The 230,686-nt window shown below is 63.4% G+C and carries 196 protein-coding genes and 1 tRNA gene (1 of these 197 cut by a window edge); 83 read left to right on the forward strand and 114 right to left on the reverse strand.

The genetic code is table 11. From position 1 onward, the window contains the following. The 7 genes from IB262_RS09680 to IB262_RS09710 all read right to left on the reverse strand — a co-directional run. Positions 1 to 187: hypothetical protein (locus IB262_RS09680; protein ID WP_143556300.1), on the reverse strand; the 187-nt coding region annotated here is incomplete at its 3' end. 2 nt (positions 188 to 189) lie between these two features. Then, entirely contained in the window at positions 190 to 477 is a 288-nt protein-coding gene (locus IB262_RS09685; RefSeq protein WP_034789552.1) for a XapX domain-containing protein, read from the reverse strand. A gap of 84 nt (positions 478 to 561) precedes the next feature. After that, positions 562 to 1,212, reverse strand: coding sequence for a hydrolase (locus tag IB262_RS09690; RefSeq protein ID WP_060528934.1), 651 nt, complete (start codon positions 1,210 to 1,212; stop codon positions 562 to 564). Between the two features lie 146 nt (positions 1,213 to 1,358). Further along, positions 1,359 to 2,267 (reverse strand): AraC family transcriptional regulator, encoded by a 909-nt coding sequence (locus IB262_RS09695; protein ID WP_192493527.1) that lies wholly within the window; start codon positions 2,265 to 2,267, stop codon positions 1,359 to 1,361. Between the two features lie 227 nt (positions 2,268 to 2,494). After that, the gene (locus IB262_RS09700) at positions 2,495 to 3,403 is read right to left on the reverse strand and encodes an AraC family transcriptional regulator (RefSeq protein ID WP_060605999.1); all 909 of its coding nucleotides are present in this window, start codon (positions 3,401 to 3,403) and stop codon (positions 2,495 to 2,497) included. A gap of 133 nt (positions 3,404 to 3,536) precedes the next feature. Further along, a complete protein-coding gene (locus IB262_RS09705) occupies positions 3,537 to 4,427 on the reverse strand; it encodes an AraC family transcriptional regulator (protein WP_060606145.1) in 891 nt (296 codons plus the stop codon). Positions 4,428 to 5,169: 742 nt separating this feature from the next. Further along, on the reverse strand, positions 5,170 to 7,458 hold the full coding sequence (locus IB262_RS09710; RefSeq protein WP_192493528.1) for a hypothetical protein: 2,289 nt from the start codon (positions 7,456 to 7,458) through the stop codon (positions 5,170 to 5,172). 439 nt (positions 7,459 to 7,897) lie between these two features. Between IB262_RS09710 and katG the strand changes: the two genes are divergently transcribed. The 3 genes from katG to IB262_RS09725 all read left to right on the forward strand — a co-directional run bounded on the left by katG (position 7,898) and on the right by IB262_RS09725 (position 14,815). Beyond that, complete coding sequence (gene katG / locus IB262_RS09715) at positions 7,898 to 10,105, forward strand: catalase/peroxidase HPI (RefSeq protein ID WP_113505524.1); 2,208 nt, start codon at positions 7,898 to 7,900, stop codon at positions 10,103 to 10,105. A 405-nt stretch (positions 10,106 to 10,510) separates the two neighbouring features. Continuing rightward, positions 10,511 to 11,623, forward strand: a complete 1,113-nt coding sequence (locus IB262_RS09720; protein WP_110818735.1) for an efflux RND transporter periplasmic adaptor subunit — start codon at positions 10,511 to 10,513, stop codon at positions 11,621 to 11,623. A 3-nt stretch (positions 11,624 to 11,626) separates the two neighbouring features. Next, on the forward strand, positions 11,627 to 14,815 hold the full coding sequence (locus IB262_RS09725; protein ID WP_112771434.1) for a multidrug efflux RND transporter permease subunit: 3,189 nt from the start codon (positions 11,627 to 11,629) through the stop codon (positions 14,813 to 14,815). Between the two features lie 105 nt (positions 14,816 to 14,920). On the opposite strand, the gene IB262_RS09730 is transcribed toward IB262_RS09725, so the two are convergent. The 7 genes from IB262_RS09730 to IB262_RS09760 form a co-directional block, all read right to left on the reverse strand. Continuing rightward, a complete protein-coding gene (locus IB262_RS09730) occupies positions 14,921 to 16,444 on the reverse strand; it encodes an FAD-dependent monooxygenase (protein WP_192493529.1) in 1,524 nt (507 codons plus the stop codon). 151 nt (positions 16,445 to 16,595) lie between these two features. Beyond that, positions 16,596 to 17,324: a FadR/GntR family transcriptional regulator gene (locus IB262_RS09735; RefSeq protein WP_060528942.1), complete on the reverse strand. Its 729-nt coding sequence runs from the start codon at positions 17,322 to 17,324 to the stop codon at positions 16,596 to 16,598. Between the two features lie 15 nt (positions 17,325 to 17,339). Further along, a complete protein-coding gene (yjfF, locus tag IB262_RS09740; protein WP_034789588.1) occupies positions 17,340 to 18,308 on the reverse strand; it encodes a galactofuranose ABC transporter, permease protein YjfF in 969 nt (322 codons plus the stop codon). Then, complete coding sequence (locus tag IB262_RS09745; protein ID WP_060519347.1) at positions 18,305 to 19,330, reverse strand: ABC transporter permease; 1,026 nt, start codon at positions 19,328 to 19,330, stop codon at positions 18,305 to 18,307. The genes yjfF and IB262_RS09745 overlap by 4 nt, the downstream gene beginning before the upstream one ends. Continuing rightward, positions 19,327 to 20,841: a galactofuranose ABC transporter, ATP-binding protein YtfR gene (ytfR, locus tag IB262_RS09750; RefSeq protein WP_034789593.1), complete on the reverse strand. Its 1,515-nt coding sequence runs from the start codon at positions 20,839 to 20,841 to the stop codon at positions 19,327 to 19,329. The genes IB262_RS09745 and ytfR overlap by 4 nt, the downstream gene beginning before the upstream one ends. Positions 20,842 to 20,974: 133 nt before the next feature. Then, entirely contained in the window at positions 20,975 to 21,937 is a 963-nt protein-coding gene (gene ytfQ / locus IB262_RS09755) for a galactofuranose ABC transporter, galactofuranose-binding protein YtfQ (RefSeq protein ID WP_034789595.1), read from the reverse strand. Between the two features lie 203 nt (positions 21,938 to 22,140). Then, positions 22,141 to 23,040: an EamA family transporter gene (locus IB262_RS09760; protein WP_034789599.1), complete on the reverse strand. Its 900-nt coding sequence runs from the start codon at positions 23,038 to 23,040 to the stop codon at positions 22,141 to 22,143. 91 nt (positions 23,041 to 23,131) lie between these two features. Between IB262_RS09760 and IB262_RS09765 the strand changes: the two genes are divergently transcribed. From IB262_RS09765 to ugpC, 7 genes are all read left to right on the forward strand, one after another. Further along, complete coding sequence (locus IB262_RS09765) at positions 23,132 to 24,019, forward strand: LysR substrate-binding domain-containing protein (protein ID WP_192493530.1); 888 nt, start codon at positions 23,132 to 23,134, stop codon at positions 24,017 to 24,019. A 134-nt stretch (positions 24,020 to 24,153) separates the two neighbouring features. Then, complete coding sequence (locus tag IB262_RS09770) at positions 24,154 to 25,182, forward strand: LacI family DNA-binding transcriptional regulator (RefSeq protein WP_034789603.1); 1,029 nt, start codon at positions 24,154 to 24,156, stop codon at positions 25,180 to 25,182. Between the two features lie 126 nt (positions 25,183 to 25,308). Continuing rightward, positions 25,309 to 26,577, forward strand: coding sequence for an extracellular solute-binding protein (locus tag IB262_RS09775; protein ID WP_034789605.1), 1,269 nt, complete (start codon positions 25,309 to 25,311; stop codon positions 26,575 to 26,577). A gap of 82 nt (positions 26,578 to 26,659) precedes the next feature. Next, complete coding sequence (locus tag IB262_RS09780; protein WP_034789839.1) at positions 26,660 to 27,559, forward strand: sugar ABC transporter permease; 900 nt, start codon at positions 26,660 to 26,662, stop codon at positions 27,557 to 27,559. After that, the gene (locus IB262_RS09785; protein WP_051659165.1) at positions 27,556 to 28,377 is read left to right on the forward strand and encodes a carbohydrate ABC transporter permease; all 822 of its coding nucleotides are present in this window, start codon (positions 27,556 to 27,558) and stop codon (positions 28,375 to 28,377) included. Before IB262_RS09780 ends, IB262_RS09785 begins: the two co-directional genes overlap by 4 nt. An 8-nt stretch (positions 28,378 to 28,385) precedes the next feature. Continuing rightward, entirely contained in the window at positions 28,386 to 30,650 is a 2,265-nt protein-coding gene (locus IB262_RS09790; RefSeq protein WP_034789846.1) for a glycoside hydrolase family 2 TIM barrel-domain containing protein, read from the forward strand. Next, on the forward strand, positions 30,647 to 31,723 hold the full coding sequence (ugpC, locus tag IB262_RS09795; RefSeq protein WP_034789608.1) for a sn-glycerol-3-phosphate ABC transporter ATP-binding protein UgpC: 1,077 nt from the start codon (positions 30,647 to 30,649) through the stop codon (positions 31,721 to 31,723). The genes IB262_RS09790 and ugpC overlap by 4 nt, the downstream gene beginning before the upstream one ends. Before the next feature lie 57 nt (positions 31,724 to 31,780). On the opposite strand, the gene IB262_RS09800 is transcribed toward ugpC, so the two are convergent. The 3 genes from IB262_RS09800 to IB262_RS09810 all read right to left on the reverse strand — a co-directional run bounded on the left by IB262_RS09800 (position 31,781) and on the right by IB262_RS09810 (position 34,498). Continuing rightward, complete coding sequence (locus tag IB262_RS09800) at positions 31,781 to 32,632, reverse strand: alpha/beta hydrolase (RefSeq protein WP_034789610.1); 852 nt, start codon at positions 32,630 to 32,632, stop codon at positions 31,781 to 31,783. A 149-nt stretch (positions 32,633 to 32,781) separates the two neighbouring features. Beyond that, entirely contained in the window at positions 32,782 to 33,681 is a 900-nt protein-coding gene (locus IB262_RS09805; protein WP_082936536.1) for a LysR family transcriptional regulator, read from the reverse strand. A 1-nt stretch (position 33,682) separates the two neighbouring features. Then, positions 33,683 to 34,498: an SDR family NAD(P)-dependent oxidoreductase gene (locus IB262_RS09810; RefSeq protein WP_034789616.1), complete on the reverse strand. Its 816-nt coding sequence runs from the start codon at positions 34,496 to 34,498 to the stop codon at positions 33,683 to 33,685. Positions 34,499 to 34,696: 198 nt separating this feature from the next. On the opposite strand from IB262_RS09810, the gene IB262_RS09815 reads away from it, so the two are divergent. After that, positions 34,697 to 35,863 (forward strand): serine hydrolase domain-containing protein, encoded by a 1,167-nt coding sequence (locus IB262_RS09815; RefSeq protein ID WP_192493531.1) that lies wholly within the window; start codon positions 34,697 to 34,699, stop codon positions 35,861 to 35,863. Between the two features lie 2 nt (positions 35,864 to 35,865). After that, positions 35,866 to 36,711: an arylamine N-acetyltransferase gene (locus IB262_RS09820; RefSeq protein ID WP_192493532.1), complete on the forward strand. Its 846-nt coding sequence runs from the start codon at positions 35,866 to 35,868 to the stop codon at positions 36,709 to 36,711. A gap of 19 nt (positions 36,712 to 36,730) precedes the next feature. Here IB262_RS09820 and IB262_RS09825 read toward each other — a convergent pair whose 3' ends face one another. The 20 genes from IB262_RS09825 to IB262_RS09920 all read right to left on the reverse strand — a co-directional run bounded on the left by IB262_RS09825 (position 36,731) and on the right by IB262_RS09920 (position 60,173). After that, positions 36,731 to 37,081 (reverse strand): DUF488 family protein, encoded by a 351-nt coding sequence (locus IB262_RS09825; protein WP_060643600.1) that lies wholly within the window; start codon positions 37,079 to 37,081, stop codon positions 36,731 to 36,733. Between the two features lie 102 nt (positions 37,082 to 37,183). Beyond that, a complete protein-coding gene (gene queE, locus IB262_RS09830; RefSeq protein WP_034789624.1) occupies positions 37,184 to 37,921 on the reverse strand; it encodes a 7-carboxy-7-deazaguanine synthase QueE in 738 nt (245 codons plus the stop codon). After that, on the reverse strand, positions 37,918 to 38,274 hold the full coding sequence (gene queD / locus IB262_RS09835) for a 6-carboxytetrahydropterin synthase QueD (protein ID WP_034789625.1): 357 nt from the start codon (positions 38,272 to 38,274) through the stop codon (positions 37,918 to 37,920). The genes queE and queD overlap by 4 nt, the downstream gene beginning before the upstream one ends. Continuing rightward, positions 38,274 to 38,984 (reverse strand): 7-cyano-7-deazaguanine synthase QueC, encoded by a 711-nt coding sequence (gene queC, locus IB262_RS09840; RefSeq protein ID WP_034789627.1) that lies wholly within the window; start codon positions 38,982 to 38,984, stop codon positions 38,274 to 38,276. Before queC ends, queD begins: the two co-directional genes overlap by 1 nt. A gap of 235 nt (positions 38,985 to 39,219) precedes the next feature. Then, entirely contained in the window at positions 39,220 to 40,353 is a 1,134-nt protein-coding gene (locus IB262_RS09845) for a YdcF family protein (protein ID WP_192493533.1), read from the reverse strand. A 679-nt stretch (positions 40,354 to 41,032) separates the two neighbouring features. Continuing rightward, on the reverse strand, positions 41,033 to 41,389 hold the full coding sequence (locus IB262_RS09850; protein WP_034789629.1) for an SPW repeat protein: 357 nt from the start codon (positions 41,387 to 41,389) through the stop codon (positions 41,033 to 41,035). Between the two features lie 207 nt (positions 41,390 to 41,596). Further along, a complete protein-coding gene (gene ggt, locus IB262_RS09855) occupies positions 41,597 to 43,336 on the reverse strand; it encodes a gamma-glutamyltransferase (RefSeq protein WP_034789631.1) in 1,740 nt (579 codons plus the stop codon). 245 nt (positions 43,337 to 43,581) lie between these two features. Continuing rightward, positions 43,582 to 45,195 (reverse strand): GMC family oxidoreductase N-terminal domain-containing protein, encoded by a 1,614-nt coding sequence (locus tag IB262_RS09860; RefSeq protein WP_034789849.1) that lies wholly within the window; start codon positions 45,193 to 45,195, stop codon positions 43,582 to 43,584. A 21-nt stretch (positions 45,196 to 45,216) separates the two neighbouring features. Then, the gene (locus IB262_RS09865; protein ID WP_034789633.1) at positions 45,217 to 46,434 is read right to left on the reverse strand and encodes a mandelate racemase/muconate lactonizing enzyme family protein; all 1,218 of its coding nucleotides are present in this window, start codon (positions 46,432 to 46,434) and stop codon (positions 45,217 to 45,219) included. Positions 46,435 to 46,439: 5 nt separating this feature from the next. Further along, a complete protein-coding gene (locus tag IB262_RS09870) occupies positions 46,440 to 47,717 on the reverse strand; it encodes an MFS transporter (RefSeq protein WP_034789636.1) in 1,278 nt (425 codons plus the stop codon). A gap of 107 nt (positions 47,718 to 47,824) precedes the next feature. Next, a complete protein-coding gene (gene aldA, locus IB262_RS09875) occupies positions 47,825 to 49,249 on the reverse strand; it encodes an aldehyde dehydrogenase (RefSeq protein ID WP_034789638.1) in 1,425 nt (474 codons plus the stop codon). Positions 49,250 to 49,443: 194 nt separating this feature from the next. Next, positions 49,444 to 50,322: a LysR substrate-binding domain-containing protein gene (locus tag IB262_RS09880; protein WP_090427612.1), complete on the reverse strand. Its 879-nt coding sequence runs from the start codon at positions 50,320 to 50,322 to the stop codon at positions 49,444 to 49,446. Positions 50,323 to 50,578: 256 nt separating this feature from the next. Beyond that, on the reverse strand, positions 50,579 to 52,603 hold the full coding sequence (locus tag IB262_RS09885) for a beta-N-acetylhexosaminidase (RefSeq protein WP_192493534.1): 2,025 nt from the start codon (positions 52,601 to 52,603) through the stop codon (positions 50,579 to 50,581). A gap of 87 nt (positions 52,604 to 52,690) precedes the next feature. Beyond that, a complete protein-coding gene (locus IB262_RS09890; protein WP_051659167.1) occupies positions 52,691 to 53,632 on the reverse strand; it encodes an ABC transporter ATP-binding protein in 942 nt (313 codons plus the stop codon). Further along, on the reverse strand, positions 53,629 to 54,444 hold the full coding sequence (locus IB262_RS09895) for an ABC transporter ATP-binding protein (protein ID WP_034789644.1): 816 nt from the start codon (positions 54,442 to 54,444) through the stop codon (positions 53,629 to 53,631). Before IB262_RS09895 ends, IB262_RS09890 begins: the two co-directional genes overlap by 4 nt. Further along, complete coding sequence (locus IB262_RS09900) at positions 54,441 to 55,343, reverse strand: ABC transporter permease (RefSeq protein WP_034789645.1); 903 nt, start codon at positions 55,341 to 55,343, stop codon at positions 54,441 to 54,443. The genes IB262_RS09895 and IB262_RS09900 overlap by 4 nt, the downstream gene beginning before the upstream one ends. After that, the gene (locus tag IB262_RS09905; protein WP_034789647.1) at positions 55,340 to 56,323 is read right to left on the reverse strand and encodes an ABC transporter permease; all 984 of its coding nucleotides are present in this window, start codon (positions 56,321 to 56,323) and stop codon (positions 55,340 to 55,342) included. The genes IB262_RS09900 and IB262_RS09905 overlap by 4 nt, the downstream gene beginning before the upstream one ends. A 19-nt stretch (positions 56,324 to 56,342) precedes the next feature. Then, on the reverse strand, positions 56,343 to 57,956 hold the full coding sequence (locus IB262_RS09910; RefSeq protein ID WP_234798813.1) for an ABC transporter substrate-binding protein: 1,614 nt from the start codon (positions 57,954 to 57,956) through the stop codon (positions 56,343 to 56,345). 282 nt (positions 57,957 to 58,238) lie between these two features. Beyond that, positions 58,239 to 59,132: a DMT family transporter gene (locus IB262_RS09915; protein ID WP_034789649.1), complete on the reverse strand. Its 894-nt coding sequence runs from the start codon at positions 59,130 to 59,132 to the stop codon at positions 58,239 to 58,241. A 111-nt stretch (positions 59,133 to 59,243) separates the two neighbouring features. Continuing rightward, positions 59,244 to 60,173 carry a sugar ABC transporter substrate-binding protein gene (locus IB262_RS09920; RefSeq protein ID WP_034789652.1) on the reverse strand — a complete coding sequence of 310 codons (930 nt, stop codon included), beginning with the start codon at positions 60,171 to 60,173 and terminating at the stop codon, positions 59,244 to 59,246. Positions 60,174 to 60,512: 339 nt separating this feature from the next. Between IB262_RS09920 and IB262_RS09925 the strand changes: the two genes are divergently transcribed. After that, positions 60,513 to 61,310, forward strand: coding sequence for a C1 family peptidase (locus tag IB262_RS09925; RefSeq protein WP_034789655.1), 798 nt, complete (start codon positions 60,513 to 60,515; stop codon positions 61,308 to 61,310). Between the two features lie 54 nt (positions 61,311 to 61,364). Here IB262_RS09925 and IB262_RS09930 read toward each other — a convergent pair whose 3' ends face one another. The 3 genes from IB262_RS09930 to IB262_RS09940 form a co-directional block, all read right to left on the reverse strand. Further along, positions 61,365 to 64,520 (reverse strand): efflux RND transporter permease subunit, encoded by a 3,156-nt coding sequence (locus IB262_RS09930; protein WP_034789658.1) that lies wholly within the window; start codon positions 64,518 to 64,520, stop codon positions 61,365 to 61,367. Positions 64,521 to 64,546: 26 nt separating this feature from the next. Further along, positions 64,547 to 65,635 (reverse strand): efflux RND transporter periplasmic adaptor subunit, encoded by a 1,089-nt coding sequence (locus IB262_RS09935; RefSeq protein ID WP_051659168.1) that lies wholly within the window; start codon positions 65,633 to 65,635, stop codon positions 64,547 to 64,549. 119 nt (positions 65,636 to 65,754) lie between these two features. Beyond that, complete coding sequence (locus IB262_RS09940; protein ID WP_034789660.1) at positions 65,755 to 66,363, reverse strand: TetR family transcriptional regulator; 609 nt, start codon at positions 66,361 to 66,363, stop codon at positions 65,755 to 65,757. A gap of 265 nt (positions 66,364 to 66,628) precedes the next feature. Between IB262_RS09940 and IB262_RS09945 the strand changes: the two genes are divergently transcribed. Next, a complete protein-coding gene (locus IB262_RS09945; protein ID WP_034789661.1) occupies positions 66,629 to 67,597 on the forward strand; it encodes a DUF808 domain-containing protein in 969 nt (322 codons plus the stop codon). A 75-nt stretch (positions 67,598 to 67,672) separates the two neighbouring features. Here the strand turns inward: IB262_RS09945 and speB are convergent, their stop codons facing one another. Then, positions 67,673 to 68,626 carry an agmatinase gene (gene speB / locus IB262_RS09950; protein ID WP_089042994.1) on the reverse strand — a complete coding sequence of 318 codons (954 nt, stop codon included), beginning with the start codon at positions 68,624 to 68,626 and terminating at the stop codon, positions 67,673 to 67,675. A 239-nt stretch (positions 68,627 to 68,865) separates the two neighbouring features. Here speB and IB262_RS09955 point away from each other — a divergent pair, with 239 nt between their 5' ends. From IB262_RS09955 to IB262_RS09970, 4 genes are read left to right on the forward strand one after another with little or no spacing between them, the layout of a single operon-like run. Beyond that, positions 68,866 to 69,972: an extracellular solute-binding protein gene (locus IB262_RS09955; protein ID WP_089042993.1), complete on the forward strand. Its 1,107-nt coding sequence runs from the start codon at positions 68,866 to 68,868 to the stop codon at positions 69,970 to 69,972. Between the two features lie 29 nt (positions 69,973 to 70,001). After that, entirely contained in the window at positions 70,002 to 71,069 is a 1,068-nt protein-coding gene (locus IB262_RS09960; protein WP_348646895.1) for an ABC transporter ATP-binding protein, read from the forward strand. 11 nt (positions 71,070 to 71,080) lie between these two features. Beyond that, on the forward strand, positions 71,081 to 71,998 hold the full coding sequence (locus IB262_RS09965; protein ID WP_082566251.1) for an ABC transporter permease subunit: 918 nt from the start codon (positions 71,081 to 71,083) through the stop codon (positions 71,996 to 71,998). Positions 71,999 to 72,008: 10 nt separating this feature from the next. Further along, positions 72,009 to 72,806, forward strand: a complete 798-nt coding sequence (locus IB262_RS09970; protein WP_060519288.1) for an ABC transporter permease — start codon at positions 72,009 to 72,011, stop codon at positions 72,804 to 72,806. Positions 72,807 to 72,858: 52 nt separating this feature from the next. Here IB262_RS09970 and IB262_RS09975 read toward each other — a convergent pair whose 3' ends face one another. Continuing rightward, entirely contained in the window at positions 72,859 to 73,743 is an 885-nt protein-coding gene (locus IB262_RS09975) for a LuxR C-terminal-related transcriptional regulator (RefSeq protein WP_051659169.1), read from the reverse strand. Between the two features lie 385 nt (positions 73,744 to 74,128). On the opposite strand from IB262_RS09975, the gene IB262_RS09980 reads away from it, so the two are divergent. The 3 genes from IB262_RS09980 (at position 74,129) to IB262_RS09990 (ending at position 79,086) form a co-directional block, all read left to right on the forward strand. Then, on the forward strand, positions 74,129 to 74,506 hold the full coding sequence (locus IB262_RS09980; protein ID WP_051659170.1) for a cupin domain-containing protein: 378 nt from the start codon (positions 74,129 to 74,131) through the stop codon (positions 74,504 to 74,506). Between the two features lie 14 nt (positions 74,507 to 74,520). Continuing rightward, entirely contained in the window at positions 74,521 to 75,915 is a 1,395-nt protein-coding gene (locus tag IB262_RS09985; RefSeq protein WP_034789670.1) for an FAD-dependent oxidoreductase, read from the forward strand. Between the two features lie 186 nt (positions 75,916 to 76,101). Further along, positions 76,102 to 79,086, forward strand: a complete 2,985-nt coding sequence (locus IB262_RS09990; RefSeq protein WP_192493535.1) for an autotransporter domain-containing protein — start codon at positions 76,102 to 76,104, stop codon at positions 79,084 to 79,086. A gap of 46 nt (positions 79,087 to 79,132) precedes the next feature. Here IB262_RS09990 and IB262_RS09995 read toward each other — a convergent pair whose 3' ends face one another. The 6 genes from IB262_RS09995 to IB262_RS10020 form a co-directional block, all read right to left on the reverse strand. Further along, a complete protein-coding gene (locus IB262_RS09995; RefSeq protein ID WP_060519284.1) occupies positions 79,133 to 80,215 on the reverse strand; it encodes an SGNH/GDSL hydrolase family protein in 1,083 nt (360 codons plus the stop codon). Between the two features lie 25 nt (positions 80,216 to 80,240). Next, positions 80,241 to 81,488, reverse strand: coding sequence for an SGNH/GDSL hydrolase family protein (locus IB262_RS10000; RefSeq protein WP_034789684.1), 1,248 nt, complete (start codon positions 81,486 to 81,488; stop codon positions 80,241 to 80,243). 66 nt (positions 81,489 to 81,554) lie between these two features. Continuing rightward, entirely contained in the window at positions 81,555 to 81,968 is a 414-nt protein-coding gene (locus tag IB262_RS10005; protein ID WP_060519282.1) for a hypothetical protein, read from the reverse strand. Positions 81,969 to 82,350: 382 nt separating this feature from the next. After that, positions 82,351 to 83,034 carry a response regulator transcription factor gene (locus tag IB262_RS10010; RefSeq protein ID WP_034789687.1) on the reverse strand — a complete coding sequence of 228 codons (684 nt, stop codon included), beginning with the start codon at positions 83,032 to 83,034 and terminating at the stop codon, positions 82,351 to 82,353. Then, complete coding sequence (locus IB262_RS10015) at positions 82,995 to 84,803, reverse strand: sensor histidine kinase (protein ID WP_082566252.1); 1,809 nt, start codon at positions 84,801 to 84,803, stop codon at positions 82,995 to 82,997. The genes IB262_RS10010 and IB262_RS10015 overlap by 40 nt, the downstream gene beginning before the upstream one ends. Then, complete coding sequence (locus IB262_RS10020; protein ID WP_156400694.1) at positions 84,800 to 84,967, reverse strand: hypothetical protein; 168 nt, start codon at positions 84,965 to 84,967, stop codon at positions 84,800 to 84,802. The genes IB262_RS10015 and IB262_RS10020 overlap by 4 nt, the downstream gene beginning before the upstream one ends. Positions 84,968 to 85,284: 317 nt before the next feature. On the opposite strand from IB262_RS10020, the gene IB262_RS10025 reads away from it, so the two are divergent. The 3 genes from IB262_RS10025 to IB262_RS10035 are packed head-to-tail and all read left to right on the forward strand — an operon-like array spanning position 85,285 to position 87,756. Beyond that, positions 85,285 to 85,716, forward strand: coding sequence for an SxtJ family membrane protein (locus IB262_RS10025; RefSeq protein WP_034789693.1), 432 nt, complete (start codon positions 85,285 to 85,287; stop codon positions 85,714 to 85,716). A 46-nt stretch (positions 85,717 to 85,762) separates the two neighbouring features. After that, positions 85,763 to 85,912, forward strand: coding sequence for a DUF5989 family protein (locus IB262_RS10030; RefSeq protein ID WP_089043047.1), 150 nt, complete (start codon positions 85,763 to 85,765; stop codon positions 85,910 to 85,912). Positions 85,913 to 85,923: 11 nt separating this feature from the next. After that, positions 85,924 to 87,756 carry a carbamoyltransferase gene (locus IB262_RS10035; protein ID WP_034789695.1) on the forward strand — a complete coding sequence of 611 codons (1,833 nt, stop codon included), beginning with the start codon at positions 85,924 to 85,926 and terminating at the stop codon, positions 87,754 to 87,756. Positions 87,757 to 87,813: 57 nt separating this feature from the next. Here IB262_RS10035 and IB262_RS10040 read toward each other — a convergent pair whose 3' ends face one another. The 3 genes from IB262_RS10040 to IB262_RS10050 all read right to left on the reverse strand — a co-directional run bounded on the left by IB262_RS10040 (position 87,814) and on the right by IB262_RS10050 (position 91,398). Then, positions 87,814 to 88,752: a LysR family transcriptional regulator gene (locus IB262_RS10040; protein WP_060643603.1), complete on the reverse strand. Its 939-nt coding sequence runs from the start codon at positions 88,750 to 88,752 to the stop codon at positions 87,814 to 87,816. A gap of 206 nt (positions 88,753 to 88,958) precedes the next feature. Then, a complete protein-coding gene (locus IB262_RS10045; RefSeq protein WP_034789705.1) occupies positions 88,959 to 90,662 on the reverse strand; it encodes an amidohydrolase in 1,704 nt (567 codons plus the stop codon). A 325-nt stretch (positions 90,663 to 90,987) separates the two neighbouring features. Next, positions 90,988 to 91,398, reverse strand: a complete 411-nt coding sequence (locus IB262_RS10050) for a hypothetical protein (protein ID WP_034789708.1) — start codon at positions 91,396 to 91,398, stop codon at positions 90,988 to 90,990. Between the two features lie 312 nt (positions 91,399 to 91,710). Between IB262_RS10050 and IB262_RS10055 the strand changes: the two genes are divergently transcribed. From IB262_RS10055 to IB262_RS10070, 4 genes are all read left to right on the forward strand, one after another. After that, positions 91,711 to 92,412: an RNA polymerase sigma factor gene (locus IB262_RS10055; protein WP_082584561.1), complete on the forward strand. Its 702-nt coding sequence runs from the start codon at positions 91,711 to 91,713 to the stop codon at positions 92,410 to 92,412. An 89-nt stretch (positions 92,413 to 92,501) separates the two neighbouring features. Then, positions 92,502 to 93,023: a DUF4142 domain-containing protein gene (locus tag IB262_RS10060; protein ID WP_034789715.1), complete on the forward strand. Its 522-nt coding sequence runs from the start codon at positions 92,502 to 92,504 to the stop codon at positions 93,021 to 93,023. An 11-nt stretch (positions 93,024 to 93,034) separates the two neighbouring features. Beyond that, entirely contained in the window at positions 93,035 to 93,346 is a 312-nt protein-coding gene (locus IB262_RS10065; RefSeq protein WP_034789875.1) for a cupredoxin family copper-binding protein, read from the forward strand. Positions 93,347 to 93,479: 133 nt separating this feature from the next. Next, entirely contained in the window at positions 93,480 to 94,502 is a 1,023-nt protein-coding gene (locus tag IB262_RS10070; RefSeq protein WP_034789718.1) for an LLM class flavin-dependent oxidoreductase, read from the forward strand. A 112-nt stretch (positions 94,503 to 94,614) separates the two neighbouring features. Here the strand turns inward: IB262_RS10070 and IB262_RS10075 are convergent, their stop codons facing one another. The 5 genes from IB262_RS10075 to IB262_RS10095 form a co-directional block, all read right to left on the reverse strand. Further along, positions 94,615 to 95,001 (reverse strand): hypothetical protein, encoded by a 387-nt coding sequence (locus IB262_RS10075; protein ID WP_034789721.1) that lies wholly within the window; start codon positions 94,999 to 95,001, stop codon positions 94,615 to 94,617. Between the two features lie 113 nt (positions 95,002 to 95,114). Continuing rightward, complete coding sequence (locus tag IB262_RS10080) at positions 95,115 to 95,885, reverse strand: ABC transporter ATP-binding protein (protein ID WP_034789724.1); 771 nt, start codon at positions 95,883 to 95,885, stop codon at positions 95,115 to 95,117. A 9-nt stretch (positions 95,886 to 95,894) separates the two neighbouring features. After that, a complete protein-coding gene (locus IB262_RS10085) occupies positions 95,895 to 96,878 on the reverse strand; it encodes an ABC transporter substrate-binding protein (protein ID WP_034789726.1) in 984 nt (327 codons plus the stop codon). Between the two features lie 35 nt (positions 96,879 to 96,913). Beyond that, the gene (locus IB262_RS10090) at positions 96,914 to 97,798 is read right to left on the reverse strand and encodes an ABC transporter permease (RefSeq protein ID WP_034789734.1); all 885 of its coding nucleotides are present in this window, start codon (positions 97,796 to 97,798) and stop codon (positions 96,914 to 96,916) included. Between the two features lie 9 nt (positions 97,799 to 97,807). After that, positions 97,808 to 99,160: an LLM class flavin-dependent oxidoreductase gene (locus tag IB262_RS10095; RefSeq protein WP_034789736.1), complete on the reverse strand. Its 1,353-nt coding sequence runs from the start codon at positions 99,158 to 99,160 to the stop codon at positions 97,808 to 97,810. Positions 99,161 to 99,557: 397 nt separating this feature from the next. Between IB262_RS10095 and IB262_RS10100 the strand changes: the two genes are divergently transcribed. From IB262_RS10100 to IB262_RS10115, 4 genes are all read left to right on the forward strand, one after another. Continuing rightward, on the forward strand, positions 99,558 to 100,919 hold the full coding sequence (locus IB262_RS10100) for a dicarboxylate/amino acid:cation symporter (RefSeq protein ID WP_034789738.1): 1,362 nt from the start codon (positions 99,558 to 99,560) through the stop codon (positions 100,917 to 100,919). A gap of 81 nt (positions 100,920 to 101,000) precedes the next feature. After that, the gene (locus IB262_RS10105; RefSeq protein WP_034789739.1) at positions 101,001 to 101,459 is read left to right on the forward strand and encodes an SRPBCC family protein; all 459 of its coding nucleotides are present in this window, start codon (positions 101,001 to 101,003) and stop codon (positions 101,457 to 101,459) included. Between the two features lie 225 nt (positions 101,460 to 101,684). Then, complete coding sequence (locus IB262_RS10110) at positions 101,685 to 101,960, forward strand: metal-sensing transcriptional repressor (protein WP_089042985.1); 276 nt, start codon at positions 101,685 to 101,687, stop codon at positions 101,958 to 101,960. Between the two features lie 48 nt (positions 101,961 to 102,008). After that, on the forward strand, positions 102,009 to 103,331 hold the full coding sequence (locus IB262_RS10115; RefSeq protein WP_034789762.1) for an MFS transporter: 1,323 nt from the start codon (positions 102,009 to 102,011) through the stop codon (positions 103,329 to 103,331). Between the two features lie 10 nt (positions 103,332 to 103,341). Here IB262_RS10115 and IB262_RS10120 read toward each other — a convergent pair whose 3' ends face one another. Further along, the gene (locus IB262_RS10120) at positions 103,342 to 103,944 is read right to left on the reverse strand and encodes a TetR/AcrR family transcriptional regulator (protein WP_034789764.1); all 603 of its coding nucleotides are present in this window, start codon (positions 103,942 to 103,944) and stop codon (positions 103,342 to 103,344) included. Between the two features lie 457 nt (positions 103,945 to 104,401). Here IB262_RS10120 and IB262_RS10125 point away from each other — a divergent pair, with 457 nt between their 5' ends. Next, positions 104,402 to 107,545 carry a multidrug efflux RND transporter permease subunit gene (locus IB262_RS10125; RefSeq protein ID WP_034789766.1) on the forward strand — a complete coding sequence of 1,048 codons (3,144 nt, stop codon included), beginning with the start codon at positions 104,402 to 104,404 and terminating at the stop codon, positions 107,543 to 107,545. Between the two features lie 15 nt (positions 107,546 to 107,560). Next, entirely contained in the window at positions 107,561 to 108,712 is a 1,152-nt protein-coding gene (locus tag IB262_RS10130; RefSeq protein WP_034789769.1) for an efflux RND transporter periplasmic adaptor subunit, read from the forward strand. 18 nt (positions 108,713 to 108,730) lie between these two features. On the opposite strand, the gene IB262_RS10135 is transcribed toward IB262_RS10130, so the two are convergent. After that, on the reverse strand, positions 108,731 to 109,627 hold the full coding sequence (locus tag IB262_RS10135) for a DMT family transporter (protein WP_234798795.1): 897 nt from the start codon (positions 109,625 to 109,627) through the stop codon (positions 108,731 to 108,733). Positions 109,628 to 109,772: 145 nt separating this feature from the next. Between IB262_RS10135 and IB262_RS10140 the strand changes: the two genes are divergently transcribed. Then, positions 109,773 to 110,234 carry an Lrp/AsnC ligand binding domain-containing protein gene (locus IB262_RS10140; RefSeq protein ID WP_089043044.1) on the forward strand — a complete coding sequence of 154 codons (462 nt, stop codon included), beginning with the start codon at positions 109,773 to 109,775 and terminating at the stop codon, positions 110,232 to 110,234. A gap of 161 nt (positions 110,235 to 110,395) precedes the next feature. Here IB262_RS10140 and IB262_RS10145 read toward each other — a convergent pair whose 3' ends face one another. Then, the gene (locus IB262_RS10145; protein ID WP_051659173.1) at positions 110,396 to 110,845 is read right to left on the reverse strand and encodes an Rrf2 family transcriptional regulator; all 450 of its coding nucleotides are present in this window, start codon (positions 110,843 to 110,845) and stop codon (positions 110,396 to 110,398) included. A gap of 319 nt (positions 110,846 to 111,164) precedes the next feature. On the opposite strand from IB262_RS10145, the gene hmpA reads away from it, so the two are divergent. The 9 genes from hmpA to IB262_RS10190 all read left to right on the forward strand — a co-directional run bounded on the left by hmpA (position 111,165) and on the right by IB262_RS10190 (position 123,219). Then, positions 111,165 to 112,379 carry an NO-inducible flavohemoprotein gene (hmpA, locus tag IB262_RS10150; RefSeq protein WP_034789777.1) on the forward strand — a complete coding sequence of 405 codons (1,215 nt, stop codon included), beginning with the start codon at positions 111,165 to 111,167 and terminating at the stop codon, positions 112,377 to 112,379. Positions 112,380 to 112,603: 224 nt separating this feature from the next. After that, complete coding sequence (locus IB262_RS10155; RefSeq protein ID WP_034789780.1) at positions 112,604 to 113,206, forward strand: ANTAR domain-containing response regulator; 603 nt, start codon at positions 112,604 to 112,606, stop codon at positions 113,204 to 113,206. Beyond that, complete coding sequence (locus tag IB262_RS10160; protein WP_034789783.1) at positions 113,203 to 114,417, forward strand: CmpA/NrtA family ABC transporter substrate-binding protein; 1,215 nt, start codon at positions 113,203 to 113,205, stop codon at positions 114,415 to 114,417. The genes IB262_RS10155 and IB262_RS10160 overlap by 4 nt, the downstream gene beginning before the upstream one ends. Before the next feature lie 325 nt (positions 114,418 to 114,742). Next, the gene (locus tag IB262_RS10165) at positions 114,743 to 115,999 is read left to right on the forward strand and encodes a nitrate/nitrite transporter (protein WP_034789792.1); all 1,257 of its coding nucleotides are present in this window, start codon (positions 114,743 to 114,745) and stop codon (positions 115,997 to 115,999) included. 17 nt (positions 116,000 to 116,016) lie between these two features. Continuing rightward, on the forward strand, positions 116,017 to 118,467 hold the full coding sequence (gene nirB, locus IB262_RS10170) for a nitrite reductase large subunit NirB (protein WP_060643607.1): 2,451 nt from the start codon (positions 116,017 to 116,019) through the stop codon (positions 118,465 to 118,467). A gap of 10 nt (positions 118,468 to 118,477) precedes the next feature. Next, positions 118,478 to 118,807 carry a nitrite reductase small subunit NirD gene (gene nirD, locus IB262_RS10175; protein ID WP_034789883.1) on the forward strand — a complete coding sequence of 110 codons (330 nt, stop codon included), beginning with the start codon at positions 118,478 to 118,480 and terminating at the stop codon, positions 118,805 to 118,807. A 2-nt stretch (positions 118,808 to 118,809) separates the two neighbouring features. Further along, the gene (locus IB262_RS10180; RefSeq protein WP_034789796.1) at positions 118,810 to 121,467 is read left to right on the forward strand and encodes a nitrate reductase; all 2,658 of its coding nucleotides are present in this window, start codon (positions 118,810 to 118,812) and stop codon (positions 121,465 to 121,467) included. Next, positions 121,439 to 122,911, forward strand: coding sequence for a siroheme synthase CysG (gene cysG / locus IB262_RS10185; protein WP_192493536.1), 1,473 nt, complete (start codon positions 121,439 to 121,441; stop codon positions 122,909 to 122,911). Before IB262_RS10180 ends, cysG begins: the two co-directional genes overlap by 29 nt. Beyond that, positions 122,905 to 123,219 (forward strand): hypothetical protein, encoded by a 315-nt coding sequence (locus IB262_RS10190; RefSeq protein ID WP_034789799.1) that lies wholly within the window; start codon positions 122,905 to 122,907, stop codon positions 123,217 to 123,219. Before cysG ends, IB262_RS10190 begins: the two co-directional genes overlap by 7 nt. Before the next feature lie 206 nt (positions 123,220 to 123,425). Here IB262_RS10190 and IB262_RS10195 read toward each other — a convergent pair whose 3' ends face one another. Beyond that, positions 123,426 to 123,605 carry a hypothetical protein gene (locus IB262_RS10195; RefSeq protein ID WP_034789801.1) on the reverse strand — a complete coding sequence of 60 codons (180 nt, stop codon included), beginning with the start codon at positions 123,603 to 123,605 and terminating at the stop codon, positions 123,426 to 123,428. Positions 123,606 to 123,980: 375 nt separating this feature from the next. On the opposite strand from IB262_RS10195, the gene IB262_RS10200 reads away from it, so the two are divergent. Beyond that, positions 123,981 to 126,050, forward strand: coding sequence for an ATP-dependent helicase (locus tag IB262_RS10200; RefSeq protein ID WP_034789803.1), 2,070 nt, complete (start codon positions 123,981 to 123,983; stop codon positions 126,048 to 126,050). A 98-nt stretch (positions 126,051 to 126,148) separates the two neighbouring features. On the opposite strand, the gene IB262_RS10205 is transcribed toward IB262_RS10200, so the two are convergent. Together IB262_RS10205 and IB262_RS10210 are read right to left on the reverse strand one after the other, a co-directional pair. Continuing rightward, a complete protein-coding gene (locus IB262_RS10205; RefSeq protein ID WP_089042981.1) occupies positions 126,149 to 126,316 on the reverse strand; it encodes a hypothetical protein in 168 nt (55 codons plus the stop codon). A gap of 196 nt (positions 126,317 to 126,512) precedes the next feature. Continuing rightward, positions 126,513 to 126,968, reverse strand: a complete 456-nt coding sequence (locus tag IB262_RS10210; RefSeq protein ID WP_034789805.1) for an SRPBCC family protein — start codon at positions 126,966 to 126,968, stop codon at positions 126,513 to 126,515. 169 nt (positions 126,969 to 127,137) lie between these two features. Here IB262_RS10210 and IB262_RS10215 point away from each other — a divergent pair, with 169 nt between their 5' ends. After that, entirely contained in the window at positions 127,138 to 128,196 is a 1,059-nt protein-coding gene (locus tag IB262_RS10215; RefSeq protein ID WP_034789808.1) for an adenylate/guanylate cyclase domain-containing protein, read from the forward strand. Between the two features lie 52 nt (positions 128,197 to 128,248). On the opposite strand, the gene IB262_RS10220 is transcribed toward IB262_RS10215, so the two are convergent. The 12 genes from IB262_RS10220 to IB262_RS10275 form a co-directional block, all read right to left on the reverse strand. Then, on the reverse strand, positions 128,249 to 129,301 hold the full coding sequence (locus IB262_RS10220; RefSeq protein WP_034789810.1) for an alpha/beta fold hydrolase: 1,053 nt from the start codon (positions 129,299 to 129,301) through the stop codon (positions 128,249 to 128,251). Continuing rightward, complete coding sequence (locus IB262_RS10225; protein WP_348646896.1) at positions 129,288 to 129,809, reverse strand: gamma carbonic anhydrase family protein; 522 nt, start codon at positions 129,807 to 129,809, stop codon at positions 129,288 to 129,290. Before IB262_RS10225 ends, IB262_RS10220 begins: the two co-directional genes overlap by 14 nt. A gap of 114 nt (positions 129,810 to 129,923) precedes the next feature. After that, on the reverse strand, positions 129,924 to 130,256 hold the full coding sequence (locus IB262_RS10230; RefSeq protein WP_034789812.1) for a cupin domain-containing protein: 333 nt from the start codon (positions 130,254 to 130,256) through the stop codon (positions 129,924 to 129,926). A 13-nt stretch (positions 130,257 to 130,269) separates the two neighbouring features. After that, positions 130,270 to 131,274, reverse strand: a complete 1,005-nt coding sequence (locus IB262_RS10235) for a zinc-binding alcohol dehydrogenase family protein (protein ID WP_192493538.1) — start codon at positions 131,272 to 131,274, stop codon at positions 130,270 to 130,272. 27 nt (positions 131,275 to 131,301) lie between these two features. Beyond that, positions 131,302 to 132,180 (reverse strand): 3-keto-5-aminohexanoate cleavage protein, encoded by an 879-nt coding sequence (locus IB262_RS10240; RefSeq protein WP_034789814.1) that lies wholly within the window; start codon positions 132,178 to 132,180, stop codon positions 131,302 to 131,304. 39 nt (positions 132,181 to 132,219) lie between these two features. Continuing rightward, positions 132,220 to 133,161 (reverse strand): dioxygenase, encoded by a 942-nt coding sequence (locus IB262_RS10245; RefSeq protein ID WP_034789816.1) that lies wholly within the window; start codon positions 133,159 to 133,161, stop codon positions 132,220 to 132,222. 19 nt (positions 133,162 to 133,180) lie between these two features. Then, positions 133,181 to 133,966: a glutathione S-transferase family protein gene (locus IB262_RS10250; protein WP_051659176.1), complete on the reverse strand. Its 786-nt coding sequence runs from the start codon at positions 133,964 to 133,966 to the stop codon at positions 133,181 to 133,183. Positions 133,967 to 133,975: 9 nt separating this feature from the next. Then, positions 133,976 to 135,019, reverse strand: a complete 1,044-nt coding sequence (locus IB262_RS10255) for a branched-chain amino acid ABC transporter permease (protein ID WP_034789818.1) — start codon at positions 135,017 to 135,019, stop codon at positions 133,976 to 133,978. Beyond that, on the reverse strand, positions 135,019 to 135,897 hold the full coding sequence (locus IB262_RS10260; RefSeq protein ID WP_034789820.1) for a branched-chain amino acid ABC transporter permease: 879 nt from the start codon (positions 135,895 to 135,897) through the stop codon (positions 135,019 to 135,021). Before IB262_RS10260 ends, IB262_RS10255 begins: the two co-directional genes overlap by 1 nt. An 11-nt stretch (positions 135,898 to 135,908) precedes the next feature. Next, positions 135,909 to 136,637: an ABC transporter ATP-binding protein gene (locus IB262_RS10265; protein ID WP_034789822.1), complete on the reverse strand. Its 729-nt coding sequence runs from the start codon at positions 136,635 to 136,637 to the stop codon at positions 135,909 to 135,911. Continuing rightward, on the reverse strand, positions 136,637 to 137,383 hold the full coding sequence (locus IB262_RS10270; protein WP_034789824.1) for an ABC transporter ATP-binding protein: 747 nt from the start codon (positions 137,381 to 137,383) through the stop codon (positions 136,637 to 136,639). The genes IB262_RS10265 and IB262_RS10270 overlap by 1 nt, the downstream gene beginning before the upstream one ends. 96 nt (positions 137,384 to 137,479) lie before the next feature. Beyond that, positions 137,480 to 138,763 carry an amino acid ABC transporter substrate-binding protein gene (locus tag IB262_RS10275; protein ID WP_034789825.1) on the reverse strand — a complete coding sequence of 428 codons (1,284 nt, stop codon included), beginning with the start codon at positions 138,761 to 138,763 and terminating at the stop codon, positions 137,480 to 137,482. A 251-nt stretch (positions 138,764 to 139,014) separates the two neighbouring features. Between IB262_RS10275 and IB262_RS10280 the strand changes: the two genes are divergently transcribed. From IB262_RS10280 to IB262_RS10290, 3 genes are all read left to right on the forward strand, one after another. Next, positions 139,015 to 140,055: a LacI family DNA-binding transcriptional regulator gene (locus IB262_RS10280; RefSeq protein ID WP_034789827.1), complete on the forward strand. Its 1,041-nt coding sequence runs from the start codon at positions 139,015 to 139,017 to the stop codon at positions 140,053 to 140,055. A gap of 223 nt (positions 140,056 to 140,278) precedes the next feature. Continuing rightward, the gene (locus IB262_RS10285) at positions 140,279 to 141,043 is read left to right on the forward strand and encodes an SDR family oxidoreductase (protein ID WP_034789829.1); all 765 of its coding nucleotides are present in this window, start codon (positions 140,279 to 140,281) and stop codon (positions 141,041 to 141,043) included. 113 nt (positions 141,044 to 141,156) lie between these two features. Continuing rightward, on the forward strand, positions 141,157 to 141,462 hold the full coding sequence (locus tag IB262_RS10290; protein ID WP_192493539.1) for a GNAT family N-acetyltransferase: 306 nt from the start codon (positions 141,157 to 141,159) through the stop codon (positions 141,460 to 141,462). Here IB262_RS10290 and IB262_RS10295 read toward each other — a convergent pair. The 7 genes from IB262_RS10295 to IB262_RS10325 all read right to left on the reverse strand — a co-directional run bounded on the left by IB262_RS10295 (position 141,453) and on the right by IB262_RS10325 (position 150,773). Next, positions 141,453 to 143,264, reverse strand: a complete 1,812-nt coding sequence (locus tag IB262_RS10295; RefSeq protein WP_192493540.1) for a phosphoenolpyruvate carboxykinase (GTP) — start codon at positions 143,262 to 143,264, stop codon at positions 141,453 to 141,455. The two genes, IB262_RS10290 and IB262_RS10295, sit on opposite strands and share 10 nt — an antisense overlap. A 57-nt stretch (positions 143,265 to 143,321) precedes the next feature. Then, positions 143,322 to 144,974 (reverse strand): electron transfer flavoprotein-ubiquinone oxidoreductase, encoded by a 1,653-nt coding sequence (locus IB262_RS10300; protein WP_192493541.1) that lies wholly within the window; start codon positions 144,972 to 144,974, stop codon positions 143,322 to 143,324. A gap of 156 nt (positions 144,975 to 145,130) precedes the next feature. Continuing rightward, positions 145,131 to 146,633 (reverse strand): aldehyde dehydrogenase family protein, encoded by a 1,503-nt coding sequence (locus IB262_RS10305; protein ID WP_051659097.1) that lies wholly within the window; start codon positions 146,631 to 146,633, stop codon positions 145,131 to 145,133. 109 nt (positions 146,634 to 146,742) lie between these two features. Then, positions 146,743 to 147,759, reverse strand: coding sequence for an AraC family transcriptional regulator (locus tag IB262_RS10310; RefSeq protein WP_034787459.1), 1,017 nt, complete (start codon positions 147,757 to 147,759; stop codon positions 146,743 to 146,745). 39 nt (positions 147,760 to 147,798) lie between these two features. After that, on the reverse strand, positions 147,799 to 148,740 hold the full coding sequence (locus IB262_RS10315; protein ID WP_192493542.1) for an FAD-binding protein: 942 nt from the start codon (positions 148,738 to 148,740) through the stop codon (positions 147,799 to 147,801). Further along, positions 148,737 to 149,489, reverse strand: a complete 753-nt coding sequence (locus IB262_RS10320; protein ID WP_060517659.1) for an electron transfer flavoprotein subunit beta/FixA family protein — start codon at positions 149,487 to 149,489, stop codon at positions 148,737 to 148,739. Before IB262_RS10320 ends, IB262_RS10315 begins: the two co-directional genes overlap by 4 nt. 39 nt (positions 149,490 to 149,528) lie before the next feature. Further along, complete coding sequence (locus IB262_RS10325) at positions 149,529 to 150,773, reverse strand: acyl-CoA dehydrogenase family protein (protein ID WP_034787477.1); 1,245 nt, start codon at positions 150,771 to 150,773, stop codon at positions 149,529 to 149,531. A 420-nt stretch (positions 150,774 to 151,193) separates the two neighbouring features. On the opposite strand from IB262_RS10325, the gene IB262_RS10330 reads away from it, so the two are divergent. Further along, the gene (locus tag IB262_RS10330; RefSeq protein WP_210337620.1) at positions 151,194 to 152,888 is read left to right on the forward strand and encodes an amidohydrolase; all 1,695 of its coding nucleotides are present in this window, start codon (positions 151,194 to 151,196) and stop codon (positions 152,886 to 152,888) included. A gap of 212 nt (positions 152,889 to 153,100) precedes the next feature. Here IB262_RS10330 and selD read toward each other — a convergent pair whose 3' ends face one another. After that, positions 153,101 to 154,147, reverse strand: a complete 1,047-nt coding sequence (gene selD / locus IB262_RS10335; protein WP_234852732.1) for a selenide, water dikinase SelD — start codon at positions 154,145 to 154,147, stop codon at positions 153,101 to 153,103. Positions 154,148 to 154,341: 194 nt separating this feature from the next. Here selD and fdnG point away from each other — a divergent pair, with 194 nt between their 5' ends. From fdnG to IB262_RS10370, 7 genes are all read left to right on the forward strand, one after another. Beyond that, entirely contained in the window at positions 154,342 to 157,428 is a 3,087-nt protein-coding gene (gene fdnG, locus IB262_RS10340; protein ID WP_082936535.1) for a formate dehydrogenase-N subunit alpha, read from the forward strand. Next, the gene (gene fdxH / locus IB262_RS10345; protein ID WP_192493543.1) at positions 157,425 to 158,411 is read left to right on the forward strand and encodes a formate dehydrogenase subunit beta; all 987 of its coding nucleotides are present in this window, start codon (positions 157,425 to 157,427) and stop codon (positions 158,409 to 158,411) included. Before fdnG ends, fdxH begins: the two co-directional genes overlap by 4 nt. Beyond that, positions 158,411 to 159,100, forward strand: a complete 690-nt coding sequence (locus IB262_RS10350; RefSeq protein ID WP_034787487.1) for a formate dehydrogenase subunit gamma — start codon at positions 158,411 to 158,413, stop codon at positions 159,098 to 159,100. Before fdxH ends, IB262_RS10350 begins: the two co-directional genes overlap by 1 nt. A 103-nt stretch (positions 159,101 to 159,203) precedes the next feature. Continuing rightward, a complete protein-coding gene (gene fdhE, locus IB262_RS10355) occupies positions 159,204 to 160,115 on the forward strand; it encodes a formate dehydrogenase accessory protein FdhE (protein WP_192493544.1) in 912 nt (303 codons plus the stop codon). After that, positions 160,115 to 161,491 (forward strand): L-seryl-tRNA(Sec) selenium transferase, encoded by a 1,377-nt coding sequence (selA, locus tag IB262_RS10360; RefSeq protein ID WP_192493545.1) that lies wholly within the window; start codon positions 160,115 to 160,117, stop codon positions 161,489 to 161,491. The genes fdhE and selA overlap by 1 nt, the downstream gene beginning before the upstream one ends. After that, complete coding sequence (gene selB, locus IB262_RS10365) at positions 161,488 to 163,392, forward strand: selenocysteine-specific translation elongation factor (RefSeq protein ID WP_192493546.1); 1,905 nt, start codon at positions 161,488 to 161,490, stop codon at positions 163,390 to 163,392. The genes selA and selB overlap by 4 nt, the downstream gene beginning before the upstream one ends. Then, positions 163,393 to 163,488: transfer RNA gene (locus IB262_RS10370), tRNA-Sec, on the forward strand. 136 nt (positions 163,489 to 163,624) lie between these two features. Here IB262_RS10370 and IB262_RS10375 read toward each other — a convergent pair. Next, a complete protein-coding gene (locus IB262_RS10375; RefSeq protein ID WP_034787499.1) occupies positions 163,625 to 164,134 on the reverse strand; it encodes a gluconokinase in 510 nt (169 codons plus the stop codon). Further along, positions 164,131 to 165,507 (reverse strand): GntP family permease, encoded by a 1,377-nt coding sequence (locus tag IB262_RS10380; protein ID WP_034787501.1) that lies wholly within the window; start codon positions 165,505 to 165,507, stop codon positions 164,131 to 164,133. The genes IB262_RS10375 and IB262_RS10380 overlap by 4 nt, the downstream gene beginning before the upstream one ends. Before the next feature lie 282 nt (positions 165,508 to 165,789). Between IB262_RS10380 and IB262_RS10385 the strand changes: the two genes are divergently transcribed. Then, entirely contained in the window at positions 165,790 to 165,936 is a 147-nt protein-coding gene (locus IB262_RS10385; protein ID WP_156400696.1) for a hypothetical protein, read from the forward strand. A gap of 211 nt (positions 165,937 to 166,147) precedes the next feature. Here the strand turns inward: IB262_RS10385 and IB262_RS10390 are convergent, their stop codons facing one another. Further along, the gene (locus IB262_RS10390; RefSeq protein WP_192493547.1) at positions 166,148 to 166,630 is read right to left on the reverse strand and encodes an isoprenylcysteine carboxylmethyltransferase family protein; all 483 of its coding nucleotides are present in this window, start codon (positions 166,628 to 166,630) and stop codon (positions 166,148 to 166,150) included. Positions 166,631 to 166,803: 173 nt separating this feature from the next. Between IB262_RS10390 and IB262_RS10395 the strand changes: the two genes are divergently transcribed. Then, positions 166,804 to 167,229, forward strand: a complete 426-nt coding sequence (locus IB262_RS10395; RefSeq protein WP_034787506.1) for an OsmC family protein — start codon at positions 166,804 to 166,806, stop codon at positions 167,227 to 167,229. A gap of 66 nt (positions 167,230 to 167,295) precedes the next feature. Here IB262_RS10395 and IB262_RS10400 read toward each other — a convergent pair whose 3' ends face one another. From IB262_RS10400 to IB262_RS10435, 8 genes are all read right to left on the reverse strand, one after another. Beyond that, the gene (locus tag IB262_RS10400) at positions 167,296 to 167,676 is read right to left on the reverse strand and encodes a VOC family protein (protein ID WP_034787509.1); all 381 of its coding nucleotides are present in this window, start codon (positions 167,674 to 167,676) and stop codon (positions 167,296 to 167,298) included. A gap of 58 nt (positions 167,677 to 167,734) precedes the next feature. Beyond that, on the reverse strand, positions 167,735 to 169,465 hold the full coding sequence (locus tag IB262_RS10405) for an adenylate/guanylate cyclase domain-containing protein (protein WP_060528995.1): 1,731 nt from the start codon (positions 169,463 to 169,465) through the stop codon (positions 167,735 to 167,737). 122 nt (positions 169,466 to 169,587) lie between these two features. Further along, positions 169,588 to 170,559: an aldo/keto reductase gene (locus tag IB262_RS10410; RefSeq protein WP_034787512.1), complete on the reverse strand. Its 972-nt coding sequence runs from the start codon at positions 170,557 to 170,559 to the stop codon at positions 169,588 to 169,590. A gap of 111 nt (positions 170,560 to 170,670) precedes the next feature. Then, positions 170,671 to 171,081 (reverse strand): hypothetical protein, encoded by a 411-nt coding sequence (locus tag IB262_RS10415; RefSeq protein WP_090297111.1) that lies wholly within the window; start codon positions 171,079 to 171,081, stop codon positions 170,671 to 170,673. A gap of 522 nt (positions 171,082 to 171,603) precedes the next feature. Further along, positions 171,604 to 172,944, reverse strand: coding sequence for an HlyD family type I secretion periplasmic adaptor subunit (locus IB262_RS10420; protein ID WP_034787518.1), 1,341 nt, complete (start codon positions 172,942 to 172,944; stop codon positions 171,604 to 171,606). Positions 172,945 to 172,950: 6 nt separating this feature from the next. Further along, positions 172,951 to 175,029 (reverse strand): type I secretion system permease/ATPase, encoded by a 2,079-nt coding sequence (locus tag IB262_RS10425; RefSeq protein ID WP_234798812.1) that lies wholly within the window; start codon positions 175,027 to 175,029, stop codon positions 172,951 to 172,953. 408 nt (positions 175,030 to 175,437) lie between these two features. Next, entirely contained in the window at positions 175,438 to 177,474 is a 2,037-nt protein-coding gene (locus IB262_RS10430) for a type I secretion protein (protein WP_246802617.1), read from the reverse strand. Between the two features lie 129 nt (positions 177,475 to 177,603). Next, complete coding sequence (locus IB262_RS10435; RefSeq protein WP_034787523.1) at positions 177,604 to 179,346, reverse strand: hypothetical protein; 1,743 nt, start codon at positions 179,344 to 179,346, stop codon at positions 177,604 to 177,606. A gap of 542 nt (positions 179,347 to 179,888) precedes the next feature. Here IB262_RS10435 and IB262_RS10440 point away from each other — a divergent pair. The 4 genes from IB262_RS10440 (at position 179,889) to IB262_RS10455 (ending at position 186,021) form a co-directional block, all read left to right on the forward strand. Beyond that, positions 179,889 to 180,371 carry a hypothetical protein gene (locus IB262_RS10440; protein WP_051659098.1) on the forward strand — a complete coding sequence of 161 codons (483 nt, stop codon included), beginning with the start codon at positions 179,889 to 179,891 and terminating at the stop codon, positions 180,369 to 180,371. A 161-nt stretch (positions 180,372 to 180,532) separates the two neighbouring features. After that, entirely contained in the window at positions 180,533 to 181,477 is a 945-nt protein-coding gene (locus IB262_RS10445) for a DUF817 domain-containing protein (RefSeq protein WP_090426238.1), read from the forward strand. A gap of 99 nt (positions 181,478 to 181,576) precedes the next feature. Next, the gene (locus tag IB262_RS10450; protein WP_090426182.1) at positions 181,577 to 184,633 is read left to right on the forward strand and encodes an AsmA family protein; all 3,057 of its coding nucleotides are present in this window, start codon (positions 181,577 to 181,579) and stop codon (positions 184,631 to 184,633) included. A 122-nt stretch (positions 184,634 to 184,755) separates the two neighbouring features. Next, a complete protein-coding gene (locus IB262_RS10455) occupies positions 184,756 to 186,021 on the forward strand; it encodes an alkyl sulfatase dimerization domain-containing protein (protein ID WP_082566288.1) in 1,266 nt (421 codons plus the stop codon). 130 nt (positions 186,022 to 186,151) lie between these two features. Here the strand turns inward: IB262_RS10455 and IB262_RS10460 are convergent, their stop codons facing one another. Then, positions 186,152 to 186,721 (reverse strand): methylated-DNA--[protein]-cysteine S-methyltransferase, encoded by a 570-nt coding sequence (locus IB262_RS10460; RefSeq protein ID WP_034787529.1) that lies wholly within the window; start codon positions 186,719 to 186,721, stop codon positions 186,152 to 186,154. A 190-nt stretch (positions 186,722 to 186,911) separates the two neighbouring features. Between IB262_RS10460 and IB262_RS10465 the strand changes: the two genes are divergently transcribed. Further along, the gene (locus IB262_RS10465; RefSeq protein ID WP_192493548.1) at positions 186,912 to 188,183 is read left to right on the forward strand and encodes a GGDEF domain-containing protein; all 1,272 of its coding nucleotides are present in this window, start codon (positions 186,912 to 186,914) and stop codon (positions 188,181 to 188,183) included. A gap of 59 nt (positions 188,184 to 188,242) precedes the next feature. Here the strand turns inward: IB262_RS10465 and IB262_RS10470 are convergent, their stop codons facing one another. Further along, positions 188,243 to 188,887, reverse strand: coding sequence for a LysE family translocator (locus IB262_RS10470; RefSeq protein ID WP_034787536.1), 645 nt, complete (start codon positions 188,885 to 188,887; stop codon positions 188,243 to 188,245). A gap of 80 nt (positions 188,888 to 188,967) precedes the next feature. Next, complete coding sequence (locus IB262_RS10475; protein ID WP_051659101.1) at positions 188,968 to 189,870, reverse strand: M23 family metallopeptidase; 903 nt, start codon at positions 189,868 to 189,870, stop codon at positions 188,968 to 188,970. A gap of 113 nt (positions 189,871 to 189,983) precedes the next feature. On the opposite strand from IB262_RS10475, the gene IB262_RS10480 reads away from it, so the two are divergent. Beyond that, complete coding sequence (locus IB262_RS10480) at positions 189,984 to 190,472, forward strand: Rrf2 family transcriptional regulator (protein ID WP_034787539.1); 489 nt, start codon at positions 189,984 to 189,986, stop codon at positions 190,470 to 190,472. A gap of 140 nt (positions 190,473 to 190,612) precedes the next feature. Here the strand turns inward: IB262_RS10480 and IB262_RS10485 are convergent, their stop codons facing one another. Genes IB262_RS10485 through IB262_RS10495 form a run of 3 tightly spaced genes read right to left on the reverse strand, consistent with a single transcriptional unit; the run spans position 190,613 to position 192,363 of the window. Next, a complete protein-coding gene (locus tag IB262_RS10485) occupies positions 190,613 to 191,020 on the reverse strand; it encodes a cupin domain-containing protein (RefSeq protein WP_034787542.1) in 408 nt (135 codons plus the stop codon). Positions 191,021 to 191,074: 54 nt separating this feature from the next. Continuing rightward, positions 191,075 to 191,827: an SDR family oxidoreductase gene (locus IB262_RS10490; protein ID WP_034787545.1), complete on the reverse strand. Its 753-nt coding sequence runs from the start codon at positions 191,825 to 191,827 to the stop codon at positions 191,075 to 191,077. A 56-nt stretch (positions 191,828 to 191,883) separates the two neighbouring features. Then, entirely contained in the window at positions 191,884 to 192,363 is a 480-nt protein-coding gene (locus tag IB262_RS10495; RefSeq protein WP_034787548.1) for a carboxymuconolactone decarboxylase family protein, read from the reverse strand. Between the two features lie 130 nt (positions 192,364 to 192,493). Here IB262_RS10495 and IB262_RS10500 point away from each other — a divergent pair, with 130 nt between their 5' ends. Then, entirely contained in the window at positions 192,494 to 193,399 is a 906-nt protein-coding gene (locus tag IB262_RS10500) for a LysR family transcriptional regulator (RefSeq protein WP_034787550.1), read from the forward strand. A 12-nt stretch (positions 193,400 to 193,411) separates the two neighbouring features. On the opposite strand, the gene IB262_RS10505 is transcribed toward IB262_RS10500, so the two are convergent. Continuing rightward, complete coding sequence (locus IB262_RS10505) at positions 193,412 to 193,897, reverse strand: Lrp/AsnC family transcriptional regulator (RefSeq protein ID WP_034787553.1); 486 nt, start codon at positions 193,895 to 193,897, stop codon at positions 193,412 to 193,414. A 143-nt stretch (positions 193,898 to 194,040) separates the two neighbouring features. Between IB262_RS10505 and IB262_RS10510 the strand changes: the two genes are divergently transcribed. Both IB262_RS10510 and IB262_RS10515 read left to right on the forward strand, forming a co-directional pair. Further along, positions 194,041 to 194,457 carry a DUF2000 domain-containing protein gene (locus IB262_RS10510; RefSeq protein ID WP_034787556.1) on the forward strand — a complete coding sequence of 139 codons (417 nt, stop codon included), beginning with the start codon at positions 194,041 to 194,043 and terminating at the stop codon, positions 194,455 to 194,457. Between the two features lie 310 nt (positions 194,458 to 194,767). Further along, positions 194,768 to 195,949, forward strand: a complete 1,182-nt coding sequence (locus IB262_RS10515; protein ID WP_051659102.1) for an MFS transporter — start codon at positions 194,768 to 194,770, stop codon at positions 195,947 to 195,949. Between the two features lie 77 nt (positions 195,950 to 196,026). Here IB262_RS10515 and ycaC read toward each other — a convergent pair whose 3' ends face one another. Next, positions 196,027 to 196,653 (reverse strand): isochorismate family cysteine hydrolase YcaC, encoded by a 627-nt coding sequence (gene ycaC, locus IB262_RS10520; RefSeq protein ID WP_034787558.1) that lies wholly within the window; start codon positions 196,651 to 196,653, stop codon positions 196,027 to 196,029. A gap of 140 nt (positions 196,654 to 196,793) precedes the next feature. On the opposite strand from ycaC, the gene IB262_RS10525 reads away from it, so the two are divergent. Beyond that, positions 196,794 to 197,741, forward strand: a complete 948-nt coding sequence (locus IB262_RS10525) for a LysR substrate-binding domain-containing protein (RefSeq protein WP_034787561.1) — start codon at positions 196,794 to 196,796, stop codon at positions 197,739 to 197,741. A 233-nt stretch (positions 197,742 to 197,974) separates the two neighbouring features. Continuing rightward, on the forward strand, positions 197,975 to 198,268 hold the full coding sequence (locus IB262_RS10530; RefSeq protein ID WP_034787562.1) for a hypothetical protein: 294 nt from the start codon (positions 197,975 to 197,977) through the stop codon (positions 198,266 to 198,268). A gap of 36 nt (positions 198,269 to 198,304) precedes the next feature. On the opposite strand, the gene IB262_RS10535 is transcribed toward IB262_RS10530, so the two are convergent. After that, a complete protein-coding gene (locus tag IB262_RS10535; RefSeq protein ID WP_034787565.1) occupies positions 198,305 to 199,003 on the reverse strand; it encodes an aspartate/glutamate racemase family protein in 699 nt (232 codons plus the stop codon). 222 nt (positions 199,004 to 199,225) lie between these two features. On the opposite strand from IB262_RS10535, the gene IB262_RS10540 reads away from it, so the two are divergent. From IB262_RS10540 to IB262_RS10560, 5 genes are all read left to right on the forward strand, one after another. Next, a complete protein-coding gene (locus tag IB262_RS10540) occupies positions 199,226 to 200,755 on the forward strand; it encodes an ABC transporter substrate-binding protein (protein WP_034787567.1) in 1,530 nt (509 codons plus the stop codon). Between the two features lie 115 nt (positions 200,756 to 200,870). Further along, on the forward strand, positions 200,871 to 201,812 hold the full coding sequence (locus tag IB262_RS10545) for an ABC transporter permease (RefSeq protein WP_034787569.1): 942 nt from the start codon (positions 200,871 to 200,873) through the stop codon (positions 201,810 to 201,812). After that, positions 201,812 to 202,681: an ABC transporter permease gene (locus IB262_RS10550; RefSeq protein WP_034787571.1), complete on the forward strand. Its 870-nt coding sequence runs from the start codon at positions 201,812 to 201,814 to the stop codon at positions 202,679 to 202,681. Before IB262_RS10545 ends, IB262_RS10550 begins: the two co-directional genes overlap by 1 nt. A 3-nt stretch (positions 202,682 to 202,684) precedes the next feature. Further along, a complete protein-coding gene (locus IB262_RS10555; RefSeq protein ID WP_034787575.1) occupies positions 202,685 to 203,896 on the forward strand; it encodes an amidohydrolase/deacetylase family metallohydrolase in 1,212 nt (403 codons plus the stop codon). Positions 203,897 to 203,942: 46 nt separating this feature from the next. Further along, positions 203,943 to 204,434: a RidA family protein gene (locus IB262_RS10560; RefSeq protein ID WP_034787577.1), complete on the forward strand. Its 492-nt coding sequence runs from the start codon at positions 203,943 to 203,945 to the stop codon at positions 204,432 to 204,434. A gap of 15 nt (positions 204,435 to 204,449) precedes the next feature. Here the strand turns inward: IB262_RS10560 and IB262_RS10565 are convergent, their stop codons facing one another. Next, positions 204,450 to 205,256, reverse strand: a complete 807-nt coding sequence (locus IB262_RS10565) for an IclR family transcriptional regulator (RefSeq protein WP_034787939.1) — start codon at positions 205,254 to 205,256, stop codon at positions 204,450 to 204,452. A gap of 202 nt (positions 205,257 to 205,458) precedes the next feature. On the opposite strand from IB262_RS10565, the gene IB262_RS10570 reads away from it, so the two are divergent. Both IB262_RS10570 and IB262_RS10575 read left to right on the forward strand, forming a co-directional pair. Beyond that, positions 205,459 to 206,658, forward strand: a complete 1,200-nt coding sequence (locus tag IB262_RS10570; RefSeq protein ID WP_034787581.1) for an aminotransferase class V-fold PLP-dependent enzyme — start codon at positions 205,459 to 205,461, stop codon at positions 206,656 to 206,658. 47 nt (positions 206,659 to 206,705) lie between these two features. Then, on the forward strand, positions 206,706 to 208,541 hold the full coding sequence (locus IB262_RS10575) for an ABC transporter ATP-binding protein (protein WP_034787584.1): 1,836 nt from the start codon (positions 206,706 to 206,708) through the stop codon (positions 208,539 to 208,541). Positions 208,542 to 208,634: 93 nt separating this feature from the next. On the opposite strand, the gene IB262_RS10580 is transcribed toward IB262_RS10575, so the two are convergent. Next, positions 208,635 to 209,111 (reverse strand): Lrp/AsnC ligand binding domain-containing protein, encoded by a 477-nt coding sequence (locus IB262_RS10580; RefSeq protein ID WP_034787587.1) that lies wholly within the window; start codon positions 209,109 to 209,111, stop codon positions 208,635 to 208,637. Positions 209,112 to 209,253: 142 nt separating this feature from the next. On the opposite strand from IB262_RS10580, the gene IB262_RS10585 reads away from it, so the two are divergent. The 5 genes from IB262_RS10585 to IB262_RS36670 all read left to right on the forward strand — a co-directional run bounded on the left by IB262_RS10585 (position 209,254) and on the right by IB262_RS36670 (position 216,984). Beyond that, positions 209,254 to 210,273: a 1-aminocyclopropane-1-carboxylate deaminase gene (locus IB262_RS10585; protein WP_034787590.1), complete on the forward strand. Its 1,020-nt coding sequence runs from the start codon at positions 209,254 to 209,256 to the stop codon at positions 210,271 to 210,273. A 50-nt stretch (positions 210,274 to 210,323) separates the two neighbouring features. Next, the gene (locus IB262_RS10590) at positions 210,324 to 212,711 is read left to right on the forward strand and encodes a 1-deoxy-D-xylulose-5-phosphate synthase N-terminal domain-containing protein (RefSeq protein ID WP_034787602.1); all 2,388 of its coding nucleotides are present in this window, start codon (positions 210,324 to 210,326) and stop codon (positions 212,709 to 212,711) included. 159 nt (positions 212,712 to 212,870) lie between these two features. Then, complete coding sequence (locus IB262_RS10595; RefSeq protein ID WP_034787606.1) at positions 212,871 to 213,626, forward strand: alpha/beta hydrolase; 756 nt, start codon at positions 212,871 to 212,873, stop codon at positions 213,624 to 213,626. A 232-nt stretch (positions 213,627 to 213,858) separates the two neighbouring features. Continuing rightward, on the forward strand, positions 213,859 to 215,043 hold the full coding sequence (locus IB262_RS10600; protein ID WP_034787610.1) for a cellulase family glycosylhydrolase: 1,185 nt from the start codon (positions 213,859 to 213,861) through the stop codon (positions 215,041 to 215,043). 117 nt (positions 215,044 to 215,160) lie between these two features. Next, a complete protein-coding gene (locus tag IB262_RS36670) occupies positions 215,161 to 216,984 on the forward strand; it encodes an adenylate/guanylate cyclase domain-containing protein (RefSeq protein ID WP_167550709.1) in 1,824 nt (607 codons plus the stop codon). A 57-nt stretch (positions 216,985 to 217,041) separates the two neighbouring features. Here IB262_RS36670 and IB262_RS10610 read toward each other — a convergent pair whose 3' ends face one another. From IB262_RS10610 to IB262_RS10655, 10 genes are all read right to left on the reverse strand, one after another. Continuing rightward, complete coding sequence (locus tag IB262_RS10610) at positions 217,042 to 217,887, reverse strand: sugar phosphate isomerase/epimerase family protein (protein ID WP_159415698.1); 846 nt, start codon at positions 217,885 to 217,887, stop codon at positions 217,042 to 217,044. Continuing rightward, positions 217,884 to 219,194 (reverse strand): DUF6005 family protein, encoded by a 1,311-nt coding sequence (locus IB262_RS10615; RefSeq protein ID WP_034787617.1) that lies wholly within the window; start codon positions 219,192 to 219,194, stop codon positions 217,884 to 217,886. The genes IB262_RS10610 and IB262_RS10615 overlap by 4 nt, the downstream gene beginning before the upstream one ends. Beyond that, complete coding sequence (locus tag IB262_RS10620; protein WP_034787620.1) at positions 219,191 to 220,471, reverse strand: AMP-binding protein; 1,281 nt, start codon at positions 220,469 to 220,471, stop codon at positions 219,191 to 219,193. The genes IB262_RS10615 and IB262_RS10620 overlap by 4 nt, the downstream gene beginning before the upstream one ends. Continuing rightward, positions 220,468 to 222,204: an IucA/IucC family protein gene (locus IB262_RS10625; protein ID WP_192493549.1), complete on the reverse strand. Its 1,737-nt coding sequence runs from the start codon at positions 222,202 to 222,204 to the stop codon at positions 220,468 to 220,470. The genes IB262_RS10620 and IB262_RS10625 overlap by 4 nt, the downstream gene beginning before the upstream one ends. Continuing rightward, positions 222,188 to 223,972: an IucA/IucC family protein gene (locus IB262_RS10630; protein WP_060582313.1), complete on the reverse strand. Its 1,785-nt coding sequence runs from the start codon at positions 223,970 to 223,972 to the stop codon at positions 222,188 to 222,190. Before IB262_RS10630 ends, IB262_RS10625 begins: the two co-directional genes overlap by 17 nt. Before the next feature lie 102 nt (positions 223,973 to 224,074). Further along, the gene (locus tag IB262_RS10635) at positions 224,075 to 224,365 is read right to left on the reverse strand and encodes a DUF2218 domain-containing protein (protein WP_034787636.1); all 291 of its coding nucleotides are present in this window, start codon (positions 224,363 to 224,365) and stop codon (positions 224,075 to 224,077) included. 110 nt (positions 224,366 to 224,475) lie between these two features. After that, positions 224,476 to 226,782 carry a TonB-dependent receptor gene (locus tag IB262_RS10640; protein WP_082936533.1) on the reverse strand — a complete coding sequence of 769 codons (2,307 nt, stop codon included), beginning with the start codon at positions 226,780 to 226,782 and terminating at the stop codon, positions 224,476 to 224,478. 117 nt (positions 226,783 to 226,899) lie between these two features. After that, the gene (locus IB262_RS10645; RefSeq protein WP_192493550.1) at positions 226,900 to 227,898 is read right to left on the reverse strand and encodes a FecR family protein; all 999 of its coding nucleotides are present in this window, start codon (positions 227,896 to 227,898) and stop codon (positions 226,900 to 226,902) included. Positions 227,899 to 228,063: 165 nt separating this feature from the next. Continuing rightward, the gene (locus IB262_RS10650; RefSeq protein WP_034787638.1) at positions 228,064 to 228,606 is read right to left on the reverse strand and encodes a sigma-70 family RNA polymerase sigma factor; all 543 of its coding nucleotides are present in this window, start codon (positions 228,604 to 228,606) and stop codon (positions 228,064 to 228,066) included. A gap of 117 nt (positions 228,607 to 228,723) precedes the next feature. Next, complete coding sequence (locus IB262_RS10655; RefSeq protein ID WP_051659106.1) at positions 228,724 to 229,665, reverse strand: LysR family transcriptional regulator; 942 nt, start codon at positions 229,663 to 229,665, stop codon at positions 228,724 to 228,726. 96 nt (positions 229,666 to 229,761) lie between these two features. Between IB262_RS10655 and IB262_RS10660 the strand changes: the two genes are divergently transcribed. Further along, on the forward strand, positions 229,762 to 230,686 hold the 5' portion of the coding sequence (locus IB262_RS10660; protein ID WP_034787950.1) for an aldehyde dehydrogenase family protein. The gene runs 491 nt beyond the window's last position; 925 of the gene's 1,416 nt are visible here — the first part of the coding sequence; its start codon is at positions 229,762 to 229,764; the stop codon falls past the right edge of the window.

Here is a 230,686-nt window from a genome sequence, read left to right on the forward strand (position 1 = left end):
TGACGGCAACGGCAGTGGCAGTCGGATTGGCGCGGTCGAGCGTCGTCACGAGGCCGCTGTGAAGGATCAGGTCGGGCGTCATCGAAGTATCTCCGGTCTGTTGGGCGCCGGCGGTGCGGGCCGACGGGAAGAGAGCGGGCAGCGCCAGCGACGAGGCGGCACCGAGGAACGAGCGTCTAGTCGGCATCGTCAGGCCCTTTCGTCGGTGCCGGCAGCATCCTTCGCCGTGCCGGTTGCGATCTGCCCGCCGGGCAGATGGCCGAACACGTGCGGCATGCACTGCCGATTGAACCAGGAGAGGTTGACCGGCTCACCCGACAGGGCGCGCTTGACCAGGGGGACGGATTGCTCCCCGATGAGAATGCCAAGCAGACCGATCAGCGCGATGACCGGCGGCGCCGGCGAGCGGACGTTGAGCAGCGCATAGATGACGCCGACGACCAGCCCGGCTCCAAGCGAGAGAAGGTACATCTTCATCGCCAACTCCTTTAGGGGATAAAGGTGGCGCTCCGGCCGCAGCGAGGCGGCCAGAGCGTTAATCTAGAGCGCGGAAGCGTTCTGTCAGTGGCCTTCGGACGCGCCGAACATCGACTTGGCGTAGATGATGCCGAGGCCATACGAACCGCCGAACTTCTTGGCGATACCGGTGGTCATGTCGTAGGTCTCGGTGCGCGCCCAGTCGCGCTGCAGCTCGAGCATGTATTGCAGCGAGGTCATCGGCCGGACGCCGGCCTGCACCATGCGGTCCATCGCCCGCTCATGCGCCTCATCCGAAACGTCGCCGCAGGCGTCGGCGATGACATAGACCTCGAATCCCTGATCGAGCGCCGAGAGGGTCGGGCCGACGATGCAGACCGAGGTCCACAGCCCGCACATGACAAGGCGCTTCTTGCCGATGCGGTTGACCTCTTCGATCACCGCGACGTCTTCCCAGGTGTTCATCGAGGTGCGGTCCAGCAGTTTCTGGCCGGGGAAGGCATCGGTGATCTCGGAGAACATCGGGCCGGAGAAGGTCTTTTCGGCAACGGTCGTGAGGATGGTCGAAACGCCGAAACCTGCCGCCGCATTGGCGACAAGTGCTGCGTTGTTGCGCAGGAGCACCGCGTCGATCGACTTGGTCGCAAAGGACATCTGCGACTGGAAGTCGATCATGATCAGGGTGTGGTCTTTGGGCGAGACGAGGAGTTTACCGGGGGTCGCTGTCGCAGACATGGTCGTGACCTCTTACTGTTGAAACTGAACTCCGATTGGAGAGGCCCAACTATGCCGCCGACCGGCGACCCGTTCTTGTCGCCAAAGGTGGATTTTTGAAAGTTTCGCTCGCCTTCAGCCGGCAGGGCGCGTGTACTTTCAGAGGGTTACGACTGTCGGCTGCGCCGCCACTGGCGCGGCGTGGCACCTGCGGCCTGCGCAAAGGCCCGGGTAAAATGGCTCTGATCCGAAAAGCCGCAGACGACGGCAATTCCACTTAGGGACGTGGGCGAGAACTGCAACAGATCCTTGGCCTTTTCGATCCTCTGCTGCAGCAGCCAGCGGTAGGGCGTGCTGCCCATGGTCTCGCGAAAGGCACGCAAAAAAGCCGCCTGCGACAGATTGCAGGTCGCAGCCATGTCCTCGACGGTGAGCTCGCCATCCAGACGGGCTTGCACCAGATCGCGGATCTTTGCCTGGCAGCGCTGCGAAAGCCTGCGTCCTCCGGCAAGGCTCTCGCCACGGCCGTTACCGTACTGCCGGACCATATGCACGCCGATTGCCACCGAGAGCTGGTCGACAAACAGCGCGCTTCGATCCGTGTATCCGTCCACCGACGCAAACAAAGCGCCGAGCATGCCGCCGAGAACAGGGTCGGGCGAGCCGGAAACGGGCCGCAGCTCGCTCACGCCAGAAGCATTTGCCGCGTCTGCGATGCGTTCGAGCGCACCGTGGCCGATTTCAAGCAAGGTGAAATCGAAGGATCCTTTGAGATCGGCTTTATAATCGTCGGCAAAGTTCCTGACGTAGATCGAGTTTTGGTCGAACTCCTGGGTCGCAGAGTGGTGCGCTCCGAAAACCCGGCGGCGATGACCGCCCACAAGCGATAGGCCGATCAGATAGCCTCGTCCGTTGCCAGGTGTCGTGACCTGGCCCGGCGGTCCCGCTGTCGACCGCTTGCGGTGGAAGACCATGTCGCGGCCTTCGATCGTCCTGTCGTCATCCAGCTGGTCGAGCGAGCATCCGAGACTGTCGCGCAGTCGCGCTCCGGCCGAGGCAGCGGAAACATTCGTCATCGTCTTCGCTCCTATGTGTCGAGACTGCCCGCCAAACCCACCTGCCGTGACGACGAAAACGAAAGACGTAAGTCGCCTCGCGCAGGATAAACGTGCGCGCAACTCATTCTCGGTTTCACCAAATCATTTGCAGGAGCGGCCCTATGATTGCCCCGGTCGCCGCATCATTCTTGCACGTTTTTCACCTGTTTTGAAAATTTTGCACGAGGGCGCGCCCTCTTTCCACCCTATTGCGGAGGTCGATCCACAGCGACGCCGACCAACCGGTTCTTTTTCCGGAAGCGTGCCGGCGTTTCCCCCGTCAGGCTGGTGAATACCCGGGTCATGTGGCTCTGGTCGGCAAAGCCGCTGTGGATAGCAATTTCAGCAAGAGGTGTGTCCTGAAGCAGACACTCCTTGACCCGCGCGATCCGATATTCGGACAGCCACCTGGACGGTGTGCGCCCGAAGCTTTCCTTGAAAGCCTTGTTGAAATAGCTGCGCGAGAGCTCGCACTGGGCCGCAAGATCGCCGATCGAGAACGGCGTGTTGAAATGGGCGACCAGAAACTCCGTCGCCAGCCTCTCCTGCCATGGCGCCAGCGTCCCCTTCTTGTCGACGGGGAAATGCAGACCGCCATAGGCCTGGCTGAGATGGGCCAATGCGGCAAGATTGATCTGTTCGACGAACAGCAGATTGGCCCGGTCCGGCTCATCGAGCGAGGGCAGCAGCGCCTGGGCAAGGCCGAACATGACCGGATCCACGCGTCCCTGCACGGGAGACAGCGACACATACTCGCCGCGCCCGGCCCTTTCGGTAAAGCTCCGCATTGAGGCAAAGGGAATTTGGAAGCGGACATTGTCGAAGGGCGACAGATGGTGGCACTGCCATTGGTCGCGAAGATCGGTGATCGCGAGCGAGGCCTTGGGATGCCCTCCCTCATAGACGAGTTCGCCACGCCGCCACAGGCGATGCGCCTCGAAGTCACGCATCTGCACGATGACGTTGAAGGCATCGGCGACCGGAATCAGCGGCCCGACTTCCAGATCGAAGCGATCCGAGAAGGTTCTCGTGACGGTGATGTCACCGACGCTGATCCGCTTGACGATAGGGCGCGGTGTGCGTTCGTCTGCGCTCAGTCCTTCTTGCAAGGCCATCGGTCAGGGTCTCCCGATTTCCAGCTCAGCCGCCCGCTTCAGCGGCCGGGCGGATGCTACAACGGTTGGCTGTCGCAATACAGAGGCAAATCCAGCGATGCATCGCCGAGCGTCAAAGGTCAGCATGGTACCCTCACTGCAGCCAGCGCGCGCGCCAGACGGCGGGTGTCACGCCCGTCACCTCACGAAAGGCCTCGACGAACCGGGCTTCGTCGGCATAGCCGCAACTGGCGGCGGTTTTGCTCAGCGACCATCCCTCCTCGATCAGATAGAGCTTGGCGCGACCGATCCGGTACCGCATCAACCACTCTTGCGGCGTCTGGCCGGTCACGGATGCAAAAGCCGCGGCAAAACCCTCCTCCGAAAGATTTGCGGCCGCTGCTGCTGCCGCAAACGAAAAGTCCTTGGCCCAATGGTCGATCATGAAGTCCTTGGCCGCCTTCTCCTGCCACACAGACAGATCGGGGCCGCCGGATGCGATGGCGCGATCCGGGTAGGAATGCAGAAGATGCGCGCAGATGGCGACGGCGATGTGCTGCAGTACCGCACCCGGTTCACCCTCGCTCTCGTCAAGAAGCGGCGACAGCGCCAAGGCGAGATTGTGCATGACGTCGTCGACCTCGCCGCGACGGCATCTAAGACTAGTGGCGGCGGGAGCATGCGAAAACTCGCAGACTTCATGAAACAAGGCCCGTGGCAGATGGAAAGCGAGTGAATCGAGATCGCTGACAAGCCGGATACTGGCGCCCTCAGCGAGATCGACGAGACAGATCGACCCCTGCCGGTAGCGGCGAATTTCACTTTCGCTTTCGCCCGGCACCAGGTCGCAGTGCATGACATCCTTGAAGTAGAACATCAGGAAATAGGCGTCGTCGGCCGGCAGCGATACGATGCGGCTCAGTTCTCCGTTCAGCCGGCACCGCAGGCGCGTCACCGAAAACCGGGCGTCCCGCACGGGCCGCACCATGAGAAACGGCGCCTTCGGCTCGCCAAAATACGCTCCAATACCGCTTGGCTCTGTCATCATCCGTCCAGCCCCGCCTGGCGATGGAGTTCACTCCTCGCGTGCAATCCGCTTCGATGCGCGAAAGGCCCGACGCAAGGGGGCATCTCGCGATTGCCGCTCATATCCGAGAAAAAATGGAGGGTGCTGCCAGTAATTTCTTGTACCCTTTGCTCACATTTAGCCGCAAACGGCTCTGTTTTGACTTCATGCCGCATGATCCCGCCGCTTCAAAGCGGCCGCGTCTCGGTGACGTAGCTCTCGAAGAAATCGGAGAACTTGGCAACCCTGAGCGGCAGCCGTTGACGGGCTGTGCGACATCCGGGCATTCGCGGCCTCCGTGGAAAACCTGGCGAACTCCATCGGCGACAGGCGGCGTGTGTACCCGGGCCAAGCCGTCTATGGCATCGGCTACGCCACAGGCGCGACGCTGCTCGCCGCACTCCTGGTCAAATATCCTGGTCTGTTCGAGCGAGCGGTCCTGCTGCATCCCCTTGTGTCGTGGGTGCCACCCGGCAACGCCGGACTTTAGGGCAAACCGATTCTGGCCACCGGCGGCCAAGACGATCCTACCGGTCCATTGGCGCTCACCGAACAACTGGTCGATTATCTTGCGGGGCAGAAAGCTGATGTCCGAGCCCTCTACAATCGGGGCGCACACGAGATCGGGCAGGATGAATTGATAGCGCTTCGGGATTTCTTTCAGGCGGCCATCGACTGAAGCAATGCGGGCCGCATCTGATGACGCGGCCCGCGATAGATTTTACTGCGCCTTGGCTTCGATATCGACTTGCTCGAGCAGAAGCGCCGGGTTTTCGGCAGCTCCCATCAGTTCGAGCGCGCCGACACCGGCTTCATCCTTGGCCTTGACCTTCAGCGTGAAGGTGCCGGGCTTGCTGATGAACTGGGTAAACGCCGTCGCCGCGTCCTGCAGTTTCGGCTGCGTGGCGGCAAAATGCTGCACGCCGGCGCTCGTCATCAACACGAGCAGGCCGCGAACGCTGTCCTCGGTCATGTGGTTATCCTCGGCATAGAGCTTGATGCCCTTGGCCATGATGCCCTTGTCCTCGAGCTTGAGCGTGACTTCCCTCGCCGTAAGACCGAACATCGCGATCTGCGCGGCATTGAGATCGCCGGAGAAGAAGTCCTCCGAAGCGCCGCCCATGACGCCGGAGAAGGAGAGGCTGCCCATGTCCTTGCCATCCAGCGAAATCTGCTTGATGACGAAGTTCTCGTTGGGCTCATCCCACGACAGTTCGACGTTGGACGAGAAGACCAGCTTGTCGAGGCCGATCTTGCGCAGCGTCTTGAAGCCCTCTTCCTGCGTGTCCGCAGGGATCGGAACGCTGAGGTCGCGGTAGCTGACGCGGACATCCGTCGGAATGCCGTTGCGCGGCTTCGTCAGCGCGATTTCATAGGTATCGAGCGTGAAACGAACGCGTTCCGGAACGGACGGCACGGCCGACTGCTCTACGGGCGCCTCGGCCATCGGGTCTTCCGGCACTTCACCGGCGATCTCCGCGCCGCTGGTGGCTTCGCCGTCGGTCGCTTCATCCGCCGACTGCTCTGCAGGCGCCTCGGCCATCGGCTCTTCTGCTGCATCGCCGGGGACCGCCGCGTCGCTGGCGGCTTCGCCGTTTGTCGTTTCGTCCGGCACCTGCTCGGCTTCCGGCGCCTGTTCGGCACTGATCGACGGATCGACCGCGGTTTCGGTCGCGCTCTCGTCCTCGACGGTTTCACTGTCCGTCACGGCTGCCGGGTCGCTGCCGGGCATGTCCACGTCGAGCCCGGCGATCCGGATCGTGCGGAATTCCGGCATCAGCGTGGTGTAGGGGAAGGTCTCGAATTCCTCCTCCTTCAGGCCCGCAAGCTTCGTCAGTGCCTCCATGGTCGGAGCCCAGGAGAAACCGTTGATGCTGGCTTCGGCAAACTTGAAGTAGTCGGTCCCCTCGCCCGCCGTGACACCGTTCATCGTGCCATCGAAACTGCGGCCGTTGAGCTGGAACGCCATCTTGTCGACGGCGAGCTTCACGAGTTTGCCCTCGGCGCTTTCCTGCTCTGGCACTTCCATCTTCAGGCCGAGCAGTTCCATGTCGCCCTTTGCCAGCATGTCGACCAGCGAAAGAATGCGTTTGAAGAATGCCTGGCGCTCCGCCGGTGGCAGGGCTTCCGGATCGCTGACCGCCTGGAGTTGCTCGAGCGTTTCGAGAAGCGGCTCGGTCGGCATGCGGACGCTGAGGCCGCTGCTGCGCACTTCGTCGTAACCGAAACGCGACTTGCTATCGGAGAAGGCAAGGTTCTTTACGGAGATCGGGCCGTAGAGCAGCTTCGGTTCCTTGTCCTCAGGACCGGCTTTTTGCGTGTAGATGCGGGCCATGTAGGCCACATCGAAGCTCTCTCCAGTGACGGCGCCCATGGTGCCGTCCATCTTTTCCCGCTTCGTTGCCCCTTCGCCGTCAGGAATATCCATGGCAAAGGCGAACGTGGCGCCGCTCGCCGAATAGCGCGCAACGCGGCCGCTGGCGATATCCTCGAGCCGGACATCCTTGTAGACCGTCTTCTGCTCGGAGCTTGCAACGTTCTGGACGATGGTCACTTCCGGCGCGGAGGCCTGCTTTGCCGCGAAACGCTCGATGCGCTTCAAAAGGTCAGCCTTTTCCCCGCTTGCCGTCAGGCCGGCTGCGAAAAAGTCGGGATCTTCCAGCGTTGCCGCAGGCACGGAAAGCTTGGCGGCCTTCAGGTCGAGCTCCAGGCCCTTCACGTCGAGCTTGCCGCTCAGCGAAAAGATCTTCGGACGTCCGTCGATTGCCGCGATGCGCGCGCTGACGCCATCGGCGAAAGGCAGCGTGACGTCGCGCAGATGAACGCGGCCGAAGAAGTCCGCCTCAACCGAACCGGCCTTCCCGCCGCGCTCGGCGATGAAGGTCCCGACCGCCTTTTCGAGCATGAACTTGCCGCCGACGACACCCGCGGCTGCGATCGCGATGACCGCGACAGCAGCCCAAAGTGCTTTGCGACGGCCCTTGCCGGCACCAATTTCTGTCTCAGCCACGATTTCTGTCCTTTCGTCACACGAAAAATGGAAAGCTCTTGAGTCGTTGCGGTGTGACTAACCATTGGCGCTACCTTCCGCAAGTTTGGCGGGAGTGCAGTGCAACAATTTTCTTGTATCGGCTGCAATCGGCAAACGCTCAAACGTCATCAAAAATGCATGGAGGGCTGCAAGCATGTGCCCATGGGACCCATGTCCATTAGCGATAGGATCTGCTTATCGCCACAATCAGGAAATCCAACTTAAATTAATGGAACCACTTTGATAGAGTCTACGGCACAATGAGGGAGACGCAGCCAGTGGCGACACCGCTTCGCGGAACGACAACCACCGACGGCACCAGACACGCCGGGCCGCGGGCTCGGCTGGGCGCCTGTCCGCGCCTGGCGCTTTTCCTCTGACCCATCCAAAATTCACGTCATCTTGAAGGGAGATAAAAATGGACGCGAAAGCCGACAAAACGGGCAAATGTCCCGTCATGCATGGAGCCCAGACGAGCGCACAGTCGCCCGGCACCTCGAACCGCGACTGGTGGCCGAACCAGCTCAACCTGAAGATCCTGCACCAGAACTCTTCGCTGTCCGATCCGATGGGCGAAGCCTTCGACTACGCCGAGGAATTCAAGAAACTCGACCTGCCGGCGGTGAAGAGGGACCTCTTCGCGCTGATGACCGATTCGCAGGATTGGTGGCCGGCCGACTTCGGTCACTATGGCCCGCTCTTCATCCGCATGGCCTGGCACAGCGCCGGCACCTACCGTACCGGTGACGGCCGCGGCGGCGCGGGCGCCGGACAGCAGCGCTTTGCGCCACTCAACAGCTGGCCGGACAACGCCAACCTCGACAAGGCACGCCGCCTCCTCTGGCCGATCAAGCAGAAATACGGCAACAGCATCTCCTGGGCCGACCTGATGATCCTCGCCGGCAACTGTGCGCTCGAGTCTATGGGCTTCAAGACCTTCGGCTTTGCCGGTGGCCGCCCCGACGTATGGGAACCGGAGGAAGACATCTACTGGGGCACGGAAAAGACCTGGCTCGACGACAAGCGCTACTCGGGCGACCGCGACCTCGAGAACCCGCTCGCCGCCGTTCAGATGGGCCTGATCTACGTCAACCCGGAAGGCCCGAACGGCACTCCGGACCCGCTCGCCGCCGCGCGTGACATCCGCGAAACCTTCGCGCGCATGGCGATGAACGACGAGGAAACCGTGGCGCTGATCGCCGGCGGCCACACCTTCGGCAAGACCCATGGCGCCGGCGATGCGGCCAATGTCGGCCGCGAGCCGGAAGCTGCCGGTATCGAGGAACAGGGCCTCGGCTGGGCAAGCACCTACGCCAGCGGCCGTGGTGGCGACACCATCACGAGCGGCCTCGAAGTCACCTGGACGACGACGCCGACCAAATGGAGCAACAACTTCTTCTGGAACCTCTTCGGCTACGAATGGGAACTGACGAAGAGCCCGGCCGGCGCGCACCAGTGGACGCCGAAGCATGGCATGGGTGCCAACACCGTGCCGGACGCGCACGACAAATCCAAGCGCCATGCGCCGTCGATGCTGACGACCGACCTCGCCCTGCGCGTCGACCCGGCCTACGAGAAGGTCGCACGGCATTTCTACGAGAACCCGGATGCCTTCGCCGACGCCTTCGCCCGCGCCTGGTACAAGCTGACGCACCGCGACATGGGTCCGCGCGCCCGCTATCTCGGCCCGGAAGTGCCGGCCGAAGAGTTGATCTGGCAGGATCCGATCCCGGCCGTCGATCATCCGCTCGTCGACGCCAAGGATATCGCCGATCTCAAGGCCAGGGTCCTCGCTTCGGGCCTTTCGGTATCCGAACTGGTTTCGACCGCCTGGGCGTCGGCCTCGACCTTCCGCGGCTCGGACAAGCGCGGCGGCGCCAATGGCGCGCGCATCCGCCTTTCCCCGCAGAAGGACTGGCAGGTCAACCAGCCGGCGCAGCTGGCGAAGGTTCTCGAGGTCCTCGAAGGCATCCAGCGTAGCTTCAACGACGCCCAGTCCGGCGGCAAGAAGGTGTCGCTCGCCGACTTGATCGTGCTCGGCGGCGCCGCAGCGGTCGAGAAGGCAGCCAAAGCCGCCGGCCACGACATCGAGGTCGCCTTTGCGCCTGGCCGCATGGATGCGACGCAAGAACAGACCGATGTCGAGTCCTTCGCGGTTCTCGAACCGATCGCCGACGGCTTCCGCAACTACCAGCGGGCCCAGTACGCGGTTTCGCCGGAAGAGCTGCTGATCGACAGGGCGCAGTTGCTGACGCTGACCGCGCCGGAGATGACCGTGCTCGTCGGGGGCTTGCGCGTTCTCGGCGCGAACCACGGCCAGACCGCCCACGGCGTCTTCACCGATCGCCCGGAAACGCTCAGCAACGACTTCTTCGTCAACCTGCTCGACATGGGCACGGCCTGGACGGCGACGTCCGACGCGAAGGATGTCTTCGAAGGGCGTGACCGCAGAACCGGCGACGTCAAGCGGACGGCCACACGCATCGATCTCGTCTTCGGTTCGAACTCGCAGCTGCGGGCCATCGCCGAAGTCTACGGCCAGGCGGATGCAAAGGCGAAGTTCGTACGCGACTTCGTCGCGGCCTGGACCAAGGTGATGAACGCCGACCGTTTCGACCTCGTCTGACGGCTCGATCCGGCAACAGTACTAAGCTTGGTCCCGGCACCACGCCGGGACCTATCTGCCCAGCGGCTTCGCGAAACTGTCACCGGAGGTTGCAGACCGGTCTCGTCAATTGTGACGATGTGGCACACGTAAAACGTTCGCCTCCACGCATCTCCCTCAACCGAAATCCGACAAAATCAGCCTGTCGCCTCCCTCTGCCGTGAACGGACGATGGTCTGGCAAATCATTGCTTTTGTGACAAGTTCTCTCTGAACCCGCCTTTCGCGGGCATTTGCATCATCTTTGCAAGCCTCCGCTTAAATCAACCCATGATTGCGTGACTTGGCGCGGAGAACATGTTCTGATTTCAATGCACTGCCAAGGACTGATCTTATCTCCAGCTGTTTCGTTCAGGGGGAACGTTGCATGCGTCGTTCGAGAATTCCTGCCCTTTCACTATCATCAGCACTGCTTGTCGCGATCGGGTTTTCCGCGCAAACGGCATTGGCGCAGCAGGCGCCAGCCGTGGTCGTGGCGCCGGCCACCATCATGGACCTGCGCGAGAGCGTGGATCTGACGGGCAAGGTTACGGCGATCCAGAAGGTCGATATTCGCGCCCGCGTTTCGGGTTTCCTCGAGGCGGTCAACTTCACCGAAGGGCAGAAGGTGACGGCGGGCACGGAGCTCTACCGGGTGGAAGACGGCGCCTACCGCGCCGCCGTGCAGGAGATCGAAGGGCAGATCGAGGCAGCCGAAGCCGCCAAGGAATTCGCGATCCTCGAGCGCGACCGCGCCGAGCAGCTCCTCACCAGCAAGACGATCAGCCAAGCCAAGGTCGACGAAGCGCACGCGCAAGTCAGGAAAGCCGAAGGTGACCTGATCCGGCTCAAGGGCAGCAAGGACAACGCCGACCTCAACCTCTCCTATACGAAGATCACGGCGCCTTTCGACGGCATCGTCGGCCTGACGGCGGCCGATGTCGGCGCCCTCGTCGGCCCGGACAGCGGCGCGCTTGTGACGCTGACCCGGCTCGACCCGATCTATGTCCAGTTTCCAGTGGCGACCGCACTTTACCTCACCTATCGCGAACGGGTGGTGAAGGGCGAGATCAGCGGCGGTGCCAATGTCGGGCTCGGCCTTCCGAACGGCACCGAGTACAAGCAAAAAGGCACAATCAACTTTATCGCCAGCAACGTCTCGCAAGGGACGGACACGGTGACCGTGCGCGCCGAGTTCCCCAATCCGGACAGCATCCTGCTCGACGGTGCGTTGGTGCGGGTGATGCTCGAACAATCCGACAAGCAGGACGTGCTTGCCGTGCCGCAGCAGGCGGTCCAGCGTGACCAGCAGGGCGCCTTCGTTCTGGTGGTCGACGCCAGTTCCAAGGTCGAGCTTCGCCGCATCGACGTGTCACGCAACGCCCGTGGCCAGGCGGTCATCAGCAAGGGCCTCAAGGAAGGCGAGAACGTCATCACAGAGGGCGCCGGCAAGGTTCGTCCGGGCATCACCGTCGATGCGGCCACGGCAGCAGGTGGCTAAGCGATGATTTCAGAGATCTTTATCGATCGCCCGCGCTTCGCCACGGTCATTTCCATCGTGCTGACGCTGGCGGGTCTGCTTGCGCTCACCCGTCTGCCGATCGCCCAGTTCCCCGATATCGTGCCGCCGCAGGTGAGCGTCACCGCCAGTTATCCCGGCGCCGGCGCCGACGTGGTCGAAACCACCGTCGCCCAGCCGATCGAAAGCAAGGTCGTCGGCGTCGACGACATGCTCTACATGAAGTCGACGAGCGGCGCCGACGGCTCTTATACGCTGACCGTCACCTTCGCCGTCGGCACCGATCCTGATATCGCCACCGTCAACGTGCAGAACCGCGTGTCGCTCGCCGAGGCCGGCCTGCCCTCCGAGGTCAAGCAGAGCGGCGTCAGCGTGCGCAAGAAGTCCTCCGCGCTGATGCAGGTCGTCACGATCTTTGCAGCGGACGAGAAGCAGAACTTCGACAGCCTGTTCCTGTCCAACTACGCCACGATCAACGTGCTTGATACGGTCAAGCGCGTGCCCGGCGTCGGCGATGCCCAGCTCTTCGGCGCCCAGGACTACTCGATGCGCGTCGTACTCGACATCGACCGCATGACCAGCCTCGACCTGACGCCGACCGATGTGATCAATGCGCTGAAGGCCCAGAACGTCCAGGCCGCGATCGGCCGCATCGGCGCCCAGCCGATGACCGACGACCCGCTGTTCCAGCTCAATCTCCAGACGCAAGGGCGCCTCACCGATCCCAAACAGTTTGAGGACGTGGTTCTGAGGGCACGGCCCGACGGCTCCTATGTGCGCATCCGCGACGTCGCGCGCGTCGAACTCGGCGCCGCCAGCTCCGATTCCAACGCCCGGATCAATGGCAAGCCGGTCGCCATGATCGGCACCTACCAGGCGCCGGGCGCCAACGCGCTTGCTGCCGCCAGGGGCGTGCAGGACGCGATGGAACGATTGTCGAAATCCTTCCCGCCGGGCCTCACCTATTCGGTCTCCTACGACACAGCCCAGTTCGTCGAAGCCAGCGTCGACAACGTCGAGGAGACGCTGTTTGAGGCCTTCATCCTCGTCATCATCATCGTCTTCCTGTTCCTCGGAAACTGGCGGGCGACCCTGATCCCACTCGTTGCCGTTCCCGTCGCACTCATCGGCACCTTCGCCGTGCTGCTCGCCATGGGTTTCTCGCTCAATACCGTGTCGCTGCTTGCCATGGTGCTGGCGATCGGCATCGTCGTTGACGACGCGATCGTGGTCGTCGAAAACGTCGAGCGGGTGATGGAGGAAAATCCAGGCCTGTCGGCTGCGGAAGCGGCAAGGCGTGCGATGGGCGAAATCACCGGCGCCATCGTCGCCATCACGCTCGTGCTGCTCTCCGTCTTCGTGCCCGTCGCCTTCATTCCTGGCCTCAGCGGCCAGCTGTTCCAGCAGTTTGCCGTCGCCGTTTCGGTGTCGATGGTGATCTCGGCGATCAACGCGCTGACGCTCAGCCCGGCGCTCTGCGCGGTGCTCTTGAAACCCCATCATGGGCCGAAGCGCGGCATCCTCGGTTACATCTCGCGGACCATCGACAAGGGGCGTGACGGCTATGCCTTCGTCGCCGGACACATCGCCCGGCGCGCCATCATCGGCCTGGCACTGCTCGCGGTCGCCTTCGTCGCCACGGGCTTCCTCTTCAAGGTCGTGCCGACCGGCTTCCTGCCGGCGGAAGACCAGGGCGCGTTCTTCACGGAAATCCGTCTGCCGGAAGGCGCCTCCTACAACCGCACCGACGAAGTCGTGAAACAGGTCGAGACGATGCTCGGCGGCATCGAGGGCGTTGCCAACGTCATCACCGTCACCGGCTACTCCTTCCTCGACGGTTTGTCGAAGTCCAACTCGGCCTTCGCGATCGTCACGATGAAACCCTTTGCGGAACGCCTGAGCGAAGCGGCCGGCGTCGAGGCGGCGATCCGCACGACCATGGTCAAGGGCCAGGCGATCCGCGGCGCGCAGATCTTCGCCTTCAACCTGCCGCCGATCATGGGCCTCGGCACCGGCTCGGGCTTCGAGTACCAGTTGCTCGATCTGCAGGGCCGTTCCGTCGCCGATCTTTCGGCAACGGCGGGCGGCTTGATTATCGCCGCCAACCAGAACCCGGCGCTCGGGCCGACCTTCACCACCTATTCGGCAAGCTCGCCGCAGCTCTATCTCGATATCGACCGCGACCGCCTGCAGGCCCTCGGCGTTTCCGTGAGCGACCTCTTCACCACGCTGCAGGGCACGCTCGGCAGCTACTACGTCAACGACTTCAACCTCTTCGGCCGCACCTGGAAGGTGACGATGCAGGCGGCGCAAGCCGACCGCAACGCCGTCGACGACATCCAGCGCCTACACGTGCGCAATACGAGCGGCGACATGGTGCCGGTCGCCTCGGTCGCCAAGGTCGACTATATCGTCGGTCCCCAGTCGATCGTGCGCTACAACAATTATCGCTCGATCACGCTGAACGGCCAGCCGTCCGCCGGCCACTCCTCGGGCGAGGCGCTTGCCGCCATGGAAGCGTTGTCGGCCTCGACCCTGCCGCCCGGCTACAGCTACGAATGGACCGGAACGGCGTTGCAGGAGCTGGAGGCGGCGGGCAAGACCACCGCCATCCTGGCAATGGCCGTGCTGTTCGCCTACCTCTTCCTCGTCGCGCTCTACGAAAGCTGGACGATCCCCGTGCCGGTGCTCCTGTCGGTTGCCTTCGGCGTCTCAGGCGCGCTCTTGTCCGTGCTCGTCGCGGGTCTGTCCTTCGACATCTACGCCCAGATCGGCCTCGTCGTACTGATCGCGCTCGCCTCGAAGAACGCGATCCTGATCGTCGAGTTTGCCAAGGCGCACCGCGAGGCTGGAGCAAGCATCGTCGATGCGGCGATCGAGGGCGCCCGCGCCCGCTTCCGCGCCGTGATGATGACGAGCTTCGCCTTCATCGTTGGCCTGGTGCCGCTGGTGGTCGCCAAGGGCGCCGGCGAACTCAGTCGGCGCGCGGTCGGCACCGGTGTCGCTGGCGGCATGCTTGCCGCAGCGCTCGTCGGCATCTTCGTCATTCCGGCGCTCTACGTCGCTTTCCAGTGGCTGCGTGAGCGCGGCCACAAGCTCGTGGGCATTTCCCGGCATCCGGCCGTTGAAGGCGAAGCAGCGGAACGCAAGGCCGAGACGCCGGCCGGGCACTGACGGCCGGTCGAGTTCAAGCCGACAAAGGATCGTATCTCTCGTCTCAGCTTGACGCCCCTTGCGACCAAGTATCGGCGGCGCACCGCGCCGCCGTCTCGGGAAATCTCAAGCCGGCGCCGACAGGCGGATCCCCTGTTCGGCGAAGTAGGCTTCGAGGGCTTCCGGCATCGCTCGGTCCGCAACCACCGCCACATAGCTGTCCGGACGCAGCAGATAGGCGGCATCCCGCGCCAGGCCGGCGGCGGCCTGTTGCTCGCCCCATGGGAAGACGTGAAGCGGCATGTGCTTGGCCGCGCACCAAGCTCTTATGTCGTTATGCGCCTCGCCATAGACATGCACCTGCCAGGCGATGGCCGCCAGCGAAGCGTAATTGTCGAGGCCATTGATGCCTAGCCAGGGCAGCCGATCGCCACCCTGCACCCGGCCGCGCGCACTCCGGCTCAAGGGGCCGCCGCGATAGTTGAGCTGCGTCTGCGACAGGATGCGAAACAGGAATTCTCTGACACCGCCGACGCGGTAGGCGACACCAGTCAAGGCTGGGGCGACGTGGACGCGCAGGAAATCCGCGACGCTGCCCTCGGCCGTCACGAAGGTGAACAGCCGGTCGGTCGTTTCGACAAGCTGGCGGGCAAATGCGATCCGTTCGCCTTCATAGCTGGCGAGCAGGCGGTCCGGCGCCTGTCCCTTCAGCACCGCTGCAAGCTTCCAGGCCAGATTGATGGCGTCGCCGATGCCGGTGTTCATGCCCTGGCCGCCGACCGGACTATGCACATGCGCAGCGTCGCCGAGCAGAAACACGCGCCCGCGCCCGAAGCGATCGGCGACACGATGATGCACACGGTAGGTGGAGAACCAGTTGACCTTGTCGACGGTGAGGCGAAGGCTTTCGATGGCGCGATGGCTCACATCGGCGAAGGTGAGTGCGTCTGCATCCTCCCGCTTCTCCCGCACCAGACCGATGAGGCGGCCCCGCCCCTCGGCATAGGCGAGCAAGGCGACGAAATCACCGGTTTCGAGCGATATATGGGCTTCTCCATTCGCAGTCGCCCCACTCACTTCGACGTCAGCGACGTAAAAGGTCTGGTCGTAGGTTCCGCCGGCAAAATCGACCTCCAGTCCGTGCCGGACCGGCGAGCCCGCGCCGTCGCACCCGGCAAGATAATGCGCCGTGCAAACGTCCGAGCCGCCATCGGGCAACTGCAAGCGAGCGCTAACCCCGGCGGCGTCATGCTCGAACTCGACAAGCTCGGTCTGCCGCTCGACCTTGACGCCCAAGGCCGCCAGTCGGGCCTCGAGCAGCCGCTCGTGATGATCCTGCGGATAGACAAGAACGAAGGGATAGGGCGTCATTTTCCCGCCGGTCGGACTGAAGGATATCCGCGCCTTGACCTTGCCCTTCGCCCAGAGGCTGACCGAAGGGTTGCGGTGACCCGCCTCGAGCACGGCATCGGCCAGATCGAGCTGCCGGTAAAGCTCAAGCGTTCGCGCGTGCACCACCATCGCCCGCGATGTCGGGCCGGGACCAGCGTTCTTGTCGATGATGCGGACCTTGACACCCTGGGCGGTCAGCCAGAGAGCCAGCACCAGGCCGGTCGGTCCCGCGCCGGCGATCAGCACATCCTGTTTCACCCTGCTCTCCCCGCTCGCTCTGTCGGCGGCCCGGTCGCATCGGGATTTGGGTTTCTCCGCCCACAACGGCAGCCTACGCGCAGGCGACGGCAAATGCCAAGCAGCGCAGCGGATTCCGCCTTGTGCCTTGCCCGGCGGACGCGGCTGCGGATCAGCCGCGTGCCCTCAAATTGGCGATCAACTGCTGCTGGCCGACGCGGATCACCTGCTCCATCGCAACCCGTGCACCTTCCTCGTTGCGCAGGCGGATCTGCTCGACGATGCGGATATGCGCGACAGCGACGCGGTCGATCTCGGCGCCATCGGCGGCCGTGTTGCTCAATTGAAAGACACCCATCAGCGCCGCCTCGATCAGGCTGCCGACGGTCTGCATGAACGGATTGAGCGACGCTTCGAGCAGACGGAGATGGAATTCTAGATCGGCACGCGCCAGCGTCTGCGCGCTATGGCCGGCATCGCCCATGGCAACGGCCAGCCGCATCATCTGGGAAATATCCGCGTCCGTGGCGCGGCGTGCCGCCAGTCCGGCCGCATAGGGCTCGAGCGCCAGGCGGACCTCGCTGACATGGCGGAGAAACGCCTCATCGACGCCGGCCCGGAAATGCCAGGAAAGCACGTCGCCATCGAACAGGTTCCAGTTTGCCTGCGGCATCACGCGCGTGCCGATGCGAGCGCGGGCGACAATCAGCCCCTTGGCGGCAAGTGTCTTCATCGCCTCGCGCAGGACCGTGCGCGAAACGTTGAAGCGTGCCGCCAGCTCCACATCGCCCGGCAGGATATCCCCGACAGCGAATTCCCCTCCGACCACCGCCTGGCCGAGTTCCTCGACCACGAGCCGGTGGCTCGTGCGTTTGCGCGGCTGATGGGGGGACGGCCACATCGCGCGACCCTTGCCTCACGCCCGCTGCTGGCGCTGGCGCGAAACGAAGATGATACCCTTCTGCAGCAGGATAAAAGCAAAGAGCAGAAGGCCGATCAGGATCTTCGTCCACCAGCTCGACAGCGATCCGTCAAAGGTGATGTAGGTCTGGATCAACCCTTGAATGAGGATGCCCACCAGCGTGCCGGCAACAAAGCCCGAACCACCGGTCAAAAGCGTGCCCCCGATGACGACCGCGGTGATGGCGTCGAGCTCGACGCCGACGGCGGCAAGGGAATAGCCGGCCGAGGTGTAGAGCGAAAAGACGATGCCGGACAATCCCGCAAGCAGGCCCGAGAGCGCATAGATGCGGATCGTCGTCGCCGCAACCGGCACGCCCATCAGTCGCGCCGTCGCCGTGCCGCCGCCGAGCGCATAGACATTGGTGCCGAAGCGTGTGCGGTGCGCGATCAGGATACCGATCGCGAAGACGAGCAACATCAGGCCGCCAATCAGGGTGATGCGCCCGCCGCCCGGCAGCTTGAAGTAGAGCGCCTTCAAGGTCGCGTAGAAGGGATGCTTGATCGGAATGCTGTCGATCGACAACACGAAGGCCATGCCCCGCGCCAAGAACATGCCCGCCAGCGTGACGATGAACGGCGGCATTTCCAGATAGTGGATGATCGCCCCCATCGCGGCGCCGAAGAGCGTCGCGATCGCCAGAACCATCGCGAAGGCAATGAGCGGGTGGATGCTCGTGTGTTCCAGCACTACGGCGAGAAACACGCCGGTAAAGGCGATCACCGAGCCGATCGAAAGATCGATGCCGCCGGAGATGATGACGAAGGTCATGCCGACAGCGGCAATGCCGAGGAAGGCGTTGTCCGTCAGAAGGTTGCCGATGACACGCGTCGACAGCATGTTCGGATATTGCGCCACGCAAAGCGCGTAGCCGAGCAGGAAGATCACGAGCGTTGCCGTGAGCGGAAGATATTTCGGCTTCATTTTGCGGCTCGCTCGCTCGGGTTTCTCGCACCGCGCGCCGGCACGAGGAAGGCAAAGGCCGTGCGGAAGCGCGGCGACTGAAGCACCAGGATGAAGACGATGATCGCGGCCTTGATGATCAGGTTGAACTCTGGCGGGAAGCCGGAGAGAAGAATGCCGGTGTTGATCGCCTGGATGATGATCGCGCCGAGCACCGATGCGGCGATGCTGAAGCGGCCGCCGAGCAGCGACGTGCCGCCGACAACGACCGCAAGGATGGCATCGAGCTCCAGCCACAGACCGGCATTGTTGGCATCCGCACCGCGGATGTCAGCGGCGGCGATAATGCCGGCGATGGCAGCGCAGAGACCGGAAAGCACATAGGCGGCGATCAACAGCACAGGCGTCAGCACCCCGGACAGCGTGCTCGCCTGGCGATTGACACCGATCGCCTCGATCAGCATGCCGAGCGCCGTCCGCCTTACGAGCAGCGCAGTCAATATGCCGAATATCAACCAGATCACCACCGGCATCGGCAGGCCGGCAAAGGAACCGCTGCCGATGAAGACGAGGCCGGGGTCGTTGAAGGTCAGGATCGCCCCCTCGGTGATGAGCTGGGCGACGCCGCGGCCGGCGACCATCAACACCAGCGTCGCGATGATCGGCTGGATGTCGAGCACCGCGACCAGCACCCCATTCCAGAGACCGCAAAGGATACCGACGCCAAGCGTGATCAGCAGCGTCGCGGCGAGCGAGTGTCCCGACGTGATCGCCGCGGCGGCCGTTGCGCCGCAGATCGCCATGACCGCGCCAACCGAGAGGTCGATGCCCTTGGTGGCGATGACGACCGTCATGCCGATTGCCAAAAGCACCACCGGCGCGCCGCGATTGAGGATATCGATGAGGCTGCCATAGAGGCGGCCATTCTGGATCTGCAGGTTGAGGAAGCCGGGAAACACCAGTGATACCGCCGCGACGATTATGCCGAGCGCAATCAGCTGCGGCAGCAACCGGTTGAAATAGAGCCTGAGGAACGACGTCACGACGTCCTCCTTTCATTGGTTGCGGCGATCGCTTCGACGATCTCACTGGCTGTGATGCGGCTGCCGTCGAGTTCGGCGACATGGGCGCGATCGCGAAGCACGATGACCCGGGTGCTGTAAGCGACCAGTTCCTCGATCTCCGAGGAGACGACGATCAGGGACAGGCCCTTCTCGCGCAGCGCCTCGATCAGCTTGACGATTTCCGCATGGGCGCCGACATCGATGCCGCGCGTCGGCTCGTCGAGGATCAGGAATTCGGGCTCGGTCGCGAGCCAGCGCGCGAGGATCGCTTTCTGCTGGTTGCCGCCGGACAGAAGCTTGATCGGCTTCTCCCGATCGGCCGTGCGGATATCGAGCGCGCGGATATAGTGGTCCGCCAGCCGGTTCTGCTCCGCCCGCGAGATCGGCCGCGTCCAGCCTCGGCGGGCCTGCAGCGCCAGCACGATGTTTTCGCGCACCGAGAGATCGCCGATAATGCCCGAAGTCTTGCGATCCTCCGGGCAGAAGCCGAAGCGATGGCGAATGGCAGCGCGCGGCGACGCAAGGTCGACCGCACGACCATCGATCTCGGCCCCGCCGCTGTCGGCGCGATGGGCGCCGAAGAGAAGCTCGGCGGTCTCCGTCCGTCCGGAGCCGAGCAGGCCGGCCATGCCGACCACTTCGCCGGCCCGGACATCGAGGTCGAAGGGTCGGACGCGCCCCTTGCGGCCGTAGTTTCGGAAGCGGTAGCGCAACGGCCCTTGCCGGACCTCAGCGCGCGGCGCGTGGATTTCCGCCGCCAGCTCGCGGCCGATCATCATCGCAATCAGCTCGCGGCGATCGAGATTGGCGGTTTCACGCGTTCCGACGAGCTGCCCGTTCCTAAGCACGGTAATCCGGTCGGAAATCTCATAGACCTGTTCGAGGAAGTGGGTGACGAATACGATGCCGAGCCCGCGTGCCTTGAGGCGCCGGATAATGCGGAACAGCATCGCCACCTCATGCGCATCGAGGCTCGCCGTCGGCTCGTCGAGGATCAGCACCTTGCCGGAGAGATCGACGGCGCGGGCAATGGCGACCACCTGCTGGATCGCCACCGAATAGCTGGCGAGATCGCGGGTGACGTCGATGTCGAGTTCATAATCGGCAAGCAGATCCCGAGCCCGCCGATTCATGGCACGGGCGTCGACCATGCCGAAGCGGCGCGGCTGGCGCCCGAGGAAGAGGTTCTCGGCAACCGTCAGGTTCGGCAGCAGGTTGACCTCCTGATAGACCGTGCCGATGCCGAGCGCCTGGGCTTCGAAGGTGTCGCGCGGATCAACCTCGGCATCGTCGAGCAGGATGGCGCCGCCGTCGCGACGATAGGCGCCGGTCAGGCATTTGATCAGGGTCGACTTGCCGGCACCGTTTTCGCCAAGCAGCGCATGAACCTCTCCGCGCCTGAGGTGAAAATCGACCTTGTCGAGGGCTCTGGTCCCCGGAAAAGTCTTTTCGATCCGGATCGCCTGGAGAATGTGGTCATTGGTCTGCATCGATACCGTCTCCGCGATGCTGGTATCTACTGACGAGAAGCACAGCGCCTAGCTGCGGCAAGCTGTGCTCTTCAGACGGAAACTCGGGAAAGAGCGTGGCCCGCGCGAGAAGCAGCGCGGGCCACGGCCGACGTCAGTAGCCGAGGCCCTTCTTTTCCTCGTAGACCTTCAGCGGCTCGTCGGCTTGCGTATAGAGCTTCGATTCCGTCTGGATCCACTTCGGCGGCGCGGTGCCGTCCTTCTGGAAGGCGGCAAGCGCATCGAATGCGGGACCGGCCATGTTCGGCGTCAGCTCGACCGTGGCATTGGCTTCGCCGGCTGCCATCGCCTGGAAGATGTCCGGAACGGCATCGATCGACACGACAAGGATGTCCTTGCCCGGCTTCAGGCCGGCTTCCTTGATCGCCTGGATGGCGCCGACGGCCATGTCGTCGTTGTGGGCATAGAGCGCGCAGATGTTCTTGCCGCCGTCCTCAGCCTTGAGGAAGCTTTCCATGACTTCCTTGCCCTTGGTGCGGGTAAAGTCGCCGGTCTGGCTGCGGATGATCTTCAGGTTGTCGTGGCCGGATAGCGCCTGTTCAAATCCCTTCTTGCGGTCGATCGCCGGCGAGGAGCCGGTCGTGCCCTGAAGCTCGACGACGTTGCAGGGCTTGCCCGCGGTCGTGTCGACCAGCCATTTGCCGGCAACATTGCCCTCATGCACGAGGTCGGACGTGACGGCCGTCAGGTAAAGCTCATTCGACGAATCGACCGTGCGGTCGAGCAGGATGACCGGAATTTCCGCGTCCTTGGCTTCCTGCAGCACTTCGTCCCAGCCGGTTGCAACCACTGGCGCCACGAGGATGGCATTCACCCCTTGCGCGATGAAGGAGCGGATCGCCTTGATCTGGTTTTCCTGCTTCTGCTGTGCGTCAGCAAATTTGAGGTCGATGCCGCGCTGTTCGGCCTGCTGCTTGGTCAGTGTCGTCTCGGCGGCGCGCCAGCCGGACTCCGAGCCGATCTGCGAAAAGCCGACGACCAGATCGGCCGCGGATGCGCTGCCAAACGTGCAGGCAGCAAGGATCGTTGCACTCGCAAGTGCCTTGGCGATTTTCATGATTTCCTCCCAAAGAAAGCTGCCTCCACGCAGCCATCGAGAAAAAATCATATAATATTACTTTTGTAAACGGGCACATCTCGCCTGTCGTGCGCAACGTGCCTATTTTTTTGGAGAGGTTGGCGCGGCGGGCTGAAGCGCCAGCCCCCCAACTGCGAGTTTCAGAAAGCCGATGTCAGGCAAAACAGCCTGGCTGCTGCGCTCTAGGCTTTCGCCAGCAAGGTTCCGGCGGCGCTCGCGAGCATGACGAGGGCCACGCCGAAGATCTGGTTGAGGGAAAGCGCCTGACCCAGCACGATGAAGCCGGCAACCGCGCCGATCGCCGGCTCCAGGCTCATCAGGATGCCGAAGGCCGATGGCTGCATGCGCCGCAGCGCCATGAATTCGAGCGCATAAGGCAGCAGCGGCACCAGGATGGCAAGCCCGGCCGTCATCAAGAGCATGTCGAAGGAGAAGCCGGACTGCGCCTGAGACAGGCCGAACGGAGTCGCAAAGAGCGCGGCAAACAGCAGCGAAACAGCGAGCCCTTCCAGTCCCTTGAAGCGTTGGCCAGCCTGCTTCATCAGGATGATGTAGCCGGCCCAGCCGATCGCCGCACCGAAGGCGAACAGAAGCCCGCGCGTATCTGCGACCCAGGAGGAACCGTCCCAGGAGAGGCAGAGCACGCCGGCCGCAGCGATAACGGGACAAAGCAGGCGCCAGCCACGGCCGCCGAAAACGGCAGCGACCGTCAGAGGACCGAGAAACTCGATCGCCACGGCAAGGCCGAGGGGAATGCGGGCGATCGCCGCGAAGAAGCAGAGCGTCATCACCGCCATCGTCGCGCCGAGCGAAAGCGCGGAAATCCATTGCGCCCGGGTGTAGCGGAGAAAAGGCGGGCGGACGAGGATGAGCAGGAAGGCGGCCGCCCAGGATAGCCGCAGCCAGGTTGCGCCAAAGGCTCCGACGCTTTCCATGGCGGGCTTCGAAAGGGCTGCGCCAAACTGCACGCTCGACATCGAGAGCAGGCAGAAGACGATGGCGAGTGTGACGCGCCCGTTGGTGTCATCCGTCGCACCCGGTTCGCTCCACGCGCTATCCGCTGTCGTCTCTGTTTCCGCCATGTCCGTTCTCCCCTTGGGCTTGAACAGACATAACAATCCCGGCACAATAAGGAACGCTAATAATTGTGATACCTTCATAAGGGATCGTTATATGCATGATCTGGATATCGCCCTTTTGCGCGCCTTCGTCGTGACCGCCGAATGCGGCAGCGTCAGCGGCGCTGCGCAGCGGCTGGCCAGGACGCAAGCGGCCGTCAGCATGCAGTTGCGCCGGCTGGAGGACGATCTCGGCGCCAAGCTCCTGAACCGCAATGCAAGGGGCATGGACCTGACCGAAGCCGGGCATGTGCTGCTGCCCTATGCCCAGAAGATGTTGGGCCTGAGCGCCGGCGCCCGGCGGGCGCTTGCCGGGCAGGCCGTCCAGGGACCGATCCGCTTCGGCATGATCGAGGATATCGCGGTCGGCTCGCTACCAAAAGCGTTGCAACGGTTTGCCGAATGCCATCCGAATGTCGCGCTCGAACTGACGGTGACCGAAAGCACCGTGTTGTCGGAGAGGCTCTCGCAGGGCCGGCTCGATGTCGCGATCGGCGATCCGGCGCTGATCCGCGGCGAGCCGATCCTTACCTGGCGACTGCCGCTCCGATGGGTCGCGGCGCGCGGTTTCGAGGTGCCGGCGGAAGGGCCTCTGCCACTCATCACCTTCGACGGCGTCTGCACCTGGCGGCAGAAGATGATCGAGGCGCCGAAGGGCGGGGATCGCCCCTGGCGCACGGTGCTGACGAGCGCCAGCCTGTCTTCCATCCAGTCGATGATCGAGGCGGGCCTCGGCATAGCCGTTCTCCTCGATCTCAACATCCGTCCCAACACGATGCGGGTTCTCGGCGGTGAAGAGGGTCTGCCCCCTGCCCCGGTGATCGAGCTGGGGCTTTTCGCCGCCGACGATCAGGGTCTGGCGTCCCGCCCGGTCTCGGCTCTTTGGGCGTTTCTTTCCGACGAACTGCAAGCGCAGGCCTTGGCAATCGGCCGCGCGGCGTGACCACGCGCGGTTGCGTCCCGTTCCATGAACGAAATAAGACGCCCAGCGATTGAAAAACCCCAGGCAAAATTTTACTAAATAAAAATTGCGCCGCGCCCGAAAGGAGGGCCGCGGCGGCGGGCGGGACGTTGGACATGGTAACAATCAAGGAAATCGCTTCGGCTGTCGGGGTCTCTTCGGCGACTGTTTCTCGGGTGCTGAATTACGATCCGACCCTCTCGATCTCCACCAAGAAGCGACAGGCGATCATCGAAACGGCCGAGGCGCTGAATTACGCCACCCCGCGCAACCGCGGCCGCGGCGCCGGGGCAATGCAGGGCCTGAAATTCGCGCTGGTGCACTTCCTTCAACCCGCCCAGGAACTGATCGACCCCTATTATGTCGGCGTCCGGCTCGGCATCGAAAACCGCTGTCAGGCGCTGAAGATCGAGGTGGTCAAGGTCTTCCACAACGGCAACCTGCCGGAGGCCGCGATCCTGCAGGGCGCCAGCGGCGTCGTCGCCGTCGGCCACCATTATGGCGAAGAGGTCCATTGGCTGCGCCGGCACAGCCGCCATCTGGTCTTTGCGGACTTTGCCCCCGACGATGACGTCGACGACAGCGTGATGAGCGACGTCTCGATCGCGATGAACCGCCTGCTCGACGGCGTTTACGGCATGGGCTACCGCCGCATCGGCTTTCTCGGCTGGATCGACGCTTTCAGAGACAAGGACGACATCCATTCGGAGCGTCGCTGCCGCGCCTTCATACAATGGATGACGAAGGCCGGCCTCTACGATCCCGAACTCTGCATGGTCGAAAAGCTGACGCCCGATAGCGGCTATACGCTCGCCAAGGCGATGCTGTCGAAGCCCAATCCGCCCAAGATCCTCGTCACCTGCAACGACAATATGGCGATCGGCGCTTACCGCGCGATTCACGAAATGGGCCTGCGGATCCCCGACGATGTTGCCGTGGCGAGTTTCAACGACATTCCTGTCGCCCAGTTTCTCGGGCCGCCGCTTTCGACGGTGAAGATCCCCGCCGAAGTGATCGGCGAGACCGCCGTTGACCTCCTGGTCGAGCGGCTGACCGGGCGAGACGTGGCCAAGAAGGTGATCCTCGGAACCGAGATGGTCTGGCGCGGCAGCACGATGGCGAGAGCCGCCGCTCCCGGTGCGTAAAACGGTCGGTAAAAAACGCGTGGTAAAAATTTACTGAAATATTGCCTTCTCCAGAATTTTGCGAAATACTCCGCGCCGAGACTAGGAGGAACGTCTCGGGGAACGAATTTCGAGGGAGGAGAAACTATGGACACGCGTACCTATCTGCCGCGCTTTGCCGCCATCGCGCTTGCAGGCGCCAGCTTCTTGGCCGTCACGGCCGCCGAGGCCAAGGAAATCACCATCTGGTGCTGGGATCCGAACTTCAACGTCGCGATCATGAAGGAGGCCGGCGCGCGCTACACCAAGACGCACCCGGACGTGACCTTCAACATCGTCGATTTCGCCAAGGCCGACGTCGAGCAGAAACTGCAGACCGGCCTCTCGTCCGGCACCGCAGACGCCCTGCCCGATATCGTTCTCATCGAGGACTACGGCGCGCAGAAATATCTGCAGTCCTTCCCCGGCGCCTTCGCGCCGCTCTCCGGCACCGTCGATTACTCCGGCTTCGCTCCCTACAAGGTCGAGGTGATGACGCTGGATGGCCAGGTCTACGGCATGCCATTCGATTCCGGCGTCACCGGCCTCTACTACCGCAAGGACTATCTGGAGCAGGCCGGCTTCAAGCCGGAGGACATGCAAGGCATCACCTGGGATCGCTTCATCGAGATCGGAAAGCAGGTCGAAGCCAAGACCGGCAAGAAGATGATGGGTCTCGACCCGACCGACGCCGGGCTCGTGCGCATCATCATGCAATCGGCCGGGCAATGGTATTTCGACAAGGAAGGCAAGACGAACATCACCGGCAACGCGGCGCTGAAGGCGTCGCTTGAAACGGTCGGCAAGATCATGGCCGCCAACATCTACAAGCCCGCCGCCGGCTGGGCCGACTGGGTCGGCACCTTCACGTCCGGCGATGTCGCCACCGTCATCACCGGCGTCTGGATCACCGGCACCGTCAAGGCGCAGCCGGACCAGTCGGGCAAATGGGGCGTGGCGCCGATCCCGGCGCTTTCGATCGACGGCGCGACGCACGCCTCGAACCTCGGCGGCTCGAGCTGGTACGTGCTTGAAAGCTCAGCCGAGAAGGCCGAAGCGATCGACTTCCTGAACGAGGTCTACGCCAAGGACGTCGACTTCTACCAGACGATCCTTACGGACCGCGGCGCCGTCGGCTCACTGCTCGCTGCCCGCGGCGGGGCCGCCTATGGCGAGGCCGATGCCTTCTTCGGTGGCGAAAAGGTCTGGCAGAACTTCTCCGACTGGCTCGCGAAGGTCCCCTCGGTCAACTACGGCGTCTTCACCAACGAGGCGGACACGGCCGTTACCGCACAGCTTCCGGCACTGCAGCAGGGAACGCCCGTCGACGACATCCTGAAGGCGATCGACGCCGAGGTCAGCGCACAGGTCCAGTAATCGCCGCGGCGATTATCTGCATTGCTCCTGGCCGCGGTAAACACGCCGCGGCCAACGGCTCCTGCTATCCATGGGGATGATGATGGCTCTCGCGCGTCGCGGCGGCATCGGCCGATATTACAACGTCAATGGCTGGCTCTTCGTCGCGCCGGCACTCGGGCTGATCGCCCTTTTCATGATCTATCCGATCGTCTGGTCGCTGTGGATGTCGTTCCAGTCCGGCCGCGGCATGATGCTGAAATTCGCCGGCTTTTCGAACATCATCCGCCTCTGGAACGATCCGGTCTTCATCAAGGCACTGACGAACACGCTGACCTATTTCGTCGTGCAGGTGCCGATCATGATCCTGCTGGCGCTGATTCTGGCGTCGCTGCTCAACAATCCGAAACTCGTCGGCCGCGGCTTCTTCCGCACCGCCATCTTCCTGCCCTGCGTCACCTCGCTGGTTGCTTATTCGGTGCTGTTCAAGGGCATGTTCGCGCTCGACGGGATCGTCAACTCGACGCTCGAGGCGATCGGCCTCATCGCCTCGCCGATCCCGTGGCTGACCCATCCCTTCTGGGCGAAGGTGCTCGTCATCCTCGCCATCACCTGGCGCTGGACCGGCTACAACATGATCTTCTATCTCGCGGCGATGCAGAACATCGACAAGTCGATCTACGAGGTCGCGCGGATAGACGGCGTGCCTGCCTGGGCGCGTTTCACCCACATCACTATCCCGCTGTTGAAGCCCGTCATTCTGTTCACGACGATCATCTCGACGATCGGCACGATCCAGCTCTTCGACGAGGTCTATAACCTCACCGAAGGCAAGGGCGGACCGTCCAACGCCACGCTGACCCTGTCGCTCTATATCTACAACCTGACCTTCCGCTTCATGCCGAATTTCGGCTACGCGGCGACGGTGTCCTATGTGATCGTGGTGCTCGTCGCCCTGCTCGCCTGCCTGCAATTTTTCGCGGCACGGGAGCGCGACCGATGAACAACGGAACCACACGTATCGTCGGCACCATCGTCACCTACGGCTTCGTCGGGCTGATGGCCTTTCTCTCGATCTTTCCCTTCGTCTGGATGCTGCTCGGCGCGACCAATTCTTCGATCGACATCATCAAGGGCAGGATGATGCCGGGCAGCGCGCTTGCCACCAACATCGCCACTTTCTTCACCCAGGTGAACGCACCGCTGGTCTTCTGGAATTCGGCCAAGATCGCCATTCTCGCGACGGTGCTGACGCTCGCCGTGTCGTCGTTGGCTGGCTACGGCTTCGAGATGTTCCGCTCGCGCCACCGCGATAGGATCTACAGCGCCCTTCTGTTGACGATGATGATCCCGTTTGCCGCGCTGATGATTCCGCTGTTCATCATGATGGGCAAGGCGGGGCTGATCAACACGCACCTCGCTGTCGTGCTGCCGACCATCGGCTCTGCCTTCGTCGTCTTCTATTTCCGCCAGACCACCAAGGCCTTCCCGTCGGAACTGCGGGACGCCGCAAAGGTCGACGGGCTCAAGGAATGGCAGATCTTCCTGTTCATCTATGTGCCGGTCATGCGCTCGACCTATGCGGCGGCCTTCATCATCGTCTTCATGACGGCGTGGAACAACTATCTCTGGCCGCTGATCGTGCTGCAGTCGAACGAGCAGAAGACGATCACGCTGGTCATCTCCTCGCTCGCTTCCGCCTACTACCCCGACTACGGCGTCGTCATGGTCGGCACCATTCTCGCGACACTTCCCACCCTCGCCGTCTTCTTCTTCATGCAACGCCAATTCGTCCAGGGAATGCTGGGCTCAGTCAAATAGGAATGATCATGCGTTCTGTTACCTCTTTCAACGATACCTGGACTTTCTCCGAAGGCTTCGATGCGGCAAGCGCTGGCCGGCTGCAGGCAGGCAAATCGGTCAGCCTGCCGCACAATGCGGTGGAATTGCCGTTCAACTATTTCGACGAGGCATCCTATCAGCGCGCCTTCACCTATCAGAAGGTGCTTACCTGGCGTCGCGAGTTCCACGGCCGCGAGGTCTCGCTCGTGTTCGACGCCGCCATGGCCGACGCCGTCGTCTATCTCAACGGCGAGGAGATCATCGCCCACAAGGACGGTTACACGCCCTTTGAAGCAAGACTGACGGATAAGCTGCGGGAAGGCGACAACCTGATCACGGTCAAGATCGACGGCAGCGAAAACCCTGAGATCCCGCCCTTCGGCGGCCGCATCGACTATCTCACCTATGCCGGCATCTATCGCGACGTCTGGTTGAAGGTCACCGATGCCGTTTCGATCGCCAATCTCAAGATCGAAACCCGCGATGCGCTCAGCGATGCCAAGTCCGTCTCGATCCGCTGCGATCTCGGCAATCCGCAAGGCGTCAACTTTGCCGGCACGGTCACGGCACTCCTCAAGGACGCGAACGGCAAGGTGCTGGCGGAAGCAGCCGGTGAAAGCCGCGGCGAGAGCGTCACCCTTGAGATCACGGGCCTGAAGGGCCTCTCGCTCTGGGATATCGACAGCCCCGTTCTCTATGAAGTGGAAGCGCAGCTGCGCAGCGATCGCGGCAGCGACCGGCTGTCGTCACGCTTCGGCTTCCGCACCGCCGAGTTCACCACGGATGGTTTCAAGCTCAACGGACGGCCGCTGACAATCCGCGGCCTCAACCGCCATCAGGCTTTCCCCTATGTCGGCTACGCCATGGGCCGCACGGCGCAGGAGCGCGATGCCGAGATCCTGAAGAACACGCTGCATTGCAACCTCGTGCGCACCTCGCATTATCCGCAATCCAAGTGGTTCCTCGACCATTGCGACCGCATCGGCCTGCTCGTCTTCGAGGAAATCCCCGGCTGGCAGCATATCGGCGGCGAGGGCTGGAAACAGGAGGCGATCCAAAACGTCCGCCGCATGATCGAGCGCGACTGGAACCACCCGTCGATCATCATCTGGGGCGTGCGCATCAACGAATCCCAGGACTCGCATGATTTCTACGTCGAGACCAACCGGCTCGCACGCGAACTCGACCCCACGCGCCAGACCGGCGGCGTGCGCTACATTACCGACAGCGAATACCTCGAAGACGTCTACACCATGAACGACTTTATCCTCGGCAACGAGGAACTGCCGGGCGCAAACCGCCCGCGCACGGCGCTACGTCCGCAGCAGGAATGCACCGGGCTCACCCGCAAGGTGCCCTATCTCATCACCGAATTCGGCGGCCACATGTTTCCGACGAAGATCTACGACCAGGAACAACGGCAGGCAGAGCATGTGCGCCGGCACCTGGAAGTGCTGAACGCGGCCTATGGCGACCCAAGCATTTCAGGCGCCGTCGGCTGGTGCATGTTCGACTACAACACCCACAAGGACTTCGGCTCCGGCGACCGGATCTGCTATCACGGTGTCATGGACATGTTCCGCCAGCCGAAATTCGCGGCTTATGTCTATGCCAGCCAATGCGAACCGTCGGAGGGCGTGGTGATGAAGCCGGTCACCTTCTGGGCACGCGGCGAGCGCAACATCGGCGGCGTGCTGCCCTTGATCGTGCTCACCAACTGCGACGAGGTCGAGCTGAAATACGGATCGCTCGTCAAGCGCGTCGGCCCCGACCGCGAGAACTTCCCGCATCTGCCGCACCCGCCCGTCGTCATCGACCATCGCCACTTCACCAAGGACGAACTCGGCGTCTGGGGCATGAAGTGGGAAGACGCAGCCTTCACCGGCTTTATCGACGGCGAGCCCGTCGCCAACCTGCGCATGGTCGCCGATCCGGTGCCGACGGCGCTGGAAGTCGTCCCCGACAGCACGGCGCTTCGGGCCGAAGGGCGCGACAGCGTGCGGGTGATCGTGCGGGCGCTCGATCAGGCCGGCAACATCCTGCCCTTCCTCAATGACGCGGTCGACGTGACAGTCACCGGCCCTGCCCGCCTGCTCGGCCCCGATCGCCTGATCTTCCAGGGCGGTTCGACCGGCTTCTGGCTGGAAACGACGGGTGCTGCCGGCGGCATCGCCGTCGCGGTGACCTCGACGCGGCTTGGAACCGTAAGGCTGGAGCTTTCGGCGGTGTCGGACGAGGCGGCGGCTGCATGAGCGAACTCCAACTTAAGCACGTCAGAAAGTCCTATGGCAACTTCGAGGTCATCAAGGGTGTAGACCTCGACATCAAGACCGGTGAGTTCGTCGTCTTCGTCGGGCCATCCGGCTGCGGCAAGTCGACCCTGCTTCGGATGATCGCCGGACTGGAGGAGATCACGTCAGGTGATCTCACGATCGGCGGCGAGCGCATGAACGATGTCGATCCGTCGAAACGCGGCATCGCCATGGTGTTCCAGTCCTATGCGCTCTACCCGCATATGACGGTTCGGGAGAACATGGGTTTCGCGCTGCGATTTGCCGGCGTGCCGAAGGCCGAGATCGCACAACGCGTCGGCGAAGCCGCGAACATCCTGGAACTCGGGCCGCTGCTCGACCGCAAGCCAAAACAGCTTTCGGGCGGCCAGCGCCAGCGCGTGGCGATCGGCCGGGCGATCGTGCGGCACCCGAAGATCTTTCTCTTCGACGAGCCGCTCTCGAACCTCGATGCGGAACTGCGCGTGCACATGCGCATCGAGATCGCCAGGCTGCACAAGAAGCTTGCAACGACAATCATCTACGTCACCCACGATCAGGTCGAGGCGATGACGCTTGCCGACAAGATCGTCGTCATGCGCGGCGGTGTGGTCGAGCAGGTAGGCTCGCCGCTCGACCTCTACGACGATCCGGCCAATCTCTTCGTCGCCGGTTTCATCGGTTCGCCGAAGATGAACTTTTTGAAGGGGATCGTCGAAACAAACGCGGGCGGGGAGAAACATGTCCGCCTGGCGGATTTCGGCAATGCGACGCTGCCGATTGCGGTCAAGGACGTAACGCCCGGCAGCACCGTGACCATCGGCATTCGCCCCGAGCATTTCGGCGACAGCGGCTCGGCGAGCCTCGATTTGACGATCGACATGCTGGAGCATCTGGGCGGCGAGACCTTTGCCTATGCCCGGCACGGCGACGGCGAACTGATCATCATCGAAACAAAAAACGGCCGCGGCCTGAAGTCCGGCGATAGCATCGCCGCCCGTTTCGAACCCACAGCCGCTCTGGTGTTCGACGCAGACGGCAGGCGCCTGCGCTAGAAGCTATCCACCATAGGAGGGCGGCGCCATCTGCGAAGATGGCGCCGTTCGTCGTTGTCACGGGAACATGCCCTTCGGTGTCTCACCCTTCAGAAAGGGCTCGATGAAAGCCTCCAACAGTTCCGTCTGGTTGATGACGGCGGTGTGCGACGTCGCCGGCAGGATCGCGAGCCGCGAAGGCGATAGCGGCTTTCCCATGTCGCCCATGGCGCCGCCACCAAGCAGGCGGAACAGTGCCACCGTGTGCTCCAACGTCGCCACATCGGCATCGCCGGCGATGACGAGAACCGGGGTCTTCAGTGCCTTGACATCCGCCTCCCAGGCCATCGGTTCTTTTTCGAGCTGGATCAGCTTCTTGACCAGATCGGGAAACCCATCCGGATTGGCGGCGAGCTTGCGGTAGTCTTCGGCAAAGGGCATGCCGACGAACATCTCGACAGTCATCTGCGGGATGAATGCTTTGAATTCCGGCTGCCAGCCCTCGGCATCGTAGCCGACGGACGCGGCGGCTAGCTTGTTCACCTTGTCCGGATGGCGGATTGCCAGCTGCAGGCCGGCAGCCGCACCCATTGAGTAGCCGAAGACATCGGCCTTCTCCAGCTTCACCGCATCCATGAAGGCGGCGACGTCGTCCGCGAGGTTCGGATAGGTGATCGGGCGATCGATATCGGTGGTGCGGCCATGGCCCTGGAACTCGATTGCATAGACCTTGTGGGTCTCGGCCAGCTTCGGGATGATCGCACCCATCGAGGGAATGTTCATGTAGGCGCCGTGTAGCACGACCAGCGGCTCGCCCTCGCCCGAGACCTCGTAATACATCTTCATGCCGTTGACTTCGACGGTCTCAGCCTCGGCAAAGGCCGTGCCGGACATGAGCAGGGCGCCAGCGATCAAAGCGGTACGAAACATTCTCAATCTCCTTGTTGTCAGCGCGGTTGAGCACCGCCTTCGAGATTAAGACGCATGACGTCGTCATCTCCCGACATCGACAGCCAAGAAAATTTCGCGCATTCGTTGCAGTGCCCAGCAAACGCGTCGCGCCTTGGTCCGCCGGCGCTTCAGCCTGACGGGTTGAGGCTCACCCGCAGGGGCGCGAACTGCGATACGGCAAAATCCATGAGCTTTCGCACCCGCGGCAATTCACGTAATTCCGGGTGAACACCGAGCTTCAGCGGCAGAACCGGCGCGGCAACGCCGAGGTTAAGGGCCACGAGGCCATTCCGGCCGGCGGCGATAAAGTGCGGCAGCGTGGCAAGTGCCTGTCCGGTTTCAACCGCACTCAATTGCGAGCGGATCGAATTCGTGCGCAGCAGCACTCTCGCCTCCGGTAAAAGATCTTTCAGCCAGGTCGAGAGCGATACCCGCACAGGCACCTCCACCAGCTCGACAATCGTCTGGTTCCTGCCTTCGCCCGCAACATCCGGATGGCCGAAACGATCAAGGTAGGCCTCTGTTGCAAACAGGCCGTAGGCGACATCGGCAACCTTGCGCTCGACGATATCGTTTTGGTCGAAACTGCCGAAACGCAAGGCGATGTCCGCGTCCCGTCGGGACAGGTTGAAGCGCCGGCCATCGTTCAAAAGGTGAATGCTGACGCCGGGATGCATTGCTGCAAACTTGGTCAGGATCGGCGCCAGGAGGTAGTCTCCGATCCAGTCGAGGCTGGTCACGGTGATGGTGCCTTCAAGTGCGTCGTCCTGCACCGCAAGGCGCCGCTCCACCGCAAGCGCGTTCGCCTCCATGTGCTCGAGCGCAGAAAGGTTGGAGAGGCACACGGCGGTCGGCACGAGGCCGCCCGGTTGCCGCTCGAACAGTGTTTTGCGCGTCTTCTGCTCAAAAGCCTCGAGGCGACGGCTGAGCGTCGGTTGCGTTGTGCCCATCGCACGGGCCGCTGCACTCAGCGAGCCGTGGCGGACCAAGTGCTGAACAAGATGGAGTTCTTCCCAGTCCACAGGCACCTCAGGGTTCAGCCGGCCGAGGCGGCTCGCCTCGACGGTAATTCATAGGCACTTTCGTGCCCGCCGTCATGCCCCCGTCGATAGGCAGCACCACGCCGGTGATGTAACTCGCCGCATCGGAACAGAGCCAGAGGACACTTGCGGCCACCTCCTCCATCCGGCCAAGCCGGCGCATCGGCGTCGAAAGTGCTGCGTGCCGCTGGATGTCCGCGCCGGCGGCCTCGAGATGGTGGGTGAGGATCGGCCCGGGCGCAACGACATTGATCCGGATGCCCTGGTCGGCATAGTCGAGCGCCGCAGCCTTGCTCAGCCCGATGATCCCGGCCTTCGCACTGACATAGCCGGAAAGCCCGGAGGTGCCGTTGATGCCAGCGACGGAGGCCATGTTGACGATCGCGCCGCCACCAGCCCTCGCCATCGCCTCGATCTGGTAACGCATGCCGAGAAAGGTGCCACGAATGTTGGTGCGGATGCCGCGATCGAACCCTTCGATGTCGAGATCGGCAAGCGGGGCCGGCATGGTTCCATCCGTCGCATTGTTGAAGGCGGCGTCGAGCCGGCCATAGTGCTGCATCACGCTTGCAAGCGCCTGCTTCATGGCATTCTCGTCGCCGACATCGGCCGCGATCGCCAGTGCGTCGCCGCCCGCCTGGCGGATGGAAACCGCCAACGCCTCGACCGCCGGCTGCGAGCGGGAAAGAAGGACAACGGATGCGCCGGCCTGCGCAAAGGCGCGGGCGGTGGCCGCGCCGATACCCTTGCTGGCGCCTGCGACTAAGGCGACTTTGCCTGCAAATCCCAGATTGTTTGTGTTCATCAACCCGACTCCATCTGACGTTGTCGCACCGTTTTTAGCGCCGGACGACGACGGCTGCCTCGTGCAGGCGCGTATGCCTCCCATACGGGAACAGACGATCGACTTTCGCTGCGAACGGGCTTTGCCTTTGTCCGGGAGCCCGAATTTCGCCCTGAAGCGTCGACCGGGCCGCAGTTTCGAGGAGCACAGGAGACGAGCATGGATGCGACAAGACAGGGAAGATCGGAGCGCAGAACGCGGCTGAAGGCCGAACTCGACCGGGTGATCGCGGAAGCCCTGGATGAACAGCGCATCGTCGGCACAGTCGTCGAGATCCTTATCGACGGCGAGCCCGGCTACCGACATGCCGCCGGGCTTGCGGAACGCGAGGCCGACCGGCCGATGACCGAGGACAGCATCTTCCTGCTCTCCTCGGTCGCAAAGCCAATCGTCACGGTCGCTGCTCTCAACCTGGCGCAAAGCGGCACCATCGGTCTCGACGATATCGTGTCGGAATGGCTTCCCGCGTTCAGGCCGCAGCTGCCGGACGGCAGCGAGCCTCGGATAACCCTCCGCCAACTCCTGACGCACAGTGCCGGCTTGAGCTACGTGTTCATGGAGCGAGGCGACGGCCCTTATCGCCGGCACGCCATCAGCAGCGGCCTCGACGACACCGACGATGATCTCACCGCCCTCATCGGCAAGCTCACCGCCATTCCGTTATCCTATCCGCCCGGACACGGCTGGGGCTATTCGATGAGCCTCGACGTGCTTGGCGCCGTTATCGAAGAGGCGACGGGATCAAAGCTGCCGGAGGCGATTGCTACGCTCGTCACACGCCCGATGGGGATGAACGACACCGACTTTTCCGTGACCGATACACGCAGGCTCGTGGTCCACTATGGCGATGCCTCGCCGCGGCCACGGCTGCTCGTTGGCGACGATGCGGTTCCCTTCTTCGGCAATCCCGTGCGCCTGTCGCCCGGCCGGATCTTCAATCCTCGAGCCTTTCCCTCCGGAGGAGCCGGCATGGCAGGCACGGCCGGCGACGTGATCCGCCTTCTCGAAAGCCTCAGGACTGGACACTCGCCGGTGCTCGACGCCGCCAGCACCCGCTCGATGTTCGACATTCAGGCAAGGACGGGCGGATTGGCCGCCGGCGCCGGGTGGGAGTTCGGTTTCGGCGGCGCCGTGCTTGTCGAACCCGAGATGGCGGGAACACCGCAGTCGCGCGGCACGCTGCAATGGGACGGCGCCTACAGGCACAAGTGGTTCATCGACCCGGCCCGCGGCCTGACAGTCGTTGCGCTCACCAACACCGCTTTTGAGGGCATGAACGGACGCTTCCCGGACGATCTTCGCGACGCCATCTATCGGAGCCTCTAGCCATGCGGAACGCCCCATTTCCCGTCGACCTCGGCCGCTACTTCGCCCGCATCGGTCATGTCGGGCCGCTCTCGCCCGATCTCACAACGCTTGGCAGGATCGTCGCCCGCCATGCCGCGTCGATCCCCTTCGAGGCCATCGACGTGCTTCTCGGCCGTCGGATCGACCTTTCGCCGGCGGCGGTCGACGCCAAGCTCATCGACCGCCGGCGTGGCGGCTATTGCTTCGAGCAGAACAGCCTGTTGCAGCGCGTGCTCACGTCGCTCGGCTACCGGGTGGATCCCTTGATTGCCCGCGTCCTGTGGATGCGCGCCCCGGGTGCGCCGCCGCCGGCCTGGTCGCACATGGCGCTCCGCGTCTTCGTGAACGATGTCGGCTATCTGGTCGATGTCGGCTTCGGCAGTTGCGTGCCGACCGCGCCGCTGCGTTTCGACCGGACCACGCCGCAACCGACGCCGCATGAGCCGTTGCGTCTCAGCCGAACGCTCGATGGCTACGTGCTGGAGGCATTACTTGGTCGTGACTGGGTACCGGTCTACGAGGTATCGCCGAGCATTTGTGGAGAGGACGCGTATCGGATCGCAAACATCGCGACATACACGGATCCGCATTCGCTTTTCCGACAGACCCTGCTGGTGACGTTGACCACCGAGGAGACACGTAACATCCTGCTCGGAAACCGGCTGACGATCCGTGACAGGAACGGCACCGTGACGCGCCAGGAATTCGATGCACCGGCAATCGAATCTGCCCTTATCAACGTCTTCGGATTACCCCTCGACGGCGACTGGCGCCGGATCGCTGCGCGCGCCGGCGGCGCATTCGAGGCATCCATTCCAACGACATGACGTGAACCCGGCGCCTCGTCTATCGATGGGTGAGGATGTAGCCTTTGAGGATCTCCGCATGATTGCGGGCCTCATCCTTCACGCTGTAAAGCAAAGTCACCGGGCCCTCAGCAATGCGCTGTCGCAACAGGTCAACTGCCACCGGATTGCCGTCGAGCTCGGCAAGGTAGCGCTCGCGAAACTCTTCCCACGTGCCTTCATCCGCATGGAACCAGCGGCGCAGCTCCGTGGTCGGCGCCATGTCCTTCAGCCAGAGATCGACCGCGGCTTCCGCCTTGGTCAAACCGCGCGGCCAGAGGCGATCGACGAGGACGCGCATCCCGTCGCCATCGGCCTTCGGCTCATAGACACGTTTCGTCTTCAGCTGCATGAACGCCCCTCATTGGTCTTGATTTGAGGACCATAGCTGCCGCCGATTGGCGATCCAAGCGCGAAGGCGCTTGCCGGCAAGCGGTAAGGGCGCGTCTGCCGCCTACACCCCGCGCCTGTTGCCCCAGAGCAGGACGTGCAGCTGCGGCAGGACGCGGGCCTCGAACCAACGATCTTCCGTCACCTTGCCGACAAGCCAGAGCATGCGATCGATGATGCCGTCGATGTCGACTTTGGCGTCGTCGTCGTCAGGGGGTGGAGGCGTATGGTTGCCAGGCTGCAGGTAGAGCGGCAGATGGGGGTACCGGGCCGCCGTATCCCGGGCATAGGCATAGTCGCGCTCGTCGAAAACGACGATCTTCAGCGCCACCTGCGGCCCATCCGCTGCCATTCGAAGACAGTCGTCGAAGGTCTGCCAGTCCGTTTCCATGCCGCTCGACGGCGGCTTCGGGCTCAGCACCAGCACGTCGAGATCCGCAAACCAGTCCTTGGCGATGCTGCCCTGCGTTTCCAGCGCGAAGCGATAGCCATCGGCTTTCCCGCGGGCGATCAGGGGCGCCAGCGGCTGGATCGCCGGATTGCCGCCGGAAAGCGAGACCGTCAGCGGCTTGCCACCGGAGAGCGTGACGACCTCGCTCCAGATCTCTTCGACGCCCATCGGCAGCCATTGGTCGCGATACTCGCTGTCGACCGCGTGCAGCGTGTCGCACCAACTGCAGCGATAGTCGCAGCCGCCGGTTCGCACGAACACGGTCGGAAGCCCGATCAGGATGCCCTCGCCCTGGATCGTCGGCCCGAAGATTTCGCTGACACGGATGCGCGTTTCGCCGGGCCCGCTCATGGCCGGTATTCCGCCCAGGTCTTCGGCGTCTCGCTGACACGCACGGCGGAGGTTTCCGGCAGCCTCGCCTTGCACCAGTCGTAAAAGTGCTTCGCCAGACATTCGGCCGTCACCCGGTCGTGGCCGAGAACGTCGTTCAGATGGCGGTGATCGAAACTCTCGTCGATGTAGCGCTTCAGTGGCGAAAGCTCGTGATAGTCGCGCACGAAGCCGTGCTCGTTGAGCTCCGCGCCGGCAAGCTCGACTTCGACGACGTAGTTGTGGCCGTGCAGCCGCGCACATTGATGGTCTGCCGGCAGGCTCTTCAACTGATGCGAGGCGGAGAAATGGAATTCCTTGGTGATCCGGAACATCACTTCACCTCCTCGGCCGCAAAGGCCGACGTCGCCGCCACCCAGAAATCCGGATCTTCGTAGTCGGTCGGATCCGCAACGCCGGCCAGATGGAAGGCCTCGCGCCGCTCGACGCAGGTGCCGCAGCGCCCGCAATGGCGCGCGCCGCCCTTGTAGCAGGACCAGGTCGCTTCGAAGGGCGTCTGGTGGCTCGCGCCGTCGGTGACGATATCCGCCTTCGAAATCGTCACATAGGGCGCGTAGAGCGTGACGTCGGCGTAGCCGTCGAGCGCGTGGTTCTGCATCGCCTGAAACGCGTCGATGAAGCCGGGACGGCAGTCGGGATAGATGAAATGGTCGCCGCCATGCACGGCGACGGCCACCGCATCCGCCTTCTGCGCTGCTGCCAACCCGAAGGCGATGGCGAGCATGATGGCGTTGCGGTTCGGAACCACCGTCGCTTTCATCGTTTCCTCGGCGTAGTGGCCGTCGGGCACGTCGACATCGTCCGTCAATGCCGATCCCGTGAGATGGGCGCCGATCGCGCTGATGTCGATGACCTGATGCGGAACGCCGAGCCGCTTGGCACAGGCGGCGGCAAAGTCCAGCTCCTTGCGGTGTCGCTGGCCGTAATCGAAGGAGAGCAGGCCAATGAGTTCGTGTTCGGCTGCGACCTTGTGGGCAAGCGATACCGAGTCCAATCCGCCGGAGCAGATGACGATTGTCTTCATGATAGGTGTCCTTGTTTTGACCGGGTAGGCTGCGACCGGATTACGGCGCGCCTTCTAGGGCAAAGCAGGACGGATGGGAAGCATTATGTTGAAGTGCGGGAGTACGCAGCCTCTTCCTGCGTGCCATACACGCGACCGGCGCATTCTCAAACTGAGCCAGAAACGCACGCGTCCCACCCTTAAGTGCAAGGGTGGGACGCGCAAGCATCAGGCGCTTTCGGGGATGTTCCGATGACTACTGCTGCAGCCCCGGATAGGCCCATACGCCCGAAACCCGCATCAGATCACGGTAGATGACCAACCGCTCGTCCGCCCCGATCTTTGCCGCTTCATCCTGGGTTGGCGCGTCCAGTGCATTCAGCGGCACCACTGCCGATGGCAGGCCGCGCTGCTTCAAGGCATCCTCCATGACCGTGCGCGCGCGGCGCATGTGGCTCGAACTGGTCACCAGGATTACCGTGTCGGCCTGATGCCGCACCAGGAGATTGGCGGCATTGATCACATTGCCGATCGTATCTTTCGACTTGTCCTCAATCATGATGCGATCGCGACTGATACCCTTGTCGACCAGCCACTTGGACATGACGTCACCTTCCGTAACGCCATTTTTCGGCACGCCGCCACTCACCATGACGAGCGCTGTCGGGTTGGCCTCGGCGACCTTCAACGTCACCTCGAGACGATCGAGCAAGGTTTGCTGCGCCTTGCCGTCATCGGCGAGCGCGTAGCCCAGCGCGACGATCACGACTTTCCCTGGCACAGTCGGGACGTCGAAGTTCGGCTTTTCAGCCATGATCTGTTCTGCGCGAACAAACCGCTTGCGATACTCTTCCGCTCGCTCGCGATCGAGACCGGCCAGAGCCTGGTGGGCAAGCGCCGCGCCGGTCTCATCGCCACGGATGCGGGCAATTGCCTCAAGCCAGCTTTGCGCATCAAAAGCGGTCGGGTCCTTGCCAAGGATGCTCTGGAAGGTCGCCTGCGCGTCGTCGAGCTTCTTCTGGATGATCTGGGTCGCAGCAACGGCATATTGGAAATCCAACCGCTCAGGCGCGAGCGTCGACGCTTCCTTGAAGGCTTCCTCCACGACATCATATTTGCCATGCAGCGTAATGCCCTTGAAGACTTCGGCTTCCGCCTTTTTGACGTCGCCGCCCGACCAGTAATACTGCATGCCGGTGTCGACCAGCTGTTTTATACGGGCAGCGTTTGCCTGGTCGAAGGCGCCGGCTGGAGCCGCTGAAATGAGACACGCTGTCGCTGTCAACAGTCCAAGGAGGCGGCGCCGTGCGCTACCCGCTTTTACCGAACGCGGGGTGCCCGATGCTGTCACGGTCGACCCCAACGGGGCAAAAATGGAACTCGGCTTCATTTAAATCTCCCAGTTTTCCGGTTGCCCGCCGGCTTGCTCGCCCTCGGGCCAATAGCGTTCCGTATTCACTTCCGATTTGGCCCATCTCCTTGCGGCCAGTATTAGAAATACCAAAACATGACCACCTGTCCAGATCGCGGCGGCGCAACTATCCGTAATGGTGACTGAAGCCGGGATAATTCGTGTTACATTTCTTACAGATAGCGCATACAAGTTGCGTTCACGTTCCGAAACAGTCGCTGATTGGCGTTATATTGGTATTATCCAATTGCACGCCATCGCCCGCGCAGCGGGCGTGCGCAATCGCTGAATGACCAGGATGTCATGAACATTGGCTTGCCGGCAGTGATTTCCATGGTTCGGCAAGAGCAAAGCCTGCTTCAACGACCTCGCTGCCGATGGGTAGCCGAAAACCTACCCCGGCGCTCGGGAGTTCGTGGCGGTCGTTGCGCGCCGTGCTGTCGAAGACACCGTAAGGTGAATCCATGCGCTGGCCCGTTTGGATTGTTCGAAGGGATCTGACCTTTGAACTCACGCAAATCCGAAGAGGACGGTTCCGCACGGTTTTTCAGATTTCGCTCTCGATCCGGCCAGCCGCAAACGCAAAATTGCAGCGAATGATGCAAACTGATTGCGGCCCGGCGCTGCGGCGCCGGGCCGCAATCTTCTCTACTCATCGTCATGCATGTGCATGCGGATGCTGCCGTTCGTCCCAGACGGCCCAGATCGCGAGCGCGGTCACCAACACCCCAAGGACGACATGCGTCCACATGGGGTTGGGACTGGTCGAGAAACCGAGCAGCCAGGGTGAAGCGATCAGCCAGAGCCCGACGATGAGGCTTGCCCATTCTTCCCATTCCGCAAACATGGCAAGCGTCGCGATAGCCAGAACGCCGAGCACGACGCCGGCGCCCCAAGCGTTCCAGGCCGGAACGCTTTCGACAACGAAACCCATGATCCAGGGGGAGACGAACAGGCAGACGGCAAGAACCAGATTGATCCAGTCCTGTGCTTTCTTTCCTTCCATCAGTGCCATGACAACCTCCACGAATGAAGCTTGGCCAAAGCGTACGATCGCGTGCGGTCGCACGCTCTGAAAACATAATAAATTCAACCGGAACCGCTTTCAAATCTTTTTCGCGTGAGCACGCGGTGGTCGCATGCGCGAAATCAGGCGGCGAACTGACGATCCGCCGCTCTGAATGGGTGTCGAGGGCGCAGCTTTGCGCCGATTCGCGCGCGTCTAGTAACCGCGCGCAGCACCCGCGCCGATGCGGCTGTCGACTGCGCCATTGTAGCGGGCGCCGCCGCCGGCCTCGATGTCCGAAAGGCTCTCGCCGCCGACGAGGATGCCGGTCGCCTGTCCCCAGATCGTCCAGCTTTCATCGATCTGGACATTGTGGCCCATGGCCGACAGCAGCTTGCGGGTATCTGGCGAGAGCGCATAGGGCTCCATGAACACCTTGTCCGGCAGCCACTGGTGATGGACGCGCGGCGCGTCGACCGCTTCCTGGATGTTCATGCCGTGGTCGATGACGTTGAGTATCGCTTCGAGCGTGATGGTGATGATGCGTGCACCGCCGGGGCTGCCGATCACCATGAAGGGCTTGCCGTCCTTGGAGATGATCGTCGGGCTCATCGATGACAGCGGCGTCTTTCCGGGCGCGATCGCATTGGCCTCGCCCTGCACCAGACCGTAGAGATTGGGCACGCCTGGCTTGGCAGTGAAATCATCCATCTCGTTGTTGAGCAGGATGCCGGTTCCGGGCGCCACGACGCCGGCGCCGAAGGAGCCGTTCAGCGTATAGGTGACCGCAACCGCATTGCCCTCGTCGTCGATGATCGAATAGTGCGTCGTCTCCTTGCTTTCGCCGAAACCCTTGGGGATCAGCGTGGCGGAAACGCCGGCGCGGAACGGATCGATCTTGTCGCGGATGTCCTTGGCATAGGCCTTGTCGGTGAGCTTGGCGACGGGGTTCTCGACGAAATCAGGATCGCCGAGCGACGTGTTGCGGTCGACATAGGCGTGGCGCATGGCCTCGATCATCACATGCACGGTGTCGGCGGCGCCATAGCCCATGTAGGAAATGGGGTAGCCTTCGAGAACGTTGAGGATTTCGCAGATGATCACGCCACCGGAGGATGGCGGCGGCGAGGAGACGATGTCATAGCCGCGGTAGTTGCACTTGACCGGCTCCAGTTCGCGCACGGCGTAGCGCTCGAAATCTGCCTTGGCGAGCACGCCGCCTTTCTCCGCGCTCGCCTTGACGATCTGGTCGGCGATCGCGCCCTTGTAGAAGGCGTCGGTGCCCTTCTCGGCGATGCTCGAAAGCGATGCGGCAAGATCGGCCTGGATCAGCTTCTCGCCGGCGACGAACGGCTTGCCGTCCTTCAGGAAGATCGCGGCCGCGGCCGGGTCCTTGGCGAGCCTGTCCGTCTCGCCCTCGAAGGAATCGATATCGCCCTGCTCCAGCACGAAGCCGTCTTTGGCAAGCGCGATCGCCGGCGCGATCAACTCGGCAAGCGGCTTGGTGCCATATCGGCTGCGCGCCATTTCGAAGCCCATGACCGGGCCGGGAACGCCGACGGCGAGATAGCCCTCGGTACTCAGGCCGTCGACGACATTGCCCTTGGCGTCGAGATACATGGTCTTGGTCGCAGCTTGAGGCGCCCGCTCGCGGAAATCGAGGAACGTCGTCTTGCCGTCCTTAAAGCGGATGGTCATGAAACCGCCGCCGCCGATATTGCCGGCGGTCGGATAGGTGACGGCAAGCGCATAGCCGACGGCAACGGCTGCATCCACGGCATTGCCACCGCTTTTCAGCACGGCAACACCGATATCGGATGCCAGGTGTTGGGCCGTGACCACCATGCCGTGCTCCGCCTTCACGGGCTCGGGTGAAGCCGCCTGCACCGCCCAGGGCGTCAGGCTCGATGCAAAGAGCAACGTAATCGACAGGGTCTTCAAGCGGAAACTCGGCATGCGTCTCTCCCTCGCAGGCTCGCGGCGCATTGCCAGATTTCAATGACCGTGGTCTCGCCGCGTCGAGCGCGGTGGCAACGATCGTTCGGTAGGGGCAAGCACCTGATATGGACGGCTATGAAGTGCGGGAAGTATAGTCACGCTCAATCGACGATGGCAAATCACGCCTGACGTTCAACGACACCCCTACGCCTGACCGGCGACCACTGCGTCGGGTCCCCCAGTCGACAGGAAAGCCGTGCCGCTCAGGCGGCATCGGCAAGGATCAGATCGGCACCTTTCTCCGCAACCATCATCGTCGGCGCGTTGATGTTGCCCGCGGTGATGTTGGGGAAGATCGAGGCGTCGACGACGCGAAGACCGGGCACACCGTGAACCTTCAGGCGGCTGTCGACCACCGAGCTCTCCTGGTCCGGCCCCATCGCACAGGTGCCGCAAAGATGATAGATCGAGCCGGAGTTTTCGCGGAAATAGTCCATCAGCGCTTCGTCGCTTTCCACGCGCGGCGCCGGCGAAATCTCTTCCGCCGTCAACGATGAGAGTGCCGAGGCCGACGCGATCCGGCGGACAAGCCGGCTTCCCTGCAGCACTTCGTCGATGTCGCGATCGGTCGTCAGGTAGTTCGGCCGGATCAGCGGTTTCACCGAGGGGTCGCCGGACGCAATCGAGATGCTGCCGCGGCTCGTCGGCCGGCAGGAATTGAAGCAGATCAGGTAGCCGGGATAGGGCTCCGGCTTCAGCCCGGCCTTCGGATCCGTCGGGATGCGGTAGGAGAGCGGGTTGAAATAGAGCTGGATGTTCGGCCGCTCTTCGTCTGGCCGGCCGCGGAAGAAACCACCCGCTTGGTTGACGCTCATCGAGAACGGTCCTTTGCCGGTCAAGAGATACTGCAGACCGAGACGCATCTGGCCGAAGAGACTGCCGAACTCGTCGTTGAGCGTCGGGATCGTCGCACGATAATAGAAGCTGGCGCAGAGATGATCCTGCAGGTTCAGGCCGACCGACGGCAGATGCCGGCGCGTTTCGACCCCGAGCGACGACAGCGCCTTGCCGTCGCCAATGCCCGAGACCTGCAGCAGCTGCGGGCTACCGACCGCACCGGCGGCCAGGATGACCTCGCGCCCCGCCGTGAAGCGGCGCCGCGTCCCATTCTGTATGACATCGACACCGGTCACGCGTCCGTCTTCGCCGAAGACCAGCTTTTCTGCCTGCGCGTAGCGTTCGATCGTGAGATTGGGACGCTTGAGGGCGGGCCTCAGATACTCCGCGCTCGAATGCGAGCGGCGGCCGTTGTTGGTGTTGACGTCGTAGACGCCGGCGCCCTCGATCGAGGCGCCGTTGAAATCCTCGTTCAGCGGCAGCTGCAACGATCCGCAGCTTTCGAGGAAAGCGTCGGTGATCGGGTGCGTCATGCCGCGCATCGGGGTGATGTGGATCGGGCCTTCGCCGCCGTGCCATTCGGACGATCCGCGCGCATGGGTTTCGAGCCGGCGGAAATAGGGCAGGACATCGTCATAGCCCCAGCCCGTATTGCCGGCGTTTTTCCAGTCGTCGAAGTCGTCGCGCGCGCCGCGCACATAGATCATCGCATTGATCGAGCCGGATCCGCCCTGGACCTTGCCACGCGGCACGTAAATGCTGCGATCCTGAAGCTCGGCCTCCGGCTCGCTCGAATACATCCAGTTGACCTGGGGATTGTAGTAGCTGCGGGCGTAGCCGACCGGGATCTTGAACCAGAAGGAATTGTCGTTGCCGCCAGCCTCGATCAAAAGCACCCTGTGGCGACCATTTTCGCTGAGCCGGCTCGCAAGAATGCAGCCGGCCGACCCGGCGCCGACGATGATGTAGTCGTAGATCATCTGCATGTCCTATCGTCGGAGTTATCCGCGTGCCGGCGCGAAGGCCTTCACGTCCGCCGGCCGGCTGTCCATCTGCAGGTGCAGGCGCTCGCCGGTGTACGGCGTGTGCTTTTCGACGACGTCCATGTTGAGCTCGATGCCAAGGCCAGGCTCGCGCGACGGGATGATGTAGCCATCCTCGACGGCGAGCTTGGTCTTCAGCACATCCGCATGAAATCCGCTGAAATCGAGGATCGCCTCATGGATGAGGAAGTTCGGCGACGCAGCTGACAGCTGGATACTGGCCGCAGCCCCGACCGGGCCGTTATAGAGATGCGGGGCGATCTGGGCGTAATAGGCTTCTGCCATGCCGGCGATCTTCTTCGCCTCGAGAAGCCCACCGACGCGTGCGACGTTCATCTGCAGGATCGAGGCAGCCTTCAGTTCGAGGACGCGCTGGAACTCGTACTTGGTCGTCAGGCGCTCGCCGGTCGAAATCGGGATCGAGGTCGCGCGCGCCACCTCTGCCATCGCCGCTTCCTGTCCGGGAGGAACCGGTTCTTCGAACCAGAGCGGGTCGTATTTTTCGAGACGCCGCGCCAGCCGGATCGCCGAGGACGGCACCATCTGGCCGTGCGTGCCGAAGAGCAGATCGGCGCTGCTTCCAACGGCGTCGCGGATCTTGCGGCAGAATTCCTCCGAGCGGTCCATCACGCCGAGCGAAAGCTGGTGGCCGGAATAGTTGGTGTAGGGACCGGCCGGGTCGAACTTGACGGCGGTGAAGCCCATTTCGACCATTTCGACGGCGCATCCGGCGGCGAGATCCGGATCGTTGAAGTCGAACTCTCCAGCCGCGTTCTTCGGGTAGAGATAGGTGTAGGCGCGGAGCTTCTCGTGCACGGTGCCGCCGAGCAGGTCCGCGACGGGCCGGCCGGCGGCCTTGCCGATGATATCCCAGCAGGCGATTTCGAGACCCGAGACGATACCCATCATCGTCGGGTCCGGGCGCTGGGTGAAGCCGCTCGAATAGGCCGAGCGCCAGAAGCGCTCGATCTGGTGCGGATCATGGCCGAGCAGATGCCGCTCGAAGACGTCTTCGATCAGCGGCGTCAGCGCCTTTGGATGGAACGAGGTCGCGTAGATCTCGCCGATGCCTTCGATGCCGCAGGCGGTCGTGAGGCGCACGAAGATCCAGTACATTCCGCCCACATGCGGCGGCGGGACGGCGACGGCATAGGTCTTGAGAGACGCGATCTTCATTTGTGTCATCCCTTTTTCTTGAGGCGGGCCATCAGCACCAGGGTGGCGATGGCGCCGAGGACGCAGATGGCGGCGATGTAGCCGAAATAGAACTGGTAGCCGGCGATGCCCGGATAACGGTCTGAGAGGTATCCGTTGACGAGCGGCAGGTAGGTGTCGGGCGCGTAGCCGACGAGCGAGATGATGCCGATCGCAAGGCCGGTGATGTTGGCCGGCACGTGGCAATCGTCGAGGATCGCCCAGTAGAGGCCACGGATCGTATAGGTGATGAGGCCGACGAGCAGCACCAGTCCGACGAAGAGGACCGTGGAGCCGATGCCCGGCAGGGCGATCATCGCCACGAGGCTGGCGGCTGCCACGATGAAACTCAGGAGCAGGATCGCGGTCTTGCCGTAGCGGTCGCCAAGCAGGCCGCCGCCGATACCGCCGACCGGGCGCAGCCACAGCTTGATCGTGACGATCACGCCGGCCATGGCGGCGGAAATGCCGAAGCCGCCTTCCTGCAGATAGGCCGAGAAGCTGTAGGTCGCGAGGAACACGTGATAGCCGCAGAAGATGATGGCGGCGACGAGCCAGACCTCGGGGATACGGAGCAGCGTCTTGATGTCGGCCAGCAGGTTGCCTTCGCGCTTGCGCGCGCCTTTCTCGACAACGACGGGCTGCGACACGGCGAAATAGGCGATGCCGACGACGATGCAGAAAACGGCATAGAGCAGCACGACATCACGGAAACCCATGGCAAGCCCGGCGCCGCGCGTTTCCGTCGTGAAGACAAAGAGCGCGATGGCGACGCTGGCAAGCAGCGCCTCGACCAGGCCACGGCCGCCGTCGAGAATGCCGAAGAAGCGTCCCTGCTCATTGGCGCCGGCGATCAGGTTCACCTGCTTCAGCGTCGCCGCCCAGAACGTCAGGCCCGTCGTGACGCCGAAGCCGCAATAGATGACGAGAAGCGATGAGTAGCCGGGCAGCGTCGCGTACCAGAGGCCGAGCAGTCCCGTGCCGACCATGGAAACGAGGATCAGGATGCGCGGCTGGACGCGGTCGGCGAGCCAGCCGCTCGGCAGGTAGCCGACCAGGAAGCTGGTGCCGAGAATGGAATAGAGAACGCCAAGCTCGGTGTTGGTGAGCTTGAGTACCTCCAGCATCGTCGTCTGGTAGGACTGGCGCAGGTAGAGGATCGGATAGATCGCGCCCGCGGCGATCACGATCAGCGCCAGTTGCAGGTAACGGCTGCGGGCCGACACGGACGGCGCAGCGATTTCTGTTTCGGAAATTGAGCTCAAGGGTAGTCTCCTCCCCGACCGATGGCGGGAGCATGCCATCGGCCCGGTCTTGATGTTGATGTCCGAACAATTCCGGTTCCCGTCCGGAATTGCGTCATTTCAAATGATCAGTGTTTCAGGACGACGAGGCGCGTCTGGGTGAATTCCAGCATCCCGTGCTTGCCGTCGTCGCCGCCGAGACCCGAGCGTTTCCAGCCGGCGTGGAAGCCCTGATAGGGATCCGCCGGGAAACGGTTGACGTAGAGTTCGCCGGCCTCGATGGCGTCGCTGGCCCGCATGACGGTGCGATAGTTCTCGGTGAAGAGCACCGAGCTCAGGCCGAACTGATGGTCGCTCGCCAGCGCCAGCGCTTCCTCGAAGGTCGAGTAGCGGATCACCGCGAGAACAGGCCCGAAGACCTCCTCGCGCACGATCTCCATCTCCTGGCGGCAGCCGGAAATCAACGTCGGCGGATAGAAGTAGCCCGGTCCTTCCGGCAGGTAACCGCCGGTCTCGACCGTTCCGCCTTCCGCCCGCGCCTGCTCGACCATTTCATGCACGCGTTTCTGCGCGGCGTCGTTGGCGAGCGGGCCCATGCGGGTCGCATCCTCGGCGCGGTCGCCGAAGGCGCGGGCAGCGAAACCTTCGCGCAGCTTGGCGAGCAGCGTGTCATGCACGCTTTCGTGTAGGTAGAGCCGCTCGGCACTGGTGCAGACCTGGCCGCAATGGGCGGTCTTGGCGGCGATGATCGCCTGTGCCACAGCATCGAGATCCCCATCCGGCTCGACGATGACGGGAGTCTTGCCGCCGAGTTCGAGAGAGGGCTTGGCGATGTTTTCCTTGCAGTAGTCGAGCACGATGCGGCCGGCCGAAACGCTGCCGGTCAGCGTGATCATGCCGACGCCGGGATGAGTGCAGAGCGTTTTCGCAACGTCATGCGACATCGTGAGGATGTTAACGAGGCCTTCCGGCAGGCCGGCCTCGACGATCGCTTCGGCAAAAACGAAGGCGGATGTCGGCGTATTGTTGCTCGGCCGTACGACAACGGCGTTTCCTGCAATCAGCGCCGGGGCGATTTTGCGCACCAGTGTGTAGATCGGATAGTTGAACGGGATCAGCCCGGCAACGACGCCGATCGGAACACGCTTCAAGAGCAGGGTTTCACCGGGATTGTCGCTCTCGATCACTTCGCCCTCGATGCGGCGCGCCCATTCGGCGTGGTAGCGCATCAGTTCGGCGCCGTAGATGACTTCCGCGGTCGCGTCGGCGAGGCTCTTGCCCGACTCTTTCGCCAGGGCAGCGCCGATGGTCTCAGCCCGGCTTTCCAGCACCGTCGCCAGTCGACGCAGCGCATCGCCACGCTGGATGGCCGGCAGTGCCGCCCAGGCGCGCTGCGCCTTCATGGCTGCCTCGACCGCTGCTGTTGCCTCCTCATCCGTTGCTGCCGGCACCGATGTGAAGACCTGGCCTGTCGCCGGATTACGGACGTCGATCGTCACCGCAGACGTGCTTTCGATGAAACGACCGCCGGAAAAATTGCGATAGGGGCTCATGGCATCTCGGATGTGTTGGCCGCGGCTCCGGGCGCCAAAGGCGCGCAGGACAAGCGGACTGCGCGGGAGAGAGCACAATGAGCGACGGCCCGTCTCTCTCCCGACCGAGACCGTCACGAAACTGTTGCGACGATAGGGCCGGAGGCACAAGCGAGTAATTTTCAGCGAGAGCATTCCAAAATGGAATGCTTGGCTCAGGCAGCCCGGTCGGCCGAAACTTCCGTAAGCAGCCAGGCACGGAACGCGTCGACCTTGCGGTCGTTTCCGGCCTGGGGCCGCGTGACGAACCAGTAGGATTCATGCCCCTCGACCTCGACGTCGAAAAGCTGCACGAGCTGCCCGGTCTCAAGCTGATTGCGAACCATCGAACGATCGGCAACGGTGACGCCGAGGCCCGCACAGGCCGCTTCGATCGCCAGATCGAGCAGGTCGAACTCTAGCCCGCCGCGGGTATCGACATCCTGGAACCCGGCTGCATCCAGCCAATGGCGCCAGGTCAGATAACGCCGGTCGGGTGAAGCGAGCACGTGCAGGAAGGTAAAGCGCTGCAGGTCCGTCGGACCCTCGACTTTCACCCCTTCGAGCAGTGATGGCGCACAGACGACCACATGCCGCTCCGTCATCAGGATGCTGGCATCCAGCATCGGCCACTCGCCATCGCCGAAGCGGATGGCGCAGTCGAGAAGACCGCGCTCGGCAATCGTGTCCGTGGCTTCGGTGCTGAGGCTGATATCGACGTCGGGCAGGGCCACGCGCAGCCGCGGCAGACGCGGCAGCAGCCAGCGCTTGGCAAAGGTCGGCGGAACGTTGATCCGCAAGCGGTTCTGGTTGCTCTTCTCGGTGATGCTGCGCAGCGAAACCTCGATGCTATGGAACGCTTCCTGGATCGTCGCCAGCAGTTCGGCACCGGCCGGCGTCAGCTCGAGATGGTGGTGGCGACGGATGAGCAGGTCTTCGCCAAGCTCATCCTCGAGGTTGCGAACCTGGCGGCTGACCGCACTTTGCGTGAGGTTGAGCCGCTCGGCCGCCCGCGTGAAGCTGCGGGTCTGCCCGACCACTTCGAAGACCTTCATCGCCGACAATCCAGGAAGTCTTCGCATCGATAACTTGGCCTCAGGAAACGCTGCATCCCGCGGGTCGTCGCGGGATCGATGCGCACCTTTGCGTGTCACGCTCCGGCGCACAAGCACGAAAATCCAAATCGTATCCAGCAAAGCGGAAGCGCACGCCTGGCTAGCTCCGAACGACGAACGGCGGCTCTCGCCGCCGTTTGCCTATCCAATCCATCGCCTGGCCAAGCCCAGACGAAAACTGGAAACTTAACCGCTCCTACTCCGCAGCATAAAAGCCGTAGAGCACCGGCATCAGCCCGACCAGCGCCTCGAAGCGCTTGAAGGACTTACGTTCGGGTCGCGTCCATCCGGTTTCGGCGAGCGCCGAAAGCCGCGGGAAGACGAGCCGGTCGAAGACGGCGCGGTCGGTCATCGGTTCGGACCAGATGCAGCATTGCACGCCGAGCAGGTGCTTTTTCTGTGCGTCGGTCCAGCCTTCGACCGGGTCAAAGGTGTAGAGCTTTTCCGGGTCTGACCAGCCGGCCCAGCTGCCGCCGGGCTCCGACCAGGCCGGGCTGTTGGCCATGTCGAGATAGTAGACTTGGCCCGGGCAGACGACGATGTCGTAACCTTCCTCGGCAAGCGCGGCCGACGCCTCGACCGTGCGCCAACCGAAGAGCAACGACTTCGCCTTGTCGATGACGTTGCCGTGGGCCGCCTCCTGCCAACCGCCGGTAACGCAATTTCGGCTCGCCAGGAACGCCTGGACGCGCGCCAGGAACTCGCCCTGCAGCACCGCCGCACCCGAACCGTCGATCTCGTCGGCGCCATGGGTGTTGGTGACGACGTTCAGGCGTTTGGCGTGGGTTTCGGCGACCTCGTCACCGGCAAGTGCACGAAGCCGCGTGAGCGCTTCCGGCGAGCCGGACCAGGCACCAAGCGGCACCTCGTCGGCGCCAACATGAATCGCCCGCATCGGGAAGAGTTCGATCAACTCGTCGAAGATGACTTCCAGCACGCGATAGGTCTCTTCGCGCGCCGGGTTCAGGCAGTTGTCCGGGAAGCCCTGGACCGAATGATAGCTTCCCTTTTCCTCGGGATCGCGCAGTTCCGGGATTGCCTGCAGCATCGCATAGGAATGACCGGGGATGTCGATTTCCGGCATCACCTCGATGCCGAGGCTGGCGGCAAGCGCTACGATCTGACGAACCGCCGCCTTGGTGTAGTAGCCGCCGGTCGGTTCAGGACCCGAGCCGAGCAGCGGCGGGATTTTGCGACCATGGCCGCGCCAGGCGCCGATTTCAGTGAGCGCCGGATAGGCGTCGATCTCCACGCGCCAGGCCTCGTCGTCGGTCAGGTGCCAGTGGAAACGGTTGAGTTTGTTCCAGGCCATCAGCTGCAGGAAGCGCTCTACCTCCGCGGTGCTATAGAACTGCCGGGCGACGTCGAGGTGGGTGCCGCGCCAGGCGAGCGCCGGCTCGTCCTTGATCTCCCCGCCCGTCGGAAACACGAAGGTGCCCGGATGCGACCGCGCCCCGCGCAGGACCTGGCCGAGCGTGATCAGGCCGTAGAGAATACCCGTCTGGCTACCGCCCGAAATGGCGACGCCGGCAGGCGAGAAACGGATCGTGTAGGCCTCCGGACCAAGGTGCGACGCCTTTGACAATTCGACCGGGAAACCGCCCTCCGCCGCCGGCCGGACAATGCCCTCGACCGGAAACAGGCTGGCCGTGAGATCGGCAAACGCCTTCGCCGCGGCGGACGCTTCACTGCCTTCGGCCTTCAGATCGAGGCCCGGAGGCGCCAATAGCTGACCGGAGACCGCAACCGCTTGCGGCCACGGCACGATCGAGACTGGCACGGGGGCCACCTTCGGCACCGGATAGACGGCGGCGCCACGCTTCAGCTCGGCATTGTCACCGTGCGCCCGCGAGGCAAGCACGGCAACCGGCGCATTCGTGCCATCGGACAGGACGAGGAAGGCGGCGTTGGCGCCATCGGTCCAGTGGCGCGGCTCGAAGCTCATGCCGTGAGCCTCGAGCGTCCAGGTCGCGCCGGGCTTCAGCTCAAAACCTTCCGGCGGCGCGAATTCCGCATAGTTGGAGAGCCGGACCAGAAGCTGCCCGCCCTCGACCTCAGCGGCAGGATCGATGCGCGCCGGGCCCGAGACGCCGAGGCGAAAGCCCTTGATCGGCCGGTCCGAATTGTTGGTGAGCGTCAGCGCATAGACCGACCTGTCGGCGGTGCCGACGGGCACCCAGAGCGTTTCCAGAAGATAGTCAGATTTGGCGGCAAACGTCATCAAATGGCTCCATGAGTGATTGGTCTCTGCGGCCGCCCCGGGGGCCAGCGCGTTTCTTGGGGAATGCGGGTCCTCGGTTCACATAGCTCACGCCGGCGTTCGGCCAAGGGCACGGACGAAGTGATTCACGGTAACTTCTTCCACGTTGTCGGAGGCCGGACGGCTCTTTCGCCGCACGTCGTCGGCATGGGCAAGGAAGCGGGCGCTTTGCCCTGGCACAAAGGGGCGATCGGGGTCGGGGACCGCGGAAAGAAGCAGTTGCGTATAGGGATGGCGGGGATTGCCGATGACGGCGCTGGTCTCGCCCCACTCGACCATCTGCCCGGCAAACATCACCACGACCTCCTCGGCGATGTGGGCGGCCGTGGCTATATCGTGGGTGATGTAGAGCATGGCGAGGTTCCGCTCGCGCTTGATGCGCGCGAGCAGTTCCAGGATGTCGAGGCGGATCGACACGTCGAGCATCGATGTCGGCTCGTCGGCAACGAGCACATCCGGCCCGACGGCAAGCGCCCGGGCAATGTTGACGCGCTGGCGCTGGCCACCGGACAGTTCGTGCGGAAACTTTCGTGCCGTCACATCGGCGTCCAGACCGACATCGGCGAGCAGACGCGCGACGGCAGCTTTCGCCTCGCCCCCGTTCTTGGCGTGACCATGCAAAAGCAGTGGCCGCGCGAGGTGATGGTAGACGGAGAACACCGGGTTGAGTGAGGCGAAGGGATCCTGAAACACCATCTGGATCGCCCGCCGACGCATCTTTTCGTCGGCCCTTCCTCCGGCCTGGGTAACGTCGGCGCCGCGAAACGCCATCGTCCCCGATGTCGGCGCATCGAGCCGCGCGACGATGCGGGCGCAGGTGGTCTTGCCGCAACCGGATTCGCCGACGAGCGCCAGCGCCCGGCCGGGCTTTAAGGCAAGCGAAATGCCGCGCAAAGCCTCGACGGTACCGAAGCTGCGCCTGATGTCCTTGAGGCGCACGATCGCATCGTCTTCGTCAGCCATGGTCGTCGTTAGCGGCATCACGTTCATTCGACGACCCCCAGGCTGCGGACGGATGAGGGCAGTTGCGGGATCGCGCCCCAGAGTTTCCGCGTGTAGTCGTGTTCCGGCGCACGGCTGATCTGCTGCGTGTCGCCGACCTCGACCAATTGCCCTTTGAGCATAACACCGATGCGATGGCAGAGCTGCGCCATCAGGTGCAGGTCGTGGGTGATGAACAGCACCGAAAAACCGAGGTTGCGCTGCAGGTCGACGAGTTGCTCCAGGATTTCCCGCTGCACGACGACGTCGAGCGCCGTCGTCGGCTCGTCCATGATGATCAGTTCCGGCTTCAGCGCCAGGCAGATTGCGATAACGATGCGCTGGCGCATGCCGCCGCTGAACTGGTGCGGATAGTCGTCGAGGCGGTTGATCGGGATTCCAACGAGCCGGAACATTTCTTCGGCCCGTGCACGGGCCTGCGGCCTGGTCGCGCCGGTGTGCTTGCGCAAGACGTCGAAAAACTGCGCCTCGACCCGCATCAGCGGGTTGAGCGAGTTCATTGCGCTCTGGAACACCATGCCGATCCGCCGCCAGCGGACGTTTTGAAGCAACGCTTCCGGCATCTTCAGGAGGTTTTGACCATCGAGCAGGATCTCGCCGCCGGCGACCCAGGCCGGCGGTTTTGATAGCCGCGTGATCGCATAGGCGATCGTGCTCTTGCCGCAGCCGGATTCGCCGGCAAGGCCGAAGAGTTCGCCGCGGCGCACCTCGAAGGAGACATCGTTAACCGCGCGGAAAGCGCCGTCGTCAAGCAGGTAATCGACGTTCAGGTTGCGGATTTCCAGGAGTGCATCGCTCATCGGGCCGCCTCCAGTTCGCGACGGCGTAGCCGCGTGAGACGCAGCCAGCGGCTGAGCGCCGGACCGGAGCGAAGCTGCGGATTGGCGATCTCGTCAAAGGTGAAGTTGATGAGCGCGAGACCAAGACCGACGAGCGCGATGCCCGCGGCCGGAACGGCGATGTCCCACCAGGCGCCGACGATGATCGCCGAGGAGTTTTGCGCATTGTAGAGCATGGTGCCCCAGGTCACCCGGAGCGGATCGCCGAAGCCGAGATATTCGAGCGTCGTCTGCGCGACGATCGCATAGATGATGCTGCCGACCACGTTGATGCCGATCAGCGGCACCAGATTGGGCAGGATCTCGACGAAGATGACCCGCCAATGCGGCTCGCCGACCATGCGCGCCGCCACCACGAATTCACGCTGCCGGAGCGCCATGGTCTGCGACCGCGTCATCCGCGCCCCCCAGGGCCAGGAGGTGAGCGCGATGATCGCCATGATCGCCATCGGCCCGACCGTGCCGGCAAAAGACGCAAGCAGGATCAGCAGCGGAATATTCGGTATGACAAGGACGGCATTGGTGGCGAGATCAAGCGTCGCATCCGTGCGGCCGCCGAAGTAACCGGCGACGAGGCCGACGATTGTGCCGAGCGCAGTAATCGCAAGGCCGGTGGCAAAGCCGACCGCAAGCGACGGCCTGGCACCCCAGACGAATTGCGAGAAGACGTCGCGGCCCATCTTCGTGGTGCCGAAGACATGCTCGACGGTTGGTGGCTGATGCGAACGACCGACACGCTCGCTCGGATCACCCGGTGCGAGAACCGGCGCGAACAGCGCCATCAGGCAGAGCGTGAGAATGATGACAAGGCCGGCGACGGCTTTCTTCTGCCGCCAGAACAAGGAGACGCCCGCATTCATGCCCTGCCCTCCCTTATGCGCGGATCGACCACGCCATAGATGATGTCGACCAGAAGATTGGCGCCGAGCGTGGCGATCGTCATCAGCAGCAGTTGCCCCTGGATCACGGGATAGTCGCGGGCAACGCTTGCCGTATAGAGCGTCAGTCCGAGACCCGGATAGTTGAAGACGATCTCGGTCACGATCGAGCCGCCAAAGACCGCCCCCAGCATCAGCGCCAGGTTGGTGAGCACCGGCAGCATGGCGTTGCGCGCCGCGTAGCCGAACATGACGGCTGCTTCCGAGAGGCCCTTGGCTCGCCCCATGGTGACGTAGTCCTCACCGAGCACCGAGATCATGCTGGAGCGCATCGTCGTCTGAAACTCGCCAATCAGATAGGGCGAGAGCGTCAGCACCGGCATGATCGCGTGCAGGAAGACGCTGCCGAAGAAGGTGAAGTTCAGCCCCGGGTCGAGGCTCGGATCATAGGCGTAGCCGACCGGCAGCAGCCGGAGCGTCACGCCGAAAGTGAAAAGCGTCGCAAGCGCGATGATGACGGGCGGAACGGCAATCAGCACCACCGAGAACGGCGAGACGAAACTGTCGAAACGCCCGCCACGGCGCCAGGCGGCGACGGCGCCGAGCAGCACACCGATGCAAAGAGAGAAGGTTATGGCGGTGACCACGAGAAACGCCGTCCACCCGGCCGAGCGGCCGAGAACTTCAAGCACCGTCTGCGGATAATACTTGACCGAGACGCCGAGATCGAAATGGGCGAGCCCGACGACATAGTCGACGAACTGCTGCCAGATCGGTTGCTCGATCGCACCGAAACGCGCCTTGATCGCCTCGATGGCCGCGGGCGTTGCCCGCGGTCCGAGTTGGGCGATCATGCTGTCGACGGGGGACCCCGGCATCAGCCGGGGAACCGCGAAGTTCATGACGATCGCGAAGAGGAACGCCACGCAGTAGACGGTAAGCCGTCGACGGGAAAGTCGCATCGCTGGAACCCGCTGCCGTTTATTGTACGGGCTTCAGGCGGAGCAGATGCACCAGCCGCATCCGGTTGTTGTCGTGATCCTCGGGGTTCATGACAGGCTCGTCCTTCGTCACCCAGCCGGTAAAGCGCTTGGTCGAGAACTGATACCAGGTCGGACCGTTGAAGACGGGAACGACGGGCAGGTTGTCGGCGACGATCACTTGCACCTGATCGAACAGCTTCTTGCGGTCGTCGTCCGTCGCCGCCCGGCGGTAATCATCGAAGACCTTGTCGAGTTCGGGGTTGGAATAGCGTGACGGCGCGCTGGTGATACGCCCACCGAAGCCGGTCGACAGCGACTGGAAGTAGCCGCGGAAAGGCGTCGGGCCGTCGGCACGCGAATTCATCACCGCCTCGAAGCTGCCGTCGAGGATCTGTTTCTGCCACTGCTCGTATTCGGGCGTTGCGACAGAGGCGTTGATGCCAATCTTGCGCAAGCCTTCGGCCGCGATCTGCACCGCGTCGATCCAGTCGGTCCAGCCGTTCGGCACGATGATCGGAAAGGCGATCGGTTTGCCGCTCGGCGTGGTGCGGAAGCCCTCGCCGTCCTTCTTGTAGCCGGCATCGTCAAGCAGCTTGTTGGCCTTGTCGATGTCATAGGCGAGCCACTCGTCCTGAGCACCCTCGGCGGCCTTGTTGCGCCAGCTGTCGAAGCGCGGCGGCAGACCGCTCGCATGGGTGTTGACGACGGGATAGCCGAAACCGGCGATATCGACCATCGCGGTGCGATCCATGGAAAGGCTGAAGGCGCGCCGGAACGTCATATCGTTGAAGGCCTCGGCGTTGCCCGGATTCGACGACTTGAAGTTCATCTGGAACGAAACGGTTTCGGCTGGAGGCTGCCAGTAGCCATTATGGTCAGGGTCGAGGCCGACATAGGTCTTGTCGATCTGCGGCAGGAACGAGCCGAACCAGTCGATCGAGCCCTCCGGCAGGAGCGCCAGCATCTGGTCGTTGCCGGAAATCTGCGGCAGCTTCAGGCAATCGACCTTCAGCGTCGCCGCGTCCCAATAGTTGGGGTTGCGGCACTGCTCGTAGACCTGGGGCGTGAAGCGGCGGATCTCGGTCATCGGGCCGGAGCCGACGGGCGTCTCGTTCTTGAAGGCCAGCGGATCCTTCACGTCCTTCCAGATGTGCTCGGGCACCACCGGGAAATCGGCAAGCGACTCCGGAAAATGCGTGTCGACATCCTTGAGGTTGATCTTCACCTCGGTCGTCGACGGCGCCTCCACCGAAGCGACGGTTTCGCCAACGCCGACGGTATCGACCGCCGGGTTCTTCAGCATCAGCTCGAGCGTGAATTTCATATCTGCCGAGGTGAGCGGCTTGCCGTCCGACCATTTCACGCCGTCGCGCAATGTATATGTGATCGACTTCAGATCGTCGGCAAATTTGTAGGCGGTCGCAAGCCGAAAGACCGGCTTGCCGCCGTCGTAATCATTGAAGATCACCAGCGGCTCGTAGACGAAATCCATGGTGCTCTGCCGCCGACCGCCGAGGTCGAACGGGTTGAAATTCTGCACCCAGCTCGTCTGCTCCTCGATGTGCATGGTGAGCACGGATTCAGCGCGGGCCTCAGCGGCGCCGATCATCATCAGCACGGACGCGACGCCAACAAAACGCCGTGTCGTTCCGCTCCTTCCGCCCCCCGGCGCGTTGCGCAAAGGCCGCATTTCCTCGACTGCCGTCATGACGAATTCCCCCTCAGGTTTCGTTGATCGAACTATTAAGTCAAGTAATTTGACTTAACGATAAGTCCGTCAAAGTCGCGCTGTCAATCGGGGTATTTTCGCCGAGACTAAAGTTATGGTCCGAACCGCCAAGTGGTATTTCGAACGAGAATACCACTTCCGAAATCTTGCGATTTGGCGGCTCTTTCAGGCGGCGGAATTTGGTCGGAAAACGACTTGGCCAAGCATCGCGAGCAGAATCACCGCGCAGCCCAGGATCTGGGAAAGGCTCAAGGGTGACCCCAGAAACGCCAGCGCGAAGACGAGAACCCATACCGGTTCGCAGCACATGATCACCGATGCCCGCGCCGCAGAGATCATCTGCTGGCCGCGAAACTGCAGGACGAAGCGCAGGCAGGTCGAGATCAGGATGCTTGCCAGAAACCAGCCCCAGATCGCGATCGAAGGGACTGCCGCGGGCATCTGTTCGACAGGCAGCGAGACCGCGAGGATGACCACCCCTGCGGCCACCAGCTGGATCGCGGCTGTGGCCACCGCGCCTACTTCGGTGGAATTGCGTTTGACCAACGCAATGCTCGCCGCCCAAAGCAGGGCCGAGACCACAAAATAGAGGTGAGCCACCTCCACCCGAGCGCCGGGGCCAAGAAACAGCAAGCCCATCCCGGCAAGCGCGACGGCGATCGAGATCCCGAGCGCTCGCCCGACCGGCCAGCCGAAGAACAGCAGACCGAAAACCGGCACCAGCAGGTTGCCGGTCGAGGTGATGAAGGCCGCAACGCCCGGGTTCGTCGTCTGTTTCAGGCCGAAAATCCAGGCCATCATGGCGACCGCAAGGGCGAGCGCGGCGGGAAGCAGCAGGCGCACCGCCCTGCCGAGTTCGGCAAAGGATGCGAACCTCGCCAAGAGACCGATCAGCAGACCGGCGATGACAAAACGGCTGCTGAGGAAGAGCAGTGGCGGAAACTCGGCAAGAGCGTGGATCGAAAACAGCCATCCGGCGCCCGCCACAAAGGCCGCGATCGCGATCTGCAGATCGGCAATCGGCTGGGAAGGGGGCTGGGCGGAACGATCAGGGGTCATCTGTTGGACACCAGAGAAGCCGAAAGGCCGTAGCGAGCGGCCTGCCGGCTTCTCTGTCGGTTACAACCGAGATCTACCAGTGATTGTTCGGATTGTGACAAGAACGGCCGTCTACTGGTTCGCCTTGGCGTAGTCCTTCATGTTCTCAGGTGTCACCAGTTCGAACGGAACCCAGATATGCCGTTCGGTCTTTTCCTCCCGCGCCAGGGCGACGGCGGCATCCATCGCGGTCGCGCCCTGCGCGATTGCGTTCTGGAAGACGGTGACGTCGAGATCGCCTGCGGCCATGGCGGCAAGCCCGTCCGGCGTCGCATCGATGCCACCGACCACCACCTTCGACATGTCGGTGCCCGCCGCTTTCATCGCCTGGATCGCGCCGATCGCCATCTCGTCGTTGTTGGCGATGACGGCATCGAATTCCCGTCCTGTCGAGAGCCAGTTGGTCATGATGTTGCTCGCCTCGAGGCGATCCCAGTTGGCGCTCTGTTCCTCGATCACGCTCATGCCCTTGCAGTCATCGGTGGCGATGACGTCGTGAATATCCTTCGTCCGGGTCAGCGACGAATGATTGTTGAGCGGTCCCATCAGCACATAAACGGAACCCTTGCCGCCAAGCAGCCGGCACACTTCCTTCGTTTCCAGCGTGCCGGAATCGATCTCGTTCGAACCGACGAAGGCGGCAGTCGCCGGGAGCCCATCGGCATCGGCCGGCGGGTGGTTGGCGTAGACGATCGGAATACCGGCGGCACTCGCCATTTTCGTCAGCGCCGGCGTGCCGTCGCCATCGACGGCAACCACGACGATCGCGTCGACGCCGGAGGATATGAAGTTCTGTACCTGGTCCAGCTGCTTGCTCGGATCGTTCTGGGCGTCCTCGACCTGAACCGAAACGCCATCGAGCTTGGCGGCGCGGTCTTCCATGCCCTGACGCAGGATCGTCAGGAACGCGCTATCGGAACGGGCAATGGTGATGCCGATGTTTTCGGCGTGAGCGGTACCAGCCAGCAGAACCGACATGGCGGCAAACAGCAACTTCCTCATTCGAAACCTCCCAAAGGAACAGATGACCTGTGAGTCATAAACGGAATACATGGTCCATTGAAAGTCAATAATGAAACATGCATTTCATTATTGTGCAGCAATGGAATGATCGAAACCCCGCGAAACTCGGGATTTTCGGCATGCAAAATCCTGATAAGAGCTACCTATGAGTGCATCATCTTGATACGAGCACCGCGTATCCGGGGAGATTTCGACTGCGCCTTCGGGAAACGAGGGAGCCGCTTTCGGCTGTGTCTCACCGGAAATGCCGGCGGCGCGCGACGCCTGTGACATCACGCCTTTAACCCACGCAACCCTCGCTGTCGGCAGGAGATCCCGATGACCGTACAGGAAGCAATCCTCAACTTCGGCTATGATCCCACGATCAAGGAAGATGGCCCGACGCTCCGGCCGCCGATACCCGCATCACTGCCGAGCGCGGCAACCGTCAACGCGCTCTACCTGCCGCCGCCCAAGGCGCAGGGCACACCGAGCCATGTCGGCAGCCCCGGCAGTTGCGCCGCCTGGGCCACGACCTACGGGCTTGCCACCTATTGGGCGGCCGTTTCGACCGGCGAAGCGCCGTTGCAACCCGTGCGGCAGGCAAGTCCGGCCCATATCTACATCGAAGTGATGAAGAGCTACGGGAAAACGGGTTGCGCGGGATCACAGCTGGCCTCCTATCTCAATCTGCTCAAGCAGGGCGGCACCCCAAACTGGGAGACGGCTCCCTATTTTCCGAATTGTCCCGAGCTGTGGTCGCGCTACGATCCCGGCGCCCTTCCCGACGCCAGCTTCCAGATACCCGGCTGGGCGACGGTCGAGACCAGCGATCTCGACGCGATCAAGGCCGTCATCGTCGCGGGCGGAGCGCTCTGCTACGGCACGTCACTGAACAAGAGCTTCATGCAATATGAAGGGCCGGGCCCATTGAGAGGGCCTCTGGAAAAGTTGCCGAACACCGGCCATTGCATGTTGGTCATCGGCTATGACGACGAGCAGCAGGCCGTCCTCATCCAGAACAGCTTCGGTGAGAATTGGGGCTGCGAATGGAACGGGCGTCGCGGCTACATCTGGATGGGTTACGAGTTGTTCCAATGCCTCGCCCAGGGCCAGGCGATGTACATCACCGGCTGACGTCGGGCGGCTTGCCCGCCGCCCGATCTACCATCCCTGAACGGAGCCGTGGCCCTACTCCGCCGCCACGGCTGCGGGATAGGCTACGGTCTTCGTGTCCTCGGCCTCAAGGCTTGCCGGCGTCTCAGGCTCGACGGAGCTCTTCTTCGGTTCGCGACCGAAGAAGAGCGCATAGCCCGCCGGCAGAACCAGGATGGTCAGCACGGTCGCGACCAGGATGCCACCCATCATGGCGTAGGCGAGCGGCCCCCAGAAGACACCGCGCGAGATCGGGATCAGCGCCAGCACGGCCGTCAAGGCGGTAAGCGTGATCGGCCGGAAACGCCTGACGGCGGAGCCGATGATCGCCTCGGCGCGGTCCATGCCCGCGGCGATATCCTGGTCGATCTGGTCGACGAGGATGATCGAGTTGCGCATGATGATGCCGAGCAGCGCAATGACGCCCAGGATCGCAACGAAGCCGAAAGGCGCACCGCTGATCAAAAGGGCAGCAGCCGCACCGATGATGCCGAGCGGACCGGTCGCGAGAACCAGCATCGCCTTGCCGAAATGCTGCAGCTGGATCATCAGCAGGATGACGATGACGCCGAGCATGATCGGCGCCTTGGCGGCGATCGAGGCCTGGCTTTCGGCAGAGTCCTCCGCGCCCCCTTGGATGGCGATCGAGTAGCCGGCGGGCAGGCTGTCGCGCAGCGGCTGCATTTCGCCAAACATCTTCATCGCCACGTCGTTCGGCTGCACACCATCCGGCAGGGTGCCGCGCACGGTGATCGTCGGCAGGCGGTCGCGGCGCCATTCGATGCCCTGCTCGAGCACCGGCACGACCTTGGCAACCTGCGAAAGCGGTACGAAGCCACCGAAGTCGGTCGGGATGTATATGGAGTCGACCGAACTCAGCAGCTTGCGGCTTTCAGCGGGCTCGCGGGCAACGATCGCCACCGTCTCCTCGCCATCGCGGAAATTGTCGAGCGGCGCACCCGTGACGCTTGCCTGCAGTATCTGGCGAATGCGCTGCGAGGTGACCCCGAGCGCGCGGGCGCGGTCCTGGTCGATCACCAGCTTCATGCCCGGCACCGGCTCCAGCCAGTCGTCGTGCACGGCGCCGAGCAGCGGGTTCTCGTGGAACTTCGCCTTGACGCGATCGGCAATACGCCTGACTTCGTCGCGATCCGGCCCCATGATGCGCATCTGCACCGGCCAGCCGGTTGGCGGGCCCAGGAACAGGCGATCGACCTTGGCGCGGATCGAGGGGAAGTCGGCAGCTAGAATTCCGCGCATCTTGGCGATCAACCGTTCGCGCGCCGGCTCGTCCTTGGCCATCACGAGAAGCTGGGCAAAGTTCGGATTGCGAAGCTGCTGGTCGAGCGGCAGGAAGAAGCGCGGCGCGCCCTCGCCAATATAGGTGGCGATGAAGCGCTTGTCCTCGTCGTCCATCATGCGGGCTTCGAGTGCCTTGGCCTGCTTCTCGACTTCCTTGATGCTGGTGCCCTCGGGCAGCCAGAGATCGACGAGGATCTCCGGCCGCGACGACTGCGGGAAGAAGTTCTTCGGAATGAACTGGAAGGCCCAGAGGCTGACGAAGAAGAGGGCGAGCGTCGTCGACAGCACGATGATGCGATGGCGCACGGCCCAGGTGACCGTCGTGCGCAGGCGACGGTAGAAGCGCGTGTCGAAGACGTCGTGATGATTGCCGGCGTGGCTGCGCTGCTTCAGGAGCATATTGCCGAGCCAGGGGGTGAAATAGACGGCAACGAACCACGAGACGACGAGCGCGATGCCGACCACGTAGAACAGCGAGCGCACATACTCCCCGGCGGTCGAAGCGGCAAAACCGACGGGAATGAAGCCGGCCGTGGTGATCAGCGTTCCGGTCAGCATCGGGAAGGCAGTGGAGGTATAGGCGAAGCTCGCAGCCTCGACCTTCACCAAGCCCTCTTCCAGCTTTCGTTCCATCATCTCGACCACGATCATGGCGTCGTCGACCAGAAGGCCGAGCGCAATGATCAGTGCGCCGAGCGAGATGCGCTGCAGGTCGATGCCGAGCTCGTACATGATGGCGAAGGTTGCAGCCAGCACCAGCGGAATGGTGATCGCGATCACCAGGCCCGAGCGCCAGCCGATCGACAGGAACGACACGACGAGCACGATCGCCAGCGCCTCGCCGAGCGCCTTCATGAATTCGCCGACGGCTTCCTTGACCACTTCAGGCTGGTTGGAGACCTGGTCGACCTTGACGCCATAGGGCAGCGACGCTTCGAAGTGCTGATAGGTCGCCTCCACCGCGTTGCCGACATCGGTCACCTTGAAGCCCTTGGCCATGACGACGCCGATCTGGACGCTGTCTTCACCGTTGAAACGGAATTTGCGCGAATAGGGATCTTCGAGACCGGAGCTGACCGTGGCGATATCGCCAAGTCGGGTGATCTGGCCGCCGGCGCGAAGCCTCAGGTTCTTCAGGTCCTCCACCTTGTCAAGACTGCCTTCGACCGAGATGCGCACCGAGCGCGTGCCGGTATCGACCGCGCCGGCCGGGTCGATGTTGTTCTGGCCGGCAATCGTGCTGCGCAGGTCGTTGAGCGTCAGCCCGCGCTCGGCCAGCGCATTGGATGAGACGTCGATATAGATCTTCTCCGGCTGGTCGCCGATGATGACGGCCTTCTCGACGCCGGGCGTCGTCAAAAGCATGTCACGCGCCTGGATCGCGAACTTCTTCAGCTCCGGATAGCTGTAGCCTTCGCCGCTCAGCGAATGCAGTGTGATGAAGGTGTCGCCGAACTCGTCGTTGAAATAGGGACCGAGCAAACCTTCGGGCAGTTCGTTGGAGATGTCACCGACCTTCTTGCGGACCTGGTAGAAGGCATCCGCCACCTGTTCGGCATTGGTGTCGCCTTCGACCTGCAACGTGATGATCGCGCTGCCGGCACGCGTATAGGAGCGCACGAAATCGAGATGCGGCGTTTCCTGCAGCTTGCGCTCGATCTTGTTGACGACCTGGTCCTGCATCTCCTCGATCGAGGCCCCCGGCCAGAAGGCCTGCACGACCATCACGCGGAAGGTGAAGTCCGGGTCTTCCTTCTGCCCCATGCGCATCAGGCCGAAGACGCCGGCAAGGATGATGAGGCCGAACAGGAAGCGCGCCATGCTCGGGTGCGCGATCGCCCAGCGCGAAAGGTTGAAGGGCCGGTTTTCGTCGGAAGAGGAGGTGGTCATCGGCTCGGTTCCGCGGTTTTCGAGTGTCAGCGCAGGAGCGGGACTTCGGCCTGGGCCGAAGCGGAGTGCTGCGTCGTCGCGTTCGAGATCGTCACCTTGAGATCGTCGGCCATGAACTGCGTCCCGGCAGCAACGACAAGGTCGCCGACCTCAAGCCCATCGGTGACGCGCACGCCGTCAGCGGTGAAGTCGGAAAGCGTGACGGGACGGCTGCTGACGGTTTCGGTGCCGCGATCGACAACCCAGACGATGGTGTAGCCGTCCTTCTGTGCAAGCGCGCTCAAAGGGACCGAGACGTAAGGCTTGCCGTTGCCGGCCGACGCCTCGACGGTCGCGGTCATGCCGAGCAGAACCCGCGGATCGTTCGGCAGGCTTACCCGCACGGAAAAGGTCCGCGACTGCGGGTCGGCGCTGCCCGCCACCTCGCGTACCGTGCCGTCAAGCGACAACCCGGTGTCGGACCAGAGCCCGACCTTGACCGGCAGGCCGGTCTTGAAATTGGCGATCTCCGTCTCGGGCACGGCGACCTGCACTTCCTTTTCGCCTTCGACGGCGACAGTCGCGACAGGCGTGCCCGAACCGACGACCTGGCCGACATCGGCATTGATCGTGGTGACGATGCCCGGCCGGTCGGAGACGAGGTTCGTATAGGTCACCTGGTTCTCCACCTGCGACAGCGCCGACTTCGCAGCGTCGCGGGTCGCCACGGCCTGATTGTAGCTCAGCACCGACTGATCGAATTGGGCCTGCGAGGCAAATTTTCGGGCGAGCAGTTGTTCGGCGCGATCGCGCACCAGCTTGACTGTCTCGACCTGACGCTCGGCCGCTTCCAGATTGGCCGAAGCGCTGCGCACGGCGAGCTCATAATCGGTGGCGTCGACGCGGGCGAGCAGATCGCCGACCTTTACGCGGTCGCCGACATTGACGACCCGCTCGACGATCTTGCCGCTGACGCGGAAGCCGAGGTTCATTTCGGTCCGTGCCCGCACGGAGCCGGAATAGCTGAGCTGGCGGGCCGTGTCGGCCTCAGCAATCTCGACGACCTTGACCGGGCGCACCACCGCAGTGGCTTCGGTCTTTTCCTGCGAGCAGCCGGCCAGTGTCGCCGCGAGCATCGAGAGGAGTGCAGCAGTGGCAAAAAATGAAGTACGGCGGCGAAATTCTATGAGCTTAAACATGTTCGCACTCCCAAAACAGGCTGGCGCAGGCCGAAGCCGCGCCGGAAATATTTCTGCTAAATTTTCAATGCGTTGATCGCGAACTCGACCAGCTCTTCCGGGCTTGCGCGGTTCGTCTTGCTCAGACACTGGGCGACCATTTGCGGGTGGCAAAGCGTGACGGTCGCCGCCCCAAAGCAACGGGACGCGGCATCGGCGTCCTGGTCGCGAAACTCGCCCGCGGCAATCCCCTCGCGGATGACGTCGGCGAGGAGCGCGTCGATCCTGTCGATGTGCTTGTCGATGACGTGCCACTCGCGTTCGATGGCAACGATCACCATCTCGTGCACCTTCGTGTCGTCGAGCATCAGTTCGACCGTCATTTTGTGCTGTGCGTGGACGTAGCGGTGCAGGCGCTCGCTCGCGCTCAGCGGCAACTGGCAGATCTCCTGCGCCATCTGGTAGCTGGCCGCGAGCATGCGCGCGCAAAGCGCCTGGTGGATCTCGGTCTTCGAGGCAAAGAAACGGTAGATGTTTGCCGGCGACATGCCGAGCTCGCGGGCGATGTCGGCAACATTGGTCTTGCTGTAGCCGAAGTGCCGGAACAGCCCCTCCGCTGCATCGAGGATGCGCGTGATGTTGTCCTGCCGTGTCTGGTCGACGACGATATCGTTGCTCACCGGCATCGCTGGCCTTTCGATTTACGACTGACGAATTTCGTATTTCGTCAGTCGTAAATCGAAACGAGGTGTGCGTCAATGGCACAGTCGGGCGTGGTTGATCACGTTTTGAAGAACGAGCGAGACGCCCTCCTCTGGCACACGAGGGCCTCCGCGACGCAGACTGGGTGACGGGGTGCAACCGCGGCGCCGTTGACTCGACACGCTATGGTGGTTACTGGCGACTTAACTGCCGTGTTTTTCGGATTTCTCTCAAAGGGTTCAGCCATCGATGGCCACAGGTCTCATCGCCCTCCTCGACGACATCACTGCGATCGCCAAGATGGCTGCGGCCTCGCTTGACGACGTTGCCGCCCAGACGGTGAAGGCCAGCACCAAGGCCGCTGGCGTCGTGATCGACGATGCGGCCGTGACGCCACGCTATGTCGTTGGCCTGACGCCGGAACGGGAACTGCCGATCATCGCGCGGATCGCCTTCGGCTCGCTCAAGAACAAGCTGCTCTTCCTTCTGCCGGGAGCCCTTCTGCTCGGCTACTTCGCACCCTGGGCGATCACGCCGCTGCTCATGCTCGGCGGCATCTATCTCTGCTACGAGGGCGCCGAGAAGCTCTATGGTGCCCTCTTCCCCCATGCCGCCCACGCACATGAGGAAGCCGTGCTCGGCGCGACGAGCGATCCGGTAGCGCTCGAAAACGAGAAGGTTGCGGGCGCCATCCGAACCGACTTCATTCTTTCCGCCGAGATCATGGCACTGACGCTCTCGACCGTTGCCGACGCCAGCATCTACACACAGGCAGCAGTTCTGGCCGGGGTCGGCATCCTCATCACGCTTGCCGTCTACGGAGCGGTCGGCTTGATCGTGAAGGCCGACGACGCCGGCGTCGCGCTTGCCAAAAACCCCGTCGCGCTCCTGCGGCCGCTCGGCCGCGGACTGGTGCTCGGCATGCCCGTGTTCCTCAAGGCTCTCGCCGCCATCGGCACCGCCGCCATGCTGTGGGTCGGGGGCAGCATTCTCGTGCACGGCATGGCGCAACTTGGCGAGGCCGGGCCTGAACATTTCATCCACGACATCTCCGAGCATGTCGCGCAGGCGCTTCAGTTCGCGCCCGGGCTCGTCGGCTGGTTTGCGACCTCGGCACAGCAGGCACTGCTCGCCCTCGTCGTCGGCGCCATCACGATCGTCGTCTTGGGTAATGTCGTCGCGCCGATCTGGGGGCGTCTGCGCCCGGCAAAGCGCTAAAGGCGTTCGAAAGGTTTTCGGAAAGGAGGCCGCCTCCGGCCTCCTGCCAATCCGCAATCAAGCTTGCCGGAGCCGTTACCGCTTGTACTTCACCCCCGGCAGCACGCAGAGCATTTCATAAAGCAGGTTCGCCGCGGTGATCGCGGTCGTTCCAGTCGTGTCGAAGGGCGGGCTCACCTCGACGAGATCGGCGCCGACCAGGTTGAGACCGCGGCAGCCGCGGATAATCTCGAGTGCCTGGATGACGGTAAGGCCCCCGATCTCGGGCGTACCGGTGCCTGGCGCATAGGCGGGATCGAGGCTGTCGATGTCGAAGGTCAGGTAGGCCTTGTGGTTGCCGATCTTCGCGCGGATGCCTTCGATCAGTGGCACCAGCGACTTGTGCCAGCATTCCTCGGCCGGGACGACGGTGAAGCCCCTGTCGCGCGACCAGTCGAAGTCGTCGGACGCATAGCCGGTGCCGCGCAGGCCGATCTGGAAGACGAGATTGGGATTGAGGCAGCCGTCCTCATAGGCGCGACGGAACGGCGTTCCGTGCGCGATCTTCTCGCCGAACATCGTGTCGTTGATATCCGCATGCGCATCGACATGGATGAGGGCCACCGGCCCGTGTTTTTCGGCAATCGCCTTCAGGATCGGGTAGCTGATCGTGTGATCGCCGCCGAGGGTCAGCGGGATACAGTCATGCTTAAGGATCTCGCGGATGCCGCGGGTGATGATCTCCATATTGGCCGGCAGGTTGAAGGTGTTGATGGCGATGTCGCCGATATCGGCCACCTGCAGGCTTTCGAACGGGGCGGCGCCGGTCGCCATGTTGTAGGGACGGATCATCACGGATTCCGCGCGGATCTGGCGCGGTCCGTAGCGCGTACCAGACCGGTTGGACGCGCCGATATCCATGGGGATGCCAACGAAGCACGCGTCGAGGCCTTCAGCCGACGTCGCGGTGGGAAGACGCATCATCGTGCCGGGGCCGCCGAAGCGGGGCATATCGTTGCCGCCGAGCGGCTGGTTGAATTTTTCGTCCATGGAAGTTCTCCCTTTCTGTCGCCGGAACCCTAGCAGCCATTGCCATCCGAAAAATGCCCTTCGATCGAACGTTACTTCGATCGCGGTCAAACAAACATGCCCGATGCGGCAAAGGCCAGCGTCGATTGCCGTTTACGATGCCGCCGCGTCTCCCACACCTAGCCAAAGGGAGTGTTGCCCTCAAAGGACCCGCCAATCACTTTGGCGAAAACAAAAATACGCTGTTCTTGGGAGGAACCATGCAAAAGTTAACCCGCACCGCCCTGCGCTCCATGTTCGCCGCGTCGCTCGCCGCCATCGCGGCCTCAACGACCGCCCAGGCGCAGGACAAGCTGTTCATCTACAATTTCTCCGACTACTTCGCCGAAGACACCGTTTCGAACTTCCAGGCGAAGACCGGCGTTGAAACTCGGGTGGACTTCTACGATTCCCTTGAAGTGCTCGAAACCCGGCTGCTTGCCGGCGGCAGCGGTTTCGACGTCGCCTTCCCGAGCGCCACGGTCGGCGAGCGCCTGATCCAGTCCGGCGCACTGAAGCCGATCGATGTCACAGCGCTCAAGAACTACGGCAATCTCGACAAGGACCTGTTGAAGCTTGTCGCCGAGCACGACCCGGAGAACAAGTATCTCGTTCCCTACATGTGGCTGACGACGGGCGTTGCCTACAACGCCAAGCTGGTCAACGAGCGCCTGCCCGAGGCACCGGTCAATAGCCTCGACATGTTCTTCAAGCCCGAGATCGCCCAGAAATTCCAGGACTGCGGCATCGGCATCGTCGATGCGCCGAACGAGGTGATCCCGATCGCGCTCAACTATCTCGGCCTCGATCCCTATTCCACACAGGCGGAGGATCTCGACAAAGCCAAGGAACTGCTGCTGAAGCTGCGCCCTTTTATCCGGCACATGCAAAGCGGCCAGCTCGTGGCCGACATGGCCTCCGGCCAGCTCTGCCTGGCGCTGATGTGGAGCGGCGACGCCGGCATTGCAGCGGCCCGCGCCGAAGAGGCGGAGACCGGTGTTGCGGTCGCCTACTCGATCCCGAAGGAAGGCACGATCATTTCCTTCGACACGATGGCGATCCCGGCCGACGCACCGGATCCGGAACAGGCGCTGGCTTTCATCGACTATATCCTCGAGCCGAAGACGGTCGCCGCGATCAGCAATCACGTCTTTTACGCCAACGCCAATGCCGCGGCGACGGCAGAGGTCGACGCCGGCATCCGAGACAACCCGAACATCTATCCGCCTGCCGAGGTCCGTTCCAAGCTCTTCGTCGACAAGTCGCTGCCACCGCGCCAGACGCGCGAGCGCACCCGCGTCTGGTCAGCATTCCGGGCCGGCCAATAGGCCAACCGTCAACAGCAGGACCAGATCCCGTGCCATCCTATATTTCGATCGAAAACCTGGCGAAGTCCTATGGCGTCGTCACGGCCGTCAACAACATCAACCTCGGCATCGAGAGGGGCGAATTCTTCTCGCTCCTTGGGCCCTCCGGCTGCGGAAAGTCGACGCTGCTGCGGATGATCGCCGGCTTCGAGACGCCGACCTCGGGCGCGATCAGGCTGGAAGGCGCCGACGTCACCGACGTTCCGGCGCATCGGCGTCCGACCAACATGATGTTCCAGTCCTACGCGCTCTTTCCGCATCTGACGGTCGGCAAGAACATCGCCTTCGGATTGCACCAGGACGGTCTCGACAAGAGCGAGATCAGGAAGCGGATCGACGAGGTCTCGGAAAAGCTGCAACTGACCGCACTGCTCGATCGCAAGCCGGCGCAGCTTTCCGGCGGCCAGCGCCAGCGCGTGGCGCTCGCCCGCGCGCTGGTCAAGCGGCCGAAGGTGTTGCTGCTTGACGAGCCCTTGGGCGCGCTCGACAAGAACCTGCGCACCGAAACCCAACTCGAACTCGTCCGCCTGCAACGCGAACTCGGTCTCACCTTCATCATCGTCACCCACGACCAGCACGAGGCGATGACCGTTTCCACCCGCATCGCCATCATGAAACAGGGACAGGTGCTGCAGGTCGGCTCGCCGTCAGATGTCTACGAGGCGCCGCGGTCGCGCTACGTCGCGAAGTTCCTTGGCGAAACCAATGTCTTTGCCGGCGGACGATCGGAACGCGATGGCGAAGAACTGCGGATCGAAAGCGATGAGGCCGGCGGCGGTGTCCGCGCCGCCTTCACCGACCGGGTGGCGCTCGACCGGCCGTTCTGGGTTTCGGTCCGCCCTGAACGGGTAGAGCTTGCAACTTCGGGCAGCGGCCTCGAAGGCACCGTGGAACAGCTCACCTATACCGGTGTCGAGAGACACTACCGCGTGCGGCTGAAGTCGGGCGCGACGCTCGACGCGCGCCGGGTCAATCTCGGCGCCGAGAGCGATCTTCGCGTCGGCGACCGCGTGTACGCAAACTGGCCGCCGCAGGCAAGCCGGCTGCTGGCCGAATAGGAGGTCGACCCTTGTCTTCCATCGCCCATTCTTCCGCAGCCGCCCCCTCCGCAAAGGCGAACTGGGGCAAGCGCCTGCTGATCGCCATCCCCTATGCCTGGCTGCTGGTGTTGTTCCTCGCGCCCTTCGCGCTGGTTGCCGGTATCAGCCTTTCGACCGTCCGCCTCGGCATGCCGCCATTCGAGCCGCTGACCGCCTGGGACGGCTCGATCCTGAACCTCAGGCTGAATTTCGAGAATTTCCTCTATGTGCTGACCGACGACACCTATCTTCTGGCGTATCTGACGAGCCTCAAGATCGCGGCGATCTCCACGGCTGCCATGCTCTTCATCGCCTATCCCCTCGCCTATGGCATCGCGTCCTGCTCGCCCTCCTCCAGGTCCCTGCTGGTCTTTCTGGTGATCGTGCCGTTCTGGAGCTCGATGCTGATCCGCGTCTATTCCTGGATGAGCATTCTCAGGAACGACGGTCTTTTGAACGCGCTGCTTTTAAAGATCGGGCTGATCAGCGAGCCGCTGCGAATCCTCAACACCGAGACGGCGATCTATATCGGCATCGTCTACACCTACCTGCCCTTCATGGTGCTGCCGATCTATTCGACCTTGAGCAGCGCCGATCGGACTTTGATCGAGGCGGCGCGCGATCTCGGCTGCTCGCGCATCTCCGCCTTCTGGCGGGTCACCTTCCCGTTGAGCCTGCCCGGCGTGCTCGCGGGCTGCGCGCTGGTCTTCATCCCGGTCGTCGGTGAATTCGTGATCCCGGATCTCTTGGGTGGCGCCGACACGCAGATGATCGGCCGCGCCATCTGGCTCGAATTCTTCAACAACCGCGACTGGCCGATGGCCGCTGCCGTGACCATCGTCTTGCTCGCTCTGCTGGTCGTACCGATCGTCTATTTCCAGTCGCGCCAATCGCGTGAACAAGGCTGAGGAGCAAGCCATGACAAAACCAAGCTGGTTCAATCGGCTGTCGATCCTGTTCGGTCTTGCCTTCCTCTATCTGCCGATCGTCGTGCTCGTCGTCTACAGCTTCAACGGCTCGAAGCTCGTGACGGTCTGGGGCGGCTTCTCCACCCAATGGTATGCGACTGTTCTCAACAATCCCTCGATCATCGAGGGCGCTAAAGTCAGCTTCCTGGTCGCGGCGGTCTCGGCCACCGCCGCCACCCTTCTCGGCACGCTTGCCGCCGTCGTCATGGTGCGGCTGCGTCGCTTCCGTGGCCGGGCACTGCTGAATGGCATGCTGCTCGCCCCGATGGTGATGCCCGAGGTGGTGATGGCCGTGTCGATGCTTCTGATGTTCGTGACGCTCGGGATCGACCGCGGGCCGCTCACCATCACGCTGGCGCACACCACCTTCACGCTCTGTTTTGCGACTGTCGTCCTGCAATCGCGGCTGGTCGAACTCGACCCCTCATTGGAGGAGGCGGCGCGCGATCTCGGCTGCCCTCCGGCAAAGGCGTTCGTCAGCGTCGCCTTACCGAACATGATCCCGGCGCTGGTCTCCGCCTGGCTGCTGTCCTTCACCCTGTCGCTGGACGACCTGGTCATCTCGAGCTTCACGACCGGGCCGGGTGCATCGACCCTGCCGATGAAGATCTATTCACAGATCAAGTTCGGCGTGACGCCGGAGATCAACGCGATCTCGACGATTATCCTCGGCATCGTCGTGTTTGGATTGGTGGCCGCTCAACTGGTCTCGCGGCGCTCCGAACAACGGGTGAGCGCTGCGGCGTGAGGTAACTCTGGGGAAGATAGACTTCCCCGGAATTCCCGCCAAATGCGCCGGGTCAGTGCGGCCTCAGCGCGCCAGCCGGCGAAAGATACGTGGCCAGCGGATCCTCGAAGGCATTGCTTGCCGAAGATACGGCATCGATAAACAGCGAGAACAGTGCCGTCTGCGAAGTGATGTCGAGCTTGGCGTAGAGGTTGCGGCGATGCAGCTTGACGGTCGCCGGCGAGATGCCGAGCTTTTCGGCAGCACCCTTGACCGAGTAACCGCGCAGGATCATCTGCGCCACCTGGCATTCGCGATCGGTCAGCAGGCTGCGGCCAAAATTGCGCACCGCCTGCGCCAGGGCGCTTTGAAGCGGCGAGCCGTCGTCGCCCAGGCCTTCGGGTCTGAGGTCGCGATAATGCCGAAGCACGGCCATGCTGATGAGCGGCGCCGCATTCTGCAGGAAATCCTGATCTTCGCCGCTGAAGGCCGCGTGCGCATGGCGCCGCGCCAGAGAGATTGCGATCTTCGTGTCGGCATCGATGCCGATGAAGACGTTGAATTCGTCGTGCAGGCCCGAATGCCGGTAGTAGTCGCGGTAGTACTGCGACCGGTCGAAGGACGGATCGATTTGCCGAAGGCGATAAAGCCCGTCGTCGCCATTGTCGAGCGCCAGCCGGTAGAACGGATCCATCCGGTACGGCCCCTGCAGATAGGCGCGAATATCCGACAGCCCCCTGTCCGTGCGCCAGTCGTTAAACAGGATCTTCGGCGCGGCGTCGCGTCGATAGAGGAGCATCAGCCCGGCATCGATCGCAATGTGCCGCTTGAGCGAATGTGTCAGCCGGTCCTGGAAATCCGAACGGCCCACCCCCTCCATCAGCGACAGCGCCAGATCGCCTACACCGGACACCTGCTGCGCCGGCGCGCAGACTTTGATGATCGTATCGTCGTTCATATTGTTCTCCTCCAAGCGCAGACTAGGCGAAGGTTGGGTTGGTCGCAAGTAACGGAATTTCACTACGGGATTTCCAAAACTATCTTTTGGCGAACCAAAACAACGGCATAGGGGGCCGACATCCGGCGGGGCAAGGCCTTACGGCGCGGCACGGATCGCCCGCCTCGGAGCGAACCTAGCCCTTTGGCGTATTCCGAGCAGCGATATCGACGCCTAGAAAAATGATGCAAGCCGCACAGTAGATCCGCGGCAGGCAAGGCGGCACGTGACTGTCGAGACGGCATATTGATCTCGGACATCCTATCGTTCCGTAGAAGAATGAAACAACGAAACCCTGGCGCGCGGCCGATCGACTTGGCGCTCGTCTTTCTGAACTGGAGTGAACATGTCGAAGGTCATCAAACTCGGGCGCGATGGTGTCGGCCTCAACGCGCTTGAAAAATGCAGCGTCGTGCCGCCGGAGGCGATCCTTTCGGGCTTTGCGGACGAGCTCGGCGACGTTCATTTCGAAAGCCCCGATAAGGCCGTCGTCATCGGCACGTGGCAGTCGACGCCCTATGCGGAAATGCTCTCCTATCCCGATGGCAATGAATACAGCGTCATCCTCTCTGGCAAGGTCGCGATCACCAACCCGGATGGCTCGGTCGAGACCTTTTCGGCGGGCGAAAGCTACGTGCTTCCAGCCGGCGTCGAAGTGCGTTTCGAAGTGCTGGAGACGATGCGCAAGGTCTACGTCCTCTACACCGCCCCTGCCGCGAAGTGATGTGAGCCGTCCTCATGACCCAGGTAAGAAACAAAGCCCTTGCAGACGTGACGATGACGCCCTTCTGGCTCGACCGGCCGGATGCGCCCGAGCCGCGAGAGCGACTGACGCGTCATCTGAAGGCCGACCTTCTCGTTGTGGGTGGCGGCTTTACCGGGTTGTGGGGCGCCATCCAGGCAAAGCAGCGCCAGCCCGAGATCGACGTCATTCTGATCGAGAAAGGCTCGGTCGCCAACGGCGCCTCGGGTCGGCCGGGCGGTGTCGTCTCAACCTCGGTCATGCACGGGCTGTCGAACGCCGTGCGCATTTTCCCGAAAGACATCGCAGCGCTCGAGAAGCTCGGCCAGGAGAACATGCACGGCTTTCTCAAGACGCTTGAGGAGCATGCGATCGACTGTCATGCCGAGTGGGGCGGGGAGCTAACGGTCGCGGTCGACGACGCCCATATCGAAGCGCTGCACGAGGAGCACGAGCTTCACCTGAAGTACGGCCACCAGGCGGTCTTCCTCGATCAGAGCGCCGTCCGCGCCGAAATCAATTCGCCGCGCTACAAGGCCGGCGTCTGGTCGAAGCATATCTGCGGCACGGTGCATCCGGCGCTGCTGGCGTTCGGACTGAAACGGGTCGCGCTCACGCTCGGCGTACGGATCTTCGAAAACACCGAACTGACAGGCCTTGAAGACCTCGGCGACCGGATGAAGGCACACGCGGCTTCCGGCAGCGTGACCGCGCCGAAGGTGCTGCTCGCCACCAACGCCTTTGCCGCCGGCCACAGGAAGATCAAAAACAGGGTCGTCGCCGTGCGCGATCGGGTGCTGGCGACAGAGCCCCTGTCAGCGGAGCAGATGGCAGCGATCGGCTGGAGCCATCGTCAGGGCGTTTACGACACTCGCACCCAGATGAACTACATGCGGCTCACCAAGGACAACCGGATCATCTTCGGCGGCCGCCTCGCCTATGCCTTCGCCGGCGATCCGTTTCCGTCGATCGACCGGGAACTCGATACCTATGAGCCCCTTGCCGCCGCTTTCTTCGACACCTTTCCACAGCTCGAAGGCCTGCGCTTCAGCCATGCCTGGAGCGGGCCGATCGACCTCAGCACCCGCATGGCCGTACACTTCCAGCGTTACCATGACGAAAAGGTCGTTTATGCCGGCGGCTATTCTGGCTTCGGCGTCTCGGCCTCACGTTTCGGCGCGCGCATAGCGCTCGATATCCTCGACGGCTCGAAGACCCCGGAGAGCCGGCTGGATTTCGCCACCAGCCTTCCGAATACGATCCCACCCGAGCCGTTCCGCTGGCTCGGCGCCCAGATCACCATGTATGCGCTCGACACCGCCGACAAGTCCGGTGGCTGGCGCAGGCCGTGGCTCAAGATGGTCTCGGCCATGGGCTTCCCGCTCAGTTGATCATGCGTTTCCCGGCGGCTTCAAAGGGCAAGCGGAGCCGAGACTTTCGGCTCTGCCACCGGGCGATGGCGGTGGCCCATCCGGCCCGGGAGCAACGGTGGTAGTAAATCGTTAACCATGATTAGATAGCCAAAGCTACCCATTCCGCTGGCTGATTCGCGAGCGTTCGTAGCACCGGCGGCACCCATGCGACAAACACCGCTCGCGGTCCTTTCCAAACGCCTCGGCCTTTTCACGGCACTAGCCTCTCTTGCCGTCTCGACACCGGCGCTTGCCCAGTCCGTTTGGACCGGGGGAGCCGACAACGAATTCGGCAACGGCGCGAACTGGGCGCCCGCCCTGCCCGGCGCGAGCGACGCAGCGGAGGTCAACACCGGCTCTCCGCAGGTCAACGACGGCCGTACGATCCGCCAGCTTGGCGTCGACGGCGGCAATGTCACCATCTCCAACACCGGCGCGCTGACCGTCACCAACGGTAGCACGATCAATTCCGGGAGCGTCAGCATCAACGCGGGCGGCGCACTCACCTCCAATGTCGAGCTGAACGGCGGCAGCCTGTCGATCGATGGGGACCTCAACGGAAGGCTGACGCTGAACAACGGCAACGTGTCGGTGAACGGAACGCTGGACAGCGCCAGCGTCGGCAGCGCCACGTCGCTTTCCAACAACGGCGAGGTTGGTGACGTCAAAGTCTCGGCTGGGGGCACTTTCGTGAACAACACCGGCGCCGTCGCCGGCGCGACGGTGAATGCCGGCACCGCCTCCAACGCCGGAACCATGGGCTCGCTGACGAACACCCAGGGGAACTTCACCAACAATACCGGCGGCACGATCACCGGGAAAACGACGGTGGCGGGCGGAACCGTCACCAACAACTTCGTCGTCACCGACGCGGATGTCGCGGCAGCGGCCGCCTTCGTCAACAACAATGGCGCAACTGCGGGCGCGATTACCAACGCCGGCACGGTCTCGAACGCTGGCACCATCGCATCGGTGCGCAACGACGCCGGAAGCTTCACGAACAATTTCGGCGGCGAAGTGACCGGCGAAACCACGGTCTCTGGCGGCGCCGTCAACAACAACGCGACCCTCGGTACGGTCACCGTCGGCGCGGGCGGCACCTTCACGAACACGTCGGGGGCAAGCGCCGGCGCGGTCACCAACAGCGGCGCCGCGTCGAATGCCGGCACGATCGCCGGACTTACCAACACAGCCGGAAACTTCGCCAACAATGCCGGTGGCACAGTCACCGGCAAGACGACGGTTACAGGCGGCACCGTGACGAACAATTTCGTCGTTAGCGACGCCGACGTCGCGGCCGCGGCAGCCTTCGTCAACAACAGCGGCGCCGTGGCCGCCAACGTCACCAACGCCGGCACCCTGTCCAATGCCGGAACCATCGCTTCCGTGCGCAACGATGGCGGATCCTTCACCAACAACGGCAACGGCACGGTGACCGGAAAGACAACCGTCGCCGGCGGCAGCGTCGTCAACAATGCGGCGCTCGCCGACGTCGAGATCGGTGCCAACGGCACTTTCACCAATAACAGCGGCGCGACTGCCGGGGCAGTTTCCAACGCCGGCACCGGGTCGAACGACGGAACCATCGCTTCGCTCGCAAACAGCGGCGGCCTCTTCCAAAACACCGGCACGATCAGCGGCGCGGCGAACATCACGGGCGGCGCTCTCGTCAACCAGGGTACGGTCGCCGGGACGGTCGAAATCTTCGACGGCGGTCTCTTGTCCGGCAGCGGCATCGTCGGCAGCCTGACGGTCAATGCCGGCGGCGTGGTCTCTCCCGGCCCGGGCATCGCGGTTGCCACCGTCAACGGCGACCTGACGTTCCGTTCGGGCTCGATCTATCAGGTGGATGTGGATGCGGCGGGGCAATCCGACCGCCTGGCCGTTTCGGGCGCGCTTTCGCTTGAGGGCGGCAGGCTAGCGGTCCTCGCCGGCAGCGGCGTCTATGACCCGTCGACGAGCTACACGATCGCTTCCGCCGGCACTGTCAGCGGCCGGTTCGATGCGGTGACAAGCAATCTTGCGTTCCTGTCGCCGACGCTGACCTATGGCGCCACCGGCATCGATCTGAGGCTCGACCGGAACGACGTTGCGTTCGCGGACCTCGCAGAAACCGCCAATGGGCGCGCAGCAGCAAGCGCTGTCGAAGCGCTGGGCGTCACGAGCCCGCTCACGCTGGCCGTGCTCTCGCTGGATGATGCAACGGCCGCAAGCGCCTTTTCCCAGCTGAGCGGCGAGGTACACGCCTCAGTCAAGAGCGCGCTGATGTGGGACAGCCGTTTTCCGCGGGACGCCATTCTGGAGCGCGCGGGCTCGGCCGTCTCGACCCTTCAGGAAACCGAGGACGCCGTCTTCTGGACGTCGGGTTTTGCAGGCGCGGGCCATTTGTCCGGTGACGGCAACGCAGCCGCTATCGGTAACCGCACGGCGGGTGCCCTCGTCGGCGCTGATACGGCGGTTTCCGACGATTGGCGCCTCGGTGGGATCCTCGGCTACAGCCATCTCACCGCTCAGCCGCAGGCGCGTGTCGATGCTTACCATGCGGGCCTCTACGGATATGGGAACATCGGGGCGCTGAACCTTGCAGGCGGCGCGATCTATAGCCACAACGAGGTTTCGTCGGAGCGTGACCTCGCCTTCGACTCGTTCACAGACCGCCTGACCGCCGACTACGACAGCACTGTTGCCCAGGTGTTCGCCGACCTTTCCTTCACGCTCAGCGCAGACGACATCAGGCTTCAGCCGTTCGCAAACCTGGCCTATGTCTATCTCGATACCGATGCGTTCAAGGAAAACGGTGGTTCGGCGGCGCTCTCGGCAGAAGGTGCCACTGACGACGCCATGCTTACGACCATCGGCGTGCGCTGGTGGGCGAATCTGCCGATAGACCAAATGCCGATCTCAGCCTCCGGCATGCTCGGCTGGCGCCATGCGGAAGGCGACCTTTCGCCGTCCGCGCGCCTTGCCTTTGCCGGTGCCAGCCCCTTCACCATCGCAGGCGTGCCCATCGCGCGCGATGCGCTGGTGGTGGAAGCGGGCATTTCCGCCCGGCTCTCCAAATCCGCGCGGCTGGCAATCACCTATCTCGGCGAATTCGGCGACGGCGCGCGGTCGAGTGCCGGCCGCGCAAACCTGATCGTCGATTTTTGACGCGCATGTCTCCGACCAGGACGTTCAGCAGCCGGTCGCGCTAGCCTCACGGCTGGACCTTGGCGACCGATCCGGCTCCGGCGAAGAGGTCCGGATAGGAGCGTTCCAGCGTTCCGGCGATCGCGGCGGCGAAGCGCTCGTTGGCGATCCGGTTCGGGTGCGCATCCGATGGCGATACCCACAGCGTTTCGGGAACGAGATCCTCGACCGAGGGGCGAAGATCGAGGAAGGGAACCCCCTCGCTTTCGGCGATCTTCTCGACCGCGCCGGTGACTTCCGGGAACGGATACTGCTTGACTTCATGCAGTTCGGGATAGTTGACGAGCACGAGCTTGATGCCACGTTCGCGGCAGAAGCTGATCAGCCGCCGCATGGCATCCTGCCCTTCCGTCCAGCCGGGCTGGTCGTCTTCATAGAGGCCCCGGTAATAGGCCTTCCAGTCCGCCCGACCGAGGAAGATGCGCGAGATTTTGTCGACCGCCGAGGCGAGTACGACATAGGCCTGCGAATACTCGCCCCAGCCGACCTCGTGACGGCGCGGCGTCGGCTCGGCATCGTTGATGAAATAGTTGAGGACGACCACGTCCGGCTTGAGCTCGACGCCCTTGGTCATGAAATAGGCGACTTCCATCTGGGTGTTGTAGTTGCCGACACCGGTGTTGATCACCTCGTATTTCGGCGCCCCCTGGCTGCCGCCGTTGAGGACCGTTTCCAGCAGCCTGGAGGGCGTATCTTCCTCTTTGACGCCCCAGCCGAAGGTCAGCGAATCCCCGAGCATCATCACCCGCGTCGTCCCGGCGGCAACCGGGCCGATTTCGCGGTTGCGCAGGCCGATCGAGTTGATGCTGACCGGCACACCCATGAAGACGCCGCTCGAATTGGGAATATGCTCGTGGCCGATCGCCGGCTCGGCGCTGACCCGTTTCAGGTCGCGGGCGTATTTCCACATCTCGAGGTCGAAATCCATGCCGTTGTCGAAGACGGTGCGCGCCATGCCTTCGATCATGAGGCCGCAAAGGGCGAGGCTGAAAGCCGTCGCGAGAACCGCAAGCAGGGCTCGCTTGAGAATGGAGGATTTCCGGACGCTGTTTTGTTCCATTTGAACGACGCGTGTTACATTGGAATTCATCGGATCTTCCTTTCAGGTCCGCCGATTACTGTCCGACCTGAGAAAACTTCAGGCAATCTGGCTCCACCGGAGCGGTTTTTACGAACTGGTGCTCGCCGACCGTCAGGCCCTTGCCGCCGCTCCAATCATTGACCAGCCACTGGTCGATCGCCTCGGCCACAAGAAAATGTCCGAGCGGAGAAAGGTGCTTGTCGCCGATGCCATAGGTTTTCATCGGATCGTTGGCGGAGAGCTTTTCGGTCGGATCGACCACGTACACTCCGGGCGTCGCAGCGGCGAGCGCCTTGATCATTTCGCGCTGCTTTTCCGGCTGCAGGCCGTCGTCGCGACCAACCAGTTCCGCCCAGCCCGGGAGGATGACGACGAGCAGCTCGGCGCCGTTGGCGCGGGCATCGTCGGCAAGCCGGACGAACAGGCGCCGCGTCAGCTCGATCGCATGGCCGATGTCACGCCGGGACGCCCGGTCGCCAACATAGGGTCTGAGCAGGGTCGAGTAGAACCAGTTGTAGAGCTTGCTGTTCTGCCACAGGTACAGATGTGCCTGCAAAGCGAGGCTGGGCTTCTTGGTTCCGCTACCGGCCGGCTCGACCGTGATATCGATGGACGAGGGCGTCAGAACCGCACGCTCGGCATTGTCCTCAAGGTCGGTGCTGAGCGAGAGCCCGACGACGACGAGGTTATGAGGGATGCTGTGGCCCTTGTCCTCATAGACCCGGATCTCGTTCGGCTGGCCGTAGCCGCCGGTGCCGTAGTTCTTGAGCAGCAGTTGCGGGTGCCATGCGTTCAGGAGCGAGCTGAAGGTTTCGCTTTCCTTGACGAGCGAGCCGCGCACCATGGAATCGCCGAGGACGAACACCGGCGAACCCGTGCCCGTCGCATTGTCGCGGAAACCGTCGCGGTTGATCTGGACGCGGTTCCAAGGATCGAGCGGGCTGAAACGCTCGAAGTAGCTGTTGCCCGGTATTTCCGTATAGCCGTAGAGCGCGTGCGACTGATGCCGCCCCCGCGGCACGCCGCAATAGACATATTCGCCCTCGCCGACCGGAAGCTGCAGGCTCGGCACCAGACGCAGCAGCAGTTCGCACAGCAGAATGGCGACAAGTCCCGAAACGAGAATGATCAGCCCATCCATGACACCGCCGAAATTGCGCGAACGGCGCATGCGTTGCAGGATTCCGCTCGATTGAGGCTTGTTCTGATCGATGAAATCCGCAGGCGTCGCCGTCGGATTGTTGTTGTTGAGCGCATCCTGACGTTCGGCTTTTCGGGGCATGTCAGCTGACACCTTGATTGTGCGATCTGTGTTGAAGCATTTCGGATGATTGCCGCATCGCCCGGTTCAGGCGCTTCCGGCCTCGCGCCAATAGGACCGTGCCAGGCTGGCGAGATAGGTGGTCGTGCGCCTCGATGTCTTTGCGACGGAGGGACGCTTCGGTTCGTCGGAGCCTGCGTGTTCGCCAGTATCTGCGAGCCGGATGCGCTTGGAGGAATCCGGCCGCAGGAGCTCGATCGGTCGAAGCAGCCCGGGCAAAGTCCCGTAGCCGGTCAACTGATCGCGAAACAGGCTGGTCGCGGCATAGACGACATCCGCCGTCTCGACCGCTTCCCGCACGCGGGCATCATCCGAAATCTTGACGTAAAGCACGCCAGGAATGAAAAGAGGCAACGTCGGCACCACGGGATCCAGGATCCGGTTGACCGCGGCCGGCGTCACCTCGTTTAAAACGAAGACGGTAAGCCGCTTCTGGCTCAAACGATAACCCTTTATGATTATCTCGACCGGAAGCCGACCGTCTGTTTCAGCTATTTCAATAACACTTTGAACATGCATAGTGGCTCTCCGGAACAGAGAAGAACACCGTCAATATCTTCAGAATACGAAAACATGAACTTATTCGTTATATAGCGACATGAGCTTCGGAGGTTTCACTTCTCTGCCGGAGACGCCTTACAATTCCGAACTCTATCCTAGGATTTTCGTTCTGAATATATCCAGATGGATATACTCCGGCCCTGTTTCTTACAGTTCGCTTGCGGCAGAAAGCGCCGGTCGCGGCGTCTCGTCGCGGGCTGGATGTTTTCGAAAGGGGAGGCTCAGGCCAGAAGCAGGGGGCCTGCAAGCGCGGGCGACGCCGTCATAGTGGGCTCTTCGGGAGCCGGTTCGCCAGATTGGCCAGCTCGACGCGCGTCGAGATTCCGAGCTTGCTGTAGATGCTGTGGAGATGCAGCTTGACCGTGCCCGGCGATATGCCGAGCCGGGCACCGATCTCCTTGCTGCGGATCCCCGAGGCCGCCAGCCGCGAGACCTCGATCTCGCGCTGTGTCAGGAGGTCGACGCCCCGGGTCTCAACGGCCTCCTGCGCGCGTATCCGCTCGATCGCGGACTTCAGCGCCTGATCCTGGAAATAGGTCTTGCCGCTGGCCACGACATTCATGCAGTCGAGCAGGGTGTCCGGGGCCTGTTCCTTGAGGACGATGCCGTTCACTCCGAGCCGGATCGCTTCGGCAACCTGATCGTCACCGATATCAGCCGTCAGGATGACGATCGCGATCTGCTGTCGGTGGGCGCTGCGCACCCGGCGTATGAATTCGAGCCCGTCCATATGCGGCATGCGAAGATCTGCGACGACGATATCGGCGCCCCGCTCGGACAGAACCTGCAGCGCATCGGTCGCACGCTCGCAGGTCGCCACCACCTCCCAGCCGGGCACGGTCTCGATCAGCCGGCGAAGCCCGTCGAGCACGATCAGATGATCGTCGACGACGACCGCGCGCAACGCTATTGCGGCATTGGCAGCATGACGACCACTCGAGTCCATTCCGCTATCCTTTCGATCGCAAGTTTTCCGCCACGCGCTGCCGCCCGTTCACGCAGGCTCCGCGGTCCGATTTTTTCTCGTTCAAGCTCGGCATGGTCAAGACGCTCACCATAACCGAAGCCGACCCCGTCGTCGTCGATCGTCAGCACGATCGATCCGTTGTCGATGCTGAGCGTGATCCTGACCTTCTGCGCGCCGCCGTGCCTGACCGCGTTGGCGGTCGCTTCGGACGTCATGCGCGCAAGCTCGTAGGTCAGCGCCAGCGGCAGGTCGATGCCGGACGGCGGGTCGAAGGCGATCGAGACGTCGATCTGCCATTGCTGCCGCAGCCGTGCGGCCACCGCTTCCAGTTGACGCTCGAGCTGCATTTCGCCGGTAGCCTGGAGATTGCCACCCGGCTCGAGCGCGCGGATGAAGCCGCGAAGCTCCCGCTGTTCTTCGAGCAGCATCGCCTGGATGGCCTCGAGGCGTTCAGCAAGCACATCCGGCCCCGCATCCTTGAGCTTGCGCAGCGACTGAAGCTGCAGTGCTGTGCCCGCAAGCGCCTGAAGCACCCCGTCGTGCAGGTCGCGGCCGATGCGGATGCGCTCGTCGACGGCCGCCTCGTCACTCAGGCGTCTAACCAGGATCGCCTGTTCGAACAGCGCCTTGATCCTGTCGGCGATGATCTCCGCGATCGCCACGTCATCGAGCGTGAGCGCAGGCGGCTCCAGAACGAAGAGGCGCGCCTGCAGATCGTCGACCTGGAAGAAGGTCGAGACCGCGGCGTTGATGTTGAAAGCTTCCACAAGCGCTGGCGAGATCGGGGGATCGGGATCCGACCATTGATGAAACCGCCCCTCGCCGATATGCACGAGAACGCGACCACGCGCGGCCTCGGTGACAAGCAGGCTGCTGCGCAGCAATTTTTCGTCCGTCCAGGTACCGAAGGCATCGGGCGGCATCTGCATGACCTCGAGTTCGCCTTCGTTCCACAGGGCCGCATAGGTCCAGGGCTCCTCCGCATCGGTCCACAACAAGAGGGCCCGCGGAACCAGCATGACATGGGCGGCATAATCGAGGGCCGCGCGCGCCGGCCACTCGCGTCCCCGCGGCTGGCTCGGTGTTCGCTGCACCAGCCGAAGAAGCTCGGCCCGGACCGCCTCCTGGTGTGCGCCCAGCCAGACGAGCAGCGCAGCCGCAACGAAGATGAAGAGGATCCGCGAGGCGTTCGTCGTCGTATCGGCATCCGGATCGAGCATATCGCCGGCATCGAAGTAACCGAGGTAGAGCAGGGCCGCCAGGCAGACGAGACCGGTGTAGAGCGCCCCGCGCCAGCGCCAGTGCAGCGTCGCGGACAGCAAAGTGAACGGCATCAGCATGAAGAACGGGCTTGCCGGGCCGTCGGTCATCGACATGAAGATCGCAAACGCCGCGACATCGATGATGTGACGCACCAGCGTGCCGCGCACGCGCGAAATCTCCGTGCGCCAGACGAGGAAGGCGGCCGCGATGGCATAGAAGAGATAGCCGATCAGCAGGAAGTAGATGGGCTCTGGCGGCAGCGGCACGTGAACGGAATCGAGCCAGGCGATCCAGACGCTGCCGAGCGCCAGCAGAATGCGCCCGACGGCGATCACCTTGTCGGAACGAGCTCGGAAGGTGTTCGTCCAGACCTTGCGGCCGGACGCCTGGTCCAGATCCATCGGCGCGCCGGCACCGTGTGGTGGAGCGGCCGCCGTCGGGCTCACGCGGCGGGCGCTGAAACGGTTTGACGGCTCTAGCTTCATGCCAAGTCTCCGCTCTGCGCCGCCCCTTTGAAAACAACCCTGCGCGTGACGAGCGAGAATAAATCAAATCGCGGCCACCGACCGTCGCCGACCGCATCTTCGACGACGAGGACGGCACGGCCCTGGCAGCCGCTGCAATCAGCATATTCAAGTGTCGTCAGCATACGCTCGTCTCTTCCAGCGCTCAAATGCATTCGCCACCAGTATAGCCAAGGTTACGCGCGCGCGCCCGGACCACACGAACCTTGCACTGCTGCAGGCAAGCCCTGGAACAGGGCCGACCGGCGGACATCAACCCGAGTATCAGAAGATCGCGCCAAGAATCGTAAGCCGGATATGACCCTCTATATCCATTGGCATATTGACCTACCCCAGTATTTGCCGCTCATATTCTCCCAATATAAATGACTAAAGAGTTTTTCATTCGTCGGCACAATGAAAATTGTGCGTTTTTTAGCTAACCGCTTTGAGGTGGATAGCAATGAGCATTTCTCACGGACCACTGAACGAGAAGCCCCCGGAAGGACCGTCGAACAGAAGTTTCGGCTACACCGTCGGTGGCATCCTTACCCTGATCGCGCTCGTGAAATGGTGGCGGGCTTCCGAGATTACGACCGTAACGGCTGTGCTCGCCCTGATCGGCGTGGTTCTGGTCGTGCTGGCCCTGATCGCGCCTTCGACCCTGACACGCGCCAACCATCTCTGGATGCGGCTCGGCCTTGTGCTGTTCAAGATCGTCAATCCGGTCGTGATGTTCCTGATCTACGTCACGACCTTCGTGCCGATCGGCATTTATCTCAGGCTTCGCGGCAATGACGCGCTGACCGAACAGTTCGACAAGAACGCCAAGACCTACTGGATCGACAAGCCACAGGGCGAAGCAGCCCAGGCAACGATGAAAAACCAGTTCTGAAATTTGAAGAACCTATCCCTTATTGTATCGGACAGAGGACACGAAAATGGACCTTGCTAGGGAACTCCTGTCTTACATGGGCAACCGGAAGAAATACTGGTTGCTGCCGATCCTGGTCATGACGACCATCTTCGGAACCCTGGTGGTACTGACGCAGGGAACGGCCGTCGCCCCCTTCATCTATACGCTGTTCTAGGCGGCACCATCGTGCGTATCCTCGGTATCTCGGCCTTTTACCACGATAGCGCGGCCGCGCTCGTCGAAGACGGGCGCATCGTAGCCGCTGCACAGGAAGAGCGCTTTACGCGCCGGAAACACGACCCCGATTTTCCGGCGCGGGCAATAGAGTACTGCTTGTCGGAAGCAGGCTGCACCATGAACGACATCGACCATGTCGTCTTCTACGAAAAGCCGTTCCTGAAGTTCGAGCGGCTTGTCGAGACCTATCTTGCGACAGTGCCGCACGGCTTCAGTTCGTTTCGCGTGGCGATGCCGGTCTGGATCAAGGAAAAGCTCTTCCAGAAGAAGATGCTGCGCAAGGATCTCGGCAAGCTTGTCGGCAAGAAGGAATGGGATGGCTCGCTGCTTTTCACCGAGCACCACCAGTCCCATGCAGCGAGCGCCTTCTTTCCCTCGCCCTTCGCCTCAGCCGCAGTCCTCACCATGGACGGCGTCGGCGAGTGGTGCACCACATCGCTTGCCCATGGCCATGACAATCGCCTCGACTTCCTGAAGGAGCTGCATTTCCCGCACTCCCTTGGCCTGCTTTATTCGGCCTTTACCTATTACACGGGCTTCAAGGTCAATTCGGGCGAGTACAAGGTGATGGGGCTTGCGCCCTACGGGCGGCCGCGTTTTGCGCAGACGATCCTCGACAACCTGATCGATCTCAAGGACGACGGCTCCTTCCGTCTGGACCAGCACTATTTCGGTTATTGCACGGGCCTGAAGATGACCTCGCCGGCCTTTCACGACCTCTTCGGAGGCGAACCCCGCAAGCCGGAATCGCCGCTGACCCAACGCGAGATGGACCTTGCGGCCTCCGTGCAGGTCGTGACCGAAGAGGCGGTCATGCGGCTCGCCCGCTATGCCCGGCGCCAGACAGGCGAAAAGAACCTCTGCCTTGCCGGTGGCGTCGCGCTCAACTGCGTGGCGAACGGCAAGTTGCTGAAGGCCGGGATCTTCGACGATATCTGGATCCAGCCCGCCGCAGGCGATGCGGGCGGCGCCCTCGGGGCGGCCCTCTCGGTCTGGCACGAATATCTTGGAAGCGCGCGTGTCGTGAAGGACAGCGATTCCATGTCGGGCGGCTATCTGGGACCGGCCTTCGCGCAAGGTGAAGTCGAGCAGCGGCTTGCCAACGCCGGGGCGAACTTCGAGGTCCTCTCGGACGAAGAGATCACCTCCTCCACCGTCTCGGCGCTGACCGAGGAAAAAGCGGTCGGCTGGATGCAGGGGCGGATGGAATTCGGACCGCGGGCTCTCGGCGGACGGTCGATCCTCGGCGACGCCCGTTCGCCGACGATGCAGAAGATGCTCAATCTCAAGGTCAAGTATCGCGAGAGCTTCCGTCCCTTCGCTCCGTCGATCCGGCGTGAAGACCTGTCGGACTGGTTCGATATCGACACCGACAGCCCTTACATGCTGCTTGTCGGCGACGTCCTGGAAAGCCGCCGCCTGCACGCCAATCACCCGCAGGAAAATCTGTTCGGCATCGATCTGCTCAACGTGCCGCGCTCGGAAATACCGGCGGTGACCCATGTCGATTACTCCGCCCGTATCCAGACGGTGCACCGCGAGACCAACCCGCGTTACTGGGAGCTGTTGACCCGGTTCAAGGCGCGCACCGGCTGCCCGGTGCTCGTCAACACCAGCTTCAACGTGCGTGGCGAGCCGATCGTCTGCAATCCCGAAGACGCCTATCGCTGCTTCATGGGAACGGAGATCGAGCGCCTCGTCGTCGGCAATTGCATCCTGAAGAAGGAAAACCAGCCGGAGCACCTGAAGCAGGACTACAAAGAGAACTTCGAGCTCGACTAGAACCGGCCACGTAATCTGTTCCTTCAGAACGCCGGGCCGCAGCAGCGACCCGGCGTTCTAACGTCCGGCACGCAGCCGCGAGGCGCTTCGGCCGGAGGGCGCGACGCCGAACTCGCTCGTCAGCAGCTTGACGAAAAACGGCACCAGCCCCGATTTCGCCCGCGACTTGTCGAAGGCTGCCTGGAAAGGCGCCCTGTAGCTGAAGAGATCCGGGCGGATCGGCCGCAGCAGCCCTGCGCTGACATAGCGGCTGGCGAAGTGATCGGGCAGATAGCCGAGATAGCGCCCGGAAAGGATCAGCCGCGCCTCCGCCTCCATGTCGCTGACCGTCGCGCGCGGATTGGCGATCGAGAATATCTTGAGGTCGCGCGCATTCCAATAGGAGCGACCGATCAGATTGTAGGACCGGATGTCGTCGATTTCGATCGTGCTGTCATCGCGGGAAAACAGCGGATGCTCGGCCCCGCAATAGAAGCGCTGCGTCTCCTCGTAAAGATCGACATATTCGAGCCCCAGCGTCGTGCGCGGGAAGCTCGCGATCGCGATGTGGAGCTCGCCCGTTATCACGTCGCGCAACAGTTCATGCGGCGGTCGGGTGACGATCGAAAGCGCCACCTCGGGCGCTTCATCCGTCATCCGCGCAAAGACGCGGGTCAGACGGGAGGCCGGGTCGGACAGGGTGTTGTCGATCAGACCAACGGAAAGCGTGCCGTTCAGCCGGTGCTGTAGCCCCTTCATGCGGATATCGAACTGGTCGATCGTGCCGAACAGGCGCTTGGCCTCCTCGTAGACTGCACGCCCCTCCTCGGTAAGACGGAAACCGGACCGGCCCCGCTGGCAGAGGATCAGACCCAGGCGACTTTCCAGCGCCGAGATATGGTTGGAGATCGTCGAGAGCGACAGGTTGAGCTCGCCCTGCGCCGCCGCAAAACCACCCGCCTCCACGATTGTCACGAAGATCCGCAGCAGCCGCACGTCCAACGAGTCCAACGCCATTCCATCGCGTCCTTAGCTTGATAAGCTCCAAAGTGAAGCGAAATTATTATGAATTTTCAGGCACTAAGCTAGTGCACCATGGCCCTGAACGGCAAATCGGCCGGCGCTGGTAGCGCCGGCCGAGCGTGATCTGGATCGGTGGGAAGGCTGCCGATCGACGTGTCCTCGCACGGCGACCGGCAAGAGAAGGACGCTGCCGCCCCCGATCAGGGCCGGCGATAGACCTCGTTTCCGGCGAGATAGGTCGCCTCCACCTTGCGCTCGCGGATCGAACGGTCGAGTGGATCGGACAGAGTGCCGTCGATCACGACGAAATCCGCCCACTTGTCGACGCTGATCGAGCCGATCTCACCGCCCCAAGGCGTCATGTCGGCACCCGCCTGGGTGAGACCATGCAGGGCCTGGTCGAAGGTGACCGCTTGCTCGGGGTGCCAGGGACCGTCACCCAAGCCAAAGGGGCTCTCGCGGAAGACGGCATCGTTGATCTGAGTCAGCGGGCTCAGCGGCGATGTCGGCCAGTCCGAACCGAACACCAGCGGTACGCCGGCGTCGAGCATCGAATGCCAGACATAGGCCCGCGGCTCGCGATCGGTACCGATGCGTTCGGTGATGTACTTACCGATCGTGCCGGTCGCATGGTTCGGCTGCATCGAGGCGACGACACCGAGATCCTTGAAGCGCTGGATGTCCTTGGTCTCGACCACCTCGATATGCTCGATACGGTTCGGCTGCGGCCGGGGCACGGAGGCTTCGGCGAAAGCGTCGAGAACGAGGCTGACGCCGCCATCGCCGATCGCATGCACCGCCGTCGGGAAGCCGTTTTCGTTGGAGGCCTTGATTGCCGCCGCCAGCTGCTCCTTGGTCTCGAAGGGCTTGCCCTTCCAGCCGTGCTGGTCGGAATAGTCCTCATGCATATAGGCGGTGCGGGTCGAGAGCACCCCGTCGATCACCGACTTGGTGTAGCCGAGCTTGAGCATCGGCCCCTTTACCTCCTGCTCGCCGGAATCGGCGGCCGCTTTGTCGACCTCGTCGCGATCCTTGACCGCTGCGGCAATCTTCTTCGGATCTCCTTCGAAGAAGCCGTACCAGACGCGAAGCGGCATCTTCTTTTCCGAGAGGATCGCGGCATAGTCGTGCACGGCGGCGAGATCCGACATGTCGTTGACGCCGGTGATCCCCAGGCTGTTGGCAAACTTCATCGTCTCAAGCAGCGCTGCCCGCCGCTCGCTGTCGGTCGCCACCGGACGATGCTTCTCGACGAGGTCGCCGGCCTTTTCGAGCAGGATGCCGCTCGGCTCGCCCTTGTCGTTCAAGAGCACCTGCCCGCCCTCTTCGACTTCCGACTTCGCGGTAACGCCGCCCACTTCGAGCGCCTTGGAATTGACCCAGACGGAATGGAAATCGATATCTCGCAGGACCACCACGCGATCCGGCACCACGGCGTCGAGGTCTTCCTTTGTCGGCAGCTTGCCCTCGCCGAGCGTGTAGTCCCAGCCGCCGCCCATCAGCCAGACGCCCTTCGGCAGGCGCTGATCGGCTTCCTTGATCTTTTCGAGCCAGGTCTTCTTGTCCGGGATGTAGGAGAGGTCGACGCCGGTCACCATGTCCATGCCAGATGTGAGGTGCGTATGCCCGTCGATGAAGCCAGGGGTCACGGTCTTGCCGCCGGCGTCGATCACCTTGGTCTCGGCATCGGCCAGTGCCTTGATCTCGTCGTTGCTGCCGACTGCGGTGAACTTGCCGTTCTCGATTGCGAAGGCCTGTGCCTTCGGCTTGCCCTGGTCCACCGTGCGCACGTCGCCGTTGAGCACGATCAGATCGGGTGCGGCCCAAACCGGCTGCGCCGTGCCGACCAGGATCGCCAGCGCGGACGTTGCACCCAGAGCCCGGGTTACTGCTGCCAATGTCATGAAATCCTCCTCCCGCGGCTACATCCCTCCACCCCCGGCGAGCCGCGCGGCACCGGCGTTGAGGGGATGATGCTGCAAGAGGGGAGGATCGCGATATACTCCCTCGGGCTAGGTTTGCGCCATGCCGCGCGACGACCACACTGTGTCCGTTGCAACGCGGTGCGCATCGGCTCGGGCTGACCAAAACCAGGTTTGCCACCCAGTCGGGCGCAATATCCTTACCGGGCGCGAAAGCGAGGCCGCGCCGCTTACGAGAAACAGGAGGTTAGGGAAGCTTCCGGCTGGCGCCCTGGCTTCCCCCGAGGCTGGCCGATGGGCTCAGCCCTCAGCTAAAGAGCGCCTTCAGACGCGGCCAGAGACCAATGGCCGCGCGAACCCGACGGGCGGCATAGGCAGCCCGCACCGAACTACCGAAATTGCAGTCGCAGACGATGTCGTGCAGCTGATGATCCGATATTTCGAAAAAGCGTTTTGCTTCGCCGTAGCTGTCGTCTGCGAGCCCCGCGAGGCGCAATTGCGTATCCTCGAAGGCGACGGTCATGGGCGAACCGTTGACCTGCATGGCCTGACGCACGGCAGCAGTCGCACGTTCAGTACCGGAAAGCGTGCCAAGCCGGCGATCGGGATTGCTTTCCAAGAGTTCGGCCCAACGCTGAAGCCGTTCCGTTCTCGTCATGACGGGATCGGGACGAATTTCGGCGAGCGCCTGCAACTGTTCTATTGTTTGATGCTTCATCGTCGTCTCTCCTAGTGCGAAGATGCGACCGCGATACGCGCCCCTGCACACCGGGGTCGCCGATCCTCAAACTCGCCAGAGGGAACCCCAGTTCCCTGGCCAGAGAAAAAAAGAGGGCTTGCCAATACCGCTGCGCGAACAGCGCCCCAAGACCCAACTTCCGCTGGCGAAAACACGCGAAATGCCGCTTCGTAGAGACACCCTCGCGACTGGAAGCACGCCCCTGCCCCTATTTCGGTTGCCGCTAACGCGGCGTATGTTTTCTCGGGAACGTTTTTGCCCGATCCGCATCAAACGGTGGTTTGGAGGTGGATGATGAAGGATGCCGTGCAGACAAAACCCGCCACGGCGGAAGCGGACCATTTGACGGACGAGACTCTCGTCGAGCGTGCGCTTGCGAGGGATCCGGAAGCCTTCCGGATCATCATGACAAGGCACAACCAGCGGCTTTTTCGCATCGCGCGCGCCGTCGTGCGCAACGACAGCATCGCCGAGGATGTGGTGCAGGAAGCCTATCTGCGCGCGTTCGAACACCTCGAAACGTTTCGTGGCGATGCCAGCCTCGCCACCTGGCTGCATCGGGTCGTGTTGAACGAGGCGCTCGGACGCCTGCGCCGGTCGGCGACGCGACGGGAGGTTCCGCTTCCGACGGACAACGCCGGCGCCGAGATCGTACCCTTTCCCAATGCTGCGAACGCCGACGATCCGGAACGCAGCCTCGCGCAGCGTCAGATCCTGCGGCTGGTGGAAGAGGCCGCCGACGCTTTGCCGGAAGCCTTCCGCCTGGTCTTTACCGCCCGCGTCATCGAAGCGATGAGCGTCGAAGAAACCGCCGCCCTCCTCAGCATCAACCCAAAGACGGTCAGGAGCCGCCTCTACCGGGCTCGTCAGCTCGTCCGTCAGCAGATCGATCGCCAGGTCGGGCCGGTGCTCCTGAATGCCTTTCCCTTCGCTGGACGTCGCTGCGCGCGATTGACGGAGGCGGTCATGCACCGGCTCGGGCTATCAGGCTGACATTTTCGGGAACCTTTGACTGCGGCGCGCATCCAACGGGTGTCATCCATCAAGACCGGTGCCACTTGCGGCCGGAAAAGGAGTTCCCGATGTATGCCCGTTTCACTTCAGCCCTCGCCGTCGCCTGTCTCATCGGTGGCGCTACCCATGCAGCCGACACGAAGGTCAAAGATCCGCAAATCGCCCATATCGCCTATACCGCCGGCGTCATCGATATCGAGGCCGCCAAGCAGGCCCTGAAAATCTCGAAGGACAAGGAGGTCATCGGCTTTGCCAACGACATGCTGCGCGACCACGAGGCCGTGAACAAGCAGGCCCTCGATCTCGTCAAGAAGCTCAAGGTGACGCCCGAAGACAACGACACCAGCCGCGCGCTGACGAAAGCGGCTACGCAAGAGCGTGAAAAGCTGGCGAAGCTGAGCGGCGCCGACTTCGACAAGGCCTATGTCGCCAACGAGGTGGCCTACCACAAGCAGGTCAATGGCGCGCTTGAAACCCTGCTTATTCCCTCCGCGAAGAATGCCGAGCTCAAGGACCTGCTGGAGACCGGGCTCAAGCTGTTCCAGGGGCACCAGCAACATGCCGAGCATGTCGCCGGGATGATGAAGTAGGCCGCGACATGATGCGGAAGCGAAGCCTTGGCGCCATTTCCGGCCTGGCTCTGATGCTGGCTGCGCCATCGGCGTGGGCGGAGACCATCCGGGTGACGATCGAAAAGCTCGTGTTTTCGCCCGCCGAAATCAGCGCCGCCGTCGGCGACGTGATCGAGTGGGACAACAAGGACGTCATGGCGCACACGGCAACGGCCAAGGGTGATTTCGACGTGGTGATACCACCGAAAAAGATGGCGACACTCACCGTCACCAAGGCCGGAACCTTCGACTATACCTGCCGCTTTCACCCAAATATGAAAGCGCGCCTGCAGGTGCGATGAAAGACTTGAGGGCGGCGGTGCGAGCGCATCCCCACGCGCCGCCGTTCACGGCGAAGTCACCAGACACCGGCTGTATCCGGGAACCGAATTATGCCATGGAAGCGGCTGGTTCCATCGAGGAGGCGGCACGGCCATGAAGAAGATCGGTTTTCTTTCCTTCGGACACTGGACGCCCTCGCCGCAGTCGCAGACGCGATCGGCGGGCGACGCCCTGCTGCAATCGATCGATCTCGCCGTTGCGGCCGAAGAACTCGGCGTAGACGGCGCCTATTTCCGCGTTCATCACTTCGCCCGCCAGCTCGCCTCGCCGTTTCCGCTTTTGGCGGCGGTCGGTGCAAAGACGAGCCGGATCGAGATCGGCACCGCCGTCATCGACATGCGCTACGAGAACCCGCTCTACATGGCCGAGGATGCGGGTGCGGCCGATCTCATCGCCGGCGGACGGCTGCAGCTCGGCATCAGCCGCGGCTCGCCGGAACAGGTGATCGATGGCTGGCGCCACTTCGGCTACCAGCCGTCCGAGGGCGAGACTGAGAGCGACATGGCAAGAAGGCACGCGGAAGTGCTGCTCGACGTCCTGCGCGGCGAAGGCTTCGCCGAACCCAATCCGCGGCCGATGTTCCCCAATCCTCCCGGCCTGCTGCGCCTCGAGCCGCATTCCGCGGGCCTCAGAGAACGCATCTGGTGGGGCGCAAGCTCGAACGCCACGGCCGTCTGGGCCGCCAAGCTCGGCATGAACTTGCAGAGCTCGACGCTGAAGGATGACGAGACCGGGCTGCCGTTCCATGTCCAGCAGGCCGACCAGATCCGCGCCTACCGGGAAGCCTGGAAGGCGGCGGGGCACATGCGCGAGCCGCGCGTCTCGGTCAGCCGCAGCATCTTTGCGTTGGTGGACGATCGCGACCGCATGTATTTCGGCGGCGGAAACAAGCAGGAAGACCAGATCGGTTTCATCGACGACAAGACGCGGGCGATTTTCGGGCGCAGCTACGCCGCAGCACCCGACGTGCTGGTCGAGCAACTGGCAAAGGACGAGGCGATTGCCGAGGCCGACACGCTGCTCCTGACGGTCCCGAACCAGCTTGGCGTCGAGTACAACGCCCATGTGATCGAGGCGATCCTCAAGCATGTCGCGCCGGCACTTGGTTGGCGCTAGCGACAGGCGACGCCTCAAACTCCAGGCATCTGAAATAGGCATCTGAATTCAGGCACCCGGCCGAATCAGGGAGCGCGGCGGTACTGCCGCGCCCCTTCGCTTAACCGGTTCTTCAGGGAACCTGCGGCGGATGCGCGACGCCCAGATAGTAGTCGCCCTGTCCGCCGCTCTGATACTCGCCCGTGTAGCGCTGGCGGGCATCACCCAGCGTGCGGGCCGGCGGGCGGTAGACATAACCCGGCGCCGGATCGACATACGGATCGACATAGATGCTGCCAGTCGGCATCGGATCGACATAGACTTGCGGCTCTACAGGCTCGACATAGACCGGGCCGGGCGCGGGTTCGACATAGTAGGGTTGCCCGTAGAGCACCCGGTTCTGGGTGCCCGGCGGATTGTGCGGATCGATGCCGGTGTAGAAGCCGTTGGCGAGCGCCGGTGTTGCCGTGCCAAGGGCAAAAACGATTGCGGCGAATGACATTCCGTTCGAAAGCTTCATGGCGTTGCTCCTGTCTCGGCTGAGCATCCGACCATCTGGCAGCATCGCCCCCGGTGGATGCGAACGTCGAGAGAGAATAACGCGTAATCGCTGCAACCGTTCCGCACGCGACCTTAGTGCAGTCCGAAGATGCCGAGCAGTTCCTCGCGCTGGCGCACGAAGGCGCTGGCGCTGCGGTCGCGCGGCCGCGGCAGGTCGATCTCGATCAGCCGAGGTTCGCCGCCCTTTTCGCGCGGCAGGATGAGGATACGGTCGGCGAGATAGATCGCCTCCTCGAGATCATGGGTGACGAGCACGGTTGTCACGTCCTCGTCGCGCCAGATCCGCGCCAACTCCTGCTGCATGCTGATCTTGGTCATGGCGTCCAGCGCGCCCAGCGGCTCGTCGAGCAGCAGGATTTCCGGCTGGACCGCAAGCGCCCGGGCAATGCCGACGCGTTGCGCCATACCGCCCGACAATTGCCGCGGATAGGCGTCTTCGAACTGTTGCAGGCCGACCAGTTGCACGTAGCGCCGCGCCCGGTCTCGTGCCTGCCCACGGGAAAGACCACGCGTCTCCAGCCCGAAGCCGACATTGTCGAGCACCGTCAGCCAGGGCAGGAGCCGCGGCTCCTGGAAGATCACGGCACGGTCGGTGCCGACACCTCTCGTCAGCTTTCCGTCGATCAGCACCTCTCCGGCATCCGGATCCTCAAGACCCGCCAGCACCCGAAGCAGGGTCGTCTTGCCCGAACCGCTGGCGCCGACGATAGCGAGCGTCTCGCCGGAGCGGATATTAAGGTTGATATCCCGAAGCACAGGCAAGGGCGTGCCGTTCAGGCGGTAGGACTTGGAGAGGTGACGGATCGTCACCTCTCCCCGGCGAGGGTTCTGGGTAACGCTCATGGAACGTCCTCAGTTGCTGGCCGTTGCGCCGTCGACGGCCAAGAGCACGTCCCTTGGCGCCAGTTGGCCCTGCTTGAGCTTGCCTTCGCGCACCAGCACGTCGATCCAGAATTGGAGGTCACGCTCGACCGGCAGGCCACCGGCCCGCACCCCATAGCCGCGGAAGTACTGGGCGATCTCAGGATTTTCCCCGCGGGCTTTCAGGGCCTTGGCAAGGATGTCCTTCGTTTCCTGCGGATGTTCGCGGGCATAGTCGAGCGCGCGGGCCGACTGCAGCACGAAGGTCTTTGCCGCTTCCGGATGCTCCTTCACGAAGTCGCGTCTGAGCACGACGAAGCCGCCGGCGATCTCGCCGAGCACGTCGGTGTCGTCGAAGATCGCGCGCAGACCACCATTCTTACGAGCCGCGCCCTCGAAGGTCGTCTGCCAATAGCCGAAGGCCGAGATATCCACCTGGCCGGAGCGCAGGACCTGTTCCAGTTGCGGACCGGGCACGACGACCTGGTTGGCGGCATCTGTCGGCAGGCCGACAGAGTGCAAGGCCTCGCGGATCGTATAGTCGAGGTGCGCACCGAGCGTGTTCACCGCTATGCTCTTGCCGGCGATGTCCTTGATGCTTTTGATCGGGCTGTCTTCCAGCACGTAGAAGATCGACTGCACTTCGTCATTGATGCCGTTGGAGGGATAGGCGGCCACGAAATCGTTGCCGCTGATAATCGAGTTCAGCACGGCCGATGTCGCCGCACTGCCGATCTCGACGTCGCCGGAGGCCAGCGCGATCAGTGATGCCGGGCCGCCGGTGGCGTAGCCGACGCTCTCGATCGTGATGCCGGTTCCATCAAAATAGCCGAGTTCCTGCGCGAGTTCATGTGCCGACAGACCGCCTTGGCTGGCGAGATAGCGAAGCGTGACCGCGTCGGCAGCGGCCGCCGGTGAAACAAGGCCAAGTGTGACGGCTGCCGAGAGAAGAAGATTGCGGGGGTGGAAGGTCATCTCGATATCCTTTCGAAGGGGAACTGGTAAGGCGGTCAGGCGTTCGGCGCAGACCAGCGGCAGAGATTGCGTTGGATGAGAACGAGCAGCGCATTGGCGGCGAGACCGAGCAGGGCAAGCAGCAGGATCGATGCAAACATCAGCGGGATCTGGAAGTTGTATTGGGCGTTCATCACCTGGAAGCCGATGCCCTTGTTCGCTCCGATCATTTCGGCAGCGATCAGAAGCAGCAACGCGGTCGTGGCCGAGAGCCTGAGGCCGACGAAGATCGCAGGCACGGAGGCCGGCAGAACCACGCGGCGGAAGACGGCGAGCGAGCCGGCGCCGTAGGTGCGAGCCATCTCGATCAGCTTCCTGTCGACCTCCTTGACCCCACCGATCGTCGACAGGAGGATCGGAAAGAGCGTCGCCCAGAAGATCACGAAGACCTTCGACGTTTCGCCGAGACCGAGCAGCAGAATGAAGACCGGGTAGAGCGCCAGGGCCGAGGTCTGGCGGAAAAGCTGAAGGACGGGGTCGAGTGCCTGTTCGACAAGCCGGACCTGGCCCATGAACAGCCCGAGCGGGATTCCCACCGCGACGGCGGCTGCAAAGGCAATGCCCGACCGCTGCAGGCTGATGGCGATGTCGTCGAGCAGCGCGCCGCCGGCGATGCCGTCCCAAAGGGCCGACAGGATCACGTCGAGCGGCGGAAACACCGCCGCGTTGACCCAGCCCACGGTGCTTGCAACCTGCCAGAAGGCCAGAAACGTAAGCACGAGGCCGTAGCGGGCGACGATTGCGCCGAGCAGGCGGCGCCAGCGCGGCACGGAGTTCGGCCGGGAATGCGCGGCGGGCGAAGTGGAACTCTTGGCAAGAGCCTCACGGCGCGCCGTTGCAAAGCCTGCCGCAAGCGAGGGGTTGATGGTTTCATAGGACATGGCAACACCTCACTCTGCTGCCTGAACGGCCGACCGGGCAGCAGTCCAGCGGTTGACGGGAACGGGCAGGCCGAGGTTTTCGCGCAGCGTCTTGCCCTCGTAGGCAGTGCGGAACAGGCCGCGACGCTGCAATTCCGGGATCACCAGCTCGACGAAGTCGTCGAGCGCCGTCGGGAACCATGGCGGCAGGATGTTGAAGCCATCGGCGGCTTCGTTCTCGAACCATTCCTGCAGGGTATCGGCGATCTGCCCCGCCGTACCGACAATCGTGTAGTGGCCGCGCGCCGACGCGATCCATTGGTAGAGCTGGCGAATGGTGAAGTTGTTCTCGTCGGCGATCTGGCGGATCAGCGCCTGGCGGCTCTTCATGCCCTCGGTCGGCGGCGCCGGCGGCAGCGGCCCGTCGAGGTCGTAACCACGGAGATCGAGCGTTCCGCCGGTCAGGCCGTTGAGCAGGCCGATGCCGTCCTCCTCGACGATGAGCGAGGTCAGCCGTTCGTATTTCTCCCGCGCCTCGGCTTCCGTACGGCCGACGAAGGGCGAGACACCGGGCATGACCAGGATGTGGTCCGGGTTGCGGCCCAGGCCCCGGGCGCGGGCCTTGATATCGCGATAGAATTCCTGCGCCGTTTCGATGTGCTGGTGCGCCGTGAAGATCACCTCCGCAGTGGCGGCGGCAAGGCCCCTGCCATCATCGGACTGGCCGGCCTGCACGATGACGGGATGTCCCTGCGGCGAGCGCGAAATGTTGAGCGGGCCGCGGACCTTGAAATGCTCGCCGCGGTGATCCGTGTCGTGCAGCTTCGCCGGATCGAAAAAGACGCCCGTTTGCTTGTCGCGGATGAAGGTATCGTCCTCGAAACTGTCCCAGAGCTTCTTGACCACATCGACATGCTCGGCGGCGCGCCGGTAACGCTCGGCATGCGGAAGCTGCGTGTCGCGGTTGAAATTCTGGGCGGTCGGATCACCCGTGGTCGTCACCACGTTCCATCCGGCGCGACCGCCGGAAATGAGGTCGAGCGACGCGAACTTGCGCGCTGTCGTATAGGGTTCCTCATAGGTCGTCGACGAGGTGGCTATGAAACCGAGATGGGTGGTGAGTGGCGCCAGCGCCGAAAACAGGGTCACCGGTTCGAAGCCGGCAACACGGGCATTGCCGCCCTCTCGCGCGCCACCGAAGCCGATCGCCAGCCCGTCGGCAAGAAAGTAGGCATCGAACAGACCACGTTCGGCGGTCAGCGCCAGCTGCTTGTGAAACTCGAAACTGGTCGCCCCGTCGGCTGGCTGGTCGGGGTGGCGCCAGGCGGCAATATGCTGCCCGCCGCCGGGAAGAAAGGCTCCAAGCCGGATCTTGCGTGTCATCTCAATCCTCTCCTGTCTCGCTTTAAACTCGAGGAGATCACCCTGCCGAGGGCGAAGCGCACAAGGCGCTCCGCAACACGCGGCGAACTCCGGCCACGACAGACAGGTTACATTATATACTAATTTTATAGAGAAAGAGGATTTCAACGAGACGTGCCGGGATTGAAATGTTTTTCGTCAGTTCGCCCGGTTTAGAGATCGATGACCGCTTCGCCGCCCTCAGGCGCAATCCGGCCGGAGCGAGAGTGCGCGGTTGATCCGGGAAAATATTCCACTTGGAATAGTTTTCGAGCCAAAGGTTTTCTTATCTCGACCAGAATACTCGACTATTTTTCGGGCACTTGCGGCGGCCATTGCCTAAAAATGTGGCCGCCGCCACACAATGAGAGTGAAAGACGTGTCCCAAGCAACCACCCAATCCTCACCAAAGCCGATCTATGCTTCCTTCGGGTTCCAAGTCCTGGCGGCCATGGTCATCGGCCTGCTGCTCGGCCTCATCGCCCGCAATATGGGCGTCGATGCCAGCGGCAATGCCAACTGGCTGACGGTCACCCTGCAGACGATCGGCTCGATCTTCGTCCAGCTTCTGCGTGCGCTCGTACCGCCGCTCGTCTTTACCGCCATCGTCGCCTCGATCGCCAACCTGGCGACGCTGCAGAATGCCGCCAAGCTCGTGTGGCAGACGCTGCTCTGGTTCGCGATCACCTCTCTCATCGCCGTCGTCATCGCCATCGCACTCGGCCTGATCATTCAGCCGGGCATCGGTTCGGCCGTTTCGCAGGAAGCTGCCAAGGCCCCCTCCTATTCCGGCTCGTGGCTCGATTTCCTGAAGGGCCTCGTGCCCGCCAACATGCTCGGCCTTGAAGCCAGCACCAAGGTCACCGACACGGGTGCCACCACCTCGCTCAATTTCAACGTGCTGCAGATCCTCGTCGTTTCGATCGCCGTCGGCGCCGCGGCGCTGAAGGTGGGCGATGCTGCCAAGCCGTTCCTCGCCTTCAACCAGTCGCTTCTCGCGATTGTGCGCAAGGTCCTCTGGTGGGTTATCCGGCTGACGCCGATCGGCACGATCGGCCTGCTCGGTCGCGCCGTTGCCCAGTACGGCTGGGAAACGCTGGCGCAGCTCGGCTGGTACACCGCTGCCGTCTATATCGGCCTTGCGATCGTGCTCTTTGTCGTCTACCCGGCGCTGCTCGTCGGCCACGGCCTGAGGCCCTCGCGCTTCTTTGCCGGCGCCTGGCCGGCGATCCAGCTCGCCTTCGTTTCACGCTCCTCCGTCGGCACCCTGCCCGTTACCGAAACAGTGACCGAAAAGAGCCTCGGCGTGCCGCGCGAATATGCCGCCTTCGCCGTGCCGCTCGGCGCCACCACCAAGATGGACGGCTGCGCCGCGATCTACCCGGCCATCTCGGCGATCTTCATCGCGCAGTTCTTCGGCCTGCCGCTCGGCATCCAGGAATATGTGCTGATCGTCTTCGTCTCGGTGCTCGGCTCTGCCGCAACCGCCGGCCTCACCGGCGCGACTGTCATGCTGACGCTGACGCTTTCGACGCTCGGCCTGCCGCTCGAAGGGGTCGGCCTGCTGCTCGCCATCGACCCGATCCTCGACATGGGCCGCACGGCGGTTAACGTCGCCGGTCAGGCGCTCGTGCCGACGATCGTCGCCAAGCGCGAAGGCATTCTCGACGAGACCGTCTACAACGGCGACAAGGTGCTCGACGACCTGGAACCGCTTGGCGCCGCTGCACGCGCTGCCTGACGGCGTGAAACGACGCATGCGGGCCGCAAGGTCCGCATGCCGTGTTATACTTCAGGCGTTCCGCCTGTTGAGGGATCGGCGATGTCGTCGACCAACTTTCATCTCGTCACCGAATGGACGATCGCCTCCCAGCTTGAAGACGTGTGGCGTGAACTCAGCACGCCGGAACGCTGGCCCGAGTGGTGGCCATCGGTGAAGCAGGTTACGCTGCTAAACGAGGGGGACGAACATGGTGTCGGCGCCGTCAGGCGCATGCGCTGGTCGACGGCACTCCCCTACGAACTGGTCTTCGACATGGAGACCACCAAAGTCGAGCCGCCTCTCTTCATCGAAGGCCGGGCCTTGGGCGAACTCGACGGCATCGGCCGCTGGACCCTGCAAGGCGAAGGCAGCGCTTGCCGCGTTCGCTATGACTGGATCGTGACAGTCACGAAGCCCTGGATGGTCCGTCTTTCCTTTATCCTCAGACCCGTCTTTCGCTGGAACCACGGGGTGGTGATGGAGCGCGGCCGCCGCGGCCTCTCGAAGAGGCTGGCCTAAAGCAACGGCGGGCACATTCCGGAAAGACGCGCAGACGGACGACTATTGCGCCAGGCGCGTGCCTCGTGCCTGATGATTTCGCCCAGGCGCTGGGCACCCGGTCCCGCCGCATCTGGATCCGGATAGACCAGATACATGGCGCCACAACGCCCGCCTTCGGACACCGCAGCAACCATCGAAAATCACTCCCTTGAAATATCCTATCCAGGGGGATAGGATATTGATATGAGCGAGCACAGACACGACACCCATCCCGAGATCGTCAAGCGGCTGAAACGCGCGGAGGGGCACCTGAAGAGCGTCATCACCATGATCGAAGGCGGCCGCTCCTGCCTCGACATCGCCCAGCAGCTCCACGCAGTGGAGAAGGCGATCAGCCAGGCGAAGCGAACCCTGATCCAGGATCACCTGGACCATTGCCTTGAAGACACGATCGGGGCGCTTCCGCACGAGCAGCGCCACTCCATCGACGAGTTCAAGGCGATTACGAAATACCTCTGAGCAGCAAATCCGCTGCCACAAACCGCCACCGAGCGAGGCCCAATCATCATGCTGCAGATCCTCGCAAACCGCACCTATCGCCACCTGTTCCTGGCGCAGGTGATCGCGCTGATCGGAACCGGCCTCGCAACCGTCGCGCTTGGCCTTCTCGCCTATGATCTGGCCGGCGCCGAAGCGGGCGCGGTGCTCGGGACGGCGCTCGCGATCAAGATGATCGCCTATGTCGGCGTGGCGCCGATCGCCGCCGCCTTCGCCGAACGGCTTCCACGCCGTGCCATGCTCGTCAGCCTCGATCTGGTGCGCGCCGCCGTCGCGCTGTTCCTGCCGTTCGTGACCGAGATCTGGCAGGTCTATGTGCTGATCTTCGTGCTGCAGTCGGCCTCGGCCGCCTTTACCCCCACCTTCCAGGCGACCATTCCCGACGTGCTGCCGGATGAAAAGGAATACACCCGCGCCCTGTCGCTCTCGCGGCTTGCCTATGATCTCGAAAGCGTCGCAAGCCCGATGCTCGCTGCGGCACTGCTTACCGTCGTCAGTTTCCATGACCTGTTTGCCGGCACGGTGATCGGCTTCCTCGCCTCGGCCGCCTTCGTCGTGTCCGTCGCGCTGCCAAGCCCGAAGGCTGCGGAACGGCGCGGTATCTACGACCGCACGACACGGGGTCTGCGCATTTATCTCTCGACGCCACGGCTGCGCGGCCTGCTCGCGCTCAATCTCGCGGTCTCGGCGGCGGGTTCGATGGTCATCGTCAACACGGTGGTGCTGGTTCAGGCCGGCTTCGACCTTACCCAGACCGACACGGCGATCGCGCTTGCCGCCTTTGGCTGCGGCTCGATGATTGCCGCGCTGATGCTGCCGCGCCTGCTCGACAGGACGCCTGACCGTTTCGCGATGTTTTCCGGGGCGACGATCCTCGTCGCCGGCCTGTTCATCGGGCCCCTCGTTCCAAATTTCGCTTCGCTGCTGCCGCTGTGGCTCGCCATCGGTATCGGCTACTCGCTGACCCAGACGCCGTCCGGCCGGTTGCTGCGCCGCTCCGCCCAGCCCGAAGACCGGCCGGCGCTCTTTGCAGCGCAGTTCGCCCTTTCGCATGCCTGCTGGCTGATCACCTATCCGCTGGCCGGCTGGCTCGGCGCTACCGCCGGGCTCGGCACGACCTTCATCGCGCTTGGCCTCATCGCCATCGGCGCTGTCGCCGCGGCCGCCCGGCTCTGGCCCGCGCCCGACCCGGACGAAATCGAACACACCCATCATGCGCTGGCGGGCGATCACCCCCATCTTGCCGGTGCGACGCGCGTCGGCAGCGGCCACCGCCACACCCATGTGTTCGTGATCGACAGCCATCACCCGGACTGGCCAGCCCAGCGGTAGGCAACGGCCGCTACTTGGAGGCGGTGCTGTTGCCGGCAAAAGACAGGATCGCCGCATCGGCGATCTCGGCGAAACGAGCACTTGGCCCTTCGGCGCCGCTGCTCTGCTGCGCGGCGCGCGCGCCATCGATCAGCAGCAGCAGCGTGTCGCCGAGCAGCTCTGCGTCGGCGATGCCGGCCCGGCGGCACAGCTCGACGACCCGGTCGCGCTGCGCATCCTTGAAGAGGCGGATCACCTCGCGGCCGGGGTGATCCTCATCGGTCAGCTGCACGGCGGCGCTCATCATTTCGCATTGGCACTTGTCCTCGCCGAGGTGCTCGGCGATACGCCGGACCCAGGCCCTGAGCTGACCGATACCGTCGCCCGGGTGCTGGTCTTCCAGTTCGCGCCAGAAGCCATCCATCTCCATTCCCGCATGGCGCAGGCATTCGACGATCAGCTCGTCCTTCGAACTGAAGTGGCGGTAGAGCGTCATCTTGTTGCTCTCGGCAGCATCGGCAATCGCATCGACGCCGGTTCCGCGAATGCCGCGGCGGCGAAAGAGATCACGCGCAGCCTCGACGATGCGATCGCGCGGCGAACGACGGGATGGTTTGCAGAAATCCGTTGTCATCGCAGTGGTCCGGCGTGAACGGCGCGGAAAATCTTGCCCCTTGACGCCCTGTCATTGGTCGATAACATGCGACGATGTTACCGACCAGTAACATTTTCGCCACCGTGGCAAATCAAGGAGCATCCGCTTGCGGCAAAGAGCTCTTCCGGAAACGGCGGCGGTAACTGCAGAAAAATTTCATGCGCAGTGTCGGTGAGCGCGGTCGCCAGGCGTCTTTTAGCCAGAGCGCACACCGCAGAGACTTTTTAGATTCGATAACGCTCGTGATTTGGTCGTCGTGATTAGGACCGGATCGGCCCTTCATGATCTCGTGCTGGAGCCTTATGATGCGCATGCTGGATGGGCTGAAGGCTGGGGAGACCGTCGCTGACCGCAAGGTCCGCGCGGCGGGCGTGCCGGTGCCGAGTTTCCGCCACGCCGCCTGCTGCGATGGTGGCGCTCCCAAAGGATCGGCCCCATGATTGACTTCTTCATCCACCGGCCGATCTTCGCATCGGCGATCGCCATCATCATGACGCTCGCCGGCGGCATCTGCTATTTCCTGCTGCCGATTTCGCAGTTTCCCGACGTCACGCCGCCGCAGATCGTCGTTGCCGCCAACTATCCGGGCGCCAGCGCCCAGGTGGTCGCCGACACGGTGACGACGCCGCTCGAACAGCAGATCAACGGCGTGCCCGGCATGCTCTACATGACCTCGACCAGCTCGAACGACGGCTCGTCGCGCATCATCATTTCCTTCGAGGTCGGCTATCCGATCGACGTCGCCGCGCTCGACGTGCAGAACCGCGTCTCGCAGGCCGCCTCCTCGCTTCCGGCCCTCGTCAACCAGACCGGCGTGACCATCGCCAAGCAGATCCCGAACTTCACCGTGCTCGTCAGCCTGGATTCGCCTGACAATTCGGTCGATTTCGCCGCGGTCAGCAACTACGCCTACCTGCAGATCCTCGATCCACTCAAACGCCTGCCGGGCGTTGGCGACGTCCAGCTTTTCGGCGAGCGCCGCTATTCGATGCGCGTCTGGCTCGATCCGGATCGCATGGCCAATCTCGGCATTACCGCCGTCGACGTCCAGAACGTCATTGCCGAGCAGAACATCCAGGTCGCCGGCGGCAAGATCGGGCAATCGCCGGCACCGGCCGGCACGCCCTTCGAGATGCAGATCAACGCGCTCGGACGCTTGAGCGACCCGTCCCAGTTCGGCGACATCGTGCTGCGCGCCGACCAGACGACGGGGGCAACGACGCGGCTGCGCGATGTGGCGCGCATCGAGCTCGGCGCGCTGCTCTATTCCTCGTCGGTCACCTTCAACGGCAAGGAAAGCGTCGTGCTTGCCGTCTTCCAGGCACCGGGCTCCAACGCGCTCGACCTGCAGGCCCGCGTGCAGGCGAAGATGGACGAGCTGTCGCAGCGCTTCCCCGCGGGCATCGCCTACCACATGTTCTACGACACCACGCGTTTCGTCTCGGCGGCGATGAAGGATGTCGTGTTCACGCTGCTCGAGGCGCTCGCCCTCGTCGTCTTCGTCGTCTTCATCTTCCTGCAAAACCTGCGCACGACGATCATCCCTACGATCGCCATTCCGGTTTCGTTGATCGCGACGCTGGTCGTCATGTATCTCTTCGGCTTCTCGCTCAACATGCTGAGCCTGCTCGGCATGGTGCTTGCCATCGGGCTTGTGGTCGACGACGCGATCGTCGTCGTCGAGAACGTCGAACGCCAGCTGGAGGCCGGGCTGCCGCCGCTCGAGGCCACCAAAAAGGCGATGCAGGAGGTGACCGGCCCGATCATCGCGACGACCGCGGTGCTGCTGGCCGTCTTCATCCCCGTCGCCTTCATTCCGGGCGTCGCCGGCAGCCTCTACAACCAGTTTGCGCTGACGGTCGCAATCTCCGTCGCTTTTTCCGCCTTCAACTCGCTGACCCTCAGTCCGGCGCTGAGCGCCGCGTTCCTGCGCTATCGCGGCGAGCCGCGTTTTGCCCTCTTCCGCTGGTTCAACAGCGGTTTTCACGCCCTGTCGCACGGTTATGCGCGCAGCGTCGCCGGGCTCGTGCGCTGGCGCTGGGCGCTGTTTGCCGTCTTCCTCGCCGCGATCGCCTCGACCTATGCGCTATGGCAGCGCATCCCCTCGACCTTCCTGCCGGTCGAGGACCAGGGCTATTTCTTCGTCGTCATCCAGTTGCCCGATGGTGCCTCGCTCGAACGCACCGAGGCGGTCGCGCGGCGATCCGAAGAGATCCTGCGCGGCACCGCCGGCGTCGATTTCGTCGGTTCGGTCGTCGGCTTCAACTTCCTGTCCTTCGCCGCCCAGTCAAACTCGGCCGTGCAATTCGCCGTATTGAAGCCATGGGACGAGCGGCCGCCCGAACAAGGCGCCTCGGCGCTGCGTGAAGAGGTGATGCCGCAACTGCTGCAGATCCCGGACGCGCTGGTGCTCGCCTTCGACCCGCCGTCGATCCAGGGGCTGGGTGCTACCGGTGGCTTCGAGTTCCAGGTGGAGGACCTTGCCGGCCGCAGCGCCGAGGCGCTGAACGACGCGACGCAGGCGCTGATCGCTGAGGCGCGCAAGCAGCCGGAAATCAATCCCTACCAGCTGTTCACCACCTTCAGCACCTCGAGCCCACAGTTCGACTATGACCTCGACCGCGACAAGGCGAAGCTGCTGGGCCTGAGCCTGCCGGATATCTTCAGCACACTGCAGATCTATTTCGGCTCGCTCTATGTCAACGACTTCAACATCTTCGGCCGCACCTTCCGCGTGACGCTGCAGGCCGATCAAGGCGCACGCGCCTCGGCCACCGATCTCTCTCGTCTCTACGTGCGCAACACTGAGGGGGAAATGGTGCCGCTCAATACGCTAGGAACCTTCAAGCCGACGGTCGGCCCGGAGACCATCACCCACTACAACAATTACCCCTCGGCGCTGATCAACGGTGCGGCAGCACCCGGCTTCAGCTCGAGCCAGGCGGTGGCGGCGATGGAGCGGGTGGCAAAAACGACGCTGCCCAGGGACTACACATTCGAGTGGACCGGCATTACTTATCAGGAGATCCGGGCAGGCTCGATCGCCGCGCTCGTCTTTGCGCTCGCCCTCGTCTTCTGCTTCCTGATCCTGGCCGCCCAGTATGAAAGCTGGTCGATGCCTTTCATGGTGCTGCTGTCAGTGCCGCTCGCGCTTTTGGGCGCGCTTTCGGCGCTCTGGCTGCGCGGTATGCAGATCGACGTCTATTCGCAGATCGGTTTCGTGATGCTGGTCGGACTTGCCGCCAAGAACGCCATCCTGATCGTCGAGTTCGCAAGACGCCGACGCGAGGAAGGGCTCGACGTCGTCGCAGCCGCCGCGGAAGCGGCGCGTCTCCGGCTGCGGCCGATCCTGATGACGGCCTTCGCCTTCATCCTCGGCGTGCTGCCGCTGATGTATGCCAGGGGCGCAGGTGCTGCCAGCCGCCAGTCAATCGGCACCACCGTCTTCGGCGGCATGCTGGCGGCGACGATCCTCACACTCATTTTCGTCCCGGTCTTCTACGCGGTCATCGAAAAATGGCGCGAGGGCACGTCCTCGCGGCCGATCGGCCAGCGTCACGAGCCGGAGGCGGCGGAATAGGAATTGGAGCCTGACATGCGTGGTTCGAGACTGGTCCTTGCCGCAGCGGTCGTGGTCGCCGCCCTTGCTGCGGCCTATCATTACAAGAACGGCGGATTCGAGCTGAAGGGCGGCGACGCCGGCGCGGCGGTGGGGCCGCCGCAACAGGCCATGCCCGTGCCGGTCGCCTCGGTCGTCAAGAAAACCATTCCGATCTATCTCGACTATTCGGCCCGCACCGAAGCGATCCGCAACGTGACGCTCCGCGCCAAGATCACGGGCTATATCGAGTCGCAGGCGGTGCCCGACGGTTCGGATGTGAAGGAAGGTGATCTGCTCTATCGGATCGACCCGCGCGATTATCGGGCAGCGCTCGATCAGGCAAAGGCCCAGGTCGAGCGCGACCAGGCGTCGCTCGCCTATCTCCGCTCCAATCTCAACCGCGGCAATGAACTGGCCACGACGGGTTACCTCGACAAGGACAGCTTCGATCAGCGCCAGAGTGCTGTGCACCAGGCCGAAGCGGCACTGGAGATGTCGCGGGCGGCGGTGCGCACCGCCGAGATCAATTTCGACTACACCGAAATCCACGCGCCCTTTGCCGGCCGGCTCGGCCGCGACCAGGCGCCGGAGGGAACGCTTGTCAGCAACACCGCCGGGACACCGCTCAACAACCTCGTGCAGCTTTCGCCGATCTATGTTTCCTTCAACCCGAGCGAAACAGAACTCGCCGACATCCAGAAGGCCCGGGCGAAGGGGAAAGTGCAGGCGGAAGTGCTTTTGCCTGGCGACAAGGAACCGCGCTATCGCGGCGACCTCACCTTCATCAACAACACGGTCGAGGGAAATACCGGAACGGTGGTGGCGCGCGTGACGATCGACAATACTGATCTTTCCCTGCTGCCCGGCCAATATGTCCGCGTCCGGCTGAAGATCCGCGACGAGCCGAACGTGCTGATGGTGCCGGAAACGGCGCTCGGCTCGAGCCAGCTCGGCAAATACATCTATGTCGTCGGCAAGGGTGAAACGGTCGAACAAAGGCTGGTCACTCTTGGCCCGACGAGCGGTGATCTCATCGGCCTGACCTCAGGCGTTGCGGAAGGCGACCAGGTGATCGCGGGAAACCTGCAGAAAATCTTCCCGGGCGCACCGGTCAAACCGATGCCGGCCGAGCAGGCGCAGAAATAGGCCGGTCGCCGGCCCGGCCTACGCCCTTTTCAGGATCGGGAAGACCATGCCGAACGTGATGACGGCAATGGCAACGACCTGAAGCAGCGTCGGAACTTCGCCGAGAACGACGACCCCCGCCGCGGTCGTCGTCACCGGGACGCACGGCATGAACAGCGACGCAGGCTGCGGACCCAATTGACGGATGACATAGGTGTAGAGAACGCTCGCGAGCGCTCCGGCGAGAAAGCCTTGGATGACGAATTGCGTGGCAATTTCGGTGAAAGAGGCGGCAGCGAGCCCGCTGGGCGCCAGAATGTGCAGCAAGGGCAACGGCAGACAGGAGAAGAACACCACTGCGATCGTCGCCGTCACGGCGTCGACGGACCATAGCCGCACCAGCACCGCAAAGGTGGCAAACATCAACCCCGAAACGGCGAACAACAGATCACCCCGCAATGTCCCGGCGTCGGCGACGCCCGATTGGAGCACGAACAGAAAAAGGCCGGCAATGACCGTGGCAACGCCAGCAAGGCGCGTGCCGGAGGCCTTGTCCTTGAAGACGAGACGGGAAAACAGGAACGAGAAGAAGACGATTACGGCGGGAGAGAGTGCTGCCGCATGGGCGACCGGTGCCAGCGAAAGTCCCTGGTTGATGATGAGCGGATAGGGCAGCCCCGTCAGCAGCGCCAGCACGGTTGCCTTGCGCCAGCCAAGCTGCATCAACTTCGGCAAGCCGACGCTGAGGAACACCGGCAGGAAGGCCAGGGCGGCGCCAGAGAACCGCAAGGTGACGATGTCGGCGGCGGTCAGATGCTCGCGCAGACTGAACCGGGCGGCCACAAACTGTAAGGTGGTGATTGCGACGACCGCCACCCCTGCCCATATCGCCAGCCGCCGGCTGCGGTCGCCCTCCCCCATCGTAACACTTTGCACGCCCGTCTCTCCACATTGCGGAAGCCTTACCCGGCGGCTTCGACAGAAGCACCGTATTGCGCGAACGGCCGCGTCAAAATACACTGATTTCAATGAATCTAAGCGATTATCACTCTTTCATGGACAAAATAGTGTGAAGAACGAAATTGCAGGCCTCGACACCATCGATCGCACCTTGTTGAGATTGCTGCAGGAAGATGGCCGGCGGACCACACTGGAGCTGGCAGAGCGTGTCGGCCTGTCGCCAACGGGCACGAGCCAGCGCGTGAAGCGCCTCTTCCGCGAGGGCTACGTGAAGGCCGTGCGAGCGATCCTCGATCCGAAGAAGATCGGCCGGGGCACCGTCGTCTTCATCCAGGTGCGCCTCGACCATACCGCCCCGCATATCTTCGAGCGCTTCTCCGACGCGGTTGCAAAGGCGCCGGAAGTTCTGGAATGCCACATGGTGATCGGCGGCTTCGACTATCTGGTGAAGGCGCGCATTGCCGACATGTCGCTGTTCCAGGATTTTCTCGAACGGGTGATTTTGCCCCTGCCCGGCGTCAGGGAGACGCACACCTACGCCTCGGTCGGCGACGTCAAGCCGGACGCGCTGCTACCGATCTGATGCTCAGGCGGGCTCCAGCCACGGCCAAGCTCGCCCCAGCAAAGCGGCGCAACCTCAAATCGGACGTGAAGTAGCAGGTCGCGACGAGTCATTGGGGTGCCGGGCGTTATTATTCCTCGAGCGACTGGCGACCTATCACGCGCGGGTCACCAATCCCTTCGTCACACGGTGCAATCTTCGCCCGGCAACGCTGCCCTGAAACCCAGGAGCACGCCGAGCGTCGAGCGTTTTTCGACGAGATCCGCAAGCGTGTACTTGTCGAAGACCGCGACGAAGGCGGCCGTGGCTTCCGAAAGGACGGACGGCAGGCTGCAGGCCGGCGCGATGCGGCAACCTCGGCAATCGATCAGATCCGACAACTCCTCCGTGTGCCGGAGGAGAGCGCCGAGATTGATTTCGTTCGCAGCCCTTGCGAGCCTGATACCGCCGTTCCGGCCGCGTACAGCCTCCAGAAACCCCGCATTCGCGAGGTCTTGAACCACTTTCATCATATGGTTCTGCGAGACCGAGAAGGTATCGGATATCTCCCGGATGGAGCTGAGCCCAGTGGGCTGGGAGCCCAGATAGATCATCAGGCGCATCGCATAGTCGGTGTATTTCGTGAGCCTCATCGCGGGATCTGCGTCAAAAAGTCCGTTCAAAAAACATGCATTTAATTAGCATCTTTGATCGCAAGCGAATAGATGCATTTCAGATACATCTTTAAGGGTCATTTGCGATGAACGCGCGAACGGTAGCCGGAGCTGAGATCAGGATGATCGTCGAATGCTTCCAGGGCGAAGTCCGCATTAACAGGATTTTGAGCGCGGGATTCGCTGCCGCGAGAGATTGGGACACAGTTCCCGATCACCGGGCCCGGTGAATTGCCGGCTGCATTTCCAGGATCACCAACCTGCCCCCACTGATACGTCCCACCGAAAGGAAAAAATCATGCCGAAACCACTCTCCCCCGAGACTGTCCAGATCGTGAAAGCCAGCGCTCCGGCGCTCGCGGCCCACGGAACGGAAATCACGAAGAGCATGTATGCCCGCCTCTTCCGTGACGATCATATCCGCGCGCTGTTCAACCACGCCAATCAGGGCGAAGGCGGTTCACAGGTTAACGCGCTTGCCGCCGCCATTCTCGCCTATGCGCAGAACATCGATAATCTCGGCGTGCTTGGCCCGGTGGTCGAACGGATCGCCCACAAGCACATCGGCTACCATATCCTTCCAGAGCACTATCCCTTTGTAGCCAAGGCTCTTCTCGCCGCCGTCGAGGATGTGCTCGGAAGTGCTGCGACCCCTGAGCTCCTCAACGCATGGGGCGAGGCCTATTGGTTCCTGGCCGATATTCTCAAGGAGCGCGAAACCGCCATACGCGGCGAACTGATGGAGCGCTCGGGCGGTTGGAACGGCTGGAGAGATTTCGTCATCGTCTCAAAAGTTCGCGAGAGCGACGTCGTCACCTCGTTTATCCTGAAACCCAAGGACGGCGGTCGCGTTGCGCGCCACAGACCCGGCCAATATCTGACGTTTCGCTTCCAACTGGACAATGGCCTGGAGATGAAGCGCAACTACTCGATCTCCAGCGGGCCGAACGACAGCTTCTACCGCATCTCGGTAAAGCGCGAGGCGCAGGGGCAAGGCGGATCCCGATATCTCCACGATCAGGCGACCGTCGGCACGGTCTTGAGCGCGACCCCGCCGGCCGGCGACTTCTTCCTCCCCGAAGCGCCGGAAGCACCTGTCGTATTGCTGTCGGGTGGCGTCGGCCTGACCCCCATGGTCAGCATTCTCGAGACGATCGCCGAGGAACATCCGAACCTCGAGGCGCACTTCGTCCACGGCGCGCTGAACAGCGGCACGCATGCCATGGATCGGCATGTTCGCGAACTCGCCGACGCACACGGCAAGATCACGATCAGCAGCTTCTATAGTGCGCCTGCAAACGGGGATGCCGTGGGGCTGTCGCACGACTTCGATGGCTTCATCACCGCGGAATGGCTTCGCAAGCACACGCCGATCGCCAATGCCGAATTCTATCTCTGTGGCCCCAAACCGTTCCTTCGTGCGCTCGTCCCGGCTCTTGCCAGGGAAGGCGTTTCCAGCGAGCGGGTCCACTATGAGTTCTTCGGCCCAGCCGACGAACTCATTGCAGCCTAAAATGCCTTCGGTCGGCACTTTCACGGACCGTGGAAGAGCTTGATCTCCTCATTGCCGCGGCGCTGCCTTCGCGCCGCGGCAAGCCGACCTGCGCCGAGGATTGCGGCAGTCCCGCCTGTGCGTAAACGCCATCCGAAAGATCGCCCTTGCTTTCGGACCCGCCATGCTGCATTGCAAAAAGAGCCGACACGGCAGGTCAAGCTTGGTCAGAATGCGGTCGTGGCATGCAGCACAGCAGACTAAACGTCCTGGTCATCGACGAGAATCGCATCCGCGCCGCCATCATCGAGGACGGGCTGCGCGACGCGGGCTATGACCATGTCACCGTCATCGACAATATGCACGGCCTGGCGCGGCGTATCGCGGACCTCAATCCCGACGTCATCGTGATTGATCTCGAAAACCCAAACCGCGACATGCTGGAAAGCATCTTCCAGCTTTCGCGCGCGGTGAAGCGCCCGATCGCGATGTTCGTCGACAAGTCCGACGAGGCCTCCATCGAGGCGGCTGTCGAGGCCGGGGTCTCGGCCTATATCGTCGACGGTCTGAAGCAGGAACGGGTGCGCCCCATCCTGAAGATGGCGATCAGCCGCTTCAACGCCTTCTCCCGCCTCAACCGCGAGCTGGAAGAAACCCGCGGCGAGTTGGAAAACCGCAAGGTGATCGACCGCGCCAAGGGCCTCTTGATGCGCTCGCGCGGGCTCTCCGAGGAAGAGGCCTATGCGCTGCTGCGCCGCACGGCGATGAACCAGAACCGCAAGATCGTCGACATCGCCCAAAGCCTCGTCACGGCGGCAAGCCTGCTCGATCCGGGAGGAAAGGAATGACGACGCGCCACGCCATCACCGCCGGTTTCGTGCCGCTCCTCGACAGCGCCTTGCTCGTTGTCGCCCGCGAGATGGGCTTTGCCGAAGAACAGGGGATCGACCTGACCCTGCTGCGTGAGCGCTCCTGGGCGAGCATCCGCGACCGACTTGCGGTTCGCCATGTCGATGTGGCGCATATTCTCGGGCCCATGCCGATCGCCGGCAATCTCGGCCTCAATGTGCCTGCCCCTGAAATGATCGTGCCGATGTCGCTGGGTCTCGGCGGCAATGCGGTGACGGTGTCTCCGGCGCTCTGGCAAAGGATGGCGGAAAACGGCGCGACCACGGATCTCGATGCGCGCGCGAACGGTGCAGCCCTGCGCAAGGCGATCGATGCGCAGGCGGGCGCGCCGCTGCGTTTTGCCGTCGTGCATCCCTATTCCGGGCACAATTACGAACTGCGCTACTGGCTGGCGGCGAGCGGCATCGATCCGGACCGTGATATCGAGATCGTCGTGCTGCCGCCACCCGACATGGGCGATGCGCTCGCCGAAGGCGTGATCGACGGCTATTGCGCCGGCGAGCCCTGGAACACCTTCGGCGTGCTTCGCCGCGGCGCACATCTCGCCACCGTCAAGGCGGCGATCTGGCGGTCGAGCCCCGAGAAGGTGCTTGGCGTCAACGCAAAGTGGGGGGAGGCCAACCCGGAGGCGATGGCCGCCCTGCTCGTGGCGCTTCATCAGGCGTCAATTTGGTGCGCCCGCCCGGATAACCACGAGGCACTCGCGACCCTTCTGGCAAAGCCTGCCTATGTGGGGCGCGACGCCGAACTGCTTCTTCCCGCCCTCAAAGGCACGCTGCCGGTCGGCGGCGGTGAGGTCCGGGTGGTCAGAGATTTCTTCGTTCCGAATGCCAAGGCGGCGACCTTCCCCTGGAAGAGCCATGCCCTCTGGTTCTACACCCAGATGGTGCGCTGGCGGCAGATCGAGCATGCGGCAGAGCGCCAGCGCATCGCCGCGGAAACCTACCGGCCGGACATCTACCGCGCCGCATTGAAGCACCTTGGTATCGCCATGCCGTCGGCAAGCGCCAAGGTGGAAGGCGCCTTGACCGTCGAAACCCCAGTCGGCTCATCGGGCGCGCTGACGCTCGGGCCGGATGGTTTCTTCGATGGCGGACGCTTCGATCCCGACGACCTCGATGCCTACATCGCTGCCCAGTCTGCAGGCTGAATGCGCGACGCCTAATTTATGCGCATTGCACAAAAAATGGCTTCGCACTGCACCAAGGAATGTCACCCACCGGGATGACGCCAGGCCGACGATTTCACTTTTTCTTTTAGATCAATAGCTTGCCAAAACTGGCACGCTGATTGCTTTTATATTCTCAGGCCCTCGGGCCAAGAGATCGGTGTCCAACGACGGGCGCCCTACCAGCAAAGCCGCTGATCAGGACTGCGCACACGGAGCGAACCGTGTCGGGCATACCTGGCCAGCGGCTTTTTGTTTTTCACCCCCAAGATGGAGCGGCACGACCTTGTCGGGCCTCGGAGAAGCCATGTCTGAGAACAAGCAGCCATTATCCGCCAGCGAACCCGCCACGGCTTTGTGGATGTCCACTTTTGCCTTCACGATCTGTTTCGCCGTCTGGACGATCTTCGCCATCATCGGCATCCGCATCAAGCAGGACCTCGCGCTCACCGAAGCGCAGTTCGGCCTGCTGGTTGGCACGCCCATCCTCACCGGTTCACTGGTGCGCATCCTGCTCGGCGTCTGGACCGGGCGCTACGGCGGGCGCCTCGTCTATACGCTGACGATGCTGGCCGCAGCCCTTGCGACTTTTCTGCTCACCTACGCCACCACCTATCCGCAGATGCTGCTCGCCGGCCTCGGCATCGGTCTTGCCGGCGGCTCTTTCGCGGTCGGCGTCGCCTATGTCTCGCCCTTCTTTCCGCCGGAAAAGCAGGGCACGGCGCTTGGCATCTTCGGCGCCGGCAATGTCGGCGCGGCGGTGACGAAATTCCTGGCGCCCTTCGTCCTCATTGCCTGGGGCTGGCAGACGGTTGCCGAGATCTGGGCGGCCGCACTCGTCGTCACGGCACTCGTCTTCTGGTTCACGACAAGCGACGATCCGGCCTTCCGCAGCCGCCGCGAGCGCCAGCTGCCAAAGCGCAGCCTGCTCCAGGAGTTCGCACCGCTGAAGAACGCCCAGGTCTGGCGTTTCTCGCTCTACTATTTCTTCGCCTTCGGCGGTTTCGTCGCCCTCTCGCTCTGGCTGCCGCGTTATCTCGTCGGCGTCTACGGCTTCGATATCGCCGTGGCGGGCATGGTCGCAGCCGCCTACTCCATCCCCGGCAGCGTCTTCCGTGCCTTCGGCGGCGTGCTTTCCGACCGCAAGGGCGCGCGTAGCGTCATGTACTGGATGCTCGGCATCTCGGCGGTGGCAACACTGATCCTGTCGCTGCCGGCCGCCGGCGAGGGCCACGGCTTCGGCATTACGCCTGCCGTCTTCATCGTCACGGTCTTCGTGCTCGGCTTCGTCATGAGCCTTGGCAAGGCCGCCGTCTACAAGCACATCCCGGCCTATTACCCGGAAAACGTCGGGGCGGTCGGCGGCATCGTCGGCATGGTCGGCGGGCTCGGGGGCTTCGTGCTGCCGATCGCCTTCGGCCTGCTCAAGGACGCGACCGGCCTGTGGTCGAGCTGCTTCCTGCTTCTCTTTGCCGTCGTCGTCGCATCGCTCCTGTGGATGCATCTTTCGATCCGCCAGATGGAACGCCGCGCGCTCACCCTGCCGACGGCTGCTGCCGCGTAAACAGACAAGGACAGACCATGACCGAGAAACTCGTCATCATCGGCAATGGCATGGCGCCGGGGCGCATGCTGGAGCACCTGCTGGAAAAGGCGCCCGGGCACTACGACGTGACCATTTTCAACGCCGAACCACGCGTCAACTACGACCGCATCATGCTGTCGCCGGTGCTGTCGGGCGAAAAGGATTACGAAGAGATCATCATCCACGGCGACGGCTGGTACATCAAACACGGCATCACGCTTTACAAGGGTCATCGCATCGTCGCGATCGACCGCGATGCCCAAACCGTGACCTCCGACCATGGCGTGACCGAAAGCTATGACAAGCTGGTGATCGCGACCGGTTCGGTGCCCTTCATCCTGCCGGTGCCCGGCAAGGACCTGCCCGGTGTCATCACCTATCGCGATCTCGATGACGTGCAGGCCATGCTGCTCGCCGCCCAGTCGCGCGAAAAAGCCGTCGTCATCGGCGGCGGCCTGCTCGGCCTTGAAGCGGCCGCCGGCCTTGCCGGTCGCGGCATGGACGTCACCGTTCTTCACGTGATGCCGACGCTGATGGACCGCCAGCTCGACCCGGCCGCCGGCTATCTCCTTGAGAAGGAGCTGGAAGGCCGCGGCATCAAGATCATCTGCAAGGCCAACACCAAGGCGATCGTCGGCAACGGCAGGGTCGAAGGCATCGAGCTCGACGACGGCCGCATCATTCCGGCGACGCTCGTCGTCATGGCCGTCGGCATTCGGCCGAGTGTCGGCCTTGCGAAGGAAGCCGGCCTTGCGATCAACCGCGGCATCGTCGTCGACCAGGGCATGCAGACCTCGGATGGCCGCATCTGGGCGCTCGGCGAATGTGCGGAAGTGGGCGGCATGGTCTATGGCCTCGTCGCGCCGCTTTACGAGATGGCCCGTGTCGCCGCCTCGCATCTGGCTGGCGACCGCTCCGCCGCCTTTGTCCATTCCGACACGCCGACCAAGCTCAAGGTCACCGGCATCGAACTTTTCTCGCTCGGCGACTTTGCCGATGGCGACGACCGCGAGGAAATCGTCCTGCGCGACGCCACGGCCGGCGTCTACAAGCGGCTGGTGCTGAAGGGCAACCGCATCATCGGCACCGTGCTCTATGGCGAAACATCCGACGGCGCCTGGTTCAACGATCTGAAGAAGAAGGAGACCGACGTCTCCGAGATGCGCCAGACCCTGATTTTCGGCCAGGCCTTCCAGGGAGGCGCTCCGCTGGACCCTATGGCGGCCGTTGCAGCCTTGCCGGATGATGCGGAAATCTGCGGCTGCAACGGCGTTTGCAAGGGTAAGATCGTTTCCACGATTGCCGACAAGGGCCTGACGTCGCTCGACGAGGTGCGCGCCCATACCAAGGCATCGGCCTCCTGCGGCTCCTGTACCGGCCTTGTCGAACAGCTGATGACGCTGACGCTCGGCGAGAGCTACAGACCGGCCGCCGTCCAGCCGATGTGCGGCTGCACCGATCTCGGCCACGACGACGTACGTCGGCTGATCAAGGCCAAGGGCCTGAAGACCATTCCCGCGGTCATGCAGGAGCTGGAATGGAAGACCTCCTGCGGCTGCGCCAAGTGCCGCCCGGCGCTCAACTACTACCTCGTCTGCGATTTCCCGGACGAATATGCCGACGACTACCAATCGCGCTTCATCAACGAGCGCGTTCACGCCAACATCCAGAAGGACGGCACCTATTCCGTCGTGCCGCGCATGTGGGGTGGGGTCACCAATTCCGGCGAGCTGCGGGCCATCGCCGACGTGGTCGACAAGTTCGAAATTCCGCTGGTGAAGGTGACCGGCGGCCAGCGCATCGACCTGCTCGGGATCGAAAAGGAAGATCTACCGGCCGTCTGGGCCGATCTCGGCAAGGCCGGTTTCATCTCGGGCCAGGCCTATGCCAAGGGTCTGCGCACGGTGAAGACCTGCGTCGGCTCGGACTGGTGCCGCTTCGGCACGCAGGATTCCACCGGGCTTGGCATCCGGATCGAAAAGTTCATGTGGGGTTCCTGGACGCCCGCCAAGCTGAAGATGGCGGTTTCCGGCTGTCCGCGCAATTGCGCGGAGGCCACCTGCAAGGACATCGGCGTCATCTGCGTCGACTCGGGCTTCGAGATCCATTTCGCCGGTGCTGCCGGGCTCGACATCAAGGGCACCGAGGTACTTGGCCTGGTGAAAAGCGAGGACGAGGCGCTGGAACACATCGTGGCGCTGACGCAGATGTACCGCGAGCAGGCCCGCTATCTCGAGCGCATCTACAAGTGGGCGAAACGAGTCGGGCTGGACGAGATCCGCCGCCAGATCATGGAGGATACGGACAAGCGCAAGGCCTACTACGACCGCTTCGTCTTCAGCCAGAAATTCGCCCAGGTCGACCCCTGGTCGGAGCGCGTCTCCGGCAAGGACAAACACGAGTTCCGGCCGATGGCGACGGTCGGCTTCCCCCAAGCTGCGGAGTGAGATGATGAACATGACCTGGCACCCGATCGGCGACATCTCGGACATTCCGCTGCGAGGCGCGCGCTGCGTGAAGACGCCTCAGGGCAAGATCGCCGTCTTCCGCACAGCCGAAAACGAGGTCTTCGCCATCGAGGACCATTGCCCGCACAAGGGCGGGCCGCTGTCACAAGGCATCGTCCACGCGAAGGCGGTCACCTGCCCCTTGCACAATTGGGCGATCTCGCTCGAAACCGGCAAGGCGCTCGGGGCCGACGAAGGCGCGGTGCGCACCATTCCGGTGCGTATTGACGGCGGCGTGCTGTTCATTGCGCTCGAAAGCCTGCTGATTGCGGCGGAATGACCATGGAAAAGGAGGTCAAGACCACCTGTCCCTATTGCGGCGTCGGCTGCGGGGTCATCGCGACGGTCGATGACAACGGCGCCGTCGCCGTGCGCGGCGATGCCGACCATCCCGCCAATTTCGGCAGGCTGTGCTCCAAGGGGTCCGCACTCGCCGAGACCCTCGACCTCGACGGTCGGCTGCTGCATCCGGAGATCGACGGATGCCAGGCTGGCTGGGACGAAGCGCTCGACCTCGTCGCCGCACGCTTTGCGGAAACGATTGCCGAACACGGCCCGGATTCGGTCGCCTTCTACGTCTCCGGCCAGCTGCTCACCGAAGACTACTACGTCGCCAACAAGCTGATGAAGGGTTTTGTCGGTTCCGCCAACATCGATACCAATTCACGTCTCTGCATGTCCTCGTCGGTTGCCGGTCATCGCCGTGCCTTCGGTTCGGATACGGTACCCGGGACCTATGAGGATCTGGAGCTGGCCGATCTGGTCGTACTTACCGGATCGAACCTTGCCTGGTGCCACCCCGTCCTCTACCAGCGCCTTGCCGCCGCCAAGGCGAAACGGCCGGGCCTCAAAATCGTTCTCATCGATCCGCGCCGCACCATGACGGCCGATATCGCAGACCTGCATCTCGCGATCCGGCCCGACGCCGATGTGGCGCTCTTCGTCGGGCTGTTCTCACATCTGGTTTCCAGCAATGCCGTCGACCAGAACTATGTCGCGGCGCATACGGCCGGCTTCGGTGATACCTTGCTCGCAGCAGGCGGTGTTTCGTTCGACGACGTGCTCGAGCGGACCGGCCTTCCGGCGATGCAGTTGCGCGAATTCTACCGGCTGTTTTCGACAACCGAGAAGGTCGTGACCTGCTACAGCCAAGGCGTCAACCAGTCGTCTTCGGGCACCGACAAGGTCAACGCGATCCTCAACTGTCACCTTGCGACCGGCCGCATCGGCCGGCCGGGCATGGGGCCGTTCTCGCTGACGGGGCAGCCGAATGCGATGGGCGGCCGCGAGGTCGGCGGGCTTGCGAACATGCTCGCCGCACACATGGCGATCGAAGATGCCGGTGATCGCGATCGCGTCCAGCGCTTCTGGCGTTCGCCAAAGATTGCCGAAAAGCCGGGGCTCAAGGCCGTCGATCTCTTCCGGGCGGTGGCAGACGGTCGCGTCAAGGCGCTCTGGATCATGGCAACGAACCCCGTCGTCTCGATGCCGGATGCCGACGCCGTCGAGGCCGCGATCAGGGCCTGTCCCTTCGTCGTGGTTTCCGACATCCTGAAAGAAACTGATACCGCCCGCCACGCGCATGTGCTGCTGCCGTCGCTCGGTTGGGGGGAAAAGAGCGGCACGGTCACCAATTCCGAACGCCGCATCTCGCGCCAGCGGGCGTTCCTCGCCGCACCGGGAGAAGCCCGGGCGGACTGGTGGCAACTGGCCGAGGTCGGTCGCCGCCTGGGCCATACCGATGCTTTCGCCTACGAAGCGCCCGCCGCGATCTTCCGCGAACATGCCGCGCTCTCGGCCTTCGAAAATGCCGGCAGCCGCGATTTCGACATTGGCGCCTATGCCGATCTTGCGCTTGAGGACTACGACGGGCTGACGCCCTTCCAGTGGCCCCAACGGCAAGGCCAGAAGCGCGCCGAAAGCCGTTTCTTTGCGGCGGGCAACTTCTATCACGCTGACGGCAGAGGCCGGTTCGTGGCCGTTCGCCCGGCAGAGACCGACCGCACCAATGCCGATTACCCGTTCACGCTCAACACCGGCCGCATCCGCGACCAGTGGCACACGATGACCCGCACAGGCAAAAGCGCGCGCCTCTCGGCCCATATCGCCGAACCGTTTGCGGAACTGCACCCGCGTGATGCGATGGAGATCGGCGTCGGCAACGCCGACCTTATCGAGATTGAAAGCCCTGAGGGCAAGGCGTTCGTGCGTGCGCTCATCACCGAGCGCCAGGCGCGCGGCAGCATCTTCGCGCCGATGCACTGGAACGACCAGTTTGCGGCGAAGGCACGCATCGATGTCCTCGTGCCGCCGATCACCGATCGTCTTTCCGGCCAGCCGGCATCGAAGAACATTGCAGTCGCCGCGCGAAAGTTCAAGGCGACGCACTACGCCTTCGCTGTCTCGCTGGCAAAGCCGGTCGATCCAGATGCTGCCTATTGGGCGCTGGCGAAGGCGGCTGGCGGCTGGCGATTGGAACTGGCTTTTGCCGAGCCGGTGGACGACTGGGCCGGCTGGTGCCGCCGCGTTCTTGCGATCCCGCAAGGCGTAGAGCCGCTCGGCTATGCGGATGCACAGACCGGCGACATCAGGCTCGCCTTCTTCGATGGTCCGCAGCTTCTCGCGGCCTTCTTCCTAGCGCGCGAACCGGTCGCCGTCGCGCGCAACTGGGCGATCGCACAACTCGGCGCTGACCACGCCAATCTGCGCAAGCGCTTCGCGCTCGTCGCGGGCCGTCCGGGGGCGGACAAGCCGGATCCCGGCGCCACCGTCTGCTCCTGCTTCGGTGTTGGCGTCAACCAGATCGTCGCGGCCGTACGCGGCGGTTGCCACAGCGTCGAGGCCGTCGGCGTGGCGCTCAATGCCGGAACCAATTGCGGCTCATGCCGCGCCGAAATCAGGGGGATCATCGATGGATGTCTTGCAGCAGCCGCAGAGTGACGGACCCGCCCGCATGGAGGCGCTCGCCAAGCTGCCCGTCTTCTGGGCGCTGGAGGGCCGGCGCGTCGTGGTGGCCGGTGCAACGGACGGAGCGATGTGGAAGGTCGAGCTTCTGGCCGCCTGCGGCGCCCGCGTCGACCTTTACGCTGAAGGGAACGACGAGGCGCTCGCGGCATTTGCCGGCCGTACCCCGCAACACCCCACCGCCAGCGTCACGCTAAACCGCCGGCACTGGGCGCCCGCCGATCTTGACGGTGCCGCGCTCGCCGTCGGCGATTGCGAGGACCAGGCGGAGGCGCGGGCATTCTTCGCCGCCGCCCGCGCGGCGGGCGTTCCGGTCAACGTCATCGACCAGCCGGACTTCTGCGAGTTCCAGTTCGGCTCGATCGTCAACCGCTCGCCCGTCATCGTTGCAATCTCGACCGATGGCGCCGCCCCGATCCTCGCCCAGACGATCCGCCGCAAGATCGAGACGCTGCTGCCGAAAAGCCTGAAGGCCTGGGCAGCGCTGGCCCAGTCTCTTCGTGGAGCGGTGAACCGCCGGATCGAACCCGGTCCCCGGCGCCGCCTCTTCTGGGAACGTTTTGCCGATCGCGTCTTTTCGACCATGGATACGCCGGAGGAGGGCGTAGGCGGGGTGCTTTTTGCTGATGCCGAAAGGCTCGCGGGAGCCCCCGCCATCGGTCACGTGACTTTGGTCGGCGCGGGACCGGGCGATGCCGAACTCCTGACGCTGAAGGCCGTGCGCGCGCTGCAAGCGGCCGATGTCATCCTTTTCGACGACCTCGTTTCTTCAGACGTGCTCGAACTCGCCCGGCGGGAGGCAAAGCGCATGCTCGTCGGAAAGCGCGGCGGCCGCGAAAGCTGCCGGCAGGAAGACATCAACGCCATGATGGTCAAGCTCGCCAAGGCTGGGAAACGCGTGGTGCGGCTGAAATCCGGCGACCCCATGGTTTTCGGCCGGGCCGGCGAGGAAATCGCCCATCTCGACCGCGAGAACATTTCCGTCGACGTTATCCCCGGCATCACTGCCGCAAGCGCCATGGCCTCCCGTCTCGGTCTGTCGCTGACCCATCGCGACTATGCCCAGTCGCTTCGGCTGGTGACCGGTCATTCCCGCCACGGCGGCCTGCCCGATGATGTCGACTGGGGAGGCATTGCCGATCCGCGCAGCACGGCGGTCTTTTACATGGGTGGCCGAACGGCGGGGCTGATTGCCGAAAAGCTTATCGGCGAAGGCCGTTCACCTGAAACACCGGCCGTGATCATGAGCGATGTCAGCCGTCCGACGGAACGCAGCTGGCGCGGCGCGCTCGCGACAATCCCCTTGGGCATAGCGGAGATCGGCTACGACAACCCGGTCCTCATCGCTGTCGGCGACGTGTTTTCGGCCCGAGACAAGCAGGCCGGATCGATCGAGTCCACTCTCGCAGGAGCATGCTGATGGGCATCTCCCTGGTGTTCATCGTTCTCGCCATCGGCCTCAGCTGGCCGCGTTTCAGGCTCATCTTCCTGGCTCAATCGAACGCTGCGCTGGCCGCAGCGCCCCTCACCATGGTTGCGAGTGCCGTGAACCTCTGCGCCATCGGCCTCGCTGTTGCAGAACACGGTCTGCTTTTCGGCGGATTGCTCATCGCCGGCGGTATGTTCTTCGCGAAAATAATGCAAGCCGTGCCTTCAACGCCGGGCATCTTGGCTTCAGCCCTGTGCCTTGCCGCCTACATCGAAATGACGATGACGGTCGTGGCGTGACGAGCTCAATGCTGCCCCTGAACAGACACCAGCGTCTGCTGACGCGCCAAGGGATATTCGAAGGCGTCGCCTCGTATCGACGTCCCGAATATCCCAAGGTCGCCACCGTAGGCTGGTTCTAAGCGCGCAGGCAGATCACGGCCATCTCCCAATTGAGGAATGAATGCCTGTACCGAACAAGTAAAGCCGCTGCCCCGCGGCCGACATCAGTCGACTGCCGTTTCCGATCCATCGCCGCTTTCGTCGAGTACGACCGTCTCGCCGAGCGGGGTCGCTGCAATTGACCTGATCTCTTGGGCGAGCGACGCCAGCTTGCGCGCAATCTCCTGCAATTCGGCGGTCGAGCCGGTGGCCTCGCAGGTATTTTCAACGCTCCGTTCGTCCATGTGCTCTTCCTCTTTCGAGTGGACGCAGGAGCGGAGCATATTTCTAATCTACTATATAAGGCCACAAGCCGTCGCGCGTTCTTCGTGCGGCGCACAGCCATAGGTATAGGCCGATCGATAAGCCGGCGATCACCCGCGACAGATCTCGATCCACGGCCGATTGGCCTTACCTGCAGCAATCAAGCCTATCGGCGATCTCGCAGGTCATCAAAACCTTGGAAGAGTGACATTCCGACGTTGCAGGAGCGAAAACTCGGCGACGTCAGGGTTTTCATCTGGATGCTAAATTGCTAGTTCTTTCTTTGTTCCTGCCCGACTCTTGGATGCAAATCGATGCGGGCAGTGACTGAGTGCGACGAAAACGAACGGGAACGCATGAGCGCCGCCTATCTCGAAAAACTCAATGACCGCCAGCGTGAGGCGGTCGAGCACGGTATCGGCTTGCCGGAAGGACAGGTCGGCGGCCCGCTTCTCATCATCGCCGGTGCCGGCTCCGGCAAGACGAATACGCTCGCCCACCGCGTCGCGCATCTCATCGTCAACGGTGCCGATCCGCGCCGCATTCTGCTGATGACCTTTTCTCGACGCGCAGCAGCCGAGATGACCCGCCGGGTCGCGCGCATCTGCCGCCAGGTCCTTGGCGACAACGCTGCAGTCATGACGGACGCGCTCTCCTGGGCCGGCACCTTCCATGGCATCGGCGCCCGGATCCTGCGCATCTACGCCGAACAAATCGGTCTCGGCCCGGATTTTACGATCCACGACCGGGAGGACAGCGCCGATTTGATGAACCTCGTGCGCCACGAGCTCGGCTTCTCGAAGACGGAAAGCCGCTTCCCGACAAAGGGAACGTGCCTTTCGATCTATTCGCGCGTCGTGAACTCTGAAAGCTCGATTGGCGACGTATTGAAGTCGGCCTATCCCTGGGTCACCGGCTGGGACGAACAGCTCAAGGCGCTGTTTGCGGCTTACGTCGATGCCAAACAGGCGCAGAACGTGCTCGATTATGACGATCTCCTGCTCTACTGGGCGCAGATGGTTTCCGATCCGGAGCTTGCCGAAGATATCGGCGGACGCTTCGATCATGTTCTTGTCGACGAGTATCAGGACACCAACAGGCTGCAGGCGTCGATCCTGATGTCGCTCAGACCGGGCGGCCACGGATTGACGGTCGTTGGCGACGACGCCCAGTCGATCTATTCTTTCAGGGCTGCGACGGTTCGCAATATTCTCGATTTCCCGAACGCCTTTTCGCCCGAGCCTGCCGACGTCATCACCCTCGACCGGAACTACCGCTCGACGCAGCCGATCCTCGCCGCTGCGAACGGCGTGATCGGCCTGGCGCGGGAGCGATTTACCAAGAACCTCTGGACGGACAGGCAATCGGAGCAGCGCCCGTTGCTCGTCGCCGTCAAGGACGAAGCGGATCAGGCCGCCTACATCGTGGAGCAGGTTCTCGCTGGCCGCGAGATCGGTATCGCCTTGAAGCAGCAGGCGGTGCTTTTTCGCTCGTCCAATCACAGCGGAACGCTCGAAGTCGAACTCACCCGCCGCAACATTCCGTTCGTGAAATTCGGTGGCCTGAAGTTTCTCGACAGCGCCCATGTGAAGGACCTGCTCGCAGTCCTGCGCTTCGCGCAGAACCCGCGTGATCGCGTCGCAGGTTTCCGGTTGCTGCAGATGCTGCCCGGTATTGGCCCACAGACCGCTGGAAAGATCCTCGATGCGATCGCCGCCGATCCGGAACCACTCGCGGCTCTTGCTGAGATCCCGCCTCCCGCCAAGACCGGCGAGAACTGGACCGGCTTCGTCGACCTGGTGTCCGGTCTGCGACGGGCCGAGCCTGGATGGCCGCAGGAGATTGGCGCTGCGCGCGCCTGGTATGAGCCCCATCTTGACCGGATCCATGAAGACGCCGACACGCGCAAGGCCGACCTGCTGCAGCTCGAGCAGATTGCCGGCGGCTACCAGAACCGCGAACGTTTCCTGACCGAGCTGACCCTTGACCCGCCCGATGCCACGAGCGACCAGGCGGGCGTGCCGCTGCTCGACGAGGACTATCTGATCCTGTCGACCATCCATTCGGCGAAGGGCCAGGAATGGCGCTCGGTCTTCATGCTCAACGTCGTCGACGGCTGCATTCCGTCCGATCTCGGCGTGGGTACAACTGCCGAACTCGAAGAGGAGCGGCGGCTGCTCTATGTCGGCATGACACGGGCACGCGATCATCTCTCCCTGGTGACGCCGCAGCGCTTCTTCACCCACGGCCAGAACGCCCAGGGCGACCGGCATGTCTACGCCTCGCGAACCCGCTTCATCCCGGCGACATTGCTTCAGTTTTTCGAGACGACGAGCTGGCCGAAGATCTCGGCAAGCGCCAGCGAGCGAAGCGCCAAGCAGATCCGCATCGACGTCGGCGCCCGCATGCGCTCCATGTGGAAGTGAGCGAAGGCGGTGGCGAGCTCGCGAATTGTGCGCTCGTGTCTGCAGACAGACCAAGCGAGGAGCGCGTGCCGCTCGCCAACCGCCGGTCTGTAGCGTTGTTAGCCTGGCAAGCTCGGCGGCGCGATAAACTGATAGTACGACCACACCGCAACCAAGGCGGCTATCAGTGCCAGCCAAATCAACGCCTTCCGCGGCACAGGGCTGGCCGGCTTCGCCTCCTTTTTCGGCTTTGGTCGTTCAAATTTGATGATGTTGTTGTCGTCCATTCGCTCCCATCCCGAGTAAACTCATACATGTCCCGGCGCGTTCAGCCAGCGCACCGCAATGACATGTACCGCCTAACGTCCTGATTTGGCATCAATAAGATGTGAAAGCAGGTTCGCGCCAATCCCAAGCAACATGGCATTCCAACGCCGTCGTCAAGCCTTCAGGCCCAGTCGTGGCAGGCAAGGGACGTCTGCATCAAGCCGCGCCGTCGCGGCCGAGCCAGGGATCGGGGCCTGGATCGCGGCCCGACGCAACCTGGCCCAGCCGCTCCAGATAATGTGCCCAGCCTTCCGCATGGCCGGCGCATTGTTCGGCGCTGGGCAGACCCGTTTGCGTAAGGCGCAGCAATGTTCCGGGCGGCTGCTCGATCAGGTCGATCTCGATCAGGCTCGAGCCGGGCGGGACAATGTCGCTGCCTTCCCAGCCGAAGCTATAGGCGAGCCGATGCACCGGCACGACCTCGCGGAAAGACCCGCGGGCAAAACGGGCCCCGGTTACGTTGACGAGATAGAGACCGCCGGGCTCCGCCTTGGTGTCGGCCTCCGTTCCCATCCAGCGCAGGATCTTTTCCGGGTCGGTCAAAAGAGCGAACACTGCGGCGGGTGGCGCCGGAATATGCGCTTCGCGGCGGACGACGAGGGCTTCTGGCATCGGTCTTCCCTTTGCTGATTGGCCTGCCTGCGGCTTGAGAGTCCTTCTGCAGGCTGCCGCAATCATAGACCGCCGTGACGGACGGCGCCACCGTCCGCCCCTGACTTGCGCGCAGCGCGGCGGCGGGAAAGGGCTTGTCCATAGGGCGCTCGACCCTATCCTCTTCGGCATGGATTTGTCCGCCCCCCTTGCCTGGCTCGTGGACGAGGCAAGCGCCTCGCAGGAGCCGGACCGATTCCTGTCCGACATTGGCCGCCGGCTCGTCGCCGACGGTCTGCCGCTCTCGGGCGGCGCGCTTACGCTCGCCGTGCCGCATCCGATCATCGCCCGCCGCACCTGGCTTTGGCGAGCCGAGACCGGCGTGGTGATCGAGAGCCTGGGCTTTGCCGGCGCCGTCTCCGACCGGGCGGGAGAGGAGTGGCTGGCCGGGCTCGGGCCACTGCTGCAACAATCGACCGGTTCGGGGAACGAACGCGCGCCGCTCGGCTGGGCCGGGACGCGCCCGTTCGGCCCGGAAGAGACGGCGCGGCTTGGTGATGTCGCGCGCTTTGCCGTCGCGCCCCTGGCGGTTCTTGCCGAGCGGGCCGCGCTCACCGCTCTGCTCGACGCCTATCTCGGCCGCCGCAGCGCCGCCCGTGTCCGCGCCGGAGCGCTCACCCGCGGCACCGGTGAAACCATTCGCGCGGCCCTGCTCTATGCCGATTTGCGCAACTTCACGGCGCTGTCCGAAACATCGGAACCCGCCGTGGTGATCGCGGCCCTCGACGCCTGGTTCGATCGCCTCGCCGGCGCGATCCATGCCTTTGGCGGCGAGGTGCTGAAATTCATCGGCGACGGCGTTCTGGCGATCTTTCCGGTGAGCGGCTCGCCGAGCGAAGCCTGCGACGCGGCCTTGCGCGCGGTCACCGCCGCGCGCGCCGGCATGGCGCATCTCGACCAGGCCCGGCAGGCCGAGGGGCTACCGCCGCTCTCCTTCGGCGTCGCCCTGCACCTCGGCGACATTCTCTGGGGCAATATAGGTGCCGCCGATAGGCTCGACTTCACAGCCATCGGCCCGGCGGTCAATCTCGTCAGCCGCCTGGAGGGCCTGTGCCGGCCGCTCGGCTGCTCCGTGCTGATCTCCGGTGCCGTGGCTGAGGCCGCGTCGACGCCGCTGCTGCCGCTCGGCGAGCATCCCTTGCGCGGCATCGCAGCACCCTGCGCCGTCTTCACCTTGCCGGACGCGTGACGCAGCCCTTCCACGGCCATGCCGTGAACGGCGAAGCGTCCGTCTTCGACGGTCACACGCGCGTGCGCTCCGCCACCCAGTCGGCGACAAGCGGGCGGTAGAGCCAGGGGATGTTGTTGCAGACGTGGTTGCCATCCTCGAAGATGTGCAGTTCGGCTCCACGCGCACAGATATCTGCGCATTTTACCGCTTCGGAGGGTGGAAAGATCTTGTCGCGTCCGCCGTGGAGGATGAGCGCCGGGGCGGTCGGCGGCGGGCAGCGCGCCAGCGTGAAACGGTCGGCACGTTCGCGAACATCCGCGCCCCCGAGCGAGAAGCGCATGTTGTCGCGATAGACCTGCGGCAGCGCGTCCCAGAACCCACCGAGATCGAAGAAGCCGTTGATGGAGACGACGCCGGCGAGCGTTGGCACGGACGCGGCGGCGCGCAGGGCAAGAAAGCCGCCGAAGGCCATGCCAACGAGCGCGACCTTGCCCGAAAGGCGCGGGTGCGCCTCTACCGACCGGATGGCCGCCTCAACCGCCGAACCGATGTCCGGGCGCAGCGTACCCATCGAACGGCCCTCACCCTGGCCGGGACCGTCGAGCGAAAGGGTCGCAACGCCGCGGGCATGAAAATGCCGCTCGAAGGCCGGGAATTCCTCCTTGGTCGAATCCGAGCCCGGGATGATCAGCGCCAGCGGGTGTGTGCCGTCTCCGTTCGGCACGCGAAGAACGGCCCGAAGCTCGCCGTCCTCAAAGGGCACAGCGACCATCTCGCCAGGCGGATCAAGCAAGGGTGCCGCGAGACGGTAGAGTTCCACCTTTCGCGTGGCGGCCCTCGCCTTTGCCTCCAGATCCTCGAAGGCCATGAATTGTCCGAAATGATAAAAAAGACTGGCGCGGGCATAGGCTTCGCCGGCGGTCACGTTGCGGCCGGCGACCAGAGCCGCAGCGCCGAGCTCTGCGTGACGCTCGCCCTCCTCGCTCCAGGCAGCAAGCCACTTCTGCCAGACGCCGGCTCGCTCGATGACGGCACGTGCGGTTGCCGACGGGATCCCGGCGACCTCCATGCGCGGGAGCCAATGCTCGACGACACTGACCAATCGGTTCTCATTCTGCGTCATGCATGTTCTCCCGCATGATGTAATTGCTTGGGTCCGCCCCCGACGATACGTGTTCGACGGAGACCGGCTGGAGATCCCCGGGATAGCTCCGGGCTTTCGCGCGATAGCGTTGCGCCCCGATCGACAAAGCTTCGGCCGTCTTTCCGTCAAGAACGCGCACGACCTGGGCGGGCACCCCGAGGACCAGAGAGCCGTCCGGGATGACCATGTTTTCCCGCACCAATGCGCCGGCGCCGATCAGGCATCGCTCACCGATCTGCGCGCCGTTGAGGATCACCGCCCCCATGCCGACGAGGCTTCCCTTGCCGATCCGGCATCCGTGAATTGTGGCGTTGTGTCCGACGGTAACATCCTCGCTTATCTCCACGGGGTATCCGGGATCGGTGTGAACGACGCATCCGTCCTGGACGTTGCAGCCGCGCCGAAGGATGATCGGCTCGTTGTCGCCGCGCAAGACGGCGTTGAACCAGATACTGACATCCTCTTCGAGCCACACGTCGCCGATCACCACGGCGCCGGGCGCGACGTAAAATCGTCCATTGGCGGGAACGCGCGGCGCGCGCGCGCCCAGCTGGTAAAGACCCGATGAAACCATCAAATATTCTCCGTTCTGCGGCGGCGCTCAGGTCGGCATGGCGAGCAGGATGGACGCCGGCGCATTGGTGCGGTTGGCGAGCGCACGCGCCTCGCCGGGCGCAAGCCGGCAACTGTCGAGAAAGCCGAGCGTGACGCACTCGCTGCCGGTTTCGACCGTCACCTCTCCGGCAACGACGATGTAGATCTTCTCGACCGTGGCGTCCTTCAGCGACGTATGACCACCGGGCAGGAGGTGCGACAGGCCGATCCAGATCGTATCGGTTGCCGTCGCCTCCTTTCCCTGGAGCCGCAGGCAGTGCATGCCGTAGTGCTCCGGCGCCTCATAGGATCTGGCATCGCCGTAGCGCGTCACCTGCATCGTCCGCTCCTCCTCAGGGCACCAGCAGCACGCGCTCGGGCGTGCCGCGCAGCACCGAGGCGTAGGCCTTGGCGGCGTCGGCAAAGCCATAGACGGTCGCCGGATTGATCGGGAACGGCTTCAACTTGCCTTCCTCGAACTTCGGCTTGAGCTTGTCGAAGATTCGGGCACCCTCGACCGACGACAGCGCCAGCGTGTCGATGCCGATATATTTGTGACGCCCGCGGAAGAAGTTGAAGATATCGAACGGCACGGCGCGGTCGAAGGTGGAAATGAAGACCTGGCGCGCCTGCTTCGCCATCGCGTTGTTGGCGATCTCGAAATAGGGACTGCCGACCGTGTTGAAGACGATGTCGGCCCCGTGGCCGCCGGTCTTTTCGCGCACGATCGCCGCAACGTCATCCTTGGCGCTGTTGAGCATTTCGACCGGCGCGTTGGTGTGCGCCAGAAGCGGCTGCTCATTGTACTCGACCGCAAAGACCTTGGCGGCGGCCATGGTCGCGAGCTGGATGACCGCCTGCCCGACCTTGCCGTTGCCGCCGCAGACGAGCACGACATCCGTCGGCTGCACGCCGCCGGCTTCGCGCAGGCCCTCAAAGGCGGTGATGAACGGCACGCCGATCGAGCCCGCTTCCTGCATGGTGAAATTCGCAGGCTTGGCGCGCACCGCTTTCTGGTCGAGCACCATCCATTTGGCGTGGCTGCCGTCCTGGGTGATGCCGAGTTCGCCGCCCCCGCCCCAGATTTCCATGCCGATCATCGACGACGGTCCTTCGCGCACGATGCCGCCGAAGTCGCGGCCCGGCGTGCGCGGCCAGATGGCGTGCGGCATGTGCCCGAGGGATGCCTTCACGTCGCTGGGATTGACCCCCGCCGCGACGATCTCGACCAGCACCTGCCCGGGACCCGGCCGCGGCACCGCGACATCGACGACGTCGATCTTGAGATTGTCGAGATCGGGGGATTTTTCCGTCACCCTCAGCGCTCGGGCGATCTTCGCGTCCACCTGAATGTTCATTCTATGCCTCCTTGCAGAAATCGATGCCTATGCACGCAGTCCGAGAATTTCGCGGGCCTGGGAGGGCTCGGCGATCCGGCCGCCGAGCTTCTCGATCAGGTCTCTTGCCCGCTCGACCAGTTCGCCATTGCCTTTGGCGAGCACGCCCTTGGCGATGTAGGAGTTGTCCTCCAGGCCAACCCGAACGTGACCGCCGAGCAGATAGGCCTGAACGGCCATCGGGAACGACATTCGACCGACGCCGAAGCCGGTCCAGACGGCGTCGCCGGGCAGCATGCGCGCCGCGGTCGCCATCACGTCGGTGGTCGAGGGAAAGCCGTATTTGACGCCGGTGACGATCGTGAACATCGCCGGCGACTTCAGCACGCCGGCTTTCAGGAGGTCCTGCGCGAGCTGGATGTGGCCGGTGTCGAAGACCTCAAGCTCCGGCTTGGAGCCCGCCTCGTTGATAATGTCGGCCATGATCTTGACGTTGGCCGGCGTGTTGATGACGACCTCGGAGCCGAAGGTCATGGTGTTGAGGTCGAGCGTGGCGATATCAGGCTTCAGCGCGACGATGTGCTCGACCCGCTTTTCCGGCCGCATCAGCGTCGTGCGTGGTCCGGCGACCGCCGGGTTCTCGTCGCTCGGGTGGTAGCGGCCACCGGGCCCGGTCGTGACGTTGAGGATCAGCGCCGTGTTCTTGGCCCGGATGAGCTCGACGACCTCGCGGTAGTACTTTAGCTCCATGGAGGGCTTTGCCGTAACCGGATCGCGCACGTGGATGTGGGCGATCGCCGCGCCGGCATCGGCCGCCTCCAGGCAGGCATTGGCGATCTCTTCGGGCGTGACGGGAAGTCCGGGATGGTTTTCCCGCGTCGTAAGATTGCCCGTGACCGCGCAGGTGATGATGACGTTCTGCTGCATCACAAGCCTCCCGCGCCAGGGCGCGACCTGTTTGATCTCTCAGCCATGGTGCGCCACCTTCTTTCCGGAGATCGGAGGCAGCGGCAGGACCGATTGACCCTCCACCAGCTTGAAGTGATAGTTGCAGCTGTAGAAGGGCGCCGCGGCGCCCGGAAACTCCGGGTCCGGGCTATCGTGGCGGAAGAATTTCCCGACGATCTGCTGCTTCGCGCCGAAGACCACGTCGTTGACCAGGGCCTCGTGACTGTCGGAGAAGATCTGGGTGACGAGCGTCTTGTAGCCCGGCGCCGAGACGATGAAGTGGATGTGGGCCGGACGCATCGGTGTCCGCTTCTGCGCTCGCAGCAGGTCGCCAACCGGCCCGTCGGTCGGAACCGGATAGCCTGCCGGCTTCACCGACACGAAGTGAAAATGACCGTCGCCATCCGTGGTGAAACGGCCGCGCAGGTTGAAGTCGTCCTGGGTCTCGTCCTGGTTCTCGTAAAGCCCGACCGGGGACGCCTGCCAGACATCGAGGGTCGCCCCTTCGACGGGTCGGCCGGCTGGATCGGTCACTCGCCCGGTGAAGTAGAGCTGCGATCCCGGCGTATCCGAACGGGCGATGCAGTCGCCGTTTAAGCATTTCGGCGCACCCCCGCGATAGAACGGCCCCAAGAGCGCTGACAGCGTCTCGCCCTGCATGCCGTCATTGTTGATCAGGTCGATCAGCGTCGAAGCGCCGAGCACGTCGGCGGCAAGCACGGTCTCGTTGTGCGCCTCGTTGGTCGCCTGGCCGACCGCCGTGATCCAGCGCAGGGCGTACTCGAATTCCGCCTCGGTCGGGCGCGCTTCCAGCAGGAAGGCGTGCAAATGCCTGACCATCGTGTCCATGATCTGCTTGAGCCGCGGATCGTCGCCGCGCGACATGGCGGCAAGCACCGTCGGCGTGACGTCGGCCTCCTTGGAAATCAGTTTTGCCTCGGGGCTGATATGGCTGTTCATCCCTGTTCTCCTTTCCGCGTCACAGGCCGGACCCGGCGAGCCGAAGTTCGGGCTTGGCCGTCTTCAGGTGCGGATATTTTTCGGTCAGCAGCGACCCGTAGTAATAGGTTTCAGCGAAGGCGCCGGTTGCGCGGATGGCATCGAGCCATCTCTGGATCGCCGGCATCTCCGCCCACATCGAGGACAGTCCGATATCGTCCATCCGGACGATCACCGGCATGATCGCGATATCCGCCAACGTCAGCTGATCGCCCATGACCCACGGCCCGCCATTGTCGGAAAGCCACGCCGCCATGCGCTGAACGCCGCGCTCAAGGCGGCCGAGCGCTTCTTCCATTTCCGGCTCGGGAAAGCCGCTTCGCCCCATCTTCATCAGGAACTCGCGGCGAAGCGGCTTTGCATCGCAGACCGCCTGGAACTCCTCCGCCGTCATCGCCTGATAGTGCGGCAGGAAGGCGAGGTTGTAGGAAGGCACGCGGATCGCCGGTGTCGGCACTTCGTCGATGAAGCGCATCATTGCCCGCATCGTCGCCGCGCCGAAGGCGTCCCTTGGCCGAAGCCCACCAGGGAGAATGTCTTCCAGATACTCCATGATGACGGCGGAATCGGTGACCGCGCGGCCCTGGTGGACGAGCGAGGGCACGACGCCGTTCGGGTTGATCGCCAGATATTCGGGCTTGAGCTGGTCACCGGTGAAGAGATCGAGCTTGTGCTCCTTAAAGGCGAGGCCCTTGGCGTTGAGAACGTATCGCACCCGTTGGCTGCACGTCGATTGAGGGGCGTTGTAGAGGATGAAGTCCTGCATCGTCGCCTCTCAATCCCAGTTGAGGACGCGGGGCAGCTTGCCCTTGCGGGCGAGCGTTCCGATCACGCCGTTCGGGAAGAACATCAGCCCGAGAACCATGACGAAACCGGTCGCGAGAATGTTGATCTCGGAGGCGCCGAGGGTCGCCACGAAGATTTCGTTGAAGGCGACGATCAGGATCGCGCCCACGACCGGCCCCGCAATCGTGCCCTTGCCGCCGAGAATGCACATCAGCACCAGGTTTGCCGAAACGAGGATGATCAGGAAGATGTTCGGCCGGAGATAGGTGAGATACTCACCCCAGACTGCACCGGCCATGCCGACAAAGAAGGCGGACAATGCGAAGGCCAGCACCTTGTAGAAGCGGGTGTTGATCCCGGCGCTTTCCGCTTTGACCTCGTCCTTGGAGAGCGCGCGCAGGCCAAGCCCGAACTTGGAATGCTTGATGCGATAGGTCGCCCACACGGTGAAGGCAGCCATCAGCACGAAGGCGTAGTAGTAGGGCAGCTTCGCCGTCTGAACGGGCAGATCGGTTACCGGCAGCGACAGGCCGTTGGCGCCGCCGATGAACTCCCAGTGGTCGAACAGAATACGGGCGATCATCAGGAGCGCGATCGACGAGATGATGAAGCTCGGGCCACGAACCTTCAGCGTGATGAGGCCGACTAGATAGCCGCAGGCCGCGGCCGCCAACCCGGCGAGCGGTGCCGTCAAGAGCGACGAGATGCCGTATCGCGCCAGGAGCACGCCTGAAAAATAGCCGCCGATCGCGAAGAACACCGCGTGGCCGAGCGAGATATAGCCGGCGAACCCGCCGATGATGTTCCAGCCGCTGGCCATGACCGCATAAGAAGCCGTGAACAGGACAAGGTGCAGCAGGTAGTTGTAGTTGCCGGTTAGTTGCAGGAGCGGCAGGGCGAGCAGCACACCGAGAACGGTGAGAGGGAACCATGTGGCGCGGGTCTGGTCATGCTGGCGCGCAAGCTTCTGGTTGTGAATGCGACGGGCCTCGAGCACCGAGCTCGCGTCGGCTTGTTGTAGGTTTACGGCCATTATGCCAACTCCGGTTTTTCGCCGAACAGGCCCTGGGGACGGATCAGCAGGATGACGAAGAGTGCGAGGAAGAAGGTCATGGTCGACCAGGTGGCGCCCACCCAGGTGCCGACGAATGCGGCGATGACCGACAGGAGAAGAGCGGCGACGACGGTGCCGAGCACGCTGCCCATGCCGCCAAGGACGACGACCGACATCAGCATTGCAATCCATTCCCACTGCTTGGCGGGGAAGAAGCTGAAGACGAAGCTCACCAGCGAACCGGCAGCACCTGCAAGCCCGATGCCTATTGCAAAGGCGATCATGCTGATGAGGTTGACGTTGACGCCGAGCAGTTCGGCGGCCTCGCGGTTCTGCGTGGTGGCGCGGATGGCGTAGCCGAGCCGCGAGTAGTTGAGGAACAGCGTCAGCGCGCCGATGATCGCGAGTGACACACAGCCGGCATAGAGTTGCCCTTTCGGGATGAACAGGCTGCCGATGAAGAAGGCGTCCGTCGCATATTCCGGCGAGGTCACGCGCTGGGTGTTGGTGAAGGCGGCGCCGAGGAAGCCTTCAACGATCATCGCCAGCGCGAAGGTAAGAAGTACCGTCATTTCCGAGTAGCGGGCGCTTTTGGCCTGGCTCTCGAACATCAGGCGATAGAGCAGCACGCCGATCGCCGCCATGATCAGTGCCGCGATCGGCAGCGTGGCGATCGGGTCGAGGCCCCAGAGCTTGAAGGCCCAATAGCTGACATAGGCGCCGCAGATGATCAGCGACGGATGGGCCAGGTTGACGATGCGCATGACGCCGAAGACCAGCGAAAGTCCGGACCCCATCAGCGCGATTACGCCGCCGAGCGCGAGGCCGAGTATCAGTATCTGAAGAATGTCTGTCATCACGTCCTCCGCTACGCGACCTTGCGGCCGCCGAGGTAAAGTTCCTGGATGCGCGGGTCCGCCAGAACCGCCTCGGCCGGCCCCTCGAAGAGGGTGCGGCCGAGATCGAGCACAACGCCCCAGTCGGAATTCTTGAGGCCCATCATCGCGTTCTGCTCGACGAGCAGGACGGTGACGCCCTCCTGAGACATCATCTTCATGATGTCGAACATCTCCTGCACGATCTTCGGCGCCAGCCCGAGGGAGGGCTCGTCGAGCATGACGATGTCGGGCTTGACGATCAGCGTGCGCGCCATCGCAAGCGTCTGCTGCTGGCCGCCCGACATGGTGCCGGCATGCTGGTCGGCGCGCTCGCGCAGCACCGGAAAGCGCTCGAGGATTTCGTCGATGCGGCGGTCACGAAGCTTTGCGTCGTTGAGCACATATCCGCCCATGCGCAGGTTTTCGCGCACCGTCATCTTCGGAAACAGCGCCCGTTCCTGCGGTACGAAACAGATGCCCTTGCGCAGGATCTGGTCGGGGCGCAGGCCGTTCAGCCGCTCGCCCTTGAAGATGACGTCGCCCTTGCGGATCGTCAGCATGCCGCAGATCGCTTTCAGCAGCGTCGATTTGCCGGCGCCGTTCGGGCCGATGATGCAGTGGACCTTGCCTGGCTCGACCGTCAGCCGCGCGCCATCGAGAATGGCCGGGCCGTCGCCATAGCCGGCGGTGATATTGGTGACTTGCAGGAGATCGCTCATCAGGCCGCTTCCTCTTCCAGTACGCCGCCCAGATAGGCTTCGAGCACATGCGGATCGCGACGCACCACATCGGGCGTGCCGTCGCAGATTACCCGCCCGTGCGCCATGACCACGACGCGGTGCGAGAGCCGCATGATCAGGTCCATGTTGTGTTCGACGATCAGCACCGTCAGGCCCTTGGCGTTGAGCGCCCGGATGTGGCCGACGATCTCTTCGAGCAGCGTCGGGTTGACGCCGCCGGCGGGCTCGTCGAGCAGGATGATTTTCGGATCGGCCATCAGCAGCGCTGCCAGATCCATCAGCTTCTTCTGGCCGTAGGACAGGTTGTGCCCATCCTCGTAGGCAATGCGGGTGATCCCGAGGAAATCGAGGATCGACATTGCCTTGTCGCGCTCTTCCGCCGAGACCGCCGGCCGGAACAGGTCGGCAAAGCCGCGGCAGCGCGCCTGTACGATCACGTTTTCCAGCACCGTCATGTCAGCGAGGTTGCGCGAGATCTGGAAGGTCCGGCTCAGGCCCTTTGCCGTGATCTTGTGCGGACGCAGATTGTCGATCCGCTCGCCATCCAGCCAGACCTCGCCCGAGGTCGGGACGACGGTGCGGCTGATGCAATTGAAGGCCGTGGTCTTGCCGGCGCCGTTCGGCCCGATGAGTGCCGTGATCGAGCCTTTCTCGACCTTGAAGCTTGCGCCGTCCACGGCGCGAATTCCGCCGTAGTGCTTGCACAGGTTCTTAACCTCGAGCATCCGCGCGATCTCCTTGTACTAGAAATTGGGTAGTAGATGCCTGCCAATCGGGAGGGCGCCTCGCGAGCGAAACACCCTCCTCTGCCTCGCAAAGGGTCAGAAACCGGACTTGGGATAGCGGAAGGGCACGATACCCTCGAACTGGCCGGTCGGGTAGACGAAGGTCAGCTTGCCATCCTGCCACTGGGTCATGATGTGCGACTTTTCGACGGGCAGGCCGAGATCGTCCCAGCTGAAATCGCCGAGCACTGTCTGGACAGGCTGTTCCTTGGTGCGGGCGTGCAGCCATTCGCCCATCTTGGCGTTATCCGTGCTGCCGGCGCCAACCATGGCCTGCTCGATACCCTGGCAGACGGCGAAAGGGATGGCGCTGTCTTCATCCGGCTCGACACCATATTCGGCTTCGAACGCCTTCACAAAATCGGCGTTGTCGAAGGGCTTTCCGGCAAGCGTGCTCTTGAACGGAACATCCTTGTGCCAGGTGGTGTGGATGACGACGCCATCGGCCGCGTCGTTCCCCACACCCTCGATGAACTCCGTCTGGGCACCCTGGCTGAGATAGACGAGCTTTGCCGATGCGCCGACGGTCTTGAGCGCCCGCATGAGCTGGACCGCCTCTTCCGCAGAAGCCGTCAGGCCGACGATCATTTCAGCGCCGGAGCGCTTGATCGAATTGGCAAGGTTCAGCCAGTCGTTGAAGCCTTCCTCGGGCCACTTCTCCTCCATCACCACCTCGATGCCAGCTTCCTTGAAGTAACCGGGCGCGAGGTCGGCGATTTCCTTGTCGTTGGCGGGATCGATCACCTTCTGGCCGAGAAGGCCGGTGGCGATCGCATTGGCGAAGAAGTCGTCGGCATGGACGACGGCGACTGTCTTCGGCGCATCCGCCGGATCCTTGATCTCCTTCAGGAGGCCGATCACGTCCTTGCCTGTGTATTCGGCAGCATTGACCTGGAAATAGAAGAGGTTTTTGTAGCCCTGGGCATAGATCCGGAGCGCACCGCCCGAGGGAACCGGGTGAACCATGTTGTACTTGGACAGAACGTTGCCGACCGGAAAGGTCAAGCGGCTCGAGAACGTACCGTAGACGGCATCGACCTTGTCGACGTTGATGAAGCGTTCGTACTGATTGATGGCCGTCGCAGGGTCGGAGCGATTGTCGCTGACGATCAGCTCCACCTGCTTGCCGAGAATGCCGCCCGCTTCATTGATGAGCTTGTTGCAGAGTTCGTAGCCCCGCTTATGCTTCTCGCCGCTGACCGAAAGGCCACCGGTGATCGGCAGCGATGCGCCGATCCGTATTGTTTCCGCAGCGCTCGCAACGGTGCTTGCCGAAAGCACACTGACGGTTGCTGCCGCGATCAGCCGATTGAGTCCCATTTTGTCTCCTCCCAGACATTTGCGCGCAATCGTTTGCATTGAAGCGAAAAACAAATCGCCCGGCCACGCCGGACGAAACTTGCGCACTGTTCGATCGACGGCAGGCCAGCTCCTCAACTGCCCTGCCGCAAACTGAATATGCAAACGATTGCACATGGGCGATTATGCGCACCGTTTGCGCTTTGTCAAGCATCCATGCGAACGATTGCAAAACCTCCGGCAAGATTTTAAATGGAGGCGAGAGGTGACACATGCAGAAGAAACGAACCACGCTGAAGGACATTGCGCGCGCGACCGGCGTTCATGTGTCGACCGTATCGCGCGCCCTTGACCCGACCGAGCGCAAGAGCATCACGCCAGAGGTCGTGGCGAAGATCCAGGCCGCGGCGGAACGCCTGGATTATCGCCCCAACCGCATCGCCTTCGGGCTTCGCACCAACCGGACGATGACGGTCGGCGTCGTCATTCCGGATATCACCAACCCGATTTTCCCACCGATCCTGCGCGGGATCGAAAGCGTTCTGGAACCGCTCGGCTATGCGTCGATCATCGTCAACACCGACAGCGAGCGCGAGCGCGAGGTTCGCCTTCTCGAAGTGTTGCGCGATCGGGGTGTCGACGGACTTATCCATGCAGCGGTGCTTAGAAGCGACCCCTCGATCGCCAAGGCCGCCCAGGACGGCCTGTCGGTGGTGACGCTGAACCGGCGCGTGGAGAATTCGAACATCCCCTATGTCATCAATGACGAGGACATGGGCATCTGCGAAATGCTGCGCCACCTGACGAAACTCGGCCACCGGCGGATCGCGCATCTGGCCGGGCCGCAGGATCTCTCGACCGGGCAGCTACGCCTGGCCGCCTTCCGCAACGCCGCCAAGAGAATGTCGATCGACATCGACCCGCAGCTCATCGTCACCGCCATGCGCTTCGATGAGGACGAAGGCGCCCGCTGCACGCGCGAGCTGCTCGCCTCCGGAAACGACTTTACCGCCGTGCTCTGCGCAAATGACCGCCTGGCGCTCGGCTGCATCGACGTCTTGCGGGAGAACGGCCTCGACTGTCCATCGGACATTTCCGTCAGCGGCTTCAACGACATGCCGTTCCTGCAACTCGCGCGTCCAAGGCTCACCACCGTCCGCATCCAGCAGTATGATGCGGGCATCACCGCCGCATCGATCCTGCTGCGCCTGATGAATGCCGGCGCGGACGACGACATTCCGCTCGAGACCGTGCTGCCGGTGGAGCTCCTGGAACGCGAAAGCACGGGACCGGTGGCAGCGCAGAAGCGCTGACAATCCCCAGCCGGCAGCTCGCGACGAATCGGCGGTTTCGGTCCCTTCGCACCGCTTTCCCCTGCGAACGCCTCTGCGCGAGCGTTTTCCGCGAACCTTCATGCAATCGATTGCCTATTGTTTCGTGCAATCGATTGCCCTAAGGTCGCATCGATCAACCGTCAAATTGCCGGGCGGACGTTTCCGTCGGCTTGAAAGACATCACGTCAAGAGGGAGGAACTTATGGCGTATCCGCGGTCCTTGGTTGGAAAGACAGTTCTCGTCATCGGCGGAAACGGCGCAATCGGCGCCGCAACAGGGCGCCTGTTTGCAGATGCGGGAGCGACCGTGCTGATCACCCACACGCCGCGTGAACAGGGGGCCGCAAGCGCGGATGCGGTGATTTCCTCCCTTGCGAACGCTGAACGTCATGCCCGATATGCCGTCGACATCACGGATTCCCGCGCTCTTGGCGACCTTGCCCGCACCATCGAACAGAAGTTCGGCAAGCTCGATGTGCTGGTCAATGCCGCGGGCTTCACCAAGCCTATCGCCCACCGGGATCTCGACGCGCTGACGGATGAACTGATCGACGACATCTTCAAGGTGAACTGGCGAAGCCAGTTCGCGGCGATCCGCGCCTTCGCGCCACTTTTGAAAAAATCCGGCGACGGGCTCGTCGTCTCCATCTCGTCGATCGCCGCCTTCACCGGTATTGGCTCGAATATCGCCTATTGCGCCGCCAAGGCCGGCATCGACGTGATGACCAAGGCGCTCGCCCGCGTCCTTGCCCCGGAAATCCGGGTCCTTGCGGTTTCTCCTGGTGTCGTCGACACGCAATTCGTCCCCGGGCGAGGCTCGGACTTCAACGACAAGGTCGCGTCCTCGACCCCGCTCGGCCGCATCGGCGAAGTCGACGACATCGCCGCCGCCATCCTGGCGAGCGCGACGTTGCTCGGCTTTTCGACCGGCCACATCATCCAGGTGGATGGCGGCCGGGCGCTCTGAGACCACAGAACTCCGCATCCGCGCGACAGAGTGGTCGCGCGGATGTCTCGTCCCTCCTATAGTCCAGGGCACAGCGACGGCGCGGATAACGGTTGCAGGAAGGTAGGGACGAAATGGTCGAAAAGGTCATCGATAACACGCGGGCGTCTCGATTCGAGCTGCCGATCGGCGACGAGATCGCCGTTGCCTACTATCGGCTGGAGGACGGCCGGGTCGTTCTCACGCACACGGAAGTGCTGCAGACCCTGTCGGGACAGGGGATCGGCACGCGGCTTGCGACCGGCGTCTTCGACATTCTTCGCGCGCGAAACGCACGGGTGATCGCGACGGCTGAACGCCCGGCAATGCTGAGCCAGACGGTGGCCGTGACCACCGCCTGGCTGGATGACGGGGCGGCGTGCCCGGGACCTCAGGCTTGATCCGGCGTCTGGTCAACCCCGTCGAGCAAGGCGCGACGAATGGCGGAAAGCGCTGACGGCAATCGTTGGCCGAAGGACTGCAGCAAGACGTCGTGGCTTTGCAGTTCCTTGGCGAGTTTGGCCGGATCGAACCTCATCAGCGCGTCGAAGGTTTGGCGGTCGTAGTCGAGGCCATGCCAGTCGATGTCGTCATAGCCCGGCACAAGGCCGATCGACGTGGCTTTTCCGCCGCCAGTCCTCTCCGTCCTCTGCACGATCCATTTGAGCACGCGCATATTTTGCCGGAAGCCCGGCCAGAGAAATGCACCGTCCTCGTCACGCCGGAACCAGTTGACGCGGAAGATTGCCGGCGCATTCACAAGCCGGTCTCCCATCGAAAGCCAGTGGGCAAAATAGTCGGCCATGTTGTAGCCGCAGAAGGGCAGCATCGCGAAGCCATCGCGCCGGGTCGCGGCCTGATTTTCCGCGGCCGCCGTCGCTTCCGACCCCAGCGTTGCCGCCCAGTAGATGCCCTCGCGCCAGTCCCTTGCCTCAAAGACAAGCGGAAAAGTGTGGGAAAGCCGCCCGCCGAAGATGAAGGCCGAGATCGGCACGCCGGCGGGGTGCGCGGCCGATGGGTCCATGCTCGGGCAGCGGTCGCGCGAAACGGTGAAACGGGCGTTCGGATGCGCGGCCGGGCGACCGGCCTGAGGCGTCCAGTCGAGACCGCGCCAGTCCACCAACGCCGGCGGCGCCTCCTCCGTCATGCCCTCCCACCAGACGTCGCCGTCGGGCGTCAGCGCGCAATTGGTGAAGATGGTCTCGCGCGCGATCGCCGCCATCATGTTGGGATTGGTCTTCTCGTTGGTGCCCGGGGCAACCCCGAAGAAGCCCGTTTCCGGATTGATGGCCCGCAGCCTGCCGTCCGCATCCGGCCGAATCCAGGCGATGTCGTCGCCGACCGTCTTGACCTTCCATCCCGCAAAACCCTCGGGCGGCAGAAGCATGGCGAAATTGGTCTTGCCACAGGCGGACGGAAAGGCGGCCGCGACATAGGTCGTTTTCCCAGTGGGATCCTCCACGCCCATGATCAGCATGTGCTCGGCAAGCCACCCCTCCTGTCGGCCCTTCAGCGAGGCCGTGCGCAGTGCCAGGCACTTCTTGCCGAGAAGCGCATTGCCGCCGTAGCCGGAACCGAAGGATGCGATCGAGCCGTCGTCCTGGAAGCTCACAATATATTTGTGCTCCGCGTTGCAGGGCCACGGCACATCGCGGTCGCCGGGCGCGAGCGGGGCTCCGACCGAGTGCAGGCAGCGCACGAATTCGCGCGTGCCAAGTGCGCGCAGGACCGGCAGGCCGATATGCGCCATCAACTTCATGCTGACCGCGACATAGGCGGAATCGGTGATCTGAACCCCGATCATCGCAAGGTCCGAGCCGGGTTCCCCCATGGAGAACGGGATCACATACATGGTGCGCCCGCGCATCGATCCCTTGAACAATCGCGAAAGCTCCACGCGCATGCTGGCAGGATCTGCCCAATTGTTGGTGGGCCCTGCGTCCTCCCGGCTGGAGGTGCAGACGAAAGTGCGATGTTCGAGGCGGGCGACATCGCGGGGATCGGAGCGGCAGAGGAACGAGCTTGGGCGCTTCGCTTCGTTCAACCGGATAAAGGTGCCCGCGGCGACAAGGGTGCTGCACAGACGCCTGTATTCCGCATCGCTGCCGTCGCAGACATGGACCTGATCCGGTTCGCACAGGGCCCGAACCTCGTCGATCCATTGGCTGAGAACGGGGTTGGTTATGACAGTCGGGTCTTGCATGGATGCGTCTCTCGCTTGGCAATAATGAATTCGGTCCGCGCGGCCCGCCTCCCGAACTCACATGTTCGGATAGACCGGGCCTTCGCCGCCTTGGGGCGGCACCCAGTTGATGTTCTGGTTCGGGTCCTTGATGTCGCAGGTCTTGCAGTGCACGCAGTTCTGCGCGTTGATGACGAAGACTTGCCTGCCGTCCTTCTCCACCCATTCGTAGACCCCGGCCGGACAGTAGCGCGTCGACGGACCGGCATAGACGTCGTGCTCGGAGCGCTTCTGCAGATCCATGTCCTTCACCTGGAGATGGACCGGCTGGTCTTCCTCATGGTTGGTGTTCGACAGGAACACCGAGGACAGCCGGTCGAAGGTCAGAACCCCGTCCGGCTTTGGATAGTCGATCTTCTTGTGCTGCGCTGCGGGTTCGAGCGACTGCGCATCGGTCTTTCCGTGCTTCAGCGTGCCGAAGAAGGAGAAGCCGAACAGCTGGTTGGTCCACATGTCGAGACCGCCGAGCCCAACGCCGATCGCCGTGCCGAACTTCGACCACAGCGGCTTGACGTTTCTCACCCGCTTCAGGTCCTGGCCGATGGCGCTGTCGCGCCAGCCGCGTTCGATCTCGATCGGCTCGTCATTGGCGCGGCCACTAGCAATCGCTGCCGCCAGCTTCTCGGCCGCGAGAATGCCTGAAAGTACCGCATTGTGGCTGCCCTTGATGCGCGGCACGTTGACGAGACCGGCCGAACAGCCGATCAGCGCACCACCGGGGAAGGACAGCTTCGGTACCGACTGGTAACCGCCCTCGGTGATCGCACGGGCCCCATAGGAAAGCCGCTTGCCGCCCTCGAACGTGCCGCGGATCGCCGGATGCGTCTTGAAGCGCTGGAACTCCTCGAAGGGGAAGAGATAGGGGTTCTTGTAATTGAGGTGCACGACGAAGCCGACGGCGACCATGTTGTCTTCGAGATGGTAGAGGAAGGAGCCGCCACCGGTCTTCATGCCGAGCGGCCAGCCGAAGGAGTGCTGCACCAGGCCCGGACGATGGTTCTCGGGCTTGACCTGCCAGAGCTCCTTCAGGCCGATGCCGAACTTCTGGACGTCGCGGTCTTTCGAGAGATCGAACTTGGCGATCAGCTGCTTGGCGAGCGAACCGCGCACGCCCTCGCCGATCAGCGTGTATTTGCCGAGCAGCGCCATGCCGCGGGCGAAGTTCGGGCCCGGTTCGCCGTTCCGCTCGATGCCCATGTCGCCGGTGGCAACCCCGATGACCGCACCCTCGTCGTTGTAGAGCACTTCGGTGGCGGCAAAGCCCGGATAGATCTCGACGCCGAGTTCCTCCGCCTTTGTCGCCAGCCAGCGACAGACGAGCCCAAGCGATACGATGTAGTTGCCGTGATTGTTCATCAGCGGCGGCATCAGGAAGTTCGGCAGGCGGATCGAGCCGGCGGGTCCTAAGAACAGGAAGTGGTCGTCCGTCACTTCGGTCTTGAACGGATGGTCGGCCTCGTCGCGCCAGCCCGGCAGCAACCGGTCGATGCCGATGGGATCGACGACGGCGCCCGACAGGATATGCGCACCGACTTCGGCACCCTTTTCCAAGACGACGACCGAAAGCTCCGGATTGACCTGCTTCAGCCGGATCGCCGCGGCAAGACCCGCCGGCCCCGCACCGACGATCACAACGTCGAACTCCATGCTCTCGCGTTCAACCATCTGCATGCGCCTATCAATTGGCGGCCCTACTGAGGCGAGCCGCGCGAAACGCGACGGCCGCCCTCGCCGAGGACCGCTAGAAGTTCGCACGGCGACGAGCCGAAGACGGGGCGTCGTCACCGTGCTGGAGGTTCGGTTCAATAGATCTGGATCAGGAAGAACTCACTCCTTCGGTGGCCAGGTCGGGATGCTCCCCCGGCCCGACGGAAACCGGACGTTCTTTGAGCGCATGAACTCGCGCAGCGTTTCCGCCGTATTTTCCCGGCCGAAACCGCTTCCCTTCTGGCCGCCGAAGGGCGAGCCGAGGAAGGCGCGGCGCATGTAGTTGTTGACGAAGATCATGCCCGCTTCGAGCTTGGCTGCGATCTTGCCGGCATGGGCCTCGTCGGTCGTGCAGATCGCCGCCGTCAGGCCGTATTCACTGTCATTGGCGATGCGGATCGCCTCTTCCTCGGTCGAAAACCGCATGATGCTGGCGATCGGACCGAACATCTCTTCGCGCGCCGGGGTCATGTCAGGCGTAACATCTGCAAGAACCGTCGGCGCGACCCAGTAGCCGTCCTTCAATCTCTCGTCGGTCGGCAACCTGCCCTGGGTGACGAGGCGGGCTCCTTCCTTCAGCGCGATGTCGAGATAGGACAGAACCTTGTCGCGGTGCTTCGCATCGACCATCGCGCCGATATCGGTCGCCGGATCAAGTCCGTCGCCGACGACCAGCTTCTCGGTCGCCCGCGCGAACCGCTCCAGGAACCGGTCATGGAGGCTATCGTGCACGAGGATGCGCGATGTCGATGTGCAGGCCTCTCCCTGATTGTAGAACATGCCTTCGAGCGCAACGTTGATCGCGACGTCGAGATCGGCATCGGGAAGCACGATCAGCGCGTTCTTTCCGCCAAGCTCCATCGTGGCATAGGTGAGGTTCTGCGCGGCCGACTGCAGCACGCGCCGGCCCGTCATCGTCGATCCCGTGAAGGTGATGCGCTCGACCAGCGGATGGGCGGCAAGTGCCGGGCCGGAGACCATGCCGGCGACCGCGTTGAGAACGCCCGGCGGCAGGATCTCATTGGCGAGTTCGACGAGGCGCAACACCGTCAACGGCGCCTGCTCGCCGGGCTTGATGACGACGGTGTTGCCGGCGGCGAGCGCCGGCGCGCACTTCTTGGAAAAGTGGATCGGCGGCCAGTTGAAAGGCAGAATCGCGGCCACTACGCCATAGGGCTCGTAGTTGATGCGCGCCTCGATCGGTCCCTGATCGAGGATCTCGCCGTGGATCGTGTCGGCGAGACCGCCGAAATAGTCGAAGCAGGCATGGCAGAACGACACGTCGAAGCGGAGCGCATCGCGACGTGGCTTGCCCACTTCGCGCGCCTCGATCTCGGCAAGTTCGTCCACATGCTTGCGAATATGGGCGGCGACTTCGCGCAGGATCTGGCCGCGCTCGCGCGGGGAACGGTCGCGCCAGGACTGGAAGGCGCCGCGGGCGCTTCTGACTGCCTGGTCGACGTCGGCCTCCGATGCATTGGTCACATGCGCGATCGTCGCCCCGGTTGCCGGCTCCTCGACGCTGAACGTGGTGGCGCCGCCGTCGTCCAGGAATTCCCCACCCACGAACAGGCCGGACATCCGGAGCGGCGCCCGCGCCTGATCCTCGACATTCTTAAGCATTGCTACTCCTCCCATGTTGCAATCAACCGCACATGCCGGACCGCATCCCGGTCAGGCTTTTCTCTGTCCGTCGGACAATCCCGTCGTCCGGCTGGTTCCGTGTGATCCGCTAGCTCCTGCTCCTTGGCATCAGGCCCGGGGCCCGCGCACCGAGACCGCGCCGCGTCGTCGCGGGTACGGCGAGGTCGCTCAACCGTTTCACCCGATAGGCCGTCGGCGTCATTCCGACCGACTTTCGAAACGCTCGCAGGAAATACTTCTCGTCGGTGTAGCCGACCGCATAGGCGATCTGCCCGATCGGCTCGTCGGTCAGCACCAGGCGTTCGCGCGCGTCATCGATGCGCATCTCGCGGATGAGCGCGTTGAAGCTGGTGCCCGTATGCTGCCGCAACAGCGCGCAGAGGCGGCTGCGGGAAAGCCTGGCGTAGGCGGCCGCCTGATCGAGGGTCGGCGAGCGCAGGTAATTCTCCGCGATGAAATCTGAGATCCGGCGCATATGTCCGCTGTCCCGGCCGATCGCCGGCAGAACCGGTGACAACTCGTCGAAACGATCCTCATAGGCCCGGCAGATCCTGCCGAGCATCAGCGTCAGCTCGGCGCGAATGATCTCCCCCGTGCAGATCCGATCCTCGGCATGCTCAAGGATCATCACCCGGCAGGCCTCCTCGACGCGCGCCGCCTGGGCTTCGTCCAGGTTAAAGTCGATGTGCCCCTGCCAGGCAAAGGGCGTGAGTTCGGGGGCAATGCGCACCAGTTCCTGTATCGGATAAGAGCGCGTGATGCCCGGCCGCAGGAAATCGAGGTCGAAGTAGATCACGACGGACCGCGACGCGCTGCTGAAGCGCATCTGATGCGGGGTCATCGGCGCGATGAAATAAACCGAGCCCGGCTGCGGCTTGTAGGATCTGAGGCCGACGCGCGCCGTCGGCGCTTCGGTCATGAAATAGACGATCTGGAAGTAGTCGTGCTTGTGCGCCGGATAGAGCCTTTGTGTCTTTTCGACCAGACGAATGTGGAAGCGAGGCGCATCGGCCCGTTCGAGCGCGTAGGAACGAAAGGGCGCCGACAGGGTGTCGTCCACGTCCTGATCCGGATCGCCGCCCGGCTGCCCATCTGTCCTTGCCATCTCGTCCCCCCTGTTTGCCTCAGTGCCGATGCCACCTGCTCAAGTCGCGCTTGCGAGCGTCCCTTTCAACTCGGGAACCGCCTCGAAGAGATCGGCGACGAGACCATAATCGGCAACCTGGAAGATCGGTGCCTCCGCGTCTTTGTTGATCGCGACGATCACCTTCGAATCCTTCATGCCCGCCAGATGCTGAATCGCGCCGGAAATGCCGCAGGCGATGTAGAGGTCGGGAGCGACGATCTTGCCGGTCTGGCCGACCTGAAGGTCGTTCGAGACATAGCCGGCGTCAACGGCCGCGCGGCTCGCACCCAATGCCGCCCCCAGCGTGTCGGCGAGCGGCGCGAGCACCGTCTCGAAATTGTCTGCCGAGCCCATACCGCGCCCGCCGGACACGACGATGCGCGCCGAGGTCAGTTCGGGCCGCTCCGAAGCCGCGAAAGCATTGGCGACGAATGTCGAACGGCAGGAGCCCGGCGCAACGTCGACTACCTCGATTGGCTTCGCCTTCCCCTGACCCACGGGCCGGAATGCCGCCGCCCGGATCGTCAGAACGCGCTTCGGGTCTTTCGAGCGCACCGTCTGAACGATGTTGCCGGCGTAGATCGGACGGCGAAACAGGTCAGGACCATCGATCGCAATCACGTCCGAGATCTGCATGACGTCGAGCAGTGCCGCGACGCGCGGCATCACGTTCTTGCCGGTCGAGGTGGATGCCGCGACGATGGCATCGTAGTTTCCCGACAAGGCGACGATCAGGTCGGCGAGCGGCTCGGCAAGTTGGTTGGCAAGGCTTTCCCCATCCGCGACCAGGACCCTGTAGATGCCGTCGAGACCGGCGGCAGCCAGGGCTGCGTCGTGACACCCCTTGCCCGCGACGAGCACGTGAACGTCGTTGCCGAGGCAAAGCGCGGCGCTGACCGCCCTTGCCGTTGCCTCATCCAGTTGCGCATTGCCGTGTTCGGCCAAGACAAGCACGCTCATGCCAGCACTCCCGCTTCCGTTTTCAACCGTTCGACAAGCTCCGCCACCGATTTCACCTTGATGCCGGCGGCCCTTGTCGGCGGCTCTTCGAGGCGGACGACTTCCAGGCGCTCCTCGATGACCAGGCCGTAGTCCGAAGGTTGCCTTTCCTCCAGCGGCTTCTTCTTGGCCTTCATGATGTTCGGCAGCGACGCGTAGCGCGGCTCGTTCAGGCGCAGATCCGCCGTGACGATTGCCGGCAGGGCGAGCGCGAGCGTCTGCGATCCGCCGTCGACCTCGCGAATGACAGTGGCGCGATCGCCATTGACGGTGAGCTGCGAGGCAAAGGTCGCCTGCGGCCAACCGAGTTTTGCGGCCAGCATCTGTCCGGTCTGATTGCAATCATCGTCGACGGCCTGCTTCCCAAGAAGGATCAGGGCCGGCTGTTCTTCGCCGGCGACGGCGCTCAGCGCTTTGGCGACCGCCAGCGGTTCGGTCGTCGCCTCCGTCCGGACGAGGAGGCCGCGATCGGCCCCCATCGCCAGTGCAGTGCGTAATGTCTCCGTCGCCTTTTCGGGACCGACGGAAACGACGACCACCTCGGAGGCGATGCCCGCCTCCCTGAGACGGACCGCCTCTTCGACAGCGATCTCGTCGAACGGGTTCATCGTCATCTTGGCGGCGGCAAGGTCGAGACCGCTGCCATCCGCCCGTAGCCGCACCTTCACGTTCGGATCGACAACGCGCTTCACCGCGACCAATATCTTCATCCTTCGTCCTCCCTTGCCCGCCAACTCCTCCGACAGGTCCTAGTTTTCAGGGCCTGCGTATTTGCCGGCGGTTGCCGGGAACATGGTCTTGATGATCTTCATCCGGCTGACATCGACGGTCGCGTCCATGTGCAGGAAGATGGCGGCGTCGCGGAACAGCTTCTCGATGCCGAACTCCAGCATTGCGCCGTTGCCGCCATGCAGTTCCAGCGCGTGGGTCGCGACCTTCATGATCTCCTCCGACGCGTAGACCTTGGCCATGTTGCAAAGAATATCCATGTCCGGATGCCGCTCGTCGACGGCCCTCGACGCCCGCTCGATCAGCGCGCGCACCGCCTCGATCCGGGTCGCCATGTCGGCGAGCCTGAGCGCCACCGCCTGGTGCTTGATGAGAATACGCCCGCCCTGCACATAGTTCTGGACATAGTCGGCCGTGCGCTCGAAGCAGGCGACGCCGACGCCGAGGTTCTTGGCCGCCTGGATGATCTTGCCGGCGCGGAAATACTGCCCGGCGCTGCCAAGGGCTGTGTTCTGGACGAGAAGGTGATCCGCCGGCACCCGGCAGTCTTCGAACACCAGCTCGCCGTTGTTCATGAAACGGCAGCCCATGGTCTCGTTGCATTTCGTCACCGTCAGGCCCGGCGTGTCGCGCGGCACGAGGAAACTCGAGGTTCCCTGCAGCATGCCGACGGAGGAGTCCGTATTGGCATAGACGACGTAGAGGCTCGCATCGAAGCCGTTCGAGATGAACTGCTTGCGGCCGTTGATCACCCAGTGCCCGTCCTTGAGCACGGCCTTCGTGTGCATCGCCGCCTCGGGCACATTGTAGGGTAGCCAGCGGTCCGAAGCGCCGCGCGGCTCGGTAAGGCAATGGGCCAGCAGGAACTGCGGGTCCGCCAGAAGGCGCGGAAACCACTTGTCCTGCAGGTGCCTTGGCGCGAATTCGCGCAGGAGGATCGAAACCTTCCAGTTCTGCACCAGCTTGTCGGCAAGGCCGGAGTCGCCACGAGCGATTTCTTCGGAGATCAGCGCGAAGGTTCTAACCTCTGTCTCGCGCTCCAGGTCGACGCCGCCATAGGCTTCCGGCACGCCGAGCGTGCGGACGCCGATCGTTTCGGCGCCCTCCAGGATCGAGCGCGGCAGCCGCTCACCCGGGCTCATGTCCCATTCGCGCTGCCAGTTCGATCGAATGAAAGGCGTCACCGCGTCGTCGACGAAGGCGCGGCAGCTGTCGCGCATCATTCGCTGTTCCTGGGACAGTGAGCCGTCATCGGCGTGGATCATTTCTCGCTCCCTTGGTTCTGATCTGGCGGGTTCCTCATCCTGCCGAGAGATTGGTAGCTTGCCGTTCCGGTGGAGATGAGGTCCAAGTGTGCTCTTTTGGTGGACTATCGTCCAATTCGGCGTGGACTTTCAGCGCGCCATCGGAAGCAAGTGATCGCCGGCCTTCGCCTCGCCGGCTCCACCTGCGATCGCAGTCTGGATCGGCAATCGCCGAAATCCTTGTCCTATTTTTAAGACGCTGTGGCTCGATTTCGGCGCCTACCGCCGGTTTGTAGCGTCCGTATCTTTTTTAGGCCCGCTATCTCAGGCGTGGCGAAGAGGCTCGGCCACCATCCGACGCCGCACCTGCCGGAGAAAGCAACGCGAACCACCCGCGCCCTCCGCCAGTTTGGTTTCACCGATCCTGTTGAGGAGAGTGCCTTGATCCGCCGGTTTTCGACCTTCTGCCTCGCCGCGGCGCAGCTTGCCGTTTTCACGCAATCGTCCTTGGCAAACGATAGTGCCGACCTCGTGCTCAGAAACGGGACGATCGTCACCATGGACGAGGCTCGACCGGCGGCGGAAGCGCTTGCCATTTCCGATGGCCGCATCGTGGCGGTCGGCAGCGACGAGGACATCGAGAACCTGGTGCGACCTGATACGGAGGTCCTGGACCTTGGCGGCCGCACGGTCATTCCCGGCCTTGTCGATACGCATATCCACGCGATCCGCGGCGGCCAGACTTATCCGTTCGAGACCTACTGGCATGACGAAACGAGCCTTGCGAGCGCGCTTGAAGCCTTGAAGACTGCGGCGCGGGATCGTGCCAGGGACCAGTGGGTCGCGGTCGTCGGCTCCTGGCATCCGGACCAGTTCGCCGAGCGCCGAGCGCCTGACGTCGCCGACCTCGACAAGACCCTCCCGCAGACGCCGGCCTATGTGCAATATCTCTACGACTACGCGCTCGTGAACACCAAGGGGATCGAGCTGCTTGCTCTCGACAGTGCTGCGCCGAAGCTGCCGCCCGGCATCACGATCGAGCGCAACGAAGAAAGCCGCGCAACGGGCAGGCTCTTCGGCAACATCGGCTCGTTCAACGTGCTCTTCGGACAACTCAGTGCAATCGGCAAGAACGAGCGCAAGGCGAACCTGAAGGTCTTCTTTTCGCATCTGAACGCGGTCGGCGTCACCGGCTTCATCGACCCTTCCGCAGGGCCGGCCGTCGGCTATGAACCGTTCTTCGCGCTCAGGGACGAAGGCGGCCTGACACTGAGGGCCGGCTACCGAATTCCGGCGGCCCATCCCGGCAAAGAAGCCGAATGGTTCCGCGAAATCATGTCGTTCCGTCCCGCCGTCCACGACGACGGCACGCTGAGCTTCCTGGGTCTTGGCGAATCCCTGGTCTTTGCGATGAACGACGGCGTGCAGATGGGGCCGGGTTTCGCTCCGCCAAAGGAAGCGCGCGACGAACTCTTGAAAGTCGCGCAGTTCGCTGCGGAACGGCGTATCCCCGTCGAGATCCACGCCTATACCGATGACGCCGCGAGCGCCATCCTCGACGTTTTCGAAGAGGTGCACAAGACGCACCCGCTCAACGACCTCCGGTGGTCGATCGCCCACCTCAACACCGGATCGGAACCCACCCTCGACCGGATGCAAAAGATGGGTCTCGCCTACACCGTCCAGATGGGTCCCTATTTCGAGGGAGCGGCCATCGCAGGCGCCAATGGCACGGCTGTCGCAGCCGTTTCACCACCGACGCGCCTTGCCATCGACAAGGGGCTGCTTGTCGCCGGCGGCACCGACTCCACACGCATCGGCGTCGCCGGCGTCTGGCAGGCGATAGAGTACCACCTGACGGGGCGTTCGCTTGGAGGCACGGTGCAGAAGGCGAGCGACCAGTTGCTCACGCGCAAAGAGGCGCTGCGGCTTTACACGCGAAACGCAGCATGGATCGCCTTTGCCGAGGAGGATCGCGGCACGCTTTCCGCCGGCAAGCTCGCCGATCTCGCAGTGCTCGACAAGCCCTACATGACGATGCCGGTCGACGAGATCGATACCATCCGATCGGTATTGACCCTGCTTGGCGGCAAGGTCGTGTACGATGCCGGCGCGCTCCGGTCTGCCGAGCAATAGCCGGGGTCAGAAGCGCACCCCAACCGTCACGGCGTGGCGAGATCGTGCCTCCGCATCCATCTTGTTGCGGCCGACACAGCCCGGCCGCAATACACCGATCATCGCCGGGACCAACCCGTCCCGACGAAAGACGTTGCGACCACTCTGGTCGACGCGAGATTTGGCTTAGAGAGACGCAGCCAAGCTCGGCAGGGCCGGGTAAGCGCCAAAGGCTACGCGATCACCAATCCCGCCGGCCCGGCCACAGTTTCCCCGATCACCGCCGCGCCGAAACCGTGCTTGTCGAACAGGTCGAGCACCGCCTGCGCGGACGACCGGTCACAGGCGACGAGCAAGCCGCCGCTCGTTTGTGGATCGCAAAGCAGCGCCTTGTCGATCGCGCCCATCTCGCGGGCAAAGGCCACGTCCTGCCCATAGCTTGCCCAGTTCCGCCCGGAGGCGCCGGTGACAAAACCGGCGGCAGCCAGATCGAAAGCACCTTCCAGAAGGGGAACGGCGGACCAGTCGACCCGGACCTGGCAGTTCGACCCGCGCGCCATTTCGAGCGCGTGGCCGGCAAGGCCAAAACCCGTCACGTCCGTCATGGCATGCACGCCGGAAAGCCGCGCGAGATCGGGTCCGGCCGTGTTGAGGCGCGTGGTGCTTTCGATCATCCTGATATAGCCGGCTTCATCGAGCGCGCCCTTTTTCAACGCCGCGGAAAAGATGCCGACGCCGAGCGGCTTGCCGAGGATCAGCACGTCACCCGGCTCGGCTCCGCTGTTGCGCTTGAGATGGGCCGGATCGACGAGGCCGATCGCGACGAGACCGTAGATCGGCTCGACGGAATCGATCGTGTGGCCGCCGGCGATCGGAATGCCGGCCGCCCGACAGGCCGCCGCCCCGCCGTCGAGGATGGCGCCAATGGTTTCCGTCGAGAGCACGTTGACCGGCATGCCGACCAGCGCCAGTGCGAAGATCGGCGTTCCGCCCATGGCGTAGATGTCGCTGATGGCATTCGTCGCGGCGATCCGGCCGAAATCGTGGGGGTCGTCGACAACAGGCATGAAGAAGTCCGTGGTGGCGACCACCGCCTGGTGATCGTTTAGGCGATAGACCGCTGCATCGTCCGAGGTCTCAATGCCGACCAGAAGTTCCGGCGGGACCGGCAGTTGTACCCGTCCGCGCAAAATGTCCTGAAGCACGCCCGGGGCGATCTTGCAGCCGCAGCCGCCGCCATGGGCAAGCGAGGTCAGGCGCGGTTCGGCAGAAGCGGAAATACTGCTCACGGTTGGAACTCCCTTCATACGGTTGCGTCAAAGGCGGCCCTGTCGCAGCTCGCGATCATGACCGATGATCCCGGGCAAGACCATGACTTTTCGGGGCAAATGCCATTCAATTCCTTCTTGACACCAGGGCCTTGAGGTTCGACCATCCCGGTAAGACCGATACGCATGGAAGAGGATGACCTCCAATGAACATCGATCTTTCCCGCCGCAGTTTCCTGAAGCTCGCTGGCGCAGGAGCCGCGGCCACCACGATCGGCGCCATGGGCTTCGGAGCAGCCGAGGCCGCAACAGCCGCCCATGTGCGTGCCTTCAAACTCGCAAGCACCACCGAGACCCGCAACGTCTGCACTTACTGTTCGGTCGCCTGCGGCATCCTGATGTATTCGAAGGGTGATCTTTCCGCCGGCGAGAAGGCGGAGCTCATCCATATCGAGGGCGATGCCGATCATCCGACCAACCGCGGGACGCTCTGTCCCAAGGGCGCGGCGCTCAAGGACTTCGTGAAGTCCGAGACCCGCGCCACGAAGCCGCGTCACCGCGCTCCGGGCGCCGACACCTGGCAGGACATCTCCTGGGAAGATGCCTTCGACAAGATCGCCCGAGCGATCAAGGACGACCGCGACAAGAACTTCATCGAGAAGAACGCGGCCGGCGTGACCGTCAACCGCTGGACGACGATGGGCTTCCTTGCGGCGTCGGGCGGCACCAACGAGACGGGATGGCTGACCTACAAGACCGTCCGGTCTATGGGAGTCGTCGGCTTCGACAACCAGGCACGCGTCTGACACGGCCCCACGGTAGCCAGTTTGGCTCCAACATTTGGCCGCGGCGCAATGACGAACGCCTGGACCGACATCAAGAACACCGACCTCGTCATCGTCATGGGTGGCAACGCGGCCGAAGCTCATCCCTGCGGCTTCAAATGGGTGACGGAAGCCAAGCATCATCGCGGCGCCCGGCTGATCGTGGTCGATCCGCGCTTCAACCGCACGGCCTCGGTCGCCGATGTCTATGCGCCGATCCGCCCCGGCTCCGACATCGCCTTCCTGATGGGCGCGATCCGCTACTGCATCGAGAACGACAAGGTGCAGTGGGACTACGTCAAGAACTATACCAACGCCACCTATCTGGTGAACTCGGAGTTCGGCTGGGCCGATGGTCTCTTCACCGGCTATGACGAGGAGAAGCGCGACTACGATCGTACCGCCTGGGACTACCAACTCAACGAGGACGGAACGGTCAAAACCGATCCGACTCTCACGGACCCGCGCTGTGTCTGGAACCTCCTGAAAGAGCATGTCGCGGTCTACACACCGGAATTCGTGGAAAATATCTGCGGCACGCCCAAGGATCGCTATCTGAAGATCTGCGAGATGATCGGCGCGACGTCGGCGCGCGACAAGGTGATGACCTCGCTCTACGCGCTCGGCTGGACGCAGCATTCGAAAGGCGCCCAGAACATCCGCGGCATGGCGATGCTGCAGCTCATCCTCGGCAATGTCGGCCTGCCGGGCGGTGGCGTCAACGCGCTACGCGGTCACTCCAACATCCAAGGATTGACCGACATCGGCCTGCTTTCCAACTCCCTGCCGGGTTACATGAACCTCGCGACGGAAAAGGAGACGGACTACACCACCTACATGTCGACGCGCGGCAACAAGCCGCTCGTTCCCGGCCAGACAAGCTATTGGCAGAACACCCCCAAATTCATGGTCAGTTTCCTGAAGGCCATGTGGGGCAGCGCTGCCACGAAGGAAAACGACTGGGGCTTCGACTGGTTGCCGAAGCTCGATGTCCCCTACTACGACATCCTCAGGATGTTCGACATGATGAGCCGCGGCGAAGTGAACCTCTACTTCTGCCAGGGCTTCAACCCGCTTCTGTCCTTCCCCAATCGGGCGAAGCTGACCGAGGGTCTGTCGAAGCTGAAACTGCTCGTGACAATCGACCCGCTGCAGACCGAGACGGCGCATTTCTGGGAAAACCACGGTATCTACAACCAGGTGGACTCCGCCAAGATCATGACGGAGGTCTTGCAACTCCCGGCGACCTGCTTTGCCGAGGACGAGGGCGCCACTGTCAATTCGGGCCGCTGGCTGCAATGGCACTGGCCGGGGGCGACACCGCCTGGTGACGCCAAGCACGACACCTGGATCATGGCCAACATCTTCCTGCGGGTGCGTGAACTCTACCGCAAGGAAGGCGGGGTCTGTCCCGAGCCTATCCTGAACCTTGCCTGGGATTACAAGGACCCTTACGAGCCGGAACCGGCCGAGCTTGCCCAGGAGATGAACGGACGCGCGCTGCAGACGCTCTATGACCCGACCGATCCGACGAAGGTGCTGGTCGAGGCGGGCAAGCTCCTGCCGAACTTCGGCGTGATGCGTGACGACGGTTCCACCATGTCGGGCTGCTGGATCTATGCCGGGTCCTGGACGGAAGAAGGCAACATGATGGCCCGGCGCGACAACAGCGATCCGGGCGATGTCGGCACCTTCCTCAAATGGACCTTCGCCTGGCCGGCCAATCGCCGCATCCTCTACAATCGCGCGTCCTGCGATCTCCAGGGCAAACCCTGGGATCCGGCGCGTAAACTGATCGAATGGAACGGCGAGCGTTGGGCCGGCTTCGACGTGCCCGACATAGCGGTGACGGCAAAGCCCGAGGCGGTGATGCCGTTCATCATGACGCCGGAGGGCACCGCCCGCCTCTTTGCCCGCAAGCTGATGCGGGACGGGCCGTTCCCAACACATATGGAGCCGTTCGAAAGCCCGGTCGAAAATCCGTTCAACGCCAAACTTCGCGGCAATCCCGTAGCGCGCATCTTTCCAGGCGACCTGCAACAGCTGGGCACGAGCACCGACTTCCCCTTCGTTGCCACATCCTACCGCCTCACCGAGCATTTCCACTTCTGGACCAAGCACAGCCGTGTCAACGCCGTGCTGCAGCCGGAATTCTTCGTGGAGATCAGCGAGGAGCTGGCGGCTGAACGCGGCATCACCAAGGGCGGGCGGGTGCGCGTGTGGAGCGCACGTGGCGAGGTCTGGGCGAAGGCAGTGGTGACGAAGCGAATTCGTCCGCTGATCTGCAACGGCAAGCCGGTCCATGTGGTCGGCATTCCCTTGCACTGGGGCTTCATGGGTGCGGCCCGCAAGGGCTTCGGCCCGAACAGCCTGACCCCCTTCGTCGGCGACGCCAATATCGACACGCCGGAGTTCAAGGCCTTCCTGGTCAACATCGAACCGGCGGCGGAAGAAGGAGCTTCGGCATGAGCGAACGCGCACCGGAACCGGTAACGGCCGCCGCCAACCCGCCGCTGCAACCGCTGGCGTCGAACCTGTTGCCGAGCGACGTCGTCAAGGCTTCGGCAACAAGCAACGTGCCGACACCCGAACGACAACTGACCCCGGTCGCCAAGCTGATCGACGTGTCGAAATGCATCGGCTGCAAGGCCTGCCAGTCCGCCTGCATCGAATGGAACGACACCCATCCGGACCTGGAGGAAAATGTCGGCGTCTACGAGAACCCGCATGACCTGACGGCTGATATGTTCACGCTGATGCGGTTTGCTGAATACGAGAACCCGGTTACCAACGAGTTCGAGTGGTTGATCCGCAAGGACGGCTGCATGCACTGCGCCGATCCCGGCTGTCTCAAGGCCTGCCCGGCACCGGGCGCCATCGTGCAATATTCCAACGGCATCGTCGATTTCATCTCCGACAACTGCATCGGCTGCGGCTATTGCATCGCCGGCTGTCCCTTCAACATTCCGCGTATCTCGAAGACCGCGCATGTGTCGAAGAAATGCACGCTTTGCTCGGACCGCGTGGCGGTTGGACAAGGACCGGCCTGCGCCAAGGCCTGCCCGACCAAGGCGATCACCTTCGGCACGAAGGAAGACATGGTCACGCTTGCCAACGAGCGCGTCGAGGACCTGAGGTCGCGCGGCTACGATCATGCCGGCCTCTATGACCCGCAAGGCGTCGGCGGAACGCATGTGATGTATGTGCTGCACCATGCCGATCAACCGTCGCTCTATTCCGGGCTGCCGGAGGATCCGCAGATTTCGCCGGTGGTGCGCGGTTGGAAGGGTCCGGCTAAGACCGTCGGCCTCGCCGTTGCCGGACTTGCCGCCGCCGGCGCCGTGCTGCACGGCATCTTCGCCCGGCCGAACGAGGTGACCGCCCATGAGGAAGGCGAGGCGGAGGAACTCGTCGAGGATCGCAACCGCCCGCAAGGCGGCAGGGAGGCGTGATGGCTGACAAACGTATCTATTCGGCCCCCGGCGACAGGATCGAGACGAAGCATCCGGTCACCGTCAATCGCTATCGTGGTTATACCCGTCTCAACCATTGGGTCACCGCCGCCTGCATGATCGTGCTTCTGATCTCCGGACTTTCCTTCTTCCACCCGTCGCTGTTTTTCTTGACCGGCCTCTTCGGCGGCGGCCAGACCACGCGATGGCTGCATCCGATCGTCGGACTTATCCTCGTCGCAAGCTTCCTCCTCCTGTTTGCGCAGATGTGGAAGCTCAATCTGCCGCGGCGCGAGGATGTGGAATGGAGCCGCAAGTTCGGTGATCTACTCCAAGGCAACGAAGAGAGCCTGCCCGAACTCGGAAAATACAATGCCGGCCAGAAGATGGTCTTCTGGGGCATGTCCGGTCTGATCGTCGTGCTCGTGACGACCGGCATCATGATCTGGGAGCAGTACTTCCCGGACCTCGTTTCCATCCCCGTTCGCCGCATCGCGGTCGCGGTGCATGCGCTGGCGGCGCTTTTCACGATCCTGATCTTCATCGTCCATGTCTATGCGGCAATCTGGACGCGCGGCACGATAAGGGCCATGACCCGCGGCACCGTCACCGGCGGCTGGGCCTTTCGGCATCATCGCAAATGGCTGCGCGAACTGGCTGGACGCCAGGGCTCCGACCCGTCAAAATGAACGTCTCCTACAGCGCCGCGCGTCCTATCAGGCGCGCAAAGGTTGCCGTAGCACCTTGTAATGCTGCATGATCGGGCCTTGCGGCCGGATTGCCGGAGATGCGATGGCAGAAGACATACAACCCGATCCCTCCCTCATCGGCGGCGTGCCGAAACCGCCGCTGGCCTTCCTGCCCGAGCCGGTCAAACTGTTCCAGACACGCGCGCGCCGCTTCGCGTTTCTCGCCGAAAGCAACGCGCTTGCGCCGTATCTCGGCTTCCTCGCGGCGCTCTCCAAACTTCAGGCTCGCTTGGTCGTGACCCTTCCGCCCGTCGCGGCGCCCACATCGGCGCGCCTCGCCGAGGCCGCACGCGCCGCCATGCCGCCGTTCGACCGAATGGCGCTTGTCGATGACCCCGGCCTTTCCGCAACCCTCGACGCGCTTCTCGAAGGCGCTGCCGATCTCGCCATGCCCGACCCCGCCCGCCTGGCGCTCGATGCGGTACGCGCAGCAGAGGACGGCGACCGGCACTGGTTGCTCGCCAACATCCTATCGGATCGGGTTCCGGAAGACAGCGCCGCTCCCCATCTCTTCGTCGCGGCCGCGGTGCAGCTGCACATGGCGCGGCTCGCCGCGACGCTCGATGCGGAAGCGCTCGTCCCTGTCGCCCTCGGCATCTGCCCCGCTTGCGGCGGCCGGCCTGCCACTTCGTCCGTGATGGGCACGCAGGGCGTCGAGAACGTGCGCTATGCCGCCTGCGCCTGCTGCGCCACGCAATGGAACGAGGTGCGGGTGAAGTGCCTCTGTTGCGGTTCGACCAAGGGCATCAGCTATCGTTCGGTCGAGACCTCGGAGGCGACGGTAAAGGCTGAGACCTGTCGGGAATGCCATGCCTGGGTCAAGATCTTCTACCAGGTGAAAAATCCGAGCCTGGAGCCGATCGCCGACGACGTCGGCAGCCTTGGCCTCGATATCCTGATGAAGGAGACCGAGTTTCGCCGAGGTGGCTTCAACCCCTATCTCGCGGGGTATTGATGCAGGATTTTCGCGTGCTCCCCTCGGTCGACCAGGTGCTGACCTCGCCAGAGGGACTGGCGCTGACGGAAGAACATGGCCGTCTCGCCGTCGTCACCGCCGTCCGCGCCGGGCTTGAGATCGCGCGGGAAAAAATCCGTGCGGGCGACGATGGGGCAACGCTTGCGGCCGATCTGCCGCGCCGCATCGCCGAGGAGCTGGCGGCTGCCGCCCGCTCCGCCCTTCGCCCGCTCATCAATCTCACGGGCACCGTGCTGCACACCAATCTCGGCCGCGCCATTCTGGCCGAAGAAGCCGTCAGCGCCGCAAGCGCCGCGATGGCCAACCCGCTGGCGCTGGAGTTCGACCTTGACGGCGGCGGTCGTGGTCAGCGCGACGATCATCTGCGTGGCCTGCTCTGCGAACTGACCGGCGCCGAGGACGCCACAATCGTCAACAACAATGCCGCCGCCGTGCTGATTGCGCTCAATACCCTGGCCGACGGACGCGAGGCGATCGTCTCGCGCGGCGAACTGATCGAAATTGGCGGCGCCTTCCGCATGCCCGACATCATGGCCCGCGCCGGCGCCAGGCTGGTGGAGGTCGGCACCACCAACCGCACCCATCCGCGTGACTATGAGGGCGCGATCGGGCCTGAGACCGGCGTCATCCTCAAGGTCCATACCTCCAACTACCGGATCGAAGGGTTTACCGCCGAGGTGCCGGCGCCAAGACTGGCCGAGATTGCCCGCAAGGCCGGTGTGCCGCTCTTGAACGACCTCGGCTCGGGCTCACTCATCGATCTCTCCATCTTCGGATTGCGACGCGAGCCCACGGTGGCGGAAGCCGTCGCCGAAGGCGCGGATCTCGTCACGTTTTCGGGCGACAAGCTGCTCGGCGGGCCCCAGGCGGGCTTCGTGGTCGGTCGGCGCGATCTCATCGCCGCCATCAACCGCAATCCGCTCAAACGCGCCGTTCGTCTCGACAAGATCCGCATTGCCGCGCTCGAAGCGACACTGAAGCTCTATCGCGATCCCGATCGGCTTAAGGAGCGGCTGCCGACGCTGCGCTTTCTTTCCCGACCGGAGGCCGACATCGGCGCACAGGCGGCCCGTCTCGCTCCGGCAATCGATGCGCTGCTCAAGCCGCACGGCTATTCGGCAGCAGCTTGCACGTGCCAGAGCCAGGTCGGCTCCGGCGCCTTGCCGGTCGATACGATCCCGAGCGCCGGCCTGCGGCTGATAGGCAGCGGCGGCGACGCGCCGGAACGGCTTTCCGCACGGCTTCGCGCCCTGCCGATCCCGGTCGTCGGCCATATCCGTGATGGCGCGCTGGTCCTCGATCTGCGTTGCCTGGAAAGCGACGAGATGCTCATCGCGGCCCTGGCAGCACTATGATCGTCGGGACGGCAGGGCATATCGACCACGGCAAGACGGCGTTGGTGAAGGCCCTGACCGGCACGGACGCCGACCGCCTTGCCGAGGAAAAAGCCCGCGGCATCACCATCGACCTCGGTTTTGCCTATGCCGACCTCGGCGGCGGGACGGTCACCGGCTTCGTTGACGTGCCGGGTCATGAGCGGCTGATCCATACGATGCTTGCCGGCGCTGGCGGTATCGATTTCGCGCTGCTGGTGGTCGCAGCCGACGACGGCGTCATGCCGCAGACGCGCGAGCATCTCGCGATCCTCGACCTGCTCGGCATCACCAGAGGTTTCGTCGCGCTCACCAAGGCCGATCTGGCCGGGCCTGAGCGGCGCGCGGAGGTAACCGCGGAGATCCAGACCGCCCTCGCCGGCACCGGTCTGGAAAAGGCGCCCATCCTTGCCGTCTCCGCCCTTACCGGCGAAGGCATCGAGGTCCTGCGCGCGGGGCTCGCCGCCGCCGAAGCGGAAACCGCCGCACGCAACGATGCCGGCCTGCTGCGCTTTGCCGTCGATCGCAGTTTCACGCTTGCGGGCGCCGGCACGGTCGTGACCGGCATGGTGCTCGGCGGCCGTGCGAAGCTCGACGATAGCGTCACGGTCAGTCCGTCCGGCCTGACCGCCCGTATACGCGGGATCCATGCGCAGAACCGGAAAGCAGCGGAGGGGCTTGCCGGCCAACGCTGCGCGCTGAATATCGCCGGCGAACGGGTGACGAAGGACGCGATCCGGCGCGGCGACGTGGTCCTCGCCCCGGCACTGCATGCACCGACGGACCGGATCGACGCGGAGGTCCGCGTGCTTGCCTCGGAGGCCAAGCCGATCGGCATCTGGTTTCCCGCACGCTTGCACACCCATGCGACAGAGGTCGGTGCGCGGATCGTGCCTCTTGCCGGCCCGCTCGATCCCGGGACACAAGGCCTCGTGCAACTGGTCCTCGACCGCCCCATCGCCGCGACCATCGGCGACCACTTCATCCTGCGCGACACCTCGGCCATCCGGACCATCGGCGGTGGCCGTTTTCTCGATCTGCGCCCGCCGGCGCGAAAGCGTGGCACGCCGGAGCGACTGGCCTTCCTTACCGCTTCTGGCAACGAGGACCCGGCGGCGGCCCTTTCCGACCTGTCCGACCTGGCACCGATCGAGCTTGCGGCCTTCCTGCGCGACCGTGGCCTGGGCGAGGACACGCTTTCCGGGCTGCTGATTGCCGCCGGGGCGAGGGCCATCGGCGACCACGCGCTCTCGTCCGCAGCAGCGGACGGATTGCGGGCGAACCTGACTGACACACTCACAGCCTTCCACGCAGAAAACCCGGAGCTTGCCGGCATCGGCCGCGAACGGTTGCGGCTCCTGCTCAAACCGCGCCTGCCGACGACAAGCTTCCTCGCGTTCCTCCGAGACGAAGCCGCGGCAGGTCGAATCGTGCTTGACGGCGCCTTCCTGCGCCTGCCGGGCCACGAGGTTCGGCTGTCGCCGGCGGACGAGGACCTGTGGCAGCGGATCCATCCGCACCTCGTCGACGATAGCCGCTTCCGGCCACCGCGCGTGCGCGATTTCGCGGCCCTTCTCAATGCCGACGAGCGCGACATACGGCGCGTGCTGAAGCTCGCCCAGAGGCTCGGGCAGACCCACGAGATCGCGCACGACCATTTTTTCGCCCGCGCGGTCGTTGAGGAGATGGCGGCCATCGTGCTCGATGTGGCGGCACAGGCGGAAGACGGCTGGTTCACCGCGCCCAGCTTTCGCGACCGGGTCCACAACGGCCGCAAGGTCGCCATCGAGGTCCTCGATTTCTACGACCGGCTCGGCCTGACCTTGCGCAGGGGAGATCTGCGTCGCATAAATCCCCATCGCAGCGACCTGTTTCAGCGCTGAGGAAGGGAATCGTCTCCGGTGGGACGGCCGGACTTCAAATCCGGTTGGGGCAGCGAGCCTGTCCCGGGTGGGTTCGACCCCCACTCCCCTCCGCCAGCGCTCACGCATTGGAGCTCAGGCTGCGGGATGCGCGGACGTTCAGGGATCGCTTCGCCTTCAATGCGCGATTGCACGCCCCGTCCCCGCCGTACAGCGACTGTCCGCCGAAGTGAGAAGCGCAAGCGCGGCTGGGCTAGTTGCCCAGCCCCTGGATGGCAAGATCGACCTGCTCAGCTGTTGGAAGAGCCACGTCGACGACGACGCCATCCTCGTCCGGACCGAGCGGCTCGAGGGTCGCAAGCTGAGTGTCGAGCAGGGAAGCAGGGAAGAAGTGTCCCGCCCGATGCGAGAGCCGGTCGGCCAGCACGGTGCGGTCGCCGTGCACATGCACGAAGCAGACGCGCGGCGCGCCCGTGCGCAGGATGTCGCGATAGGACCGTTTCAGGGCCGAGCACCCGACCACCGAAGGGCTGCCAGCCGCCTCGTCCTTGGCAATTTCTGCGGCCAGCGCCCGCAGCCAGGGTTCACGGTCATTGTCGTCGAGCGGAATGCCCGCGGACATCTTGGCGACGTTCTCCGGCGGGTGAAAGCTGTCGCCCTCGACAAAACGCCAGCCGAGCCTTGCGGCCAGCGCCTCGCCGACAGTGGTCTTCCCGCTGCCGGATACGCCCATCACCACGATATGCTGAAGGTCCTCACTCATAGCAGCCACCATCCCACAAGCGCGAAGGCGAAACCAATCACCCCGAGCAGGGTTTCCATTACCGTCCAGGTCTTGAGCGTCGTCCGCTCATCCATCTGAAGGAAGCGGCCGACGAGCCAGAAGCCGGAATCGTTCACATGGCTCAGCACCGTCGCGCCGCAAGCGATGGCGATCACGAGGAAGCACAGGTCGAAGGGGCTAAGCCCCGTCGTTGCCGCGACCGTTGGAGCGAGAAGGCCCGCCGTCGTCGTCAGTGCCACGGTCGCCGACCCCTGCGCCACACGCAGGGCCGTGGAGATGAGGAAGGCGGCGACGATCAGCGGCATGCCGATCGCCTCGAGGCTGCCGGCGAGCGCCTGGCCGATGCCGCTTGCTCGCAGCACGCCGCCGAACATGCCGCCGGCTCCGGTAACGAGAATGATGCCGCAGATCGGGCCTAGCGCCCCGTCCATCAGCTTTTCCATGTCCTTGAGCGTACGCTCGCCGCTGAGGACCCACATGCCGACGAGCACAGTGATCAGCAGGGCGACGGGCGTCTGCCCGGCCATGCGCAGGATGCTGACCCACAATGCGCCGCCGTCGATCATCTTGGCGGCGGCCAGCGTCGATAGGCCGGTATTGAGGAAGATCAGCACGAGCGGCAGCAGCAGCACCAGCATCACCGTGCCGAAAGACGGGGGCACTTCGTCGTGCGCCGCCTCGTTCGGCGACCCGAGAAGGGTTGGCACCGGCAGTTCGAAGCGTTTGCCTGCCCATAGGCCGAAGAGATAGCCGCCGAGATACCATGTGGGCAGCGCCACGACGAGGCCGACGAGCACGAGCAGGCCGATATCCGCCCCCAGCAATTCGCTGGCGGCCACCGGGCCTGGATGGGGCGGGAGGAATGCGTGCATGACCGCAAAGGCGCCTGCCGAAGGCAGCGCATAAAGCAGAACCGAGCCGCCGAAGCGGCTTGCGACGCTGAAAATGATCGGCAGCATGACCACGAGGCCGGCGTCGAAGAAGATCGGAAAGCCGAACAGCAGCGAGGCGACGCCGAGCGCGAGAGGCGCGCGCTCAGGTCCGAACTGGCCGATCAGCCGATCCGCGAGCACCTGCGCGCCACCGGAGACCTCCAGCATCCGCCCGATCATCGCGCCAAAACCGACGAGCAGCGCCACCGAGGCAAGCGTCGAGCCAAAGCCCTGCAGGAGGGTCGGGACCACGTCCGCGAAGGAGATGCCGGTCACCAGCGCCGTCAAGAGGCTGACCAAAACCAGAGCGACGAAGGCATGCAGGCGCAACCGGAGGATAAGAAAAAGAAGCAGGCCAACGGCTGCCGCCGCGATCAGCAGGAGCGTCGCGGTTCCGTAGGCGGGTTCGATCGAAGTCATGTGTCCTCCTTGTTCCGGAAGTGAGGTCAAGGGCCATATAGTCTATGGCCCTTCACAGCAACCTACCTGAAAGAGGTGGGCACAGGAGATACGGCCGTATGAAGAAGGGCTTGTGGCCTGGCGCTAACGATCGCCGTCGACAGGCGATCGCGCGCTTGAGGCGCGGCGCATTGCCATAGGCACACATCGCCACACGCGCTCGATCATACTCCACCGGGCGTGTTAGGTATGGCAGCAACTCGGCAGCCTCTGTCGTGATCATTCAACTGAAAGGTAGAATAAATGCGCGCTACAATCCTGTTGGCAATGGTTCTCGCCCTCGCCGGATGCTCCCAGACCGGCGGCGGCGGCGGTGGCGGTGGCGGCTACGCCGCCGATTATGAAGCTGGTGACGGCGACTACTATCACGGGATCGTAGCGCCGAGATAAGGCCCGACCTTCTGCACGAAAGACCACCTTTCGTGTTCCAGCGGGATGGACGCTCGTTCAAGTCCATCCCGGCAATACCCCCTAGGCACACGCGCAGCCGCCTCGGCTATGATCAATCGAGGGCCTGCCGACTCATCCACCCGAAATCGCGAGTGCTGCGACGCGACGTCCGGACCCGTTTCATCGCCGCGGAGCATGCCGATTTGTGCAATCAGAGCCAGCGCCTGACGCGCGCCTTGTAGGCCCGATAGACGTCGCCGAACTTGCGCTCGAGATAGGCCTCCTCGCGTGCCACGACGCCATAGCGGATGATAAGGTAGAAAGGCACCAGCAAGATCAGCAGCCACAGGCTGTCGAAGACGATGGAAAAGCCGATCAGGCCGAGAAACATGCCAGTATAGATCGGGTTGCGGGTGAAGCGGTAGGGACCGGCTTCGACAATCGCCGATGTCGGGCGATGGATCTGGATTTCGGTTCCCGCACGCCTGAAGCTCACCGCCGCCCAGATCAAAAGCGCGAGACCGGCGAGAAAAATGATGCCGCCGACGAGGACGTCCGGCACGGTCGCGGGCACGAACGGCAACGGGTAGAGCCGGTCGAGCACGAGGCCACCGCCCACCGACATCACCCAGGCGATCGGCGGATGGATCACCGCGCCGGAACGGTCAGGCGCATTTCCCGTCGTCTCGTTCATCAAAACACCCTTTGCCTGGTTTCCGCGCCGTCCGTTCCCGCACCGATGGCGCTGGCTGCGATTTTAGCGGACGCGGGCCATTTGCGAAAACCCTCCAAGACGCTATGTGAACGGGGGATCATCGGCTCCGTCTGGGTCCGTGATCATGCCATGGCTACAACAGGACGAGACACATGAAAGCACGCGTCAAATGGGTGGAAGACCGGACCTTCGTCGGAGAGTCTGGTAGCGGCCACAAAGTCGTATTGGGAACCGCCTTCGGCGAAGAGGGGCGCACCCCGGGACCGAGCCCGATGGAACTGGTGCTGATCGGCACCGGTGGCTGCTCGGCCTATGACGTCGTGCACATTCTGGAGAAGGGCCGCGAGCCGGTGGAAGACTGCGTCGTCGAACTCGACGCCGACCGCGCCGATACGGAACCGCGCGTCTTTACCCGCATCCACATGCACTTCATCGTCAAGGGACGCGGACTTGCGGTCAACAAGGTCGAGCGCGCCGTTTCGCTCTCGATCGAGAAATACTGCTCGGCCTCGGCCATGCTCGCCAAGACCGCGACGATCACCCACGATTTCGAAGTGGTCGACACCAGCGCCGGCTGAGAGCCGACCTGGCGCTCGCATCCCCAGCGGTGCGAGCGCATCGACGACCCGCGGGCGCGCGGGTCGCTATCGTCGCGCAGGCTGAAACAGTTCGACAACATTTCCGGAGGGATCGATCAAAAGGATCTGCGCCCCTCCGGGACCGGTGACGATGTCATTGCGGAACATGACGCCGGCACGGCGCAGCCGCTCCACTTCGGCGTTGAGGTCATCGACGAGGAGATGGATGCGGTTCCAGCCGCCCGGCCCCGGCTTCTCGCTGTCCGGCATCGGCCGGCCGGCCGAACTCGTCGGTCCGCTCAGCAGCAGCCGCAGCGCACCGCGCTGCACATCCGCGAAAGCCGGTGCATAGCTCGACAGAAGCGAAAAGCCGAGGTGGGTCGTGTACCAGGCGATCGCCGCCTCGACGTCGTCGACCATGTAGCGGACATTGACTGTTTCCGACATTGCTTTTCCTCCAAGTAAACCCGGCCGGCCGATGCGGCTCCCTCACGCCGTTCCGAACTCACTCCGGCAGTCCGGCCAGCCGCAATCCTTCAACGTAACGCGCAAGCAAGGCCTTATCCCGGTAGGGTGCACGGGAACCGTATCGCTCGATCGAGAATTCCGGATTGAGTTTCAGGAGTTCCGCCGCGGCGCGACGTGCATCCTCAAGGTGCCCGAGTTGCGCGTAGGTCGCCGCCAGCAAACGGTAGGCCGAACCAAGATCGGCCATCTTCTCCAGCAGAGCCAACGCTTCGGTGTACTGGCCGGAGAGATACCTGGCAGCCGCGATGTTCCAGAAATACCAGTCCGGACGACTGGGGTTCAGCCGCAAGGCCAGTTCCCCGATCCTGATCGCGTCCTCCAACAGACCGAGATACCCCAGGGCATCGCAATATTCCGCAAGAAGATCGCAATTGTTCGGCGCCAGTTCGCGCCCACGCTCGTAACAACCGATGGCGCGTTCTGCCTCTCCCCTCCACAAATGGACGACGCCGAGCGCCCAGTGAACATCGGCGTCACAGGGACTGAGCTCCAAAGCCTTGCTTGCCGATGCGAAGGCACTGGCAAGCGTCGCTTCCATGTCGGCACGCTCGTTCCATTTCAGTTTGCGTATATCCAGCCAGGCCAGCCCGAGATATCCGCGGGCGTAGGCTGGATCAGCGTCGACCGCGGCCAGGAACATCTCCTTTGCCCGCCTGACCTCATCCGGTTTCAGGCTTTTTTCAATGTGCCGGCCACGCAGATAGAAATCGTAGGCGCTTGATCCTTTGAGCGGCTCGGCGAGAATCCGGTATCGTTCGGCCTCTTCGATTTTGACATTCAAGGCAGCCGGAATGGAACGGGACAACTCGTCCTGGACATCGAACATGTCGACAAGGTCGAAATCGTATTTCTCCGCCCAGATGTGTTCGCCAGTGGCATTGGTCAGACTGGCATTGACCCTGACCCGGTCGGCAGCGCGCCTGACGCTGCCTTCGAGCGTGTAGTAGGTTGTGCGTGCCTGAGGTTGCGGCTCGGGACGCGGCAACCGAACGATCACGTTCAAACCGGAGAACCGCGACAATGCCGCGACGACGTCCTGCGTGATGCCGGCCGCGAAATAATCCTCATCGGGATTGCCGCTCAAATTCGCAAAGCGCGACACATAGAGAAGCGTCCGGCTCGACTTGACGGGGGGATTTTCCCGTACCTCCTGTGTCGGTGGCGCCATCAGCGCCGCCCCCTCCGATCCGCCGTCGTCGATGACGATATTGTAGATGTGGACGGGGCGGCCGATGTTCTTCAACGGCTGTGCGCCCGTGTCTTCGAAGCGGATGTCCAGGCGACCGCCCAGCGTGTCGTGAACCGAGGCGGAGACGGATATGCCACCCGGCCTGGCGAGGCTCTCGATGCGAGCCGCCACGTTGACGCCGTCACCGTAAACGTCACCGTCGTCAAACAGGATATCGCCGAGATTGATCCCGATGCGAAATTCGATCCGGCGATCCCGCTGCGTACCGGCGTTCCTCGTCTGCATTCCCCGCTGGATCTCGACCGCGCAGAGAACTGCGTCTTCCACGGCACGAAACTCCATCAGCATGCCATCACCGATGAGCTTGACGATGCGCCCGTGATGCGCGGCGACCGCGACGTCCCACAGCTCCTGCCGGTGAGCCATGAGGGTCGCAAGCGTGCCCTTCTCGTCGAGCTCCATCAGCCGACTATAGCCGACCACGTCCGCGGCCATGATGACGGAGAGCTTTTGTTCCATCGGCGCCCCCAGGCTCCAGCACCCCTATGGATAGCATATCCGGACGGGCGAGGCACTGAAGACGCGGCCACGCAGCCGACAGATCCCTGGGAGCGTCGATGACAGGCGGCGAAACGGCGGCTTCAATCCCGATAGAAGTTGCGCCGCCAGCGGTGGGCGGTCAGTTTCGCCCGCTGTGCATCCGGCAGGCCGGCACCGTCGCCGATGGCGCAGTTGCGCTCGACGTTGCGCACCGAACGCATGCCGGGAATGACCGTCGATACGGCCGGGTGGCTGAGAACGAAGCGCAGCGCCGTCTCGGCCAGTGCGTCGGGCTTGATTTCCAGATCCTCGACGATCTTCTGCGTTCGTTCCTCGACCTCGCGCTTGCGCTCGCCCCGGAAGTAGGTTTCCCGGAAGTCACCCTCGGGAAAGACGGTATCGGCGCGAATCTGGCCGGTCAGACCACCTTCGTCGAGCGCCACGCGGACGATGACGCCGACATTGTGCTTCAGGCACGCGGGCAGCAGTTTTTCTTCCGGCGCCTGCTCGAAGATGTTGTAGATCACCTGCACGCTGTCGACGACGCCGGTCTCGATCAGCCGGAGCGCATTGTCCGGCTCGTAGTCGTTGATCGAAACGCCGAAGAAGCGGATCTTGCCGTCGCGCTTCAGCCGCTCGACAGCCTTCAGCCAGTCGCCGCGGCCTACCCACTCGTCCGACCACACATGGAACTGCTGCACGTCGATCGTCTCGACGCCGAGATTGCGCAGGCTCGTCTCGGTGCAGGCGATCACGTGGTCGGCCGGGAAGGTCTGCTCGGCCGGGGTGCCGGCGTGCGCCGGCCATTGCATGTTCTTCGGTGGGATCTTGGTGGCGACATGGATCGTCTCCGACCGCTCGCGCAGCAAGGCGCCGATCAGCTTCTCGCTGTGGCCCTGGCCGTAGCCGAGTGCGGTGTCGATGAAATTGAGGCCGAGGTCGACCGCGCGGTTGAGGGCGCGGGCGGACTCGTCGTCGCGCGCGCCCTGCCAATGGCTCTTGCCGATGCCCCAGGCACCGTAACCGATTTCGGAAATGCGCAGGCCCGTACGGCCGAAGGTTCTGTAGTGCATGGCGCTCTCGCTGGCATTGGGGAAGGAGTACCGCCGGTTATCTAGGCTTCAGCGATCGACCGTCAACCGGGAAAATGTCACGGCCACGGCGGCTTAGTTGCCTCATACGTCCTAGGCAAGAAACCAGAAGAAAACGGCCGACAGGAAGATGAAGGCGAGCACGAGCCCCATAAACTGCCGCATGCCCTCGCTCGTATTGTCGCCGAGCAAGGCGACCCAGATCGGCCCGCCGCTGCAGTCTTCGTCGCGCATGTCGCGGATGGAAGCCAGCGCATCGCGACCGACCGCCGGACGGCTGTAGTCGTGCGGCGGCGGCTGCCGGTTGCGATGAGGGGCGAGAGATCCCGAAAGATCCGGCGCCACCAGGCCGCCGTCGCCCGCGTCGACCACGGGCGACAACCGTTCCTGCGTCGTGGACCCGTCGCGGGTCGCGTCTCCTGCCCGCAGGCGCCCTGCGCCATGGTGAAACGCCCAGCGCTGTGGTTTCGACTGCGGATCGGATTTCACGTGCCGGATAGACATCACGCACCTCCACAGGGGTAACCGCTAACCGGGTACTTTGGTTCCGTGCGCGGGCATGCATTGTTGATCACGGGGGCGTGGCGTCGACGAATTCGACACTTGAAGGACGCAATTGCCGGCAGCGTCTGCCGAAAAACAAAAGAGCCCGCCGCGGGAGGAGCGGCAGGCTCTCTAAAAATCGATCAGCAGCCTGGGAGGAGGAGTGGCGCTGATCTCGTGAACGATCCATGGGAGGAGGAGATCGTTCACCGCATCGAAGCTCTGCGGGAGGAGATGCATTGCTTCGATGAGGTGAATATACAGGGTTTCTGCCCAAATCGTAGGCGGATTTTGTGCAAGCCAGCTATGCGCTATGCGCGCAGCGCAATACCGGCGCATCGGTCCAGAGCCGCCGTAAATGCGATCGAACGGCCGGTGATGCCGGCGAAACGCGAGTGCTTTCAGGCGACACGCGGGCAGGCGGAAACGGGTTTCACGCCGCCCGTATTCCGACGGCGTAGGCGCTGCTGCCGCGCGAAACCGTCAGTTTTCCATGAAGGCGCGCGCCATGCTGTCGCGGATCGGCTTGGTGAGATAGTCGAAGAAGGTCCGCTCCGCCGTCTGGATCAGAATTTCCGCCGGCATGCCGGGGGTCACGACGAAATTGTGAACTCTTGCAAGCTCGCTTGCCGGAAGGCTGACGCGCGCCAGGTAGACTTCGCGCGTGCCCTCATGCGTCTGCACCGGCAGGGCGTCCGCCGACACGTAGAAGACCTGCCCATTGAGGACCGGCGTCGTGCGCTGGTTCAGCGCGGTCAGCCGCACCGTCGCCTTCTCGCCGACCCGGATATTGTCGACGTCGGTGCGCAGCACCTGCGCCTCGATGATGAGCGGTACATCGGCCGGCAGGATTTCCATGATCGGCTTGCCGCTCTCGATGACGCCGCCGGACGTATGAAAATGCATCCTGATGACCGTGCCGGTCACCGGCGCGTTGATCGTCGCGCGGCGGAGCACATTGGTGGCGCCGCGCAATTGTTCACGCACTGTGTCCAGTTCACCCTCGGCCTTCTGCAATTCGTCGAGCGCAGCCTCTTGGTAGCTCTGTTCGGTCTGGTTGACCTGCTGCTGCTGCTTGAGGATCTGGGAGCCGGTCTCCGAGACTTCGGACATCAGACGGCCAATCTGGCCCTCTGCATCGGCGATCGCGCGCTGGATGGTCTTGATCTCCGTCTTGCGGATCAGGTCCTTGGCCAAAAGCGTCTTCTTGCCGATGTATTCCTCCTCGAGCAGGACTCTTTGCTCGCGCACCGATTTCAGCTGCTCCTGAAAACCTTGCGAGCGGAACTCCAGGCTCTCGATATTCCGCTTCAACAGTCCGATATCGCTGTCGAGCTTGCTCCTCCAGGTCTGGAAATTGAGCTCCTGGCTCTGCACGATCGGGACAATCTCAGGATCTTTCTTGACATGCTCCGTGAGAACCGCGGGCAGCACGATCTGCTTCAAACCGTGCGCCTGCGCGGTCAGCCGGGCGACGATCGCCTCCAGCCGCGCCCAGCGCAGAAAATACTGCCTCTCGTTCGCTTGTGCGGCCGTTTCGTCCAGCCGCACCAACGGCTGATCCACGGTTACGCGGTCGCCCTCGCTCACCAGAATATCCTTGATGATCCCGCCTTCGAAGTGCTGGACCACCTTGTTCTGCCCGGTTGCGACAAAGCTGCCCTGGGCGATGATGGCTGCCGCCAAAGGCGCGGTGAAGGCCCAAAGGCCAAAGCCGCCGAAGGTCACGACGATCAGCACCAGGCCGATCATCGTATGCTGCCAGATTGAACGCGGAACCTCTGCGTACCAGGTCAGATCCTGCACTTTGGCCATGTCGCTCATGATCGCCTACGGAAGCTGGTTTTGTTCGAGCGGGTTGCCTTCGGTATTCACCCCACGCGAAGCGAGTGCCTTGAGAACGTCCTGGCGCATGCCGAAGAGCGCCACCGTGCCGTTGACGAGCAGCAGAACCTTGTCGACGCTGTTCAAAAGCGCCGGTCGCTGAGTGATGGTGACAACCGTGATCTTCTCGCGCTTGGCGTGCGTCAGCGCCCGCGTCAGCGCCGCCTCGCCGGCGGTATCGAGATTGGAGTTGGGCTCGTCGAGCACAACCATGCGCGGGTTGCCGAAGAAGGCGCGGGCAAGGGCGACGCGCTGCTTCTGGCCGCCCGATAGAGGCGAGCCGTCGGCGGCCACCACGGTCTCGTATCCGTGCGGCAGCATGGCGATCATGTCGTGAACGTCGGCAAGCTTGGCAGCGGCGTAGATGTCGGCGTCGGTGGCATCCTCGCGCATGCGGGCGATGTTGGCCTTGATCGTGCCGGGAAACAGCTGCACATCCTGCGGCAGGTAGCCGATGCTTTCGCCGAACTGCCGCTGGTCCCAGTTCCTCAGGTCCATGAGATCCAGCCGGACGTTGCCCGACGTCGGCAGGATGGATCCAACCAGCATCTTGCCGAGCGTCGTCTTGCCGGCACCGGAACTGCCGATCACGGCAAGCGAATCGCCGGGCTCCAGCGCAAAGGTAATTCCGTTGAGCACCACGCGCTTGGTGCCCTGCGGAACGAAAAGCAGGCGCTCGACATCGAGGCGCCCTTCGGGCCGCGGCAGCTTCAACCGTTCGAAATTGAGCGGTGACGTCTTCAGCAGCGCGGAAATGCGCCCGTAGGCAGCACGCGACTGGATGACCTGGCTCCATCCCTCGATCGCGCCCTCGATAGGCCCAAGGGCGCGGCCCGCGATGATGGAGGCCGCAATCACCATGCCACCGGTGAGCGAGCCATTGAGGGCGAGATGGGCACCCCAACCAAGCATCGTCACCTGCGTCAGGAGGCGCACCGCCTTGGACAGCGAAGCAAAGGCGATGTTGCGGTCCTGCGCCATCACCTGGGCCTTGAGCGAACCGGCCATGTCCTTGCCCCAGATGTGCACGGCCTCCGGGATCATCGCCAGTGCGTTGATGATCTGGGAGTTGCGCGACATCGAATCGAGGTGAAGGTTGGCCTTGGTCTGGAAATTGGTCGCTTCGCCGAACGCTGCAGCCGTCGCTTTCTGGTTCAACAGCGTAACGATGAGGAGGAGAACGGCTGAGGTGACGACGATTATCCCGAGATGCGGATGGATGAGGAAGACCGCCACCAGAAAGAGCGGCGCGATCGGCGCATCGAGAAACGAAAGCAGCGTGCCGGAGACGAGGAAGGAGCGAAGCTGCTGCAGGTCGCCAAGCGTCTGGTACTCGCGCCCGTTGCTATGCAGGGCGGCTCTCGCTGCCGCGCTCAGGATCGGCGCGCCGAGTTGCGCGGCCACCTCCACGGCGGTGCGCATCAGGATCATGCGGCGAATGGCGTCGAAAACCGACTGCAGCAGCACCGCGCCGACGATGATCGCCGTCAGCATCACCAGCGTGTCGACCGAGCGGCTGGTCAGCACCCGGTCCGAAATCTGGAACAGATAAACAGGGATCGAAAGCACGAGGATGTTGGTGACGATCGTAAACAGCATGACGATCATCAGGTTCTGCCGGATCGCCTTGAGACCAGCGCTGAGGCTCGCCGAAAAATCGACCGGGCCAAGGCGCTTGTGGAACGCGCCCCCTCCACCGCCTCCGCCGCCGCCCTTGTCGGACGATCCGCCACCTTTGTCGGGCGACCGCGGCTCGGCCTTGATCGGCCCACGGTCGGCTTCGATCACCACCATGCCCGAAGGCGAATATCTCTCCTTCATCTCCGCGGTCGGCCAGGCAACCGGTTTTCCGACCGGCTTTTCGATGCAGGGTGCCGGCTTTGGTTCCTCCTGCAACGGGCGGCGCTCGACCGTCGCCTCGCCGCGCAGAGCCGGCTCGGGTCTGGCCACGGGCTCGGTCTTTGGAGGCCACGGCCGCGACGTGACGTTGACCGTCTCAGCGGCATCCGCCCGTGGCGTTCCCATCTGTGCGCGTGACGCCTGCGCTGCCCCGATCGGTGCGGCCGGTGCAGCAGCGCGCGCCGGTGCGAGGCCGGGTGTCGGACCGGTGATCTGTACCGGCCTTGCGGCAACGCCCGATCCGGGAAGAGGCGAAACGGGTGAAGGGGTCCAGTTGCCATCCTCGCCGGCGCCGTTTGCCGCCACTCTTCTTATTTGGTCCGCCACCCCGTCGATCTCCCTAACAGCACGGTCCAGAACGTGTTCCTGATGATTGAGCTTGCGCAGAAACTGCCGTCGCGCGGCGTCGGCGCCGGATGCTTCCGGCCGTGTTCCGTTTTCCTCCGCACGCGAAGCGGCATCGGCGCCGGTTTCGGCAGACACTGGCCGAGACGGATTCGTGCGGTCGGTCATGACTATCCTCCCGCACTCCCATCAGGCGACCATGCTGTGCATGGGGTCGGCACTGGCCGTATCGATGCCGTGCCCATGGCTCGGCGAGATCTGATCCTGCGGCTGGTGGCCGAAATCCGGAGTGAGCATGTCGTCGCCGAGAAAGACGACCGCTTCGCTGACCAGCGCATCCGGGTTCTGACTACCGAGATAGGGATCGTTCTTGACCAGCTCCGCCTGGATGAGCACCTCGTCCGAATAGGCGCCGCCGCCGGCATAGATCGTCTTGCCCGTATCGACATCGACGATCCCGGCATAGTTCAGCAGAGCATTCGAGCCCGTGGAAATGGTCCAGTCCGCGTCCGGGCGCGCCTCGAGCGCGTTTATCGCCAGCGTCACCTGATCGCTGTCGCCGAGAATGTTGGTCTGCTGGATGTAGTTGAGGCTGATGAGGTCGCCGGAAATGTAGAGCACCCTCAGGCCATTCAGCCCGGCAAAGGCGGGATCATGCAGAAAGTCGTCGCCCGACGGCTTCTTGCCTTCCGACAGATCCTGCAGCGCGGACAGGTAACCGTCCGACATCGGATTGACCGGGCCTGCACTGCCAGCTTCGACGATTCCGGCATAGTTCCAAAGCAGGTTTCCGCCGGTCGAGACCGAACCGCCGCCGCTGGTGTGAAAGCCGCCGACGGCACCGATCAGATCGTTGTCGAGCAGGATGTTCGTCTGCTGGATGATGTTGGCGTCGAAGACGCTGCCGCCGACGAAGATCAGGTCAAAGCGGTATCCGAGCTCCAGCAGCGATATCTGGTTGGCCGCCGTGTTGTCGCCACCGACGATCGAAAGCTTCGAGCCCGAAGCCGCGAGGATCGCCGTGTCCTGGTCCGACATGAAAGTGAACTGCTGGAGCCAGTTGACCATCATCAGGTCGCCCTTGACCTCGGTGATGGCCCAGACCTTGGGGAAGTCGGCGGTGTCGGCATGCGTCGTCTGCGCCGGCTCGACATGTTTGAACATGGCGATGTTGAACGCCTGGGTAGCATGCTGCTCAATATTGTTGCCGCTCAGCGCGGAACTGACGAGGTCGCTGTCATAGTGGGTGTTGACCTGAACGATCGCGTTGAGTTCGACGTGGTCGCCGGCCACCGCCAGCACTTCGGCCTGCAGCCAGTCGCTGGTGATGACGACGGAGTTGACCAGCGTGTTGCTGCCCGCTTCCAGCTCGACCGAAGTGTCGACCGCGACGGCACCCTCGCCATAGGCGATGCCGCCCTCGACTTCGACCCCGTCGTTCGACAGTTCGGGCTCGTCCGGCGCATCGGAAGCCTCGTCCGGGTCCGGCAGGTGATCCTTGAGAACCGGCGCTTCCTCAACGATCACGCCGTTCACATAGATGCCTTCGAGCGTGCTGGCCCTGGCTGAAAAATGGGTGACGCTCAGCCCCCCGGCCTCCGCTTCGCCGCCGGTGGAGAATGCCTCAAGCCTCTCGGCCGTGCCGACAACGAGGCTGGCGATCGCGTCACTGGAGCCGGCGACATCCGTCTCGCCGAGCAGCGAAATACTCTGCGTCGCGTCGATGAGCTCGGCCATCGTCGCGCTGTTGTCGATCTGCAGGCCGGACTTCAGGCCATGCCCGCCGACACTGACGAAATCATTGTCCGAAAGCTCGGCGGTCTGGTTGCTGTAGACCACCACCGAGCCCGGCGGGTTGATGTGCGGCTCGACCACCTGCGAGGCCGATCTCGGCGATGCGCCCTGCAGGAAGGCTTCCGAGCTGGCGCGGCCAAGGGAGCCGCCAAAAATCGGGTATTCGGGGAAGGACACCCCAGCATAGCCGTCCGGTATCGGCATGAAGATGTCCGGTCCGACCGGCTTGTACGGGACGTCGGGGTTGAAGTCGTCGAGATCGTAAGGTGCGTGCACCTTGACCGGCGCAGAAACGAGCTCCTTCGGATCCTTGTGGACGTCGCGATCCGGGTCGAACTTCTCATGGATTTCACGCAGACGCGCCTCTTCGGTAGAGAGTTCGAAGAGACCGATGAAATGGGCAATGGCCTCGGTGATCTTTGCGGAATACAAGGTCAGGCCCTCCTCTTGTCGTCGGCAGTCCCCGCCGGCTTGGCGGGTCGTGCCTGACTGCGCGAGAGCTTCCCGCGCAGTCATTCTCGGGTCGATTCCGCGAGACGCGGATCGACGCCCCCTCACCGATCAGGTGTTGTCGTCGTCGCCGACGGCAGTGGTCGTGTAATCACCACCGACGACCGTCATGTCGATCGTGTTGCCCTGCAGGTTCGCGCCGAGCACGATCTGCTGGTTGAAGGCGTTGGTGTCGATAACTGCGTCTGCCGAAGCCGAGGAGAGCCCTTCGACGAAGCTGTCGTCACCATTGTACGAGCCCCACATGCCGGCGCTGCCACCTGCACCGCCATCACCGTTCGTCGCGAAGCCACCCGCGCCGCCGGCACCGCCGGCACCACCGATTGCATGGCCACCGTAGGCATCGCCACCGTCGCCGCCGGCTGCCCACGAACCCGTGAGCGCGAGGCCGCCGAGGCCGTGACCACCGGTCGCTGCACCACCGGTACCGTCACCACCGGTCGAGTCACCCGTAGAGCCGCCACCGGCATAGGCATCGCCACCACCGCCGCCGGCACCGCCCACGCCTGCACCGGCGCCGAAGCCAGCACCCGCGCCAAGACCAGCACCCAAAGCGCCGCCGCCGTCGCCGGCATCGCCGGCATCACCACCGTCAGCACTGCCGGTATCGCCAACCGCTACGCTGTTGCCACCGTTGCTGTCGCCACCGTCGCCACCGAGGTTCAGGATTGGAAGGATGAAGCCGCCGGCATCGCCGCCGTCACCTGCATCCGAAGACCCTGCCGGGCCGCTCGTGACGTCGCCACTTGTGCCACCGTTGCCGGCACCATTGCTGCCGCCGTCGCCGCCGGCTGCCGCGCCGACACCAAGGCCGACACCGAGACCGAGGCCGACGCCGAGACCGGCACCACCGGCACCACCGGCACCGGCTGTCGCCGTACCGCCGTTCGCGTCACCGCTGGAGCTGCCGCCGCCAACGCCAACACTGGCTGCAATGCCGCCAAGGCCGGCACCGCCGGTCGCATCGGCATTGTTGTCTGCGTCGCCGCCATCGCCGTCGCCAGCGCCCGCGAAGCCACCAACGCTATGGCCGCCATCGCCGCCGTCGCCGCCATTGGCATAGGCCTTGCTTCCGCCTTCACCACCGTCTGCGCCGGCCTGAATGCCGTCGCCCGAGCGGGCGTCGCCGGCATTGGCGTTGCCGTTCTGGTTAAGCGTGCCGCTGTTGTTGATGTCAGAGGCGCTGTCGTCATCCGACATGATGGCGTTCTGGCTGAACACGTTGGCAACGTTGCTGTTGCCGTTCATCGAGCCGTTCAGGATGTCCTTGAAGCTCGTATTCGCCATGCCGTGGATCGAGGAGTTGTCGATATCGGCAAAGTCGTCGTCGGACGGCTTGTAGCCGCTCAGATCGAGATCGACGTCCACGTCGACGGTCGTCTTGCTGTCGACGTCGACATGGGTGCTGTTTTCGTTGAGGTTGGCATTGAGGTTGGCGTTGCCATTGCCGTTCAGGTTGGCGTTGCCATTGCCGTTCAGGTTGGCATTGCCGTTGCCGTTCAGGTTGCCGTTCCCGTTGGCATTGGCGTTGCCGTTACCATTGAGGTTGCCGTTGCCGTTGAGATTGCCGTTGTAGGACTCGCTGTACTGCGATTGTCCCTGATCCTGGCCCTGACCTTGGTCCTGGCCCTGTCCCTGGTCTTGCCCCTGGCCCTGGCCTTGTCCCTGTCCCTGAAGCTGGCCTTGCAGCTCCGCCTGCAATTGTCCCTGACCCTGGCCCTGTCCTTGTCCCTGGTCTTGATCTTGAGACTGGCTGTCATCCCATGGCCACAGGATATTCTTGTCCTTACTCATGACGATTACCTCGAGTTGAGGCCGCGACAGCCGAGCCGCATTCTTCTCTTACGCGGATTTGGGCCATGCGCGGGCTACGTGTTGGACTTGTTGAACTCAGTAACGGTGTTTTCCTCCGGGCGCCTAGTCGCCCATCTGTCGATACTTTGATCGCTTTTTCTTGCCTCTCCCCTTACTTGGTCGAGAGGACCGGAACAGGTTCCCAACTGGGTATTCCATTCGATGCAGTGCTTGCCCAAAGGGGGCCTGAGTGCGTCCTGCTCGCCGGTTGCAGAGGAGACTCTGTCTAAAACCGACACGCATTGTAAGTTGTCAGTTCGGGCTAACCTTCGCGGGCTAGCGACCAGACGCAGAAACCTTCACCCGTGGGCTAGGCAAAATATGGCCGTCAACCGACGGCTGGCCAGGCGCCGGTGAGGGCCCGAGCGCCGCATTTCCGGGCCTGCGCGACCATCGTCAGAACGAATTTACTGGACGCGGGAATGCAGTATTCTGACGAGCAGTGGTGTGGCATTTGGCAACCGGCGAGCACTGGAAGGCCCATGGCAAGATTTCACGAAATCCTCCTCTTAATCGGACAACTCAACTACACGTGGACGAATACGGAGAGTTTGCTCATCTACCTCATCGCCGGCCTCGCCCGGGTCGACAAGGAAACCGCGATCGTCATCTTCCTGACGCTGAACACGACGCGGGCCCGCATCGAACTCGTCGAGCGGCTGACCAAGATGGGAAAGACGCCTGCCGCGCAGCGGCAAGAAATTCTTTCGATTACCCAACAGCTTGGCCGGCAGGCAAAACTCCGCAACAAATACAGCCACTGCATCTATTCCTTCGACGAAACCGGCGACCAGGCGAGCACGCAACTGATGGCGATCTTCGACAGCAAGGACACGATCAAGTACGGCAAGATCGAGCAGATCAACGAGGCGGAGATCGCGCGGATCAACGAGGTGATCGAGCAGCTGCAGGAGGTCAACCGGGAAATCTGGGCGATCGTCGACCGCTACGCCTTCCCGCGCTGATCACCCGCCACGAGCGCAGACGACGGCATGCCGCAATCCTGCTGCCGCCGGCGGTGGCGGATGCGCGGCAGCCACCTCCACACGGCCCGGTTTCCGGCCATCCACAATTCAACCGCATTGTCAGGCCATCGCAGCAGCGACGGCAAAAGGAGGCGATGCGGATGGTTGGACAACCCGAGGAGAGGCGGTTTACGAGCCTTGAGGCGCGCATCGACGCTGCGGCGCATGGCGTGCTCGACCGGCTTCCGGCAAGCGGCTTCCTTGGCGGCCTGACCGAATTTCTGGTGTTCGGCATCAAGCAGGCCTTCGCCTGCCTCTTCGGCGGCGCGATGCTGGCCCTGATGCTGGCAACGAAATTCTACTGGCCCGAAGGTAGTGGTCTCGCCCGCTACGACTTCCTGTTCCTGAGCGCCATCGCCATCCAGATCTCACTGCTCGTCTTCAAGCTCGAGACCATCGCCGAGGCCAAGGTCATCCTGATCTTCCACGTCGTCGGCACGCTGATGGAAATCTTCAAGACCTCCGTCGGCTCGTGGATCTATCCGGAGCCAAGCTTCTTCCGCATCGGCGGCGTGCCTTTGTTTTCGGGTTTCATGTATGCCGCCGTCGGCTCCTATCTGGCGCGCGTGACCCGCATTCTCGACACGCGCTACAGCAACTATCCGCCGCTCATCGCGACCCTGCTTTTGGCCCTTGCCATCTATGTCAACTTCTTCAGCCACCACTACATCATCGACCTTCGCTACGCGCTGTTCGGATTGACCGCGATCCTCTTCCTTCGCACCACGGTGCATTATCGCGTCTTCCGCTTTCGCCACCGCATGCCGCTGCTCGTGGGCTTCCTGCTGGTCGCCCTCTTCATCTGGTTCGCCGAAAACATCGGCACTTGGTCGCGGGCCTGGATCTATCCCTCGCAGCATGCCGGCTGGACGCTGGTCTCCGTGCAAAAGCTCGGCGCCTGGTATCTGCTGATGATCCTGTCGTTCGTGCTGGTCACGCTCGTGCATCGTCCGCGCGCGGTTGCCGCTCCGGCAGCCGTGGCCGAGAGTACAGCCGTCGAGATGGGCGATGCAGCCGTCGCCGGAAAGGGTGTCGGCGCGCGATAGCGCAACCGTACGACGAGAAGGCAGATCGCCCCAGGAGTTGCAAAACGGCGCGCGCTGGAAAACGATACCGAATCAATCGCTTTCGCAACGAGGGGAAACATGCGGCGTTTCTTTCTTTGCCTGCTGGCGCTCGGCGTCCTCGCTGTCGTTTCAGTCATGATCCTGCCCAGCTTCGTTTCGAGCGACTGGATGCGCGCCGAACTGGGACGGCAACTCTCGAACGCGACCGGCAGCGCGATCGCGCTCAACGGCCCGGTCAGACTTTCCGTCGTCCCGCATCTGGCGGTGGTGGCCGAAAACGTCTCGCTCGATGCCGACGGCATGACCGCCGAGATCGGCGAAGTCGCGGGCTCCGTGACGCTCTCCTCGCTATGGTCCGACCGCCTGCACGTGAGGGAAGTAAGGCTTGTACGCCCTGTCGTGGCGCTGCGGCCGAAGGCAGAGGCCGCAGCGGTTGCGCAAGACGGGGGGGCTGAGGCGGGACAGGCGAGCACGGGCGAAACGCGCGATCCGCTCGCCGCCCTCGTCGCCTTCCTCGAGAAAAGCGCCATCGACAAGATCTCGATCAGCGAGGGAACGCTGCGGCAGGAGGGCGCCGGCGGTTCGGTCGACGTCGTCAGCGATCTCAATCTTACGCTCGCCGTTCCGGATATCGATGGCGAATTGTCGCTCTCGGCCGGCGCCGGCGTCGATGGCCGGCGCTACGATGTCACGCTTGCCGTTTCGCCTTTGCGTCCGCTGCTCGAGCACAAGCCTGCCGAACTCAGCCTTTCCCTGGAGGCCGAGCCCCAGCTTGCGGCCGGGCTCACCGAACTGACCGCCAGCGGCCAGGTGGCGCTGAATGCCAATGGCGGATACCAGATCCGCGGCGGCAAGCTTACGATCGGCGACGAAGCGCTCGGGCTCGACGCGCTGTTCGTGCCGGGCAGCCGCCCGCGGTTCCTCGCCGACCTCAACGCCGAGCGGCTGGATCTGAGCGCATTTCTCGATGACGGCGAGACGGCCGCATCCTCCTCGCAGCCCGAGGAACCGGCAGGCCGGACGGACAAGGCCAAGGCAGCTGCAGGCCTGCAGGCGCTGGCCGGTTTTGACGCCGATATCAGCGTCAATGTCGGCGCCCTTGCAGTTGGTGACATTTCCGCATCCGACGTCGCGCTGACGGCGACCCTCAAGGACGGGCAGTTGACCGGGCGGCTCGAGCATCTCGGCATCGACGCCGGCAGTGTTGCCGCCGATCTCGCCGCCGACGTCGGCGCCGCCGAGCCGATTTTCCAGGGCCGCGTCGTCAGCAACGGGCTCGACGTTTCCAAACTCGCGGCTCTGGCCGGCCAATCGGTACCGCTGTCGGGAACCGTGACGATGGACACGGCCTTCGCGTTTCGCGGACTAAGCGCGAACTCTGTGCGCAAGACGATCAACGTGACCGGCGGCGCAAGCCTGCGTGACGCGACCATCGTCATTCCCGGCATCGCCGATCCGGCCATGGCCGAGGTGAAGGCAAAGAAACTCGCCCTCAAGATCGAGGGCCTGGCCAAGCCAATGCGTCTTGCGGGCAGCCTCGTGTGGCGGGGCAAACCGGCCGAGATCGATCTTACCCTACCGGTCCGCGACCTGCTCATGGACGCCAATGCCCGTGCGGGCGACATCCCGCTGAAGCTCGACCTGCGCACGAAGGAAGCGACGCTTGCGCTGGATGGCAAGGCGGCGCTTGCGGGCAGCTACGCCGGCAAGGTGAACTTCGCGGCCGCAGACCTGCGATCGCTTCTTGCCTGGATCGGTCAGGCCGACGCGGGCGGCATCACGCAATTCGCCTTCAATGGCGACGTGAAGGCAAGCGCTGCGGGCGTCGCATTCCAGAAGGCCACGCTCTCGGTCAACGGGGTCGAAGGAAGCGGTAATGGCGCGGTCGAACTCGGGACACCGCTCAAAATTTCGAGCGCGCTCCATTTCAAGGAACTAGACCTCGCGCGGTTGGCCGGCGCGCCTTCGGCCGCGCCGCAGGCGAAGGCCAAAAGCAAAGCGAGTGGTGGCCCTGCAACGGATGCTCCGCTGGATCTGTCCGCACTTCGCTCTATCGATGCCTCCATCAAGGTCGATGCCGAAAAACTCGCCTACGGCCGCGTCGTCGCCGGGCCGGTCGCAACCTCCCTGAAGATCTCCGAGGGCATTGCGAACCTCGACATTCCGGATAGCCCCTTCTATGGCGGCCAGGTGGCCGCGAGCCTGACCGCCGACGGATCCGGCACGGAGCCGTCTATCGCCGTGAAGGCCTCGATATCGGGCGCCTCGGCCGCACCACTGCTCACCGACCTTGCGAACTTCAAGCATCTCGAAGGCGCGCTGCAGACGACGTTCGACATTGCAGGCGCCGGCGGCACGACCGGCACGCTCAAGCGATCGCTCAAGGGCACGGCTGAGGTCCGTTTCTCCGACGGCGCCATTCGCGGGATCGACGTTGCCGACGTCTACAACAATCTCGTCGGCCTGATGTCCTCCGGCTTCAAGCAGAACGACAACAAGGCGACCGGCTTTACCGAACTCGGGGCATCCTTTGCCATCGAGAACGGCGTTGCGCGCACCGACGACATCAAGCTCGTCGGCCCCCTCGTGCGGATGAGCGGCAAAGGCGAGGCAAACCTGCCGGAGGACCAGTTGAACTTCCGCCTCGATCCCCGCGTGGTCGCATCCTTGCAGGGCCAGGGTGCCGACATCGCCACCGAAGGCATCGGCGTGCCAGTCGTCATCGAAGGGTCGTTTGCCGCTCCGCGCATCTATCCCGACCTTTCGGGCCTTTTGAAAAACCCCGATGCCGCGCTTTCGACCTTGAAGAAGCTCGGATTGCCGACCGGCAAGCTGGGGCTCGATGAGCTTCTGTCCGGGGACGGCAAGGGAGGAAAGCTTCGCGACATCCTCAGCGGTGCGATCGGCAAGCAGCCGAAGGACGAAGGCAGCGAGCTCTCCATCGAGCAGATCATCGGCGGTGGCGGCACCGAGCCCGAGGCGGCACCGCCCGTCGATGGGCAAGTTCCGCCCGACACGGCGGTGGAACAGCCCGCGCCGGAGACGCCGCAGCCGGATCAGCAACCCGCTGCAGAAGCCGAGCAACCGGCACAGGACAGCGGCACTTTGGGAAAGCTGTTCAAGCTTCTTCAATGAGCGAGCGTCTCAGATGATGCAGCCCAAAACCTGAGGCATGTCCACAAGACCACACGTGCCGGCTTCCAACCACGGCCGGCAATGCTAAAGCTGTCGGCGATTGCTTCGAGGACAGAAAGACCATGAGACACGACCCGTTGTTCGAGCGTCTGTGGGACGGCACGGCTCAGATGGAAGAATGGACCGCCGCGGTCTCGCACGGCGCCATCACCCATGTCGCCGACAACATCATCACCGTCCACACGACCTACTTCTGCGGCAGCGTGACGGCCATCCGTACCAGCGAAGGTCTGGTCCTGATCGACACCGCGAAGCCGGAAACGGCAAAGCAGACCCTCGACGTCATACGCTCCTGGGACGACAGCCCCATACACACCGTCATCTTCACGCATGGCCATATCGACCATACCAGCGGGATCACGGTCATCGACCAGGAAGCGGATGCGCGTGGGCTAGCGCGCCCGCGGATCGTCGCCCACCGCAACGTGAAGCGGCGGATGGAGCGCTACGAGGCTTCGCATGGCTACAACAGCATCGCGCAGAGCCAGCAGTTCAACAAACCGGGCTACATCTACCCAATCGGTCAGCGGCGACCGGACGCGGTCTATGACGATACCCTGTCACTGTCCGTCGGTGGCGAGCGGATCGAACTTTTTCACGGCAGAGGCGAAACCGACGATGCCACGTTCGTCTGGCTACCGGAACGACGTGTCCTTGCGAGCGGCGATTTCGTCATCTGGGTGTTTCCGAACGCCGGCAATCCGCGCAAGGTGCAGCGTTATGCAGCCGATTGGGCGACGGCACTTCGGCGGATGGAGGCGCTCGCTCCGGCGGTCCTCATTCCCGGTCACGGTCCGGTCGTCTTTGGCGAAGAGCGCGCGGCCGAGATGCTGCGCCACGGGGCAGAGGCGCTCGAGCATCTCGTGCGTGAAACGCTCGCGCTCCTCAACAGGGGCGCCAGCCTCGACGCGGTTCTGCATGCGGTGAAGGTGCCCGAGGCATATCTGGGCAAGCCCTATCTGGCAGCGAAGTACGACGACCCGGAATTCCTCGTCCGCGGCATCTATCACTTCTATGCCGGCTGGTTCGATGGTGACGCGGCCCATCTCAAGCCGCCGAGGACTGCCGATCTCGCATCGGAACTGGCCGCTCTTGCCGGCGGCGCCGAAAAGCTTGCGGAGCGGGCCACGCACCTATCGGAGGCTGGGAATTTTCGCCTCGCGGTGCAACTCGTGGAATTCGCCAGCGCAGCCGCACCCGACGACCGGGCCATTCAGGCAATTCGGGCCGCGGTCCTGCGAAAGAGCATCGAGAACGAGAATTCGCTGATGGGGAAGGCCTTCCTCGCGGTTTACGCACGCGAGGCCGAGCAGCGCTCCAAAGGCTAATGCATGTCGCGCAAAACTGTGCATCGGTTTTGCGGCAACGAGACGCATAAAAACAAGAGCTTACAGTCTGGCGTGTGAATCCTTTGTGACGCGACAGGCTTTAGGCGCCACGCGCTGGAGCAGCCTCACCTCAGAAGCCGAAAGACTGCTGTGCGGGCTTGGCCTGTTGCTCCTCCAAATGGACGCCTTCCAGTTCGAGCATGCGCGTCTTGGTGGTCGAACCGCCCGGCGCTGAAAACCCGCCGATCTTGCCGCCGGCGGCCAGCACCCGGTGGCAGGGGATGATCAGCGATACCGGGTTCTTCGCCATGGCCTGGCCAACATCGCGTGCTGCTTCCGGCCCGACGCCCAGTTCCTTGGCAAGCCCGCCATAGGTCGTGGTCTGGCCCCAGCGCAGCGCCCGCGCGGCCGCATAGATGCGCAGGAAAAATTCATCCTGGCCTTGCAGATCCACCGCGAAGCCGGAGAAATCGACCTCCCTGCCCTCGAAGTAGTGCCGCACGGCTTCCACCGCCGCCCGGATTACCGGCGTCGGCTCCGACGCCTCGCTGGAAGGCAGCCGCCGCAGCAACAGCCGCTCGGTCGCCTCTAGCGTGCCGGTCGGCAGTTGAAAGCGCGTGATGCCGACATCGTTCCAGGCGATGCCGCAGAAACCGGCCGCGGTCTCAAAGATGAAATAACGATGCATCGCCTGACCCATCGGCCTCGCCTCCACTTGTACGCCTCCCTCAAAAATCGTGCAGGACGCCGCCGAATTCAACCCGTTTCCTGCCTACGCGACCGCCGTTTTGGCACAGATTGCCCGGAGCCGCGCACGCCACCAAATGCCGTCATTTGCGAAAGCTTTACGCTTGTCGGGCATGGTTTCGCGCGAACATCAGGAGACGATGGTGGACATCCTGCATACCCCGACGATCATGCTCAGTTCGTTCGTAACGCTGGTGATCTTCGCCGCTTTCTTCGGTTTTGCCTGGCGGCAGGAGCGCAAAAGCCTCGAACTGCTTCTGTGGTCCTTGGCCTTCGCCATCGGCGCAGTCGGCTTCGTCCTGTTGACGCTGCGCGGCGACGGCTACAACTTCATCACCATCTCGCTCGGCAACGCGCTCGCGGTGCTGGGGCTCGCGATGATCTGGCTGGGCTTGCGCGCCTTTGACAATCAGCCGCTCAAGATCGCCTCCGCGCTCGTCGGGCCGCTCCTGTGGATCGTCGTCACCTATTCTTCAGACTATGTTCGCGAGAGCGTCACAAGCCGGATCGTGCTCTACTCGATCCTGATCTTCGCCTATTCGGCGCTGATCGCGCACGAGATCTTCCGCTCGGAGAATTTCCGCAAGCTCCCGAGCTCCTACATCGTCGCCTTCGTGTTCGCCACCCATGGCCTGCTCTATCTCGCCCGCATCCCGCTGATCCTGATCTGGCCGCTCGCCGGCAACACGGCCGCGGGAACTTCGCAGCCGCTCTGGTACCAGTTGCTGACCTTCGAGCTGTTTTTTCACAGCCTCGCCGGTGGCTTCGCCTTCTTCGCCATGGTCAAGGAGCGAACCCAGCAACGCTACAAGCTCGCCTCGGAGACCGACGCGCTGACGGGTGTGCCGAACCGCCGTTCGTTCCTTGCGCAGCTGGAGACCCATCTCGCCACGCAACCGGCCAAGGGAGCACTGCTCTATCTCGACATAGACCACTTCAAGGTGATCAACGATCGCTACGGCCATGCGGTGGGCGACCAGGTGCTCGTGGAATTTGCCGGGATCCTCTCGAAGGCCGTGCCGCGTGACGCCCTGATCGCGCGCATGGGCGGGGAAGAATTCGCCGCCTGCCTCCCGCAGGCGGATCGCGCCGACGCGATCGCCATTGCCGACAGCATTCGCACCGCGCTCGAAGCGCGCCGGCTGAGCACGACCAAGGGCGTGCTGTCGGCAACGGTCAGCATCGGCATTGCCTTTGCCGACCGGCACAAGGATGTGCACGCGATCATTTCCGCCGCCGACGCCGCGCTTTATGCCGCGAAGGCCGCCGGCAGAAACAGCGTTTGGTCGGATGATCCGTCGGGCGTGCCGCAGTTTGCAGCGGGCTCGATCGCACCCGCCGGAACGGCGGCGACGCTTCTATCATTAAGCCCTGCCAGAAGCAGTGCTGCGACACGGCGGCCCACCGGCTCCTGAACCTTTCGCATCCCGAAAACGAACGATCGGCCGGGCACCCCGTTATCGCGACCCGCCGCCTAGCCGTTGACGCGCTTTACCAGCGCGAGCGAGGCAGCCGAGACAAGCAAGGCGCCGCCGCAGCCTCGTTCCATCCAGCGCCGCATCGACGAGGCGGCAAACTGCGTCGTCTTGAAGCCGACAAGAGCGTAACCGAACATGACGGCAAACTCGACGACGGTGAACACGGCGGTAAGCGCCAAGAACTGCGGCAGTTGCGGCGCGGCCGGGTTGATGAACTGCGGCAGCAATGCGGAGAAGAACAGGTAGGCCTTGGGGTTGGTGATGGCCACGATCATGCTGTGGCGGCAGATCGCGAGCGCGGATTCCGTGCGAACGAGATCGCCGTTTTCGGCGCCTTGCGTTTCCGCTTTCTCGGCTCTACCGGGCCGAAGCATCTTGTAGCCGAGCCAGGCGAGATAGCCGGCACCCGAATATTTGACGACCGAGAACCAGAACTCCGACGCGGCAAGGATGGCGCCGAGGCCCGCTGCCACGGCGGCGATCAGGAAGAAGTCGGAAAGGAGCACGCCGATCATCCCGGCGACCGCCTTTTTCATGCCGAAACAAGAGCCATTGGCCATCGCCAGGATCACGTCCGGGCCGGGCGTGACCACCGCGATGAAGGTGACGGCCGCAAAGGCAGCCATGGTGCTGATGTCCATGAACGAGCTCCTCCCCGGCCTATCTTTGGCCGTTCAGATCGAACGTGTAAAGCACCGCCCGCTCAACCTCGCATCGGCTTTCATCTGACGAATTGCACGTTGCGTGAAGGAACACGCCCGTCGAAGGACAGTTGAACAGCCTTTCCGGATCCGGCATCGACGGCATGAATGTGCAGATGCGGCTCCGTGCTGTTGCCAGAGTTGCCGACAGCGCCGATCGGATCGCCGGCGAGAACCCGCGCCCCGATCAAGGCGGTCACGCTCCCCTTGCGCAGATGCGCCAGTTCCACCCGCATGCCGTCGCAGGCAACGATCACGTGGTTTCCAGCCGGGTTGCCCCGATCCGCCTCGGGCGGGGGCAGGTCGGGCAGCCCATCTACTGCCGCGACGATCTCTCCCTCGCACGGGCTGACGACGGTCTTGCCGAAGATGGCGTAGTCGGCGGGATCCCTAGGCAACAGTCCGAACGCCCGGAAGCCGGTCTCGCCGATCGCCGTGATGTCGAGGGCATGCCGTTGCGCCGGGTGATCGCTGTGATGATTGAGCACGCCGATGCCGCCGCCCTGCGCGACGACGAAGCGACCACCGACCAGCGGAAACGATAGCCCGCGCGGATCGTGCTGCGCGCCGATGCCCCAGGCGACATAGGCGAGTGCTGCACCGAAGACGAAAAGAGAGGCTACGGTCGGCACCAGGCTGCGCGCCAATGCTCCGCGATCCAGCGACAGCCAGGGCCGGCGCCAATGTCGGGGCAACGAAACCAAAGACGCCGCGACCGCGAGCGCGGCCAGCGCCGCCCGGGTCCAGAAGCCGGCGATGTCCCAGCGGTTGAGAAGCCCGATCAGGGTGAGCAGCACGACGGTCTCTGCAAGCGCCAGCAGCCAGCCAAGCCGCGTCGGTTCATTCAGCCGCCATAGCCGCCAGATGAAGGCAAGCGGCAGCAGGATGCTGAGAACAAGCAGAAAACCGACGACAACGACCATGATCCCTCCTGTTGCACATGACGGCGCTGTTTACACAGGGAAAAAATAGGGATATTTTCTGTCCTTAATAGATGCGGACGGCATCTGCCGGACGAAAAAGATCGTTAGAGCGTATGATCCTTAAGAGCCAAGTCGAATGGGCGTTGCACTGTTGCGCCATTCTCGCCGGCCTGCCCGAGGGCCGCTACCTATCGACCAAGGCGCTGGCCGAATTCCACGGACTTCCGAAGGAGTATCTGTCGAAGGCGCTGCAGAGCCTGTCACAGGCGGGCCTCGTCCACACGACCCTCGGTCCTTCGGGAGGCTACCGGCTGGCGAAAGCGCCGGCGGAACTGACTTTCCTCGATATCGTCGAGGCGGTCGAAGGCAGGTCACGCACCTTCGTCTGCACCAATATCCGGGCTAACAATCCCTGCCGGGCGCCCGGTTACTGCGACGAGACCCCCTGTGCGGTGGCGCGCATCATGTGGGAGGCGGACGAAGCCTGGCGCGACAAGCTGCGAAGCGTGCGCCTGTCCGACCTGATGGAAATCCTCTCGAAGGAAATTCCCGCCGATCTCTCGAAGCGAAGCTTTGCCTGGGTTCTAGAACGCGCCGGATGAGCGGCGCCGGCCGCGGTTTCAGCAGGCGAAGCGTAGAGATAGGCCTGCGCCGGCAGATGCTCGGCAAACTTGGCTGGCCCCAACGGTTGGGCCGAAAGAAGGGCCGGCTGCGCGATCGGCAGTCGGCCCTTGGCATGGCGTCACTTCGTCATCGGAAAGGTCAGTTCCTTTTCGGCGGTGTCGACGACGAAGACCGCCAGCAGCTTGGCGGGCGCGGTCTTGCTGCCGTTGGCGCTGACGCCGTGACGGTCGCCCGGCCTCTCGGAGAAGCTCTCGCCGGCCTTGTATTCCTTGACTGGACCATCATTGACCTGGCTGAGGATCGAGCCTTCGAGCACCGTCGCATAGATGAAGGCCGTGCTCGCATGGGTGTGCGCATCGGACGAGCCGCCAGGCCCGTATTCCACCAGAACGCCCTTAATGCTCTTGCCCGGAACGTTCGGCAATTCATGCTCATAGACGAGCGTCACCTTGGCAGCGTCACCGGCGACGGCGGTCCCGAACAGGGTTGCGGTAACGGCGAGGGTGGTGAGGAGAGACTTGATCATGTCGAAAATCCTTTCAGATGAGGGAGATGCGCGACGCGCGCGCCTCCGGTTCGGTTACTTGCGGGGTGCCGTTGCGAACCACTCTTCGAAGGTGATGCGGCCGAGGCGGGGATTGTTGTCGGAAACAAGCGAGCCATCCTCGAGCAGAGCGCCGAAATAGCGCGCCTCCCGGTCCAGCTCGACCTTGCGATTGTCGCCCATCGCCTTGAGATAGCGGGCGACGAGATCGCTGAGGCGCGAGCGCTCCGGACCCGCAATCTCGATCGTGCCGTTGACGGGATCGGCAAGCGCCACGTCGGTCATGGCATCGGCAACATCGTCTGACGCGATCGGCTGCACATAAGCCGGCGACAGGCGCACGAGGTCGCCGACGGTTCCCGATTGCGCGATCCCGCTCAGGAACTCCATGAACTGGGTCGAGTGCACGATCGTGTAGGGGATGCCACCGGCCTCGATCAGCTTTTCCTGCGCAAGCTTGCCGCGGAAGTAGCCGCTTTCCTGCAGCCGCTCGGTTCCGACCACGGAAAGCGCGATATGGTGTTTGACGCCGGCAGCCTTTTCGGCGGCAAGCAGATTGCGGCCCGACGTCTCGAAGAATTCGAGCACCGCCCTGTCCTCGAACGAGGGGGAGTTGGCGAGGTCGACGACGACGTCGCAGCCGCTGAGCGCTTCGGCGAGCCCCTCTTCCGTGATCGTATTGACGCCGGTGTTCGGGGAGGCGGCAATCACCTCGTGTCCGCGCTTGCGCAGGCGTTCGACCGTCTTCGAACCGATGAGGCCGGTTCCGCCGATGATGACGATTTTCATGGGATCCTCCATCGGCGGCGCCCATCGCGCCGCCGTGCATGACGGTTGCTGCGGGCTCAGTTGAGCCCGGCCTTGTCGAGCCCATAGAGCTTGTCGGCCGAACCGGGCACGGACTTGAACGCGACGCTGACGCGGTTCCAGGCGTTGATGGCCATGATGGAAAAGGTCAGATCGGAGATCTCCTTTTCCGAAAGCTGGCCGCGCACGCGCTCATAGAGTTCGTCCGGAACGCCGCCCTCGGGCAATTTCGTCAGCACCTCGGTCCAGGCAAGTGCTGCGCGTTCGCGCGGCGCAAACAGGTTCGATTCCCGCCAGATTGCCACGTGGTAGAGGCGCAATTCGCTCTCGCCGTGGATCTTCGCCTCCTTCACATGCATGTCGACGCAGAACGCGCAGCCGTTGATCTGCGAAGCCCGCAGATTGACGAGATCGCGGATTGTCTGCTCGATGACGCTGTCCTTCAGGCTGAGGCTGAAGTCGGAGATTTTCTTGAAGAACTCGGGTGACTGCTGGGCGTAGTTGAGGCGCTGGGTCATGGCTTTGCTCCTAATTAAGGACATCTGTTATCCTTATGGATACAAGATATCCTTAATCGATGGACAGTAAAGCGCGCCGGGGGTAAACTCGGCGCATAAGGCTTATGTCGAAACGTTTGGGGGAAGCCGGATGGACATCGTTTCTGCGCTCAGAGCCTTCCTGCGGGTGGCGGAGACCGGCTCGTTTTCCGCGGCTGCCAACGATCTCGGCCTGACCCAGCCGGCGGTATCACGCCAGGTCTCGGCACTCGAGGAGCACCTGAGCATGCGTCTTCTGCACCGGACGACGAATGCGCTGGCGCTGACCGCCGAGGGGGAACACATGATCCCGATGGCGCTCAAAGTTGTCGAGGCGGTCGATGCTCTGAACGAGGCTTCCTGCGGCGAGACCGGCCTCGTGGCGGGCCGCGTGCGGCTCACCGTGCCCGCGCCGCTCGGGCTCTATCTGAGCGATCGCCTGGCCGCCCTGCTCGCCCGTCATCCGGGGCTTTCCGTAGAGATGTTGTTTCGCGAGGAACCATCGGAACTGGTTGGGGAGGGCATCGATCTGGAGGTTCGCTTGGGTCCGGTGTCGGAGGGCGGCCTGATCTGCCGGCGGATCGGCTGGACGACCGCGTTTCTGGTGGCGGCACCCGACTATCTGAACCGGCGCCCCGCGCCAAAGATTCCCGACGACGTCGGGAAGCATGAATGCATCTGCTACAGCCGCGCCGGCGACGGCCGCCAGTGGACGTTTTCCGACGGCTCCGGCGACGTTTTCGTGCGCATCGCGCCCCGGCTCGTCGCCAACAGTGCCGTGGCCGTGCATCGCGCGGTGCTCGCCGGCAACGGCCTTGCGATCCTCTCCCATATCCTGGCCTGCCCGGACATCGAGGCTGGCCGCTTGGTCAACGTCATGCCGGCATTCCCGCCGGCGCGCCTGCCGATCAGCGTCGTCTATCCCTCGCGCAGAAACGTGCCGCTACGCGTGCGCACCGTTCTCGATTTCCTTGTCCAGGTGGTCCGGGAAGACCCGCTGATGGCCTCCGCCTCCTGACCGTCGTTTGGGTCAGCGCTGGCCGGCCGAGGCGCGCAGGGGCAGCCCGCCATAGGCCTTGATCTCCTTCAGCACGAAGGTCGTCTGCATCTCCTTGATGCACGGCAGGCGCCGCACGACCTTCATGGCAAAATCCGAATAGGAATCGAGATCGGCAGAGACGACCTGGAGGAGAAAATCCGCATCGCCGGCAATGCTGTAGCAGGCAACGACGCTGTCGAGTTTCATCACCTCCTCGGCGAAGGCGTCCGCCTCCGCCTCCGTATGGCTGTCGATCTTTACCCGGATGAAGGCGAGCACCCCAAGGCCGATTTCCCGGCGATTGAGTACCGCCATGTAGCCCTGGATGACACCGTCGTCCTCCAGTTGCCGTACCCGCCGCCAGCAGGGCGAGGTCGACATGCCAACCTCCTCCGAAAGCGCCTGGTTGCTCAGGCGCCCGTCACTTTGCAGCGCGGTCAGGATCTTTACATCGGCGGGTGTCAGGGTGGCGGGCATCTTCTATCTTATTTTCGGCTCTATCGGGATGAATCTACCCCATCTTGGCAATTTCTCGCAACATCAGAAAGATACTGCCTCGCCACACGGTCTATTCTCCCGGCCGACAGCAGCCTTTGAGAAACAGAGAGGAAACAGACCACGTGCTTCAGGACACCCGCCTCGCCATCATCGTCAATCCCGAACTGACACCCGGTCATCTCGCCAACACGATCGCAGCGATCTGCATCGGCATCGGCTCGGCGATGCCCGGTCTCGGTAACCAGCGGCTGACGGACAGCAGGCAGAACACCATCGACATCAGCTCCAACCGGCCCGTGCCGATCCTCCAGGCCGATGGCGCAACGATCCGTGCACTGCTCCTGAAGGCACTGCCGAAAGAAGACGATCGTGTCGTCGTGCCGTTTCCAGCCTTCGCGCGTTCGCTGCACAGCTATGCGGACTACGAGACGCAATTTCCGGAACGGGATCTCGCGCAGGAGACGATTGACGGCGTCGGTCTTGCCGGCGACCTGAAGTGGGTCAGATCGCTGACGGGATCGCTGAAATTGCTGCGATAGGGCAAAAACACGCGCAACGGCACAGCGGGTCGGGGCCCGCCGCTTCCGGCGTGTACATTTTTTTCACCGGAACCAGACCAATGTCAGGATTGGTGGCGACACATTCGCAACACCAACAGCCATTCGCTCGGAAAGGCAGCGCTTTCCGACTTGACGGCCTCTTCTCGCCTTGACGGGACCCACCCTGCGCGACAAGCTCTGAAAACAATTTTCAGAATATCAGAATTCCTTCACATACCGCATCGGCTCGACGGCTCCCGCCCGCTGCCGAGGGTGCATCGCGCGACACGCTATCCGGGGAACAATGCGCATGACCAACCAACGGCTCATCATGCTGATCTTCTTCCTGCAACCGATCGCCTTCGGCGCCTGGCTGCCGCGTATTCCCGACGTGCAGCAAAGGCTCGGCCTCGGCCCGGCGGAACTGGCGATCGCGCTGCTCGGCATGCCCGTCGGCATTCTGCTGACCCTGCCGTTTGCCGGCCGTTTTGTCGCCTGGATCGGCGGCCGTGCGACCATCCTCTACGGCTTCGTCGTCTTTCTGGCGCTCGTCTGGCTACCGACATGGGCCCCGAACATCGAGGTGCTCTTCGTGGCGCTCGCCATCGTCGGCGCAGCGTTGACGACGCTCGAACTCGGCCTCAATGTCGAGGCCGACGCGATCGAGAAGCACTCCGGGCAGCTGATCATGAGCACCTGCCACGGCTTCTGGAGCCTCGGCATCATGACCGGCAGCCTGGTTGGCGTCGGCTTCGCGGCGCTGCACGTGGCACCGGAATGGGCGGTGCCGCTGACGGCGGCAGGCATGTTGCCGATCAGCGTCTACTTCGCCCGGAAGCTGCCGCTCCTGAAGACCGGCGAGGCCGCGGCTGCCGAAGCGGCGCCCTCCAGACGCAAGCTGCCGGGCTGGGCATTGCTTGGCGTCTGCTTCTTCGTCTTTGGCATCACCATGACCGAAGGCGCCGTCGCCGACTGGTCGGCGGTCTTCCTGCGCGACATCTTCGGGCTTTCCAGCGCCAGCGCCGGTTTCGGCTACTCGATCTTCGCCTTCATGGTGGCTGCCGGGCGCTTTGCCGGCGACCGGCTGAAGGCGAGCTACGGCCCGGTTGCGGTGGCACGTGCCTGCGGTATCGCCAGCATTAGCGGGCTCATTCTCGTGGTGGTAAGCCCCGCCGCCTGGGCAGCGCTTCTCGGCTTTTCTGCCATGGGCTTCGGCGTATCCGTCGGCTTTCCCTTCGCCGTCACCGCCGCTGCCGACCAGAAGGACCGGCCGGCGGCCGCGAGTGTCGCCATTCTGTCCTTCATCGCGCTGCTCGGCTTCCTGCTCGGGCCGCCGCTGATCGGCCTGATCGCCGAATACAGCGGCATGCGCTTCGGTCTTGGCGTGCTCGTGCCCTTCCTCGCCGTCAGCCTGCTCTTGACCGGCCGGCTCAAGCCCGCGGCCCGTCTGGACGTGCAAGACGACGCCCAGCAGGCCGCCAGCCGCGCATAAAGGCCACGGCAACAGACAACACGAAAAGCCCCGGCCATCCCAGGCCGGGGCTTTCGTCGTTCATCGTCTGGCGTGTCTTACTTGCGCGCCGCCATGGTGTTGTAGCTGGTGATGAGGTTGCGGTAGTCCGGGATGTGGTTCGAAAATAGCGTGCCGAGACCCTCGATGTCGTTGCGCCAGTCGCGATGCAGCTCACAGGCAACGCCGAACCAGGTCATCAGCTGAACGCCGGCGGCGGTCATGCGCGACCAGGCGGAATCGCGGGTCACCTCGTTGAAGGTGCCGGAAGCATCCGTCACCACGAAGACCTCGAAGCCTTCCTCGATCGCCGAAAGCGCCGGAAACGCCACGCAGACCTCGGTCACGACGCCGGCGATCAGCAGCTGCTTCTTGCCGGTGGCCTTCACCGCCTTGACGAAGTCCTCATTGTCCCAGGCGTTGATCTGGCCCGGACGGGGAATGAAGGGCGCATCGGGAAACTGTTCCTTCAGCTCCGGAACCAGCGGGCCGTTCGGGCCATCCTCGAAGCTGGTTGTGAGAACCGTCGGCAGCTTGAAGTACTTGGCGAGATCACCGAGCGCCAGGACATTGTTCTTGAACTTGTCCGGGTCGAAGTCGCGCACCAGCGACAACAGGCCGGTCTGATGGTCGACGAGCAGGACGGCAACATCATCCTTGTTGAGGCGTACGTAGGGCTTGGTCATCGGAAGTCCTTTCCTTCGTTTTGTTTTCATCACCGCCAGCGGCCTTCGTTGCCGATCTGCTGTGATTGAACGTAAGCTACTGCAGGACCGTTGCCGCCAAAAGATTGTGAATTTCGACGCAGCGTCCTATGAATAGAACGATGCAGGACCTGAACGACCTCTATTATTTTGTCCAAGTCGTGGATCATGGCGGCTTTGCGGCTGCGGCACGGGCAACCGGTACGCAGAAATCCCGGCTGAGCCGGCGCATTGCGATGCTGGAAGACCGGATCGGGGTTCGGCTGATCCAGCGTTCGCCGCGCCGGTTCTTCGTTACCGATGTCGGCCGCGAATATTACCAGCGCTGCGTCGCGGTGTTAATCGAGGCGGAAGCGGCCGATGCCTTCATCGCGCAGCATCAGGGAGAGCCGCAGGGCATCATCCGGGTGAGCTGCCCGACCGCATTGATCTCGTTCCAGTTCGGCCGGCTCTTTGCCCGGTTCATGACCGCCCATCCGCGGATCGGCCTGCAGCTGGAAAGCACCAACCGGCGCGTGGATGTGATCGCCGAAGGTTTCGACGTTTCGATCCGTGTCCGGTTCCCGCCGCTCGAAAAAAGCGAGCTGGTGATGCGCAAGCTCGACGACAGTTCGCAATATCTCGTCGCCAGGCCCGGATTTCTGAAGGCGCCGATCGCCGAGCCCGCGCAACTGACGGGATTGCCGAGTCTTGCCTGGACTTCGGCCACGCACACCTATGAATGGCGGCTGGAAAGCGCCGATGGAGAACGGGCCGTCATCCGCCACGAGCCACGTTTCCTGACCGACGATATGGCGGCGCTACGCGAAGCGGCGCTCGACGGCGCCGGCATCGTGCAACTGCCGACGATGATGATCTGGAAGGACCTGGCAGCCGGCACGCTGGTGCCCGTGCTGCCGCAATGGCGCCCGGCGTCCGGCGTCGTGCACGCCGTCTTTCCTTCGCGGCGCGGGCTACTGCCCTCCGTTCGCACCTTCATCGACTTTCTTGCCCAGGAATGCGCCGCCGATCGCCTGGCGATCGACGAAAGCCTGGCATGGCCGGCAAGGCCACCCCATATCACGGCCTAACGCATCCGGCGGTCAACGGGCTCCCTTGACGTGCTACCCCGGCGGCCGCCCTCCGCGGACCCATGCGCTGGCCGCATAGTAGCCATTCCTTGCATATCGCGCCGCAACGCACGATCTTATTGGAGAAGCCGCGTTCGACGCCGGCTCCCCTCCTGGACTCACCCCAGTCGTAGACTTTTCCCCCGGCTTCGGCCGGCGCGGCCATTTCGGCTTGAACAATAGGGAAGGTAATCATGCAGACAACTGCCAAAACTCCCGACGCCAAGACACTGGATGCCATGACGCTGGATGAACGCTCGAACATGATGGCGCTGGTAGCGGAAGCGCTCGAGGCAACGGCCGAGAAGGCCTACGAGATCGGCGACGACCGGTTCGCCGAGAACTCGATCAGCCTCGCCAACATCATCATCGGCTGTGCGGACGACCTGGTGGTCGGCGACTTGCCAGCCGCCGAACTGCTTTTGCAGCAGGGCATAGCACTTCTCAGCCTGTTTCCGGGCGAACCCCGGGAATTCACCTTGCACTAGCCCTTGCAACCACGGCCGACGGCCAGTCGGCCGTGGTCAGGCGTCCCCGAGCGCGAGGTCGACCGCAGCAAGCGCGTGGATCTCGGTCGTATCGAACACCGGGACCGGGCTATCAGCCTGTGAAATCAAAAGCATGATCTCGGTGCAGCCCATGATGATCGCTTCCGCGCCCGCATCGACAAGCCGCGCGATGATGGCGCGATAGGCGTCGCGCGAGCTGTCTTTGACGATACCGGCAACGAGTTCGCGGTAGATGATCTCGTGCACCTTCGCCCGGTCTTCCGCCTCCGGCACCAGCACATCGAGACCGAATTTTTCCGCCAAGCGACCTTTGTAGAAGTCCTGTTCCATGGTGAAGGCCGTTCCGAGCAGGCCGACTTTGCGAAGGCCCGCCGCCTTGATCTTCTCCGCCGTCGGGTCGGCGATATGCAGCAGCGGAATGGAGACGGCTGCCGAAACGTCCGCCGCCATCTTGTGCATGGTGTTGGTGCAGATCATCAGGAAATCGGCGCCGCCTGCCTCGAGACGTCGCGCTGCGGCGATCATCTCTCCCGTCAGGGCCGGCCAGTCGCCGTGATGCTGCAGGCGCTCGATCTCGCCGAAGTCCATCGACCACATCAGCGATTTCGCCGAGTGCACGCCGCCGAGGCGCGCGCGAACCGTCTCGTTGATGATGCGGTAATACTCCGCCGAGCTCTCCCAGCTCATGCCGCCGATCAGGCCGATGACCTTCATTCTCTTCTCCCTTTTCAATCCGGACTCCGGGCTAACAAATCCCGCGCCTTCGCGATAGCTCCCGCCCACTTATGCACCCTCCAGGACAAGGGTTCCGGCCCGCCGCTGCCGGCGGTTGTGACAAGACGACGACAGCCGGTTGACATTTCCGGCTTCGTGCCTTTTTATATTCCAAAATAAAGAACGACATAGCATAACTATGGAATATGAGGAGGAGCAAATATGAAATCGACTAAACTCGCATTGCTTATTGGAACCGCATTGGTGGCATCGGCAACTCTCGCCTTTGCGCAGGAAAAGGGCGGCGTGATCAACGTCGCGACGGTCGGTGAGCCGCCGACCCTCGACCCGATGGCATCGACGGCCGACCTCGTCGGCATAGTCTCGCAACACATCTTCGAGACGCTCTACACCTTCGACAAGGACTGGAAGCCGACCCCGCTTCTGGCGGCAGCACTTCCGGAGATCAGCGCCGACGGCAAGACCTACACGATCAAGCTGCGCTCGGGCGTCAAGTTCCACGACGGCACCGATCTCGACTCGAAGGACGTCGTCGCCTCGCTCGAGCGCTGGACCAAGGTCGCCTCGCGCGGCAAGCAGACGGCAACGACGATTTCCGGCATCGAAGCGATCGACCCGCTGACGGTGAAGATCTCGCTCACCACCCCTTACGCGCCGCTCGTTTCGCTGCTCGCCTTCAACAACTCCGCGGCGATCGTGCTTCCTTCCGAAAAGCAGGCCGAGCCGATGACTGATTTCGTCGGCACCGGCCCCTACCAGCTGAAGGAACGCAAGGCGGACCAGTACATCCAGCTCACCCGCTACGATGCCTACAAATCGCCGGAAGGCGAAGCCAACGGCTATGGCGGCGTCCGCCACCAATATGCCGACGAAATCCGCTTCGTGCCGGTTCCGGACCCGAACACCCGCGTCGAAGCGGCCGTTTCCGGCCAGTATGACTATGTCGATTCTCTGCCGGTCGAATCCTTCGAACGCGTCAAGGGTTCGAGCGCTTCCGAACCCGTCATGCTGCAGCCCTTCGGCTGGCCTGTCTTCGTCTTGAACTCCGGCAACGGCATGACCAAGAACCTCGACCTGCGCAAGGCGATCCGCGCTTCGCTCAGCATGGAAGACATGATGGCGGCAGCCTTCGGCACCACAGACTTCTATGCGCTCGACGCCGCTCTCTACCCGTCGCAGTTTACCTGGCGGACCGATGCCGGCACCGAAGGCGCCTACAACATCGCCGATGCGGAAAAGGCTGGCGAACTCCTGAAGGCCGCCGGCTACAAGGGTGAGCCGCTGCGCATCCTGACGAGCCGCCAGTATGAGTTCCATTACAAGATGGCGCAGGTCGCGGCCGAGTATCTGAAGCTCGCCGGCTTTACCGTCGATCTGCAGGTGGTCGACTGGGCGACGCTGACCCAGCGCCGTGCCGACCCGACGCTCTGGGACATCTACATCACCCACAGCCCCTTCCTGCCGGAACCGGCCCTCATCGGCATGATGTCGACCAAGGCGCCCGGCAACTGGGATACGCCGGCGCGCGCCAAGGCGGTCGATGCCTTCAACGCCGAATCCGACTCGGCCAAGCGCGTGGCGCTGTGGGCAGACGTGCAGAAGGTGATCTTCGAGGAAGTGCCATTCATCAAGATCGGCGACTTCAACGCGCTTTCGGCGAAGTCGAAGTCGCTCGACGGCGTCTCGCCGGCCCCGTGGCCGTACTTCTGGAACGCTTCGATCAAGAAGTAAGCTCCCCCTCCCAAGGGACTTCGGCGGGCAGCCGGGCCATGCGCCTGGCGCCCGCTCGAAGGGGCGCGTCACTCCACCCTTGCGGCGGAGCGCACAGGAAAGGTTCGAGGCCACCATGTTACGCTACATCTTCCAACGGTTGATGGGCATGATCGTCGTCATGGCGATTGTCGTCACGATCGTCTTCGTCATCGTCCGCGTGACGCCCGGCGATCCCGCCGCCGTCATGCTCGGTCCGGAAGCAACCCAGGAAGACATTACGGCGCTGCGCAGCCGGCTTGGCCTCGACCAGTCGCTCGGCCTGCAATATGTTTACTATATCGGACAACTGCTGCAGGGCGATCTCGGCCAGTCGATCTTCCTCAACCAGCCGGTCACGTCAGCACTGGCGGAGCGTGCCGAGCCGACCTTCTTCCTGACCCTGTTCTCAATCGTCATCGCCTGCGCCATCGCGCTGCCGATCGGCATCTATGCCGCCTACAGGCGCGGCTCCTTCGTCGACCAGGCGGCAACAACGCTTGCCATGCTCGCCGCCAGCATACCGAGTTTCTGGCTTGGCCTGATCCTGATCCAGGTCTTTGCCGTGCGTTTCGGCTGGTTCCCGGTCTCCGGCTATGGCGGCCCCGGATCCTCCTTCACCGAGCGCATGTATCACCTGACCTTGCCGGCGATCGCGCTCGGCGTCGTCTCCTCGGCGCTGATCCTGCGCTTTACCCGTGCATCGATGCTCGACGTGCTCGGCGACGATTTCATCCGCACCGCCCGCGCCAAAGGCCTCGGCGAACGCAAGGTGGTGATGAAGCACGCACTGAAAAACGCGCTGATCCCGATCCTGACGATCATTGGCCTCACCGCCGCCGTGCTGATCTCGGGTGCGGTTGTCACGGAAACCGTCTTTGGCCTGCCCGGCGTCGGCAATCTCGTCGTCTCCGCCGTGCTTCGCCGCGACTATCCCGTCATCCAGGGCGCGCTGCTCGTCATTGCCGCGCTCTACGTGCTGATCAATTTCGTGATCGACATGCTCTATCTCCTCGTTGATCCAAGGGTGCGCTACTGATGTCTATCACCGTATCTGCCCCCACCGAGAGCGAAGGCCGCAAGTTCGTCCGCCGGCTGTTGAAGCGCAAAACCGTTGCCTTCGGCCTGATCGTGCTCACCGTCTTCGTGCTGCTTGCCGTCTTCGCGCCGCTGATCGCACCCTATGCGCCCGGCAAGCTGTCGATCGTCAACCGGCTGCAGCCGCCGAGCCTGCAATGGTTCTTCGGCACCGACGAGTTCGGCCGCGATGTCTTCTCCCGCACCATCTATGCCGGCCGATTGTCGCTGCTTGTCGGTGCGGCGGTCGTCACGCTTGCAACCGTGATCGGCGTCGTGCTCGGTCTGCTCGCCGGCTTCTTTCCGAAGCTCGACACGCCGATCGCCCGCGTCATCGACGCGATGATGGCCTTCCCGGACATCCTGCTTGCGATCGCGCTGGTCGCGGCCTTGGGCCCCTCGCTGACGACCGTCATCATCGCGCTCAGCATCGTCTATGCGCCGCGGCTCGCCCGCGTGGTGCGCGCCTCGACACTGGTCATCCGCGAGCTTCCTTATGTCGAGGCGGCCCGCGCGCTCGGGATCTCGACGCCACACATCATGACGCGTCACGTGCTGCGCAATCTGCTTTCGCCCGTCCTCGTGCAGGGCACCTTCCTCTTCGCCCATGCGATGCTTGCCGAAGCCGGGCTTTCCTTCCTCGGCGTCGGCGTCAGCCCGGAAATCCCGACCTGGGGCACGATGATCGCCTCGGGGCGTCAATATATCGGCCAGGCCGACTGGGTAACGCTCTTCCCCGGCATCGCCATCGTGCTTTCGGTCTTGTCGCTGCAGATGGTCGGTGACGGCCTGCGCGATATGCTCGATCCCCGCCTCAGAAAGGACCTGTAAGTCATGACGACCGCAACATCGAACGCCGGTCCGGTGCTGATCCGGCAGGTGAAGCCCGTCGCCTTCGGCATGGCCGCGCCGGCTGAAACCACCGACATCCTCGTCGACGACGAAGGCCGCATCGCAGCCCTCGGCCCGAACCTGGAGGCATCAGGCGACGTGCGTCGCATAGAGGGCAAGGGCGCCTGGATCTCGCCCGGCTGGATCGACCTGCACGCCCACGTCTGGCACGGCGGCACCGACATTTCTGTGCGCCCGCAGCTTTGCGGCATGGAGCGCGGCGTCACCACGATCGTCGACGCGGGTTCGGCCGGTGAAGCCAATTTCCACGGCTTTCGCGAATACATCATCGAGCCGTCGCGCGAGCGCATCAAGGCGTTCCTCAATCTCGGCTCGATCGGGCTTGTCGCCTGCAACCGCGTCAGCGAACTCTCCGACATCCGCTCGATCGACATCGACCGTATCATCGCCTGCTACCAGGAAAACCGCGAGCACATCGTCGGCCTGAAGGTGCGCGCCAGCCACGTCATCACCGGTTCCTGGGGCGTGACGCCGGTGAAGCTCGGCAAGAAGATCGCCAAAATCCTGAAGATCCCTGTCATGGTGCATGTCGGCGAGCCGCCGGCGCTCTATGACGAGGTTCTGGAAATCCTCGGGCCCGGCGACATCGTCACCCATTGCTTCAACGGCAAGGCCGGTTCCAGCATCATCGAGGACGAGGACCTGTTTGAGCTTGCCGAACGCTGCGCCGGCGAAGGCATCCGCCTCGACATCGGCCACGGCGGCGCCTCGTTCTCCTTCCGCGTGGCGGAAGTGGCGATCGCCCGCGGTCTGCTCCCCTTCTCGATCTCCACCGACGTGCACCTGCGCAGCATGAACCAGTCCGTCTGGGACCTGGGCACCACCATGTCGAAGCTCTTGAGCGTCGGCATGCCTTTCGAAAAGGTGGTCGAGGCCGTGACCCAAGCGCCCGCCTCGGTCATCCGCCTGCCGATGGACAATCTGCTTACCGTCGGCGCCCGCGCCGAATTCACCCTCTTCGACCTCGTCGATAGCGAGCTTCGGGTCTTCGATTCACTCGGCGCCGAAGCGCACCTCAACCGCCTCTTCGAGCCGCGCTACGCGGTCATGGGCACCCACGTGGTTGCCGCCAATCGTTACCAGCCGCAGCATATCGAGTGCCCGGACCACAGCCACGGCTTCAGCTACCGCTAAGCCAGGGCGACAGAATACAGAAATGACAGGACAACGCGTGAACAGTATGGACCCGAAAAACGACAGCCCCGTCGCTGTCTCACCCTACGAACGCCTTCAGGCCCTCGGCATCAACCTGCCGCCTGCGCCACCGCCGATCGCCAATTTCGTGACGCATGTGCGCGAAGGCAACATCCTGTATCTCTCCGGCCAGGGCCCACGCGAGCCCGACGGTCATCTCTACGCCGGCAAGGTCGGCGGCGATGTCGACATCGACAGCGCCTATGACCACGCACGGTTAACCGGCATCAACCTGCTTGCGGTCATGCATGATGCGCTCGGAGACCTCGGAAAGGTCAAGCGCATCGTCAAGATCCTGGGCATGGTCAATGCCGTTCCGGATTTTGCCGAACATCCGCGCGTCATCAACGGCTGCTCGGACCTGATGATGGACGTTTTTGGAGCGGCCGGCAGCCATGCGCGCTCGGCGGTGGGTTTCGGGTCGTTACCCGGCAACATCACCGTCGAGATCGAGGCGATCGTCGCTCTGCACGAGTGACGACGGGAGGTCGGATCAGTGGCTGCGCCAGCCCATCATTTTTTCGATCCGCTCGGCGGAAACCCTGACGTGATCGGCGTAGAACGCCCGGTCGTCGAGGATTTTCTGCTCGGGCAGGACGATCGAGATCGTGGCAGCGCAATTGCCCTTATCGTCGAGGATCGGGGCTGCGACGCAGGCGACGGCATAGTCGGATTCGCCCGCCTGGATCGACAGCCTTGCGGAAAGCGCGCTTTCAGCCTGGGCGGAGAGCGCGGCCGGATCGATATCGGCGCGGCCGGTCGGCGAGGTTCGTGCGCAGCGGCGGAACAGCTCCAGCCGTTCGTCGGCGGGCAGATGCCCCACCAGAAGACGGCCCGACGCCGTCCAGTTGAGCGGCACGCGGGTACCGACGCGCGAGGTCACCTGGAAATGGCCGGGACCATCGGCCATGGCGAGCACCTGCATGTAGTCGCCGTCGCGGCCGCAAAGCTGGATCGTCTCGGCAACTTCACGGCCGAGGTCGTGCATCTCGCGGGTGGCGACGCCGAGGAAATCGAGCGAGCGGGCATAGGCAAGGCCATAGTGATAGAGCCGGTCGCCGAGCCAGACGAGCCCATCGGCATCGCGGCTAAGCAGGTTCTTTTCGACCATGTCGTCGACGATGACATAAGCGGTCGACAGCGGCGCGCCGACAGCCTTGGCAATCGCGTAGACGCCACTCGGGGAACCCGTCTCATAAAGGAAATCGAGCACCTGCAAGGCGCGATCCATGCCGCTCACGCGCGAGCGGCGCGGCTTGCCGGTCGTTTCCATATCGTCGGTCGGCTCGACGCCGGTCATCGTCTTGTCCACTGCTTCACTCCTGCACCGCTCGAAGGGCGTGCTGCCGGTAAAATCTCGGCTTCCGCTGCCGCCGCGCCGCCGATGGCGGCCGCGTCAGATAGCGCAAAGCCTCACTCATACTTCATTACTATGGTAGATATTCCGCGAAGACGGAATAGTCTACCCGCTTCGACCGCCAGAAAATCATATGGAGACCACTATGCCTGACCGTGACATTCGCGAAGCTCTCGGACTTCGTCCCGTTATCAACGTCTCCGGCACGATGACCAGCCTCGGCGCATCGATCGTGGTCCCGGAAGCGATCGCGGCCATGACAGGCATACTGCCGCAGTTCGTCGAGATCAACGACCTGCAGCGCAAGGTGAGCCCGGTGATTGCTCGGCTGACGGGTGCCGAGGCCGGCTTCATCACGGCGTCCTGCTCCGCCGGCATCAGCCTCGCCATTGCCGGCACCATGACCGGAAGCGACCTTGCCGCCATCGAGCGCCTGCCGGATACGACCGGCCTCAAGAATGAAGTCATTCTGCAGATGGGCCATGTGGTCAGCTACGGCGCGCCCGTCGACCAGGCGATCCGGCTTGCCGGCGCCAAGCCGGTGATCGTCGGCCAGGCGACGTCGGCCTATCGCTACCATATCGAAGGCGCGATCAACGAGCGCACCGCTTGCGCCGTCTACGTCGTCTCGCATCACGTGGTGCAATACGGTCTCGTCGGCCTCAGGGAATTTGCCGAGGTCTGCCATTCGAAGGGTGTGCCGGTCATCGTCGACGCCGCTTCCGAATACGACCTGCGCATCTTCCTCGATGAGGGCGCCGACATCGTGCTCTATTCCGGCCACAAGTTTCTGGGCGGCCCGACCTCCGGCATCGTCGCCGGCAAAAAGGAAATGGTGCGCAACACCTTCCTGCAGAACCTCGGCATCGGCCGCGGCATGAAGGTGGGCAAGGAAAGCATGCTCGGCGTGATGGCGGCACTTCAAGCCTGGGAAACCCGCGACCATGCCGGCATCCGCGAGCGCGAAACCGGTTACCTGAACCTCTGGCGCGAGACGCTCGACGGCCGTCCCGGCATCAAGCCGGTGATCGAGGCCGACCCGACCAACAACCCGCTCGACCGGCTGCGCGTCAACATCGACCCGCAGGAAGCCCATATCACCGCCTGGGATCTCGCCGATGCGCTGGCCCGCGGCGCGCCGCCGATCATCGTGCGAGACCACGAGGCCGAGCACAATTACTTCTACCTCGACCCCTGTAACCTGCATCCGGGCCAGGAGAAGATCGTCGCCAGCCGCCTCGCCGAGGAGCTCGACAAGGCGAGAGCCTCGAACGAGATCATCGCCACGTCGCTCGCCGAACGCAACGCACGCCGCTTCGCCGGCCTGCTGCGCTGGCCCGACTGACCCGACGACCAACTAAGATACGCGCAGCATCTGACGGAGGAAACGAGATGACCGAGACCAAAGCCCAGCCGGACCGTTCGACGGCGCCCGTTCTCTCCGTCGAGAACCTGACGACCTCTTTCCTGGTCGACGGCGCCTGGAAGCCTGTCGTCCGGGACATATCGTTTACCGTCGCGCCCGGCGAAACCGTGGCGATCGTCGGCGAATCCGGCTCGGGCAAGAGCGTCACTTCGCTCTCGATCATGCGGCTCCTGCAGAAGGAGACGAGCCGCGTCGAAGGGCGGGTGATGATGGGCGGGCGCAACATCCTCGACTTGCCGGAATCTGAGATGCGCCGCGTGCGCGGCAACGATGTCGCGATGATCTTCCAGGAGCCGATGACCAGCCTCAATCCGCTGTTCACCATCGGTGACCAGATCTCCGAGGCCCTTCTCTGCCACAGGCCAATGTCGAAGGCCGACGCCCGGGCGGAAACCATCCGATTGCTCGAAAAGGTCCGCATTCCCTCCGCCGCCTCGCGCTTCGACGAATACCCGCACCGCTTCTCCGGCGGCATGCGCCAGCGCGTGATGATCGCCATGGCGCTCGCGAGCCGGCCGAAGCTCCTGATCGCCGACGAGCCGACGACGGCGCTCGACGTCACCATCCAGGGCCAGATCCTCGACCTGATCAAGGTGTTGCAGGAGGAGGAAGGCACCTCGGTGCTCTTCATTACCCACGACATGGGCGTGGTCGCCGAAATCGCCGACCGCACGGTGGTGATGTTCCGCGGTGACGCGGTCGAGACCGGCAACACCGAGGACATCTTCCTTCGGGCGAAACACCCCTATACCCGCGCACTGCTCTCGGCCGTGCCGATGCTCGGCTCGATGAAGGGCGAAAGCCAGCCGATGCGTTTTCCCGTCATCGACGCCGCGACCGGGCTGCCTTCGGCGACGGCGGAAGCCACCGATACGGTCCAGGCCGGCCGCAAGCCGATCCTCGAGGTCAAGAACCTCGTCAAGCGCTTCGACATCCACGCCGGCTTGCTCGGCAAGCTCAAAGGCCGCGTCCACGCCATCGAGAACGTCTCCTTCAGTCTGCAGCCGGGCGAGACGCTGTCGCTCGTCGGCGAATCCGGCTGCGGCAAGTCGACGACCGGCCGGGCCATCATGCGGCTGATCGAGCCGGAAAGCGGCTCCGTGGCGCTCGACGGCCAGGACGTCCTCAAAATGGATCGCAGGCAGCTGCGCGAAATGCGCCGCACCATGCAGATGATCTTTCAGGATCCTTTCGCGAGCCTCAATCCGCGCATGACGGTGGGCGCCGCGATCGCCGAACCCTATCTCGAACACAAGCTCGGCACGGCACGGCAGGCGCGTGAGAAGGTCGCCGACCTGCTCGAACGCGTCGGACTGCAGGCCGACATGGCCGCCCGCTACCCGCACGAGTTCTCCGGCGGCCAGCGCCAGCGCGTCTGCATCGCACGCGCCTTGGCGCTCGACCCGAAGCTGATCGTCGCCGACGAGTCTGTTTCGGCACTCGACGTCTCGATCAAGGCACAGGTCATCAACCTCTTGCTCGACCTGCAGGCGAGCCTCGGCCTTGCCTATCTTTTCATCTCGCACGACATGGCCGTCGTCGAGCGCGTCAGCCACCGGGTCGCCGTGATGCATCTCGGCGAGATCGTCGAAATCGGCTCGCGTGCGCAGGTTTTCGAGAATCCGCAGCATCCCTATACGAAGAAGCTGATGGCCGCCGTCCCAATCGCCGATCCGACCCGTCGCCATGCGCGCCGCAATGTCGCGAGCGACGAGCTGAAGAGCCCCTTGCGCGCGCCCAACTACGTTCCGGAAACGCGGCGCTTTCAGCAGGTCGCAGACGATCACTTCGTCCAGGTCTGACCGGGTTGCACCTATCGGGCCGCATCCGGCACGCTGAAGACGTACCGGGTCTCGCGTGCCCTTCGATGCGAAAGGCCAATCGTTCGACGACCGTCAGAACGGCAGCCGGGCGTTCTCCTTGACTTCCTTCATCACAAAGAAGGTGCGCGTCTGGCGTACCCCCGGTAGCGCAATCAGCTTCTGACCGTGCAGTTTGTTGAAGTCCGCCATGTCTCGGACCCGGATTTTCAAAAGATAGTCGAAGTCGCCAGCAACGAGATTGCAGTCGAGCACTTCCTTCATCTCCAGCACCGCGCCCTCGAAGGCCGCAAAGCTCTCGGGCGTCGAACGATCGAGCACAACGCCGACCATCACCAACGCTCCGAGACCGACCGCTGCCGGCGCGACCTCCGCCCTCACACCGGTGATATGACCCTCTTCGAACAACCTCTGTGTTCGCCGATGACAGGTCGCCGGACTGACGTTTACCCGCTCGGCAAGGTCGGCGTTGGTCAGCCGTCCTTCGGATTGCAGGGCACGCAGGATCTTGAGATCGATCCGGTCAAAATCATCATCGGAAGAATCTTTCATTATCTATCCCGTTTATTGAAGAAAATCAAAACTTGATCGGAATTGTATTCTATCCAGCGAAATTTTGACAGCAATTTAGAGAGCACCTTTCACGAGAATTCGCCTATCCTTCTCCTACAATTTTCACACGGAGGCCTGGATCATGTCACTGCTTGAGAAGTTCGAACGCTACCCCCTCACCTTCGGCCCGACGCCGATCGAGCATCTGCCGCGACTGACGGCGGCGCTCGGCGGAAAGGTCGCGATTTACGCCAAACGCGACGACTGCAATTCCGGCCTCGCCACGGGCGGCAACAAGCTCCGGAAGCTTGAGTATATCGTGCCCGACGCAATCGCTTCGGGCGCCGATACGCTGGTCTCGATCGGCGGCGTGCAGTCGAACCACACCCGCATGGTCGCCGCCACTGCTGCCAAGATCGGCATGAAATGCGTCGTCATCCAGGAAAAATGGGTGCCGCACTATGATGCGGTCTATGACCGCGTCGGCAACATCCTGATGACACGGCTGATGGGGGCGGACAGTCGACTCGTCGACGACGGTTTCGACATCGGTATTCGGAAGAGCTGGGAAGATGCGATCCAGTCGGTTAAGGATGCCGGCGGCAAGCCCTACCCGATCCCGGCCGGCGCCTCGGTGCACAAGTATGGCGCACTCGGCTACGTCGGCTTTGCCGAAGAGGTGGCGGCACAGGAAAAGGAGCTCGGCTTCACCTTCGACTACATCGTCGTCTGCGTCGTCACCGGCTCCACCCAGGGCGGCATGATCGTCGGCTTTGCCGCACAGGACCGCGCCAATCGGGTGATCGGCATCGACGCATCGGGCACGCTCGAGCAGACCCGCTCCCAGGTTCGAAAGATCGTCGACTCGACGGCCGAACTGGTTCGCCTCGGCAGGGCGATCCGCGAAGACGAGATCGTGATCAATCCCGATTACGCCTATCCCGCCTATGGCGTACCATCAGAGGAAACCAACGAGGCGATCCGGCTCGCGGCTCGCACCGAAGCGATGATTACCGACCCTGTCTATGAGGGCAAATCCATGCAGGGGATGATCGACCTTACCCGCAAGGGATTCTTCCCGGAGGGGTCTCGCGTTCTCTACGCCCACCTCGGCGGCGCACCGGCGCTCAACGGCTACAGCTACTACTACAAGGACGGCTGAGTCCTTGGCCTAGACTGTCACCTTACGTCCTTCTCCATCGGAACCTGGCGATGACCGACACGACCCATCTGAAGACCATTGAAAAGCGCCTGCTCTGGCTCTCCCACTGGATGATCCATCACGCCAACCACATCCGGCCGAAGGTCGACGGCATCAAGACTGGGGGGCATCAGGCCAGTTGCGCCTCGGTCGTCTCGATCATGACCGCGCTCTATTTCTCGGCGCTCAGGCCGGAGGATCGTGTTGCCGTCAAGCCGCATGCGGCGCCGGTCTTCCACGCGATGCACTATCTGATGGGCCGACAGACGCGCGAGAAACTTGAGAACTTCCGCGGCTTTGGCGGGGCGCAGAGCTATCCGAGCCGGACCAAGGATGTCGACGATGTCGATTTTTCGACCGGCTCGGTCGGTCTCGGCGTCGGCATCACCGCGCTCGCCTCGATCGTCCAGGATTTCGTCCGTGCCAAACAATGGGGCGAGGGCAAGATCGGCCGCATGGTCGCGCTCGTCGGCGATGCCGAGCTTGACGAAGGCAACGTCTACGAGACGCTGCAGGAGGGCTGGAAGAACGACCTCAGGAACTGCTGGTGGATCATCGACTATAACAGGCAGTCGCTCGACGGGATCGTGCGCGAGGGCCTGTTCGAGCGCGTCGAGAAAATCTTCGACGCCTTCGGCTGGGACGTGGTGCGGGTGAAATATGGCGTGCTACAGCGCGCGGCCTTTGCCGAACCGGGCGGCGAGAAGCTGCGCGACTGGATCGACGGTTGCTCCAATCAGGACTATGCGGCGCTGACTTTCATGGGCGGTGCCGTCTGGCGCAAGCGGCTTGCCGACGATCTTGGCGACCAGGGTGACGTCTCGGCGCTCATCGAGCGGCGCAGCGATGCCGAGCTTTCAGCGCTGATGGAGAACCTCGGTGGCAACTGCGTCGAGACGATGGCCGAAACCTTCGCAGCGATCGACCATGATCGGCCGACCTGCTTCCTTGCCTATACCATCAAGGGCTGGAGCACGCCGATTGCCGGCCACAAGGACAATCACGGTGGCCTGATGACGACGACCCAGTTCGCCGAATGGCAGGCGCATATGGGTGTCGGGCGCGGCGAGGAATGGGAGCCTTTCGCCGGAGTGGCGGATCGTCAAGCGCTCCAGGCGTTCCTCGCCGCGGTCCCTTTCTTTGCCGAAGGCATACGCCGCCACGCCGAGCACCGGCTCGAGGTGCCGCCGATCGCGTTTGAGACCCAGCGCGAGGTGTCGACGCAGATGGCCTTCGGCAAGATCCTCGACGATCTCGCCAAGGGCAAGTCGGACCTGGCCGAACGCATCCTCACGACGTCGCCCGATGTCACCGGCACCACCAGTCTTGGCGCTTGGGTCAACCGGCGCAAGCTCTTTGCCCGCCAGCCGCTCGCCGACGCCTTCATCGAGCACCGCATTCCATCGACGGCAAAGTGGGAGTTCACTCCGGAGGGCCAGCATGTGGAACTCGGCATCGCCGAGATGAATCTGTTCCTATTGCTCGGCGCCGCCGGCCTCAGCCATTCGCTCTTCGGGAAAAGGCTGATCCCGATCGGCACTGTCTATGACCCCTTCGTCTGCCGCGGCCTCGATGCGCTCAACTATGCCTGCTACCAGGACGCCCGCTTCATGATCGTCGGCACGCCCTCGGGCGTGACGCTGGCGCCCGAAGGGGGCGCGCACCAGTCGATCGGCACGCCGCTGATTGGGATCAGCCAGGACGGACTGGCAGCGTTCGAACCAGCCTTTGCAGACGAACTCGCCGTCATCATGGAATGGGCCTTCGACTACATGCAGCGCGATGGCGACAACGATCCGGACGAGCGCACCTGGCTGCGCGACGAGACCGGCGGCTCCGTCTATCTGAGGCTCACCACCAAGCCGCTCGAACAGCCGCTGAAGCGCGTCGACGATGATTTTGGCCAGGGTTCAATCGACGGCGCCTATTGGCTGCGCAAGCCAGGGCCAAACTGCGATGTCGTCATTGCCTACCAGGGTGCGGTGGCCGACGAGGCGATTGCCGCTGCCGGACTTATAGGCGAGGTCCGCCGCGACATTGGCGTGCTCGCCGTCACCTCGGCTGACCGTCTCAATGCCGGTTGGACGGCCGCCCAGCGCGAACGGGCCCGTGGCAACCCCCGTGCGAAAAGCCATATCGAGCGGCTGCTCGATCCGCTGCCCGGCCACTGCGCGATCGTCACCGTGCTCGATGGCCATCCGGCAGCGCTCTCGTGGCTCGGTGCCGTCGCCGGCCACCGCACCATCGCGCACGGCGTGGAACATTTCGGCCAGACCGGCACGATCGGCGATCTCTACCGCCACTTCCGGCTCGACCGCAACGCGCTCGCGGCATCCGCAATGGCGCTGACGGCAGGCCGGCGAACCGCTGCCGGACAAGCGGCTCTCCTCTTACCATAGTTCGGCAATCGCCGTCCGAACTATCGAAGACGCACCATCATGCGCCGCGGACCCCGCGGCCAGAGCATGCGTGCGCCTTCCAAAATCCAGAAGCGTCACCCGAAGAAGACGCCGCTTGTCGGGGAACAATCACTCCGCTCTCAAGGAAAGGACCTAAGAATGCGAAAGATGAGAATCCTGGCTGCCACACTCCTGGCTTTGGCGGCGGCCCCGCTTGGGCATGCCCTGGCCGAACCCGTCAAGAATGTCGTCATCGTGCACGGCGCACTCGCCGACGGCTCGAGCTGGCGCAAGGTCTTCGACCTTTTGACCACCAAAGGCTTCACCGTCACGGTCGTCCAACCGCCGATGACCTCGCTTGGCGACGATGTCGCGGCAACCAAACGCATCCTCGACCTTCAGGACGGCCCATCGGTCCTCGTTGGCCACAGCTATGGCGGCATGATCGTCACCGAAGCCGGGACTTCCGAAAACGTCGCCGGCCTCGTCTATGTCGCAGCCTTTCAGCCGGATGCTGGCGAAACTCTGCTTGACCTGGCAGCCAGGAAGCCGGCTGCAACCAAGGGCATCGCGGCAACGGACGACGGATATCTCTATCTCGATCCGGAAGTCTTCGCCGCGGACTTCGCCGCCGACGTTCCCGAGGTAGAAGCCCGTTTCATGGCTCATTCCCAGGTCTTCCCGGCAAAATCTGCCTTCGAGACGAAGATCACGGCACCGGCCTGGAAGGGCAAGAAGAGCTGGGCGCTGATTGCGACCGAAGACCGGGCCATTCATCCGGACCTGATGCGGACGATGGCCAAGCGTGCCGGCAGCGATACGGTCGAGGTCAAGGTAAGTCATGCGGTCTTTCTGTCCCAGCCGGCCGCCGTCGCCGAACTGATTGAGAAGGCGGCGACAGCGCTTTCCGACTGATCGCGAAGATATCCAGGCAAGCGGGCCTCGCAGCGGATCACTGATCCGCTGCGAGGCCTTTTTCTCGCGAAGAACGAAACCGCTCGGCATCAGTCACCGCCAATGGGTTTCGCAAACTCGCTTTGAACCCTGACGCTGTTCCCCAGGGAACTTCAGCGAAACGATCCGCCGGTAGGTTGGCCGCGCCAAACCAAGAGCCGCGAAGGCCAAGAACTCCAGAAGGACCGACCGAATGCGCCTGATTGCCTCCGCCCTCCTCGCTTGCAGCCTTGCGGGCTCCGCCAGTGCCGCCGATCTCATCACCTTCTGGGATAAGCCGCAGCATGGCGGCAACAGCTTCAACCGGCTGCCCCCGGACGACGCCTATTTCAGGGCCTTGGCCGGCTACGGCGCCACCTGGGTGCGCCTGTCCTACGACAAGTGGGAGCCGGCCAAGCGCGACTATCTGATCGGCGACGCCGACAAATACGAAGGCATACCGGCGGCAGACCTCAAGACGCTGAAGGAGACCCTCGACCGGGCCGACAAGGCGGGCCTCAAGGTCGTCATCGCGCCGCTGTCGCTGCCCGGCATGCGCTGGGCGCAGAACAACGGCAACCGGTTCGACGGCCGTCTCTGGCAGGACAAGATCTGGTGGGGCCAGGCAGCAGCCTTCTGGCAGGATCTGGCCCGCGCGCTGAAGGATCATCCCGCGGTCGCCGCCTACAACATCGTCAACGAGCCGGCGCCTGAAAAGAGGAACGGCCTTGCCGAACATGCCGACCGAAAGACGATGCAAGCCTGGTACGGCGACCAGGCGGGCAGCGCCTCGGACCTCAGGGCCTTCTACAAGACGGTAATCGCCGCCATCCGGGCGGTCGACCCGGCAACGCCCATCATGGCGGATGCCGGCTGGTATGCGGCTGCCGACGCCTTTTCCTATTGGCCGGCAGCGCTCACCGACCAGAAGGTGCTCTACAGCTTCCACATGTATGAGCCCTATGCCGCGACCAGCGCACCGAACATGAAGCGCGACAAGCCCTACGCCTACCCCGGCAAGGTGCCCTTCGGCGACGGCGAGGAGACGTGGGACAGGGCCCGGGTCGAAGCCTATCTTGCGGAGCCGGTGCGATGGGCAAAAGACAAGGGCGTGCCGCTCAATCGGCTGGTTGCCGGCGAGTTCGGCTGCATGCGCCTCTGGTCCGGCTGCAAGACCTATCTCGAGGACGTGTTGACCGCGCTCGACAGGGACGATCTGCACTGGGCCTTCTACAGTTTCCGCGAGGATGCCTGGGACGGCATGGACTACGAGCTCGGCGCGAAAAAGGTCGGCTGGAAATACTGGCAGCAGATGGAGGCCAACGAGCGCGACACGACGCCGCGCAAGGCGACCCCGGAGTTCGAGCCGATCAGCCGGCGGCTGCAAGGGACAGATTGACGCAGAACGGGAAAGGCCGGCGCACGCTTGGAAAAAAGCCCAAAACAGCTAGAAGAGGGTGCATTCCTTGCGGGGCCGCGCGAATGGCGAGCACCTGCTGCAACATGAGGCATGCTGGTGCAGACGACCAAGGCGACTAACGCCGAAAAACCCAACCGAACCATCTCCCTGTCGCGCACCCTGGCGATCGTGATGGCAGCCCTGGTCGCCCTGACCGCAGCCGTCATCCTCTCGGTCGTCTGGTTCATGTCAGCGGGCACGACCCGCGACCTGCTCGTGCAATCGGCGCATCTCGGCCTGGAGGCGGTGCAGACGCAAATCGGCAGCCGCTTCTCGCCTGTGGAGGATCAGCTCGCCTTTCTGGCGCGAGAGGTCGGTGCCGGCCGCCTCGACCCGAAGGATTCGCCGAAGTTCGAACGCGTGATGACGGGCGCTCTGGCGGCAACGCCGCAAGTTCGAGTACTCTCTTTCGTGAAGCCCAACGGCGATATCATCGGCGTTACGCAGGGTCCAAAGGGTGTCTTTTCCTATACCGACCAGGTCACGAGCGACAACGAGCGCGCGGAGATCGAGGAAGCGCGGCGCAGCGGCACGCCTCACTGGGGGCCCGTCTATTTCGTACCCGATCCGGCGATACGCACGTCAGTCACGAATTTGCAGCAACCGGCAAACCACAACGGTGAATTTGCCGGCGTTTTCCGTGCCACGATAACGGTCGACACCATGTCCGACTTCCTGCGCCAGATTGCCGTCTCGAACCCGGGGGCGACGCCCTTCGTCCTCTACGGCCGCGACCAGGTTCTCGCCCATCCGCTGATGGCCGCGGGACATCCGCTCCTTTCGGCGGAGCATCGGTTGCCGAAGCTCGACGAACTGGGCGACCCTTTTCTCGCCGCACTGTGGAAAGAACCGGCCGAGACCTTCGACGATTCGGACATGGAGATACGCGCGGTCAAGCTCGGGGACGACGGACGGGTCGTCCTGACGCGCGAGATCCGCGGCTACGCTCCCTCTCCGCTCATTATCGGTGTCGAGGTTCCGATCGAAGCGGTCGAGAAGCCGGTGTGGGACCTGCTGCGGGCCGGCATTGCCGGCCTCGCGGTGCTGTTCGTCGCGATCGTCATCGCGTGGGTTGTCGGTCGCCTGATCGTTCGCCCGGTCACCAGCATGGCGCGTGAGGTCCGTGCCGTCGGCATGCTCGATTTTGCCGCTCTGCGGCCGCTTCCCGGCAGCCTCTTCACCGAACTCGACGAGCAGGCTAAGGCCTACAACACGATGCTGACTGGGCTGCGCTGGCTTGAGACCTATGTGCCGAAGAAGCTCGTGCGCCACTTGATCGGTCGTGAGGACCTGGCATCCACCCAGCGCACCGTCACCATCATGTTCACCGATGTGGTCGATTTCACCGCGACGGCAGAAAAGACCAGCGCCGGCGACGTGGCGGCACTGCTCAACAGCCACTTCGACCTGCTCGGCCACTGCATCGAAAGCGAAGGCGGCACCATCGACAAGTTCATCGGTGATTGCGTCATGGCCTTCTGGGGCGCACCCGACGCGCAAATGGACCATGCAGATCGGGCAATCCGGGCAGCGCGGGCGATCGCCAAATCGATCGCCAGCGACAACGCCGAGCGACGCCTAAAGGGCCTGCCGCCCCTCAGGGTGCGCATCGGCATCCATTCCGGGTCGGTCGTTGCCGGCAATATCGGCATGACCGGTCGGTCGGCCTATACGATCGTCGGCGACACGGTGAACGCCTGCAACCGGCTGGAGCAGCTCGGCAAATCGATCGCGCCAAGTGAAGAGGTAATGATCCTCCTGAGCGGCGAAACCTTCGGTCTGGTGGCTGATGACGATCGCTCCGATCTCGCCCAGCTCGGCAAACATTGTCTGGCCGGCCGAAGCGAAGAGACCGAGATCTACAGGCTTCAGACACAATAGGCCCCGAGCCGACACGAGCCGGCGCGCAGACGTCCGGGCCATCATGATGCGTAACGCCTATTGGCCGGCGGCCCGGCGGTTCGGCTCGGTCCCGTCAACCGCCTCGCGGACCTGCCTGCGATCGCGACGCAGGGTCTCGAAGCAATCGTTGCCGAACCATTCCAGCGACGCATCGGCCTGCGGGTCACCTGCAATTTCCGAGAGGAAACGGTCGTAGTCGACGGCGCCTTCGAAGAGCGGCGTCATCCCGCGCCGGCTGCCGGCGGCGGCATAGACATTGGCCGGCTCGAAGACGGAAAGTTCTGCCCGGCCGACGATGTTCTTCAGGTGGTAGTGGCGAATGTGCGGTTTCATCGCACGGTGCACGGCGACCGGGTCGTCGCCGCCTTCCCAAACATGCAGCGTGTCGAAATTGATGGCGAAGGAGGGATGGTCCACCTCTTCGATGAGCCGCATCGTCGAGGCCGCCGTGTCGGCGAGCGTCTTCGGATGCGTTTCGACAAGCAGCTGGATGCCGTAGCTTGCGGTAATGGTGCAGATCTCCTTCAGGCGCTCGACAATCTCCCGCCGCTCGTCAGCGCTGACGTCAAGGCTGCCACGGCTTCCCGCGAAGGTGCGGATCTTGCGGGTGCGCCACCGGCGCGCCAGTCGGCAAAGCTCGACCGCCTTGTGCCGCAGCGCTTCCACGTCACCGTCGAGCGGCAGGTAATCGCTGATCATCGGCACCGAGAGGCCGTAGCCGTCGAGCCATTCGGCGTTGCGATCCGCGCGCGGCGAGAGGTTGCGCGCATGCGCGCCCCAGAGTTCGATACCCTGGAAGTCGTTGGCCTCGGCCCAGGCGGCGATCTCGTCGAGCGAGATCAGATGGTGGCGGAAAGTGATGGTGCAGAGCGAAACTCTCATCGCGCAATTCTCTTCAAGGGACGGATTTCCTGGGGGATGGCAAGATCGCACCAGAGATCGAAGACCTCTGCGAGCTTGACCTTCAGCTTCGTCTCCAGCCGGTCGGCTTCGTCGAGACGCTCGATGACGGCGCCCAACAGCGAGCGATCGCCTGTCTGGGCGAGCTTCATGCAGGCGTAGTGCAGCGTCTTCAGCGACTGAACCAGCGCCTCGATCTCCCCGCACCAGCCCTCGAACTCGGCGGCCGGCAACTTCAGCGCCCGCCAGTAGAAGGCAAAGCCGTGCTCATAGGCGTATTTTCGGACGGTGATAACAGGCAGTTCCCGCACCGCGGCGCCGAGATCAGTGAGTGCGACACCGTTCGTCCCGTCGAGATGCGCGGCGACTATCGCTCTGACGGCATCGACCAGCGGATTGCGGTCCCGGACGAAGCAGGCCTCGAAATAGGCCCTCAGATCTTCGGCAAACGGCGCGCGCGCCTCGGCATTGTCGAAGACATAACCGCCGCCGACAGTAGGCTGCATGATGGCGTGAACGACCTTCTCGCGGGCAATCTCGCCCTCCCAGCGATAGTCGGGGTCGTGCACGAACCATTTGTCGGGATCGGGCGTTTCCTGCAGCATCAGATAGTGCGGGAAGGGGTTCTGGTTGAACTTGTTCTCCCGCTCCGGCAGGTGGAACATGTCGAGCATGACCATGACCGAGCCGGTTTCGCCGCGCTGTTTCATCAGCCCGAGCAGCACTGCGAGGTTGTCGAGCTTGGTGCGCTGCGGATCGTACCACTCGACGACGGAAACGCCGTAAAGCCGCTCGAACCAGCCACGGAAGAATTCCTGGGTGATATCGGGCGCATGATAGAGAAGCTCGAAACGCTCGCTGACCGCGAACTTCGCGTCCCAGACACCGAAATAGAACGGCCGCTGATCGAGCCCGTTTCGCTTCAGGCCGTCCGAGACGCAACTGACGAAGCAATGGACCTTGATGTCGTAATAGGCCTCGCCGTGCACCCCCTCGTCGGTCGTCCCGCCGGTGAGCGGAAAGGCGGGCACGATGGCGGCGGTCGGCTTCGGCACATAGAGCGCGACGAGATCGGCGACCGTTTCGATCTCCCGTTTTGCGATCGCCTCTTCCGGCACCGACAACCCGTATTCGAGCTCGAGATTGAGGAAGATTTCGAGGATCAGCACGGAGTCGAGATAGAGATCTTCGTTGAGACGGGCATCGAGGCCGAAGCCGTCCATATGTCCATGCGCCATTTTGTCGGTCAGGACGGCCTCGATCGCCGCCAGAACTTCGCTTTCGGTCATGATGCGGCTCCCGCAATCGGTTTGTTGAATTCGCCTGCCAGATGACGGGCCGCGACATCGCGGCGGCTGATTTTGCCGTTCGCCTGGCGCGGAACTGCATCGATCTGCAGGATTTCCATCGGCAACTGGTGAGATGCGAGGTGTCGGCTGCACCATTCGCGCACGGCCTGCGGCGCCACCGGCGCCTCGGCGCTAAAGAGCAGCGCCACGCGCTCGCCGGCAAAACGATCGGCCTTGCGGAAGGCCACGGCGTCGGTGACCGCCGGCATCGCCATGACGGCATCCTCCACGTCTTTCGGATAGACGTTGAGGCCGGAGACGTTGATCATGTCGTCCAGGCGGGAAACGAAGACCAGCATGCCGTCGGCGCGCCGGTAGCCGAGGTCACGCGTGTGGATCGGCGCGCCGTCGCCGTTGCTAACGACGATCTCACCCGCGTCCTCGGCGGTGTTGCCGGTGGCGGCGATCAGATGCGGCAGGACGAAGCCCATGTCACCGGCGGAAGTCACATCCGGATTGATGGCGATGCAGCCGGATTCCGAGCAGCCATATTGCTGGAACATGAACCGGCTCTTGGCGCGAATGTCGGCAAACCACGGATCGGGAAGCAGCGTGCCCGACGTCATCGTTGCGTGGATCTGTTCGCCCGCGGGCGTCAGCCGCGCCAGCGTGTGCAGGATCGCCGGCGAGGAATAGAGCAGCGGCCGTTCGATCTCGCGCAGCACCTTCAGGAGATATTTCGGGTTCGCGGTGTTGACGATGACCGGCGTCTGCCCACGCTTCAGCGCCACCAGGATGCCGCAGATCAGCCCGTAGGAATGGGTGGTCGGGCAGGCGACGACCGGCGTCATGTCCTCCGGTTCGCGGAAGGTGGCGACATAGCTTTCGATCTCGGCATCGATTTCCGTCCAGTTGCGCGCCACGCATTTCGGCGCGCCCGTCGTTCCGGAGCTCATCTGCAACAGCGTGCCCTCAGCCGAAAGCAGGTCGGATGGTTCGAGAACTTCGGCCGTCAGGCTGTTGTAGAACAGCCGGTCGCAGCCGGCGCCGATCGCGAGCTTGCGCGCGGCCGGATAGGGTGTGCCCGGATGGATCGGCAGCACGCTCGCGCCCGCCTTGCGGATGGCAAAGAACAGAGCCAGCCAATCGACCGTCTCCGAGAAGCAGACGGCGTAGCGGCCGGTGTCCTGTGCGCCAAGGCCGATCTCGGCTGCGAGTTCGGCCGATCTGGCGCTGAAATAGGCCTCGTCATAGAGCCTGTCGTCAATACGGATCATGGCTTTCTCCTTCGTTGAAGCATCCTTGCGGCCAAGGCGTTTGCCACCTCGTGGTGGTATTCCGGCTTGAGCGCGAGCAGCTTCCTCGTCATCAGGGATTCGGTCAGGATGCGGGGCTGGTCGCAGCCGAGCTGCGCCAGCCGCTCCGTCGCGCCGTGCTCCGCCTCGTAGGCGGCAAGCACGGTTTGAACGCGCTGCCAGAAGAGCGTTTCCGGCAGGTTGTAGCAGTGGTCGAGAAGGTGGGAGATCTCACTCAAATTGTAGACGAGCAGCGTGTCCATCACCAATTCGCGCAGCGAATCCAGGTTGTCCGTCCAATAGAACTGGTCGGGCTCCGCCTCCCGGTAGATCGGCTCGAGCGACAGGAAATCCGGCGCCTTTTCCGGCGCGCGCAGAAAGCCCGGCGAAAACTCGATGCTCTCGTGAAAATCGCGCAGGATCAGCCGGGCCGGCCAGCCATCGCGATGGACGAGCAGCATGTTCTGCCCGTGCGCTTCTACCGCAAGCCCATGGTGCACCAGCAGGTGCCAGACAGGCAGGACCGCGACTTCAATCAGGCGGTTGATCCAGGGCATCAAGCCGAAGCGCTGGATCCAGTCGTCGGCGAAGGCACGCCCGTCCGCTTCGACCATCATCAGCGCGTTGAAGGGAATGACGGCCTCGCCGGAGCCAAGCGTCGCTTCCGCGTTCTCGCGCCAGATGGCTGCGACCTGTCCGGCCAAAGGGCCGTCGCTGTCGGCTATGATGCCGGCATATTCCTGCAGGACGGTGAGCGGATAGCGGTCGCGAAAGGCCGGATCTCCGGCAACCATCTCGGCGATCCAGCGCGAGATCACCGGCGCCGTGCAGACCGAATGCGGCTCAAGGGTACGGCGCGACGAGGTGTTGACGATGTTGAGCGGCAGCTTGACGCTCGCGGCCAACGGTCGGTCCCGGTTCAACAGGGATCGGACCGACTGCGTCGCCGTGTATCCGTCCCCCGCCGGGCCGAGGCAAAGGGCTTCGCCCGCGGCGATCCAGCCAGAAAGCTGTCTCTCACGGAGTTCGCGCCATTGCCAGGGATGCAGCGGTACGAGACCGAACGCATCAGGCGAAAGACCGCGCTCCTGCCGCTTCGCCCGGAGTTCGGACCAGGTTTCCTCCCCCAGTTCCGCTTCCCAGAAAGCATCCTCGTCACCGGGGATCGCGCAGCGAAGATGCTTGCGCGCCACCAGAAGCCAGACGAGCTGGAACGCTCCTCCCATTTCGGGCCCATAGGCTGCATGGTCGGCGACGGAAAAGCCGGTACGCGCCTTGTAGCAGGGATGATAGGGATGGCCCTCCTCAAGCGCTCCCTCCAACTCCGCAAATGACAAAGCGCGGCGCAGCCGCGCCGGTACCTGACGCTCGTTCCAGGCGCTGAAGGCGATCGTCTGCGTGAGTTCGTTGAGCAGCTTTCCGCGCGTCGGTCCGCTGCCCGGCAGGACGGATACCAGCTGCGCCAGCGGCGGCACGACCCAGCCGTCCGCATCATCGCGCATCTCTACCGATCCGGCAGCCAGACGGAGCCGGCCAAAGGGGCCGATGGCGCCGTGGCAGCGGAACTGCCGGCCGCCGATCGACCAGTGGAAGGTGGTGACATCCCCATCCGTGTGCTCGCTGGCCTCAACGATACCTTCGAACAGCAGCGCGGCAACGAGCTGGCGAAGCACCCGCTCGTCCGGGCGGCCCTTGAGATCAAGAGGCAATGGCATGGTCGGTCCTCGGCGCAGTCAGAACAGCCGGCGCCCTCAGCGGGTTCGGCACGGGGCGATAAAGGGACGGCGCGTTGCTGGATTGCAGTTCGTCGACGTCGTAGAGACGCGTCGTCAGGTTGGCCTTGGAGACGATCGTCGGCATGTCGAGCACGTGACGGGCAAAGTCACGCCCGGCGCCACTCATTCGGGTGGCATAGCGCTCGAGATGCGCGCGCAGTTCGCGCAGGAGCAGGCTCTCGTCGCAGAGCCCGTCATGGCCCATGCGGCTGATCACCGAGAAGACCTGATTGACGATCAGGTAATAGGCGAAGCGATCCCGAATTTCGCTCTCGGCAAAATAGAGGGACGCGATCGTTTGCGTCTCGGGCACATGGCCGGCAATCAGGCTGCGGTACCGCTCCGAGAGATAGAAGCCCTGATTGTCCCGATAGTAGCTGACGGACGGATAGCCGGTGCCGACGTCCAGCAGGCTGTTTTGCTGGTGGGCTTCGAGCGCTATACCGTAGTCGTCATAGAGGCGGATCAGCGGCTCGACGGCGCAATCGAGATACCGGCGAAACCAGAGGTGCGTCGCATCGAGCAGGCTCTCGCCCGTGCGGGCGGCGACCGTCCGAACCAGCCGTTCGAGGCGCGAAACCAGCCCCGGTAGCGGATCGGCCGTCAGGGCCGCGACGGTGACGACGCCCCGCCCGCCGCCGTCCGCAAATGGGTTCTCCCGCAGGATGACTTCAAAGCCGCTCTCGCTGCGTCCCGGCAGCTCGAGCGTGATATAGGCGGGGTCTTGAATGATGCGGAAGTTTCGCGAGCGTTCGGCAAAACCGATCCGGTCAATCAGCTTCGCCATTGCGACACCCGCTTCGAGCTCCTGACGACGATTGAGACGCACGGAGTTGGTGATGCGCACGGGCAGGGAAAATTTAAGCATCCAGCCGGCATCGGCGCCGTAAACCGTGCGCACCGACGAGGTCGCGGTAAAGGCCGGGCCGGCGGGGCCGAGATGCCGCAGCCGCCCCTCCCCCAGCATGCCGCGGATATCGGGATCAAGCAGCAGGGCTTCAGCCTGAAGCGGATGCATTGGCAACAGATAATCGTCGTCGCCGAGCGCGATCCCGTTGGCATCCGGCCCGACGAGGGACCGCACGATCTCGGGCGCTGCAACCGCGCGCGCGCAATCGTGCCTGATATCGCCGCGTTTTGCCGCGAAGTAGTGCAGTTTGAACTGGCCGCCCAGTTCCGGCGCGTAGCTTTCCTGCTGCCAATAGGTCATGCCCTGGCGGCTCTTCGGCGTCGGGTGCTGCCAATGGCCAAAGACGAGTGACTGCTCCGCTTCGATGAAATGGTCGCCGTCCGCCGGCTCCGGCGCGGCCCTGTCGATGTAGAGCGCCGTCTGCTGGTAGCTTTCGAGCACGCGCATCAAGAGTTCGAGCTCGAAGCCGCGCAAAACGTCGGCCTTGGCCTCGTCGACCTGGCGGTAGCATTCGTGCACCAGGATATGGAGGGCCGATATCAGTTCAATCTGGCGCCAGGTGGCGTCGGACACGCCCCTGCCCCAGACCCTGCCGAAATGGTGTGGGCCGCAGAGCGACGGCGACGTCACCTCGGCGCGCAGGATCATCTGCTGCCTGGGAAGAGACCATTCCACGCAATCGACGGCGCCGCCTGCGGCGCGATGCATGGCCCGGATGCCCGGATTGACTTCGCGCAGGTAGCAGTTTGCGAAGCTTTGAAAGGTGGCGATTTCTGCGATTTGCCTAGACGATTGCATCCTGATCCTCGGCACGCGACACGCATAGCCGCGCAATTGCGTTGGGCGCTTTCGACCAACACATTGAATTTTCTTGTCGGAACTAGCTTGCGAGCGGTTCGCTTAGCCGGCGGGCTGCCAGGCAAGCGGATCGGGCTCTTCCCGGAACGCGAAGCGCAGAAGATGGCTTTCGATCACCGATTTCGTGTCCGCAAGGTTGGCGTCATCGGGTGAGCGGGCGCGGATGCTCAAGCCTTCTGATGTGGCATGGAGGTAGCCGGTGCCGCAGGAAAACCTGAGCTCGGCGCGCGGGCCCTCCTGTTCGACGTCGACCTTGTGGGCGAAATGCTTGCAGAGCTGCGTCAGGTATTTCTGGCCGTCTTCCGTCGCAAAATGGGTGGTGGCTTCTTGCATCTGGAACTCCTGTTTCGGCTTTCGCTTGCGTGGGCGGCGCTTGGGTGGCCGCCTCCGCTTGTTGAGGCAACGGCCACCTGGAGGCGGCGGCCGTTGCGGTCGCGGACGCCCTAGAAAGTCGCCTTGGCGGTCAGGATGAAGGAACGGCCCGGCTCGTAGAGCGGCGTCACCGTTCCGAACTCCTGACCGTAGGTCGCCCGGTCCGAATAGGTTTCGTCGAAAATGTTCTTCAGTTCGGCGCGCAGCAACAGGTTCGGTCGCTCCGGCGGCACGTATTCGACAAAGGCGTTGAAGACCTGGTAGCCCTCGAAGGGCTTGCTGCCGTCGGCAACGTCGTCGTAGTCGAGCGCAATTTCCGCGTCGGCCCCGAAAGTGACGCCCCAGTCCGTCAGCGTGTGGACCGCTTGCAGCGTGATGATCTGGCCGGCCGGCGCGGCCAGATAGGTGCCGAGATCAGAATCGGCAGGCTTGCCGTCGATCTCGACGTCGATATTGGCGTATTTCACCTTGAAAAAGCCATCGCCCCAGCTGTAGCCGGCGCCGATCTCGAAGCCGCGCGAGCGGACGTCATGCGCTTCGATCCCGCGCGTGACCGCATAACGCGGCGTGCGCGCGTCATCGATATCGGTCTGGAAGACGCTGCCCTCGACGGTAAAGTCGTTGTAGTTCGCCTCCAGGCCCAGGATATAGTTGTCCGCCGTCACCGGCTTCGGACCGCTGCCATAGTTCCAGTTGGGATTCATGATGAAGTTTTCGGCGAGCGGAATGCCTGCCCAGACGTGCGAATAGCCCGCCTTGGCGGTCAGCAGGTCCTCGATGAGGTCGTACTCGCCCGAGACGTTGCCGCTGAGGCCCGAATTGTTCCACTCTTCTCCCGTCGTCCCGGTAAACTGCTGCGTGTCGCCGCGCGCACCGAAGGAGAGCCGCGTTCTCTCCCAGGGCTCGAGCCGGGCCTGGGCATAGATGCCGACATTGCGCGCCTTCTCGGTGCTGGCATCGAACATGTCGTCGAGGTCAGCCTTGTCGTCATAAAAGTCAACGCCGGCAATGACGCTACCCATGTCGAACGAGAACTTGTTCTCGAACTTGCCGTTGAAGCTGCTCGTGGTGCCGGTGGCGGGATAGGGCGGAATGTTGAGGCGCGGCGGCAGGATGATCGGAATTTCGACCTCCGTCCTGGAGTAGGCGAGCATCAGCGTTGGATCCCACCAGCCCTCCGGCGTGCTGTCGGTATAGGTAAACACCGTGTTCTGCCGGTCGAGCATGTAGTCGCGCACGCGCGGCTCCCATGGTGGGCGTCCGTCGATAAAGCCGATATTAGCGCGAAACGGACGCGGCGCGTCGTCGCGAATGCGGTCGTGGCTGATCTCGAAACGGTCGCCGCTGTCGAACTCGTAGGCAAGCTTGCCAAGCCCGCTCAACACGTCTGTCGAGGTGCCTTCCACGTCCTGCCCGTTGCCGGCGGTGAAATCGTTGCCGTTGCCGAAATTGAAGTAGCCGAGAAACTCGAGCCCGTCGCGCATGCCGTATGCGGAGATCCCGGTCGTCACCGTGTCGCTGTTGAAATTGTAGCTCGACGTGACAAAGCCGCCGAAGCCGTCGCCATCGAGCAGATCGCGCGCGTCGATCGTCTCGTAAGCAATCGCGCCGGCAAGCGCCCCGGGACCGGCATCGGCCGGCGCAACGCCGGCATCGACGTTGACGGCCTTCAGCAGGCCGGGGTCAATGAGGTTGGTGCCGTTGTGGTGGAAGACCTTGTTGTTCTGTCGGCCGCCGTCCATCGTCACGGCGAGGCTGGTTTCCTCGATGCCGTGGACGTAGACCTTCTGCGACATCGGCAACGAGCTGCCGACCGAAATGCCGGGCTCGCCGGAAAACACGTCGGCAATGTTGGCGGGGTTCTTGCGCTTCAGGTCTTCCGACGAGATGACGATCTCGCCGGCGCCGAGCGGCCCGGCACCGAAGGCCGAAATCGGATCGAGCACCGTTGCTCCGTCCGCAGCGACAGCAGCGCTGCTACCCGCCGACACGGCCGAGCCGACCAGCGCGGTGCCGCCCGATATCCTGTAGGAAATGCCGGTGCCCGACAAAAGCCGGGCAAGCGCCTGGTCCGCCGTCATCGTTCCGCTGACCGTCGCCGAGCGAAGCCCCTGCGAGGTGGAAGCCGCCAGGGTCACCTGCAGGCCGGACTGCCGCCCGAAGGCGTTGAGCGCGGTGGAAAGCGGCTGCGACGGGATGTCGAAGCTGCGGGCGTTGCTGACGCGCGACGTGGTCTGCTGGGCGGAGGCCGTGGAAACGGGCATCAGCGCGAGGGAGGAAAACGCGGCGATCGCCGTCGTCGTCAGCAGGCGCCGTCTTTCACGGCGACGTCCCGTATCGAATTTCAGATGCCCCTTGCGGCATTTCGGCGAACGCATTTTACCCCCGTCTCGGCATTCCACGCGGCCTTGCGGGCGCGCGTTTCCAACCAAAGACGACCGGCCCCGGATTTTTTTTCACCGGCGCGCGATTTTTTCCTGATTTTTTTACTCCAATTAAAACCGCGTCAGGATGCGGCCATAGGGGGTCACCTCGCGTACCTTGCCGCCGAAAGGCTGCACCAGCGCCTGGAGCGCCCGATCCGGATCCTTCAGATCGTAGACGCCGGTTACACGCCGCCCTGCCAGATCCGGCTGCGGAATGGAAATCCAGGCGGAATGGTAGCGCTGCAGCCGCTCGGCGGCAGCGGCGACCGTGACATCATTGACGAACATCCTGCCGCTTCGCCAGGCGCCGATATCATCCGCCGCGATCGCGCTTCGCAAGACTGCGCCGGTCGCATGGCTCACCGTCGCCATTTCTCCCGGGGCCAGTTCGAAATTCTGCTTGTGCGCGTTTGCACTATAGGAGACGGCCACCGTGCCGTGCGCCAGCTCGACGGTCGTCTCCGTGCTCGCCAGCTGCACATCAAACGCAGTCCCCAGCACGGACACCTCGACGCCACCCGCCTCAACGACAAAGGGACGCGAGGGATCGCGGGCGACGTTGAAATAGGCTTCGCCCTTCAGCAGCCTGACATGGCGGGTGCCGGCGCTGATGTCGGTGGCGATGGCGCTGCCGCCGCCCATTTCGATGATCGTCCCGTCCGCAAGCGTAATCGTCCTGTTTTGCGCCGTCTCGGTCACGTGATCGGCCTGCCACCACACGAGAAGCGACGGCAGGGAGACGAAGAGGACGAGGCAGGCAGCAAGCGCCAGCGCCACGCCGGCGACCAAGCCGCCCGTTCCCATCCGGCGACGTTGGCGGACCGGTGGCTCGACGAAAACGGACGGCCTTGCCCCACGCCATAGATGCTCGTGCACCGGCGGCACCTCACCGAGCAGCTGCCAGGTCCGCAACGCCGTATGCCAGGCTTGGCCATGCAATTCCGACTGGCCCAGCCAGGCGCGGAACCGGGCTTGCGTGTCGCGACAGTTCGGGCGCGCCTTCAACTCGAGGAACCAATCCATGGCCTCTTCGAGCAGCGCCTCCGATATGTGGTTGTCCTTGGTCAAAGCCCTGCCTGCCGCTTGGATGTTCGACGCCCTAGCACTTTGTTTCTGTAGCCCCCAACCCCGTCAAGCGGCGTCACCGGGAAGCGGGACGCTTCCGTGATACTTTCGCTCTGTCATAAAGACGACCAGCACCCGATTTTTTTTCACACGGGGACCCCTGAAATTCTAGGAGGCCCCACCCGCAAGCGTTGTCGCAACCCGCATCATGGCGGCGCGCACGTGGCGGTGCGCCGTCGCGACGGAGATGTCGAGATGGGCGGCGATCTCTTCGAGGGTGTAGCCGCCGAAACGGTGCATCTCGAGCGCGACCCGCACTTCCTCGGGAAGGTCTTCGAGAATGCCGGAGATGCGTCTGATTTCGTCGCTGACGAGAATGATGTCCTCGGGCGTCGGCACCTCGATCGGCATCGACCAGAACGGCGGCTCGCTCTGCTCTTCCCGCGCTTCGATCTTGCGGCGCTTCAAGAGGTCGAGGGACAGGTTGCGGACGATCTTGTAGAGATACGCGAGCGAAAGCCCGGACGGTCCGGCAGAAGGCGGATTGCCGGTGTTTGCCGGCGCAAATCGAATGAAGGCCTCCTGCACGATATCTTCGGCCGTTTCCCGCGATCCGACGATCCGCGTGGCATAGGCGACCAGGGCAGTACGGTTGGCGAAATAGACCTGATGGCGCGTATCGATGTCGACCACTGTGTCTGATCCGATCATATAATTTCGATTTGGCGCGGCGTGCGCACCCCTGCCGAGAGGCGATCTATGGCCAAGGGACCAATCGAGCGCCGTGTCTCTTAGCACGCAGAAATAAACTTGTCTGTAATACTCATGTTAAAATTTCAAGGCTGGCGAATGCGGGGTGTGAGCGGGCGCGCGGGGGCCGCCGGAACGCAGTTCCCGGACCAGATCGATCAGGGCACGCAATTTCGCCGGTACGTGCCGGCGGCCAGGAAAATAGAGACATAGCCCATCGTAGGGCGGCGTCCACTCTTCCAGCACCGGAACCAGACGCCCGGCCTCGACGTCGTCGCGGACGTGATGATCGGAGAGATAGGCCAGTCCCACCCCGCCGAGAGCCGCCTGAAGCATGAGTTCGCTGTCGTCGAGGATGAGCGGTCCCGGCGCATCGATTTCGACGCTTTCCCCGCGCCGGGAAAACTCCCAGTGATAGATCCTGCCGCTTGCCATGCGCGCCCGGATGCAGGCGTGCTGCCTCAGATCGCCCGGCAGCAGCGGCACCGCTCTTTCGCGAAAATAGTCCGGCGAACCCACGACGATCATGCGCGACTGAGGCACGACCGGAACGGCGACCATATCCGGAGGAACCGCCTCGGCGAGACGAAACCCGGCGTCGAAACCGAGCGCTACGATATCCACCAGCGCATTGTCGGTCGCAACCTCCAGCGCCATCTCTGGATATCGCCTCAGATACTCGATCAGTAGCGGCCGCAAAACCATCTTCGCCGCTCCCGGGGAGGTGTTGAGCCGCAGCATGCCGCTCGGTCGTGCCTGAGACTCCGTCGCCCGCTCGACGGCGCCGTCGATGGCGGCAAGAGCCGGCAGGATCTCGGCAACGAAAGCCTCGCCTGCCGTCGTCAGCGCCACCGATCGCGTCGTGCGGTTGAACAGGCGCACATTGAGGCGCGCCTCCAGCGCCAGGACCGCATGGCTCAACGACGAGGACGAAACCCCGAGTTCCCGGGCAGCGGCCCGAAAGCCGCCGAGCCGCGCGATTGCCGCCACCGCCTCCAGTTCGGACAGGCTCGCCTTCATTGCGCTATTTTCCTCATCAGAGTGTCTGTGATTGATGATCTTATCCTGACGATCGTTCCGATGCATATCCTTTTCATCGCAACAGGAAATCGGACGATGAAGATCATTGAGCAGATATATGTCGATGGCGCTTTCGTTGCGCCTCACGGCGACGAGCGCTTCGCGCTTTTCAATCCCGCCACGGAGGAAGAGATCGGCGAGGTCCGGCTGGGCGACAATCGGGATGCGCACGCGGCCATTGCTGCCGCGAAACGGGCCTTCCCGGCCATGCGGCAAACGACACCGGCCGAACGCATCGCCATGCTGCAAACGCTGGCGAAGGCTGTCGCCGCCAACGCCGATGCGCTTCGTGCGGCCATGACCATCGAATACGGCGCGCCGCAGTCGTTCCTCGCATTCTCCGTGCCGCACGCCGCGAACGTGTTCGACGTCGCGGCAAGGACCGTGGCCGACTACGCCTTTACCCGTCGTATCGGCAATGCGGAGGTGGTGATGGAACCCGTGGGCGTGGCCGCGGCAATCACACCCTGGAACAGCAACATCGGCTTCATCTGCACCAAACTCGCCACGGCGATCGCGGCCGGCACGACCATCGTGATCAAGCCGTCGGAGATGAGCGCTATCCAGACCCAGGTGCTGCTCGAAGTCTTGCACGAAGCGCGACTGCCCGATGGCGTCCTCAATGTCGTCAACGGCTACGGCCACGTGGTCGGCGCGGAACTCAGCCGGCATCCCGACATCGCCAAGATCACCTTCACTGGCTCCACCACGACCGGTCGGGAGATCCTGCGCAATGCAGCGGAAAGCTTCAAGCGCGTGACGCTCGAACTGGGCGGAAAAGGGCCGCAGATCCTGCTCGATGACGCGGACCTCGACCGGGCGATCCCGCATGTTCTGGCATCGGCCTTCCGCAACAGCGGGCAGGCCTGCATCGCCGGAACCCGGCTTCTTGTTCCGAAGCGAAGACATACGGAGGTGATATCGCGCCTTGCGCACGCCGTTTCCGCTCTGCGACCCGGAC

It is taken from the genome of Ensifer sp. ENS02, assembly GCF_014851885.1.
Classification (GTDB): domain Bacteria; phylum Pseudomonadota; class Alphaproteobacteria; order Rhizobiales; family Rhizobiaceae; genus Ensifer; species Ensifer adhaerens.

Bases quoted from the DNA above. Each gene is read 5' to 3' on its own strand.
- IB262_RS09685 (WP_034789552.1), bottom strand. From the start codon at position 477: ATGAAGATGTACCTTCTCTCGCTTGGAGCCGGGCTGGTCGTCGGCGTC.
- IB262_RS09690 (WP_060528934.1), bottom strand. From the start codon at position 1,212: ATGTCTGCGACAGCGACCCCCGGTAAACTCCTCGTCTCGCCCAAAGAC.
- IB262_RS09695 (WP_192493527.1), bottom strand. From the start codon at position 2,267: ATGACGAATGTTTCCGCTGCCTCGGCCGGAGCGCGACTGCGCGACAGT.
- IB262_RS09700 (WP_060605999.1), bottom strand. From the start codon at position 3,403: ATGGCCTTGCAAGAAGGACTGAGCGCAGACGAACGCACACCGCGCCCT.
- IB262_RS09705 (WP_060606145.1), bottom strand. From the start codon at position 4,427: ATGACAGAGCCAAGCGGTATTGGAGCGTATTTTGGCGAGCCGAAGGCG.
- katG (WP_113505524.1), top strand. From the start codon at position 7,898: ATGGACGCGAAAGCCGACAAAACGGGCAAATGTCCCGTCATGCATGGA.
- IB262_RS09720 (WP_110818735.1), top strand. From the start codon at position 10,511: ATGCGTCGTTCGAGAATTCCTGCCCTTTCACTATCATCAGCACTGCTT.
- IB262_RS09725 (WP_112771434.1), top strand. From the start codon at position 11,627: ATGATTTCAGAGATCTTTATCGATCGCCCGCGCTTCGCCACGGTCATT.
- IB262_RS09735 (WP_060528942.1), bottom strand. From the start codon at position 17,324: ATGTGGCCGTCCCCCCATCAGCCGCGCAAACGCACGAGCCACCGGCTC.
- yjfF (WP_034789588.1), bottom strand. From the start codon at position 18,308: ATGAAGCCGAAATATCTTCCGCTCACGGCAACGCTCGTGATCTTCCTG.
- ytfR (WP_034789593.1), bottom strand. From the start codon at position 20,841: ATGCAGACCAATGACCACATTCTCCAGGCGATCCGGATCGAAAAGACT.
- ytfQ (WP_034789595.1), bottom strand. From the start codon at position 21,937: ATGAAAATCGCCAAGGCACTTGCGAGTGCAACGATCCTTGCTGCCTGC.
- IB262_RS09760 (WP_034789599.1), bottom strand. From the start codon at position 23,040: ATGGCGGAAACAGAGACGACAGCGGATAGCGCGTGGAGCGAACCGGGT.
- IB262_RS09765 (WP_192493530.1), top strand. From the start codon at position 23,132: ATGCATGATCTGGATATCGCCCTTTTGCGCGCCTTCGTCGTGACCGCC.
- IB262_RS09770 (WP_034789603.1), top strand. From the start codon at position 24,154: ATGGTAACAATCAAGGAAATCGCTTCGGCTGTCGGGGTCTCTTCGGCG.
- IB262_RS09775 (WP_034789605.1), top strand. From the start codon at position 25,309: ATGGACACGCGTACCTATCTGCCGCGCTTTGCCGCCATCGCGCTTGCA.
- IB262_RS09780 (WP_034789839.1), top strand. From the start codon at position 26,660: ATGGCTCTCGCGCGTCGCGGCGGCATCGGCCGATATTACAACGTCAAT.
- IB262_RS09785 (WP_051659165.1), top strand. From the start codon at position 27,556: ATGAACAACGGAACCACACGTATCGTCGGCACCATCGTCACCTACGGC.
- IB262_RS09790 (WP_034789846.1), top strand. From the start codon at position 28,386: ATGCGTTCTGTTACCTCTTTCAACGATACCTGGACTTTCTCCGAAGGC.
- ugpC (WP_034789608.1), top strand. From the start codon at position 30,647: ATGAGCGAACTCCAACTTAAGCACGTCAGAAAGTCCTATGGCAACTTC.
- IB262_RS09800 (WP_034789610.1), bottom strand. From the start codon at position 32,632: ATGTTTCGTACCGCTTTGATCGCTGGCGCCCTGCTCATGTCCGGCACG.
- IB262_RS09810 (WP_034789616.1), bottom strand. From the start codon at position 34,498: ATGAACACAAACAATCTGGGATTTGCAGGCAAAGTCGCCTTAGTCGCA.
- IB262_RS09815 (WP_192493531.1), top strand. From the start codon at position 34,697: ATGGATGCGACAAGACAGGGAAGATCGGAGCGCAGAACGCGGCTGAAG.
- IB262_RS09820 (WP_192493532.1), top strand. From the start codon at position 35,866: ATGCGGAACGCCCCATTTCCCGTCGACCTCGGCCGCTACTTCGCCCGC.
- IB262_RS09825 (WP_060643600.1), bottom strand. From the start codon at position 37,081: ATGCAGCTGAAGACGAAACGTGTCTATGAGCCGAAGGCCGATGGCGAC.
- queE (WP_034789624.1), bottom strand. From the start codon at position 37,921: ATGAGCGGGCCCGGCGAAACGCGCATCCGTGTCAGCGAAATCTTCGGG.
- queD (WP_034789625.1), bottom strand. From the start codon at position 38,274: ATGTTCCGGATCACCAAGGAATTCCATTTCTCCGCCTCGCATCAGTTG.
- queC (WP_034789627.1), bottom strand. From the start codon at position 38,984: ATGAAGACAATCGTCATCTGCTCCGGCGGATTGGACTCGGTATCGCTT.
- IB262_RS09845 (WP_192493533.1), bottom strand. From the start codon at position 40,353: ATGAAGCCGAGTTCCATTTTTGCCCCGTTGGGGTCGACCGTGACAGCA.
- IB262_RS09850 (WP_034789629.1), bottom strand. From the start codon at position 41,389: ATGGCACTGATGGAAGGAAAGAAAGCACAGGACTGGATCAATCTGGTT.
- ggt (WP_034789631.1), bottom strand. From the start codon at position 43,336: ATGCCGAGTTTCCGCTTGAAGACCCTGTCGATTACGTTGCTCTTTGCA.
- IB262_RS09860 (WP_034789849.1), bottom strand. From the start codon at position 45,195: ATGATCTACGACTACATCATCGTCGGCGCCGGGTCGGCCGGCTGCATT.
- IB262_RS09865 (WP_034789633.1), bottom strand. From the start codon at position 46,434: ATGAAGATCGCGTCTCTCAAGACCTATGCCGTCGCCGTCCCGCCGCCG.
- aldA (WP_034789638.1), bottom strand. From the start codon at position 49,249: ATGAGCCCCTATCGCAATTTTTCCGGCGGTCGTTTCATCGAAAGCACG.
- IB262_RS09880 (WP_090427612.1), bottom strand. From the start codon at position 50,322: ATGAAGGTCTTCGAAGTGGTCGGGCAGACCCGCAGCTTCACGCGGGCG.
- IB262_RS09885 (WP_192493534.1), bottom strand. From the start codon at position 52,603: ATGACGTTTGCCGCCAAATCTGACTATCTTCTGGAAACGCTCTGGGTG.
- IB262_RS09890 (WP_051659167.1), bottom strand. From the start codon at position 53,632: ATGAACGTGATGCCGCTAACGACGACCATGGCTGACGAAGACGATGCG.
- IB262_RS09895 (WP_034789644.1), bottom strand. From the start codon at position 54,444: ATGAGCGATGCACTCCTGGAAATCCGCAACCTGAACGTCGATTACCTG.
- IB262_RS09900 (WP_034789645.1), bottom strand. From the start codon at position 55,343: ATGAATGCGGGCGTCTCCTTGTTCTGGCGGCAGAAGAAAGCCGTCGCC.
- IB262_RS09905 (WP_034789647.1), bottom strand. From the start codon at position 56,323: ATGCGACTTTCCCGTCGACGGCTTACCGTCTACTGCGTGGCGTTCCTC.
- IB262_RS09910 (WP_234798813.1), bottom strand. From the start codon at position 57,956: ATGATGATCGGCGCCGCTGAGGCCCGCGCTGAATCCGTGCTCACCATG.
- IB262_RS09915 (WP_034789649.1), bottom strand. From the start codon at position 59,132: ATGACCCCTGATCGTTCCGCCCAGCCCCCTTCCCAGCCGATTGCCGAT.
- IB262_RS09920 (WP_034789652.1), bottom strand. From the start codon at position 60,173: ATGAGGAAGTTGCTGTTTGCCGCCATGTCGGTTCTGCTGGCTGGTACC.
- IB262_RS09925 (WP_034789655.1), top strand. From the start codon at position 60,513: ATGACCGTACAGGAAGCAATCCTCAACTTCGGCTATGATCCCACGATC.
- IB262_RS09930 (WP_034789658.1), bottom strand. From the start codon at position 64,520: ATGACCACCTCCTCTTCCGACGAAAACCGGCCCTTCAACCTTTCGCGC.
- IB262_RS09935 (WP_051659168.1), bottom strand. From the start codon at position 65,635: ATGCTCGCGGCGACACTGGCCGGCTGCTCGCAGGAAAAGACCGAAGCC.
- IB262_RS09940 (WP_034789660.1), bottom strand. From the start codon at position 66,363: ATGCCGGTGAGCAACGATATCGTCGTCGACCAGACACGGCAGGACAAC.
- IB262_RS09945 (WP_034789661.1), top strand. From the start codon at position 66,629: ATGGCCACAGGTCTCATCGCCCTCCTCGACGACATCACTGCGATCGCC.
- speB (WP_089042994.1), bottom strand. From the start codon at position 68,626: ATGGACGAAAAATTCAACCAGCCGCTCGGCGGCAACGATATGCCCCGC.
- IB262_RS09955 (WP_089042993.1), top strand. From the start codon at position 68,866: ATGCAAAAGTTAACCCGCACCGCCCTGCGCTCCATGTTCGCCGCGTCG.
- IB262_RS09970 (WP_060519288.1), top strand. From the start codon at position 72,009: ATGACAAAACCAAGCTGGTTCAATCGGCTGTCGATCCTGTTCGGTCTT.
- IB262_RS09975 (WP_051659169.1), bottom strand. From the start codon at position 73,743: ATGAACGACGATACGATCATCAAAGTCTGCGCGCCGGCGCAGCAGGTG.
- IB262_RS09980 (WP_051659170.1), top strand. From the start codon at position 74,129: ATGTCGAAGGTCATCAAACTCGGGCGCGATGGTGTCGGCCTCAACGCG.
- IB262_RS09985 (WP_034789670.1), top strand. From the start codon at position 74,521: ATGACCCAGGTAAGAAACAAAGCCCTTGCAGACGTGACGATGACGCCC.
- IB262_RS09990 (WP_192493535.1), top strand. From the start codon at position 76,102: ATGCGACAAACACCGCTCGCGGTCCTTTCCAAACGCCTCGGCCTTTTC.
- IB262_RS09995 (WP_060519284.1), bottom strand. From the start codon at position 80,215: ATGAATTCCAATGTAACACGCGTCGTTCAAATGGAACAAAACAGCGTC.
- IB262_RS10000 (WP_034789684.1), bottom strand. From the start codon at position 81,488: ATGCCCCGAAAAGCCGAACGTCAGGATGCGCTCAACAACAACAATCCG.
- IB262_RS10010 (WP_034789687.1), bottom strand. From the start codon at position 83,034: ATGGACTCGAGTGGTCGTCATGCTGCCAATGCCGCAATAGCGTTGCGC.
- IB262_RS10015 (WP_082566252.1), bottom strand. From the start codon at position 84,803: ATGAAGCTAGAGCCGTCAAACCGTTTCAGCGCCCGCCGCGTGAGCCCG.
- IB262_RS10020 (WP_156400694.1), bottom strand. From the start codon at position 84,967: ATGCTGACGACACTTGAATATGCTGATTGCAGCGGCTGCCAGGGCCGT.
- IB262_RS10025 (WP_034789693.1), top strand. From the start codon at position 85,285: ATGAGCATTTCTCACGGACCACTGAACGAGAAGCCCCCGGAAGGACCG.
- IB262_RS10030 (WP_089043047.1), top strand. From the start codon at position 85,763: ATGGACCTTGCTAGGGAACTCCTGTCTTACATGGGCAACCGGAAGAAA.
- IB262_RS10040 (WP_060643603.1), bottom strand. From the start codon at position 88,752: ATGGCGTTGGACTCGTTGGACGTGCGGCTGCTGCGGATCTTCGTGACA.
- IB262_RS10045 (WP_034789705.1), bottom strand. From the start codon at position 90,662: ATGACATTGGCAGCAGTAACCCGGGCTCTGGGTGCAACGTCCGCGCTG.
- IB262_RS10050 (WP_034789708.1), bottom strand. From the start codon at position 91,398: ATGAAGCATCAAACAATAGAACAGTTGCAGGCGCTCGCCGAAATTCGT.
- IB262_RS10055 (WP_082584561.1), top strand. From the start codon at position 91,711: ATGATGAAGGATGCCGTGCAGACAAAACCCGCCACGGCGGAAGCGGAC.
- IB262_RS10060 (WP_034789715.1), top strand. From the start codon at position 92,502: ATGTATGCCCGTTTCACTTCAGCCCTCGCCGTCGCCTGTCTCATCGGT.
- IB262_RS10065 (WP_034789875.1), top strand. From the start codon at position 93,035: ATGCGGAAGCGAAGCCTTGGCGCCATTTCCGGCCTGGCTCTGATGCTG.
- IB262_RS10070 (WP_034789718.1), top strand. From the start codon at position 93,480: ATGAAGAAGATCGGTTTTCTTTCCTTCGGACACTGGACGCCCTCGCCG.
- IB262_RS10075 (WP_034789721.1), bottom strand. From the start codon at position 95,001: ATGAAGCTTTCGAACGGAATGTCATTCGCCGCAATCGTTTTTGCCCTT.
- IB262_RS10080 (WP_034789724.1), bottom strand. From the start codon at position 95,885: ATGAGCGTTACCCAGAACCCTCGCCGGGGAGAGGTGACGATCCGTCAC.
- IB262_RS10085 (WP_034789726.1), bottom strand. From the start codon at position 96,878: ATGACCTTCCACCCCCGCAATCTTCTTCTCTCGGCAGCCGTCACACTT.
- IB262_RS10090 (WP_034789734.1), bottom strand. From the start codon at position 97,798: ATGTCCTATGAAACCATCAACCCCTCGCTTGCGGCAGGCTTTGCAACG.
- IB262_RS10095 (WP_034789736.1), bottom strand. From the start codon at position 99,160: ATGACACGCAAGATCCGGCTTGGAGCCTTTCTTCCCGGCGGCGGGCAG.
- IB262_RS10105 (WP_034789739.1), top strand. From the start codon at position 101,001: ATGTCGTCGACCAACTTTCATCTCGTCACCGAATGGACGATCGCCTCC.
- IB262_RS10110 (WP_089042985.1), top strand. From the start codon at position 101,685: ATGAGCGAGCACAGACACGACACCCATCCCGAGATCGTCAAGCGGCTG.
- IB262_RS10115 (WP_034789762.1), top strand. From the start codon at position 102,009: ATGCTGCAGATCCTCGCAAACCGCACCTATCGCCACCTGTTCCTGGCG.
- IB262_RS10120 (WP_034789764.1), bottom strand. From the start codon at position 103,944: ATGACAACGGATTTCTGCAAACCATCCCGTCGTTCGCCGCGCGATCGC.
- IB262_RS10125 (WP_034789766.1), top strand. From the start codon at position 104,402: ATGATTGACTTCTTCATCCACCGGCCGATCTTCGCATCGGCGATCGCC.
- IB262_RS10130 (WP_034789769.1), top strand. From the start codon at position 107,561: ATGCGTGGTTCGAGACTGGTCCTTGCCGCAGCGGTCGTGGTCGCCGCC.
- IB262_RS10145 (WP_051659173.1), bottom strand. From the start codon at position 110,845: ATGAGGCTCACGAAATACACCGACTATGCGATGCGCCTGATGATCTAT.
- hmpA (WP_034789777.1), top strand. From the start codon at position 111,165: ATGCCGAAACCACTCTCCCCCGAGACTGTCCAGATCGTGAAAGCCAGC.
- IB262_RS10155 (WP_034789780.1), top strand. From the start codon at position 112,604: ATGCAGCACAGCAGACTAAACGTCCTGGTCATCGACGAGAATCGCATC.
- IB262_RS10160 (WP_034789783.1), top strand. From the start codon at position 113,203: ATGACGACGCGCCACGCCATCACCGCCGGTTTCGTGCCGCTCCTCGAC.
- IB262_RS10165 (WP_034789792.1), top strand. From the start codon at position 114,743: ATGTCTGAGAACAAGCAGCCATTATCCGCCAGCGAACCCGCCACGGCT.
- nirB (WP_060643607.1), top strand. From the start codon at position 116,017: ATGACCGAGAAACTCGTCATCATCGGCAATGGCATGGCGCCGGGGCGC.
- nirD (WP_034789883.1), top strand. From the start codon at position 118,478: ATGACCTGGCACCCGATCGGCGACATCTCGGACATTCCGCTGCGAGGC.
- IB262_RS10180 (WP_034789796.1), top strand. From the start codon at position 118,810: ATGGAAAAGGAGGTCAAGACCACCTGTCCCTATTGCGGCGTCGGCTGC.
- cysG (WP_192493536.1), top strand. From the start codon at position 121,439: ATGGATGTCTTGCAGCAGCCGCAGAGTGACGGACCCGCCCGCATGGAG.
- IB262_RS10190 (WP_034789799.1), top strand. From the start codon at position 122,905: ATGCTGATGGGCATCTCCCTGGTGTTCATCGTTCTCGCCATCGGCCTC.
- IB262_RS10195 (WP_034789801.1), bottom strand. From the start codon at position 123,605: ATGGACGAACGGAGCGTTGAAAATACCTGCGAGGCCACCGGCTCGACC.
- IB262_RS10200 (WP_034789803.1), top strand. From the start codon at position 123,981: ATGAGCGCCGCCTATCTCGAAAAACTCAATGACCGCCAGCGTGAGGCG.
- IB262_RS10205 (WP_089042981.1), bottom strand. From the start codon at position 126,316: ATGGACGACAACAACATCATCAAATTTGAACGACCAAAGCCGAAAAAG.
- IB262_RS10210 (WP_034789805.1), bottom strand. From the start codon at position 126,968: ATGCCAGAAGCCCTCGTCGTCCGCCGCGAAGCGCATATTCCGGCGCCA.
- IB262_RS10215 (WP_034789808.1), top strand. From the start codon at position 127,138: ATGGATTTGTCCGCCCCCCTTGCCTGGCTCGTGGACGAGGCAAGCGCC.
- IB262_RS10220 (WP_034789810.1), bottom strand. From the start codon at position 129,301: ATGACGCAGAATGAGAACCGATTGGTCAGTGTCGTCGAGCATTGGCTC.
- IB262_RS10230 (WP_034789812.1), bottom strand. From the start codon at position 130,256: ATGCAGGTGACGCGCTACGGCGATGCCAGATCCTATGAGGCGCCGGAG.
- IB262_RS10235 (WP_192493538.1), bottom strand. From the start codon at position 131,274: ATGAACATTCAGGTGGACGCGAAGATCGCCCGAGCGCTGAGGGTGACG.
- IB262_RS10240 (WP_034789814.1), bottom strand. From the start codon at position 132,180: ATGCAGCAGAACGTCATCATCACCTGCGCGGTCACGGGCAATCTTACG.
- IB262_RS10245 (WP_034789816.1), bottom strand. From the start codon at position 133,161: ATGAACAGCCATATCAGCCCCGAGGCAAAACTGATTTCCAAGGAGGCC.
- IB262_RS10250 (WP_051659176.1), bottom strand. From the start codon at position 133,966: ATGCAGGACTTCATCCTCTACAACGCCCCTCAATCGACGTGCAGCCAA.
- IB262_RS10255 (WP_034789818.1), bottom strand. From the start codon at position 135,019: ATGGCCGTAAACCTACAACAAGCCGACGCGAGCTCGGTGCTCGAGGCC.
- IB262_RS10260 (WP_034789820.1), bottom strand. From the start codon at position 135,897: ATGACAGACATTCTTCAGATACTGATACTCGGCCTCGCGCTCGGCGGC.
- IB262_RS10265 (WP_034789822.1), bottom strand. From the start codon at position 136,637: ATGAGCGATCTCCTGCAAGTCACCAATATCACCGCCGGCTATGGCGAC.
- IB262_RS10270 (WP_034789824.1), bottom strand. From the start codon at position 137,383: ATGCTCGAGGTTAAGAACCTGTGCAAGCACTACGGCGGAATTCGCGCC.
- IB262_RS10275 (WP_034789825.1), bottom strand. From the start codon at position 138,763: ATGGGACTCAATCGGCTGATCGCGGCAGCAACCGTCAGTGTGCTTTCG.
- IB262_RS10280 (WP_034789827.1), top strand. From the start codon at position 139,015: ATGCAGAAGAAACGAACCACGCTGAAGGACATTGCGCGCGCGACCGGC.
- IB262_RS10285 (WP_034789829.1), top strand. From the start codon at position 140,279: ATGGCGTATCCGCGGTCCTTGGTTGGAAAGACAGTTCTCGTCATCGGC.
- IB262_RS10290 (WP_192493539.1), top strand. From the start codon at position 141,157: ATGGTCGAAAAGGTCATCGATAACACGCGGGCGTCTCGATTCGAGCTG.
- IB262_RS10295 (WP_192493540.1), bottom strand. From the start codon at position 143,264: ATGCAAGACCCGACTGTCATAACCAACCCCGTTCTCAGCCAATGGATC.
- IB262_RS10300 (WP_192493541.1), bottom strand. From the start codon at position 144,974: ATGCAGATGGTTGAACGCGAGAGCATGGAGTTCGACGTTGTGATCGTC.
- IB262_RS10305 (WP_051659097.1), bottom strand. From the start codon at position 146,633: ATGCTTAAGAATGTCGAGGATCAGGCGCGGGCGCCGCTCCGGATGTCC.
- IB262_RS10310 (WP_034787459.1), bottom strand. From the start codon at position 147,759: ATGGCAAGGACAGATGGGCAGCCGGGCGGCGATCCGGATCAGGACGTG.
- IB262_RS10315 (WP_192493542.1), bottom strand. From the start codon at position 148,740: ATGAGCGTGCTTGTCTTGGCCGAACACGGCAATGCGCAACTGGATGAG.
- IB262_RS10320 (WP_060517659.1), bottom strand. From the start codon at position 149,489: ATGAAGATATTGGTCGCGGTGAAGCGCGTTGTCGATCCGAACGTGAAG.
- IB262_RS10325 (WP_034787477.1), bottom strand. From the start codon at position 150,773: ATGATCCACGCCGATGACGGCTCACTGTCCCAGGAACAGCGAATGATG.
- fdxH (WP_192493543.1), top strand. From the start codon at position 157,425: ATGAGCGAACGCGCACCGGAACCGGTAACGGCCGCCGCCAACCCGCCG.
- IB262_RS10350 (WP_034787487.1), top strand. From the start codon at position 158,411: ATGGCTGACAAACGTATCTATTCGGCCCCCGGCGACAGGATCGAGACG.
- fdhE (WP_192493544.1), top strand. From the start codon at position 159,204: ATGGCAGAAGACATACAACCCGATCCCTCCCTCATCGGCGGCGTGCCG.
- selA (WP_192493545.1), top strand. From the start codon at position 160,115: ATGCAGGATTTTCGCGTGCTCCCCTCGGTCGACCAGGTGCTGACCTCG.
- selB (WP_192493546.1), top strand. From the start codon at position 161,488: ATGATCGTCGGGACGGCAGGGCATATCGACCACGGCAAGACGGCGTTG.
- IB262_RS10375 (WP_034787499.1), bottom strand. From the start codon at position 164,134: ATGAGTGAGGACCTTCAGCATATCGTGGTGATGGGCGTATCCGGCAGC.
- IB262_RS10380 (WP_034787501.1), bottom strand. From the start codon at position 165,507: ATGACTTCGATCGAACCCGCCTACGGAACCGCGACGCTCCTGCTGATC.
- IB262_RS10385 (WP_156400696.1), top strand. From the start codon at position 165,790: ATGCGCGCTACAATCCTGTTGGCAATGGTTCTCGCCCTCGCCGGATGC.
- IB262_RS10390 (WP_192493547.1), bottom strand. From the start codon at position 166,630: ATGAACGAGACGACGGGAAATGCGCCTGACCGTTCCGGCGCGGTGATC.
- IB262_RS10395 (WP_034787506.1), top strand. From the start codon at position 166,804: ATGAAAGCACGCGTCAAATGGGTGGAAGACCGGACCTTCGTCGGAGAG.
- IB262_RS10400 (WP_034787509.1), bottom strand. From the start codon at position 167,676: ATGTCGGAAACAGTCAATGTCCGCTACATGGTCGACGACGTCGAGGCG.
- IB262_RS10405 (WP_060528995.1), bottom strand. From the start codon at position 169,465: ATGGAACAAAAGCTCTCCGTCATCATGGCCGCGGACGTGGTCGGCTAT.
- IB262_RS10410 (WP_034787512.1), bottom strand. From the start codon at position 170,559: ATGCACTACAGAACCTTCGGCCGTACGGGCCTGCGCATTTCCGAAATC.
- IB262_RS10415 (WP_090297111.1), bottom strand. From the start codon at position 171,081: ATGTCTATCCGGCACGTGAAATCCGATCCGCAGTCGAAACCACAGCGC.
- IB262_RS10420 (WP_034787518.1), bottom strand. From the start codon at position 172,944: ATGAGCGACATGGCCAAAGTGCAGGATCTGACCTGGTACGCAGAGGTT.
- IB262_RS10425 (WP_234798812.1), bottom strand. From the start codon at position 175,029: ATGGGAACGCCACGGGCGGATGCCGCTGAGACGGTCAACGTCACGTCG.
- IB262_RS10435 (WP_034787523.1), bottom strand. From the start codon at position 179,346: ATGAGTAAGGACAAGAATATCCTGTGGCCATGGGATGACAGCCAGTCT.
- IB262_RS10440 (WP_051659098.1), top strand. From the start codon at position 179,889: ATGGCAAGATTTCACGAAATCCTCCTCTTAATCGGACAACTCAACTAC.
- IB262_RS10445 (WP_090426238.1), top strand. From the start codon at position 180,533: ATGGTTGGACAACCCGAGGAGAGGCGGTTTACGAGCCTTGAGGCGCGC.
- IB262_RS10450 (WP_090426182.1), top strand. From the start codon at position 181,577: ATGCGGCGTTTCTTTCTTTGCCTGCTGGCGCTCGGCGTCCTCGCTGTC.
- IB262_RS10455 (WP_082566288.1), top strand. From the start codon at position 184,756: ATGAGACACGACCCGTTGTTCGAGCGTCTGTGGGACGGCACGGCTCAG.
- IB262_RS10460 (WP_034787529.1), bottom strand. From the start codon at position 186,721: ATGGGTCAGGCGATGCATCGTTATTTCATCTTTGAGACCGCGGCCGGT.
- IB262_RS10470 (WP_034787536.1), bottom strand. From the start codon at position 188,887: ATGGACATCAGCACCATGGCTGCCTTTGCGGCCGTCACCTTCATCGCG.
- IB262_RS10475 (WP_051659101.1), bottom strand. From the start codon at position 189,870: ATGGTCGTTGTCGTCGGTTTTCTGCTTGTTCTCAGCATCCTGCTGCCG.
- IB262_RS10480 (WP_034787539.1), top strand. From the start codon at position 189,984: ATGATCCTTAAGAGCCAAGTCGAATGGGCGTTGCACTGTTGCGCCATT.
- IB262_RS10485 (WP_034787542.1), bottom strand. From the start codon at position 191,020: ATGATCAAGTCTCTCCTCACCACCCTCGCCGTTACCGCAACCCTGTTC.
- IB262_RS10490 (WP_034787545.1), bottom strand. From the start codon at position 191,827: ATGAAAATCGTCATCATCGGCGGAACCGGCCTCATCGGTTCGAAGACG.
- IB262_RS10495 (WP_034787548.1), bottom strand. From the start codon at position 192,363: ATGACCCAGCGCCTCAACTACGCCCAGCAGTCACCCGAGTTCTTCAAG.
- IB262_RS10500 (WP_034787550.1), top strand. From the start codon at position 192,494: ATGGACATCGTTTCTGCGCTCAGAGCCTTCCTGCGGGTGGCGGAGACC.
- IB262_RS10505 (WP_034787553.1), bottom strand. From the start codon at position 193,897: ATGCCCGCCACCCTGACACCCGCCGATGTAAAGATCCTGACCGCGCTG.
- IB262_RS10515 (WP_051659102.1), top strand. From the start codon at position 194,768: ATGACCAACCAACGGCTCATCATGCTGATCTTCTTCCTGCAACCGATC.
- ycaC (WP_034787558.1), bottom strand. From the start codon at position 196,653: ATGACCAAGCCCTACGTACGCCTCAACAAGGATGATGTTGCCGTCCTG.
- IB262_RS10525 (WP_034787561.1), top strand. From the start codon at position 196,794: ATGCAGGACCTGAACGACCTCTATTATTTTGTCCAAGTCGTGGATCAT.
- IB262_RS10530 (WP_034787562.1), top strand. From the start codon at position 197,975: ATGCAGACAACTGCCAAAACTCCCGACGCCAAGACACTGGATGCCATG.
- IB262_RS10535 (WP_034787565.1), bottom strand. From the start codon at position 199,003: ATGAAGGTCATCGGCCTGATCGGCGGCATGAGCTGGGAGAGCTCGGCG.
- IB262_RS10540 (WP_034787567.1), top strand. From the start codon at position 199,226: ATGAAATCGACTAAACTCGCATTGCTTATTGGAACCGCATTGGTGGCA.
- IB262_RS10545 (WP_034787569.1), top strand. From the start codon at position 200,871: ATGTTACGCTACATCTTCCAACGGTTGATGGGCATGATCGTCGTCATG.
- IB262_RS10550 (WP_034787571.1), top strand. From the start codon at position 201,812: ATGTCTATCACCGTATCTGCCCCCACCGAGAGCGAAGGCCGCAAGTTC.
- IB262_RS10555 (WP_034787575.1), top strand. From the start codon at position 202,685: ATGACGACCGCAACATCGAACGCCGGTCCGGTGCTGATCCGGCAGGTG.
- IB262_RS10560 (WP_034787577.1), top strand. From the start codon at position 203,943: ATGGACCCGAAAAACGACAGCCCCGTCGCTGTCTCACCCTACGAACGC.
- IB262_RS10565 (WP_034787939.1), bottom strand. From the start codon at position 205,256: ATGACCGGCGTCGAGCCGACCGACGATATGGAAACGACCGGCAAGCCG.
- IB262_RS10570 (WP_034787581.1), top strand. From the start codon at position 205,459: ATGCCTGACCGTGACATTCGCGAAGCTCTCGGACTTCGTCCCGTTATC.
- IB262_RS10575 (WP_034787584.1), top strand. From the start codon at position 206,706: ATGACCGAGACCAAAGCCCAGCCGGACCGTTCGACGGCGCCCGTTCTC.
- IB262_RS10580 (WP_034787587.1), bottom strand. From the start codon at position 209,111: ATGAAAGATTCTTCCGATGATGATTTTGACCGGATCGATCTCAAGATC.
- IB262_RS10585 (WP_034787590.1), top strand. From the start codon at position 209,254: ATGTCACTGCTTGAGAAGTTCGAACGCTACCCCCTCACCTTCGGCCCG.
- IB262_RS10590 (WP_034787602.1), top strand. From the start codon at position 210,324: ATGACCGACACGACCCATCTGAAGACCATTGAAAAGCGCCTGCTCTGG.
- IB262_RS10595 (WP_034787606.1), top strand. From the start codon at position 212,871: ATGCGAAAGATGAGAATCCTGGCTGCCACACTCCTGGCTTTGGCGGCG.
- IB262_RS10600 (WP_034787610.1), top strand. From the start codon at position 213,859: ATGCGCCTGATTGCCTCCGCCCTCCTCGCTTGCAGCCTTGCGGGCTCC.
- IB262_RS10610 (WP_159415698.1), bottom strand. From the start codon at position 217,887: ATGAGAGTTTCGCTCTGCACCATCACTTTCCGCCACCATCTGATCTCG.
- IB262_RS10615 (WP_034787617.1), bottom strand. From the start codon at position 219,194: ATGACCGAAAGCGAAGTTCTGGCGGCGATCGAGGCCGTCCTGACCGAC.
- IB262_RS10620 (WP_034787620.1), bottom strand. From the start codon at position 220,471: ATGATCCGTATTGACGACAGGCTCTATGACGAGGCCTATTTCAGCGCC.
- IB262_RS10625 (WP_192493549.1), bottom strand. From the start codon at position 222,204: ATGCCATTGCCTCTTGATCTCAAGGGCCGCCCGGACGAGCGGGTGCTT.
- IB262_RS10630 (WP_060582313.1), bottom strand. From the start codon at position 223,972: ATGCAATCGTCTAGGCAAATCGCAGAAATCGCCACCTTTCAAAGCTTC.
- IB262_RS10635 (WP_034787636.1), bottom strand. From the start codon at position 224,365: ATGCAAGAAGCCACCACCCATTTTGCGACGGAAGACGGCCAGAAATAC.
- IB262_RS10640 (WP_082936533.1), bottom strand. From the start codon at position 226,782: ATGCGTTCGCCGAAATGCCGCAAGGGGCATCTGAAATTCGATACGGGA.
- IB262_RS10650 (WP_034787638.1), bottom strand. From the start codon at position 228,606: ATGATCGGATCAGACACAGTGGTCGACATCGATACGCGCCATCAGGTC.
- IB262_RS10655 (WP_051659106.1), bottom strand. From the start codon at position 229,665: ATGAAGGCGAGCCTGTCCGAACTGGAGGCGGTGGCGGCAATCGCGCGG.